This window comes from Enterococcus devriesei (genome assembly GCF_001885905.1).
GTDB classification, from domain to species: domain Bacteria; phylum Bacillota; class Bacilli; order Lactobacillales; family Enterococcaceae; genus Enterococcus_A; species Enterococcus_A devriesei.
Map to the genome: position 1 here is coordinate 115,343 of NZ_JXKM01000002.1, position 230,686 is coordinate 346,028.

A 230,686-nucleotide genomic window follows, 5' to 3' on the forward strand; every position below is an offset into this window, starting at 1 on the left:
GTTGAGAAAATCAAAAGGGAGGTACCAGCAAGATGATCGAATTAACTGTTGATAATTTTGGAGCAGAAGTATTAGAACAAGACATTCCAGTGTTGGTTGACTGGTGGGGAGAGACTTGTGAGAATTGTCTAGCTTTGATGCCGGCTGTCGAAGAATTATATGAACAATACGGCGATCAAATCCGTTTCACGAAGTTTAATACGTCACAGAAAAAAGTTCGGCGTTTCTGTATCCAACATAAAATTTTAGGGCTTCCGGTGATTTCAATTTATCAGAATGGTGAAAAAATTGACGAGGTAGCAAAAGATGATTGTACTAAAGAAGCTATCGAAGAAATGATCCAGAAATATGTTTAAGGCGGGATACAGATGAATTATTCGACTTTACGAGGGGCAAGTTATGTATTGATCCACACGCCAGACATGATCGAGCATAATGGAACGACCCAAACGACGGAAAAAATCACTACGCCAGATAGTCCGTATTTAGCCAGTCTTTACGCCCATCTTCGCAGTTATGACGACGTGGTGAATTATGCGCCAAATCAGACATTCATCGGCAACTTGAGTTATGAAGCGTTAAAGGAGCTTCCTCAGCCTTGGGTTAGTGAAACTTATACCGGCAAGCGAGAAGGAAAATTCGGCGAGATTATGCCGGAATTGGAATTTTATGGGTTATTACAGCTGGTGGATGTTTTTGAACTGGTCCATTTGGAAGCACAGTTTGCGGAGAAAGTTCGTTCAGTGTTAAATGAGCATCCCTTATTTAAAGCCGATGCGGCAAAAATCAAAGACGGCAAAGACGTGACCTGGCTTCAGCAAGAACTTGACGAAAATAACGGAGAAGGCCTTTATTATGAACAGCAATTAGTTGGCTGTGTCAGTCCGGCCCATCAGATTGATGTGAATTTAAATGCTCATGTGATGCTAGAAAATCTCGTCGTTAAAGCCAGCGGGGTATTGGCTTTGCGGCAATTGATCGCCAAGCAAGGAATTGATCCTAAAGAGATTGATTATGTGATCGAATGCAGCGAGGAAGCTTGTGGCGATATGAACCAGCGAGGCGGCGGTAATTTCGCGAAATCGATTGCTGAATTATGTGGTTGTGAGCACGCAACAGGTTCGGACATTCGCAGTTTTTGTGCTGGGCCGACCCATGCCTTGATCACAGCGGCTTCTTTGGTGGCAGCAGGCACGCATAAAAATGTCGTTTTAGTTGCCGGCGGAGCGACAGCAAAATTAGGAATGAATGGCAAGTCTCATGTGGGGAAAGGCTTGCCGATTTTAGAAGATGTACTAGGCGGCTTCGCGGCGCTGATCAGTGAAAATGACGGAATTCATCCAATTTTACGTCACGATCTGACCGGTAAGCATGAGGTTGGTAGTGGCTCGAGTCCGCAAGCAGTGACCACTGCTTTAATAGGAAGTATCTTAGAAAAAGCGCAACTGACGATCAAAGACGTGGATGTTTATTCAGTTGAGATGCAAAACCCTGATATCACCAAACCTGCGGGCGCAGGCGATGTGCCATTGGCGAATCTTAAAATGATTGGCGCGATCGGTGTGCTGCGTAAGGATATCGAGAAAAAAGATCTGAAAGCTTTTGTTGACGAAAAGGCCTTAGTTGGCTGGGCCCCGACACAAGGACATATTCCTAGCGGCATTCCTTATCTCGGCTTTGCGACAGAAGATTTAGTAACTGGCAATAAAAAACGAGCAATGATCGTTGGTAAGGGGTCGCTTTTCTTAGGACGAATGACAAATCTGTTTGACGGAGTCTCGATCCTGATTGAGAAAAACAGCGGAAAAGTCAACGAGGAGAATCAGCAGGATTTAGAAGCATCAGTCAAACGAGAAGTGGCGCAGGCGTTGAGAAGTTTCGCTGCCAATCTTTCAGTAGAATAGAGGTGAAATCAATGTCTGATCAAGTAAAACAAACCGTAAAAAAAGTCTTTGAGGATCTAGCCACCAGTCTGGAAACCGGGCGAATGGAAGCAAGGATCAAGATCGGTTTAACAATCGATGGCAGCGAACTAGGAATGGCGGTAATGAAGCAGGCGGCCTATGCTATTAAACAAAAGCAGCTCTTTGATCTGGTGTTGATTGGTAGCGATGTCGACTGGGCAAATGATTTTATCCATTATTCTACGACGGATTGTCAAAAAGAAGCAGCTGAGTTGATGGAGGAACTGCTGGACAATGGTGAGATCCAAGGCTGTGTGACCTTGCATTATAATTTTCCAATTGGTGTTTCGACGGTCGGAAAAGTACTCACTCCAGCTTTAGGTCGAGAGCTCTTTATCGCCACGACGACCGGAACGACTAGCGGTGCTCGCAATGAGGCGATGGTCCTGAATGCGATCAATGGTATTATTGCAGCGAAAGCCTGTGGCATCGAAAAACCGACTGTGGGCGTTTTAAATGTCGAAGGCGCTAAAACCGTTGAACGAGCGTTGACGACGTTGCACGAGAAGGGGTATGGGATAACTTTTGGAGAGAGTCAACGAGCAGATGGTGGCAATGTATTGCGAGGCAATGATTTGCTATTAGGCAGCGTGGATGTCGTTGTTTGTGATAGCTTGACCGGAAATATTTTAATGAAGCTTTTTTCTGCGTACACTAGCGGAGGTAACTACGAGACCTTAGGCGCCGGCTATGGCCCGGGGATCGGTCGCAAGTATGACCGCAATATTTGTATCATCTCACGAGCGAGTGGCGCCCCGGTAATTGCTAACGCATTGGAATACGCTTACGAATTAGCACGAGGGAAACTGGGGGTCATCAGCCAGCAGGAATATCAAACAGCGGATCAAGCAGGGCTTCAAGAACTATGTAATCGTTTGACTGCACCCACAAACAAAGAAACAAAAGAAATTGCAGCGCCGCCAAAGGAAATCGTTACTAGTGAGATAACCGGGATCGAGATCATGGAATTGGAGGAGGCAGTGAAAGTTTTGTGGGCGGCCAATATCTATGCCGAGAGTGGAATGGGGTGTACAGGACCGATCGTTTTGGTCAACCCTAAACAGTTAACTGCCGCACAGAATGAATTAAAAAATGCGAATTATCTCTAAATCAGACGGACAGCTTTCTAAAAGGCTGTCCGCTTATTTTCGTTGAAAAATTATTAACAATTAGGATAATTTTTACTTATTATTATTTAATCATCAAGGGAAGACTGGCTAGTGAGGGCGTTGTATTTTCTTTCGTTTTTTAAAAGTTGTTGGTACGTTTTCAGCCGTTAAGCGCTGGGATTTTTGTTATACTGAAAAGGGGATGATTGTGATGGATCAATTAAAAAATATCTGTTGCTATGCACCCATGATGGTGTATGCAACACCAACAATTGAAGCAGAAGTAGATAAATTATGTTTGCAAATGGTTTCCCTTGCTGCCAGAGGCTGGAAGGCAGACCAGTTATATTATTATGCATTGGAGCACGGCAGTAAGATCCATGAGGCAGACTTAGTTATATCCGCAGATGTGAAAGGCTTAGTGATGATCTTTCGGTCTAAGCAAGAAAGACAGGAGCTGGAAGAAGCGGCCAGTGAATACGTTTGAATTATACATAGTTAAAAATGTGCTGATAAATTTTATTTTCTACACTCCAATTGTCTGGCAATGAAAAATAATTTTGATGTCAGTCATGAAAAATTGAAATTTCAATCGTCTATCATAGGCCGCTGTGCTATACTTTTTTCAACTGAATGACACGAGGGGTGCTTATTGAAGCTGAGATCATACCCATTGAACCTGATACAGTTAGGACTGGCGCAGGGAAAGTGTGTTTTATTGACGATGCCCCCGGCCGCTTTTTTGTGGTCAGGTTTTCTATTGGTGAGGCCTCTTTTCATTTGGATCAATTGAAAGGAGGTCTTTTGTTCGTACAAAAACGAGCTAGATTACAAAAGAGAAAGGAAAGAGTTGAATGACGTTTACAGAATTAGCGAGAAAAAAAGCAGAAGCATATTGGAAGGCTAGCTTTGAGCATCCTTTTATTCGAGAATTGGCTACAGGTGATCTGTCGCCAACCGTGTTTCGCTATTATTTACTTCAAGATCGTTATTATTTGGAGCATTTCGGTAAGCTCTATGATTTGATTGCAGAGCAAGCTGACGATCCAGAAGTTAGAGCAAGCTTGAAGGAGCATGCGGCAAATTTGGAATTGGGAGAAATGGCAGTTCGCGAGACATTTTTTTCTGAATTAAAGATCACGGAACAGGAGATTGAAGAAACAGCGATAGCTCCCACGGCTTATCATTATGTCTCCCATATGTATCGCCAATTGATTGATGGGACAGTCAATACCGCTTTTGCCGGAATGCTTCCTTGCGCGTGGCTCTACCAAGAAATCGGGTCTCAATTGATTGAAGCCGGATCTCCTAATCCGCTTTATCAGCGCTGGATTGAAACCTATGCGGACGCCGCAGAAGAGGTGGGAAAGGAACGTCAACTGTTAGATCGTTTGTATCAAGAGAGTTCGGTTGATGAGCAACAACAAATGATTGAGGCATTTGTGATTAGCTCAAAAATGGAGTGTGATTTTTGGGAAATGGCTTTGACGCTAGAACAATGGTAAAACGAATAAATTATTTTTTAGACAAATCGGCCAATTTGTTTATTAACAGCTTTGGCTTTTCTTCGCTATAATGATCGGCGAAGGGAATGAATAGAATGACCAATAAAAAAGCGTTTGCTGTAGCGCTCATCGCTCTTTCAGTAGGACTGGTTTTGTCTCCAGCGGTCAGTGCGGCTGAGACGAATAACGCAACGGAAAGCTCAGTCCCAACTACAGCAACAACGGAAAGCAGCAACCCGAAACTACCTCAGCAAGATAATATCGCCGCACAACTGAAAGCGGCGACTGAACAATATGAAGCACGGAAGCAGCAGATTGCTCAGGATTTGGCAGATGCTCAACAGCGGCGGGAAAAACGTCAGCAAGATTTACACAACGATTTTGAAGAGTTCCAAAATCAATTAAGTCAAAACCACGCGGATTTCCAGCAGCACGTATCTGAAGTAAATGATCGTCTGCAAACGGATCATGAAACGATCGAAAGTACCTGGTCGCAAGCGCAGACGCAACTTGACCAGGCTCGCGCAGACTTCAATAAAAAGATCGCCGATGCCAAGGAACTGCAAGCGCAACTTCAAGCAGACCAAAAGATGATTGATCAAAATATTTCACAAGTCAAAAATAGTGCACAGACTCTACAAAAGCAAGCTGCCGTAGGCTCAGCAGCGGCGAAAGCCACTGGTGTAGATTTGGAAAATCGGGCAAACGATGTCGCCGGAGCAGTAAACCGGATCAAAGCAGTCGTTGATTCAGCGGGGGATGAGCTTAAAACAACTGATGACGCATCGACTCAAGCGACCGAGCAGCCTCAAGTGACTAAGATGGCTACCGGAAGTGTTGAAACCACACAAAAACGAAACGTTCAAACGTCTGGGGAGTATCCTAAGACCAATGAAGCGAAAAATCCAGCTCTTTCTTTAATAGGATTTGGAATAGTGGGAGTTTTGGGACTATTGATCCTTCGCAAACCGCGGGGATAGCTCTTGAAGATATCAAAGGCTGGAGCCATTTAGCTTCCAGTCTTTTTTTTATATTCCTCTATTGTGTCTCGAAATAGTTAAGATTATTTTTTGAAGGTTGAAATCAAGCGGGGAAAGATTGTTAGCAGAAAAATCTATGTTAGAATACCTCTTGAACGCATACAGCATTAGAAAGAGGAATTACATGACACAATCTACTTCAGCTTACATTCACATTCCATTCTGTGAACACATCTGCTATTACTGCGACTTTAATAAAGTCTTTATTGAGGGGCAGCCAGTCGATGAATATATAGAAGCATTATTAAAAGAAGCACGGCTTGCACTGGTGAAGAACCCAGTAAAGGAAATGGCGACAGTTTATGTCGGCGGCGGTACGCCAACCTCTTTGAGCGCAGCCCAATTGGATCGGCTGTTAAGTGGACTGCGGGAGATTTTGCCTTTTGATCAAGGTGAATTCACGGTTGAAGCGAATCCTGGGGATCTTTCAGCGGACAAATTAACAATCATGAAAAATTACGGCGTCAATCGTTTGTCCATGGGGGTGCAAACCTTTGATGATCGGTTGCTAAAAAAAATCGGCCGTAAGCATACGGCACAAGATGTTTATGACACGATCCACTTATTAGAAGAGAAGGATTTTCGCAATGTGACGATTGATTTGATTTATGCGCTTCCCGGTCAAAGTTTAGAAAGTTTTCGTGATACGGTGGCAAAAGCGTTAGCGTTAGACTTACCTCATTATGCGTTGTATTCGTTGATTTTGGAAAATCAAACAATGTTTATGAATTGGGTACGACGAGGGAAAATGCAGCTGCCGGAGCAAGAGATCGAAGCTCAGATGTATTCGGAAACGATCGAAGCAATGGAAAAAGCCGGCCGCAAGCAATATGAAATTAGTAATTTTGCGACACCGGGCTTTGAAAGTAAACACAATCTCGTCTACTGGAACAATCAAAATTATTTTGGCTTAGGAGCAGGTGCTAGCGGCTATCTAGGAAATCGGCGCTATAAAAATCGCGGTCCAATCCAGCATTATTTAAAAGCGTTGGCAGTGGATCAGTTGCCGATGCTGGAGGAAGAAGTACTGACCCGTAAAGAACAGATCGAAGAAGAATTGTTCCTCGGCTTAAGAAAAATTTTAGGAGTAGAAAAACGCGTTTTTGCTGAACGTTTTGGTCAAAGTTTGACAGAAGTTTATGGCCCAGTGATTGAGCAATTAAAGGCACAAAACCTCTTAGTGGAGAGCGATACAAGGATTCATCTGACCAAGCAAGGATTGTTTCGCGGCAACGATGTTTTCCAAGAATTTTTATTGAATAAAAACGATTAGCACTCTTGTGTAGAGAGTGCTAATTTTTTGTATTTATTCCTTGACTTCTTTAGCAGATGTGGTATATTAATAATCGAGTTAGCACTTAAAAAGAAAGAGTGCTAACTAAAGGATGAGAAGAATGTTAACAGAAAGACAGAAACTGATTCTCAGCTTGATCATCCAAGACTTTACCAACACGGGTCAGCCGGTTGGATCAAAAAGGTTAATGGAAGAAGGCGTGAAAGCAAGTTCCGCGACTATCCGCAATGATATGAAAGCCTTAGAAGAGCTAGGTCTGTTGGAGAAGACTCATTCTTCATCTGGACGAATTCCTTCGATTTCTGGGTATCGTTATTATGTGGATCATTTACTAACGCCAGCGAAGGTGAGCAATCAAGAAGTAGATCAGATTCGCAGTTCGCTAAAAAAAGATATTCACGAGATTGATGACATCATTCAACAATCTGCTAAAATGCTTTCTCAAGTGACCAGTTATACGGCGTTTTCTCTCGGTCCAGAAATGAAAGATCGGACGTTAACCGGCTTTCGGATCGTACCGTTGAATGATCGGCAGATTTTAGCGATCATCGTGACGGACAAAGGCAATGTGGAGAGCCAAGTGTTTCGCATTCCGGAAAATGTCGCGAGTCAAGATTTAGAGAAGATGGTCCAGATCATTAATGATCGTTTAGTCGGACAGCCTTTAGTGAGCGTCTATCAGAAATTAAGAACAGAGATTCCTATGATCTTGCATCGCTACTTTCAAACCACCGAAGGCATCAGTCATTTGTTTGACGTGATTTTGAACGATGCGTTTGAAGACAAGGTCTTTGTGAGTGGCCGGATGAATATTTTGAATTTTAATCCAGAGCAAGACTTAAACCAAGTAAAATCAATGTACTCTTTAATGCAGAATTCCGATGAGCTGACGCAGCTTTTATTGCCGTCAGACAACAACATCCATGTGCGGATCGGCGCTGAACTCGGCAACGATTTGTTTGATCATTTAAGTATGATCCAGGCGAATTATGAAATTCGCGGACATGGTCGAGGAACGATCGCATTGTTAGGGCCGACATCGATGCCTTATTCAAAGGTCTTTGGTTTATTGGAAGTTTTTCGTTATGAGTTAACGAATGCATTGAATGATTATTATCGTTCGTTGGATTTGTATCATTAATAGGATTTCTAAAAAGAAAGGAAGTACGCGTGGTGGCAAAAGAAAAAAAACACGAAGCGGAAGAAGAATTAGAAGAGGTTGAAACGACCGAAGCTGATCCAACTGAAGCAGAAGAAATCGACATCCCGGAACTTTCGGAAGTTGAAGCGTTGACTGAGAAATTTAACGAGATGGAAGATAAGTTCTTGCGAGCTCGCGCTGAGATCGCGAACATGTCGAATCGCAACAAAAATGAACGTGAACAGCTTGTTCGTTACCGTTCACAAGACTTAGGCAAGAAGCTATTGCCGGCGATCGATAATTTAGAAAGAGCTTTAGCAACTGAAGTGACTGACGATCAAGGAGCCAGCCTGAAAAAAGGGGTTGAGATGGTACTTGAAAGTTTGTCTGTTGCATTGAAAGAAGAAGGTATCACAGAAATCAAGGCAGAAGGTGAAGCCTTCGATCCTAATCTACATCAAGCGGTTCAAACCGTTCCCGTAGATGACGATCACAAGGCGGACACGATTGTCACTGTCTTGCAAAAAGGCTATCAACTACATGACCGCGTATTGCGTCCCGCAATGGTCGTTGTAGCTCAATAATAAATCAATCTAAAATTAATAAAAGAAAAAGGAGATTTTCAACTATGAGTAAAATTATTGGTATTGACTTAGGAACAACAAACTCAGCAGTCGCTGTCTTAGAAGGCGGAGAAGCTAAAATCATTACAAATCCAGAAGGAAATCGTACAACGCCATCTGTCGTTTCATTTAAAAATGGTGAAATCCAAGTCGGAGAAGTTGCAAAGCGTCAAGCAGTAACCAATCCTAACACGATTTCTTCAATCAAACGCCACATGGGCGAAGCTGGCTACAAGGTAGATGTTGAGGGTAAATCTTACACACCACAAGAAATCTCAGCGATGGTTTTACAATACATCAAAGGCTTCGCGGAAGATTATCTAGGCGAAAAAGTAGAAAAAGCAGTCATCACTGTTCCTGCTTACTTCAATGACTCACAACGTCAAGCAACCAAAGACGCTGGTAAAATCGCTGGCTTAGAAGTTGAACGGATCGTCAACGAACCAACTGCCGCAGCATTGGCTTATGGTTTAGACAAAACAGACAAAGACGAAAAAATCTTAGTATTTGACCTGGGTGGTGGTACCTTCGACGTGTCAATCCTTGAATTAGGTGACGGCGTATTCGACGTATTATCTACTGCTGGTGACAACAGTCTAGGTGGGGATGACTTTGATAACAAGATCATCGATTTCCTAGTTGCAGACTTTAAACAAGCGAACGGCATTGATCTTTCTAAAGATAAAATGGCGATGCAACGTTTGAAAGACGCTGCTGAAAAAGCGAAAAAAGATTTATCAGGTGTCAGCTCAACACAAATCAGCTTACCGTTTATCACAGCTGGCGATGCTGGTCCATTGCACTTAGAAACAACTTTATCTCGTGCGAAATTCGATGAAATCACAGCTGACTTAGTAGAGCGTACAAAGAACCCTGTTCGTCAAGCGTTGAAAGATGCTGGCTTATCACAATCTGATATCGACGAAGTTATTTTAGTCGGTGGTTCAACCCGTATTCCTGCAGTTGTTGAAGCAGTCCGTAAAGAAACAAATAAAGAACCAAACAAATCTGTTAACCCTGACGAAGTAGTAGCGATGGGTGCAGCGATCCAAGGTGGCGTGATCACTGGTGATGTGAAAGACGTTGTCTTACTAGACGTAACACCATTATCATTAGGGATTGAAACAATGGGTGGTGTGTTCACTAAATTGATCGACCGTAATACAACGATCCCAACAAGCAAATCACAAGTGTTCTCAACCGCTGCTGATAACCAACCGGCAGTAGACATTCATGTCTTGCAAGGGGAACGTCCAATGGCTGCGGATAACAAAACATTAGGTCGCTTCCAATTAACTGATATTCCAGCGGCACCTCGTGGTATCCCTCAAATCGAAGTATCATTTGATATCGATAAAAACGGGATCGTAAATGTATCTGCAAAAGATTTGGGAACACAAAAAGAACAAAAAATCACGATCAAATCTTCATCTGGTTTATCAGACGACGAAATCGATCGCATGGTGAAAGACGCTGAAGCAAACTCTGAAGCGGATAAAGCACGTAAAGAAGAAGTAGACTTACGTAATGATGTGGACGCTTTACTATTCTCTGTTGATAAAACATTGAAAGAATTAGAAGGCAAAGTAGACGCTGATGAAGTCAAAAAAGCAGAAGATGCTCGCGATGAATTGAAAGCAGCAGTCGAAGCCAACGATATCGAACAAATGAAAGAAAAACGTGACGCGTTAAACGAAATCGTTCAAAACTTAACGGTTAAACTTTACGAACAAGCGGCTCAACAACAAGCAGATGCTGATCCAAACGCAGCGCAAGGCGGCGCGGATGATGTCGTAGATGCTGATTTTGAAGAAGTTAACGATGACGACAAATAATTGATTCGTTGCTAAAGGCCAAAGTCATCACTTTGGCCTTTTTTCTTATAAAGGCTTCACGAACTCGTTCAGCTTTTTGCCAGTTTTTCTTCTCGCTTTAGCGAGATTAGAAAAAAGGTATGCGTAATGACAATCAGATTCATTTTTCGTGTTTTTGGAAAAATGATTACCTAATTAGGAGTTAGCTGAGCAATAAGACTAAAATTTTGAGAAATGGCTTCTCACATTTAGCAAAATTTTCGCTTATTGCCGAAAAAGCTAGTTCGTTAAGCCGGACATCCAGGACGACTTCTCGAATATTGCAGTAAATGTTTATTCAGTAAGTTGAACATCTTAGAAAAAATCTAAGAAGAGTATCGTATCGATTTTTTGTGTGATACAATACTAACGATTCTATGAAATTATGGAGGGAAGCCAATGGCTACAAAACGAGATTATTACGAAGTCCTTGGAGTACAAAAAGGCGCTTCGGATGATGAAATAAAAAAGGCTTACCGCAAGCTTTCCAAGCAATACCATCCGGATATCAATAAAGAACCTGACGCAGAAGAAAAGTTTAAAGAAATCTCTGAAGCCTATGAAATCTTAAGTGATGCCCAAAAACGGGCAGCTTATGATCAATACGGTCATGCGGGAACTGATCCAAACTTTGGTGCTAGCGGAGCAGGTGGCTTTGGCGGTGCTGGTGGTTTTGGTGGAGCAGGCGGCTTTGGATTTGAAGATATTTTTGAATCTTTCTTTGGCGGCGGTGGTTCTCGTCAAGCCGATCCAAAAGCTCCAAGACAAGGTTCAGACCTACAATATTCCATTAACTTGGAATTTGAAGAAGCAATCTTCGGTGTTGAGAAGGATATCAAATACAATCGCGAAGAAACTTGCCACACTTGTCACGGAAACGGCGCAAAACCAGGGACTGAACCAGAAGTCTGTCATAAATGTCATGGCGCTGGAACAATCAATGTGGAACATCAAACGCCGCTTGGCCGTGTGATGAGCCGTCAAACCTGTGATGTTTGTCATGGAACAGGGAAAGAAATCAAGGACCCTTGTCCAACTTGTCATGGAACAGGTCATGAGAAACGTCCGCACACAGTCAAGGTCAAAGTACCGGCTGGGGTCGAAGATGGCCAACAAATGCGTTTAGCAGATCAAGGGGAAGCGGGCATCAACGGCGGCCCTTATGGCGATCTTTATGTGGTCTTCAAGGTTAAAGAGAGTGATCTCTTCGATCGTGATGGTGCAGAGATTTATTACACCTTACCGTTAAGCTTTGTGCAAGCAGCTTTAGGGGATGAAATCAATATTCCGACGGTTCATGGTGATGTGAAATTGAAAGTCCCTGCTGGAACACAAACGGGTGCGAAGTTCAGATTGCGTGGTAAAGGCGCGCCAAGATTACGAGGCAATACCAACGGTGACCAACAAGTCACGGTAAGAATCATTACACCGAAAAACTTGAACGACAAGCAACGTGAAGCGCTACGGGCCTTTGCGGAAGCTGGCGGTCAAACGGTTAGTGAACAAAGAGAAGAAGGTTTCTTCGGAAAAATGAAGGATGCCTTTGGCGGGAAAAAATAATCTTAGCGGTTCAATCAATTCAGTGTTGATTGAACCGCTTTTTTCTTTTACTATTAATAAAAAGAGAATAAGTGTCGAAGGAGGGTTCGCATGGACAAGCTAGACAAGTTATTTGATCGAATGACGAGAGACATGCTGCATTATTTTATTGCTGGTGGGCTGGCCGAACCGGATGGACTTATTCGCACAGTAGAATTTTATTTGAGTTTTGTAGATAAAGGCAAACTGTCTGAGAAATTATTAGACAAGCAAATTGTTGAAGATGCGCTGATTCATCATCTGCCGAAGCATATGCCGCTCTACATTGATGAGAGTTTTTATGCTTACCAGATTTTATTGGACCTTTATAATGCGCTGTATCATGAAAACATTATTAGTCAAGAAGATTGTAAGGAGCTGCAGTTTTTTATCTATCTCAACAAGCGAACATTTTTGACACGAATGAGCAATCCTAATTTTTGGTCAAAGACCAAACTTGCTATTATGGATGAATGGCGTGAAGGAAATTTTGAGATTGAAGATCCTTACAATGTAACGGATTATAAGCTAGATAAGCCGACGAAAAAGGTTTATCCTGACAATATTTTGCAATTTCCTAAAAGCAATAAACAAACGACGCTTAAAAGCTACGTGGTTCGTGTCGATTTAAAAGGCTACAAGCCGCCGATTTGGCGCCGATTGAAGATTCCGGCCGGTATTTCCTATGGCCGGTTGCATCGGATCTTACAAGTGGTGTTTGGCTGGGAGGATTGCCATCTTCATAGTTTCTTTGTCGATCGCAAGGAGTCGATTGGGCCTAAAGAGTCTGGGGTCGCCGAGTTTTCTGAAGCAGAACGTTTGATTGACGAAGATTTTCGCGAAGGCGTGAAAATCGACTACCTCTATGATTTTAGCTGTGAGTGGGAACACCAGATTTTAGTGGAAAAGGTAAATCAAGCAGAATTGGAGCCGGTTACCTTTGCGGTTTGTTTAAAGGCGAAGGGCACCACGCCAGCGGAAGATTCAAAAGGCCATGAAAGCTGGAAAAACTTTGATTTATTGGACTTGAACAAACGATTAAGAGAAGAATGATCGGCGGCGCAGGAGCGTTTTTGAAAGTAGAATATTCATGGACAAAGAGATTGTGGCAGTGGGTTGCTATGGTCTTTTTTTGTTTCAAGGAGAGCAATCAAAAAAGCAGCTTCTGAAAAGAAGCTGCTAATCCTTAAACAGGAATCGGCGAATGCCGCTGTATTTTTTTTCTTCTTGGATCGGCGCATTGTCGGTGATTAGAAGAGCGATCATGACGTAACCAATCCAGCTGTCACGAGAATAAAGGACATATTCCGGCAACCACTCATTGGCGTATTTGTCTTTGTATTCCTTCAAACCGCCGAAAGAGTAAAAACGGGAGCCAAAGTTATAAACGAGATAAGCAATCCGTTCTTGGGTGAAACTTTTTCGTTGTGTACCGACATTGGCCAATGGAGCCATACCTAAATCGAAATATTCCAAACCTTCCTCATCCCGCATATATTGGAATAAGTTGATAAATAGGAAATCCATCGTCCCGCTAGGCGCTTTATCCGGATCATGCCGCATCAGATCAATCGTTCCTAATTTATCGGTGTACGTCGGCATGAAGTTGGCGAAAGCGACGATCTCCGAATCACTATTTTTAATGACGGCGATTGGTGCTCGCTGTAAATAGTCTTCGGTGAAGAAGCCCAAGGAGAAGCCTTTTTCTTTGCGGCCGTTTAACCATTTATCGGAAACAGCTTGTAAGTTTTGCATCGTTGCTGCTGAGAAAGGTGGCTTGATTACATCGAATTGATAGCCTTCTTTTAAGGCTTTGTTGACACTGGCACGCTGGCCTTTCATCTTTTTCCCGCTGGTGGTAAAAGTGGGTAGATAGACATGGGCACGTTCGCCGAATTTAATGAAGTCATAGCCAAATTCGTGCAGAATCATCACCATTTCTTCGCTGTTTTCGTAAAAGACCGGCAAGTAATTATAGCGATCGACTTCATTGATCAGCGCTTCAGTAGCTGCTTCGAAATCACTATTTTTGCCTGATGGATCACCCATGACTAAGATTTTATTATTAAAGGTCGAGAGTTGGAAGAAGACCGTATCTTCTTCACCGTCGTTGTAATAAAACACTTTCTTGTCTTTAAGAAAGACTAGTTGGCTGTCAGGATTGCCCCCGTGATTCGTCAAAATATGTTGAACCCGAGCCTCATCTAAAGGTTCACCGATTTGAACCCGTTTATTTTTCAAGAAGCGAACAAACAATAAAATAATAAAGGACACGATCAAGATAGCGACGAAGCCCACGATCCAAATCTGTTCGCTAGGGAATAGAAAAAATTCCGGCAGATGATGACGATGATGGATATTGGGGCTGTTGTAGACACCAATGATGATGTAGAGAATTGCTAAGCCCCCCATGATCAAGCCATCGATCGTCAACCATTCCGCTGAATAGACCAACTGTTCGCGGAACAATTCGTTTTTAGAGAAAATAACAAAAATCAGTAGCAAAGCTAAAAAGAAGCCAGTGGAAAGTCGAAATCCGGCTAATAATGAATACGAGAAAGTCAGGGCGACGACGATGATTGATGGCACGTATACACGGCGTACTCGAGCTGCGACCCCGCGACCTGAAACAATCAATAAGAAACCTAACAGAATCGCTGGGAAAACGACGATCACTCGTGAGCGAATCGGATTCAGATGTTCCAAAAAGGGCATTTTGATAAAGGCTTCAGGAATTGTTGCAGATAAAACTAACATGATCCCAGTAAAATATAAGAAAAACGTTTCTAATTTATGAACCAATTCCTTTAATAAACTGATTGGGATGCCGCTGTATCGCATATTGATGGTAGAACCCAAATTTTTGAAGAAGAACACTAACCCAATCGCAAAAGGCACTAGATAGTAAAAAAGTCGGAACAGCAGTAACCAAGCAACGACGGTCTCGCGCGGCGTACCGAGAGCAGATAAGCCGATGATCATCATGAGATCAAAACTACCTAATTCCCCCGGGATCATTGAAACAACCCCAATCACAGTCGCGGCGATAAATAAAGGAACTGTATCACGAATGTTTACGTGGATACCCATCAATAAACCAGTAGCGATAAAACTGACAAGGACCCCCGTCCACTCAAGAAAAGAAGTTGCGATTAGTTGTAAACGGTGAGAGCTTTTCAGGTCGCCTAAGTATTCACCTTTGCCAAAAAGACTCAGACAAAAGACGATAGGGAAATACAACCCACCGCCGATCAACCAGATCCAATATTGTCGCAGAAATTGATTGTGGTCATCAAAAATAACTAAGAAAAATGAAATCAACGCGTAGATCGACAAGCCGGACATGGTGAATACAAGAATTTTTGATAAAGCCTGCAGCACTTTTTTTCCTGAGGTCTTTTTGCCGTAAAATTCTGACCGCAATCCAGCGCTGACGAAACCGCCGAAACCAACGATATTATTCAGGGTGTTGATCAGCCAACTTGTTTCAAAGACAAAAAGCTTTTTAGGCTTTTGCTCTAAAATTTGATTCAAGGTAAAGTCGTAGCCGATCATAGGAATAATTGAAATAAGGCCAATGAGTGCCATTAACAAAATATTGCCAACGCTGATTCGACTAAAAATCGTCGAAAGTTGATCAATAGAAATCGTCTTTGCCACGTTTGAAAGTTCGAAAATAACGATCACGATAACTGAAATTAAAAAAATCATTTTAAGCTTATTTAAATGAACTTTAAACCAATTGATGAACTTACCCATTAAATCACTCCTTCATTGTCTAAAAGAAATTGTAAAACTTCTTGATTGAATCGTTTAGGATTGCGCCGTGCAAACATATGCCCCTGACCAGAAACGATTGCAAAGCTTGCCCCTGGGATGGATCGAGCGATATACATGGAATGCTGGGTTTTGATCGAGTCGTGCTTGCCTACGATAACCAGTGTCGGTGCTTTGATCTGATTCAAGTCTTCCGTCGTCAAACCGATATCATGGAAAAGCAAGCGCAAGATCGGCAAGAAGTTCCGCATGCCGGTATCAATAAAGGCGCCGATCCAAACAATTGCATATTGGATGTAACTTAATATATGGGGGAGCACTCGCACGCCGCTTGGGACGGTATTACCGGCATTTAAAATTAAGTGATCGACCTTTTCGGGATACATTCGAGCGAAAACCATTGCTAAGTTTGCCCCGTCACTAAAACCTAGCAAATCGGCTTGCTGGACCTTTTCTTGGTCCATAATCGTAGCCAAATCCTCCGCCATGACTTGGAAGCTCGTTTCTTTTTGTGTATTCGTAGACCGCCCGTGTCCACGGCTGTCTACAACGAAAACATTAAAATGTTTGCTAAAGCTGTTTAATTGTTTCGAAAAATATTTTCCGCTGCCGCCGTTGCCATGGAGTAAGAATAGCGCTGGTCCTTGCCCGTATTTTTCATAGTATATTTCCGATCCGTCACTCATTTGTGCCGTTTTCTTTTCGTTTCTCACAAGATCACCTACCGATAATAAGTATACCGATTTTTCCGGAGATTTCCCATTAATATAATCAAAAGAAAAAAATGAAAACTTTAGAATGATTAATTTAATATAAAACTGACAGTTTTCTCTTTCAAAGTTTCAAGGTGTTCTTGTAGTATGGAGAAAGAAAAAAAGAGATGGTTGGGCAGATTTTATGTTGAGATTAATCGGGAAAACATTAAAAATAATCGTAATACTAGCAGTTTTCGTCATCCTTGTAATTGGCGGGAGCTTTGCAGTACGAACATATAAACAGACAAAAGTCGTCAATAGCTATCGCCCGGAGGTTCAAGAATTAGCGGACCAGGCGGGGGTAGGGACTTACACAGATGTTATTTTAGGGATCATGTATACGGAGTCCAAAGGCAAAGGAACCGATCTGATGCAAAGTTCGGAAAGTGCGTATGGCACTCGTGGGAAAATCAGTAGTCAACAAGAAAGCATTGAAAGTGGCGTGAAACATTTTTCGGAAAGCTATCAACAAGCCAAAGCGGCGGGCTGCGACTTAAACACGGCGATTCAGGCCTATAATTATGGCACAAATTATATTCAATACGTTAAAGAACGCGGCGGTAAAAATACGGTGGAACTGGCGGAAAAATATTCCCGTGATGTCTTATCCCCGGGATATGGTAATAATCAGCAACAAATGTATCGCTATATGCAGGTCCAATCGGTCTTGTATAATGGCGGGTATCTTTATCAAAATGGCGGCAATATGTTTTATGCCGAAATGGTCCAAATGAACAAGCAATTTTTAACGCTTTTTCAACGGCTTCAAAAGGGATAAAAGTATGAGCGGAAAGCTTGTAATAATAAAGAAATATGCTAAAATGATAACTGTATAAGTTCGTCTAAAAAAATCGCGCTGATTGAAGAAAGAATTAGGGCGTTTTTTTACGGCTGTTATCATATTTTTTGGGAATTGGGGTGAGGTTTTGGCGCAAAGAATTCCCCAACAGGTGATCGACGAGGTTCGTGAAAAGACGAATATCGTTGAGGTGATTGGTCAATATGTCCAATTAAAAAAATCTGGGAAGAATTATTTAGGTCTTTGTCCGTTTCACGAAGAGAAAACCCCGTCATTTTCAGTCGCCGAAGACAAACAGATTTTTCATTGCTTCGGTTGTGGCAAAGGTGGCAATGTGTACACCTTTTTACAAGAACTGGAAGGGATCAGTTTTCCTGAAGCGGTAAAGAAAGTTGCTGAGTTGGAACAAATTCCTTTAGCTATCGAGATTTCCTCAGAACCCGTGACGCAAACGTCTAGCGGACAGCAGCAATTGATCGCATTGCACGAGCGCACGAGAGATTTGTATCATCATTTATTGATGAATACAAAAGTCGGCGAAGAGGCCTTGGTTTATCTTCATGAACGAGGGTTAAGCGACGACTTGATCCGCGAATTCAAGATCGGCTTTGCTCCGAACCAGCGTGATTTTCTCGTTCAAATTGCTCAGCAAGATAAAGTGTCAGCGGATTTGATGGAACGCAGCGGGTTATTTATTCGACGTGATGACGGCAGTTTTAGTGATCGTTTTTATCAGCGAGTAATGTTTCCACTGAATGATTTTAGAGGAAAAGTGATCGGCTTTTCCGGCCGTTGGTTAAAAACAGCGGAATTTTCAGGGGAAGATCAGCCAAAGTACCTGAATTCACCAGAGACTGAATTATTTAATAAACGCCAAGTTCTATTTAATTTTGACAAGGCTCGCAACGAGATCCGCAAGCAAGGTGAAGCGATTTTATTCGAAGGCTTCATGGATGTTTTAGCCGCTTGGCAAGCAGATATCAAAATTGGGCTGGCGTCAATGGGAACGAGCTTGACGGAGCAACAGATCGCCGCTATCGAGCGGATCACCGGTCAAGTCGTGATTGCCTACGACGGGGATAACCCCGGTCAAGCGGCAACCGATCGCGCATTGACCATCTTAGGAGCGCATAGTCGCTTGCAGCTTGCTACCGTGACTGTTCCTGAAAAACTCGATCCGGATGAATATTTACGAAAATATGGGGTGACTGAGCTACAAAATTTATTGCGGCATGGTCGTCAAACACCTTTTGCATTTAAGATGCATTATCGTAAAAAGGACTTGAACCTAGAAAATGAAGCGGACCGTTTGAATTATTTAGAAGCGGTGATGCAGGATTTGGCCAAGGTCCAATCGCCGGTGGAGCAGGATCTATATTTGGGACAGCTATCCAGCGAGTTTCATGTCACGCGGGACAGCTTGAAGCAGCAGTTGCAAATGGTACGCCAGAGTATTCGTTCAGAACGACGCCAACAGCCGACCAATATCGCAGTTGTACCGTCTGTTCCAGTCAAACGAGTGTTGACTAAAGAAGAAAAGGCGGAGCGGATGCTGTTGTATCGCAGTATGAATGAAAGTTCGATTCGTGAGCAACTAGTGCAGGAAGAGTTTCAATTTATCCACGATTCCTATCAGGAATTGCTTCTTTACTTAGATAGTTATATGATGGTTCATGGAAATTTCGTTTTGGCGGACTTCTTGAACTATTTAAAAGAAGATGCGATGAAGCAGTTAGCCATCGACATCTCTATGATAGCCATGTCAGAAGATAGCAACGAACGTGAGATCTATGACTTGACGCGGGTCATTTCCCAAGCTGGCATTGCTGAAGAAATCAAACAACGACAAAAAGAGCAGCTTGAGGCCAGAAAAAGTGGGAACCAGCAACGAGAATTAGAGTTGACCGTTCAAATTATCGAATTGACGAAACGCTTGAAACAAGCCTAGAAGTGAAAGGGGCATTTATTTTATGGCAGATGTAAAAAACAACAAAGAGTACCAAAAAGCTTTAGCAGCCTTCATCAAGGAAAAGAAACCTTTGGGACAGGTGGTTTATGATGAACTAACCAATCGTATGGCGACTCCTTATGCGTTGAACGCTGAAGCGATGGATGCATTAATCCAAAAAGTCGAAGATGCTGGGATCAGTGTCGTTGATGAAAATGGTGAACCTTCAAAGGCTAGTTTAAAACAAAATGAAAAAACGGCAAAAGCCGCTCAAAAAGAAGATCTTTCCGCGCCTACTGGTGTGAAGATCAATGATCCGGTTCGGATGTACTTAAAAGAAATCGGCCGTGTGTCATTATTAACAGCGCAAGAAGAAGTTGAACTTGCTTTGTTAATCGAACAAGGAGATCAAGAAGCGAAGCAACGTTTAGCAGAAGCCAACTTACGTTTAGTAGTAAGTATCGCGAAGCGTTATGTCGGTCGTGGAATGCAATTCCTTGATTTGATCCAAGAAGGAAATATGGGCTTAATGAAAGCCGTCGAAAAATTTGATTACCGCAAAGGATTCAAATTCTCAACTTACGCGACTTGGTGGATTCGTCAAGCCATCACTCGTGCGATCGCTGACCAAGCGCGGACGATTCGGATTCCGGTCCATATGGTTGAAACCATCAATAAATTGATTCGGGTACAACGTCAATTACTGCAAGATTTAGGTCGGGAACCGACACCGGAAGAAATTGGTGCGGAAATGGATCTGCCAACAGAAAAAGTTCGTGAAATCTTGAAAATCGCTCAAGAGCCTGTGTCATTGGAAACACCAATCGGTGAAGAAGATGATTCACATCTAGGTGATTTCATCGAAGACCAAGAAGCGACTAGTCCGGCTGAACATGCGGCTTCTGAAATGTTGAAAGAACAATTAGAAGATGTTTTGGATACATTGACGGACCGTGAAGAAAATGTCTTGCGTCTGCGTTTTGGTTTAGATGACGGTCGAACTCGTACATTGGAAGAAGTCGGTCGAGTCTTTGGGGTTACTCGTGAACGGATTCGTCAGATCGAAGCCAAAGCCTTACGGAAATTACGCCACCCATCACGCTCTAAACAATTGAAAGACTTTTTAGAATAAGATAGACGAACTCCTTGAGAATTCTCAAGGAGTTTTTTTATTCCAAAAGCTAGAAAATAATGAAGAGAGAATTTTTCAGCGATTTTGAACAAAAACTAGCTGTTTTATAGTCTTTCTAAATAGCAAGAACACTTAGAATATGGATCATGCACGCTTTAAATAGAATTCATTATTTTTGATTAATTCAATCAAAAATTGCTTGGAACTTCCCTAAACATATGATAGATTAAGGCATAAGTTTTAAAAAAGGAGCCGATTTCATTGCAAAAATGCCCTAACTGTGGATTTGAACCAGTCGAAGGATATGCAACTTGTCCGAAGTGTGGCTTTTCATTACAGTTAAATGATCAAAAAGAGATTGAAGATAGAAATGATACCATCGAATGGTCTGAGCTTGCCGATATGCCAATTGAATCCGTCCAAAAGATGTTCAAAGAAAATGAGGAGAAAATGAAGGAAGAAGAGAATAAAAAAAATTCTACTGAAGAAATGCCTGAAATGAATCCGATTTTGGCACGTTATATTCGTGAGCACAAAGAAGGCGCCGTTGAAGAAGAACCTGAAGAAAGTCCATTAGAAACTGAAAATAAAACAGACGAACCTAAGTCTGAAAGCACTCCGATAGATGAAACACCAACTGAGTCCGCTGAAAAAACGGTTGAGGCAGACGAAGCAGAGTCAACTGAGCCTAAGATAGAAGAAGCGGCACCAGAGATACCTAACGCTGAACTCGAACAAGAAAATCAAGAGACGGTACCTGTTGTTGAAGCTGAAGCAGTTGAAGGCGCACCGAAAGAAAAACTTAAAGAAGAATCTTCAGACGAAAATGAAGAGTCAAAAGAAGAACCAGCAGAAAACTTGTCTGAACCAGTTGAAGCGACAACCGACTCTGACCTTAATTCAAACGAGCCAGAGGCCGTGGAAGAAGCGGCAATTGCTCCTGAACCGTTAGCAGCTGCAACCAAAGTTGAAAAAGCGGAAGAGTCTGAGAAAGCGGCGGTTACCTCTGAGTCTATCAATGAAACTGAACCAGCCGTAGCTACAGAATCAGCAACAAAAGCATCCAAGCCGACGGGAGAAGGACCTAAAAAAAATCGCAAGAAGCTGTATATCACATTAGCGGCGGTGGCGGTTTTAGGAATTGGCGGCGGTTATTATTATCATCATGAAAAAGAAGTCGAAGCTCAACGGATCGCTACAGTGAAAAAAGAAAACAAAGCGATCGACACGATTGAACAGGATCTCGCTAGCTTTTACACGGATGGTCAGCAGACCTTCTTAGCAGCGGATAAGGTCAATGAAAATACCGATCAACTAGCTGACGAGATAGCGCAATACAAGGGTCATAAGCGCTATGATACAGTCAAAAAAGAATACGATGAATTAGTCGCGAAGCAAAAAGCTCAGCAATCGGTGGATCAATTATTCACGAGTGCAGCCATCAATGGAGATAAGCTTGCTGATAAGCCATTGTTAAAAGCGGCTGAACCAGTCGACTTGACCATCAATACTGGCGATACCCAATTTAATACGTTAATGAATCAAGCTATAGCCAACGCTAAAGATCAATATGCCAAAATTGAAACGGCGAAGCAAAAAGCAAATGTCTTATTAAAAGACGGCAATGTGATCGATTCAGTCAATCGCGATCAATACAATGCAGCCAATGACGCGGTGAAGGCCGTTGCTAATCAAGCATTGGTTCAAACGCAAAAGGATGAGTTAGCGAAAGTCGATCAAACCTTAAAAGACAAAGAGAAGAAGGCGGCTGATGAAAAAGCTGCGGCCGAGAAAGCTGCGCAAGAAAAAGCCGAGCAAGAAAAGGCGACGCAAAACCAAAACACAAGTAGTAGCCAAGCTGGCGATACTAGCAGCGATGCTTACGCTTGGGCTCCTGGTGTGAAGGAAAAAGTTATCCAAACCTGTATTTCTCGTGGGTACATTGTGGAAGGCGGTTATCGTTTGGAACCTGTCAAAGTTGAAAATGGTGAAGGCTATTACAACTTATATGCTACTTCAAATCGGGCATCTTTGACAAAAGGTTACACGGATGCGGACTTACCAATGTATTTAGTCACAATTAACTGTAAAACTGGCTGGTTCAAAGGAAACGGCCCGAATTAAATTAATTTGAAAAAGTTGAGATAGAAGCGGTTATCAGCTTCAAATAGTTGAAGCCGCACTTCTAAAACAACGAGTATTCGTAGATAAAGGAGCTAGGAAAGTAATTTTTTCCCAGCTCCTTTATCAGTTTTATTGCTTCATAAAGTAAATAGAGTAAAATAGTAGAAGAATAAATAAACAGACGAGCTGTTAGGAGAAAAAAGATGAATGAATTATTAGGTCAAGTTTTCACAGGACTGATTATTGATGAAAACGAAACAATGTATTTGGTGCAAAAGAATGGAGTTACTTTCCGGCTAGCAAAAACAGAAGAGGCGCCGCATGAAATTGGTGAATCTATTGAGGGCTTCGGCTATGTGAATCAAAAAAAAGAAGCGATCTTTACGACGGAGATTCCAAAAGTGCGGATCGGTCACTATGCCTTTGGCGAGGTGACGGATGTTCGTCGTGATTTAGGCGCCTTTGTGAATATCGGCTTACCAGATAAGGACATGGTGGTTTCTTTAGATGAGATGCCAAGCATGAAAGAATTATGGCCGAAAAAAGGCGACCGTCTGATGATCAGTCTGCGAGTGGATGAGAAGGATCGGATGTGGGGTGTCTTAGCAGATGAAGCGATTTTCCATTCTATGAGTCGAACTGGAAACAGCGAGATGCAAAATGAGAACAAAAAAGGAACAATCTATCGCTTAAAAGTCGCCGGCTCGTATTTGATTACTGAGGATTTCTACTTGGGCTTTGTCCATCCTTCAGAACGTTATCAAGAACCACGCTTAGGAGAAGTCGTCGAGGCTCGGGTGATTGGTGTCCGGCCTGATGGTGTGCTGAATATGTCATTGAAGCCGCGAAGTTACGAAATGATCAATGACGATGCCGCGATGGTCTTGACTATGCTGCAACGTAATGCCACACATACGTTACCTTTTTGGGACAAGTCAGCTCCAGAAGAAATCAAGGAAACTTTCGGCATCAGTAAAGGGCAATTCAAGCGGGCAATCGGCCATCTGCTGAAAGAAAAATTGATCGAACAATCAGAAGGCGAAATTCGTTTAAAAAGCTAATTGAGAATGTCTTGCATTAATTAGGTTGATAAACTATAATAATTCTAAGAAAAACAACAGTAATGCATTGTTTTATTTATAATTATTATAAAGTAGATTGAGGAGGGTTCTCGTGAACGCAATTCTAGCTTTACAAAAAACTAAAAAGCAACTTCATGATTCTGGCTTCAAATTAACCCCTCAGCGTGAAGCGACCGTTCTCGTTTTATTGGAAAATGAAAAGGATCATTTATCCGCCGAAGAAATTTATTTTTTAGTGAAAAGAAAAAGTCCTGAGATCGGGTTAGCGACCGTCTATCGGACATTGGAAATTTTGACAGAGCTGCACATCGTCAATAAAATCAGCTTTGATGATGGCTTGGCGCGTTATGATCTGCGCAAGGAAGGCGCGGAACATTTTCATCATCATTTGCTTTGTTTGGAATGCGGCAACATCGAAGAAATCGAAGAGGATTTACTAGGTGAGGTGGAACGGGTAGTAGAATCACGCTTTCATTTTATGGTGAAGGATCATCGTTTGACTTTCCATGGGATCTGCCAAAGCTGCCAAGCAAAAAAAGAAGCGTAAAGTTTCGAGAAAAAATTCGAATCAGTTATAATAGAATTGTAGAGTCCCTTGTCAAGATACGTGCTATCATTTCAAGGGACTTTTTGGTATGATAAAGCGGAAAGTGGTGAAAAAATGGAAGAACAAATAACAGAATACTTGCATTTTTTATCGATCGAACGAGGACTTTCCGAAAATACTCGTACCAGTTATCAACGAGACCTGAAACAATATTTGGCCTTCTTGACTGAACAAGGGATTACGGAATGGCAAGCAGTTGATCGATATCTTGTTGTGGCTTTCTTAGGAAGTTTAACCGAAGCGGGGAAAGCTTCAACGACGATAACCCGGATGATCTCCAGCCTACGTCGTTTTCATCAGTTTCTACGTCAAGAACGGTATACAGATCATGATCCGATGCAGCATATCGATAGTCCTAAAAAGGCTCAAAAGCTACCTCAGACGCTTTCCATCGCTGAAGTGGAGCGTTTAATTGCAGCACCAGACACGACTACTGATTTAGGCATTCGCGACCGCGCCATTTTGGAAGTAATGTATGCGACAGGTTTGCGGGTCAGTGAGTTAATCAGCCTTAAGCTGGGTGATATCCATTTAGAGATGGGTCTGTTGCAAACAGTCGGTAAAGGGGATAAAGAACGGATCGTTCCGTTAGGTGATTACGCCATCCATTGGCTGGAACGGTACCTTGCGGAAGTTCGCCCGTTAATGACGAAGAAAACGCCAAATGAGCCGTATCTATTTGTCAATAATCACGGACATGGCTTGAGTCGCCAAGGGATTTGGAAAAACCTCAAGCAATATGTAATCAAGGCGGAAATTACAAAGGATGTCACGCCCCATACACTACGTCATAGCTTTGCGACCCATTTGCTTGAAAATGGGGCGGATCTGCGGACGGTTCAGGAGCTATTGGGACACGCGGACATTTCTACGACCCAGATCTATACGCATATTACGAAACGACGGATGACGGAAGTCTACAAGGAATTTTTCCCAAGAGCCTAAAAGAAGCAATAACCCTATTTGAATGAAAAGTTCCTTAAAATGAATAAGGAGGAGAAATGATGTTAACGGATTATCGAAAAAATCAACGAAAGATCGCGATGGGTCTTTTAAGCTTCCATGCCAATTTAAAAGATCAGCAGCATTTACTAAAAGAGATTGATACTTATCAAGAAGATGATCGTTATAATCTTTTTTGCTATTACGATGAACAATCTGACAATGTCCAAGGAGTGATTGGGATCAGTCAGTTGGAAGATCAGGAAATCGTGCTGCATGATATCAGCTTAAACCCTTCTTATCGCGGAGAAGGTGTCGGCTTTAAAATGATGAACGAGCTGCAACAGCTATTTCCCGATCAAAAAATAATTGGTACACCAGCCACGTGTACTTTTTTAGCGAAATGGCAGGAGCGGGTACGGTCAAACGATGGAATCGATTAGTTTAAAATTAGATGTCTTTGAAGGTCCACTGGATTTGTTGCTGCATTTGATTCAGCAATTGGAGATCGACATTTACGATATTCCGATTGCTGATGTCACCGAGCAGTATATGAATTTTATCCATACAATGAAGACACTGGAGCTGGAAGTAGCGGGTGAATATTTAGTGATGGCGGCTACGTTGATGTCAATCAAGAGTCAGATGTTATTGCCTAAGCAGGAGTTGGACTTTGAATATGAGGAAGAGGAAGGCGAAGATCCTCGTGAAGCATTGGTCCAACAGTTGCTAGAATATCGCAAATATAAATACGCGGCCTCTGTTTTATCTGAAAAGGAACAGGAGCGCAGTCTCTTTTATACAAAGGCACCAATGGATCTTTCGGATTATGAGGAAGAGATTTTACCATTGCCGCAGAATCAGCTAAATACGATTGATCTTTTTTTGGCGCTCCACGATGTGCTGCAGCGTAAAAAAAGAAATCAACCGGTTGAGACAACAGTTACAACAGAAACAATCACTGTTGACCAAAAAGTTGCAGAGATCGGCAGCCGTTTAGAAAAACTGTCAGAAGATGAAGGGCTGACCTTGGAGTCTTTTTTTGTGCAATACACTAAGGACGAAGTGATCACCACCTTTATGGCTTTGTTGGAATTAATGAAAAAAGGCCAAGCCACAGCGAAACAAGCGGAAACCTATGCGCCGATTTTGATATTTAAAGGAGCCATTTTATGAATCAATTGAGTCAAATCGAAGCCATACTTTTTGTGGTAGGAGAAGAAGGAATCGGGCTGGAAGAATTAGCTTTCACGTTAAAAAAATCGACACCGGAAATCTACCAAACGGTTAGCGAATTGAAGGAGAATTATGAAAGCAACGAAGCTTCCGCACTGACTATATTAGAAGTGGGCAATCATTTTGTTTTAACAACCAAAAAAGTTTTTGCACCGTTATTGAAGGATTTTGCCCGCTCACCTTTAGCTAACCGGCTGAGTCAAGCAGCACTAGAAACCCTTTCGATCATCGCCTATAAACAGCCGGTGACGCGCTCAGAGATTGACGAGCTGCGAGGGGTGCAATCCAGTGGAGCTGTCCAAACACTGGTGGCTCGTCAATTGATTGAAGAAAAAGGTCGGGTCGACGGTCCAGGTCGAGCAATATTATACGGAACAAGCACTTATTTTATGGATTATTTTGGCTTGAAGGACATGGAAGACTTGCCAGACGTGCAAAAAATGGAAGAAGATTTAGCGGATGATGAAGAACCGCTTGATTTGTTTTATGATCGCTTTAAAGAAGAGGATGGACAATAATGGAAAGATTACAAAAAGTTATCGCCCACGCGGGCATCGCGTCAAGACGCAAGGCCGAAGATTACATAACCGGCGGAAGAGTCAAAGTCAATGGAGAAGTTGTCAAAGAATTAGGGACTAAGGTTGGTAAGAAAGACTTGGTTGAAGTCGATGGTGTGCCAATCTATCAAGAAGAGCCCGTGTATTATTTGTTTTACAAACCACGTGGCGTTATCTCGGCAGTAGCGGATGATAAAAAGCGCAAGGTCGTCACAGATTATTTCGCGGCTGTTCCAGAACGGATTTATCCGGTTGGTCGTTTGGATTATGATACTTCAGGGATTTTGCTTTTGACTAATGACGGCGATTTTTCTCAGCGTTTAGCCCATCCAAAACATCAAATCGATAAGGTCTATGTAGCAAAAGTTAAAGGCTTCGCAGAAAAAAGAACGTTATATCCATTAACAAAAGGAGTTCGGATCGAAGGGAAAAAGACGGCACCCGCTCGTTTTGAGATTCTCTCAACCGATAAAAAGGCCGAAACAAGTATTGTGGAATTGACCATCCATGAAGGCCGCAATCATCAAGTTAAAAATATGCTGGCAGCGGTGGGCTTACCTGTCCAAAAATTAAAGCGGGAGCGCTATGGTGACTTGACCTTAAAAGGTTTGCGTCCTGGTGAATATCGTCGGCTAAATACGAAAGAAATCAACACATTGTTGAATCAATCGAAAGAATAAGTTTTTTACTTGTTTTTTGATAGTAAACTTGTTATAGTTACCTTACAATAAAAATAATTTAAGGTTCGTCTTCAGGGGCAGGGTGAAAATCCCGACCGGCGGTAATAGTCCGCGAACTGCGCAAGCAGCCGATTCGGTGCAATTCCGATACCGACAGTAGAGTCTGGATAAAGAAGATAGAGCTTATTTGAGTGAGTCTGTATTCAAGTAACTCTATGCTTTTTCTGAAGCATAGAGTTTTTTTGTGTGAAGATTGCTTAAATAGTTCGTTGAAGATGATTCCAAAACGGAGGAATTCAAATGAAGAACTTAAAGTTACAAAAAATGACGGCAGTCGCGGTGGCAGCAGCAATGGGATTGATTTTACAATTTATCGCTTTTCCAATCGTTCCCATGTTTCCATTTTTAAAGCTCGATTTTAGCGACATTCCAGTATTGATTAACATGTTTATTTTTGGTCCGGTGACAGGAATTGCGACGGCGTTTATTCGTTCGTTACTGCATCTGACGATGACTGGCTTTTCTTTCGATAATATGATCGGCGATTTTGCTAGCTTTTTCGCCACTTCATTATACACTCTGCCAATCTTCTTACTGTTTAGAAAGAAGACGGCTTCGAAGCGGGTCGTGGGTCTAGGGTTAGGGATTTTAGCTATGACGCTCTTTATGAGTGTGGCGAACTATTTCGTGATTACGCCACTTTACTTAAAAGCATTTGGCCTTTCAGCCGGACAAATGCTAGGTATGGGCTTAGGACGATATATTTTGGTTGGAATCGTGCCATTCAATATTGTCAAAGGACTCGTTGTCAGCGGGGTATTCTTAGTGTTGCATGCTAAGCTGCTTCCGTGGTTATCGAAAAAAACGTTGACCTCACAGCACCATTCAGTTTAAAAGAAAGAAATCTCAGACAAATTGTCTGAGATTTTTTTCGTCTATGAAGAAAGTATAAAATTTTCAAATGAATAAATCGCTTTACAGCAGGTATATTCATGTCCGGCTTCACGAACTAGCTTTATCGGCAATAAGTAAAACTATTTCGAAATTTGAGAAGCAATTTTGAAATAGTTTGGTCTTATTGCTCAAAAGCTGAGCGAGTTCGCGAAAGCCTTTCTGATCCAAGGGTAAATGGACAAATTTTGTAAAAAAATAGTCCATTTACGAAGCCGTGCTTAAAATATGTTATTATGAATTCTGATATAAAATCGCATGGGATGGACAGCGTTTTGCGGCCTGAATGACAGCGTCTTGCTGTTTGGTGGGGATAAATTCGTGAGTGGCTTCCTTTTCTCCGACAAATAACACCAATCCATCATCAGTATAATCAAAAATTTCTGGCGCAATCGTTTGGCATAAGCCGCAGGCAATACAGCGCTCAGGAATGATTTCGCATTTCATTTTTTCACCTTCCACAGGAGAATTATTCTTATGACTTTGTTTATTTTAACGTTATTTCAGACTGGCTACAAGTTAAGAATCTCTACTTTATACCATTTATTAGTAGGAAAACGAACTAGTTCAATTTTGCTTCATGGATTTTTTTACGATAATTTAGCCTATTTAGGTTCTTTTCCGCAACTCAAGGAAGAAGATTTTCAAAAGGAACTGCAGCAATTAATGAATCAGCAATTGATCACCATGGATGACGGCTATGGTCGGCTAACTGAAGCAGGAAAGCAGCATTTGGCTAAAGGGTCAATGGATCTAAACGGTTTAAACAATCTACGTTATGGTCGGATGCGAGACACTGTTTGGCAGCTGATTTTATTTGCTGTGCAAGTAACGAGCCATTGGTCTTTTGGGGAAAAAGAGTATTTGCCAATCGAGAATCGCCCCTATTATTTACAGCAATTAAAAAAATGGTTAAGCACCTCTGATGCTGGACTGGTGGAAAGGGTTCGACAGGAACTTATGGAGGCCTTGCAGCAATTGCCGACGGAAAATGCTAATTTCTTAGCCAATCAATTTTCCGGACATCAGTTTCAAGGAAAGGCGGCCTTTCAACTGCTTGCAGACCGGACTGAGCCGTGGCGTTTGTTGTATACTCAGCGTTCTATTGATCTCTTTTTAGCAAAGCTCGATCAGGGAGAGCTGAGCCGCTTGATCGCAGCGTTAGATCAACAAAACATCAATCAAAGTATGCTGAAGACACGGGAGTTTTTTCTAGCCGGAAAAAGCTTACCGGAAATCTTAGACTTGCGCCACTTGAAGCAAGGCACGATCAATGATCATTTTATTGAATGGGCACTACTAGACCCAACGTTTCCTTTTGAGGAATTTGAGCTGTTGGATTTTGCAGCGCTAGAGAAAGAACAGGTGATTGACGCCTATTATCAGGACTACGACTTGTCTTATTTGAATTTCCGTCTCTCACAAATTCATTTTTTAAGGAGTAACCATGGAACTGACTAAATTACTAAAAGACAAATTTAATTACGATCAGTTTCGACCAGGGCAAAGAGAAATTATTGAAACACTGTTAAGCGGTGAATCAGTTTTAGGAATGTTGCCGACAGGAACAGGTAAATCGCTGTGTTATCAGCTCCCTGGTTATTTGCTGGATGGTACGGTAGTAGTTATTTCTCCTTTGATTTCCTTGATGGAGGACCAAGTGACGCAACTACAGCGCCTTGGTGAAAAGCGGGCAGTCGCCTTGAACAGTTTGCTTTCAACTTGGGAGCAACAATGGGTGTTAAGCCGATTGCATCAGTATAAATTTATTTTTATGAGTCCGGAAATGTTTTTGACCCCGAATGTCCAACAGACCTTGCAACAGGCTCGACTGGCCTTGATCGTCGTGGATGAAGCCCATTGCATCTCGCAGTGGGGGATCGATTTTCGACCAGAATATTTGAAGCTGGCGGATGGGATCACCTTTATCGGCGGGTCATTGGTATTAGCGTTAACGGCGACAGCGACTCACGAGGTGCGAAAAGATATTCAGCGTTTGCTATTTCCAACGAAGCAAGCGGCTGAATTCATTTATTCAGTGGACCGACCGAATATCCGTTTTTTTGTCTATCAAACGGAAAAATTCAAAAAGCTACAAGAGCTAGTCACCAATTTATCGGGCTCAGGAATCATCTATTGTGCGACGCGGAAAAAAGTAGAGGAGCTGTATCAAGCCTTTAAGGGACAGCAGGCGATTGCTTATTATCATGGTGGTCTGACTGGACAAGAGCGGCGAATGCTGCAGCAACAGTTTTTAGCGGGAGAGCTACGGATTCTAATTGCAACCAATGCCTTTGGAATGGGGATCAACAAAGACAATATTCGCTTCGTGATCCATTATGATCTACCGGATTCGCCAGAGAATTATTTACAAGAAGTCGGTCGGGCTGGCCGAGATGGCGGACCAAGCCAGGCGATTTTGCTATATGAGGATGGGGATGAATACATTCATCATTTTTTGCAAGAGCAGACCAATCAATCGAAAAAACTGTTTGAGATTAAACAGAAAATCGATGATCTGGTCCTCGAAGACCCGTTGATCAAAAAATGGGAGCAGTTTTTCCCTAATGAAGAGCAGGAATTAATGAACTTGTTGAATCAGCGGGGTCTGACGAAAAAGCTCCAACTACAAAAAATGCTGGATTATATCGCGACGAACGACTGTCGCCGTGAATTTTTGGTGGCTTATTTTGATGAAACACTAAAGCAAAAAAATCCTGATTGCTGTGACAATGACGGTGCGGTTCTTACATTTAACAAAGTGAAACCCGACAATAGTGAGGGACGACTTGAGTGGCAGGAGATAATTCAAAAAATTTATAAAATTAGTACGAAAAATTAAAAATTGCCGCAAATTTTTTTTGTGCTATGATATAATACATGACGATAGCATTTAGGAGGTTAGAGAAATTGAGTAGAAAAGATCGCTATAATGATACGAACAACGAACCGTGGGATCAACATATTTATGAATCTGATGGTGAAGAAGAATATTCACGCAGCCAATCTCGTCGTAGCAGCGGTGGAGGTAATAACGGTGGCGGGAATACGAAATTCTTAACGATTCTAGTCGCGTTATTGTTAGCCCTTATTTTGATTCCGGCTGGCGCCTATTTCTGGATCACTCGTGATAACGACAAGCCAGCGGCCTCTCCAGAGAGTACAACGCAAGTGTCAAAAGTTTCTTCAACTGAAAAATCAAGCGCCACAGAGAGCAGTACAGAAGAAAGCACCGCTTCAAGCGATTCAGCAGCACAACAAGCGGCTGACCAGCAAGCAGCGGATCAACAAGCGGCGCAACAACAAGCGGCAGAACAACAAGCGGCATCGCAATCTCAAGCAGCAGCCGAAGCAGCAGCTTCTCAATCTGCGGCAGCAGCACAACAAACAACGCCGTCTTCATCAGCTGATCAAGGTCAAGGTCAAACTGCTACAGTACAACAAGGTGATGGACTAAAACAAGTTGCGGACCGCAATGGAGTTTCAGTTGAAAGATTAGCTGAATTAAATGGAAGAACGTTATTACCAAATGGTAGCTTCGATCCTCCAATCAATCCTGGTGATCAATTAAGAATAAACTAGGTTTTCATACTAGATAATACAAAAGAATCAATTCGCCGTAGTCCTTTGTGATTACGGCTTATTTATTGAAAAGAGGCAGAATATGGAAAATATTTCAATTGCAATCGACGGGCCGGCATCATCAGGAAAAAGTACGGTGGCCAAGCTGTTAGCCAGTGACTTCAATTTTATTTATGTCGATACCGGCGCAATGTATCGGGCGGTCACTTTTTTAGCGATCAAACATCAAGTGGCGTTCTCAGACGAAACGGCTTTAGCTGAACTGACAAAGAAATATCCTATCACCTTCAAACAATCAGGACACGGCCAATTGGTTTTCGTTAATGATGAAGAAGTGACTGAAGCGATTCGTCAACCAGATGTCACAGCGGCAGTTTCCGAAGTGTCCGCTCATGGAATGGTTCGAGAAGAATTAGTCGAAGCGCAACGTCAACTAGCCCAAACCGGCGGAATCGTCATGGATGGGCGTGATATCGGTACAACAGTCTTACCACAAGCTGAAGTAAAAATCTTTTTAGTTGCTAGTGTAGAAGAGCGAGCACAACGTCGCTATAAAGAAAACCAAGCAAAAGGCATTCAGATGGATTTCGAAACGATTAAAGAAGCAATCGCAAAACGCGATTACTTAGATTCACATCGTGAAGTTTCGCCCTTGATTCAAGCAGAGGATGCGGAATTAGTCGATACGACCGGCATGTCGATCGAACAGGTAGTGACGAAGATTAAAGGCATCATCGAAGCAAAAGGTTTTTAATTTACTGAGAATGTTGTAAAATAAAGCGTAATTCTACTAATTTTTTCGAAAAAAAGAAGAAATCGCTTTATTTTTCATCTGGATTATTCTAAAATAGATATTGTAGTGTATTTTACGCAGAATTGTTGGTAAGGAGGACAAACGACATGACAGATTTAGAACAAAATTCAATGGACAACGAAAATGTTTCCATGGAAGCAGCAATGGAAAGTGTGCATGAAGTTCAAGTTGGCGATATTGTTAAAGGTGAGGTGCTCGCCTTAGAAGATAAACAAGTAATCGTTGGTATTGAAGGTGCGGGAGTAGAAGGTGTAGTTCCGGCCAAAGAACTTTCAACATTGCCTGTTGAAGATATCAATGATGAAGTCAAGGTTGGCGATATTCTTGATTTAGTCGTTATCTCTTCTATCGGAAAAGACAAAGAAAATGGGAGCTACCTTCTTTCTAAGCGTCGCCTAGATGCGAAAAAAGTTTGGGAAGATATCGAGCAAGAATTCCAAGACGGAAAAATTATCGAAGCACCTGTAACAAGCAGCGTGAAAGGCGGTCTTGTTGTTGATGTTGGTGTTCGCGGTTTTGTTCCAGCATCAATGATCGATGATCATTTCGTTGATGATTTTTCAGTCTACACTGGAAAAACATTGAAATTTAAAATTATCGAAATCGAACCATCTGAGAATCGTTTGATCCTATCTCATAAAGCAGTGGTAGAAGCTGAAAAAGCTGAGAAGAAAAAAGAAATCTTAGCAGACCTATATGAAGGTCAAGTTATCAAAGGTCAAGTTGCCCGTTTGACTGACTTTGGTGCCTTCATTGATCTTGGCGGAATCGATGGCTTAGTTCACGTATCAGAGATTTCTCACAGCCACGTAGCCAAACCAGCAGATGTCTTGAGCGTCGGCGATGAAGTCGAAGTCCAAGTCTTGTCGGTTGATCCTGAAAAAGAACGGATCTCCTTGTCGATCAAAGCCAATTTACCTGGACCTTGGACCGATATTGAAGAAAAGGCTGCACCTGGATCTGTTCTTGAAGGAACCGTGAAACGGTTGACGAGCTTTGGTGCCTTTGTTGAAATTTTCCCAGGGGTTGAAGGCTTAGTCCACATTTCTCAAATTTCACATAAACATATTGCGACTCCTCATGAAGTATTACATGAAGGGGATCAAGTCCAAGTGAAAGTCTTGGAAGTTCATCCTGAAGATCATCGCGTTGCTCTTTCTATCAAAGCTTTGGAAGAAAAACCAGAAGAAGCCAAAGAAGAGCCAGCTGAAGAAGAACATTATGAAATGCCAGAAGAAAATACTGGCTTCACAATGGGTGATATTTTAGGCGATGCGTTGAAAAACGACGACTCAGAAGAACAAGAGTAAGTAACGAAAGATTGAAGACGTGCCGGGTGCACGTCTTTTTTTATTTTTAAGAAAATATGAATGAAAAAACACTCCTTCCCTTGCAAGAAGGACTTTTCTTAGTTAAACTAAGGAGAATTTGAAAAAAGAGAGTCAGCTGCTAATTTTGCTCCTTATTTTTATGGGAGAGCTAAAGGATAGGTAATGGAAGCGAAGAATAGATTTTGTGGAAATTTATGCCAATCATTTGATATTACACTAATTTTTAAAGTATGTTTTGCTAACGGAACGCCAAGTGTTGAAGCTTGGTGAATAGCTATACTAAAATAAGTAGTTACTATGAGCCTCTAGCTCATTTTTTTTGAACGAATCAGTTATTAGATTAATAGGAACGAGGGAATCAAATTATGTCAAATCCTACAATTGCCATCGTTGGCCGTCCGAATGTCGGCAAATCAACGTTGTTTAATCGAATTGCCGGCGAACGCATTTCAATTGTTGAAGATACTCCCGGTGTTACCCGTGACCGGATCTATGCCAAAGGTGAATGGTTAGACCATGAATTTTCGATCATTGATACTGGCGGGATCGATATCGGTGACGAACCATTCATGGAACAAATCAAGCAACAAGCGCAAATCGCGATTGATGAAGCTGATGTCATTTTACTAGTCGCTAGCGGCAAAGAAGGCGTGACTGATGCGGACGAAGCGGTTGCGAAAATTTTATATCGTAGTAAAAAGCCAGTGATCCTGATGGTTAATAAAGTAGATAACCCGGAAATGCGAAATGAAATTTATGAATTTTATTCATTAGGCTTAGGAGAACCTTATCCCGTTTCAGGCAGTCATGGTCTTGGTCTAGGAGATGTTCTAGATGAAGCCGTGAAACATTTTCCAGCCGAAAACGAGGAAGAAGAAGACGAGTCGATCAAATTTAGTTTGATTGGACGTCCAAATGTTGGGAAATCTTCTTTGATCAATGCAATCCTAGGTGAAGATCGAGTGATCGTTTCTGATATCGAAGGAACGACCCGTGATGCGATCGATACAAAATTCGTCGGTGAAAACGGACAAGAATTTACAATGATCGACACTGCCGGCATGCGTAAACGCGGGAAGGTCTATGAAAATACCGAGAAGTATTCCGTCATGCGGGCGATGCGGGCCATTGATCGCTCCGATGTTGTACTTGTTGTTCTGAATGGGGAGGAGGGAATTCGTGAGCAGGACAAACGAATTGCCGGATACGCCCATGAAGCGGGACGTGGTGTGATCATCGTCGTTAATAAATGGGATCTAGTCAAAAAAGATACTAATACGATGAAGAAATTTGAAGAAGAGATTCGGGATGAGTTTGCTTATTTAGACTATGCACCAATCGTATTTGTTTCTGCGATGACGAAGCAACGGTTAAATAAAATCCCGTTAATGATTGAAGAAGTCAGCATGAATCAAAACTTGCGTATACCATCTTCTGTTCTGAATGACATTATTATGGATGCCGTGGCGATTAATCCGACTCCGACAGATAAAGGCAAACGCTTGAAGATTTTCTATGCGACGCAAGTTGCAGTTAAGCCGCCGACTTTTGTGGTTTTCGTAAATGAAGAAGAATTGATGCATTTTTCTTACGCGCGCTTCTTAGAGAACCAAATTCGCAAGGCCTTTGAGTTTCAGGGAACACCGATTAAAATAATCCCTCGACGGAGAAAATAAGGCATTTTATCATACTTTTATTTTTGTGACAATCATTTTTCTTAAATGCTAAAACAACAATGAATTTTATGTCATTAATAGCTAAAAACCTTGCTATCACAAGGTTCATATGCTATCGTTATAACAGAATATTGACCAAATCAATATTTTAAAGCTGATGGTTGGACCACTCAATTATCAGTCGATGTTTTAAACATCATTACTCATTTCTCAGGAGGTGAATTCATTCATGGCAAACAAAGCAGAATTGATCGAAAAAGTTGCAGCAGCTACTGACTTAACTAAGAAAGACGCTACCGCTGCTGTCGATGCTGTATTTTCAACGATCCAAGGCGCATTAGCTGACGGTGAAAAAGTTCAGTTGATCGGCTTCGGTAACTTTGAAGTACGTGAACGTGCGGCCCGTAAAGGACGTAACCCACAAACTGGTGAAGAAATCGAAATTCCAGCAAGCAAAGTACCTGCATTCAAACCAGGTAAAGCGCTAAAAGACGCAGTTAAATAATTGCAGCGACAAACCCGTTGGGGCTCTAGGGCTCTGACGGGTTTTGTTTTGTCTTGAAAGGTAAAAAAAGCTGAAAAGAGACTAAATAGCGACTGGCTTTTGCAGATTGTTCTTCCAAGTGCTGTGACTCCACTTTGTTATCAATGTAGTATTTATTCAAATATGTAGTAATCCATTAATTATTGTTTATTTCTATATAAGTGGGTTATTTAATAAGGTTTTTAACTTATATTTTATTTTACGAAAAGTTCTACATAGGATAAAATTGAATTAGGAGAAAAAGTAGTGAAAGAAGGGGAAGCGATGTCGGAGGAGCGACTATTTTATGTTGAACGAAATGATTCTTGGCATTCATATGAATTTTTAGCAAGAAGACAGCATGATCCTAAGTGGCGTCAAGCCTTTATAGAGGCGGATGCTTTATTAGAACGAGAAGAAAAGAAGAAAAAACGCCGTAATTTTATTATATTGTTGGTCTCCGTTCCGGTAGTGGTACTTGGAATGTTAGTGGGTTTATATTTTTATGGCTCTGCTGGGGAAGAAGCAATTCCTCAACGGGCGCTATCGTTGACGGAAGCGACCTCTTCTACCTCAACCGCTTCGGCGGAACCAACAGAAACACAAGATACCTCAAGTGTTGGAGAGGTGTTAGTAACGCCGTGGGGAGAGCATGTCACAGTGCTGCGAGTTTTATCAAACGGGCAGCGGGTAATCCAGGAAGCTCCTTCACCTTCAGATTTGAATAATGATGGGGTGCTGACATACGAGGAATTATCGCGCGTAGAAGAAGAGGCGAATCAGCAATACCAACAGCCGGTGACACAACAAGGCCAACCCAATCAACAGCAAACACCGCAACAGACCGTGCCGAGTCAAAGTCAACAGCAGCCAAATTCACAACCTGCTTCTAGTCAGCCGGGGGTTCAACCGGAAAGCCAGCCACAACAGAATCCGTCGCAAAATCAACAACCGGAAGTAAGTACGCCGCAAGGCTCGACGGCAATTCAATAAATTGCTAAGTTTGAAGGTTTTGGGGATTTTTGAATCAGAAAAAAAATAAAACTTCATGTGCCTTTCGCAGATTTGTTGCGAGAGGTTTTTTTGTAGTATAAAATGAAAATAAGCGAGGTGTTGGAAATGGAAGTACGCTATCGAAATAGCAAATTTGAGACACCGGTTACTTATGGTGAGACAGTGGCCTCCATGATGCGAAAGAAAGACTTGACCAACAAACAGATCCTTTTTTGTGGGAACCAGCGGTATTATGATTTATTTGCGGAGAAGCTGCGCCAATTTATTCCTAAAACCAGTGATCATGAGTGGTACATCACAACGAACAACCGGTACTGTAACACGATGAAGAATTTTCAAGAATTGACTCGCTTTTTAGAACGCTTCCGTGGATCAAAGCAGGCGATTTTCTTTGGAATCGGAAATGAAGGGGTAATGGAGCTGTTAGGCTTCACGCAGCATGTTACGCCGATCGAAGCGGAGCTATGCCTGCTACCGGTCTCCTTACGTTCCTTTGCCCAGAGTTTATCTTTTGTGGATCAAATCGTTTCTGATAAGACTATGATGACAGTAATGGAAATCACCGAAGCACCTCACAGTATTTTATTTGACCATACGTTGGCGGACCAGCAAACGACCGGTAAAATGGTAGATCTATTGACTTTGATCCGTTGCGGGATCGTTTGCGATTATTCCTTTTTACAAAGCCTATACCTGAACTTTCCGACAAGAGACGAGTTGCTGCAGCAATCTTTTGCCGCCTTTAGTGAGACTTTGTTGAATTATTATGGTACTCATAGTGAACAATTGCGTAATTTTGGCAAAACCTTTGAGCGGGCCTTTTTTCAAACAGAAAACGGCTCCTTATTGTCTAATAGTATGAAGACGATGTTTGGATTACTCTTTGAATTAGCGTGGAATGTTGTTGCAGGTAATGTTCATTTCAATTTTAAAAATTTTATGATATGGTTGGTGCGATTAGGATTTCCAATCATTGTGCCAGCGGGAATCTCGTTGGCTGATTATGGTCAGCAGATTATTGTATTAGCCGAGGAGCAACCTTTGTTAGGATTGAATCAAATCGGCGAAGTCGGGACTGAAAAAATCCCGACACAAAGAGAATTGCTTCAGACCTTTGAAGTGTATCAAAAAATCGTCACAGAGATCAGGGGAGAATAGATGGCAAGTTATAGCGAAAAAATGCTAGCGGCATTAAGAGAAGAAGAATTATCCGAAGCGAATTTAATGTTTGAAGAAGCATTAAAAAAAGATTCACCAGAATTATTGGCTAGTTTAGCGGAGGAACTACAAAGCTTAGGTTTTTTGGGCGAGACACAACGGATTTTAGAGAAATTATTGGCGGACTTTCCTGAGGAGGATATGTTTTATCTTTCATTGGCAGAAATCGCGATTGAAGAAGACGATATTGATAAGGCCTTTGAATATTTAGAACAGATCCAGCCAGATAGCGAAAATTATTTAGAGAGCTTATTAGTGACTGCCGATCTTTATCAAGTACTGGGGATTCCAGAAGTTAGTGAAGCGAAACTATTGCAAGCTAAAACATTAGCGCCAGAAGAACCATTGATTACTTTTGCTTTAGCTGAATTGCATTTTTCTACTAATCAATTAGGCGAGGCCATTAATGATTATGGACAACTGCAAAAGCAAGGAATCGATGAAATCGCTAATATTTCGATTGATGAACGAATCGGATCAGCCTACAGTATGATGGGAGGCTTTGAAGAAGCGATTCCATTTCTAGAACGAGCCTTAGAGAAGGAGCACACCTCCGATCGTTTATTCCAGCTAGGCTTCACTTATTATCAGCTCCATGATCATCAAAAAGCCATCAATTATTTGCAAGAATTAGAAACCCTTGATCCGCAATATCAAAGTGTTTATTATTACTTGACAGACAGTTTGAAGGAAGAAGAATTATTAGAAGAAGCCTTGACTGTCGCTGAAAAAGGCATCAAAGAAAATCCTTATCAAGTCGAACTGCTGCATTTAGCTTCCGAGATCGCCTATCGTTTACGAGACAGTAAAAAGGCGGAGGAATTATTACAGCAAGCACTTGAAACAGGTGAGAAGACTGATGAAACGTTGCTAACGTTAAGTAATCTCTATTTGAATGAAGAACAGCCTGATAAGGCGATCGAAATGATCAGTCAAATGGATGAAGAAGACAATCCTTATGCTGCTTGGAATTTAGCGCAAGCCTATAATGAATTAGAAGATTTTGAGGCGGCAGGTACGTACTACAAGCAAGCTTATGAAGATTTGGCTCATGAGCCAGATTTCTTAAAAGCTTATGGTCTCTTTTTACGAGAAGACGGTCAAATAGAGTTGGCTCGTAAAGTGTTAACAAGTTACCTACAATTAGAGCCTGGAGATTTAGAGGTGCAGTCCTTATTAGAAGAGTAGAGAGGTGAGAAGATGATCGATGTAGCTGAAAAACGTGAATTTCTTGTTTGGTTGATCAACAATGTGTCTTTTCAACGACGAGAAGTGATTTGGATTTTGAACTACTTAATTAATCACGAAGCCATTTTGCGGAATGTGCATATCGTTGAAGGCGCCTTGAATACGAAGCGCGGCATCGTTTTTCGCGATATCACTCAACGTGAAGATCCCATGGTGCTTACGGTAGAGGGTCAGCAGTTTACGAATAGTGATCAAATTTTTCATGAGATTCGCCTACATTGGCAGCAGCCTTTGTACTTAGAGTGTGTCTTCCCCAACTCTTGGCAAAATGCCCAATACTTATCGGTCTTGGAGGATAATCCCGAAAATTCTTGGAACGATACTGTTAGTGAAGAGATCGTCTTAGAGGTGGAGAATTATTTGAAGCATCAAGAGAAAGAAGCGCAGGCGGACTTGTTGAAGAAACAAATTGATCTTGCGTTGGAGGATGGCGATAAGGAGTCGTTCCTCATCTTGTCTGATGAATTGAATCGATTGAAATTAACTTTACATGAATGATGAATGATTTTAGCAAGCAGTCGGAAATCCTGCTTGCTATTTTTATGGGAATATCGTGAAAATATAAAAAGAATTCACTTAATCACTGGAATATGATACGATTTAGTTAATAGTAAGTCCTAAATATAATTTCTATTCTATTATTTGTGAAACAGGTAATTAGTATCGCCGAGGAGAATAGAAAGAAACGGAGGGTTTTAATGAAAAAATATTTTTTATTGACTGTCTTGGCAGTGGTGACGATGGGTCTCTTTGGTGGTTGTTCAAACAACGATGACACGAGTGATAGTTCAGCCAGCCAATCTTCATCGTCTAGTGAAATGAAAGCGGATAATGCGGATCAAGTCATGCAGGATTTTGATTCAATTACACTAGGTGACGCGGAAAACAAAGGCGAAGGCGGAACAGCAAAAACAGAAGTTGAGCAGTTTTTTGGAAAAGTCAGCGAAGAAGATAAGGGCAAGGCCAAAGAAATCACGACAGATGTGATCACTTGGGACAAGCCCGCTGGAGCAAAATCGATTGTCATCTCCTTTATTGATGACAAAGTAGTTGGAAAATCGATCGATGGGTTAGAAACAGCCGACGAAAAAGAACTATCTAAGGCCCAATTTGGCGACCTAAAAACTGATGGCTCGTACACCAAACAAATGGCACTGGAACAGCTTGGTAAACCGGAGGGCATAGGTGCTAACAGAGACTCTGATGGAATGGTGGAAATTTATAACTGGAACAATGTGACGGATGAAAATAAAAAAGTAATTACGACAATTGAATTTGTTGATGGGAATGCTAAGACAAAAAATCAAACAGACAGAGAATAAATAAAAGAGGACTTCCGCGATAAGTGGAAGTCCTCTTTTTGATATGTTAAGTAGTTCGTTTCAAGGTGAAGCGGCGCCGTTGCGGCCTTAAATAAGTGAAGCCTTCTCCTTCAACATCATGAACATTGCTGATTAAGATAAAAGCTTTTTCATCCACGGAGTGAACTATTTTTTTAACCTCGTTAATCTCTTGCTGTGAAACTACGATATAGACGATCCGTTTCATTTCAGAAGAAAAGCCGCCTTCGCCATGCAGGTAGGTTACACCCCGTTCCAGATGGCCCATTAGTAATTCAGCGACCACGTTACTTTCATTGGTGATAATCATGACACCTTTGGCTGCATATCCGCCGGAAGAAAGAATGTCTACGACGCGACTGAATACGAAAGAAACAATCAAGGTGTACATCATGCGTTTCAAATCTAGATAAGTCAATGAGCAGATCAAAACAATAATATCAAAAACTAATAAGGATTTTCCCATCGTCAGACCGAATTTCTGTTCCAAGATGCGGGCGATCACGTCTGCTCCACCAGTTGTTCCACCGTAGCGATAAACTAATCCGCTGCCAAAACCGGCGAACAAACCAGCTAAAATCGAGACGATAAACAGGTCGTGGTCTAAATTAATTGTGAATGGTACACGTTGCCAGATCCATAAGAAGACGGATAAACAAACCGTGCCTAGAATGGTGTAATAAAAAGAACGTTTTCCCAAAATTCTCCCACCGATTAAAATCAAAGGTATATTAATAATTAATGTTGTATACGCAGGGTCGATACCAAACAAGGCGCGAATGATCAAGGTGATACCGGTAACGCCACCTTCTGCTAAATGGTTGGCAATATTCAAGTAAACCAATCCAAAGGCATATATAGCTGTACCCACCACAATAAATAAAATTTCCTTAATCCGTGTAGTCATAGTCGTTTCCATACGACACCCCCTCAAATTTTATCCTCATCCAACATAGCACGAAATATAGATTGTTACAACAACATGATAGGAAAGAAAACTGTTTTTTGATAAGATAGGTTTGAGGTGGTTTGATGAAACAAAAGACAATGAAAATCATGCAACAAGAAGTTGATGATTATATCCAACAGTTTAAGACAGGTTATTTTTCCCCATTAGGTCAAATGGCTCGTTTGACCGAAGAAGTCGGAGAGCTGGCTCGTGAGATCAATCATTATTACGGTGAGAAAAGCAAAAAAGCATCAGAGCAACCGAAGACTGTTGAAGAAGAATTAGGTGATGTTTTATTCGTCACGATTATTATGGCTAACTCTTTAGGGATTGATTTAACGGAAGCCTTTGATCGCAATATGCATAAATTTAACCAGCGGGATCGTTACCGCTTTGAACGAAAAGATGGTCAGACGGAAGGTGACGCACAATGAGACTAGAAGCCTTGCCATTAGAATTTCAAGGGGCGATGCCGATTTTACGGAAATTACAAAATGCCGGTTATGAAGCCTATTATGTCGGAGGAAGCGTTCGCGACATTTTACTGAACAAACCAATCCATGATGTCGACATCGCCACCAGTGCTTTTCCGGCTGAGGTCAAGGAATTATTTCACCGAACGATCGATGTCGGTATTGATCATGGCACCGTGATGGTTGTCACAAAGGAAGCCACCTATGAAGTCACTACCTTCCGAACTGAATCAACGTATCAAGATTATCGTCGACCAGATCATGTTGAGTTTGTTCGTTCACTAAAGGAAGATTTGAAACGCCGGGATTTTACAATCAATGCGTTGGCGGTGGGAATTGATGGCAATGTGATTGATTTATTTGACGGCTTAAGTGATTTGCGAAATAAGGTCTTGCGGGCAGTGGGAAATCCTTATGAACGTTTTCATGAAGATGCGCTGCGAATGATGCGGGCGTTACGCTTTGTCAGTCATTTAGGCTTTACGTTGGAACCAGAAACTTTCGAAGCGATTCAAGAATACCATTCATTGTTGGCGAAGATTTCAGTGGAACGAATCAACGTGGAGTTCGTTAAATTGATGATGGGTTCGTTTCGGGAAGCCGGTCTGCGCTCCTTTGTGGAATCTGAGTGTTATATTTATTGTCCGGGGTTACGAGAACATGGTGATGCATTACTGAATTTCGCTGAGTTGCGGGGGCCGGCAATTCCAACTGAACGCCAAGCCTGGACCTTGTTAATGACGATGCTGAATTTTGGTGAAGAAGAGATCCGGCAGTTTATGAAGGAGTGGAAATGTTCCAATCAGTTGATTCGTGAAGTTAGCCAGATGGTTCCAGCACTTCATTACCGACTAATCCATGAGTGGGACAATTGGTCCTTGTATCAGCTTGGCCGAGAATTGGCTTTGTCGGTGGAGTACTTATTGTATTATTTTCAGCGGGAACCGAATTTAGCGAAGGTCCGCTTACTGTATCAATATTTACCGATCTTTTCCTTGAAGGATCTTGCATTAAAAGGGAACGATCTCATGAGTAACTTTGATTATCCTCGCGGACCGTGGATCAGTACGACCTTGAAAGCGCTGGAACAAGAAGTAGTTGAAGGTCATTTAAATAATGAAAAAGCAGTGCTTTTGGCCTATGCGACAGATTTTTTGAAAAGGAGAATGATATGAAGACACTGACCAAAAAATATCAAGTGGCAAAGAATCAGACGGCACGTTCAATGGGCTCTGGTGATTTAGAAGTCTTAGCGACACCTGCGTTAGTTGCCATGATGGAAAATTGTGCAAAAAGCTTCGTGGCTGACGGGCTTTCTATAGGACAAACAACGGTCGGTTTCAAGCTTGATTTGAAACATCTTGCACCAAGCGCCACTGGGGCTGAAATCAAGGTTGAAGCCGAGCTTACTGATGTTGACGGTCAGAAGCTGTCTTTTTCGATCAGAGCTTATGATCAAGCGACCTTAATTGGGAGTGCCAGTCATCAACGAGTGATTGTCGAAACGGCAGATTTTTTAGAAAAATTGAAGTAGAAGCACAACATGTGACCGTTTACTCAAGGTGTGCTAAACTAATTCTAGATTAGTAGTGAGGAGAATGTAGAATGGCAAGAGAAATGACAGCTTTAAAGTTCTATTTCCGTAATGGGGAAACTTGGACGATCGATCGTCGATATATTGGTGATTTGTGGATCAAGCAAATTACGACAAGTTTTGGAAGAATTCACGGTAGTGAGTTTGTTGAAATCCATCCATGTGCGGGCTTCAAGATCGAAATTTATCAAGAAGGCGACCATGTTCAAACTTCAGACATCAATTTAGGTGGTTTAGAAATGGGGATGTTTGAACGTGCCCGTAAATTCGAAGACATCGAACGGATGGAAATCATTTACCGTGCAGGACATCCAGATTCCGTTTACTTCCCTTATAAAGACAAAGACACTGAAGGGTTAGACAACGTATATCAATCAACGAAAGTCTCTGAAAAGACTAAGAGCCTTTACATCGTGATTGATCCAACCAAGACGGTTGATGAAGTCTATGGCGAATCATTTTAATAGCACGAAGACAAGTATTCGTTTGAATACTTGTCTTTTTTTAAGTAATTATTAAGGTACCGTAATAAAAACAACAATACTCTTGCTAATTTAAGAAGGTACCTGTATTATATATTTATGTAAGGTACCTCTCTAAAAGCTTTGCTTCAAATTTTTATTGGAAAACGATTATTTTTAAAGAGGAGAGAGTTATTATGGAAAACCAAATGAATGAACAATTTATGAAATTACAACATGACTTGCATCGTTACTTGCGCAGTCGCGCAGCTAAAAACCATACGATGGGGCCTCATCGTGGTCAAGGACGCATTTTAGCTTTGTTGAAACTAAATCCTGAAATCAGCCAAAAAGAATTAACCTTTGTCTTAGATATGCGTCCACAATCAGTGGGTGAACTACTACAAAAATTAGAAGACAAAGAATGGATCACTCGTGAAGCTTCTGAAGCGGACCGTCGTGTAATGATTGTTCGTTTAACTGAATTAGGCAAGGCTGAAGCTGAAAAGGTTTCTGAGCGTCCCGATTTTGGTGAGGAATTATTTGCAGACTTTACTGACGAAGAAAAAGCTGAATGGTCACGACTAGTAGAAAAACTATCAAATACACTAAAAAGTCATTTTTCAGAGGAAGAATCCGAAGAAACCTTTGGTGGCGGACGTGATTTTGATGATCCGAGATTCTCTCATAGAGGGGGTCATCATGGGTTTGGCGGTCCACATGGTCATGGAGCAAGAAAGGCTCATCATTTTTCTGAATTTGATGGCTTTAACTGGTAATCAATATTTGTACAATGAATGATCACTTAATTCTAGTGAAGTCGTAGAGGAAAAATTTCCTTTACGGCTTTTTTTTGTTACAATAACGAAGAGAAATTTTGAGGATGGTTCAAAATGAAAGAATTGAAAGTAACAGAATTATTTAAAACCTTTGGTGATAAAACTTTATTTGATCGGATCTCTTTTTTGATTCATGAAAAGGATCGGATTGGCTTGATCGGTGTTAATGGCACTGGAAAATCCAGCTTGCTAGCGATCTTAGCTGGTCGTGACAGTGGGGACGGCGATATTTCAGCCATTGAAAAAGCCAGTGATTATCGGATCGGCTATTTAGCGCAAGACCAGCAATTTCCCGCTGAGACAATGGTTCTAGACGCAGTTTTCCAAGGTAATAATCCCTTGATGCAGACCGTACGAGCGTATGAAAAGGCTTTGCTACAATTAGCCGAGAATAACAGTGCTGCTGCCCAACGTCAGTTTACTCTGGCGGAAGAAGCGATGAACAAACAAGATGCCTGGACGGCTGATAGTGAAGCAAAAGCGATTTTAAATAAACTAGGCATCGAAACCTTGGACCAACAGATTGGTCAACTATCTGGTGGTCAGATCAAGCGCGTGGCTTTGGCGCAAGTACTGATTGATTCGCCAGATTTATTATTGTTGGATGAACCTACCAACCATTTAGATTATGATGCGATTCAATGGTTGGAAAATTATTTGAAACATTATCAAGGCTCATTATTAATGGTGACTCATGATCGGTACTTTTTAGATCGTGTAACCAATCGCATTTTTGAGCTGTCATTTGGGCAGTTGTATGAGTACCACGGCAATTATGAAGCCTACCTCGTTGAAAAGGCCGAACGTGATCGGGTTGCGGTCGAACAAGAAGGTAAACGCAAGCAATTATATAAACAAGAGCTGGCTTGGATGCGAGCCGGAGCTCAGGCCCGCAGCACGAAACAACAGGCGCGGATCAATCGTTTTGAAGATTTGAAGGAAAACCTTCATCAAGTCCAAAATGATGGACAGATTGAAATGAACATCGCAACTACGCGGCTAGGGAAAAAAGTACTAGAAATGAAGGATGCTTCATTTACGATTGAAGGCAAAAAGATCCTCAGCCATTTTGATTTATTGATCCAATCGAAAGAACGCTTAGGGATCACCGGAAAAAATGGGGCGGGAAAATCGACCTTGTTAAATTTATTAGCCGGGCGTTTAACCTTAGACAGCGGGGTGCTTGAAGTAGGTGAAACGGTACGCTTGGCTTATTACACACAACAAAATGAAGCACTAGATCCAGAAAAGCGGATGATCGCTTATTTACAAGAAGCGGCGGAAGAAGTCAAGCAGCGCGATGGTTCACAAATTGGTGTCGCGGAACTATTGGAGCGTTTCTTATTTCCTCGTTTCATGCACGGAACAAAGATCGGCAAGTTGTCCGGCGGTGAGAAACGGCGACTTTATTTGTTGAAGCTATTGATTCAACAGCCGAATGTTTTACTATTGGATGAGCCAACAAATGACTTGGACATCGCTACCTTGACGATTTTAGAGGATTATCTGCAAGACTTTGCGGGTGCGGTGATCACCGTTTCTCATGATCGCTATTTCTTAGATAAAGTGGCTGAAAAGTTATTGATCTTCGAAGGAGAAGGTGCGATCGTCTCCTACTTTGGTTCAATTTTGGATTATTTGGCGCAGCAAACCCCGGTGAAAGAAGAGAAAGCAGTTAAAGTAAAGACACAGCCGCACTCACCAGAACGGAAGAAAAAACTTTCTTACAATGAACAAAAAGAATGGTCCACGATTGAAGAAGATATTGCCACCTTGGAAAGCAAGCTAGACGAGCTGACGGAAGCCATGAATCATCAAGGAGATGACTTTACTAAGCTGCAAACCTTGCAAAAAGAATTAGACGAGACAGAAGCAGCGTTGGAAGAAAAAATGACTCGTTGGGAATATTTAAGTGAAATTGTCGAAGGAAGCTGAGTGTCAGCTAAACGAACGAATATTTAGGAGGAGCAATATGCTGGTTGCGATTTGGGCACAAGATAAAAATGGGCTGATTGGAAAGAACAATCGGCTTCCATGGCATTTGCCAAATGATTTGCGCTTTTTTAAAGAAACTACCTTAAATCACACGTTAGTGATGGGACGAAAAACGTTTGAAGGCATGGGTGGGCGTCCGTTACCGAATCGTCAAACGATCGTTTTGACTCGTGATCAAAGCTATCAAGCACCGAATGTGATCATCATGCATTCGCCAGCGGAAGTTTTGGCCTATGCTGAAAAAAATGCCGGGATTACTTTTATTGCCGGGGGCTCAGCGATCTATCAAGAATTTCTGCCTGATTGCCAAAAAATTTATCGGACAGTCATCGATGCTGACTTTGAAGGAGATGCCTATTTTCCAACCGTAGAGTGGGAACAATGGGAGTTAACCGAAAGTGTCGAAGGACAGCAGGATGAAAAAAATCCGTATCTTTATCGCTTTGAAACCTATCAAAGAATAACTTCTTAATCGCGCAGTTCTTTCAAGATTTATAAAGAAAATAGCGTGAACCATGATTTATTTCTTCAGGTTTGATATACTGAATCTAATTTGAAAACTGGTGTGGAAAGAAGGATCAGAATGCCAAATGTTAAAATTGTAACAGACTCTTCGTGTACGATTGAAAAATCAGTACGTGATGAATTAAATATCACGGTTATCCCGTTATCAGTGATGATCGACGATGTCGTTTATCCTGATGATGACGATTTGACTGGTGAAAAATTTATGGAAATGATGGCGAAGGCCAAAAATTTACCCAAAACAAGTCAGCCGCCGATCGGCTATTTTGCTGAACTTTATGATGAGCTTGGAAAGGATGGCAGTCCGATCGTTTCGATCCATATGTCTCATACGTTAAGTGGGACAGCTGAGGCCGCTCGTCAAGCAACTTTTTTAAGCAGCAGCGAAGTAACGGTCATTGATTGCGGATTTATCGATCAATCACAAGCCTTCCAAGTGATTGAGGCTGCAAAATTAGCGGAAGCTGGCGCAACGCTTGAAGAAGTTTTAGCCGGTGTGGAACGAGTGAAAAATCACAGTAAATTATTCATTGGTATCTCGTCACTTGATAATCTGGCCAAAGGCGGACGAATCAGTCGAGTTGCTGGCGTGATCTCAAGTGTATTGAATATGCGTGTAGTAATGGAGCTTGAAGATGGCGAATTATTACCGATTACGAAAGGCCGCGGAAAGAAAACCTTCAGTAAGTGGTTTGGCGCCTTTAAAGATGAATTAAGCAAAGTTAATGTCAAGCAGATCGGGATTTCTTATGCTGGCAAATTAGACTTTGTCGATGAAGCTAAGCAAGCGTTACAAGAAATGTTCCCAGATATGCATATCCCTGTTTTGCATACCAATCCGATCGTTGCAACCCATACCGGACCAGGGGCGTTTGCGATTATGTACTATACTGATTAGTTGTACCTGCCTCTAGCGATAGAGGCGTTTTTTTTAAAAGGAGCAGATAAATGAAACGATTTACGACAATATTAATTCCATTTGCAGTAGCAATAGTTACTTTGCTCCTGCTCTTTTTGACCATTCCTAAGGCGGAATCACGAATCCGCGTCAGCCGTGACGAAAGTCAAAATTATAAACAGTCTGTTCATTTAGTCGCGGTTGGGGATTCATTGACAGAAGGCGTCGGAGACGAAACAAAACGCGGCGGCTATGTGCCTCTGGTGGCGGATTCGCTCCAGCAAAACTATGAACTGTCTTCGGTGGAAAAAGATAATTATGGTGTTTCAGGTGAGCGTAGCGATCAAATTTTAAAGCGAGTAAAAAAGGATTCTGAATTGCGAAACAGTTTAGCAAGTGCTGATCTAATCACGATGACGGTTGGTGGAAATGATCTGTTCCAAGCCTTTCAAAAAAATCTCACCGCTAAAAACGCCAAGCAATTTGATCGTCCAATAAAAAAATATGGGGAATACGTCGAAGATATCTTAACAGAGATGCGTGAACTGAATCCAAAGGCGCCGATTTATGTAGTAGGTATTTATAATCCTTACTATTTAAACTTTCCGGATATTAAGGCGATGCAGACAGTGGTTGATAATTGGAACAAGGAGACAGAGAGTATCACAAAGAAAAATTCAAACAGCTTCTTTGTGCCAGTAAATGATTTGCTCTATAAAGGCATTGCCACAGAGAAAAGCAGTGAAACCACTGAAACTACCGACAGCTCTAGTTCTGAAGTGAAGAACAACGTCTTATACGATGAAGACAATTTTCATCCCAACAACTTAGGCTATCAGTTGATGGCAACTGCAATCCGTGAAAAAATCGTGGACACGAAAGATTTATGGTTACTAAAGGAGAACAATTAATGGAAGAAAACAAAGAAGAAAAGCAACCAGAGAAACGCTCTACTGCCAAAGAAAAGATCAACGGCTGGAAAATCGCCTTTCTCGTATTGATCGGTATTCTATTAGGGGGGCTGATTTTTACCACAGTCCGGGTCTTTACTGCTCGAGAAACCAACCTTCCCCCTAGCAGTGAAACGACGGTGCCGAAAGGTTCGCCAGTTTTGACGATGAATACGAATAAAAAGAAATTAAATACCGTCATGGAATATTTTTTGAATGATCTACAAAAGGGCTCGGATGTAAAATATGAGTTTTACTTAGAAAATCAAGCAATGCTGAAGGGCGAATTCAAAATATTAGGAGCGAAAGTCGATTTTTATCTTTACTTTGATCCATATGTTATGGATAATGGCAATGTTCAGCTAAAAGCCCGGGATTTATCAATCGGCTCGTTGAATTTACCAGTGAGTCAAGTAATGGCCGCCATTAAACGAGGCTATAAAGTCCCTAAATGGGTAGAAATTGATTCAAAAGAGCAAACGATCGTCTTGAAATTAAACGAGTTCAAATTAAATAACGGAATGTTTATTAAGGCCAATCATATTGATCTGGTGGGTGATGACATTCAATTTAGTTTATACTTGCCAAAAGAAAAGAAAGCTGATGACTAGTTTTTGAGAGTGGAAAGTCGAGAGTCATCAAGGTGAATAGCAGTGAGAAGAAGTTTTTATCATTATATTTTGACTCAACGAGGTCATAATTTACATGATCCAGTGGAGGTTTTTGCCAATGATGTTAGCAGAGATATCATGTTTCCAAAACACTCAGAGGATTATCACGAGGTCGCTGATTATTTGGAATTGAATGTAAATTATTTAGACTCAATGGATCTATTTGATCAAGTCTGGGAAAAGTATGTAGAAAACAACAAGTAATTAATAAGGAAAAGTTACTGAGGGCTTTTCCTTTTTTTTATAGCGTGCTATCATGAAAAAAAGGGTGAAAGGAAAATGCGCCTTGCAGAAAAGAACGTTGCCACTATCTATTTTTTTTATCGCGATTGCAGCAACTGCGATCATCACCGCAGTCGTCACTCACTTTGTTGAGCAAAAGCAAGCGTTAAATAATGAATCAGTTGTTAAAATAACAAGAAGTGATTTGGATGAAGTTCAAGATCTATATGATTTGATCAGCACGAATTACGTAGACAAAGTAAGCCAAGAAGAATTGATCCAAGGGGCATTAAAAGGGATGACTGATTCCTTAGACGATCCTGATTCTAAATTTTTAACGGCGAAAGAAACAAAAGAGTTAAATGCCGAAGTGGCTGGGACCTTTGAAGGAATCGGGGCTAATTTAGAACTAGAAAATCGACTGCCGATCATTGATCAAGTACCTTTGAAAAATTCGCCTGCTGAAAAAGCCAAATTGAAAGCTAAGGACATTATTTTAGAAGTTGATGGCAAATCTACGAAAGACAAATCATTGGATCAAGTTGCAAGTTTGATCCGAGGAGAAAAAGGCACTCAAGTAAAATTGTTGATTCAGCGTGGAACAGACAAATTTGAAGTGGGCTTAGAACGAGATGTCGTGCCTGAGGATACGGTAAAAGGAACAATCGACGAGAAAAATCCGACGATTGGCTCAATCCAGATTGATAATTTCCGGGAGACGACAGCGTTAGAATTTCGAACGATTATTGAGGAGCTAAGAAAACAAGGTGCGAAATCATTTGTAATTGATTTACGGCAAAACGCTGGCGGAGTATTAGCCGAGGCGGAGAGAGTCGCCAGTTACTTTTTACAAAATGGTGATACGATCGCACAGTTTTCAAACAATGACAAAGTCATATCGATTGATAAAGCCGGGAAAAAGATTGATCAAGGCTTTAAAGTCAAGGAACCAACGGTCTTTTTAGTTGATCAAGAAAGTTCTTTTGGTTCTGAATTGTTAGCTGCGGCCGTAAAGAATAAAAACTACCCAATCATAGGCGTTCATACCTTTGGTAAGGGAACAGTTCAAAGTGTTCATTCAATCGGAAAAGACAACTATGTTCAGCTGACGGTGATGAAGTGGTTTATGCCTGATGGCAAATCAGTTGAAGGCAAAGGGGTAACACCGACGATCGAAGCTGATTATCCTGAATATGGCAAGCTGCCGCCAATTTCGAAGCAGTCTAACTGGCGCATCGGAGATTCTGGCGATCCCATTAAAAATATCAATACAATCTTAAAAGCATTAGGTTATCCGACGGACGGTTCTGTCTTTAACGAAGCAACCCGCGATGCGGTCACGAAGATTCAAAACGAGAATAATCTACCTGCAACTGGCGCCTTAGATGACAAAACGGTTGACGTTTTACAAGAAAAACTCTTCCGTTTAGTTAAAGCCAATGATGCGGCCTACACCAAAGCAATCGAAACATTGAAAAAATAAACAACAGAGATTTCTCTGTTGTTTTTGATATACAAAGGAGGGACAGCGTGAAAAATATTTTAACAAAAAATCATCTTTTTTTAGGGCTGAAATATTTGCTGATCTCTCTTTTTGTCGGGGTCATCATTCGCGGGTTCTTATTGATCCCCGTGCCGGTGACTGGCAATTCAATGGATCAGACATTGCAACAAAAAGACATGGTTCTGATGGAAAAGTTCAGTAAAATCAAACGTTTTGATGTGATTGTGTTTCAACAACCCGATGGAACGATTTATATCAAACGAGTCATTGGGTTACCAGGCGATCAAATCCGCTATGAAAAGGATCAGCTGTATATCAATAATAAAAAAGTCGCAGAACCTTTTTTAACCAATAACCGTAGCCATGATCACCAAGTCTCACCCTATACCACAGACTTTCAACTGCAAGAATTGATTGGTGAGGAACGCCTGCCGAAAAATGATTATTTTGTGTTAGGGGACAACCGAAGGATCTCGAAAGATAGTCGCTCTTTTGGGACTGTCGCCAGCAAAGATATTTTAGGAAAAGCACGAGCGGTGTATTTTCCGTTAACACATATTAAAATGATTAATTAAATGAGGATGCAAAAAAGGATGAGGTGGAGAACACCCCATCCTTTTTTATTTCTAGTCGCTTTTAAACGAAAGCGAACATTTATTGTAGTTGATTTAAGAAAAGTATTTCAAAATATGCAGGGTGCCATTTCGACTATTCGCTCCTACGTTCAACGGTTACGGTCACTTTATCGCCGAAGGTTTTGTTAAGTTTTTGACGGATAGCTTTCCGAATGCCTAGAATATAACAAGTATTTCCAGCCTGATCTTTAATCCCCATATTCACAATGCTACCTTCATAAACAATGCCATCAAACGTAGCTTGAACCTTCACTCGTCCAGCACCAAATTCTTCTCTTATATCGTATGGGAATATGATGTAAGCACCGCCTTTACCGATTTCCGAAGGCATAATTTCAGCTTCAAACCTATATTTCTTTTTCATTTTTTCTCCTACTTAGTTAGTTTATATCCAGTTTTTATTTTATTATACAGCACCGCAAATATATTACATAAAGCTAAAAACTAAAAAGAACACATTTTAAATTGTGATTATTCGTGTTAAAATGCCAAAGATGCGAGATTAAATGAGAGGAGTTGCCTACATATGACTATTCAATGGTTTCCCGGCCACATGGCGAAAGCGAGACGTGAAGTTTCTGAAAAATTAAAATTTGTCGATATCGTTTTTGAATTAATCGACGCGCGGTTGCCGCTATCTTCACGGAACCCGATGCTGGATCAAATCGTACAGCAAAAGCCGCGATTGATTTTGTTGAACAAGGCGGATTTAGCCGATCCGATTCAAACAAATTTGTGGGTGAATTATTTCAGAGAACAAGGTCATGCGGTATTAGCATTGACAGCTAAAGAAGATAAGAGCGTAAAACAAATTGTTCCTGCCAGTAAAAAAGTTTTGGCGGAGAAAATCGCGCGGGATAAAGAACGGGGATTAAAACCGCGAGCGATCCGAGCAATGGTTTTAGGGATTCCCAATGTCGGAAAATCAACGCTGTTAAATCATCTAGCGGGTAAAAAGGTGGCCAGCACCGGTAATCGTCCCGGCGTGACTAAAGGGCAGCAATGGCTGCGCTTTGGTTCACAGCTGGAGCTTCTAGACACCCCAGGGATTTTATGGCCGAAGTTCGAAGACCCAGAAGTTGGCAAAAAATTAGCGTTGACTGGCGCGATTAAAGATGATCTGTTGCATTTAGATGACTTGGCATTGTATCAATTAAGTTTCTTTTCACGTTTTTATCCAGAGCAATTGAAGGAACGTTATAAATTAACGGATGACGAGTTATTTTTAGAATTGCCGGAGTTATTAATGGTCATCACGAAAAAACGCGGGTTCAAAGACGATTATGAACGGGCTAGCGAGATGTTGATTCTCGAATTACGTCAAGGCAGACTGGGCCGCTTTACCTTAGATCGTTTTGAGGAGCTGAGTGAGTAATGGAAAAATTATCAATCAGCGCGATTAAAGAACAATTAAAAGAAATCACCTCAGCAGATGATCTTCGACTAGCTAATTTTCGAGAAGATTCGCGAAAAGGTGTGCAACAGGCGCTTTTGCAATGGCAAAGACAGCAGGAGAAACAGCAAGCCTTAGTCGAAAAATACCAAGCGATGTCGGTCTTTGAAGTAGCGAAAAAAGCGCAAGGCTTTCAAGCAATTTGTGGAATCGATGAAGTGGGACGAGGACCTTTGGCCGGACCGGTAGTAGCCGCTGCGGTCATTTTGAATGAGGACCATACGATTTTAGGGTTAAACGATTCTAAACAGCTTTCTGCTCATAAGCGCGAAGAATTAGTTAAGGAGATCAAGCAAAATGCCCGAGCGATCGGGATCGGTGAAGCGACCGCCGAAGAGATCGATCAGTTAAATATTTATCAAGCGACTAAAGTGGCGATGCAGCGGGCGATCGATCATTTAGCAATTGCACCAGATTGTTTATTGATCGACGCGATGGTTTTAGAAAATGGACTGCCACAAGAAAAAATCATTAAAGGCGATGCACGTTCGGTCTCTATCGCCGCTGCTAGTATCATTGCAAAAGTCTATCGGGATGAATGGATGGCTGATTACGGCGAACAATATCCTGCTTATGGCTTTGCCAAAAATGCGGGCTATGGTACGAAGGAGCATTTACAGGCGATCGAAGAACAAGGAATTTTACCGATTCATCGTAAAACCTTTGCCCCGATCAAAAATAAATAAAAAATAAGATCCTTCTTTTTTCAGTATCTTTTTTATAAAGAACTGGAAAGAGGGATTTTTTTGAAAAATAAATTTTTATTGCGTTTGAGTCTGACTAAGGGCATCGGGGTGATTGGCAAGCAACGAATCTATCAATTTGCCAAACGAAATCAACGGTGGCAGTTTGAAAGCTTGGAACTTCGCTTGCTTTCCCATTCAACAAAATCTAATGATTGGAATGACTGGAGCGAAGACCGACTTCAGGAGATTATCCATACGCACGATTTTATTACGATTGAAGATGCGGATTATCCAGAAGCGCTGCGTTATGTTCCCACACCGCCTTTGGTTTTATTTTATAAAGGAAATTTAAACTTATTAAAACGTGAAATGTTGGCGGTTGTTGGAGCCAGAGAAGCGACGAATTATGGGTATCAGGTTTTACAAGCGCTAATGCCAGATCTCACGAAGCGTGGTTTTGTAATTGTTAGCGGTTTAGCTAAAGGAATCGATAGCTTCGCCCATCAATTTGCGATCAGTAATCAAGGAAAAACCGTCGGAGTTGTTGGAACCGGTTTAGATATCTGTTATCCTAAATCTAGTGGGAATTTACAAATCGAGCTGAGTCAGCACCATTTGGTTTTAAGTGAGTACCCCAACGGCACCACACCTGCAAAATTCCATTTTCCGATGCGCAATCGGATCATCGCGGGTTTAAGCAGTGGTGTATTGGTCTTAGAGGCCAAAAAACGCAGTGGTTCATTGATTACCGCGCAGCAAGCTTTGGACTATGGCAAGGAGGTTTTTGTCGTACCAGGATCAATCCTGGATGGTCATTCCAGTGGATGTCATCAACTGATTCAAGATGGCGCGATTTGTGTTGAAAAAACACAGGATATTTTTGATTCCTACGATCTATTGAAAAAATTTCATTAGACCTGACTTGACAAATAAAAAATGAATAGCGTATTATAGGCTACGATTTGTCAGTAGTTGCCGATATATAATAGAAGAAAAAAATAAGGAGGCAAAACATTTGGCCTATAAATACCTAGTAATTGTAGAATCACCAGCAAAAGCAAAGACCATTGAAAAATATTTAGGAAGAAATTACAAAGTGGTGGCGAGTGTCGGACACGTTCGCGACTTACCAAAAAGTAAAATGGGAATCGACGTTGAAAACAACTATGAACCCCATTATATTTCAATTCGCGGTAAGGGCGATGTCATTAAAAGTTTGAAGCAAGCTGCTAAAAAAGCGCAAAAAGTTTATCTCGCAAGTGACCCGGATAGAGAAGGGGAAGCCATTGCTTGGCATTTAGCTTATTTGTTAGGACTTGATTTAGCAGATAAAAATCGGGTCGTCTTCAATGAGATCACGAAAGATGCAGTCAAGGCAGCCTTTAAAGAACCCCGCAGTATTGATGTTTCATTGGTTGATGCCCAACAAGCGCGCCGCGCATTAGACCGGTTGGTAGGCTATTCAATTTCACCGATTCTTTGGAAAAAAGTTAAAAAAGGCTTGAGTGCAGGTCGGGTTCAATCGATCGCGTTAAAAATGATCATTGATCGCGAACAAGAAATCCGTGATTTCATTCCAGAAGAATACTGGAGTATTGATGGAAACTTCAAAAAGAAAACGAAAAAATTCAAAGCGAATTTCTGGGGTGTAGATGGCAAGAAGAAAAAATTGCCTAACGCGGAAGCGGTCAAAGAAGTGACTTCTCGAATCGACGGCAAGGATTATGAAGTTACCAAAGTTGAGAAAAAGGAACGCAAACGCAATCCAGCATTGCCCTTTACCACCAGTAATATGCAACAGGAATCGGCTCGTAAGCTGAATTTCCGAACCCGGAAAACTATGATGGTAGCGCAACAACTATACGAAGGAATCGCCCTTGGTAAACAAGGAACCGTCGGCTTGATTACGTATATGCGTACCGATTCGACCCGGATCTCTGATACTGCCAAAACAGAGGCGGCTGAATTCATCGAAAAGACTTACGGCAAAGAATATTCGCAACACCATGCTCGTAAAGTGAAAAATCCACAAGGGTCTCAGGATGCCCATGAAGCAATCCGACCAACCAGTGTTCAGCGGACCCCTGAAGTAATGAAGCAGTATTTAGACAAGGATCAATTAAAACTTTATACTTTGATCTGGTCACGTTTTGTTGCCAGCCAAATGACTGCTGCGATCCTGGATACGATGAAAGTGACTTTAGAACAAAATGGCGTAATCTTTATTGCCAATGGTTCAAAAATCAAATTCAAAGGGTTCATGCAAGTTTACATTGAAGGCCGCGATGATGGCAAAGAAGACAAAGAAAATATTTTGCCAGAAGTTGAAAAAGGTGACATCGTTCAATCGGTCGATATCGAGCCAAAACAACATTTCACACAACCACCAGCGCGTTTCAGTGAAGCAACGTTGATTAAGACATTAGAAGAAAACGGCGTGGGCCGTCCATCTACTTATGCACCAACATTAGATACAATCCAACGTCGTTATTACGTGAAATTAACTCAAAGACGCTTTGAGCCAACGGAATTAGGCGAGATTGTTAATACCTTGATTGTTGATTTCTTCCCACAAATTGTCGACGTCAACTTTACAGCGGAAATGGAAAATGATTTGGATAAGGTAGAAGACGGCAAAGAAGAATGGACCAAAGTTGTCGATCGCTTTTACCAGCCTTTCGCGGTGGAATTAGAAAAAGCCGAAGAAGGTATTGAAAAAATCCAAATCAAAGATGAACCAGCTGGCTTTGATTGTGATGTTTGTGGTCATCCAATGGTGATTAAATTAGGTCGTTACGGTAAGTTCTACGCATGTAGTAATTTCCCAGATTGTCGCAATACGAAACCGATCATTAAAGAAATCGGCGTAGAATGTCCAGTTTGTCATCAAGGTCAAGTCGTTGAACGGAAATCGAAAAAGAATCGTTTATTCTATGGTTGTTCTCGTTACCCAGACTGTGACTTTACGTCTTGGGATAAACCAGTTGGCCGGAACTGTCCAAAATGTGATGGCTACTTAGTTGAGAAGAAAGTCAAAGGCGGCAAGCAAGTCGTCTGTATCAATGGTGATTACGAAGAAGTTGTCCAAAAATAAAAAAGTTTAAGTGAGGAATAAATGGTCAAAACAGTGAATGTGATTGGGGCAGGCTTGGCTGGCAGTGAAGCCGCTTGGCAGCTGGCGGAGGCTGGCGTCCCTGTGAATTTATTTGAAATGCGTCCGGTGAAAACAACACCGGCACATCATACCGCCGATTTTGCGGAATTGGTTTGTAGTAATTCATTACGAGGCAACGGGCTAACCAATGCGGTGGGTGTCTTGAAAGAAGAAATGCGCCGCTTAAATTCAGTAGTGATTGCATCGGCCGATGAGACGGCTGTACCAGCTGGCGGTGCGCTAGCGGTCGATCGCGATAATTTTTCTGCTTTAATTACGAAAAAAGTAAAAGAACATCCGCTAGTGACGGTAATTGCTGAAGAAGTTACAGAGATACCTGAAGGGATCACGATTATTGCGACTGGTCCTTTGACCTCAGAACCTTTAGCTAAAGAGATCGCAAGCTTTAACGGATCACATGGCTTTTATTTTTACGATGCCGCGGCACCAATCATTGATAGCTCCACGATTGATCGCGAAAAGGTCTATTTAAAATCACGTTACGATAAAGGTGAGGCTGCTTATTTGAATTGCCCCATGACGGAAGAAGAATTTATGCGTTTTTACAACGCCTTGATTGAAGCAGAAGTGGCTCCACAAAAAGAATTTGAAAAAGAGAAATTCTTTGAAGGCTGTATGCCAATTGAAGTGCTAGCAAAGCGGGGCGTTAAAACGATGCTGTTTGGTCCAATGAAACCAGTTGGCTTAGAAGATCCTAAGACTGGCAAACGTCCGTACGCAGTGATTCAATTGCGCCAAGACAATGCGGCGGCTTCGATGTACAATATCGTCGGCTTCCAAACTCATTTAAAGTGGGGCGAACAAAAGCGGGTCTTTCAAATGATTCCTGGTTTAGAAAAGGCTGAGTTCCTACGCTATGGTGTGATGCACCGCAATAGTTTTATGAATTCACCGGAATTGTTACGACCGACTTACCAAAGCAAGCAGCGTGAAGACTTATTCTTCGCCGGACAAATGACCGGAGTGGAAGGTTATGTCGAAAGCGCCGGCAGCGGCTTGGTTGCTGGCCTGAATGCCGCTCGTTTAGCAAAAGACGAAGAATTGATCGAATTTCCACGAGAAACGGCGATCGGTTCAATGGCTTATTACATCACTCATGCTGAAGGCAAACATTTCCAACCGATGAATGCTAATTTTGGACTGTTCCCAAGTTTGCCGGAACGGATTCGTGATAAAAAATTACGCTACGAAACACTAGCCGAACGTGCGCTAAATAGTTTAGCAGAAATGAATAAATAGAAAAAAGTCCTGTTGTGTACACAACAGGACTTTTATTATTTAAACAAAAATATGGGTAATCCTGTACTGTTTGACAGTAATTATGAAATTTCTGTAAACAATTGTTAGTATATTCGTGAAAAGTCAATAAATTCTGACAATTCAATTGTAATTAAAAAGCTCTTATGCTACATTTGTGATATGTTTGTGAGGTGAGCCGAACGTTGACGAATGATGCAGCGATAAATGAATTTATTAGTTATTTAATGACCGAGCGAGGCTATTCAGAAAAAACCAAAGAAGCGTATCAACGAGACTTAAATGATTTTTGTCGTTTCTTAGAAAATTCCGGTGAGGCGTCTTTATTGTCAGTGGATCATTTAGATGTTCGTGTCTATCTAGCCTTTTTGAATGATCAAAAGTACAGTCGCAATACGATCAGCCGTAAGATCGCCAGTCTCCGATCTTTTTATCAATACCTTTTGAAACATAAACAAATAAAGGAAAATCCTTTTTCCTATGTCCATCTCAAAAAAAAGCAAGCACGTTTGCCGCGGTTCTTTTATGAAAAAGAAATCGAAATCCTGTTTGACAGTGTTGAAGGGGACAAGCCACTGGATCAACGGAATCGTGCACTGTTAGAGGTGCTTTACGGCTCCGGTCTGCGGGTCAGCGAATGTGCCAATCTTACCTTGTCGGTGATCGATTTTGATAATAGCGTGTTATTGATTCACGGGAAAGGCAACAAGGATCGCTACGTTCCATTAGGGTCTTATGCAGCAGATGCTATCCAAGAGTTTGTTCATGATGGCCGTAAATATTTGATGGATCATTTTGGTAAGGAGCATGATTTTCTATTCGTTAATCATCGAGGGGATCAGATTACTGCCACCGGGATTGAATACGTTTTAAATCAGATCATCAAAAAGAGCAGTCTCAATAGTGATATTCATCCCCATATGTTGCGGCATACCTTTGCGACTCATTTGTTGAACAATGGTGCAGACTTGCGAACAGTTCAAGAACTGTTGGGGCATGCGAACCTTTCAACAACACAAATCTATACCCATGTAACCAAAGAAAGCTTACAAAAAAGTTACCGCTCGTTTCATCCACGAGCTTAAAAGGATAAGAGCTAAAATCAAGCGGACAAATAGGATGCTAGATCAGCTTGAAAATCAAACTTATTTTTCGGAACTTAGAAAAATAAATTCTTTAAAATGNATTATTTAAACAAAAATATGGGTAATCCTGTACTGTTTGACAGTAATTATGAAATTTCTGTAAACAATTGTTAGTATATTCGTGAAAAGTCAATAAATTCTGACAATTCAATTGTAATTAAAAAGCTCTTATGCTACATTTGTGATATGTTTGTGAGGTGAGCCGAACGTTGACGAATGATGCAGCGATAAATGAATTTATTAGTTATTTAATGACCGAGCGAGGCTATTCAGAAAAAACCAAAGAAGCGTATCAACGAGACTTAAATGATTTTTGTCGTTTCTTAGAAAATTCCGGTGAGGCGTCTTTATTGTCAGTGGATCATTTAGATGTTCGTGTCTATCTAGCCTTTTTGAATGATCAAAAGTACAGTCGCAATACGATCAGCCGTAAGATCGCCAGTCTCCGATCTTTTTATCAATACCTTTTGAAACATAAACAAATAAAGGAAAATCCTTTTTCCTATGTCCATCTCAAAAAAAAGCAAGCACGTTTGCCGCGGTTCTTTTATGAAAAAGAAATCGAAATCCTGTTTGACAGTGTTGAAGGGGACAAGCCACTGGATCAACGGAATCGTGCACTGTTAGAGGTGCTTTACGGCTCCGGTCTGCGGGTCAGCGAATGTGCCAATCTTACCTTGTCGGTGATCGATTTTGATAATAGCGTGTTATTGATTCACGGGAAAGGCAACAAGGATCGCTACGTTCCATTAGGGTCTTATGCAGCAGATGCTATCCAAGAGTTTGTTCATGATGGCCGTAAATATTTGATGGATCATTTTGGTAAGGAGCATGATTTTCTATTCGTTAATCATCGAGGGGATCAGATTACTGCCACCGGGATTGAATACGTTTTAAATCAGATCATCAAAAAGAGCAGTCTCAATAGTGATATTCATCCCCATATGTTGCGGCATACCTTTGCGACTCATTTGTTGAACAATGGTGCAGACTTGCGAACAGTTCAAGAACTGTTGGGGCATGCGAACCTTTCAACAACACAAATCTATACCCATGTAACCAAAGAAAGCTTACAAAAAAGTTACCGCTCGTTTCATCCACGAGCTTAAAAGGATAAGAGCTAAAATCAAGCGGACAAATAGGATGCTAGATCAGCTTGAAAATCAAACTTATTTTTCGGAACTTAGAAAAATAAATTCTTTAAAATGAAAAAGGATGTCAGTTCCACTCTTCGCAGTTTTGTACTAGTAAAAGAATAAGACGTAAAGAAGGGCTAGATAACTATGAAGTATCTAGTGGAATGATATACGGCTTGAGAATCAAACTTATTTTTCCTGAATTTGGAAAAATAAATTCTTTAAAATGAAAAAGGATGTCAGTTCCACTTTTTGCAGTTTTGTACTAGTAAAAGAATAAGACGTAAAGAAGGGCTAGATAACTATGAAGTATCTAGTGGAATGATATACGGCTTGAGAATCAAACTTATTTTTCCTGAATTTGGGAAAATAAATTCTTTAAAATGAAAAAGGAGCGAATCATATGTCTGAATCACAATTTCATTCAACAACGATCTGTGCGATCGAAAAAGACGGAAAATTAGCAATGGCTGGTGACGGTCAAGTAACCATGGGCGAACAAGTCATTATGAAAGGAACCGCCCGCAAAGTTCGTCGCATTTATAACGGCAAAGTTGTCGTTGGGTTTGCTGGAAGTGTTGCGGATGCTTTTACCTTGGAAGAAAAATTTGAAGGCAAGCTGAACGAATATAACGGCAATCTACAACGGGCAGCGGTTGAGTTGGCACAGGAATGGCGTACCCAGCAAGCGATGAAAAATCTAGAAGCTTTGCTCATCGTTATGAATGAAGAAGAAATGCTACTTGTTTCTGGAAATGGTGAAGTCATTGCACCAGATGATGGCATTTTAGCAATCGGCTCAGGTGGGAATTATGCTTTGGCAGCTTCTCGAGCAATGAAGAAGCACAATCAAGAAATGACTGCTAAAGAAATTGCGGAAAGTGCCTTGAACATCGCGGCCGATATCTGTGTCTTTACAAACCACAATATTATTGTCGAAGAAATGTAAAAATATCAGTTCCACTTTTTGCAGTTTATCCGGTAAAGTAACAAAATAAAAACGACTGAAACAAACACTAAATAAGTTTAGTGGAATGATATACGGTACGAAAAATCGACTTTATTTTTCTATAGGAAAAATAATTACACTATCAATGAGTAAGGAGAATCAACCATGACTGAAGTTAATAAAACGCCTAAGGAAATTGTAAGTGAACTGGATCAATACATCATCGGTCAAAATGATGCGAAACGTTCTGTGGCGATTGCTTTACGGAATCGTTACCGCCGGATGCAGCTAGAAGAATCGATGCAGCAAGAAGTAACGCCTAAAAATATTTTAATGATTGGACCAACTGGTGTCGGCAAAACTGAGATCGCTCGTCGTTTGGCACGAATTGTCAAGGCACCTTTCGTCAAAGTAGAAGCGACCAAATTCACGGAAGTCGGCTATGTTGGTCGTGATGTGGAATCGATGGTACGGGACTTAGTTGAAAACGCGATCACGATCGTTGAAAAGGAACAATATTCAAAGGTTTACACTCAAGCATTAAAACGAGCGAATAAGCGTTTAGTGAAGCTGTTAGTTCCGGGCATTAAAAAGGAACAAAAACAAAGCAATAATCCTTACGAGCAAATGATGAATATCTTCAATCAAACACAAAACGAACCAAAAGAAGAAGTGACCGAAGACATCAAAGTGAATCGCCAAACAGTTCTTGAGCAATTAGAAAAAGGCTTATTGGATCAACGTGAGGTTACGATCGAGGTTAGCGAACCTAAAAAAGCAATGCCGATGAACAATGGCTTGGAACAAATGGGGATTGATTTGTCTGATACGCTGGGAGCTTTGACACCAGATAAAAAGATCCAACGAACGGTTACAGTCAAAGACGCCCAAGAAATTTTAGTAAAAGAGGAACAAGCGAAATTAGTGAATGAAGGCGATATCTCAACGGCGGCAATTAAATTAGCTGAAAGCTCTGGGATTATCTTCATTGATGAAATTGATAAGATTACTTCGAAGTCGCAGCAAAACTCTGGTGAAGTTTCTCGTGAAGGAGTTCAGCGGGATATCTTGCCGATCGTAGAAGGGTCTCAAGTCAATACGAAATACGGTGCGATCCAAACCGATCACATTTTGTTTATTGCGAGTGGTGCTTTCAGTCTATCAAAACCTAGTGATTTGATTCCTGAATTGCAAGGACGCTTCCCAATCCGGGTGGAATTAAGCGATTTGACAGCGGGGGATTTTGTTCGGATCTTAACGGAACCGAATAACGCTTTAATCAAACAATACATCGCATTAGTTGGAACCGAAAACGTTGATATTGTTTTCACCAAAGAAGCGATCGACCGGATTGCTCAGATTGCTTTTGATGTGAATCGGGAAACGGATAATATCGGAGCACGACGCCTTCACACGATTTTAGAAAAATTACTAGAAGATCTATTATTTGAAGCACCAGACATGCAAATGGGCGAGATCACGATTACGGAAGCTTATGTTGACGAAAAACTCGTATCAATTGCGCAAAATAAAGATTTAAGTCGTTATATTCTTTAAAAATGGAGGGGAAAAAGTGGAAACATTATTAGAAAAAACACGCCAGATCAATAAGTTAATGCAGCAAAAAAATGCTTTCGAACCAACTGCCGAATTACCTTACAATAATATGGCGCGTATCTTGGGGGATGTCCTTGGGTCACTGACCTATATCATCGGTGCCGAAGGAAAATTGTTGGGTTTAAATGAAAAAATTGATATTAATACGGATCGCGTCCGCTCGTTTTTAGTGGATCGCCAATTTCCGGATCGTTATGTCTCTGAAATGAAAGAAGTCTTTAAGACCGAGGCGAATATTCCAATCGCCAATGAATTGACTGCTTTTCCAACCGAACGGGCTGAATTATATCCCAGCGGATTAACCACGGTTGTTCCTGTTTTTGGTTCAGGGGAACGCTTAGGAACGATTATCTTGGCTCGGACAGAAGGCGCTTTTGACGATGATGATCTTGTTTTAGCAGAGTATGGCGCGACAGTTATTGGGATGGAAATTTTGTATCAGCAGTTTCTGAATGTTGAAGCGAAAATCCGCAGTCAAACGGCGGTTCAAATGGCGATTAGTACACTTTCTTATAGTGAGCTAAAAGCGGTCAAAGCGATTTTCGACGCATTAGAAGGAGACGAAGGTCGTTTGACTGCTTCGAATATCGCAGACAAAATTGGCATTACTCGTTCCGTGATCGTTAATGCGTTGCGTAAATTGGAATCTGCGGGTATCATTGAATCACGTTCACTTGGAATGAAGGGAACCTATTTGAAAGTCTTAAATCCATTGTTTAAAGAAGAGCTGGTACGCCATAAATAGGAAGTGGGATGTTTATGTCAGTAACAATTACAAATGATTTTTTGGAAGCAACGATCAATGAAAAAGGCGCAGAATTGGTTAGCTTACGTGCTAATGAGATTGAGTATATCTGGCAGGCAGATCCCCAATATTGGGGTCGTCATGCGCCAATCTTATTTCCGTTTGTCGGACGCCTGAAAGACAATCAATATTCATATCAAGGTAAGACTTATCCTATTGGACAGCATGGATTTGCTCGTGATAAAGAGTTTAAGGTGCTAGAACAGACGAAGGAAAAAGTCACGCTGGTTCTAACCAGTGATGAGGAGACGAAAAAGGTTTATCCTTTTGATTTTTCTTTGACGGTCAGCTATGAGATTTGGGGCGAGGGTGTTCGGATTCGCTTTGATGTAGAAAATACTGGTGAAGAGGAAATGATTTTCGCATTGGGCGGGCATCCGGCGTTTAATATTCCGCTGACTGACGAGCTGCAGTTCGATGATTATTTTATCGCCTTCTCACCACAAAAATCACGGGTGAAGATTCCCTTGGATGGGCCGTTTACAAACTTAGATCAAAAAACCATCGGACAGACCAATACGAATATCCAATTGAGTCGTGGGCTGTTTAAAGAGGATGCACTGATCTATGAAACAAGAGGATTGAACGCTTATACTTTAGGGAGTGAAGAATCTTCTCACAGCGTTACGTTGGCCTATAACAATATTCCTTATGTAGGCTTGTGGTCGCCTTATCCGGCAGAAGCACCTTTTGTCTGCATTGAACCTTGGTGGGGCTTTGCGGATACAGTCGACAGCAACGGTCGTTTAGAAGATAAAGAAGGCATGAATCGTTTAGCTGGAAATGAGCATTTTAAAACAGAATTTTCGATTACCGTAAGCTAAAATAAGAAGTTGGAACAGAAGTGTTCAGCTTCAAGAAATTTCGGCTTATTTCTAAAGAAGCTACTTCGGACATACCGTTTATACGCGAAAAGAAGCTGAGACAAATTAATGTCTCAGCTTCTTTTCGCGTATAAACAGGAATTTAGAAGTTAGTTTCGATCTTTTAATCAAAGGGGACGCACCAATCATCACTATGATGAGCGTCGAAGCATAAGCCGATTTGCTGAGCTGTTGTTTTCTCCACAGCAAGAGGAGGCAATTCAGCTAAATCGAACCAATCGATTTGCAAGGTTTCGATATTTTTCTGGAAGCTGCCGCCTAATGGGAGACATTCAACAAAAACTTTACAGACACTGTACGCATAACGAGGCGGATTGTGCTTGTTGCGGTCTTGAAGGGCGATGATTTTTAGCGTTTCGACCGATAAGCCTGTTTCTTCTAGCGTTTCTTTAATAGTATTTTCTTTGATGGATTGATCAAAATCGACCCAGCCACCAGGCAATGACCATAAGCCGTTATTCTCCTGCACCAGTAAAATCCGATTGTCTTTGAAGACAGCTGCCCGAGTATCGAGTTTCGGGGTTGGATAACCGGTCTCAGTAGCAAATAATTCCCGGACTTTTGCTGTAGGCAGCGGTGATTGGCTGGCTAGCATTTCAGTGGCAATCGTCCGAATGCGCTCAAAACGTTCTTGGTCGAAAATATCTTTTGTATAGGTCAATCCTGCTTGGGCTAAGGCCTGTAATTCAATCGCCCAATCTAAAAATTGTTCCTCCATTTATTTCTCCTTTTTGTTTAAGCCGAAGGACACTCGATTTTCTGTGCCAGTTTTGATGCGCTGGATATTTTCTTTGTGACGATAAATAATGTAACAAGTCAGGAGAAAACAAATCAAGGTCAGCAGCCAATTATGTGTTGGTAAAATAGTGGGCCAAAGATACGGTAAAACAATGGATGAAAGAGTAACGAAAATAGCGGAAAAAATACTCGCTACACTCACCATGCTGGATAGATAAAGAACGATCAAGAAAAAGACTAGTGAGTAAAAAAAGAACAGCGGCGAATAGCCTAAAAGCATCCCAGCGCTAGTGGCGACGGCTTTACCACCTTTAAAGCCGGCAAAGATCGGCAAAGTATGGCCGATGACTGCAATCAAACCAAACCATAAAGGGTTGACATCTAAATGAAAAATTATTGGCAGACAAGTAGCCAAAGTTCCTTTCAATAAATCCATTGCAAAAACAATAAGGCCGGCCGTCTTACCTAAAACTCGAAAGGTATTCGTGGTTCCTGAATTGCCACTGCCAAAATTTCGAATATCTTTTTTGAAAAAGATTTTTCCGATCCAAATTCCAGATGGAATGGAGCCTAAAAGATAAGCTAACACGATCAGTATAGCGATTTTCATATAAATCCTCATTTCTCTGTTAGTAAGGCTATTTTAGCAGATTTCAAATCAGTGAACAAATTCAAATCACGTGCTATACTACATTGAGTAAATTAAAATGACGATCGAGTGAGGGAAAGCAGATGAGTTTTCAAAATCCGAAACAAAATAAAATTTTTCAATACTTAGAAGATGCCAAAGTTATCGCAGTCGTAGGCTTAAGTGACAAGCCAGAAAAGACGAGTTATCAAATTGCCGACGTGCTAAAAAGCCATGGCTATAAATTGTACGGTGTTAACCCAAAACTAGCCGGCGAAACGGTTAATGACATTCCAGTAGTGGCTCGGCTGACAGACGTACCAGAAACAATTGACATTGTCGACATTTTCCGTCGTAGCGAATTTTTACCAGCGGTGGCAGAAGAATTTTTACAAACAAATGCCAAAGTTTTTTGGGCACAGCTTGGCTTATACAGTGCTGAAGCTGCAGAAGTCTTACGTTCAAAGGGTCGCAGCGATATCGTGATGGATCGTTGCATCAAGATTGAATTAAATAAACGCGCGTAAAAAGCGTGTCTAATTTGTTAAAAAAGATAGAAAAACGCCTTTTCATTTTTAGGAGAGGCTTTTTTTTTATCGGCTTTTAGCGTATCATACAAATGATGTACTTTAGATAAGGAGTTGTAAGCTTGGCTAAGATGAACAACGAATACAATGACGCTTCGATCCAGGTTCTCGAAGGATTAGAAGCAGTTAGAAAAAGACCAGGGATGTATATTGGCTCGACCGATAGTCGTGGCTTGCATCATCTAGTATATGAAATTGTCGATAATGCGGTGGATGAAGCATTATCCGGCTACGGTAGTGACATTGCTGTGACGCTACATGCTGATAACAGCGTAGAAGTTAGTGACAAAGGTCGGGGAATGCCGGTTGGGATGCATGCCTCAGGAATTCCTACCGTAGAAGTCATCTTTACCATCCTTCATGCGGGAGGAAAATTTGGGCAAGAAGGCGGTTATAAAACTTCTGGCGGGTTGCATGGTGTAGGTGCCAGTGTGGTAAACGCACTATCCGAGTGGCTAACAGTTACGATTGTGCGCGATGGCATGGAATATCGCGAGGAATTTAAAAACGGTGGCAAACCGCAAGGAACATTGAAAAAGATTGGTAAAACTCGTAAACCCAATGGAACAACCGTCCATTTTTTACCAGATGATCAAATTTTTACGACGATGCACTTCTCCTACGAAACGCTCTCCGAACGGTTACGGGAATCCGCCTTCTTATTACGCGGAGTAAAGATTACCTTAACTGATTTACGAGGAGAAGAAAAAGTGGAAGAAGTCTTCCATTTTGAAGAAGGGATCAAGGAATTCGTTGAATATTTGAACGAAGACAAAGATACACTGACACCGGTGGTTTATTTTTCCGGTGAACGAGAAGGGATCGAAGTTGAGTTTTCTTATCAATACAATGATGGTTACTCTGAAAATGTTCTTTCCTTCGTTAATAATGTTCGAACAAAAGATGGCGGTACTCATGAGTCGGGGATGAAAACGTCAATGACTAAAGCCTTCAATGAATATGCTCGTAAATCGGGCTTATTGAAGGAAAAAGATAAAAATTTAGAAGGCTCAGACTTCCGTGAAGGTTTGTCTGCGGTACTGTCTGTTCGTATCCCAGAAAATCTTTTGCAGTTTGAGGGTCAAACAAAAGAAAAATTAGGAACACCAGCCGCTCGAGGCGCAGTTGATAATGTGATTGGCGAGCAAATGGGTTTTTATTTACAAGAAAATAGTGAAAACAGCCAAATGTTAGTTCGTAAGGCAATCAAAGCTCGTGAAGCTCGTGAAGCTGCCCGCAAAGCCCGTGAAGAAAGTCGTAATGGGAAGAAACGTAAAAAAGGTGAATCGTTGCTTTCTGGTAAATTAACGCCGGCTCAATCACGTAACGCCGCGCGCAATGAACTCTTCCTAGTCGAAGGAGATTCGGCCGGTGGTTCGGCCAAACAAGGCCGTGATCGGAAGTTCCAAGCGATCTTGCCATTACGTGGGAAAGTTATCAATACCGAAAAAGCGAAGATGCAAGACATCTTGAAAAATGAAGAAATCAACACGATGATCTATACGATTGGCTCAGGCGTTGGTCCGGAGTTTTCTATTGAGGATTGTAATTACGACAAAGTCATTATTATGACCGATGCGGATACCGACGGGGCCCATATTCAGGTGTTGTTATTGACTTTCTTCTATCGTTACATGAAACCATTGATTGAAGCGGGGAAAGTCTACATCGCGTTGCCGCCTTTATACAAAGTTTCAAAGGGCGCTGGCAAAAAACAAGTGGTGGAATATGCCTGGACAGATGAAGAATTAGAAGATGTAACAAAGCAAGTCGGTAAAGGCTATATGCTGCAACGTTACAAGGGTCTAGGGGAAATGAACGCGGAACAACTGTGGGAAACCACAATGGACCCAGAATATCGTACTTTGGTTCGCGTCCGGATTGATGATGCTGCTAAGGCGGAACGTCGGGTTACGACCTTAATGGGTGATAAAGTTGAACCAAGACGTAAATGGATCGAAAGCCATGTTCAGTTCACTTTAGAAGAAGACGGCAGTCTATTGGACAATAAAGAAGAAGTTCCAGCTGTTCCAGTTGCGGAACAATCAGAAACAGAAGAAACAGCTGATGGTCTACGTGCTATCAGTTTGTTTGATGAGTAGGAGGTGGTCACACAATGGATGCAAAACATTCAATCCAAGAGTTAACGCTAGAAGAAGTAATGGGTGACCGCTTTGGCCGCTATTCAAAATATATTATTCAAGAACGGGCCTTGCCAGATATTCGTGACGGTTTGAAGCCTGTTCAGCGGCGGATTTTGTACGCCATGAACAAAGATGGCAATACCTATGACAAAGGCTTCCGTAAATCTGCAAAATCAGTCGGAAACATCATGGGGAATTACCATCCTCACGGTGACAGTTCAATCTATGAAGCAATGGTGCGGATGAGTCAAGATTGGAAGTTGCGTCAAGTCTTGATCGAAATGCACGGAAATAATGGTTCGATGGATGGTGATCCGCCAGCAGCGATGCGTTATACGGAAGCTCGCTTATCACAATTAAGCGGTGAGATGCTGAAAGATATCGAAAAAGATACGGTTGATCTTGTCTGGAACTTTGACGATACCGAAAAAGAACCAACTGTTTTACCTGCGGCTTATCCGAACCTTTTAGTCAACGGTTCAACTGGGATCTCGGCTGGGTATGCAACGGAGATTCCGACGCATAATTTATCCGAGGTGATCGATGGCGCGATTTACTTAATCGATCATCCAACGGCTTCTTTAGAGAAAATCATGGAGTATATCCCAGGCCCCGATTTTCCAACCGGTGGTATCCTACAAGGGAAGGCTGAAATCAAAAAAGCTTACGAAACCGGTAAGGGAAAAGTAATCTTGCGCTCGAAGACCTCGATTGAGCCTTTAAAAGGTGGCAAACAGCAAATCGTGATTCACGAGATTCCTTACGAAGTCAATAAAGCAGTCTTAGTGAAAAAAATGGATGAGATCCGCCTAAACAAAAAGATCGACGGTATCGCCGAAGTTCGTGATGAGTCTGACCGGACGGGGTTGCAGGTCGTGGTGGAATTGAAAAAGGACGCCAATGCAGAAGGAATCTTGAATTATTTATTCAAGAACACCGATTTGCAGATCAACTACAACTTCAATATGGTCGCCATCGACAATATGACGCCTCAACAAGTCGGTTTGAAGCATATTTTAGAAAGCTATGTCGCTCACCGTAAAGTAGTCATTACTAAACGGAGTCAATATGAATTAGCAAAAGCTCAAAAACGTCAGCACATCGTCGAAGGTTTGAAGAAAGCTTTGTCGATCCTAGACGAAGTGATTGCCACGATTCGCGGAAGTAAAGATAAAAAAGATGCTAAAGCGAATTTAGTTGAGCGTTACGATTTTTCTGAAGAGCAAGCTGAAGCCATCGTTACTTTGCAGTTGTACCGCTTGACGAATACAGATATTACGCAGCTTGAAAAGGAAGCCGCTGAACTGGCGGCTGAGATCAAGGAATTGCATTTGATTCTAGATAGCGAAAAAGAATTACACAAAGTCATGAAGCAAGAGCTTCGTCAAATCAAGAAAAATTATGGCAATGATCGAATGACGAAGATTGAAGATGAGATTTCTGAAATCAAGATCGAAACCGAAGTATTAATCGCTCAAGAAGATATGATCGTAACCTTAACCAAAGAAGGTTACTTGAAACGCAGCAGTGTTCGTTCGTATAATGCTTCACGTCCGGATGAACACGGAATGAAAGACGGCGATTCGATTATTTTCATTGATAAATTGAATACACTGGATCATTTATTGATTTTAACGAATCATGGGAATATGATCTATCGACCCGTTCATGAAATCACAGAATTGAAATGGAAGGATGTCGGTGAACATATTTCTCAAACAATCACCAACCTGTCCATGAGTGAAGAAATCATTGCGGCCTTTCCCTACAAAGAGATTGATGCCAATAAAATTTTCCTTTTCATTAGTAAAGAAGGTATGATCAAACAAACGCGGATGACCGAATTTTCACCTTGGCGGACATATCGTAGTCGTCCAACCAGTGCAATGAAGATGAAAAACGCCACCGACCAAATCGTCTCGGCATACTTAACGAGTGAGGTACGGAACGTCGATGTCTTCATCGCTTCTCATCGCGCCTTTGGTCTGCGCTATCCTCTAGAAGAAGTGCCGGTAGTTGGTGCTAAAGCAGCTGGTGTCAAAGCAATCAATCTGAAAGACGGGGATTTTGTTGTTGCCGGTGCGTTAGTCCCTTCTGAAGGCGATTCACCGATTCTGTTATTAAGTCAAAGAGGGGCAGCGAAGCGAATGCTGGCCCAAGAACTGCCTCAGTTAGGTCGGGCAAAACGTGGCTTGATGATCTTCCGTGAATTGAAGAAAAATCCACATCGTTTGGTTTACTTGACGACTGAGACAGAAGGAAAACTTCTTTTGACGACGGAAAAAGGGATCACTAAAGAAATTGAAATCGCTAAGGTAGCAATCAGCGACCGCATTTCTAACGGTACTTTCGCGATCGATGAGAAAACAGAAGGCGAGCTTTCTTCGGTCCTGAACCCACAAGAATTGACTGAAGAATCATAATTCTGTGTTATAAGATTTAACCTAAAAACGGCATCTGTATTAATACAGATGCCGTTTTTTACATCACAAAATCCACCAAATATATCTTATCAAAGAAAACTTAAGAGTCTTAATGAAGACTCAAAAACCTTTGGTATCAAGGTGTTGTAAGCTGTATCAAAGAATTTTCAAGCGCAAAGTAATCTTTCACAAGGAAAGGCTTGCATAATAGCATAAATGTGTTATACTGTGTTCGTGAAGCTGTAGTATTTAAGTTTTATATTCTAAGGAGGTCCTTGTTAAATGGGAACTGCAACAAATGAACTAGAAAAGATGAAAAACACTGAAAAACCAGCTTGGGAAGGTTTTAAAGGCCATCTATGGAAAAGCGAGATCAATACTCGTGATTTCATCCAAGCAAACTACACACCTTATGAAGGCGCTGCCGATTTCTTAGCAGATCCAAGTGAGGCAACGAACGAACTTTGGGGCAAATTACAAAAATTACAAAAACAAGAACGTGAAAATGGTGGCGTATTAGACATGGAAGCAGACGTTGTTTCTGCTGCTAATGCATATGGTGCCGGTTATATCGACGAAAGTTTGAAAGACAAAGAAGCAATTGTGGGTATTCAAACTGACAAACCTTTGAAACGTGCATTCATGCCTTACGGTGGTATCCGGATGGCTGAAGAATCATTAGAAAGCTATGGCTATACACCAAATCCTAAATACACTGAAATCTTTAACGATTATCATAAAACACATAACCAAGCAGTCTTTGATGTTTATACACCAGAAATCCGGGCAGCACGTCGTAACAAGATCATCACAGGTCTTCCTGATACTTACGGTCGTGGACGGATCGTGGGTGACTACCGTCGTGTAGCATTATACGGAATCGACTACTTAATGGAACAAAAATTAAAAGATCACGAAAACTGTGGCCATGGTCAATTCACTGAAGAAGACATCCGTTTACGTGAAGAAATTAGCGACCAATACAAAGCATTGAAACGTATCAAAGAAATGGCAGCCGCTTACGGCTATGACATCTCTCGTCCTGCTGAAAATGCGAAAGAAGCCGTTCAATGGACTTACTTCGGTTACTTAGCAGCCATCAAAGAACAAAATGGTGCTGCAATGTCAATCGGACGTGTTTCTACTTTCTTAGATATCTATATTCAACGCGATATCCAAAATGGAACATTGACTGAAGAAGCAGCACAAGAATTAATCGACCATTTAGTTATGAAATTACGGATGGTTAAATTTGCTCGTATCCCTTCATACAATGAATTGTTCTCAGGCGACCCAGTTTGGGCAACACTTTCAATTGCTGGTATGGGTATGGACGGACGTACATTAGTTACTAAGAATGATTTCCGTTTCTTACACACATTAGAAAACATGGGACCTTCTCCAGAACCAAACTTGACTGTTTTATATTCTTCTCGTTTACCAGAAGGATTTAAAGATTACGCAGCGAAAATCTCAATTGATACTTCATCAATTCAATACGAAAATGACGATGTTATGCGTCCAGTATGGTTAGATGACTATGCGATCTGCTGCTGTGTGTCTGCAACACAAACAGGGAAAGAAATGCAATTCTTCGGCGCTCGTGCGAACTTAGCGAAAGCTTTGTTATATGCGATCAATGGTGGGGTTGATGAAAAATCTAAAGTTCAAGTTGGACCTGACTTCCGTCCAATCGACTCTGATGATGCTTTAGACTTCGATGCAGTAATGGCTAAATATGATGACATGTTAGAATGGTTAGCTGGTATGTACGTAAATACCTTGAATGCAATCCACTACATGCATGACAGATATTACTATGAAGCTGCTGAATTAGCATTAATGGATACTGATTTGAAACGGACATTCGCGACTGGGATCGCTGGATTCTCTCACGTTGTCGATTCACTATCAGCAATCAAACATGCAAAAGTATTCCCAATTCGTGACGAAGACGGTATCGTAACTGACTTCAAGATCGAAGGCGAATTCCCTAAATATGGTAACGATGACGAACGTGCCGATGATATTGCTGTATGGTTATTGAAGACCTTCATGGAAAAATTGGAACATTATCATACTTACCGTAATTCAGAACCAACAACATCAATCTTGACCATTACTTCAAACGTAGTATATGGTAAAGCAACTGGAACGATGCCTGATGGACGTAAAGCAGGCGAACCATTATCACCAGGTGCGAACCCATCATACGGTGCTGAACAAAATGGTTTGTTGGCTTCATTGAATTCATTGACTAAATTACCTTATGAATACGCGTTAGATGGTATTTCAAATACGCAAAGTATCAATCCTGATGCTTTAGGTCATGATGAAGATGAACGTATCGAAAACTTAACGAACGTGTTAGATGGCTACTTCAACCAAGGAGCTCATCACTTGAACGTGAACGTCTTCGGTAAAGAAAAATTAGTTGATGCCATGGAACATCCAGAAAAAGAAGAATATGCAAACTTCACTATTCGAGTTTCTGGTTACGCTGTTAAATTCATCGACTTAACTCGTGAACAACAAGAAGATGTTATCAGCCGTACATTCCACGCAAAAATGTAATACTAAAAGCTGGCTTGTAAAGCTTAATATCTAGCTTATTAGCAACAAACAATAGTAATTTTCTAAGGCGGATGGATGGAGATCTATTCGCCTTAGTTTTTAAAATAATTTTATTAAAAATAACCTACATTCATGTAAAAGTTATCAAAATTTCTACATGAAAATTTACATACAGAACTAGGGGGACTGTTTATGTCTACTGTGACTGAACAACCTATTGTCGGAAATGTCCATTCAATCGAAAGCTTTGGATCTGTTGATGGTCCAGGCGTCCGTTTCATCGTTTTCATGCAAGGCTGTCGGATGCGTTGTCAATTTTGCCACAATCCTGATACTTGGAAAATTAATGATCCAAAGGCCAAAAAACGTACAGCCGATGACGTTTTACAAGAAGCGACCAATTACAAGAGCTACTGGGGTAAAAAAGGCGGGCTTACAGTTAGTGGTGGCGAACCCTTATTACAAATCGATTTCTTAATCGATCTATTTAAAAAAGCTAAAGCGATGGGGATTAATACAACTTTAGATAGTTGTGGGAACCCATTTACTTACAAAGAACCGTTTTTCTCAAAATTTGAAGAATTAATGAAATATACTGATTTGATTTTGTTTGACATTAAACAAATTGATGACCAAAAACACAGAGAACTGACTGGACAAAGTAATAGCAATATCTTGGAAATGGCGAAATACTTATCAGACATTAATAAACCCGTTTGGATTCGCCACGTGTTGGTACCTTTTAGAAGCGACTATGACGAATTTTTAATTCGATTAAATACATTTATCAAATCTTTGAACAACGTGGATAAAGTTGAAATTTTACCTTATCATACAATGGGCAAATACAAGTGGGAAGAAATGGATCTTGATTATCCATTGGAAGGAATTGAACCTCCTACTGATGATCGCGTTGAGAATGCGAAAAGACTATTGCATACCGAAGATTACAAAGGCTATTTAAAACGCTAAAACTTAAGGAAAAGAGCGGCATTGTGTTGCTCTTTTCCTTTTTTTTGATATGATAAAGAGGAACTTTATTTAAAGGAGCGAATCAACTATGACAAAAGTTTTAATTTTTGGCCATCAAAATCCTGATACCGATGCAATTGGTGCGGCGATTGCCTTTGCTAATTTACAAAAAGAATTAGGTGTCGATGCTGAAGCAGTTGCACTAGGCACGCCCAATGAAGAAACCCAATTTGCTTTAGATCACTTTGGCGTATCTGCGCCTCGCGTGGTAGAAACAATCGCTGGCGAAACAAGCGATGTCATGTTAGTCGATCATAATGAATTCCAACAAAGTGCGGCTGATATTGAAGATTTGAATATTTTGGCGGTTGTTGATCACCATCGGATCGCTAATTTTCAAACAGCAAATCCGCTTTATTATCGGGCTGAACCAGTTGGCTGTACGTCAACGATCGTTTTGAAGCTGTATAAAGAAAACGATGTGACGATTCCTAAAGAAATCGCGGGTATGATGTTATCTGCTATCGTTTCAGATACTTTATTATTCAAATCACCTACCTGTACGCCAGAAGACGTTGATGCTGCCAATGCGTTAGCTGAAATCGCTGGGGTTGATTTAAATAGCTATGGCCTAGATTTATTGAAAGCTGGAACCAATCTAGGAGATAAATCAGAAGCTGAGTTATTGGATCTCGATGCGAAATCATTCCCAATGAACGGGAAAACGGTTCGTGTTGCACAAGTAAATACAGTGGATATCGGAGAGGTTTTTGCTCGTCAAGATGCCTTACGTGATGCGATGTTGACTGAAAATACAAAGAACGGTTATGACTTGTTCCTATTACTAGTAACGAATATTTTAGACTCTGATTCTGAATTATTAGTTGCTGGTGAACCACGTGAAAAAGTAACCGAAGCCTTTGGCGTAGAACTTAAGAATGATCGTGCATCATTACCGGGTGTCGTATCTCGGAAGAAACAGGTCGTTCCACAATTGACCGAAGCCTTCGAAAAATAATTGTAACGATTTTTCTAATGGACTCGTTTTCTAGAGTCCATTTTTTTGTGGATTTTTCTGAATAGGATTATAATGCGAGAGGTGATAGCATGAAACTTTACACAAAAGACCAAAAACTACAACAATTGTTGAAACGGCAGGAAATACAACAACTACTTGCCTATTTTGAAACATTGGAAGCGCCAGTGATCTTACGAGAACTTCGCAAAGAATTTTCAAATCAGAAACATTTGGATAAGGATTTAGAACAATTGATTGAGCATGGGATTATTGTTCGTAATGAGCGACGCTATCAGTTGGCACTGCCCATTTTAACAGAATATCCAACGACAGCTTTAGCTGAGAGGATCACTCAAGGATTGTTGCAAGAACTTTCGCCGGAGCAATTCTTAATGCTAATTGCAGAAGAGTATTGGCATGATGAACTTGAAAAAGTTGTGGCGGTGGATTTTTCATTGCCTACCTTAAATCGAATGGAAAATGATCAGTTCTCATTAGTGACGATCAATCAAGGGGAAGCACTTCCTGAGACGCTGCCTAATTATTTTGCAAATAGCGAGCGACCGTTGGAATTTCCTAAGTTGTCCGCTCTACTAGGCGATGTCCAACCGCAATTTTTCATGGATCAAATTGGGCTTATTTTAGAACGAGTAATAGCTGGCAAAACACCGAGACGTTCATCGATCTTTTTAGATAGTCTGAACCAAACGCAAGTCATTAGTGAAAATGGACAACTGCAACTGCCCATCTATTCACCGAATCTAACGGTTGATTTGAGTTTAGACTGGAACTCATTAGAAAAGGAAACCCGCTTTTTTCTAGTGCGTCAATTAGCGGCAATTGCATTAGGCGAGCAAGCAAGTTTTAGTTATCTCAAGAAAAAGAAGGCATAAGCGGATGCAAAGAATAATCAAAGGGATCATTTTGATCGTTAGCTTTTTATTGGTATTCGGTGGGATTTTTTACGCTAAGGTTCGCTATTTTAGTCCCGGGGCGTTGACGAAGCAAAAAGGCATCGCTTATTCAAATGAGCCGACGGTCTTTATTCACGGTTATGAAGGGAATTCCTTTTCCCTTGGGCCGATGCTTAGACGTTTAGAAAAAAGTAACATTGCTAAGCGGGAAATGACTATTGTCGTTCAAGCGGATGGCAAGTTAACGGTTGAAGGACAGCTGTCGGAGCAAAATAACAATCCAACGATCATGGTACTGTTTGCTAAAGATGTGACGGATGAGATCACGCAAAGTAAATGGATCGATGAAGTGATGCGCTATCTTTATCAGCATCAGATCAGGCGTGTGAATCTTGTCAGCCATTCTATGGGCGGGGTTTCGTCTTTACGCTATCTGTTAGAATATGCTGGGAATAAAACACCGGTGGTCGATCGTTTTGTGGCAATTGCAGCGCCGTTTAATGATTTAGAGATTGCGGAAGATACTGAAGATGTCTTTGCTTATGAATTGACTGAAGACGGTCCGAGTGGCGAGACACCAATTTATCAGTATTTTGATCATTCGATGAATCGGCTGCCTGCTAATATTCGAGTATTAGATGTGGCCGGTGATCTAGAGGATGGTACTGAAAGTGACGGTTCCGTCTCTACTCACAGTGCGTTTGCTTTACGTTGGCTGTTTCAAAAGCATGCGAAAAGCTATCAAGAATTGACAGTCAAAGGAAAAAGCGGCGGTCACTCGGCGATCACTAAGAGCAGTCAGTTAGAAGAAAAACTCATTCAGTTCATATGGAAAAAAACAACTTGAAGTTAAGACTTCAAGTTGTTTTTTTGTCGTTTACGGATTTTTTTGGTCCAAAAACCACCAGATATATATTTTGGTTCGTAGGAAATGATAAAAGCTCGTTCTTCTACTTCTTTGATCAGTCCATAAAGTGCGCGTTCGTTTTTTCGCGGTGACAAGATTTCCAGTACAACTCGTTCACCTGAAAGTCCTTCGCCATAAGATTGAGTGACACCATAGCCATGATCTCGTAAGACGCGAGGCAAGCTTCGATCTTGATCAGTATTAGTTGGCAAGATAGCAGTCACCATGGTGTAGCCAAGCGCTAGTGCATCTTCGATCTTGATTCCAACGCTAACTCCGACGCCATAACCTAGAGCATAAGTAAGCAGATTGATTGGATTATCGAGTCGATCCAGCACCATCGAAAGACCTAAAATATAAATCGTGATCTCTACCATACTCATGATTGGAGCCAGGATTCGATAGCCCTTCATGGTTAACATAAAGCGGAGGGTGTTTAGAGTGACATAGGCGAGGTTGATGAAAAAGATCATCGCCAACATTTTCAAATCAATCATAAAAAAACTCCTAACTGTAAAATAAATCTTTAGCAAAAAAATGAAAGCGTTCGTTATCGTAGCTTTGCTTATTAGTCGTGCCGCAAAACTTTACCAATACCATTTTGATTTGTTTATTAATCCTTAGCGTAACGATTATTTTATCAAAAAGCAAACAGAAGGGAACGACTTCAAAGAAATTATTCTAATATTTGTCAAAAATACCTAGATTTTGGGATGAGATTGTTATTTATCTGTAATAACACAAAATATTTAAAGAAAATAAAGATTTTATCTTCTATTTTAATTCTTACTATAATATAATATATATAGGGATATTTAATAATATCAAAACGAAGAAATGAAGCGGTTTGATCAGCGTGTAATTACTGTTTGTGTTATTATAATAGAACAAACTGTTTTTTAATTATTAGAACTTGCACATAAAAATGTAATTTAAGAGCGTTTTTGCGTTCTTTCTGAAAAGGTGGTTCTCATGAAAAATACTGAAAAATTAGAAACACAGCAGATTGATAATGCCAAAAAGACCTTCTTAACTGGTGAAAATTTTTATCTGCAGCATTTATTAGGCGCGCATTGTGAAGAGCAAGGGTATATTTTCCGAGTTTGGGCCCCCAATGCATTAGCGGTATTTCTAGTAGGTGATTTTAATGATTGGCAAGACTGGGCGATGGAAAAAGACCATGACACTGGCATTTGGCAAATCTATTGTGAAGAGGCAAACGAAGGCGACTTGTATAAATTTAAAGTCAGACAAGCCAATGGCCGTGAGATTCTAAAAATTGATCCCTTTGCCGTTCGCTTTGAAAAGCGTCCAGGCGATGCTGCCAAATTGTACAATTTTCCGGAGAAGAAATGGAAAGACGGACTGTGGCGTGGACGAAGCAAACGCTCGAATCCCTTTAAGCGACCGCTGAATATTTATGAGTTGCATGCCAGTTCTTGGAAGCATCATGAAGATGGAACTCCTTATAGTTTCGCTGAATTGAAAACCGAACTGATTCCTTACTTAGTAGAAATGAATTATACCCATGTTGAATTTATGCCGCTGATGGAACATCCGCTAGGGCGTTCTTGGGGCTATCAGCTGATTGGTTATTTTGCTTTAAGCTCATATTTTGGTACACCCGCTGAATTTCAAGACTTTGTTGAGGAATGTCATTTAAATAATATTGGCGTTTTTGTCGATTGGGTCCCAGGCCATTATTGCATCAATGATGATACGTTGCCCTATTACGACGGGACACCGCAGTTTGAATATACGGACCCTGACCGAGCAAAAAATAATCGTTGGGGATCGATCAATTTCGATTTAGGTAAGCCACAAGTTCAGAGCTTTTTAATTTCTAGTGCAATGTTTTGGATTGAGATGTTCCATATTGATGGCATCCGAGTAGACGCTGTTTCAAGCATGATCTATCGAGACTATGATGATGGTCCGTGGACCCCAAATCACGATGGTGGCAACCGTAATTATGAAGGATTTTATTTCTTGCAAAAATTGAATGCCGTCATTAAATTAGCCCATCCGAATATTTTAATGATCGCAGAAGAAAGCTCTTCTGACACACAAATCACCGGCATGATTGAAAGTGGGTCCTTAGGATTTGATTTTAAATGGAACATGGGTTGGATGAATGATGTGTTGCGTTTTTACGAAATGGATCCAGTCTTTCGAAAGGATCATTTCAATTTGATTACTTTTTCTTTTATGTACATGATGCAGGAGAACTTTATTTTACCACTGTCACATGATGAAGTAGTCCACGGCAAAAAGAGCTTGATGCATAAAATGTGGGGAGATCGGTACAAACAATTTGCCCAACTGCGGAACTTATACACGTATTTCATGACGCATCCAGGAAAGAAATTACTCTTTATGGGGAGCGAATGGGGACAATTTCTTGAATGGAAGTTTGACGAAGGATTAGAGTGGGTCGATTTAGGGGATTCGCTTAATCAATCTATGCAGCATTTTACCGCGACACTGAATGATTTTTATAAAAATCAGCCCGCTTTGTGGGAATTGGAAGAATCGTATGACACGATTGAGATTATTGATGCGGATAATACAGCTGAATCAATCTTATCTTTTATTCGTCAGGGGAAACGAAAAAAAGATTTTCTGATTGTGATTTTAAATATGACACCTGTTGAACGACGTGATTTTCAGATTGGTGTTCCCTATCCAGGAACCTATAAAGAAGTGTGGAACACTGAGATGCAGGAATTTGGCGGAACGTGGACGAAATCAAATGAAGATTGTCAAACTGAACCAAGTGATTTCAAACAGTATCAGCAAGTCATTAAGACGACGGTTCCAGCATTAGGAGCCCTTATCTTAAAACCGGAGTCAATCAACACACGTAAGAAATAGAGGGGAGGTCGATGAGAGTATAGCTCTCATCAAAACACATGAAAACAGAGATATTAGCAATGATTTTAGCCGGCGGGAAAGGTTCACGCCTAGGAAAACTAACGCAAAAAATTGCCAAACCAGCCGTCCCTTTTGGCGGTAGATACCGAATCATCGACTTTACTTTAAGTAATTGTATTAATTCCGGCATTAACAATGTAGGTGTAGTAACTCAATACCAGCCGTTAGCCTTGAACAATCATATCGGAAACGGCTCTAGCTGGGGCTTTGATGGCTTGAATTCAGGAGTGACAATCTTACAGCCCTATTCCAGTAACGACGGCAGTAAATGGTTCGAAGGAACAGCCCACGCGATTTATCAAAACATGGATTATATCGATCAAATGGACCCAGAATATGTTTTAGTCTTGTCTGGTGACCATATTTATAAAATGGATTATGAAGCAATGTTGGAAGACCATAAAGCCAATAATGCTTCGTTGACAGTAGCAGTCATTGAAGTTCCAATCGAAGAAGCCTCACGCTTTGGGATCATGAATACTGATGACAACGACCGAATTATTGAGTTTGAAGAAAAGCCAGAAGAACCAAAATGTAATCTTGCGTCAATGGGAATCTACATTTTCAACTGGAGTCGGTTACGTGGCATGCTGCTAAACAGCTACAAAAAAGACGATCAAATGTTGGACTTCGGCAAGCATGTGATTCCCGCCTATTTAGAAAGCGGTGAAAATGTTTTTGCTTATCGTTTTGATGGCTATTGGAAGGATGTTGGAACGATTGATTCTTTATGGGAAGCAAGCATGGAGTTCATTGATCCTAAACATAACTTAAATATTCGCGACAAGAGCTGGCGAATTTCTGCTAAGAATACGGTCTCACCGCCGCATTTCTTTACCGAAACAGCTGAGGTGAAAGATTCACTAGTGGTGGACGGTTGCTATGTAGCAGGGGCCGTTGAACACAGTATTTTATCGAGCGATGTCCAAGTCAAAGAAGGCGCGAAAATTGTTGACAGTGTCATTATGCCAGGAGCGACAGTGGGTAAAAATGTTCAGATCAATAAAGCGATTATCGGTGAACATGCGATTATTGGCGACGATGCAGTAATCGATGGCTCAAAAGAAATCGCCGTAGTAGGTTATTCAGAAGTGATTGGAGTGTTGACAAGTGAGAGCGAATAAAATGTGTGCCATTTTAGGCAATGTCTATGAATGTCCAGAATTATTACCCTTAACTGAAAAGCGTCCATTAGCGACTTTACCCTTTGATTGTAAATATCGTTTAATCGATTTTAATTTGTCAAACGCGATCAATGCCAACGTTAAGTCCGTCTATATGGTATTTAATCAAGGAACGACAAAATCAGTCTTTGACCATATCGGTGGCGGGCGTGAATGGCACTTGGATAGTGTTGACAGTCGTTACTTCATTCATTTCTATCAGGATTTCTTGAAAAAGAAAGCAGAGGGGCGCCCTTATTATGAGTCAGTGATCGACTATTTGCACAAGTCAAAATCAGAATACACCGTCTTTATGGGAAATCGGATGCTGTGTAATATTGATTTAGAAGCGGTGTTAAAAATTCATCAACAAAATGACAGCGAGATGACGGTTGTCTATAAAAAGATGCCGAGAGAGCAAATCTATCGACAGGATGAAATTTTAGAAGTAGATGAACACGGAATAATCAAGGGCAATCACAATTTCCTAGAGGAACGTTCGGATGATGGGTTGTTGAATCTGTGTATGAAGATTTTTATTTGCCGGACGGATTGGTTGATCCATGCATTAGAAGAAGGACAAAATTTAGGCGGACCAGTCGCATTGCTAGATTTCTTAACGCTATTAATGAGCCGTGTGAAAACTTCAGCCTATGAATATACCGGCTTTTTAAGTAATATTTTCGACATTAAATCTTATTATGATGCGAATATGGCGATGTTGGATCCTAAAAAATTCACTTCACTGCTTTATTCAAAACAAAAAATCTATACGAAACTAAAAAATGAAGTAGCGACGTATTATTCCCCAACTTCTGACGTGAAAAATAGTCAATTTGCAACCGGTTGTTTGGTTGACGGCAAAGCTTATGGTTCGTTGTTCTCTCGTAGCGTCGTAATCGAGAAGGGCGCTGAAGTGGAAAATTCCATCATCATGGCCAGCTGTTGTATCAAAGAAAATGCCTTTATCAGAGATGCTATTTTGGATAAAAATGTCGTAGTGGAACCCGGCGTGAAAATTATTGGTTCAGCAGCTAAACCTGTTGTTATCAAGAAAAATACCCATGTCTTTAGTGATGTGTACGGGGGCGAGTAAGCATGAAAGTATTATTTGTCGCGGCTGAGTGTGCCCCTTTTTTCAAAACAGGAGGGTTAGGTGACGTTGCGGGGGCTTTACCTAAAGCATTAGAAAAAAAAGGCGCCACAGTGAAGGTTGTCTTACCCTTCTTTACCAAAATGGCACAGCAGTATCAGGATCAACTAGAAGATTTATTTTCCTTTGATGTCTATGTTGGCTGGCGTAAGCAGTATTGCGGCGTAAAATATCTGAAATTGAATGATATTGAGTATTATTTCTTAGACAATCTGTACTACTTTAACCGCCCAGAACTTTATGGCTATTATGATGATGGCGAGCGTTTTGCCTTTTTCCAAATGGCAGCGATCGAACTGATGGAAAAAATCAATTTTATTCCAGATATCCTACACGTAAATGATTACCATACGTCGTTTATCCCATTCTTACTGAAAGAAAAGTATCGTTGGATTCAAGCCTACAATGCGATTCGAACAGTTTTAACGATTCACAATATTGAGTTCCAAGGACAATATGACCGTGAGATTCTGTACGATCTATTCGGTATGGGAACAGAACGCTACGATGACGGAACAGTCAGATACAATGATTGTGTCAATTTCATGAAGGCGGGGATTCTTTACGCGGATCGAGTTACGACCGTCAGTCCTTCTTATGCTGAAGAAATCAAAACACCTGAATTTGGTGCTGGTCTAGATGTCATTTTACGGATGGAGAGCGGTAAATTAAGAGGAATTCTGAATGGAATCGATTATGACCTGTTTGATCCGGCGACAGATCGAGCTCTTGCGGCAAATTATGACGCGAAGCATTTGTCTAAAAAATTAGAGAACAAGGTCCAACTGCAAAAAATGTTAGATCTACCGGTTCGACCAGAAGTGCCGATTATTGGAATCGTCAGCCGGTTGACGTATCAAAAAGGCTTCCATTTGCTGTTACAGGAAATGGACAATTTGATGCAGTTTGATGTCCAGGTCGTTTTGGTTGGTACTGGTGATCCTAATTTTGAAAATCAGTTCCGTAACTTTGGCAGCAAATATCCAGAGAAGACGAGTATCCAGATTGCTTTTGATGTGACTTTGGCGCAGAAGGTCTATGCAGGTTCGGATATGTTCTTGATGCCGTCAGCTTTTGAACCTTGCGGGCTTTCACAAATGATCTCGATGCGTTATGGGACACTGCCGATCGTCCATGAAATCGGTGGATTAAGAGATACGGTCCAGCCGTATAACCCTGTTACCGAAGAAGGGACTGGCTTTGGCTTTACTATTTTTGAGCCTTTCTATTTAATGAATGCGATGAAGCAAGCAATCGAGTTATACCATGAACATCCAAAGACTTGGCAAAAGCTGATGCTTGAAGCAATGTCTCGTGACTTCAGCTGGAATGGTTCAAGTCAACAATATTTAGAAATGTATCAACAACTGTAGGATTCTAAAAGCCAGAATCTAGGCCTTGTGCTATGGATTTTGGCTTTTTGTTTAATTAATTCTAGTCGAATAAAAGAAGGCTGTTTTTATAAATTGCAAGAGCTTGGAGATGAAATGAAATGGATAAAAAAGAATTCAAAAAGAAATTCAAACGACGTTTAGCCGAAAAATTTGCGATGGAGGTTACCGATGCTTCTTCTAATGAGCTTTATCAAACACTAGGCTCTTTGATGACCTCCGCCTATTCGCAAGATTGGCGGGAAACGTGGAAGGATTATCGGGAGAATAACCAGAAACAGTCGTATTATTTTTCAATCGAGTTTTTACCGGGAAAAATGTTGAAAAGTAATTTGCTGAATATGGGCTGGCTGGAGCTGGTAGAAGAAGGATTAGATGAGCTAGGGATTCAGCTAAATGATCTAGTTGAGATCGAGCCGGACATGGCACTTGGCAATGGTGGCCTTGGTCGCTTAGCTTCTTGTTTTATGGATTCTATCGCTTCTTGTGGTTTACCAGGAAATGGGAACGGGATTCGCTATGAATATGGCTTATTCAAACAGCGTTTTGTTGATAATTATCAGGTGGAGTTGCCAGATGAGTGGCTGCAAAAGGGAAATTTGTGGGAAGTTCGCAAAGAAAGCAAAGCAGTGGATGTCCAGATCGGTGGAAATGTTTATTTAAAACCTGATCAATATGGCAAGTTATCACCAGTCTATGAAGGGGGTAGTAAGCTCCGTGCCGTCCCTTACGACACTGGAATGGTAGGCTATCAAAATAAAATCGTCAATACAATGCGTTTGTGGTCGCTTGAAATTCCGCCAGAGGAAGAGGATCGTTATCGCAGTATCGAAGCCCGTCGTTCTTTTGAAGATCTGACTTCAGTTTTATACCCAGATGATTCGAATGAAGCAGGGCGGAAAATGCGCCTGACGCAAGAATACTTTTTTGTATCTGCCGGTGTGCAAAGTATCTTGCGCTATTTCAAAAGTTTGAACCAGCCGATGGATGAGATCAATCAATACGCCGCAATCCATATTAATGATACCCATCCAGCGATGTGTGTGGCTGAGTTTATGCGCTTGCTGGTCGATGAGGAACAAATGAGTTGGGAGCGAGCATGGGATTTAACGCGGAAAGTTATGAGTTACACGAATCATACGATCATGGCAGAAGCGTTAGAGAAATGGTCGATCGACATGATGAAAAACGTCTGCCCTCGGATTTATCAGATTATCGAAGAGATTGATCGGCGCTTTGTGGAAGAATTAATTGGCGTCCAAGACTTTGATTTGATTCAACGCACGCGGATCATCCAAGACGGACAAGTCCATATGGCTCATCTGGCGATTATTGGTTCACATTCTACCAATGGCGTCGCGAAGCTTCATTCGGATTTATTGAAATCTGTTGTGTTGCATGATTTTTATTTACTTTATCCAGATCGTTTCAATAATAAAACTAATGGAATCGCGATGCGGCGCTGGGTCCAATTAGCTAACCCAGCCATGAGCAAGGTACTGGATGCAACAATTGGAAAAACGTGGCGTAAAAATTCGGATGATCTACGTTTGCTATTAAATTACGAAGAAGACGATCAAGTATTGAATGCCTTAGCTGAGGCGAAGTATCAGAATAAACGTAGCTTGGCCGCTTATATCAAAAGTCATTGCGGGATCGAAGTCTCTCCTGAGGCGATTTTTGATGTTCAGATCAAACGGCTACACGCCTATAAACGTCAATTACTAAATTTACTGCATATCATTAAATTGTATTTGGATTTGAAAGAGAATCCGGAATTACCGATCGAACCGCGGGTCTTTATTTTTGGGGCGAAGGCGGCACCAAGCTATCATTATGCCAAATCAATTATTAAAGTAATCAACGAAGTCGCCAGCTTGATCAACGCCGATGAAACGATCAAGGGGAAATTGAAGCTAGTCTTTTTAGAAAACTATAACGTTAGCTTAGCGGAGCGAATCATTCCGGCGGCGGATGTCAGTGAACAAATTTCCTTGGCCTCTAAAGAAGCTTCAGGCACGTCGAATATGAAGCTGATGCTGAATGGTGCAGTCACGATTGCTACGCTTGATGGAGCGAATGTTGAAATTAGAGATGCGGTAGGTGATGATAATATCGCGATCTTCGGTTTGACCGAAGGAGAGGTTTATCAGTATTATGAAAAGAGAAATTACCATGCGATCGACCTGTATGAACGTGATACGACGATTCAAAAAGTAGTCAATGCTTTGATCGACGGAACGATTCCGAATATCACCAAAGAAGGTCAGGAAATTTTTGACTCGTTGATCAAGTACAACGACGAATTTTTCGTGTTACGAGATTTTGAAGATTATTGCGCGGCGCAAATGTCAGTCAATCAGGCGTATCAGGATACACGTCGCTGGCGTCAAATCAGTTTACGGAATACGGCGAATGCCGGCCGCTTCTCTTCTGACCGAACCGTGCAGCAATACGCGGACGACATTTGGCAGATTGAGCCATTATTCGCTCATAATGATAATCGAGGTGTGACTCAACATGACACATATCTACTTTAATCCATGGATCGAACGGTATAAACAACCCTTTGGTGCGGTTCAAGAAGGCATGAAAATTGATCTTTGGTTGTCAGTCCCTGAGCCGGAAAACACGCAGGTTTTTTTGATCGTCCGTAAAGAAGGCAGCTCATCTGGGCAGCGAGTCTTCCCAATGGAGGCGGTGGCGGAAGAACGGTTCCATTTTCAAACGACGATGAATCAAGGCTGGGGTCTGTACTTTTATTATTTCAAAGTCGTTCGCGAAACCAATGGCTATGAGACGATCCAGTATTATGGCTTTAAGGATCAAGGCGGCGAAGGGAAAATATATGGTTCCGAGCAAGAAGTTCTACCCTATCAATTAACCTGCTATCAAAAACCTGAGGTCGCTCCTAAATGGTACCGCGATGCTGTTTTTTATCAAATCTTTCCTGATCGTTTTGCTAATGGCAATCCCGATCATATAGTGAATCAGCCGAAAAAAAATTCGTTTATTTATGGTACGGAGGAAGACGATCCTTATTATATTCGAAACCAAAAAAATGAGATCGTTCGTTGGGATTTTTTTGGAGGCAATCTAAAAGGGATCAAAGAAAAGATTCCTTACTTAAAAGAGCTAGGGATCACGGCTTTATATTTGAATCCGATCTTTGAAGCCAGTTCAAATCATCGCTATGATACGAACGATTATTTTAAGATCGATGGCGTCTTGGGCAAAGAAGAAGATTTTCGTGAATTGATCACTGAACTACATGAGTCAGGAATCGCAGTCATCCTTGATGGTGTTTTCTCACATGTAGGAAAGGACAGCCGCTATTTCAATATTTCTGGTCTTTATGGGAAGCATTCAGGAGCGGCCCTTGATCCTAAGAGTCCTTATCGGGATTGGTTCACTTTTAAACAATATCCCACTGATTACAAATCGTGGTGGGGCGTTGCTGATCTACCTGAGGTCCGGAAAGATAATCCTCATTATCAAGAATTTATTTACGGCGATCTAGACAGTGTTTTAGCGAAGTGGACGACCCTCGGCGTCGATGGTTGGCGACTGGATGTCGCAGATGAATTGACGGATGATTTTATCGCGGGAATTCGTAAGCATTTGTCCTTCTATCAAGAAAAAATCTTGATTGGAGAAGTTTGGGAGGATGCCTCTAATAAGATTGCTTATGATACGCGTAGAAGATATGTTTTTGGTGATCATTTGCAAGGCGTGATGAATTACCCTTTGCGTCAGCAGATTTTAGATATCTTAAAAGGTTACCGGACATTACAGGAAATCTGTGAAGAGATGATCCGTTATCAGGAAAATTATCCGAGAGATTTTTACTATAATCAGTTGAATAATATTGGCACCCATGACACGGAGCGGATTTTAACGATGCTGGATGGGTCATTAGAGACGTTAGATCAAGCATGGGGCTTGATGTTTATGATGCCGGGCATCCCTTGTATTTATTATGGGGATGAGGCTGGGCTGACTGGCGGAAAAGATCCTGAGAATCGTCGCTTTTTCCCATGGCAGTCTATCAATCAGGCTTTATTCAAAAGCTGTCAAAAATGGGTTCAGCGTCGTAAAAAATTTGATGTCTTGAAATACGGAGAATTTTTCCCTTTCTATTCGCAAAAACAGCAACTTTTCGGCATCATTCGCTACACGGAAAAAGCCTATGTCATCTATGCACTTAATCTATCGAATCAAGAACAAAGTATCAATATTGGTGAGTTGTCCAGTCCATTAGCTTATAAAGGTGATTATGATGTGTTGAATCGAATCATCGAAGGAGAGATCTTGGCACCAAAAGGCAGCTTGTTCATCTCTGACAGCTGGTAATTTTGTGGGTTAGGAAGGATTTGGCTGCTAGAGATTTCGAAGCATTTTTTTAGCATTTATGCTAAACTATCCTATATCACAACAATGAGGATGATTTTATGCAAACATACAGCAGAAAAAAAGGTCGCTTTCCTGCTTTTGATGATGATGCGGGAGTCAAGCTAGCTTACGGCAATCAAAGTGGTCGGGTTTTGTTTGATGGCGAGGACGACTTGCTGACAGATTATAAATTAGAGGCGCAGGATATTTTTGATCGCCCGTTGCCGAAAGTTAAGCGAACACGGCGAGTGAATTTACAGGAAGAACCTCGCAGCAGAGAGCTGGAGCTTCATAAAGCAAACTTGCCGAGCTATCATGCTGAACACACTGAACGTAAAACAGTAAAATTGTTTGAAGAGCCTAAACCTAAGGAACGGACGAAAGCCACTAGCATTAATACCCGGAGTGGACGTGGCCGCAGTGCTACTCCTTTTGCGCCGAAATTTGTGCCGTCATCATTGATCCCCGATGATCCGGCAGATGCTGTATCGCCTCGGGAATTAATGCAGCGGATGGAGAAGTCTCGCCAATCTTATATTCTTTTCGCATCAGAAAAAGAAGAACAGCCGGCGTTGGAAAGAAAGAAAACGCGCCAACGTTTGGATCGTTCCTTGCGAGGGATCATGCAAGAGGATAATTCAAAGTTGGAAGACAGTAAATATTTTCATGATTAAGAGCAGTTCAATTAGCAGTGTTTAGCTTCGAAAATGAGACAGAATTTCCGAAGAAGCTGCTTTGGACTATTGTTTATTCAAAAAGGGAGCGGGGATTATACTAAGGTCTCGGCTCCTTGTCTGGGTAAAAACCATTTATTATAGAATTATGTAAAGGAAGTAAGTATGTGAATCCATTTGAAGAAAAAATCAGTCAGTTACGAGCTGGAGAGATTGATCAATTCGAAGTGACTCGCGAAGAATTCTTTTTATTTCGTGAAGTCTGGAGCAAACAGGAGGACAAAAAGTTTTTCCGCGGAATCGCCGGTTTAAAAGGCAACATCATCTATGTTTACGACACGACGATTGTTTAGCCTATTGACTTTTGCTAGTTGGCTAAGCTATGATGAAATTCGTTCTGCGGCGGTGTTGGAATTGGTAGACAAGCATGATTGAGGGTCATGTGGGAGTTCTCCCGTGTGGGTTCGAGTCCCATTCGCCGTATAAAAAAAGCCGTATAAGTGCTACAATAAAAAAGATCGAGAGCTGAGACTGTTAAAGGTCGCAGCTCTATTTTTTAGTATTTCATTTTTTGTGATGCGACCCTATTATAATCAAAATGCTTCAAGGCTTTTTGATTTTTAGATGCTGGAAGTTGCTTGTCTATCACGCATCAGCTAGAATGATAGTAGTTAAAAATGTGAATTAGCATATTTTGGAGGAAGCAAAGATGGAAGCGATTGGTCAAGTCTTAAAAGAGTTCCGCAAAGAACATGGCATGACGCAAAAAGATTTATCGGCTGGTATCTGTTCTCAAAGTGTTTTGAGCCGAATCGAAAATGACGAGGAGATTCCCAATATTTTTGTCATTAAGCAGCTTTGTCATCGGCTAGGGATCACCATTGATCAATTGATGCTTGATTTTCTACCAGAGGAATTATTTTTACGGAAATATTTTAATAAGATGTTTATGTATTTACGGACGGGAAAATATTTGGAGATCCAAGCAACCCTTGATTACTTAGACGAGCGTCAGATCACGCATTTAGACAAGGATCGTCAGCAAGTTTGTTTTTTTAAAGGCGTCTGTGCCTATTTTATTGATGGAAATCCTGAAGCGGCTTTGGCTCACACACTTGAAGGTTTGGACATCTGTGTCTCGAAAAAGTATTACGGCTATTTTGACAGCCGGATTTTATTATTGAATTTTGCCGGGAAAATGAATTCGGCTTTAGGAAAAGTCAATGAAGCACAAAGCTACTACAATCAAAGCTTTGAACTCTTTCAATCTATGATGGCGGATTATTCCGAACGTAGTGAGTTAAGCAATCTATTCGTCAATTATGGAACGTTTTTGATTAAGCAGGAACGTTTGGATTTAGCTGAAAAGGTCGTTGACATTGGCTTGAAGTGGAATCGTCAGCAATGCAGCTACTATAAATTGCATGAGCTACTAGAGTTAAAAATCCGCATGTTAGAGGCACGAGACGATTTGCATTCAGTGATCGGTTATCGGAAAATGCTGCGAGCCTTAGAGAAAATGAAAGATTTGTAGAGTGGTCTACACCATTCTTGACTTATTTTTGATTCAGGAGTAACTTTAAGATACTAAGACAAAAGGGAGAGCTCACAATGAAAACATTTATTTATGCTGACAAATTCTTTTTAAACTCAGGTGTTAAAGGCGCAGGTTATTTAGATGTCACCGATGGCATTTTTGGCACATATACAGCAACAAAACCAGAAGGGGCCGAGATCATCGACCAAAGCGGAAAATGGATTGCTCCCGGTTTAGTGGATACACATATCCACGGTTACAAAAATCATGACGTGATGGATAATGACGCGGAAGGCATCAAAGTCATGTCAGAAGGATTATTATCATGTGGTGTGACTAGTTTCTTACCAACCACTTTGACGTCAACCAAAGAACGTTTGAAAGATGTTGCGGCAACGATCGGCAGCATGTATCAAGAAGTTGATGGTGCAAAAATTCAAGGGATTTACTTTGAAGGACCGTTCTTTACCGAAGAACATAAAGGCGCACAAAATCCTAGCTATTTTGGCGATCCTGATTTGGATACATTCCATGAATGGCAAGAAGCTTCAGGCGGCTTGATCAAGAAAATCGCATTAGCACCAGAACGTAAAGGTGTAAAAGAATTTGTTAAAACAGTGACCGACGAAGGTGTTGTTGTTTCACTAGGACATTCAAACGCAACTTTAGAAGAAGCGCAAGAAGCTGTGGAAGCAGGCGCAAGCGTCTTTGTTCATGCTTATAATGGTATGCGTGGCTTGAATCACCGCGAACCTGGTATGGTAGGCGCATTGCTTACATTGCAACATGTTTTCTCAGAATTGATCTGTGATGGACACCATGTTCATCCACAAGCAGCGGAAGTTTTGATGGAAAAAGCTGGACACGATCATGTGGCATTAATCACTGACTGTATGATGGCTGGCGGCATGCCTGATGGTAATTACAACTTAGGTGAATTCCCGGTTGTTGTGAAAGAAGGAACAGCCCGTCTTGAATCTGGTAACTTAGCTGGAAGTATTTTGAAATTAAAAGAAGCAATCAAAAATGTAGTTGATTGGGATATTGCAACTCCTGAACAAGCAATTATGATGGCCTCTTATGTACCAGCTGTCAGCTGTAAAATCGATGACAAGTGCGGTATGATCGCTGAAGGCCGCGCAGCCGATTTTATCGTATTGGACCCTACAATGGACTTGGTTGCAACTTACCTTGATGGTGTAGAACGTTACCACGCTTAATTAAACCAAACATTTGTAAACCTCGACCAGAAACAAAGGTCGAGGTTTTTTTGTCAGTTCTACTTTCTGCTTTAGCAGATTAGTAGAATGATATGTCGACGAAAATAAAGATAAATTTTGCCAAAAATTTATAATCCTGTTTCAGAGTCGACTGCAAGTTTTTCTTCTTGCGCCAGCGAGTTAGAAAAATCGTATGCGTACGAAAAAATCTATTTTTTGAGTTAGCTGTCAAGGGATGAGCAATCAAAAAGGGAATTCCAATTTATCCGTAGTCGATTGTATCAGTCAGAGAAGGGTCTATGGTAAACTAAATACATTGAGAATAAGTGACTAAGGAGACTAAACATGGCTTATATTGATGTAATAGATGAAAGCAAGCACTACAAAATGGGCGAGACGATTATTCGCGCCAATGAAAAAGTCAATTTTTCAATTGAACGAGGCGAAGTAGCCGTCATTCTTGGTCCAAGTGGAGCTGGTAAATCAACAGTTTTGAATATTTTAGGCGGAATGGACAGCTGTGATGAAGGACAAGTGATTGTTGATGGAACAGACATTGCTCAATTTAATGATAAGGAACTGACAACTTATCGTCGGAATGACGTTGGCTTTGTGTTCCAGTTTTATAATTTGGTTCCTAATTTAACGGCTAAGGAAAATGTTGAATTGGCTTCGCAAATTGTTTCAGATGCTTTGAACCCGGATGAAGTTTTGCAATCTGTAGGCTTAGGCGAACGAATGAATAATTTCCCGGCACAATTATCCGGAGGCGAGCAGCAACGGGTTACAATCGCGCGAGCGTTAGCGAAACGGCCAAAATTATTGTTGTGTGATGAACCGACCGGCGCGTTGGATTTTGAGACAGGAAAACAGATTTTAAAGATTCTGCAAGATACTGCTCGAGAAAATGGGACGACGGTGGTGATCATTACTCATAATTCGGCAATCGCAGCGATGGCAGATCGAGTGATCCGGATTAATGATGCCCATGTCCGTAGTCAAGAGCTGAATGCCAAGCCGCAATCAATCGAAGACATTCAATGGTAAATTGGCGACTAAGAAAGCATAAAATAAAAGATCAGCCTCATTTTTGAGACTGATCTTTTATTTGTTTTTTTACGTCATAGAGCATTTTATTCAAATCGGCTTCCTTTTTTCGCAGTTCGACTAGATCTTCTTTGATTTGTTTTTCTTTTTCATCTGTCTGAGGCGAGATTACACCGTTTAAAGAAATCGCGATGATGGTCCCAATAAATGTATCCAACACCCGATTTAAGGCATAAAGAATCGACTCTCCCTGGGGGATACTGAGTGCAATCAGCAGCATCGTGGCGATGGCTGAGATAATCCCGGAATTATTGTTTATCCCATCAGAAAGCACGATGACTAAAATTACGAAGAAGGGCAATAAAAAGAGCTCTACATAAAAGTCATTTTTGAAAAGCGACTGGACGTAATAAAAAATCATTGCAAATAGACCGCCAAGGGAGTTTCCTAAGACGCGGGAACGACCAAAAGAGATACTGGTGGTTAAGTCTTGCCGCAATGAAAAAACAGCGGCAAGTGCAGCGATCAACGGCGAGCCACGATCAGTCAAATAAAATAGTAAAATACACAGCATGACGGCCAGAGCCGTTTTGATAGTGCGCATGCCTAAGCGAAAACGCCCAATCTGCATAATTTTCCCCTTTCTCCAAATCTGTTTATCTAATAAATAGTTTAGCGGATATTTGAAAAAAAAACAAAGGTGCTGACCAGTCAGCACCTTTGAGACTAATTTATTTATGCCATTTTTGCTGCATCTGATCCAAAATATCAATGACGTCTTTCGTAAAGAACAATGATTTATTTGGCAATTCGCCTTTGATGGCCTTGACCATGTTTTCGATTTCATAATTCATGGCGTTTCCAGTAAAACCAGATTCAATAAGCTCAGTCGTACCATCGTTAAAGAATAATTCCGCTTTGTCTGCCCGCGGATAATCGTCAACGGTTAGGTAGCCATTTTCGAAGGCAACGATGCCTTTTTTTGGCATTTTGGCTTGGAAGGTCAAGCTAATTGTCGCTAATTCGTTCTTCTGATTTTGTAAAATCGTGACTGATTGTTCATCGACTCCAGTTGAAAAAGGAATCATGGTGGAGGCGACGACTTCCGGTTGCTCAGACAAGAACCACCGGGCGAAAGAAACGGCATAAGTACCGATATCCAACAATGCTCCGCCAGCTAAATCTGGATTAAAGAAACGATTGGATGGGTCGGGTTCTTTGTAGCTGCCAAAAGGTGCTTGGATCATTTTTAATTTTCCTAAGCGGCCGCTGTCGATTAGCGCATGAAGTTCTTGGTACAATGGCATATTGAAAATGGTCATTGCCTCAGCCAAGATCAAATCTTTTTGTTCGGCCAATTCTATTGCAGCTTGTAATTCCGCAGAGTTCATAGTAATCGCTTTTTCGCAAAGCACATGCTTGCCAGCATGTAGGGCTTGCATGATATGCTGACTGTGTTGACGATTTGGTACGGATACGTAAATGATGTCAATGGCTTTATCTGCTAACAGCTCTTCGTAACTTCCGAAGGCTTTTGATAAATTAAATTGCTGCGCAAATTTCTCGGCTTTAGCCAGCGATCGCGATGCGCAAGCGGTCAGTTGACTGTTGGATTGATCAAAAGTTTCAGCGAAGTCATGAGCAATTTGCCCAAGACCGATGATACCCCATTGTAATTTTGTCATTTTTTCCTCCTGTTGAGCCATTATTTTGTAAAAATGCGGTTAAAAAATGAATTTGACTGTCCTTTTTGGTAAAATTATTCAAGGACTAGAAGAATAAGATTTCCTTTAGAGTATAGCAGTAAATCTTAAATTATTTCAATCGATTTGCCAAAGCACTGTATTTTTCTGGGAAATTCAGTAAAATAGTATAGGAGGGATTATTTTGAATCAAATTTATTTGGATTTAGTGATTAGTGCAATTTTTGAACAATTTCATTCAGAGCAAGATTTTTATCAAGACTATTTAGGCGTTTCTGATAGTCAATGGCAGCAATGGAAGGCTGGCCAAAATAATTTATCTCCGGAAGCAAACCAAAAAATCAAGAATTTATTCAGCGATTACGAATGGATGTTAAGCCAAAAGGTGATTCGCCAGACGTTCCTATTTCCAGAAAAGCGTCCTACGGCGGTGGCAGAATACCGTGAAATGAAAACGATCGTCGCGCAAAAATGGATCGCCAGCGGGTTAGCTCAAGTTGAAATGGTTCCCTTTAAAAATAAAAACGAAGAAGAAAACAGCGATTTTATCGATCTTAGAGTTATGATCGATTATGATAGCTGGGGTTATAGTGATATCCTAAGTTTTCGTTTGCCAGCGCATGTCCAAAATCAAATTGCCAGTGCGCAAACACAAACCGCATTACTTGATTGGGTGAATGAAAACTTAACAGAGACCTATACGTCACTAGACGATTAACGAGAGGATTTTTTATATTGAAAAAAACAGTAGGACTACTTTCCGTCATCATTATGCTTGGAATGACCGGTTATTCTCTTTTCTACAGTGCTCCGGCAGAAACAAGTGCCAAGAAAACGACAGCGACGACTTATTCTTTTGAGAAGAAGACGAGTACTAAGAAAAATGCCGTACAAAAAGCGTTACCTAAGGCCAATGCTGAAGATTGGAAGCTAGTTTTGGTTGGTCCGAAAAATAAAATTGAAAAAGAAGTTGATGAAAGTCAGTTAACTACATTGTCTGATAATAGCCATCAAGTCGATAAACGAATCGCTTCAGATTATGAAGCTTTCTCTGAAGCGGCCACAAAAGCCGGCTTTCCATTAGTGATCATCTCAGCATTTCGCTCAGTTGAATCGCAAAAGGAAGTTTTTGATACGAATGTAAATGGCTTAGTCAGCGGTAACGGGATGTCAGAAGCGGATGCAATCGCAAAAACAAAAGAAACTATTACCGAGCCAGGGTTCAGTGAACACCATACTGGTTTGGCGGTAGATATCGTGGACCAAGATTGGTACAATTCTTATTCTACCCAAGTCTTAGATGCCTCTTACGGTGATCAACCGGGGGCGAAATGGATTGCAGAGAATGCGCCAAAATATGGCTTTATCATTCGTTACCCTAAAGATCGACAAGATATCACCGGGATCACTTATGAGCCATGGCATATTCGCTATGTTGGCAAAGAAAATGCTGAATATATCACGAAACACGATCTGACTTTAGAAGAGTTCTTGAAAGAATTATCCGCCAAGTAAGGAGGCACTATGCCTAAGAAAAAATATCAAAAACGAAAGTCCAACATCTCGATCCCACTGATTTTTGCTGGGATCTTGGTGATTGGTTTGGCTTTCGTTTTTTCTTTACATACATTATCTGATTTTGGAGTAGAGAATACACCAGAACAACAAGAGACCCTTTCTCATCAAGAGTTCATTGATCAATTAGCACCTCATGCAAAAGAATTGCAGCAAGGTTATGGAATTCTCCCTAGTGTTATTTTGGGACAAGCAATCTTAGAATCAAATTGGGGCCAATCACAACTTGCTAGCCAGTATAAAAACCTTTTTGGGATCAAGGCTTCAGGCAATCAGCCTAAGGTCAGCCTTGAAACCAAGGAATATATCAATGAACAGTGGATTACGATTCAAGGAGACTTCAAGGTCTATTCTTCATGGGAAGAGTCTCTCGATGATCACACGATGCTTTTCGTCAATGGCACCAATTGGAATCCACAGCTTTATGCGGGCGTTCTTACAGCCGCTGATTATCGCCAGGCCGCCCAAGCCTTGCAGACAGCTGGCTACGCTACCGACCCGGGCTACGCGAATAAAATCATTAGCGTCATTGAGACGTATAATTTGGAACAGTACGATCATTCATAGTAAAATTAAGCTAAGAAGTTAGCGAGTAATACTGACATGTGGCATGAAAAGTGCACACATTAATATGAATGAGGAGCTGATTGTATGACAGATAAATTCGTCCCGGAAATTATGACTGAATTACGCAATGACATTGTGCGAGTGCCAAAAGTAATCAAGAAGTGTTCTGGTATTTTGATCTTTGGAAAAAAAATTCGTTCGATTATTTTTACTACGGATATCGCGATTATTCGCAATACCGATGCGGATGCGGTGATTGCCGTGTATCCATTCACACCCCATCCGGCGATTACGAAAAGCATTATTGAAGCCGCCGATATCCCAGTCTTTTCCGGTGTAGCCGGTGGCTTGACGCATGGGAAGCGCTCCGCCTACATGGGCATGTTTGCGGAAGCACAAGGAAGTCTAGGGGTAGTCGTGAATGGTCCGACGCCAGTCGAAACGATTAAAGCAATTGATGATGTGGTGGATATTCCAGTCATTGCGACAGTTACCTCATTCTATTCAAAAATAGATGAGAAGTTGGCTGCCGGTGTAGATATTATTAATATTAGTGCTGGAAAAGATACGGTAGAGGTCGTCAAGCAATTCCGCCAAAATTATCCTGACCTACCCATCATTGCGACCGGTGGACCGGACGATGAGACGATCGAAGCAACGATCGATGCGGGAGCCAATGCGATCACCTATACACCACCATCAAATGGTGTTCTATTTAGTAAAAAAATGGAAAAATACCGTAAGATGGAATACGATGAAGACCATCATGAATAAGAAAAAGAAGTTGAGGCAAAAAGTCTCAACTTCTTTTTTAGTTTCAATTAAGTTAATTTTGCGATACTCACTCTGAACAAAAGAGGGGTGAGGACCATCAAATACGTAACAACCATCAGTGGTATTTTACTGATGATCCTAGGCGTCGGACTTTTTCTATTTTTTTGGAACGATCAATTACCGGCTCTTAGCAGCAATACAGTGGATAAGAAACAAGTTCAATTAGCGGATGAAGAATCAACAGAGACAGATTTACTTGATGTACCGTTGGAAAATCAACAATCTGGTGCAATACCTTTAGAAAATGGCTGCGAAATCACCGCATTATCGATGTTATTGAATTTTTATGATTATGGGACGACTAAAAACCAACTGGCGGACTTGCTTAATTATGTTCCTTTATACGAGAATGAAGAATTGGCGATCCACGGAAATCCACACGAAGGATTTGTTGGAAATATTTATGAAGGCTATGACGCGATGGGGGCAGCAGTTGAACCGATTGCGGAGGTGGCAGAACAAATCATCACTGGCGATCACTCTATCGTCGCCAGCAGGGAGACTCCCTTTTCGATGCTAGAACAGCTTGTTCAACAGGGGGTTCCGGTTTGGGTCGTAACGACGGTTGATTTTCAAGTGCCGACTGAAGAGGACTTTCGAATTTGGCAAACGACCGCGGGTGAGGTTGAGATCTCACCGTTGTGTCACGCCGTCATCATTACAGGCATGGATCAGGAGTATATTTATGTCAATGATCCCTACGGCTATAAAAATCGCATCGTCAACCGGGAAGATTTTGAAACGATCTATGCCACAATGGGAAGTCAGTCGCTTTATTTACAAACAGATCATTAAAGACACAGGAGACAATTGGATGTATCAGCCCGTTGTCTTCTGTGTCTTTTTTATAAAATAGATTAAGCGAAAATATGTTGGAAGGTCGGCAATAATTGTTCAAAAGAAGTTAATTCAATGTCTTGAATCTGCGACGTTCCTTTCGGCAATTGACGATTGCGATGATTCAACCAAAGCGCTTGCCAGCCTGCTCGTTTTGAACCAATGACATCGTTGTTAAAATTATCTCCCACATAAAGAGAGTTTTCCGGCTGCAAGGAGAATTGTTTTTTTCCGAGATCAAAGATTTCAACGTCTGGTTTTTCAAAACCAGTTGCTTGGGAAATAATAATATTTTCTTCTTCGACCCAGTTTAACAGGCCTAATTGGAGAATCTTTTTATATTGGTGATCGGTTGGTCCGTTGGTAATAATGCTGATAGGAACCTCTTTTTGTTTAAGAAAGTCCAAACATTTTTCGACTTCTTGGTGCATCGTGATCGCATCAAGCTCCACTTCGTAGACTTCTTGAAAAGTAAGCGCCTGTTCATCGGTAATGTGAGGATAATCTAAATCTTTTAAGGATTGACTGATGCGGTGGTTACGCATGAATTCCAAGGTCCATTCTTGTGTGATCACCTTATTAAAGTTGGCGTCACTATGAACACGAAAACGGGTGTAAAGAGGAAGCATATCTTCTTCACTCACTAGAGGAAATAATTTTTGGACTGCTTTGCGAAATGGTTCTTGTTGATCGTAAATAGTATCATCGATATCAAATACGACAGTTTCAATCAAAATCGACACGCCTTTCATTTTCAGCAAATTTTCAAATCATTACAGAAGGTATTTTAGTATAAAAGTAGAGGTAAAAAAAGAGTAAATCATTGATAAATAAAGGCTTTTATCACCAAAAACGCGAAAGCTTGGTTTATCAATTTTCAGTTTATTGAACTGAAAAATAGTTTTCTTTTTAAATTTTAATCTATATAATGAGAAGAAAGATGACTGGAGGAAAAAGGATGCGAAGAAAAAAAAGACAAGTGACTGATTTTGAAACAATCAAGCAGATGGTAGAGGATTCTCAAGTGTTGCGTATCGCTATGAATGGAGAAGAGTATCCTTACGTTGTGCCGGTAAATTTTGGTTATGAATGGATCGAGGAAGAACTAATCTTGTATGTTCACGGTGCAAGTGAAGGTAAAAAAGTTAGTATGATCGAAAAAAATCCTAAAGTCGCCGTGGAGATGGATGGCAATCATCAACTAATCAAAGGCTCACGCAATGCCGCCAGCTATTCTTATGCGTATCAAAGCTTGATTGGTTTTGGAAAAGCGGAAGTGGTAGAAGACTTAGAAGCAAAACGCCACGCTTTGCATATCTTAATGGCTCACGCAGCTAAGGGTGCACCCTTTGATGAGATCCCGGAAAAGATGTTACAACGCACAGGAGTCATCAAAATTGTCGTAGCATCCTATACGATGAAAGAAAATCTTCATCCAGATAAGCAATAAAAAAAATCCAAACCGAAAGCGGTTTGGATTTTTTTATTTGTGTAATTTCTTTAAACGATATTCTTCAAAATACGCGGCTTTTCCGTGACTTTGAATCAGCGCATAAATACCCATTAGAACGGCACCGACTGTATTAGTCAAGAGATCTCCCATCGTATCCATCAACGCGGCACGTCCTACTAATAATTCTCCAGCGGAAGTGGCATAGCGTTGTAAGTTCATATCAGCAACGGTGTCACAGAGAAATTCCCAGAATTCCCAAAAGACTCCACAAACACCCGCAAAAGCAAAACCGAAAAGTAAGAACAGCCATGGCGATGTTTTGCTGATATCCGCCTCTTTCATAAAGAAGCCGATCAATCCGTAGCCTAATGCGGTCAAGACCATTGGACTGACGGAGTGTAAGATTTTATCCCAAAAAGAAATAATCGAGATCATGTGCAGAGAGGTTCCTAAGAAAACGGAGATCACCAGGAAAACCCAATAAAAATAAACGATTTTTTCTGGCAACACTAATTTGAAGAGTTTGGTAATGATTTCAGGCAAGAAAATCAATGCCACACCAGCTAAACATTCGATGATAAAGATAAGGCCCTGCTTGGTAGAATATTTGCCAATCGCGAATTCATAAATATTGTAAGCCAAACAGATAGCTGCAAAGATTAAAAGTGCGGAACGATATTTTTTATAAGTCATGAACATCACTGCTTTCTAAGAAAGATTTGATTTGTTCCAACAAAGCTTCTTCAGTATTGACGATTTCGCCATTCAATTTTATTAGTCCAATCGTATAAAGATTTAAATAGTGAAATTGATTTTCCGCTGGTGTTTGTAAAGCCATTAATTTTTGTTGATTATCCGCACCTTGTTGACGAGAATCTGTGTATAAACCAATGATCGGGATTCCTTTAGCATAGGCAACGCCGATCTCAGAAGCTACACCAGCGTCAATGGTTAAGCCATCAAGCAGGGCAATCATCAAGTCACTTTTAAGGACTTCCTCAGTGTCGGCCAGTGCAATCATTTTACTGTCGGCATAAGCAGATTTATCATTAATCCCAGCATTTTCTTGGGGCAAGTAAATGCTTAACGCTGACGAAAATTCACGAATCCTTTTCACTAAATGTTGATTATAAAGTAAATCACTTTGCGCAAATAAAGGCGCTGCAAAATAAATATGTTTAGAAATAGTCACTAAAATAAGCCTCCATATCTGGAATTGTCGTTTCTAATAGTTCAATCGCTTTTTTGTCAGCCTCTAACCGTTCGATGCGGGCAAGATAGGCCGCGCGGCGGTAATTCATTAGCAGACAAGTTAATGTTTGGATATTCATACTGATCCGTTTGCCTTTTGGCCGATCAGAAATACTTAATTTACCAGCTTCATCCCAGCTAAGGGCAAAAATACCGTTATTCCATTCCGCAATGGGATCTTCAATTACAAAATAGAAGGGATCAACTGGTTTTTCAAAGGGGTATTCTAAAAGAAACTGTTTCACGTCAACGATTCGTGCCATGAAGAAAGGTTCAATGGTTTCGGTAATCTCACTATCATCAAGTAAGAAAGAGAGGGGTTCGTTTTTGAAAATATCGCCTTTGACCCAATAGATCATTGAAAAATGTGCACTGATAAAATTCCATAAGCCGTTGCGTGCTTCCTGATTCAAATAGAACATTTCTTTAATATGAAAAACCTCATCTGAAATCCAATAAAATAGAACGCCGGTGGGCTTGTGGTTCGCGTCATAATAAATCGCGGCAATCCGTTCTTCTTCGTTTTCAAAACGCCAGTATTCTTCCCAATTCAATTCTTTACGAATCATAGCGCCGTGATTATTCAAGGCGAACTCGTGATAGACTTGATACACATCAGGATCATCGACTTCTCTGCGTTCTACAATGCCTGGCAGCTCCACTTGCTTTGGTAGCTGGGTATCCTTGATTTTAAAGCTGAGTTTGTCAGACATGATTTCCCAGCCTTTGCGGCGATAGTAAGGAATGTTATAAGGATACAAATAGGAAATCCACTGGTGGTCTTCCCGCATTTGCACTAAGGCCTTTTTGATCAAATCTTTCATCAAGCCATGATTGGCATACTCAGGATAAGTACCGACGCCCGTCACGCCCCCCATTTGAAAAAGCTTGCCATGAATATTTACTTCGCAAGGGTAGATGGCAATCTGAGAAATCAGTTTTTCATCATGAAACCAGCCGAAAACTTTTGACTGTTCTAAGACCGGTTTCTTTGCGCGGACCATTTCTCGTTTGTTTTCATAGCCGCTATTCTCAATGTCGCTTTCGGTAACTTGGAACACGTAACTCAATAATTCATCATATTGCGCTAAGTGTTCTTCACCGACCGGCTGCAAGATTAGCTGCTGCTTAAAGTCATTATCCATTCTTTCAACTCCTAAACAATAATCTGAAATTTCTCTGGAACCCTATGATATTCAATATAAACAAGGCAGAAAAAATTCTTCTCATTCTCAGTATAGCAAAAGGCCTTTAATAATTCTCTTATGGACATTGGGAAAAAGGGGAAAAGACTTTTTTTCTATTGAAAACGTTGGTATAATTGACAGTGCTGATTAAAAGAAATGAGGAACTTTCATGAATATAGAAGAAATGCAGAAACGCCAGAAGATGATCCGGAATTTTTCCATCATCGCTCACATTGACCACGGAAAGTCGACATTGGCTGACCGGATCTTAGAACAGACGAATACTGTTAGTTCCCGTGAAATGCAAGAGCAATTATTAGACTCTATGGATCTTGAACGTGAACGTGGAATTACGATCAAGTTGAACGCGGTAGAATTACACTATACGGCCAAGGATGGTCAAACATATATCTTCCATTTGATCGATACACCGGGACACGTCGATTTCACCTATGAAGTATCACGAAGCTTAGCGGCCTGTGAAGGCGCGGTCTTAGTTGTCGATGCAGCACAAGGAATCGAAGCACAAACCTTGGCCAACGTTTATTTAGCCTTAGACAATGATCTTGAAATTTTACCTGTAATCAATAAAATCGATTTACCAGCGGCTGATCCAGAGCGGGTGCGAAAAGAAATTGAAGACGTAATCGGGATTGACGCGGAAGACGCAGTGCTTGCCAGCGCGAAAACCGGGATTGGTATCAATGAGATTCTAGAACAGATTGTAACCAATGTGCCTGCTCCAACGGGTGATTTAGAAGCACCCTTAAAAGCTTTGATCTTCGATTCGATTTATGACAGTTATCGCGGCGTTGTGTTAAATGTGCGAATTACTGATGGGATCGTTCGTCCAGGAGATAAGATTCAACTAATGAGTAATGGTAAAACCTTCGATGTAACCGAAGTCGGCGTCTTTTCACCCAAGGCGGTTCAACGGGATTATTTGATGGTCGGTGATGTTGGTTATATCACTGCCAGCATCAAATCAGTTCAGGACACTCGAGTAGGGGATACTGTGACACTTGCGAACAATCCTGCAGAAGAATCTTTAGCAGGCTATCGCAAAATGAACCCAATGGTCTTTTGTGGGCTGTATCCGATCGATACGTCTCGTTATAACGACTTACGAGAAGCACTGGAAAAATTACAACTTAACGATGCGGCGTTGCAATTTGAACCAGAAACATCTCAAGCTTTGGGCTTCGGATTCCGTTGCGGATTCCTAGGCTTGTTGCATATGGATGTGGTTCAAGAACGTTTAGAACGGGAATTTAATTTGGAATTGATCACGACAGCGCCATCGGTTATCTATCATGTTAATTTGACCGACGGTACGCAGATTGTTGTGGATAATCCTTCAGACTTCCCTGATCCATCAAAAATCCAAAATGTTGAGGAGCCCTTCGTTAAAGCCAATATCATGGTGCCAAACGAATATGTTGGTGCGGTGATGGAATTGTCTCAACGTAAACGCGGTGAGTTTATCACGATGGATTATCTAGATGATTATCGCGTGAACGTGGTATACCATATCCCGTTATCTGAGATCGTTTTTGATTTCTTCGATAAACTGAAATCAAGCACCAAAGGCTATGCCTCACTAGATTACGAACTAGCTGATTATCGTGAAAGCCGCCTCGTTAAGATGGATATCTTATTGAATGCGGAAAAAGTCGATGCCCTAAGCTTCATCGTTCACCGTGAGTTCGCGCAAGAACGCGGTCGCTTAATCGTCGACAAATTGAGAAAACTAATTCCTCGCCAACAATTCGAAGTACCAATCCAAGCGACCATCGGTACAAAAATCGTTGCCCGGACTGACATCAAAGCTTTACGTAAGAATGTATTGGCTAAATGTTACGGAGGAGACGTTTCTCGTAAACGTAAATTATTAGAGAAACAAAAAGAAGGTAAGAAACGCATGAAGCAAATCGGTTCAGTAGAAGTACCACAGGAAGCCTTCATGGCCGTGCTGAAAATGGACGAGGACGACAATAAAAAGTAGAACTTTAAAAATGGAAATCCTTTGTTAATAGTCCTATTTTGTTGTTAATAAGCATCAAAACATCTTCGAAAAATATTTTTGATTATCATAGCAGTTATCACACTGCGGTTTTTGAGGACAAAAAAGGAATATTTCAATTTTATGCTTCATTGGTGGCTTAAATATGAAAGTACCTTCGAAAGAAGGTACTTTTTTATATTGCCGAAATTCAATGTGTCGCGAAAACATATTTGATCAAAAGGTTGCCCAAGAAAAATTTTAACAATAAGCACATATTTTTACTCTTTGATTTTAAGATGTTACGGTTAAATTAGAAAGCGCTCTCTAAATGAACCGAGTCCGACGGAAAGTCAGCTAAAAATAGGAGTGACTATATGAAAAAAATGTTAACTTTATTCACCGGATTATTCCTTCTCAGCGGTTGTGCCGCAACTATTTCAGAAGACGAAGGAACTTCAACAGAGTCAGGGAGTGGCAGCCTTACGACTGAAGAAAGCTCAATCAATTCAGCTGTTGAAGCTGTGGCGGAGAATTTAGCTGTTCCATGGTCGATTCAACGTGATGATGACGCGTTTTATCTAAGTGAACGAGGTGGAACGGTAGCGAAGATAACCGATGGTGAAGTAGAGCGACAGTCTGTGTCTTTAGAAAAAGAACTATCTTCTGTTTCAGAAGCGGGATTATTAGGCTTTGTCTTAGCGCCCGATTTTTCAGATTCTCAAACAGCCATCGCTTATTATACCTATGAAGATAATAGCGACATTATGAATCGAATTGTTGAGTTAAAACTAGTAGGTGATGATTGGCAGGAAACGAGAGTATTATTAGATGAGATCCCTAGTGGCACGCACCATCATGGCGGGCGTTTAGCAATCGGACCAGATGATTTGCTCTATGCTACTACGGGTGATGCTTCTGAGCCTGAAATTGCACAAGATAGGAATTCTTTAGGCGGTAAAATACTAAGAATGAATTTAGACGGAACGATCCCCGAAGATAATCCAATTGAAGACTCTTATGTTTATAGTTACGGTCATCGGAATGCACAAGGTCTTGTATGGGATGAAGGTGGAAAAATGTATTCTAGTGAACATGGAGCTAGTCGTAACGATGAAATTAATGTCATTGAGGCGGGGAAAAATTATGGCTGGCCAACAATCGAAGGAAATGAAACACAAACAGGTATGGAATCACCGCTATTTACTTCTGGAAACAACACTACTTGGGCACCGTCAGGCATGGACTATCGAGATGAAACGTTATATGTGGCAGCATTAAGAGGGAACGCAGTCTTAGAATTTGATTTAGAATCAAATACAATGAGTGAGATGCTGACGGAATATGGTCGTATTCGAGATATCTATATAGAGGGTGAAACGATGTATTTTGTAACCAATAATCGTGATGGTAGGGGAAATCCCCAACAAAATGATGATAAATTATATCGTCTGCCACTTGATTAAAGAAAAACCTTGTGATCAATTTCGATCATAAGGTTTTTTTGTATTGCATAGCTTTGGAGAAAGACTATCAATGATATTTTGTTTTGTGTAGGAAAGATTACTTTTTTATGAAGAAACAGACCTCTAAAAAATGCGTAAACAGGCTATAAGGATTCGCTTAATTGAAGTGACCGGATTACTAATATGAACAACAAAGGCAAGAACAGAAGTTTCTTTGTCTAAAATGAACGATGGAAACAAATTATCAATGCAAGGAATAAAAAGACAATTTTTTGAAAGTTATTCAATAACTGAAAATACTTACTGATCGTAATTATTTACATATATTTTATTTATAATTTGAAATTATCTAATTCTGGTCGGGATACTTTTTCATAAAATTATATAATTGTTTTGAGCATTTAGCTTTAGAGACTACTTAATGATCTTTACATAGTAAATGCGTTCTATATTAAAACGTTATAGCTAAATTAAAAAAGGTTCATTCCAGTGTGAAAAGAAAAGTAAGATGGCCAATCTTTAAACAGTGGTCTTAAATTTAGCAGCTTTTTCAAAAGAAATGAGTGGAGCAAAATGAATTTCAATTTTACCTGATTGATTTAATGCGAAATGAGCGGTAACATCCATTTGTTTGCCGGAAGCAACAGAGCCCATAGTGTTTTCATTTGCATAAGTCTCTGCTTTTTTATCGTCAGGACCGTAAACTTCTACGTCAGCCCCAACTGGAATATCTTGTTTATCATCATTTTTTACTGTATAAGTAATTTTAATTACTTGTGCAGGTTGCTTTTCTTCAAATTGATTTCTTTGATCTGTTAGCTCCACGTTATTTAATGTATAAGTGACATTGCCAACCTTCACTGAATCGCCAACTTTATAGAAAGTTTCTGTTACTTCTTTTTCAGAAGACTTACTACTATTCTCAACCTTTTCCCCACCATTGTCACTAGCATGATCGTCAGTGTTACCACCTAATGAACTACCGATGACAGCAATGAGAATGATTGCAAATATCCAAAACACCACTTTTTTGTAAAATGGTTTTTTCTCCGTCATTATATATTGTTTACCGGATTCCTTTGTAATTGTTTTCTTAGACATTTTATTTCTCCTTATAAATATTTTCATGTTCTTACTTAGTGATAAATAGCATTTGTCAATAAGTTTACTAATGTAAGGCTATACTATTAATATGAGCATTAAAAATTTCTAGTTTTTAGTTTGCTTATCTCTAATTTTGATAAATAGAAAAATAATTGTAAAAGCAATAAAAATTGAAATAGTTAACCCAAGACCTCCTTCAAAACCAAAATTCCCACCGTTTATTAAGGATTGTTCAGGTAACAAAGTTGTCTTAAATAGAGAAGAATAAACAGAGAGCCCACTTACTTTTACTCCAAATACTGGGCCTAACATAAAATTCCAGACAGCATGAAAGGCTCCAACAAAGAGGATATTATCAGTTAAACAAAAGATTGTTGATAGTAGCATCCCCGCTAAAAATAGATTAAATAGCGCTAGTGGAGTTGTATCTGGATTTATTCCATGAAGAATAGCAAAAATTAAGGAATTTACGATTAAGCCGATCCAGACATTATATTTTGCACTTAACGAATTCATGATGAATCCACGACAAACGATTTCTTCCATTAACCCTTGCGGAAAGTATGCCAAAAACGCTGCTAACACATACACCAAATTAACCGCTGTTAAATTGGAAGTTAACTCAACGGAACCAGCCAGCAAATTGACTAATAAAACAGTCATTAAGAAAGTAATTGAGAGAATTATTCCAGTAAAAATTTTACTTATTATATATTTGTCTTTAAATCCCAATGACGAAAGAGTTCTTTTTTGAAAGAATTTGCAGAAAAGTATAACTATAAGAATTACAAATAGATTAGCAAATAGATTATAAACTTCCTGAACACCAGTATTCTTGATGTAGGTTCCTGGGAGGATTGAGATTCCTTGGGCAACAAAAACAATTATGAGACCGATTATAATGGTCAGCCATATATTTCGATTTTGCTGTTCTTTTGTTAATTGAATCGATGTGGTTGAGTGGAATTTCATGTGTAGAATCATTCCTTTCTAAAGCATATTTGCTTAATTCTGTTTGAATTATAATATGCATTCATCTGTTGATCAAAAAAGGTCTACTATATAGGACCAAAATGGGAATAAAAACTTGAAGCAAGATCAATTGATTAGTCAAAAGTGGATAGCGGTCAAAAAAGTTAAAACATCAAGAAGAGTTTCTTCGTTTCGCTAAACATCCCTCCCAACTCATTGACGTGCTTAATTAGGTACGTTACGATAACTAAGTTAAATAAATACAGTCTTGAATCCCAGTGCTGCAAGAAAAAAACGCGATAAATGTTGTAGAAATTTACTCAGCATAGATACGCTAAAAGTTACAGACAAAAATATTGCTAAATAAAATTCTATAGAAGCGTGAAGATCCGCGCTTCTTTTCTGTTTCTTACTATTTTGAAGTTTTATTTTACAATTGCTGGAACGAAAAGCGATTAGATTTATATAGGATAAATGATAGGATTTTCTTTTATTATCAGATAGATAAAATGATCTATCTACTTCTAGTCATGAAATTTAGTTATTCCTTGCTCAGCTCGATAAAGGCAAGCTAAATAAGAGTACACTGATCACGCATCAGTTTGTAATAGAAAGGGTACATCTATGGAACGCATAAAAGAATTATTAGCAGAAAAATTTGGTTATACGCAATTTCGCAGTGGTCAAGAGGAGATCATCCAAAGAGTTCTGCAAAAAGAAAACGTCTTAGGCATCATGCCTACGGGCGGCGGAAAATCGATTTGTTATCAGCTGCCAGCACTAGTCTTGGAAGGCTTAACGTTAGTGGTTTCGCCGTTGATCTCCTTGATGAAGGATCAAGTCGATAGTTTAAATGAAGCGGGAATTCCAGCGGCGTTTATTAATAGTACATTATCGAATCTGGAAATGAATGAACGGGTCAGACAGGCTGCCCGTGGGGAGATCAAATTATTGTATATAGCGCCAGAGCGTTTGGAGTCCGCTGACTTTCGTGAATTGCTACGCTATGTGCCGATTGATTTGTTAGCCGTAGACGAGGCTCATTGCATTTCTCAATGGGGACATGATTTTCGACCTAGTTATTTAAAGTTGGCAGAGACGATTGAAAATTTTAATCAACAACCAACGATTATTGCTTTAACGGCTACAGCAACGCCGCAAGTGGCTGAGGATATTTCCAATCTTTTACATATTCCGAAAGAAAATGAGATCAAAACTGGTTTTGCTAGAGAAAATTTGGCGTTTCAAGTGGTGAAAGAGCAAAAGGACGTTTATTTACTAGAATATTTGAAGTTAAATCAAGGACAATCGGGAATTATTTATGCATCGACCCGTAAAGAAGTCGATCGCTTATTCCATCTATTGAAGCATCATCAGTTTGCGGTAGGTAAATATCATGGCGGCTTAAGCAGCGAAGAACGTTTGCGAAACCAAGAGGATTTTCTATTTGATCGGATCGAAGTCATGATTGCCACGAACGCTTTTGGTATGGGAATCAATAAAAGCAATGTTCGATTCGTGATTCATGCTCAAATTCCTGGCAATTTGGAATCGTATTATCAAGAAGCCGGTCGTGCAGGACGTGATGGGCTACCAAGCGAAGCGGTTTTGCTGTATGCCCCGCAGGATCTTCAAATCCAACATTTTTTCATTGAACAATCACAATCAGAAGCGACTTATCAGCAAAATGAATACGGTAAGTTGCGAGAAATGAATCAATATGCTCATACCCAGATGTGTCTGCAACGCTATATTTTAAACTATTTCGGTGAAGATCAGCCGGATTGCGGGAGATGCAGCAATTGCTTAGATGAGCGGGAGCAAGTTAATATCACGACGGATACACAAAAAGTTTTATCTTGCGTCAAGCGTATGGGCGAAAAATTCGGTAAAGGTTTGATCGCGAAGGTCTTGACGGGCTCCAATGATCAAAAAATTAAACAGTGGCGTTTTGAGCAGTTGCCGACTTACGGCTTAATGAAGGAGCAATCGCAAAAAGACGTTTCCAATCTGATTGATTACCTGACGGCAGAACATTTTTTAGTTCCTTCAGAAGGGCAATATCCCTTGCTCTCGGTTTCTGAACAAGGTGTGCGAGTGTTGTTAGGCAAGCAAGAGGTCTTTCGTAAACAAGCACCAGTGAGACAATTAGTGGCGGATGATGCCTTGTTTGAAGAGCTGCGCAGTTTACGGTCACAATTGGCGCAAGAAAAAAATCTACCACCATATGTGATTTTTTCAGACAAAACCTTGACTGAGCTGGCGGAAAAGCAACCGCAAACCTCACTGGAATTTTTACAAATCAAAGGTGTTGGAAAAAGCAAGTTAGACAATTATGGGGATCAATTCTTGGCACTGCTAAAAAACGAAGCATAAATAGCGCAGCTCGCCTTTCTTCTAATCGAGGAAAGACGAGCTGTGTTATTTGTGTATCTTATGAATAACCGTCTCTGGTCTTGATTATTTTTGGCAATAAACGTTGGACAGCAGTTTGAAATTTAGCAATCAGCTTTTTTTCCTTTTGAATTAGGAGCAAGTATTGTTTTTGACAAAGGAATTTGATTTTTTGGTTTTTGTAAAAGAGTAGACGGACTGCATCCATCAATAGAACCGTGACGCCACCGGCAAAGCCACAATTGTACAAATTGATACCGGCAGTCAAGTGGTGTGTGTTGCGAGTAATCACCGAAAAAATTACGCCGGAAAGAATCCCGGTCAACAAGCCGTATTTTCTCGTCATAGGCGCTAAGGTACTACCGAAGAGGATAATCACGATATGATTAGTAGTCGCAATGTCTTGATAAAAAAGCAAAGCGGTCAAGAAAATGCCCACAGCCGGAAAAAAGAAGTAACGGAACTTAAAATTATACATGCTAAAACCAGCAAAGGTTAGAATGGCCCCTACTAAAATCCCACTCAATGGTACTCGCAGTCCTAAACAAATCAGAATCGCAAAATAGCCGTAAAGGGAAAAACGTAGAATTTTTTTTAAATCTAGTAAGAAAATTTTGGAGTCAATCGGCTGCAGTTTGGAAAAATACAAGACAATCAAAAGCGGAATGCTAAAAAGAATCAGTAAAAAATAGAGTAGTACATCGTGATGCTCAAAAGAAAGGGCGTGAGGAACAATTTTTATGGTTAAAATTTTTTTGGTTGCAAAATTTCCGAGCATTCCAACGAAACCAGCGGCAAATCCCATATTATAGAGATTCAATTCTTTTGTATGGACCTTTAAAAATTCGAAGATTGGCAAAATGGTGTAGCCAATTAGCAAACCAATAAATAAAGCGAGAAGTTTATAGGAGATGAGGAAGCCAGGGACACTGTAAATCGTGCTAACGATCGGTGAAAGACAGGTACTTAATAAGCCCATCACTAATAAGTCTTGTCGTCCAGAATGATGGATCCGCAAATACAGCAGACAACCTAAAATAATCGGCGCTGAGTTAACAATGTTTTTCCCAAAAAAAGAAAAGCCTGAAAGCATCATAATAATAGAAACAGTAATAGAACAAAAGTGGTGTTTGTGTTTGCGTAGAAGGAACAGGCTGCTTAAGGTCAAGATTCCGCTATTAAGAAAGGCTGGGCCGACGCCAGCGATGTGCACGTAATCGGTGATTAAATTGCTGGGAGATGCGATGATCTGCTGCATTCCACTGAACAAGAGCTGCGGTGAGGTGATGATAAAGGCGATTAGTGTAAGTGCTAGGCCATAGGACAATAAAAACAAGAAAATTGAATTAGTGGAAAGTAATCGTTTCGTCTTTTTTCCCAAAGAATCACACTCCTTCATTTTATTATCAACGTTTGTATTGTAAATTATTTATGTTATTTATTTTTAGGATGAGAACAGTTGAAAACACTTCTGGTAAATTTAATTATACCTTTTATCAGCTGGTAAATATAGTGATAACCATATAAAAGGCAAACAGTCATATCCTATTGCTTGCTGAATAACTGTAATGAAAAAATCAGCGTTTATTATTATTTTGTTTTTTTAAGCATGAAAATTATCCGGGCTGCTAGAAATAAAAAGCGAAGAGGAATTTTTTTTAGTTGCAAAAGCAAAAAGTTTAGACTAGAATAACAGAAATCAATAATCAAACAGTGAAGAGAAGAGTAGTTGATCGCGAGCGATTAAAGAGACCCTCGGGAGGTGAAAAGAGGGATCGTGGAACGTCGATGAAGATGAGCTCTGAGTTTTCAGTTTTGTTCACGCAGGCTGGACGGCAAGCGACCGTTATATCGCCGGGTATGTCTGTACCGTTGAGGTATTGTCTGTGAGGGCGATATGAAGAAGGGTGGTAACGCGAAAATATTCGTCCCTTTATTTATCAGTAAACTGGTAGGTAAAGGGATGGATATTTTTTTTATTTATCAAAAGAAATCTGAGGAGTGTTTATGCATGAAAAGAATTGTTGGAGTGATCTTGTTAATTGGAAGTATTTTTCTATTTGCCGCTTGTGGACAAAAATCTGCGGCGTCGATCGATAAAGTGACAATCGGTGCTTCACCGACACCTCACGCGGAAATTTTAGAGCATATCAAACCTGAATTGAAGAAAAAAGGGATTGATTTGAAGATCGTTAAGTTCGACGATTATGTCTTACCCAATAAAGCTCTGGAAAATGGTGATATCGACGCTAACTATTTTTCCACCGTTCCTTATTTTAATCTTCAGAAAAAAGAAAATGGCTATAAATTTTCCAATGTCGGCGCAATCCACTTAGAACCGATGGGAATTTATGCCCATAAAATCAAAAAAGTCAGTGATATTCCTGACGGGGCAAAAATCATCGTATCGAACGTTCCTTCAGAATGGGGTCGCGTGCTGAATATTTTTGTTAAAAACAATTTGATTAAATTAAAATCAGGAGCGGCCATCGACAAAGCAAGTTTTGAGGACATTGTCGATAACCCGAAACATTTGGTGTTTGATCATAGTGTTGATCCTACCTTGTTGACCGCCGCTTATGAGAATAACGAAGGCGATTTAGTGGCGATCAATTCTAATTTTGCTTATGAAAAAGGTTTGAACCCCGTTAAAGATTCATTGATGATTGAGGAAAAGGATTCGCCTTATGTAAATATTGTTGCGACGAAAACGAAGAATAAGGACAATCAGGATATCAAAAAAATCGTTGAGACGTTGCATGAGCCAGCAGTCCAAAAGTGGATCGAGAAAAAATGGGGCGGTTCAGTCGTACCAGTTAAATAAATAGAAAGAAGTGGAGATAAATGGAACGAGCAATTTTTGCAGGTGGCTGCTTTTGGTGTATGGTGAAGCCTTTTGATAGCTTGCCAGGGATTTTATCAGTGGTTTCCGGTTATACAGGAGGACAAACGGAGAATCCGACTTATCTAGAAGTAAAAAGTGGTGAAACAGGACATACGGAGGCAGTGGAGATTATTTTTGATCCTAGCTTGATCAGCTATCAGGATTTAGTAGAGCTTTATTGGCAGCAAACGGACCCAACCGATGCTTTTGGTCAGTTTGAAGATCGTGGCAGTAGCTATCGTCCAGTCATTTATTATTTTGACGAAATACAAAAAAATTCAGCTGAGGTCAGTCGTGCAAATTTACAAGCTAGCGGACGCTTTGATCAGCCGATCGTCACACAAATTGAGCCGGCACAAACATTCTATCCAGCCGAGGCAGAACATCAAGACTACTATCAACGAAATCCAGAGAATTATCAGAGGAATGCCCAGCGAAGAAAAAAATTTATCCGGGAATTTTGGTAAAGGACTATAAAGTTTGGTGATTTTTGTTGATAATTTGACCAAAAACGATGTTGAAAAAAGTTTGATTTTATTGTTTGAAAATGTTTACAAAAAGAATGATCCGTGTTATACTTCAGTCAGTAAAACGAATATTTAGTGGATCGTTACTAATTTGATTAGGCGAGACTGCGAATAGTAGGAATGAATTTCTCTAAGAAATCGCCTATTGTTTGCAGTCTTTTTTGTTTGGAAGGAGGATCGAAAATGTATCGAATCGTGAAGGTACTAAACAACAACGTCGCGATTGTTAGGGATGGGAACGATCAACAAGCAGTAATCATGGGCGCTGGTATTACTTTCCATAAAAAGAAGGGAGATTTGGTAAACAAGGAGGTCGTTGAAAAAACATTCATTTTGAGAAATCAAGAATCCCAAAACAATTTCTCAACCTTATTAAAGGATATTCCCCTTGACTTCATTACTACAACCTATGAAATCATTGAACAGGCGATAAAAAAATTCAATTATCCTGTTCAGGAGTATATCTATGTCACGCTGACCGACCACATCTATTTAAGCTATCAGAATTTGAATAAAGGAACCTACGAAAATACGAAGCTGCCAGATATGCGTAAGGATTATCCAGTGGAACAAAAAATTGGGGAAAACGCGCTGCAGCTCATTCGTGAAAAACTAGGAATTGACTTTCCTCAAGAAGAAGTCAGCCGAATTGCTTTGCATTTTATCAATGCCAAAGGAACATCGGTCTCTGGTGAAACAGACGAACGAATTGAAAAGGCTATCATCGACCTAGTGCAACATGAACTAGCACAATCAGGGATTAAACGAACCAACAGCAATAAAAATTATTATGATCGCTTAATGATTCATTTGAATTACTTTTTAGAACGTTTGTTATCAGATGAAGGAGTCCAAGACAGCTTTTCCTTGAATTTTGAGGCGAACTTAAAGCAGGATTATCCAGCAGCTTATCAGATCGGCAACCGAATCTATGAATTGATCGGTAGCCAATTAGGCAAAACTTTAAATGAAAACGAACGGATTTATTTTACGATTCATATTCAAAGACTTTTATAAAAGGAGAATGACGAATGACAGAATTGAGAAAGTTACCAGAAGACTTTTTAATGGGAGGAGCAACAGCGGCGTATCAAGTTGAAGGCGCTTTAGATATTGATGGAAAGGGCCCGGTTGCTTGGGATACCTTTTTAGTAGAAAAAGGCCGCTACACAGCTGAGCCCGCCAGTGATTTTTATCATCAATACCCAGTCGATATCGAGCTATGCAAAAAATTCAAAATCGACAGCCTGCGTATGTCGATCGCTTGGAGCCGAATTTTCCCCAAGGGCTATGGTGAAGTCAATCAAAAAGGTGTCGACTATTATCATCAGGTCTTCGCTGAGTGTAAAAAGCACGGTATCACACCGTTTGTCACAATCCATCATTTTGACACACCGAAAGCTCTGTTTGATGATGGAGACTTTTTAAATCGTGAAAATATCAAACATTTCGTTGATTATGCTAAATTTTGTTTTGACGAATTTGACGAAGTTTATTACTGGAGCACTTTCAACGAGATTTATCCTGCGGCAACGAATCAGTATTTGACAGGTGTTTTTCCGCCAGAAATTAAATTTGATCTGTCAAAAACCATCACTGCACTCCATAACATGATGTACGCCCATGCTCAAGCGGTCAATATTTTCAAAGAAGGGTCCTATGAAGGCGAAATCGGCGTTGTCCATTCTTTAGAGCCAAAGTATCCTGCGTCAGATAGCCCTGAAGATATCCACGCGGCTGAATTAGACGATGCTTTATCGGTGAAGTTTTTGATGGATGCGACCTACCTTGGCTATTATTCTGAGCATACGATGGCATGTATCAATGAGATTTTGGCGGCCAATAATACCAGTATTTCTATTGATGAAAATGACTTTGTCGAAATGAAGAAGGCCGCCAATCGCAATGATTATTTAGGTATTAATAATTATGTCAGCCATTGGGTCAAAGCCTACAATGACGAAAGCCAAATGTTTTATAACACCACCGGTGAAAAGGGAACACAAGTCTATCGGATCAAAGGCATCGGCGAACGAATTCAACGGACCGACTTGCCGCGGACGGATTGGGATTGGTTGATTTATCCTGAGGGGATTTATGACTTATTGGTTCGTATCAAAAAGGATTATCCTAATTATCAAAAAATTTATATCACAGAAAATGGTTTAGGCTACAAGGATACTTTTGAAGATGGAATCATTCTGGACGATGATCGGATTGATTATTTAAGAGGCTACTTCAATTATATTTCTAAAGCAATTGACGAAGGTGTGAATGTTAAAGGCTACTTCATTTGGTCTTTAATGGATGTTTTCTCATGGGTCAATGGCTATAACAAACGCTATGGATTGTTTTATGTTGATTTTGAAACGCAAAAGCGTTATCCGAAAGAATCGGCTTACTGGTACAAATTGGTCAGTGAGACGAAGACGATTATTTAATCAGGAGGGGAAAAGGATGAACAAAGAAGAATTGCAAATGCTGGGCTTTGAGATCGTCGCCTATTCCGGTGACGCCCGCAGCACCCTTATGACACTGCTAAAAGAAATTCGCGGGGGAAACTTCGCGAATGTCGATAAGGCGTTAAAGGAGGCTGATGACAATTTGAAATTGGCTCATAACGCTCAAACCCAAGTATTATCCAACGAAGCCAGTGGAGAGGACTTGGACTTAGGCTTCATTTTTATCCATGGGCAAGATCATTTAATGACGACCTTATTGCTGCGAGATTTAGTTCAGGATTTTATCGAATTGTACCAAGCCAAATATAGTTAAGGAGTGTAAAAAATGAATGTAATTATTCAACAAATCGAAAAGCGTCAGGCTTTTTTCCAAAAGATCTCGAAAAATATTTATTTGATGGCGATCAAAGACGGCTTCCTAGCTGCGATGCCAGTAATTCTTTTTTCTAGTATCTTCATTTTATGCGCGGCGATCCCGCCGATTTTCGGTCTGACGATTCCAGCGGGGATCGAAGCTTGGCTCTGGAAAATATACGACTACACGATGGGGATCGTTGGGATGTTGGTAGCTGGAACAACCGCCCGCTGTCTGGCAGGAAATATGAACCGAAAAATGCCTGATGGCAAAGTAATCAATGAAACGTCTGTAATGTTGGCGGCCACGTGTGGCTTCTTATTGTTAGCTATTACAAAGACAGATGGCGCCTTCTTCGCGGACTACATGGGCACCAAAGGTATTTTATCAGCATTTGTATCCGCATTCATAACAGTCAATATGTATAAATTTTGTATTATTCGCGACATTACGATTAAAATGCCAAAAGAAGTTCCCGGAACGATCGCACAAAATTTCCGCGACGTCTTTCCTTTTTCATTCTCTGTTTTCATTTGTGCAATGATTGATATTTTAGCGAGAAACTTTATTAACGCGCCATTCGGTGAAGTTTTCTCTAAGCTGCTTTCACCATTATTCGCCGGCGCGGAAAGTTATTTTGGCTTAGCGATTATCTGGTTTTTGATTCCAATGTTTTGGTTTGTGGGGGTTCATGGGCCTTCTGTAGTGAAGCCAGGACTTTCTGCAGCCTTGTATGGGAATACTGAAGCGAATCTGAAAATATTTACTGAAGGTGGTCATCCCAATCATGCCTTGACGGAAAATTTTGGGAATTTCATTGGGGAACTTGGAGGGACCGGGGCAACCTTTATCGTTCCGATCATTTTCATTTTATTGATGCGTTCAAAACAGTTAAAGGCTGTTGGTAAAGCGTCGATTATTCCAGTGATGTTCGCGGTAAATGAACCGCTGCTTTTTGCGGCACCCATTATTTTGAATCCATACTTTTTCGTTCCATTTTGTTTAGCACCGATTGCGAATGTTCTGATCGGTAAATTCTTTATTAGTGTTTTAGGCATGAACGGATTTATGTATATCTTGCCATGGGCGACGCCGGGGCCGATTGGAACGGTGATGAACACTGGCTTCCAACCTATTTCGATTGTGCTATCATTAGTTTTACTAGCGGTCGATTTTATGATTTATTATCCATTCTGTAAAGCCTATGATAAAGTTTTAGTGGCGCAAGAAGCTGAACGGGTGGAAGAAATCGCTGAAGTGGAAGAAGCATTACCAGAATTATCAAATGCTCAGGCAGTGAAACTTGTCGACAAAAGTGAAACAGTGACCTCTGATGATTTAGAAATAGAACAAGCTTTAGCCCAGGAAGACGATCTAAAAGTCTTAGTCTTATGTGCCGGTGCTGGCACAAGTGCGATGCTGGCTAATGCCCTAGAGGAAGGCGCGAAAGAAACTGGTAAGCATGTAGTAGCAAAAGCTGGAGCTTACGGTTCCCATTACGATATCATGCCAAACTTCGACATGGTGGTTTTAGCACCGCAAGTGAATTCTTATTATGACGATATCAAGACAGACACCGATAGATTAGGGATCAAGTTGATTGCCACTAAAGGCGCGGAATACATTAAATTAACCCGTGACCCGGCTGGCGCTATCAAATTCGTCTTAAACGAAGCCAGTAAATAATTATTAAGCTACTGAAAAATAATGAAACACTATCCTAGGTCGTAGGGTAGTGTTTTTTGTTTTATCCATTTGCTAAATAAATTGGATGAAAAACTGTTTATTACCTAATCTATAAATCTGGTACAATAATTATATTAGCAAGTACCTGTTCTTTTTTTGTAACAACAGATTGGAAGCAAAAAATAGAAAAAGAAAGGAAGTGAAGGGATCACCATTTGTGATTGTTTATACAACTGGGGTTTCTGAAATTATGCAGCGAAAAGCATTATGGATTACACAAACTGCGGTGTTGTTGGCATTATTGATTGCTGTACAGGCAGTGACGGCTGGACTAGGCAATACATTGATAACCGGATCTTTGGTCAACTTGATTTTAATCGTCGCCGTGACGACAGGCGGTCTGGCAAGTGGAATTACGATCGCCGTACTATCACCAATCTTTGCCTTTATATTTGGGATTGGTCCGGCGTTTCCACAAATCGTTTTTTGCATCGCGATAGGAAATGCAGTTTTAGTAGCAATTTGGCATTTGGTTGCGGGCGTTACTAAAAAACAAACAATCATCAATTTTCTTGTGGCTGCGGTGGTAGGAGCAGTGGCAAAATTTGGTGTTCTATATCTTTCAATCGTTCAATTTGTGGTTCCAATTTTATTGAAAATGCCAGCACCTAAAGCAGCTATGGTCTCCGGCGCCTTTTCATTTCCGCAACTAATTACAGCATTAGTCGGTGGTGGTTTAGCAATTTTGATTGTCCCGATCCTTTCGAAAGCATTGAATCATCAAAGAGTCGGTTAATGACAAAGAGTGTATTCTTTTACTAGTAAAAGAGTCGATCATCATGGATGACCGACTCTATTTTTATGGAATTTTTACGACAGTCCGATCACGATAGCTTGTATGCAAAATATGATGAGCTTTTAAACTTCCTGGTTTCTCTAAGAATTCTTGATAAATTTTTTGGACGATCGGGCTTTCATTTGATTTGCGAAGACCTTTGTCTTTATCTTCCGAGTATAAAGCAGCGGCTCGTTTGGTTTTCAAATCGACAAAATTACGAACGGAAGCAGGTTGGACGGGTTGGCCGCCACCATTGATACACCCACCAGGACAGCCCATAATTTCAACAAAATGATAGGCTTTTTCACCAGATTCGATTCGTTTAAGTAATTTTTTTGCGTTGCCAATGCCAGAAGCAACAGCGACGTTGACCGTAGCACCACTCATTTCATAGGTAGCTTCTTTAATTCCTGACATTCCACGAACCTCAGTGAATTCTACTTGCTCCAATGAATGACCAGCTAAAGTTTCTGCGGCAGTTCGCAGGGCGGCTTCCATTACGCCGCCTGTCGCACCAAAAATATAGCCGGCGCCGGTAGCTTCGCCTAGCGGATTGTCAAAGGTTTCATCTTCTAAGTCCACGAAGCGAATGCCGGCTTTGTCGATCATTCGGGCTAATTCGCGAGTCGTCAACGCGACATCGCAATCAGAATAGCCGGCTGCGGCCTCGTCTTCTCTTGTTACTTCGAATTTTTTTGCGGTACAAGGCATGATGCCTACAACAAAAATGTCTTTTGGCTCGATTCCCTCTTTTTCAGCGTACCAAGTTTTGGCTAGCGCACCAAACATCTGTTGTGGTGATTTGCAAGTAGATAGATTCGGGATCAGCTCAGGATGATAGGACTCACAATATTTGACCCAGCCAGGCGAGCAAGAAGTAAACATTGGGAAAGGCCCGTTATTGCTAACCCGTTCTAAAAACTCGTTGGCTTCTTCCATAATAGTGAAGTCCGCCGCCACATTCGTGTCAAAGACTTTATTAAAGCCGATGCGACGTAGGGCCGCCACCATTTTACCTTCTACATTTGTACCGACCGGCAGATGAAAAGCTTCGCCTAGAGTTACCCGAATGGAAGGCGCCGTTTGAACGATGACATGTTTTCTTGGATCTTCTAGGGCGTCCCAAACTTCCTGCGTTTGATCTTTTTCGTGGATTGCACCGGTAGGACAAACAACGATACATTGCCCACAAGAGATACAAGGGACTTCACTCAAATTTTGTTCATAGGCACTGCCGATATGGGTTTTGAACCCTCGGTTATTTGGTCCAATCACACCAACGGCCTGCCATTTCGAACAAGCCGCTACACAGCGGCGGCAAAGAATACATTTATTGTTATTGCGGACCATATGAACAGCGCTATCATCAAATTCGTATTCGCAGTTTTCACCATTGAAATAATCCTCGTCCGCTACGTTGAACTCTTTACACAATTTTTGCAGCTCACAATTTCCACTGCGGATACACGAGAGACATTTTCGTTCATGAGTGGAAAGGATCAATTCTAAAGTTGTCTTGCGAGAATCAAAGACTTTCTTTGAATTGGTGGTGATCTCTATGCCTTCACTAATTGGATAAACGCAGGCAGTCACCAAACTGCGTGCGCCTTTGACTTCTACGACACACATGCGGCAAGCGCCAATCTCGTTGATCTCTTTTAAAAAGCACAAAGTGGGGATCTCAATATTATTGATTCGAGCTGCTTCGAGAATCGTCGATCCTTCGGGAGCAGTCCAAATTTTTCCGTTGATGGTTATCATAACTTCTTTCAATTGCGCCACCTCCTATATGACTGTGATTGCATCGTAGCGACAAGTATCAATACATAAGCCACATTTCGTACAGATCGACTGATCAATTTCATGGGCAAGCTTCACTTCGCCACTGATGGCGCTGACCGGACAGCCTTTTGCACAGGCGCGACAACCGGTACATTTATCCGGTAAAATCCGATACTGAATCAAATTCTTACAGACGCCGGCTGGACAGCGTCGTTCTTCGATATGAGCGACATACTCGTCTTTAAAATAGCGGAGGGTGGAAAGGACCGGGTTAGGGGCTGTTTGACCTAAGCCGCAAAGGGAATTTTCCTGGATATGATGGCACAGCTCTTCCATTTTGTCTAAATCTTCTAAGGTGCCGTTACCCATAGTAATTTTCTCTAAGAGCTCTAATAATCGCTTCGTTCCAACCCGACAGGGCACACATTTTCCGCAACTTTCTTCAACCGTGAATTCTAAGAAAAATTTTGCGATATCCACCATACAGTTGTCTTCGTCCATGACGATCAAACCGCCAGACCCCATCATCGAGCCGATCTCTTTTAAATTTTCGTAATCAATCGGGACATCGTAATTGACTTGAGAGATGCATCCGCCTGAGGGCCCACCCGTTTGAGCGGCTTTGAATCTTTTGCCGTTGGGAATTCCACCGCCAATATCTTCGACAATTTCTCGTAAGGTGGTACCCATTGGAATCTCAACTAGCCCTGTATTCTGGATTTTCCCTCCTAAAGCAAAGACCTTCGTGCCTTTAGACTTTTCAGACCCAAAACTTGCGAACCATTCCGGGCCTTTGAGAATAATTTGCGAGATATTCGCCAGTGTTTCAACGTTGTTAACAATGGTCGGTTTGCCAAACAGTCCTTTGACTGCCGGAAAAGGTGGACGAGGTCGCGGTTCGCCGCGATGCCCTTCAATACTTTCTAACAGTGCTGTCTCTTCCCCACAAACGAAAGCACCCGCACCTAGTCGCAGATCCAGATCAAAAGAAAAATCACTACCAAAGATATGGTTGCCTAAAACACCTTGCTCACGAGCTTGTTTGATGGCGATTTTTAAACGATTGACCGCGATAGGATATTCAGCGCGAACATAAATATAACCTTGACTGGCACCAATCGTGTAGCCAGCGATCGCCATTGCTTCAATGACCGCATGGGGATCACCTTCTAAAACGGAGCGGTCCATAAAAGCGCCGGGATCGCCTTCATCCGCGTTACAGATCACGTATTTTTGATCGGAGATGCTAGCTTTTGCAAATGACCATTTCATAAAAGTTGGAAAGCCGGCACCGCCCCGGCCTCTTAAACCGGAAGCTTTCAAGGTCTCTAGGACCTCATCACGGGAATACTCATTCACTACTTTCGCTAAAGCTTGATAACCATTAAAGGCGATGTATTCCTCGATTTTTTCTGGATCGATTCGTCCACAATTTCGCAGCGCCACTCGCTTTTGCTTGTGATAAAAGGGGGTATCCATTAATTTATTGATGATTTCTTTGCTGTCGTTGTCATGATACAGCAGCTTCTCAACCAGTTTGCCTTTGACTAAGTGATCTGAGACGATTTTTTTGGCGTGCTTTGGCTGAACTTGATGATAGAAGACACCCTCTGGATAAATGATCACGATCGGACCTTGCGCACATAGACCAAAGCATCCGGTTTTGACAATATTTACTTGATCGGTCAACTTATTTTTCGCTAATTCTTCTTTTAAAGCATCGACGAACTCGCCACTTTTAGATGAGATACAGCCAGTACCCGCACAAACGAGGATTTCCTTTTCATAATCCACATTGGAAGCATCTTCATCTTTTAAACGCATCAGGATCGTTTGACGATACGTATTGCGAAGCTCTTTTAACTCATTCCAATCTTCCATATTTTTTACTCCTGACTCTTATGGCTTCCTTCAAAAGCAACATTTTCTTAAAGGACCAGTCTAACGAACTCAATGATTTCTAAATGAGGGTGATCCATCAATCGTTAGTCCATTTTTTGATAGGTCACCAATACTTTGTCCGCTTTTTTCTTAGACAAGCGACCGTAAACTTCTTCATTGACCGTCAGAACAGGTGCTAAGCCACAGGCACCGATGCAACGACAAGACTCTAAAGTGAATTTACGATCAACAGTCGTTTTACCTGGTTCGATTGCTAATTCCGTCGCAAAGGAATCCAAAATGTCGCCGGCACCTTTAACATAGCAGGCCGTTCCCATGCAAACGCTGATAGTATATTCGCCTTTTGGTACGAAAGTAAATTGAGCGTAAAAAGTGGCGGTGCTGTAAAGTTCTTCTAAAGGTAGTTCCAATTCATTTGAAAGCCTTTTCAAAATTTCGATGGGTAAATACCCATAAATTCTTTGGGCATCTTGCAATGCAGGCATCTGTGCACCCGGATGTCCTTTTAATTCTGCCATACAAGTCTGGAATTCCTGATACTGACTTTTCGTTTCAACAAATTCAAACACTGCTTCAATACTCATCGCTCTATGTATCCTCCTTTCTGACTTTGAAAATTTTTCTAAGTGGCCACCATTACTTTTTCAATTGCCTTAAAAAAAATCATATTGCTTGACAAAATAATTATATCAAAAATGAGACCTTGATTGTGATGAAATCAAAGAATGGCAGTGAGAACAGTTCTCGTAAAACTTTTGGTTCGTTAGTATTTGCTGTGAGCTTGAAAAATGTATGTAAGAAAATGAAAGGTGACATATGTCATCACGATTGGTTCTGATTTTCCTTAAAATAAATGATAGGAGATGATGATAATGATTTTTATTTTATTAATTTTTAGCATATTGGCAATAAGTATTTTTAAAAAGAAGAAAAAAAATCAAAAAGAAGAATTGTATTGGCAACGAATTAATCAATATGAGAAACAACGGAAAGAACAGATTCTTCAGCGGGCCAAAAAACAGCAATTGATAGTAAAAAAAGCCGACTCTTAAACGATTAGAGTCGGTAATTTTTTATTTATAGAAACCTTGGGCAGAACGTTGTCGTAATTTTTGTTCCTGTACTATTTTAAAGCCGCCATGTTCTCGCCGCAAAATACCGTCCTCACATAAGGTATTTAACAGGCGCAGTAGGTGGCGATAACTAACACCGATAGTTGCAGCAACATCGGTTAACTTATCTGAAAAATGGCTTTTATAGGCTCCTTGAAAAATGTATGAGCAGAGCCGCTGTTCACCGGTGTAAATTACGTTGGAGGTATAGTTAGAAGAATCCTTCACTAGATTTTTGGATAAATCTTTGGCTAGCGCTGTCATAAATGTAAGGTTTTTAAACATCGGATCTTCTTTGCTTTGAAAGTGAACCACGATACATTCAAAAGGAGAAAGAGTGATGACTGAGGCAGTAGCATAACGAATATCGGTCATTAATTCCACGTCGCCGATTAACCCTCGAGAAAGATAATAAGCTAAAATAAGATCCTTTCCATTGGGGGCACTCATACAAACTTTTGCCTTTCCGGAAACAACAATCATAATAAATTTATATTCAACACCTTGAGAAAAAATTTCCTCACCGGCTTTGAAATGACGGACCGCACAATTTTCCCGCTGATTTAATAAGCCATAGTAACTCAACCAGTTAAGATGATGTGGTTCTAAATTATTTTTCACGTCTGCTTCACCTACCTTGGTTTATTTTACTATTTTTATTGGTTGAAAAACAAATCCTCGGAATTGAATAATTAAAAAACGTTTTAACAATGTATGAATTTCATTGAATGGCTAATTTAGCCTGAAAATAGAAATTGTAAATAAAAAAATAGTTATCAAATAAAGATACGTATTTATGACTGATATTACAGGTAAAAGAAGATTATGCAATATCCATAATTTTTTTAAATCATTTGCATTTTTAACTTTTTACAGAGGCGTATATGGTAAAATCAAACAGATAGTGAAAGGGTATACAATAACTAAAGGAGGATTTTTGATGACAAAAACGGTAATTGTAGGTACAAATCATGCGGGAATTGCGGCAGCCAATACTTTATTGGATAATTTTCAAAATCAAGAAGTGGTGATGATTGATCGAAACGATAATCTAAGCTATTTAGGCTGTGGTACGGCTTTGTGGGTCGGTCGACAAATTGATTCTTATGAAGATCTTTTTTATGCGAAGCGCGAAGATTTTGAAGCGAAGGGCGCAAAAATCTCAATCGAAACTACGGTTGAAACAGTTGATTATGAACAAAAGCAAGTTCATTGTCAAACAAAAAACGGGGAAACCTTTGTTGAAAGCTACGATAAATTGATTTTAGCAACGGGATCGATCCCAATCGCACCAAAAATACCGGGTCGTGAACTAGCCAATATCCATTTTCTGAAACGGTTTCAAGATGGACAAGCGGTGGATGAAATTTTAAGTAGCGAGGGCATTGAGAATGTAGCGGTGATCGGTGCGGGATATATTGGGGTGGAAATTGCGGAAGCCGCTAAACGTCGCGGAAAAAATGTTTTATTATTTGATGCAATGGAACGTTCACTGCCGAGCTATTATGACAAACGATTTACTGACGATATGGATCAAAATTTAACGGAGCATGGCATTGAGTTGCACTTCGGAGAATTAGCGACAGAATATAAAGGAGAATCGAAGGTTGAAGCAATCGTCACTGACAAAGGAGAGTATCCAATTGACCTAGTCATTAACGCGATCGGTTTTTTACCCAATAATGACCTAGGTAAAAATCATTTGGAGTTATTCAAAAACGGCGCTTATCTAGTGGATCGCCATCAGCAAACGAGCGATCCTGACGTATACGCCGTTGGTGATTGTGCAACGATTTTCTCTAATGCGTTGCAAGCAACGACGTATATCGCCTTAGCGACAAATGCTGTCCGTTCAGGAATCGTCGCGGGGTATAATGTTGGTGGTGTGGCGTTGGAATCAACTGGTGTACAAGGCTCAAACGGAATCTCAATCTTTGGGCTTCATATGGTCTCCACAGGGTTATCAGTCGAAGCGGCGGAGAAGAACGGTTTAAATGTGAAATATACCGACTTTGAAGATTTACAACGTCCGGGCTTTATGAAGAATAATGCGAAAGTGAAAATCCGCATCGTTTATGAAGTAGAGTCTCGTCGGGTAGTTGGTGCTCAGCTGTCTTCAACCGAAGATATCTCGAGTGTCATCCACATGTTTTCATTAGCGATTGAAGAACAAGTGACAATCGACAAATTAAAATTACTAGATATTTTCTTCTTACCGCATTTTAACCAACCCTATAACTATATAACGATGGCCGCGTTAAGCGCAGAATAAAAAAAACTCTACCTGTTTTCGAAATATCCAGTCCGACAAAGTTAGCTGGATAAACAGGTAGAGCTTTTTTGTTTGTAAGTGAAAGTAGAGCTTTATTTCTCAGCAGTATTTAAAATGTTGATAATGTTTTGATAATCTTGATTTCGGATAATTTGATAATTTAATTTTTGATAGAGCTTCACCGCGACGTGACTCCACGTTTGCGTAGTGAGATACAGATCTTGTTCAGGATAATAGTCGTGAAGTAGCTGGGTTACACGAATCGCTAATGCTTTAGCTAAGCCTTTGCGCTGTTCTGTTGGAAGGACACCTAACCAGTGCAAACGAGGGGCTTTTTCTTCTGTCCACCAAGCGGTAAAAGTTGCCACTTTTTCTCCTTTGGGATTTTCAATAAAAAGCATTCGACGTTGAAGCTCATTAGAGAATGGTGCGAAGGCTTTTTCAAAATAAAGGGCGGCATCCGCTTCTGTTTCAAATTCCTGCACCGCAGTTTCGATGCGGCACCAAGCCTGTGCATCTCCTAGTTGATAAAAAACGAAATGATAGCCTTCAGGAAGTTGAATCTTCGGTAATGAAGGTGCATTTGAAGGACGAAACATCGTAATGGGAATAAAGGAAACTGATTTATCCAACATGACAAAACCTCCTTGATCTAGCATATTAAAATCTTATCATGCAAGAGTCGCAAAAGCCAGATGGACTTTTTAGGCAGTCAGGTCTTTCCATTATAAAAAAATGCATTCTTGTTCTAAATGTAAAATTAATTTAAGCTTTTTGAAAGTTCCGTCAAAAAGCTTAAATGATTCACATAAAAAGAATTAAGGCTTCGGTATTCAGAGCACAGTCTCAAAGTATTTTGCAATGGTGTCCATAGTAGCGGCTTTTGAAACTCCCAATGAAATGATTCAAAAATTTTTTCTAATAAATTTACTAAAAATGTTCTCCTTAAAAACTACTATTATAAAGAAATTGGAGCCATTCATACGGATGTCTATTATATAATGAGAGGGAAATCAGGATAAGGTAGAAAAAATGACAAATGTCAAGACATTTTACCGAAAATTGAATAAGATATTTAGGCTTCGTCTTATTCAAGTCTTGAAGAATAATTTATGTGTGGGGAGGGATTTTTTATGGCGAGCAGAGTGTTCTTTAGTTTTCATTACGAAAATGATTTTTCAAGAGCGATGGTGGTTAAGAACAACTGGACACTGAAGGAAAATGAAGAATCAGGTTTTATCAAACAAGCCGAATTTGAAAGTATCAAGCGCGATGGTGAAGATAGCATTAAACGTTGGATCGATAAGCAATTAGCAGGTACCACAGTGACCGTAGTACTGATCGGTAGTGAAACCTTAGACAGCCAGTATGTACAATATGAAATCAAGCAGAGCTATCTAAGAGGCAATGCGATCATCGCGATCAAAATTGGGAAAATAAAAAATCTAAGTCAGCAGGTTTCGCTTAGTCAGTCAGCGGTAAAAATCGTTGGGAAAACGGGTCAAGGTGAATTGCTTTGGTTTGATGAAATCATTGACAGAGAATATGACTACATCAAAGACGACGGGTTTAACAAACTTGAAAATTGGATCGAAAACTGTGGGAGAATGAAGCGTAAACAAGGATAAGGCTACTATGACTCAAATGAAGAGCAGGAGAGAAGGAATGGACGAACAAGAAACGACAATTCAAGTCAATTATATGAATAAAAGGACAAGCTGTTGAATGAAGAAAGAAGCTCAACAGCTTGTCCTTTTAATTTTGCCTGACGATGAGTTAGATTACCCAAGCTTACTTTATTAAAGCTGCAGCCAAAGCCTTTTGGACAGCGACAATATTTTTATCTTTTCTAAATTGCAATGTTTCGGCAGGGAGTTCAGCACTTGAAATCCAAATTTTTAATTCGGCGTCTAAATCAAAATGCCCGCTAGTTTCCACGGAAAAGCGTGAGATTGAATGATAAGGAATCGATTTGTATTCGACTTTTTTTCCTGTCACCCCTTGTTTGTCCACCAGAATCAGCCGAAAATCCGTGAAGACGATCAAATCTCGAACAAGTTTAAAGGCTAGTGACACCCTTTCTCCCGGCACTAGAACATCGACCAGTTTCTTTTCAATTGCCTCATTGTCGTGTTGTGTCGCGTTACCCATTAAGCCGTCAAAAATTCCCATAGCAAATCCCTCTTTTCTTTTGATACCTTTTATTCTAATAGAAAAGCTATAAGATGACAAAAATCATCAAGGCAAACTGAAAAATTTAACTAAATGTTGTTTTTTTCACAAAAAAAATTTTGTTCTTTTTAAACTGAATTACCTTGATAAACGAATAGTGTTTCGTTATACTCGATAAGGAAAGAACCTAGTTGAAAAATTGGGAGTAGGAGGTGTTCTCATGCTGAAAATCTATCGTCGTTGACTTTGATCTCAACCTTTACTTAGAGTTTCTAAGCGAGTAGAACATGTGCATATCCTCCCACCAACTTTTTTTGTAATGGCTTAAAAAGCTTTTTCATTGTAGAAAAAAATAGGATCATGGAGGAAGCATACTCAGTGAGTGTGTTTTTTTGTTGTGCTTAAAAAGGGTGAATCAGCGTATTGAAAACGTTTTAAGTGAAAGAATAAACTTTAAGGAGCAATAAAGATGAAAAAATTTGTGGCAGTAATCAGTTGTTTATTATTAACGGTGTTGATCGTTGGAACAAAGGCAACAGAAGTTCAAGCAAAAGACAAAACAGAGAAGGTCCAGCGTTTAGTGAATAGTAAAGAAATCAAGACGAGCGATTTCTTTGTAGATGCGAAATGGCTGAAAAATCAACTAAAAGAAGACGATAAAACCGTCGTCATTGAAGCTTCTTATGGTGAAGGCAAGGATTATAAAAAAGCTCATATCCCTGGAGCCTTGCACATGGATACAATGGAAATTGAAAATGAAGAAAGCAACTGGAATATTTTATCTGCTGATACTTGTAAAGAGGTTTTCTTGAAACGCGGTGTGACGAAAACAACACCAGTGGTGATTTATTCAAGTGATATCAACGCGGCCGCTCGAGTAGCTTTTGTCGCTTATTGGTTAGGTGTCGATCAAGTCAAAATTTTAGATGGCGGCTTGAAGGCGTGGGAAAAAGCAGATTATAAAGTTGAAAAGGGCGAAGAAAAAGCAACAGCGGCTAAGGATTTTGGTGGAACAGTCCCAGGACGTCCAGAAAGTTTGATTTCGACTTCTGCAGATTTAGTAGCGGCTAAAGAAAAAAATCCCGAACTCGTTTTAGCTAGCGTCAGAAGTTGGAAAGAATTTATCGGTAAAACAAGTGGCTATTCTTATATTGAAAATGCCGGGGAGCCTGAAGGTGCTGTTTACGCAAAATCTAGTAAGACCAGTGCAGATGTCGCTCAATTAATGAACAACGATGGAACAGTCAAAGAACCAACCAAAATTTTTGCTGCTTGGGAAAAATGGGGTATTACGCCAGACAAGGAAGTTGCATTTTATTGTGGGACTGGTTGGCGTGCAGCAACAGCCTTTTTCATCACGAAGCAAGAAGGTTGGAAAGATGTCAAACTATTTGACGGCGGCTGGTTTGATTGGGATAAAGCCCATCAAAAAGACCCAAGCAAATATCCAGTCCAAATCGGTGATCCAAGAGACAAAGACAAATTGGAAATCTTAAACTAATGAAGATTCTGCGTTTTGTGCTTCATCTGTTACAAATCGGTTTGCTTTACGGGATCTATTTGATGCGAGACCTCTACGCCAATCACCTAGGATTTATGCGCAATGTATCTTTCTATTCTCAGAAATTTGCGGACAGTTCTTTGGGGCGGCAAATTTTCTTACTGCCTCTTTTCTTGGTCGTCGTGGCTGGTTTGATTGTCTTCAAAAAAAGAACGATCGAAAGTTTTTTACTGCTGAGTATGGGGCTACTTTTTCTTGGTTGGCAGTTGGGCGCTGGCTTGGAGCAAATCCCCATTTTTTATTTAGTCAGTGGTTTGCTTTGTCTGATTTTTTTGTTGCAGTTATTGATCGTTTTATCAAAAAAAGGAGTACGTCATGGAGTATTCACAAGAAACCATTGAACTGGCAACAGTCATCGCAGAAACCTGTACCAGCTGCGGTCGCTGTATGAAAGACTGTTTATTTTTACAAAAATATTGTGAAGATCCGCAACAGCTGTTCCAGCAATTTTTGACCGAAGGGTTAGAGCCGATTGTCCCTTATTCTTGTATGCTCTGCGGGCGCTGTACGGTAGTTTGCCCGCTGCAATTAAAATTGGATGAAGCCTTTTTAGCAATGCGTAGAGACCTGATCAAAGAAGGGCTACCTTTGAAACAGCTAAGAAGTGTTCAAGTCCATCAAAAATTATCGACAAGCAAATTTTTTACCGCAGTGAATCGAGGAGATGACCTATGAAGTATGGATTTATGGCAGGCTGTGCGCTAAGTTCAAGTAATCCGCAGCAGGTTGGTGAAATAATTGCTTATCTAAAAAGATATTATCCCGAACTGGCAGTGATCCAAGGATGCTGCGGCAAGCCAACCCGTATGATCGGTGATGAGAAATTGTTTCAAGTTCGTTTTCAAACACTGACGGATCAAGTTAACCAAGCGGGAATTGATGAATTGATTGTCGCTTGTCAAGGCTGTATCAAAACCATGACCTTGCAAAATCAATTTCCAACTAGCTCCTTATGGGTCAAGCTGGCGGAAATCGGCTTGCCGCAAGAAATGATTGGTAAAGCCAGTCAAAGCGATGTTCTTTTTTCGGTTCAAGATTCCTGTCCGACAAAAGAAATAACAGAGATCCATCAAGCAGTCCGCTTTTTGTTGGAGCAGTTAGGTTATCAAGTCGCTACCAATCGCTTGTCAGGAAAAAATACGCTGTGTTGTGGAATGGGCGGGATGTGCGGCGTTTCTAATCCACCCTTAGCAAAAGAATTCGCGACAAAACGAGTCAATGATTTTAAAACACCTCATATCGTGACTTATTGCTCCAGCTGTACCGCTGCAATGTTAATGGGTGGAGGCAAAGCTTGGCATCTATTGGATTTGATGTTTGGACCAGTGATTAATCAGCAAGCAACTTGTGCGTCACATCCGTTAAATCAACCCGTGCTTGCTTGGAAAAATCGTTATCAAACAAAAAAAATAGTAAATAATGCATAGAATTTTTATGCGTGATTTAGCTGGAAAATAAATACTTAAAAAAGAAGTAGGATTTCAGTTCCTCTTTTGGCAGTGAATATCAAATAGAAACAAAGATAAGGCTGATTAGCCGATACGTCACTGAAAAAAGATAGAGGAATGACATACGGATGAAAATCAAACTTATTTTTCGATCCTCAGAAAAATAAATACTTAAAAAAGAAGTAGGAGAAAACAATGAAAAAATGGTTTATGGGGCTTTTGACAGTGAGCATGCTTTTTTCGTTAGCTGCATGTAAGACAGGCGAAACGAAAGAGGCGAAGACGACTGATTCTATCAGCAATTTTTCAGATGCTGTAAAGGAAAGTAAGGGGGAGACCGTCACTTTTTATGGTTATGGTGGCGATGAAAAAGCCAATGCATGGGTGGATGAAGTAGTGACGCCGGCGATGAAGGAGAAATATGATATCACGGTGAAGCGTGTACCGATGGATATTGATCAAATTCTGAACAAATTGACGACTGAAAAAGAAGCCGGAACGAAAACCGGCGACATTGATGTGATGTGGATCAACGGGGAGAATTTTTATACGGCTAAACAGGCAAAGCTGCTCTATGGCCCAATCACAAATAAGATCGAGAGCTTTGAAAAGTTGATGGATGTCGATGGTCATAATTCGAAGTATGATTTTGGTGTGAAGATCGATGGGTATGAAATGCCTTATGGTAGTGCACAATTGGTTTTTGCTGGCGACAAAGAAAAATTTACTTCAGGATTTCCAACCGATACGAAAGCTTTGCTGGAATACGCAAAAGCTCATCCTGGAAAAATCACTTACACGGCACCGCCGGAGTTCACAGGTAGCGCCTTTGTTCGCAATATTATTTGTGACATCGTCGGCTACGATAAGGTAGAAAAAGCGGCTGCTAATAAGGAAGAGTTGTATCAAGTCATCAAGCCGGGCTTAGATTATTTGAATGAGATCAAGCCTTACTTGTGGCAAGAAGGAAAAACGTATCCAACAACGACGGCTGAGTTGGATCAAATGTTTTCTGCTGGTCAAATCGATATGAGCTACAGCTATTCTCAAATGCACGTGGCAGAAAAGCGCAGCGACAATGAATTCAAGCCGACAACAGAATCCTTCTTATTTGATAAGGGAACAATTGCCAATCAAAGTTACTTAGCGGTTGCTGATACATCGAAAGTCAAAGGAGCAGCTTTAGTTTTGATCAATGAAATGACTAGCGAGAGTGACCAATTGAAAAAAGCGGAAGCTAAATACGGCTACAGTATCCCGCCATTTGATTCGAAGAAGCTATCAAAGGAAACCAATCAACAATTGGCGGACTTGTACAAAAATCAAGGGGTATTGTCGTTAGAAGAGCTGCAGGAAAAACAAATTCCAGAGGTTCAAGCAAAAAAAATCCCGATCATCGAAGCGTTATGGAAAGAGCATGTTTTGCATGAATAAGAAAAAACTATTGGTGGTCCCTTTTCTACTATTAAATAGTGTCGTGATTTTCGCGGCACTATTTCGGGGATTGCAAATCAGTCTCGGGTATTATCCATTGATTGGGTTAAACCAGCTGACGTTAGCTAATTACAAAATCGTTTTGACTGATCCGTTCTTTCAAAAGTCGCTGAGTTACAGCTGCTACTTGGCACTGACGGCGACCTTTTTTTCATTGATCGTTGGCGTCGGGGTGGCTTTTTTACTGTTGAAAGTCAAACAACCCATTTTACATAAAATCCTTCAGTTACCCATCTCACTGCCACATATTATTGTGGCTTTAATGGTGCTGCAATTACTCGGCCAATCTGGGGTGCTGTCTCGTTGGTGTTTTCAATTAGGCTGGATCAAAGAGATTGGAGAGTTTCCTTTACTCGTTCACGATCAGCAGGGGATCGGGATTCTTTTCGTCTTTCTTTATAAAGAGATTCCCTATGTAGCCGTGACAGTCCTGGCGATCCTTCAGCAACTGCAGCTTGGCTATATTGAAGTGGCTAGAAATCTGGGGGCTTCGAAACGGCAAATTTTTACCCAGGTGATCTTTCCTATGATCCAAAAAACCTTGTTCACCTTATTTATTATTTTATTTTGTTTCACTTTTGCCTCCTTTGAAGTGCCTTATTTATTAGGTGATCCAAGTCATGGAACAGTAGCGTTGACGGCGTATGATCTATTTACCCAAGCGGACTTAATGACTCGTCCGCAGGCGTTTGCTTTAAATATGGTGATGTCAGCTGTTTGCTTATCGGTAGCGATCGCCGCGCTAGTTATCAGTCGCTTACTGCCGGGAGGGAGAAAAATAAAATGAAGACTTCCGGAAAAATGAACTATTTATTTCTGAGTGTCATCGCGTTTTTGATTTTGTTGCCGTTAAGCTTTTTAGTCTTGTGGTCAGTCAGTTCCAAATGGCTGTATCCGGCAGTCTTACCACAGCAGCTGGCCGTAAAACCCTTTGTCCAGATGATTCATGATCCTAGTTTTTTCCCAGCAATCATGAATAGCTTCGTAATCGCATTTGCGGCGATGTTTCTAACATTAATAATCGCGTTGCCGGCGGCGAATTATTTTGCTTTTCAGCAGCAGTTCTCCCAGCGAGTCATCGAGGTAATGATTTATCTGCCATTGATTCTGCCGGCGGTGGCCTTGATTACATCGAGTCAAGTAATCTTTTTGAAACTAGGATTAAACGGCAGCTTGCTCGGTGTCGTTTTGATCCATACGTATTTTTGTCTGCCTTATGGCATGCAGATTTTATTGGAGAGCTACCGTCAATTAGGTGAGGGTTTTAGTTTAACCGCAAGAAGTTTAGGCGCAAACCGCTGGCTGACTTTTTGGCAGATTTCGTGGCCTTTGCTAAGACCAGGGATCGCTACGGCCGCTTCTTTGGTATTTATCGTTTCCTCTAGTCAGTATTTGCCAACGTTTTTTATTGGCGGCGGACGGATCGTGACCTTGCCTTTCCTCTTGTTGCCTTATGCCAATAATGGTCGTTACGGCATTGCATCGGCATACAGTTTATTATTTTTAGTTTGCACGATTATCGGGGTCTGGTTTTTAAGAAAAATGCTAGGAGGAGTACAACGTGGGACTAAGCGTTAACAATCTTTATGTGAACTACGGGAAAAAAGAAATATTAACTGATTTGTCCTTTGATGTGGCTGAAGGAGAAACAGTCGCACTGTTTGGTCCATCAGGTGTCGGTAAAACAAGTCTATTGAAAATACTGGCGGGTATCCAAAAAAGTGACAGAGGAACAATTACCTTCTCAGATTCATTTTCCCAAGAGGAGACGATTTTAGTCTTTCAAGATTTTTGGTTATTCCCTCATATGACGGTGACCGAAAATATTGCCTTTGGTTTAAAAGCTCGCAAACTTTCGAGAGCGATCATTCAAGAAAAACTTCAAAAAATTATCACCGCTTTTGATTTAACGGGCTTAGAAAATCAGTTTCCAGATCAATTATCAGGCGGGCAGCAGCAACGAGTCGCCTTGGCCCGAGCGATTGTATTAGAACCTAAACTACTTTTGTTAGATGAACCTTTCGCAAATTTGGATAGCCAATTAAAATTGACGATGCGAAGCTATCTGCAGCGCTTGCAACAGGAGTATCGATTCAGTGTGATCTTAGTGACCCATGATCGAGATGAGGCATTTCATTTGGCCGATCGAATGATTTTATTATTAGCCGGAACCATCCAGCAGATCGGTACGCCGCAAGAACTTTATTTTTATCCCCTCAATCAACAAGTCGCCGAAGCAATCGGTGAGGGAAACTATTTATCCGGGAACGTTCAAGGAGAGTCCTTTCAAATTGGAACGACGACGTTAGTGGTGAAAAATCCACAACAATTGGTAGGGGAGGCACGAGTCTTCATTCCTTATGGAACAGAGATCGCGATTAGTGAGCAGGGATTACCGGCACGGGTCTTTAGCAACGACTGGTCACCCAATGGTCAGCGGACGCAGCTGCAGGTTGGCGAATGTCTATGTACGTTTACGAATCTATCGCAAAAAGTTCAGACTGGAACGGAAATTCATTTGAATTTTCAACAGTCCTTGCAGGTGCTACCCGTATGATCTCAGTGATTATTCCGACTTTAAATGAAGAGCAAAGAATCGAAAAACTATTACCGCAAATCAGCCAATTATTAAAAAATATTCCCCATGAACTGATTGTGGTGGACGGCGGCAGTTCAGACCAAACGATTCAACAAGCTGAACGTTTTGCAAACGTCTATCAGTTGTCTAAAGGAAATCGTGGAGCTCAATTATGTTACGGAGCAGAACAGAGCCGCGGGGACTTTTTATGGTTTTTACATAGTGATAGCGAACTGGAAATAGAATTTACTGAGCTCGTAAAACTTCAACAAGTATTAAGAAATTCAGAATATAGTGCTGCTTTTTTTCAGTTAAGCTTTGATTCCTCAGATAAATTTTTTTCTTATTTAGCATGGACCTCAAGCCTCCGCGCACGTTTTCTTGGTTTGATCTTTGGAGATCAGGGGCTATTTGTTACACGTGAGTGCTATCAACAAGCAGGTGGATTTGATGCGGTTCCTTTAATGGAGGATTGGCAGTTGAGTCGCCGCTTGCGAAAAATTGGTAAATTCTATCCAGCGACTGGTAAGATCAGTACCTCTAGCCGCCGTTTTAGAAAAGGTAAATTGCGCACTCATTTAGCGATGCATCGCATCAAATTATTGTATCTACTAGGAATGCCACCAGAAAAATTAGCCAAACACTATTATAAATAAAGGAGCACAGGATGCGCACAAGAATCGCCGCTTATTTAAAAGAGTTTCATTTAATTGAAAAATTAGAATTACAAACGCCGATTACAGTGGAATTTTTAGCACAAGGAGAATACAATCAAAATTTTCTGATCTACGATGAAAAGAAACAACTTGTTTTCCGTTTGAACTACGGCAGTCAATTACAGTTGGAGAATCAAATTCAGTATGAGTATCAAGCATTGAGGTGGCTGGAACGAACGGACCGGACACCGAAAGTTTATTTTGTCGATGACAGCCGCCGGTTTTTTAAGCAAGGCTTATTGATCATGGAATTTCTAGTGGGACAACCCTTAGATTATCGCAGTGATCTGGCTAAAGCTGCTAAAATTTTTGGTGAAATCCATCGTCAGCCGATTGATGATCTGGCCGCAAATTTTCTTGTAGAAGAAAAAAAGACGATTTTGTCTGCCCGCGTGGAGGAGTGTCAGCGGCTATTAGCACCGGTTTTAAAAAGTGATTTTGTACCTTTAACAGCTCAAAGAGAATTGGCGAGAGCCTTAGAACGCTGTACAAAAAATGTTGACCAGCAGCGCTTTTTCACTGATTTGGATCTTTGGTGTGTGAATAATACAGAGGTCAATTCTCACAATTTCATTATCGGTGAAAAAAGCTATTTGATCGATTGGGAGAAGCCAGTGATCAGCCATCCGGTGCAAGATATTTCGCAATTTTTGGCCTCAACGACGACCCTTTGGCGCAGTAATTTATTATTGAGTCAAACAGAAAAACACCAATTTTTTGACGAGTATCTTGACGCAACAGGATTTGACAGAATAGCCTTTGAAGAAGCGCTAAGAATCTACCATCCCTACTTGATGCTGCGGGCACTAGCATGGTCGGCGATGGCCTATGACAGTTATCAAACAGCGACGAAGGCGTTGAAAAATCAAGAAATTTTTGAAAAGGTGACCAGCTATTTGGAACCAGATTTTTTACAACAAGCATTGAAGGAGCAAGTCTTTGAATAAACAGGCCTATATTTTATTTACGCGCGTTCCGGTTCCTAATAAAGTCAAAACCCGCTTGCAAAGTCGCTTGACTGGCACAGAAGCTAGTCAAGTTCAGCTGCGGATGCTGCAAGATAGCTTCGAAAAATTTGCGTCACTAGCGGATCAAGGGATCGATCTCTTTTTAGCTTATTCGGACGAAGGCAGCCCTGATTCTTTGATCCAACTCATGCCAAAAAGCTTTAAGGCCTTTCCTCAGAAAGGACAAACGATTGGTGAGCGAATGAAGCAGGCACTGGCGACGGTCTTTTCGCTCGGTTATCAAAAAGTTATTTTGACTGGTAGTGATATTCCTAATTTAACTGCTGAGCTTATTGTCTCAGCTTTTGATCAAATGAGCGAAGTGGTATTGGGACCATCTCCTGATGGCGGTTATTATTTAGTGGGAGCGACAGAAAAAGTAAACGTAGCACCGATTTTTGATGCGCCGATTACTTGGGGGAAAAGTGAAGTGCTAACTGAAACATTAAAGTTGTTAAGTAAGTATCAAGTGGCTTTGTTAGAGCCGCTGGAAGACATGGATCATCCGGCCGATCTGCAAGCGATTCAATCTCAATTGAACCAGGAGAATGCGTATTTTGGCGACTGGCTCAAAGAAAATCGAGGGTTATTCCAATGAGAAAAATTATTTATGATTGCGACAATACCTTTGGCTTGAAAAATCATGATGTGGATGATGGGTTGACGTTATTCTATTTATTGGGCATGCCTGAAATTGACTTATTAGGCGCGACTTTAAGCTATGGGAACGGAACTATTTTAGAAGTCCAACAAATGACCCAGAAATTACAAGCACGGCTGCAACTAGATTTTTCCTATTATCCCACAGAAAAAGCGGTGGATTTTTTAGTGGAGCAGGTCAATCGCTTTCCCAACGAGATCACAATCATCGCTACGGGAGCATTAACGAATCTAGCGCGAGCACAAGAGAAGGACCCGGCTTTTTTTAATAAAGTCCAAGAAGTCATCTTGATGGGGGGAATCACGCAGCCGCTTTTCGTAAATCAACGGCCAGTGACCGAATTGAATTTTTCTTGTGACTCCTTGGCGACTGAAAAAGTATTACTGAGTCAGGCGAAATTAACGATCATGAATGGCCACATGACTGCGGAAGCCTTTTTTTCAAAGAAAGAATTGGAAGACTTTCTTGAAGCAGCCGGTTCTTTGATAACTTCAGACAAATTGCGCTGGATAGCAGACAGCTTGCAAAGCTGGATTGAATGGAACGAGGAAATTTTTCACTACAGCGGTTTTTGCAATTGGGACATGACTACAGCGGTCTATTTGGAACGTCCGGATTTGTTTAGCCAAGAAGAGTATCAACTTGCTGGGGAGCAAGCTAATTTGTCAAAGGGACAATTGACGTTGGCACAGCAGTCTGATTATTTAGTGAAGATGCCACAAAAACTGTTGGATTTGACCAGCTTTAATCAATTAGTCATTCAACGAATGGTGCAGGGATTAACTCGTAGTATCGACTAGAGGAGGAAGTATGAAGAAAATTATTGGATTTCTCGTATTGATATTGATCGTGCTAGTACTTGCCAATCAGCTTGGGTTAGTCGCACTATTGACGGATATCTCACAACTGAGAAGCTATCTTGAAAGTCTTGGTTGGCGGGGCTATTTAATCTTTATCTTACTTTCAATAGTGGTCGCGGTTTTTTTACTACCGGGACAATTTTTAGCGATCGTTGGCGGCTTAGCCTATGGCGGTTGGATCGGTGGCGGATTAACCGTGATTGGTGCCTCACTAGGAGCAAGTATTTCCTTTGTGATTGGGAAATATGTAGCTCGTGAATATCTACTACAACGCTTTGGCAGTGATCCAACCTTTCAAAAAATTGAAAAAGGGGTGCGGGAAAATGGACTTTCTTTTTTGATCTTTACCCGCTTAGTGCCGATCTTTCCTTTTGCCATTCAAAGCTATGCCTATGCAATGACCCCCATGAGCTTGAAAAAATTTAGTCTGATATCCTTTTTGACGATGTTGCCTGCGAGTTTTATTTATGCTTTTATGGCCTCGGAGATTGTGACCAAAGGAGTTTCCGTAAAATTATTACTTGAGCTGACTATTGCTGGGATTCTTTTAGGATTATTGTCTTATCTGCCGAAAAAATTCAGTCGAAAAATGAATGATTTATCCTCAAAATACGAAGAACGTTAAAAGACTAATCTTTAGTCTTTTTTTGTTGCTCACAAGTTGATTAATAGCCACAAAAGTTAACAACAACTCCATTGTGTTTCTTCAAAAATCATTCTAAAATAACATTAAGGAGGGATCGAAGGTGGAAATGAATATTGGAACGATCATTATGGAGAAACGCAAAGAAAAGCAAGTCACGCAGCAAGAACTGGCGAATTTTGTGGGTGTTTCGAAAGCTTCAGTTTCAAAATGGGAAACGGGGCAAACCTATCCAGATATTACGCTATTACCATTATTAGCCGCTTATTTTGATATCACGATTGATTCACTTTTAACTTATGAACCCCAGCTGGACAATCATGAGATACAACGGATCTATGGCATGCTGAAAAATTCTTTAGAAACCAAATCAGCGGACGATGTCTTAGCGACAACGCGTAGTTTCATTCGCCGTTATTATTCCTGCTATCCTTTTATTTTGCAGATGGGCCTATTTTTGTTGAATCACGTGGATTTATTACCAGGTGAGGACAAAATCACCCGTTATACTAAAGAAGCACGAGAATTATTTATTCATGTGCGAACCCAAAGCAAAGATCCGGAACTGATTACTCGGGCACTGAAATATGAAGCTTATAGCTCATTGACCCTGCAGGAATTTGATCAAGCTTTAGAAATATTAGGGGAACAGGTGCCAGTTATCTTTCCAGTCGAGAGTCTGATCGCAATGGCGCAGCAACAAAAAGGTGAGCCGCAACAAGCGCAAATTACGTTACAAAGCGCCATCTATCAATACACAACGGTCTTTCTTAGTTTTTTGAGCAATTACTTACAGTTATTATTACAGCAGCCTGAAAAATACAATGAAACGGTGCAACGAGGTCGAGGCTTTGCTAAGCTTTTTCATTTTGAAACGCTTCATCCTGTAGCCTTCATGAATTTTCAACTTTCAGCGATCTTTGGATACGCACAAATGCAAAATGAATCGGCTGCTATTGAATTATTAGGAGAATTTCTCGAGATAATAAAGCAGACAGTCTTTCCCGTTGATTTGCATGGGGATGATTATTTTGATCGAATTGACGAGTGGTTGGAGAATTTAGAAATTGGCAATCAACTACCAAGAAACTCAAGTGTGTTAAAGGAAGATTTTATTGATTTAGTGATCGATCATCCGCTGTTTGTAAATTTCTCGAACCAGCAAGAATTAAACAGAATTTATGATGAATTGAAAGCAATTAAAACGAAAGGAGGGACAGCCGATGCCTAATGTTGATTTCTTACTCGAGAATCTGCCTATTTTATTGCCGCTGATCCTTTTAGAATTAACCTTAATGATTGTGGCTGTTAGACATATTTTGCTTCATCGAAACTATCGTTTTGGCAATCGCGGAATTTGGCTTTTTGTCGTGATTATTTTCCAAATTATTGGTCCAGTGGTGTATTTTGTTTTCGGAAGAGGCGACGAATAATGAATATTTTGGAATTAAGACAGGTTTCTAAAGCCTTTGGGCCCAAACAGGTGCTTGATGAATTGAATTTAGTTGTGCCCACTGGGTCTATCTTTGGTTTTGTAGGAGAAAATGGGGCAGGGAAAACGACAACGATGAAGTTGATTCTCGGCTTGGAGCAAAAAGATCAAGGCGAAATTTTGATCAAAGGCAAACCCGTGGCTTTCGGCGACAATCAAACCAATCAAGTAACGGGTTATTTACCAGATGTGCCTGAATTTTATAATTATATGACTGGCAAGGAGTATTTGACCTTTTGTGGCGAAATTACGGGATTGTCGAGAACGATACTGAGGCAAAAAGTTCCAGAAACATTAAAACTAGTAGGTCTATCTCTAGACAAAAAAAGAATCAAAAGTTATTCACGGGGTATGAAGCAACGTCTGGGGATCGCGCAAGCACTATTGAACGATCCAGAGTTATTGATTTGCGATGAGCCCACTTCGGCGTTAGATCCAAGTGGACGCAATGAATTTTTAGAGATTCTAGCTGGTTTAAAAGGACGCACTACGATTTTGTTTTCGACCCACATTTTAAGTGATGTTGAACGTATCTGTGACTATGTCGGCATTCTTGATCAAGGAAATTTGACGATCAGTGGTCCATTGGACGAATTAAAGCGGCAGTATGCGAAAGATCAAATCGAAATTCAATTCTCGGAAAAGCAAAACTTGCGGGCTTTTTTCAAAGAGCTGGATCAGTTAAAAGAGCGGGAACAACTGTCGGATTATTCTTATGATCCCGATAAATTTCTTTTTAAAGTGAATTACGTTGGTAGTTATGAAAAACTGGCGGAAGAAATCTTTCGCAGCTTTGAAGCTACACAATTATTTCCAAGAGTCATCAAAAAAATCGATCCTTCACTAGAATCGATTTTTCTGGAGGTGGTCCAGTCATGAGAAATTTAGTCTATTTTACGAAAAAGGAATTATTTGAAAGTTGGCGGACCTATCGACTGCTGATCTTGCTGATTGTATTTTTGATTTTAGGCTTGATGAATCCTCTGCTGGCTAAGTTAACGCCAGAGATTTTTAAGATGACGATTGGTAAATCATTGGCTCAAACGATTCCTGAACCTTCATCCCTTGACTCTTGGACTCAATTTTATAAAAATATGACCCAAATAGGTTTAGTTGTTTTTGCTTTGATGTTTAGCGGTACAGTAAGTAGTGAAGTCAATCAAGGAACATTGATCAACTTAGTGACCAAGGGCTTGCATCGCTGGACGGTCATTATTGGCAAAATGATTAGTTTGATTTTCCAGTGGACTCTGTGTTTGATTTTATCCTTCTTGATCACTTGGGCCTATACTCTGTATTACTTTCCTGATGATAAGAGTCCTTACTTGCTTCAGGCAGTTTTTCCTTTGTGGCTATTTGGACTGCTGCTGATGGGGCTGGTTCTTTTTGCTTCGACGATAGCGCGAAATAGTTATGAAGGATTATTGATTACTGGTGGCGGTGTAGTGATTTTAGGATTGTTAAATCTTTTTGAACAAGTAAAAAAATACAATCCAATCTCACTAACAATAGAAAATCTAGATTTTTTACAAAAGGCCGAGTTGTTTCAAGATTACTTAGCGGCGATGATCATCAGTTGCCTCCTATTCGTTTTATTGATTATCTTGAGTATTTTACTTTTTAATAAAAAAAGGCTGTGAATTAAAACTAATTTTTAATTTATTGCATCAAAAAAAGTTATGTCCGTTTTTAGACATAACTTTTTTTAGTTAGTGTATTAGGTTAAATAAATAGAAAAACTACAGAATAAATATAATAAGCTAGCACCAATAAGGCGATAATACAAGAAATCTTGGCAAGGATACCGCCACGAGGTCTCTTAACTTGATTACGGCTTTTTTTTCGTGTGATTTCTGACGCATCACTTTCCATGATTTTTGATTTAGCAGGGCGTAAAAGTACCACTGCTAATAAGTCGATAAAGATTAATCCTTGTAAAATAATACTCACGATAAAAACAATTTGATCTCCTTGAACCATTCGAAACAAAAATAATGCGATCATGAGAAGATCAAATATCAAAGTCAATAAAATAGCCATAATAAAGCTCCTTCGAAATTTGTGATAAATAAAAACCATTATAGCATAGATCGAATCAAAGCTTTATGAAATATTTTGTTAAGAAATAGCAAATTTCTAATCAGCGTCTCCGCCAAAAAGAATAGATCAACCAATAAACCATAAAGGTAAAGAGGGAGACCAGCATCAGTAAAGCAAGTGAAAAAGCTCCCTCCGATGGCTGATAGTGATGGTAATTCATCAATAAATAAATACATATAAATGTTGGGATCAACGAAAGGTAAAGGTGGATCATCCGTCGTTCATTTTTAAATAATTTAAAATAGATGATACTCATAAAAAAGAAAATTAGGTAAATTACCCAAGAAACTGCCAAGCCGATATCCATAAGTAATTCCCCCTTCAAAGACTATTATAGCAAATAAGATTATCATAATAAATAACATATTAAAACGCTATTGATTAAAAATATGACATAAAAAAATTTATAAAAAGCATCCTGTTTTTTTAATTTATACAAAGTATTTGAAAGAAAATTGAGATGATACGTTTCTTTCTGCTCCTAAAAAAATAAAATAAATTTACTTTTTGATTAAAATTTGGTAATTTATAATCTGTAAGTAGTTATATTTTACTCGAGATAATTACTGATAATAAATTACAGAGGGGGATGACATGAGAATAAAAGGAATAATATGTAGCGTGATTATACTGGGAAGTTTGAGTACTTCTGGCATTAAAGTTTACGCTGAAGATTCAACGATTTCAGAAGTTATTTCATCTAGCGAGATGCAAGAAAGTACCACAACAGCAGCAACATCAAGCTCTTCTGAAACTTTAATAGAAGCTCAAGAAACAACGGAACCTATTCAGGCTGAGGAGAGAAATTCTGCTAACGAGAGCAATGAAGTCAAAGAGGAGGACAGCGTAATTGATGAAGCAGAATATGATTCTTTAGGAAACTTACAATTTCATCATCCTGTTAGATTTGAAGATTTTACTTTAGACCCACCTGCATTTCGAGCAGCTCGTTCAACTTTGAGTACTCAGCAGACCTTTATTAATCAGATAGCATCATCTGCAAAAACATTGGCCAATGCAAATAATCTCTACGCTTCTGTCATGATCGCTCAGGCGATTGTTGAAAGTGGTTGGGGTGGAAGTACGTTATCAAAAGTTCCAAATCATAATTTGTTTGGGATCAAGGGAGAGTACAACGGTCAATCAGTAACCATGAAAACTCAGGAATGGAGTGCAGAGCAAGGCTGGCATTACATCAACGCAAAGTTTAGAAAATATCCTTCATTTAAAGAGTCTTTAAATGATAACGTGACCATACTAAAGAAAACTTCTTTTTCTCCTGGCGTTTATTTTTATTCTGGAGCTTGGAAGAGTAATACAAAATCCTATAAAGATGCCACCGCTTGGCTGACGGGAAAATATGCTACCGCACCAAACTATGGATCGACATTAAACGCAGTTATCGCTAATTATAATTTAACGCAATATGATTCGGCTGGCGGATCAACACCAAATCCGACGCCGCCAAGCAAAAACATTCCAATGTATCGGTTATATAACCCAAATAATTATGAACACTTCTATACCGCAAACTTAAGTGAAAAAAATCATTTAGTGAAAATTGGGTGGGGAAAATATGAGGGAATTGCTTGGAACGCTCCTTCAACAGGAGCATCAGTTTATCGATTGTACAATTCCACACTTCGCGATCATCACTATACTTTGGATTGGAACGAAGTAAAAGTATTGACAACAAAACATAAATGGACTTATGAAGGGGTTGCGTGGTATTCCGACAATAATAAAAGTGTAAAGATTCATCGCTTGTTTAACCCAAGTTTAAGAAGCGGCTCTCATCACTACACAAAAGATCAAAACGAAGTAAACGTATTAAAGACACGAGGTTGGAAATATGAGGGTGTCGGTTGGTACGCAAAATGAAATCTGAAGCTTCTAAGTTAGATTATTTCTGAAGTTTTTCTATATTAAAAAGCGAGCATTTTTGATGTTTGCTTTTTTTGTTTAAATTATTATGGTCTAAATAGTGATCTGTCATACAGCGGATTGTCTGAAGATTTTTTGGATAAAAACAGAGAATCTTTCTTTTTTTCAATTAATAGTGACAGAGTTCATTAGTGGAAGATATTATGTCGAAAAACAAAAAAATTCCCTTAATATAATGAGGTGTTTTAAGTTAATAATGACACCTTGATAGGAAACCCGCTTAATAAGTATTTATACCACATATTTCGACTATCCAAGTGGAAATGATCAACGAAACATAAAAAAAGATATCAACTCTAATGAAATAGATGATATCTTTTTGATAAGTTCTAGATTCGTTAAAGATAAGAGAAAACTCGAATCTGTAAAGTAATTAATTGTCGCTACAAAATTTTTAAAAGTTCAATATTAGAAATTTTGAGAGAATCTTTTTTTGTGAAATTTCTTATATTACCGGTTTCAATAGTAATGTAAACTTTTTAATCAACCTCACCAATCTCGGTAATGACAAAAAAGCTGTGTAAGCTATCTTCGGGATAGTCATACCGTTTACTAATTTCACATAAAATCTGCCGGTTGGATTCTAGGACGGGTTCGTTGCCATTATACAAAGTGTCGGTTGGAAGATGGATTTCGAAAGATTTCTTTTGGTTCAAATCTAAGGGTTTTTGAAAGAAAAATCCAGCGATCTTTTTCATGAGAGTTACTCCTTTTTTATATTTTGTTATATAGTACACTACTAATATAGGCAAAACCAGAAATAAGCTCTATAACTTACGTTATTTAAAGTAATCGTAGGAGCGCGATAGCCACGACCCCGGTCAGAACAATTTTCATTAAATCATTAGTTCGTATGCCGACAATGAGCGCTGGGATGCAAGCGAGTATTTCAGGAAAACGGAGGCTAGGGAAGGACCCTGATTTGAAAGTTAGCAAACTTTGTAGCAATAAGGCTGTTAGGATGGTCATTGGCAAATAGCTTAAAAATTTTTCGACGGCTGAAGGTAAAGCGAAAGCCTTTGTCAAAACAAATGGTAGGACTCTAGGTAGCCAAGTGACAGCGGCACAGCCAAAAAGAGTTAGTAGGTAATAGGAATTATTCATCTTTGATTAGCACCCCCGTCATGCAGCCAATTAGAGTAGCAATAATCACGGCCAGCTCAGCGGAAACAATTCTCATAGACAAGAATAAAGTAAGGGCTGTAACCAATAAAATAATGAGCGTCTTTTTCTTTTGTTTTTTTAAGGGTAATTGTACTTGGAATAAAAATAGGCCCAAAAACATGGACGTCAAAGCAAAGTCGAAGCCAAAAACCATCGGATCAGGAATGAAATTTCCTAATAAAGCTCCTATAATGGTCGAAACGATCCAAACTAAATAAGCGGTAATATTTAAACCATGCATCCATGTGCTACTGACTTTTTTTTGTTGAGCTAGTGTGTTCATTAAAACGCCGTATGATTCATCTGTTAACAGGCTGCCGATTGCAATGCCGGTTAATAAAGATTCTTCTTTAAAGTAAGGAGCTACGGAGAGGCTCATCAATAGATGGCGTAAGTTGACCAAGAAGACGGTAAAAATGATGGATAAAATCGGCGCACTTAATAAAAGGAGGCCGCATAGAATAAATTGGGCGCTGCCAGCGTATACTAGAGTGGACATTAAAAAGATCTGCCAGATTGCAAGATGAACAGACTTTCCAACGATTCCCATAGCGATTCCGATACCTAAGTAGCCCATGATAGTTGGCAGACAGGCTTTTACACCATCAGAAAAACGAGATGTTTGGGTCAATCGGTTTTCCATTTTAGTCATCCTCTCATTTTCTTTTAATTATATTAGACGATAATTAATAGAAATACAAGGGAGTAAAACATAAAAAAGTTACGAAGCCCAATAACAATGAGATATCGGAGATCTAGAAATCCGCTGTCGGCCAATTTTGTCAGCAAACTAACGATGAGAATATAATAAATATGAATTTTATTAGTAAACAAACCCAAGTGCCTAGTTTCTTTAACGTGCATTTAACTTTTATCATTAGATATCAATAAGGTATACTATATGATAGGGAGGCGTTTACGATGAAAGAAGAATATAAGAAAATACTTGTAGCGGTAGATGGATCACCGGCTTCCAACGATGCATTCAACGAAGCGTTAAATGTCGCTGAACGAAATGACGCAAAGCTTTTTATCCTTACCGTGGTGGATTACAAATTCTCGATTGGTGATCCGGCATTTATCAATGATGCTTTAAAATTTCATCTTAATAATGCAGAGATCGAATTAGAACAATTAATCGCGAATTCAAGAGTGAATCAGTTTGAGTATGAAACCAAAATTGATTCAGGCAATCCGAAGCGCAAAATCACGGATTACGCACTAGAAAATCAGGTAGATTTGATCGTTTTAGGCGCGACTGGACGAGGGGCTGTTGAACAAGCTTTGGTCGGTTCGACAACGTCTTATGTTGTCAATAATGCTCATTGCAACGTATTAGTAGTAAGGCCTTAAAATAATATAAAAAAAAGCTTGGTTTCTCAATTTGAGAAACCAAGCTTTTTAATTGGGATAGTAGGGCTCGAACCTACACTTACCTGATTCAGAGTCAGGCGCCTTACCAGTTTGGCCATATCCCAATGAGAACAGAAAAAATTATAACGCTAGTTTTTCTATTCTTCAACTATCTTGTCTTATTTTTTCCCAGCTTGTTTTAGAGCTGCTAAAACAATACCACCATCTGCGAAGCCTAGATTAATTTTAATTGTTTCGTTTTCAAAGTCTAGGATCAGACGAATACCATTCAATTTCTTTTTTCCGGTAATGGCTCTGCTTTGATAAAGATTGTATTTATAGGCCTTCTGCTTACTTAAAACATAAAGTGTATTGCCGGAAATTGCGTAAGCACTCAGTCCTTCTTGCTTTTTGACACTTTCATATTTATGAAAGCCAATGAAGGAGAAGCTAAAATTGATTTTTGGATAAGCTTGTAAAAATTTTTGAAATAAAAACGTTCCTTTTTCTTCGCCCGTATTGTAATTAATCCCATATTTTTTGGTGAATTGATAGAGTTCTTGCGCTGTGTTCATAATAACCTCACTTACTTTGATACTAGTAGTATAAAGCTTTATGACAATAGAAACAATTCTCTATTTCGCAAGCCGTCGTGTATTAATAAATTCAGAAACGGCCATCGTAATTAGCAGAAAACCGAAAATTTGAAATAGAAACATTAAGCTGCTGAAAGGATTGAATAGCAGAAATATGCCGGCAAGGATCATCAATCCGCTATATAACAGTTGTCCATTAACAGGAAAACCGTTTTTTCTGGCGTTCCAACTCTGGATGAATTGCCCAATCGCGAACACTAAAATAAGGAAGCCTAAAAACATTGGTAAGATACTGATGATTCCTCTTGAAAACCATAAGATGATAAAGGCTACGATGACTCGAATAATCCCCCCGGTCGTTTCATAACCGACATTTCCAGTGTATTTTTTTGCGCGGAAACCGCGAATGATTTGAAGAATACCGAAAATTAATAAATAGAAGAAAAAGATATAAACAATCCCATTAAAAACACTTCTCGGAGAAAGCAAAATAGCGATACCAAGAATCAGATAACAGGCACTGCGCAAATACCCATACTTTCTAATTGAATCTAAAAAATTAGACATAAAATACCACCTCTCTAAAATAATTTTACCTGATTTAGTGTATTTTTGCGACTAAATAGGCAGTTTCAATTGTAAACCATTCCATACTTAGGTATAATGCGTTTAAATTGATCCAAAAGCTAGACGAACAAATGAATGTCGATACTGGAGGGCTTATTTATGAATGAAGAAGAAATTGAACTTGGAAGAAGTTATCGGTGCCATCCAATTGGCTTCGAGGAAAGTGTTGAAGGGGAAGTCATTTCAAAGATGACCAACTGTGCAGTTGTTCGAATCAATCAATGCGAAGACATTGATCAAGAGCAGCGAGATGACAAATCTAACATGGTCGTGGTAAAATATTCTAATTTCATCCCAAGTTAGAAGGCGGTTCTTTTGAATATATTTACTTTATTATTGCTGTTTTTCACGATTGTCCTATATGTTTTTCTACTGTTGACACGTAAGGCAATTGTGATTCCTGTTTTACAGAAAAAGAAGATGTATCCATTTTATCTTTTTTTGACGTTTTTGATTTTATGGATCGGCTTTAGTAGTTGGCAAGATCTTAATGAACGTGTACGTACTATTTTAGCGGCGTTGATCATGTTGAGTTTCTTGTTGGATAAGAGGGGCTTCACAGAAGATAGTTTACTTTTGTTTAGTCTAGACAATCGGGGTATTCCGTTTAAGGAAATTGAGCGAGTTGTTTTATATCAGGAAGAAAGTGGTTTGATTAAGTTAAACTATTTTCGCAAGGATCGTCGAGGACCAATTTTGACCTTTAATTATCCTTTAACAGAAATGGTAGTCTTTCTTTCTACGCATCTAGTTGAAGGCACTAAGCTGGAAATTTTAACAAAAGATGATGAACCAAAAGACGGACGATGAGATGGTGGAGACACCATCTTTTTTACGCAAAAAAAAGCGAGGCCTAGGCCTCGCTTTTTATTTAGATCAGATTAACGATATACACGGAAACGTTCGTCATCAGCTAAGTATTCTTTTTCTCCAGCTTCGCCTTCTTTAGAACCGAAGACTAGTTGAGAACGTAATTGCCAGTTTGCTGGGATATCCCATTCTTTTGCTACAGCATCATCGATTACTGGATTGTAATGTTGTAGGTTTGCACCCAGACCAGCTGTAGTTAAAGCAGTCCATACATTAGCTGTTGCGATCCCATTTGATTGTTCTGCCCAATCTGGGAAGTTGTCAGCATACAAAGCGAATTGTTCTTGTAAATGTTTTACTGTATCAGTTTCTTTAAAGAACATTACAGTACCTAAAGCGTTTCTGAAGCCAGCAATTTTAGCTTGAGTGTTAGGAAAAGCTTCAGCTGGTGTTAATGGTTTCAAAGCATCTTCAACAATGTTCCATAGTTTTTCGTGAGCATCGCCAAAAAGAATAACAGCACGTGGTGATTGTGCGTTGAACGCAGTTGGGCTGTTTTTAACAGTGTCCTTGATTAATTCTGTGATTTCTTCTTCTGATAATTTAACGTCGCGTCCTAATGCGTAGAATGAACGGCGATCTTTCAATGAGTCTAAAAATTGAGACATAATAATTTCCACCTTTTCTTGTTGAGTTCTTGTTTACAAGAGCTACTATATCATCTTACAAAAAGTAAGAAAAGAAATATGCTCGCAGAAAAAGTAATTTTTTTAAAAGCCAGAGATTAAAATAGAAGAAACAAAAGAGTCTGTGTTAAACTTGATACAAGAAGGAAAAAATGGAGGCACGTGAATGAATATAAAAGAAATCGGGAAGACAATTCTTTATTTTTTGATTTTGGTAGCCATCTTGTTTGGCTTACGGCATTATGTTTTTACGCCGGTAGTGGTTAAAGGGGATTCGATGGACCCAACATTGGCAGATGGTGAACGAGTAATCGCATTGAAAAATACCGAAGTCAAACGTTTTGACATCGTGACTTTCCCAGCACCTGATGATCCAGGAAAAAATTATATCAAACGTGTGATTGGTTTGCCAGGAGATACCATAGAATACAAAAGTGATCAGCTGTATATCAATGGAAAAAAAGTTGCTGAGCCCTACTTAGATCAATTTAAAAAAGAACTGACGGATGATCAACCGCTCACTTATGATTTCAATTTGAAGGATCTCTTTGGGGCAGAAAAAGTTCCCGCTGGCGAGTTATTTGTCTTAGGGGACAATCGACGTATCTCAAAAGATAGCCGAATCATTGGAATGATCAAAGAAAAAAATATTATGGCCGATGTAAAATTCGTATTTTGGCCCTTAGACCGATTCGGGACAATAGACTAGCAAAATGCTAGTCTATTTTTTGTCAGTCCAACTTTTCGCAGTCTTCATTGTCCATCGATGAATAGTAATAGATTATTATAGAGAATTGTGTGAAATGTTTAGTTGGATGATATGGCGATGAAGATACGTATAAATTTTGCAAAAATTTATTTCTTCTATTTTTTGAATCGTCAGCGAGTTCTACTTCACGCTTTAGATTGATTAGTAGAATCGTCTGCGAACCGAAAATCAAATCAACTTTTCATTTTTCAAGAAGTCGATACCATGGTCTAAGTTAATTGTCAGGTCTGTTTTCGCTTTTTTTGCGAATTGCTGCATAGTGGGTGAAATTTTTATTTTTTTACACTACTCTTGGATCGCTCAGATTCATGCGTTGTTTTACATGAACTGTTATAATAAACGAGAAATATAATATCTAGAAATGAGGGGAAACAATGCCGTTACAATTTTTATTAGGTGCTGGACAGACGGACGCGACGGAACGCATGATTCAGTTGGCGCAAAGCTGGTTGGAAAAGAACCCGGCCAACCACGTGTTTTTCTTAGTCCCCAATTACAATAAATTTGAGCAAGAAATCAATCTTTTGTCTGCCATGAAAAAAGGAACTCACGCTTCTGAGTTCAGTACGATTCGAACACAGGTTTTTAGTTTTCAGCGTTTAGCGTGGTATTTTTTACAGCGGGATGGACAAGTTCCAGGAAATATTTTGTCAGAAGCTGGGAATGCCATGATTTTACGAAAGGTCCTACAAGATTTACAAGAAGAACTAACGATTTTTCGTGGAGAGGTTAATAAAACCGGCTTTATCCAACAGTTGTTGGGCTTTTATCAAGAGATGCAAGTTGGGAATGTCTTAGTAGAGGATTTAGCGGTAAGTGAGCATGATCCCGATCAGGCACTCAAATTGCAAGACTTAAAAATGGTTTTCAGTAAATATGAAGAAGCGATGATCACGTATCAAGTCACCAACGAAGATCCTTTACTATTGCTGGAAAATTATTTGACACAACAGGAATTGTCAGGGGATCTGTTTATCGTGAGCGGGTTTACCCGTTTCAACGCCCGCGAACTAAGTGTACTCAATGCCTTGATGGCTTGCGGTGAGTTGGCGGTAGCTTTGGAATTGGATCGGGCATACCCAAATGAAGAACCAAATCCTTTGAATTTATTTGCTGATCCTGGGAAAACATATTTTCAATTGAAACAGCGGGCCGATAGTCAGCAGATCCCTGTTCGGCCAGATCAATTTGCAGTCAAACGAGACACCCTTTTTAATCAAGTCAGTGCCTTTTGGGCGCAACAACAAAAAAATGATCTATCGCAGACAGATCAAATTCAGCTGACTAAGTATGCCACCGTCAATGAAGAAATTCGTCAAGTCGGTAATCAGATTCGCCATCTAGTGAGCGTGGAGGGTTACCGATATAAGGATATCCAGATTTTACTACGCAATCCGCAAGTCTATAACAGTGTCTTGCCAGATCTTTTCCAAAAGCTGGAGATCCCATTTTATTTGGACGAAACGCAAGAGATGGCCGCACATCCGTTAATTGAATTTTTGCAAGCATTGTTTCTAATTGATAAATACCATTATCGGATCAATGATGTTTTCCGGATGCTCCGTTCGGAATTATTTGCGCCTTTTGATTGGACAACTGAGAACTGGCTACTGCAACAGCAAAACTATCGCCAGCAGATCGATCAAACGGAAAATCTTTGTTTAGCTTATAATTTCCGTGGCAGTGTCTGGACGAAAAAATCCGATTGGCAGTTTGTTGATTACGACTTTGAGGCGGAAGCCTTTAAGGAGGCCAAAGAGTTGGAAGAGACTTCTAATCAAGTCCGCCGATCTGTTCAACAAGTATTACCAGCCTTTTTTAAAAAGATCAAAGGTGCAGAAAGTGGTTTAGCGGCGGCGACTCTTTTTTATCAATTTTTAGAAAGCTGTGGTGTGAAGCGCCAACTACTTTTTTGGCGTGATCAAGAGGTGGCAAAAGGTGAATTAGACAAAGCCCGTAATCATGAGCAGACATGGCAGGCTTTAATGGATTTGTTAGATGAATATGTACTGATTTATGGCTCAGATGTCTTTGATTGGACGACCTTTCAAGAAATTTTCCTAACTGGTTTGATGAATTTAACTTACGGCAAAATTCCAACGGCGATCGATCAAGTTCGAGTGAATGATTTGGAACTAGCGCGAGTCGATCAAATGAAAGTCACCTTTGCCATCGGGCTGAACGATCATGATTTTCCCGCTCGCTTTGATGATAAAGGTTTATTGTCGGCAGAAGAACGTTCAGCCTTCAATCAAAATTTGCCGGAAGGAAAATTTTTACCGGAAAACAATAGTTCAAAGGTCAATCGTGAACCTTTCTTAGCCTATTCAGTCTTCTTATCGGCCAGAGAAAAACTTTATTTAAGTGTTGCAACCGCGGTTGAGGGAGAGAAGAAATTAGCGATTTCGCCTTTTTTGACGCAATTAAGTAAAGGCTTGAATCTGCCAGTGTTTGAAGCCGAGTCGTTGAGTCTGACTAGTCAGCCGGAAAAACGAATGGGGACGTTAAGAACCTTGCTGTCAGATCTGATCCAGCTGAATCGTTTGGCGCAAGATGAAAATCGGGCCTTCTTACCAGCTTGGCGTGAATTACAGAAATTTATCCAAAATAGTTCACAGGCCCCACTAGCACAAAAAGTTTTCCAAAGCTTGCAGGAGCTGAATGTTCCACGGGCTTTGCTACCCGAGACAGCGGAACAGCTTTATGGAAAGAACCTTTATGTTTCTGTTTCTCGAATTGAGAATTTTTATAATTGTCAGTATAAGTATTTCGCCAATTTTGGTCTAGGGCTGAAGGAGCGGACCGTTTATGGATTAACGCCTGCCGCTGCGGGAGATTTTTATCATGAAGCGTTGGATTACTTTTTCCGGCTGATCAATGAGCAAGGTTTGCACTTAACGGAACTAAACGACACTCAGCGAGTAGCCTTAGCCGATGAGGTCTTAAAGGAATTATTTGGCGAATTGAAATTTGCGATTCTTTCCAGCTCTGCACGAATGAATTATATTCGCTATCAATTGGCAAGAACGATTCAAAAAGTTAGCTGGGGCTTAGTTCAACAAGGCTTGCGTACGAAAATGGAACCACAAAAAACGGAAATCGTCTTTGGCTCGATTGGTGGTCAAAAAGGCATACCGGGAATTAGTTTACCTCTTGCTACTGGTGGTGAGGTAGCTATCCGAGGGAAAATTGATCGCTTGGACCAACTGCAAGGAGCAGAATCCGACTGGCTAAGCGTGGTGGACTACAAATCCAGTCCTCACAGTTTCAATGTAGCAGATGCGTATTACGGAATCGCCTTGCAATTGATTACCTATTTAGATGTGGCGATCACCGATTATGGCATGACCAATGATAAACCAATTAAGCCAGCGGGTGCGTATTATCTTCACGTCCACAATCCGGTCTTGAAAGATCCAACCACAATTGACAAGGAAACCTTGAAATCGTATCACTATGATGGTTTGTTTGCGAAAGAGCCGGAGTTATATGATCAGCTAGATCACAGCTTGCAGGACAAGGAAAATTCTTTATTGTTTCCGCTGCGAAAAGATGCAAAAGGACAAACACAGCCGATTTCACAATCGAAAGACAAATTTTATGAACTATCAGAAATCGAATTACTTCGAGAGTTCAATCGGAAAAAAATTCAATCGGCCGGCAATCAAATTGTTTCTGGCGAGATCAAACTGAATCCGACGTATAAGGATAATCAGCGGATCGCTTGTCAGCAATGCCCGTTTCGCAGTGTCTGCAAGTTCGATGTGATGTTGCAGGAAAATAATTATCATCGCTTAGAAAAGCTTTCAAAAGAAGAAGTATTGAGAAGAATGGAGGATGAGCTACATGACAACTAAACATTCAATCCCTCCAAAGGCCCCCAATGAGATGTACACAGATTCCCAATGGCAGGCGATTTATGATCAAGGAACCAATCTTTTAGTCTCGGCTTCGGCTGGCTCGGGTAAAACGGCTGTTTTGGTTCGACGCGTGATTGAAAAAATCAAACGCCAACAATTATCGGTGGATCAGCTGTTAGTCGTGACCTTTACAGAAGCCGCCGCCAGCGAAATGAAGGAACGAATCCAAAACGCACTGCAAGAAGCCATTAACGAAGAAACCGATCAGGAACAAAAAAATCATTTTACCCGGCAATTAACCTTGCTGCCAATGGCTAATATTTCCACTTTGCACGCTTTTTGTTCCAAAGTCATTCAACGTTTCTTCTATTTAATTGATTTAGATCCTAGTTATCGGATGCTGACGGATGAAACGGAGACGATTTTGTTAAAGGAGGACGTCTGGGACGAGCTGCGCGAAACCTTCTATGAGGAAAATCAGGAAATTTTTTATCGCTTGACTGAAAATTTTTCTAATGACCGTAGTGATAGTGGGTTAGAAGATTTAGTGATGTCGATGTACAACTTTGCCAGAGCCAATCCGGCCCCTTTTGATTGGTTGGAAGGGCTGATCGAAAATTATCGTATCAATGATTTAGCTGAATCTGAGTTGTATCAGCAAATCATTCGTCCGCAATTATTGAAAAGCTTAGACGAGATTCTTCAGACCTATCAATGGTTGATTTCAGATAGTCAAGCTAGTGAAGAGTTGCAAAAAATCACTGATTTAGCACAAAACGAAGCCGCGATAGTCCAGCAGTTGGAACAGCTTTTGGCGGCTAATCAATTGGATGCAGTCTTTACTTTATTGGAGGATTTGAGCTTTCCGACCTTTCCCTCACCGCGAAAAAAAGAGGTGAAGGAGGCTTTCGGTGAAGTGATCACTGAGTGCAAGGAGTATCGGGATCAAGCCAAGAAAAATTTACTGAATCTAAAAGAAATTTACTTTTCCGTTTCACCAGCTGAGCAAATTGAGCGGCTGCAAGAAGCATTGCCGATCGTTGAAGAATTGGTGCGCGTGGAGAAACAATTCATCGAAGCTTATTCTGCAGCAAAACGGGAAAAAAGCATGTTGGATTTCAATGATTTAGAACATTTTACTTTACAGATTTTACAAGCGGAGGTCGATGGCAAACGACCAGCGGAAACTTATTATCGTCAGCGTTTCGCCGAAGTGTTAGTCGATGAGTATCAAGATATCAATCAGCTGCAAGAAACAATTCTCCAACGGCTGAGCAATCAAACTAACGGCAACCTCTTTATGGTAGGGGACGTGAAGCAGTCGATTTATGGATTTCGTTTGGCTGATCCAACCCTGTTTATTCAAAAGTATCATGATTTTGCTCATGAAGACGGTGGCCGACGAATTATTTTGGCTGAGAATTTCCGTTCCCGAAAAGAAGTTTTGAATTTTACGAATCTAGTTTTCACACAACTGATGGATCAGTCGGTCGGGCAAATCGAATATGATCAGCAGGCAGAGTTAATCAATGGCTTTAGCGCTTTTCCTGAAACGAAAGAATTTGCTCCGGAATTATTGGTTTATCAAAAGGCTTCAGAGACTCCCGAATGGATCGAAGACAAATCGATGGGGGAAATCTTTATGACCGCCACCAAGATTCGTCAATTGATCGATCAAGGCTTTGAGATTTATGATAAAAAACAAAAAGCAATGCGGCCTTTACAATATGAAGACATTGTTTTGCTGACGCCAACCAAAAGTCATAATTTAACGATCTTAGAAGTCTTTAAACAACTGGGAATTCCTTTAGCAATCAACGATACGCAAAACTATTTTCAATCAACTGAACTGCGGATCATGATCTCTTTGCTGCAAATTATTGATAATCCATATCAGGATATTCCCTTAGCAGCAGTATTGCGATCTCCCATTGTTGGATTGCAAGAAGAAGAACTAGCAATGGTCCGTCTTGCGTTACCACAGAAAGAATACTACCAAGCTGTTTTACGCTATGCAGAAACGCAAGAAGATCGCCTTGCTGAACGATTAAAGGATTTTCTGGCTCATTTAAATGATTGGCGAGAATTCGCTCGCCGCGAAGCAATCGCTGATTTATTGTTAAAAATTTATAATGAGACAGCCTACTTGGATTATGTTTTAGGCATGCCGGCCGGCCAGCAACGCCACGCGAATCTCTTAGCCTTGATCGAAAGAGCGAAGGATTATGAACGCAGTAGCTTCCGAGGCTTGTATCAGTTTATTCGTTTCATTGAAAAGATGCAGGAAAAGGATAAGGATCTAGGCGAGCCGCCAACCGAAGAAATCAGTGACGCGGTTCGAGTCATGACGATTCATGGGAGTAAGGGTCTAGAATTTCCAGTAGTCTTCTTGATGGATATGAGTAAAAGTTTTAATGTCCAAGATACGCAAAGAAATTATGTTTTTGATGAGAAGCTGGGCCTAGGTGTGAAACTATTAACCCCTGATACCCGAGTTCGAAAAGAAACACTCCTTTTCCAAATCGTCAAACAAAAAAATCTAAACAAATTGCTGTCGGAGGAAATGCGAAAGCTTTATGTGGCCTTAACACGAGCAGAACAAAAATTATTTTTAGTCGGCTCTTATGATGATGAAGCATCGACCTATAAAAAATGGAGTAAAGCCGCTAGAAATGAGTCCGTGGTTTTGGATGCCGGCTTACGGAACGGACAACGTGATAGCTTCTTTGATTGGGTCGGAATGACCTTGTTTAGACATGCTCAGATGGATAAATATCAAACAGACTATGTTGTCAATCAAGTCGCGAAAGTGAAACAACATCCAGCGACCTTCACTATCGATTTTGTTGAGCCGCAAACGATCGCTGAATTGGTTCAAGGCTATTTACCAGAAATAAAAACTTTGGAATTGCCGCAAGGAACCGTCAACATCGATGCTTTGAAAAAACGCCTGCTATTTGAATATCCTTATCCCGAAGCTACGAAAACAACCAGTTATCAATCCGTCTCTGAGTTGAAGCGGCTCTATGATGATCCAGATAATCGACAGACGATGGACATCTCCGAGAACTCGATGACCTATCGTTTTACGGCTGACGCCCTTAACGAGCCAAAATTTTTAGGAACCCTTCAAGATGCTTCACCAGCGGAGATTGGAACCGCGACTCACTTGGTAATGCAATTGTTACCCTTAACGAAAAAACCAAGTGAAACTGAGATTCAGGAATTGATTGCTGAACTAGTCGCACGAAAGACTTTGATGCCGATGGTCGCTGAAAAAATTTCAGTGGCAAGTATTTTACAATTCTTCGATTCAGAGATTGGCACATATGTCTTGCAGCATGCAGAAAAATTGCATCGAGAAGAGCCTTTTGCGATGTTGCTACCAGCAGACCAGCTATTTAAAGACTATCAAAATCAAGATGAAATATTGATTCATGGGATCATTGATGGTTATTTGGAATTCGATCATGAGATTTTACTGTACGATTTAAAGACGGATTTCTATACGCCAGAGCGGGAACAACAGCTATTGGATCGCTATCGGGGGCAGTTGCATTTGTATAAAGACGCACTGGAAAAAGCGAAGCACAAAACCGTTTCTTCAACTTTTTTAATCTTTTTGCAAGGCAACAAGGCGATCGATTTGTTAAGAACTCCTAAGCCTTAGGCAAGTTGTACTTATAAAAGGTAAGTAATGTGCTATACTCTCTCTATCGAGGTGAGAATTATGGAACAAGTAGAGGTAATGGACTTTTCACTTTGTCCAAAATTTGAGAAGGGTTTTCAAATTTTAGGCAAAAAATGGAACGGCTTGATTATTGATGTGTTGTTAGAAGGTGGTCCACAAAGATTCGTTGATATTGCTGCGATGATTCCAGAAGTCAGCGATCGTGTGTTGACCGAACGGTTAAAAGAGTTAGAAGCAGAAGGCATCGTAGGTCGAGTAATTGCTTGTGGCAGCCAAAAGCGGATGGACTATTGCTTAACCAATAAAGGTGAAGCCTTAAAAAACGTGATGAACGAGATTCATCAATGGGGTGACACTTGGATTACCGATGAAGAATGTAGTTGATAATTTTTTTGATTTCTTGTAGTATTGGGATAGTCAATTGAATAAATCAAAAAGCGTTGATAGAAAAGAGTAATTTTTCTAAACCTTCAAGGGAATGTCTGCCATTGACTGGAAGCAGATTAAGGGGTTGAAAGATGAAGTTCACTTCTGGAGCTTGTCGAAAGACCGGCAAAGCCGTTAAGAGTTGAGAGCGCCAAAATGAATTTTTGGCGAATTAGGATGGTACCGCGAGACCTCGTTCCTTTATAAAGGAACGAGGTCTCTTTTTGCGATTCCAACTTTCAGCAGTTTTCAAATTTGGAAAAAAATAATTGTAATTTTAGCTAGACTTGATAAGTAACTGTTTAGTTGGATCGTAGGCGTGACGAGGATCGGAATTATTTTTCAACTCGAGGTAGCTGTGAAGGTCAAAATAATCACCAAATCAATGAATCCGATAATTTTTAAAGATTATCTTTTTAAAGCAATAGGGAAAGGAAGAAAATAATGAGTTTACAAGAGCAACTGGAAACATTAAAAAGTCAGACGTTAGCAAAAATTGAAGCGGCAGACGAACTTTCTATCGTTGAAAAAATTCGCGTAGAAACGTTAGGTAAAAAAGGACCTATCACCGAAGTATTGCGAGGGATGCGTGATTTATCTGCGGAGGAGCGACCAAAAGTCGGGGCCTTTGCTAATGAAATCCGGGACCTCTTGACGAATGCTGTTGAAGAACGCAAAGCTGCTTTAGCTGAAGCGGCTTTAGAAAAACAATTAGCGGCAGAAGCCATCGATGTAACTTTACCTGGTAAACAAATGTCCCAAGGTACGCGTCATGTCTTGACTCAAATCATGGAAGAAATCGAAGATACTTTTGTCGGCATGGGGTATCAAGTCATTGAAGGAACTGAGATTGAATCCGATCATTATAATTTTGAACGGATGAACTTGCCAAAAGACCACCCAGCACGGGATATGCAAGATACTTTCTATATTTCTGATGAGGTCTTGTTGCGGACGCATACGTCACCTGTCCAAGCTCGGACGATGGAAAAACATGATTTTTCAAAGGGTGCATTGCGAATGATTTCGCCAGGAAAAGTTTTCCGTCGCGATACAGACGACGCGACCCACAGTCATCAATTCCACCAAATTGAAGGACTTGTCGTTGATAAAGGCATTACGATGGGGGATTTGAAGGGAACTCTGGAAGTATTATTGAAGGAATTATTCGGCGCTGACCGTAAGATTCGCTTACGTCCAAGCTACTTCCCGTTTACGGAACCATCTGTCGAAGTTGATGTCAGCTGTTTTAAATGCGGCGGTAAAGGCTGTAACGTCTGCAAATACACCGGCTGGATCGAAATCTTAGGAGCCGGTATGGTCCATCCTGATGTACTGGAAATGTCTGGGATTGACTCAAAAGAATATTCGGGCTTTGCTTTTGGTTTAGGCCCAGACCGAATCGCGATGCTGCGTTATGGTGTTAATGATATTCGCAATTTCTATCTAAACGATGTTCGTTTCTTGGAACAATTCAAGGGGGAGTAAAAAGTAATGTTAGTTTCATATAAATGGTTAAATGAATATGTCGATGTGAAGGATGTCGCGCCGAAAGATTTAGCGGATCGTCTTTCATTGACCGGGATCGAAGTTGAAGGACTGGAATCACCGGAAGACGGTTTGAAAAAAATCGTGGTCGGTGATGTAAAGGAATGTATCCCACATCCTGACTCTGATCATCTTTCGATCTGTCAAGTGGATATTGGCGAAGAAGAATTGTCACAAATCGTTTGTGGCGCGCCGAATATTAAAGCGGGCGTGAAAGTCATCGTGGCATTGCCAGGTTCACGAATCGCCGGTAATGTGAAAATTAAAAAAGGTAAAATGCGTGGTCAAGTCTCAAACGGGATGATTTGCTCTTTGCAAGAGCTTGGTTTTAGCGATTCTGTGATTCCTAAAGAATACGCAGATGGTATTTATTATTTACCTGAAGACGCTGAAGTTGGCACGCCGGTTTTTTCTTATTTAGAAATGGATGACACGATCATTGATCTGTCAATCACACCTAATCGTGCTGACGCGTTAAGCATTCGTGGAGTTGCCCATGAAGTAGCGGCTATCTACAATAAAAAAGTTGCTTTTCCGGCTGTCGAACTAAAAGAAGCAGCTGAAAAAGCCAGCGATAAAATCAAAGTTTCTGTCACAGACGAAAAGGATGCGCCTCATTACGAAATCCGTGTAATCGAAGACGTGAAGATTGGACCAAGTCCGCAATGGCTGCAAAATCGCTTAATGAATGAAGGCATCCGTCCAATCAGTAATGTGGTTGACGTAACGAATTACATTTTATTATTATTCGGCCAACCATTACATGCTTTTGATTATGATAAACTAGGTAGCCAAGAAATCTTAGTCCGCCGGGCAACGGAAGCGGAAGCTTTCACCACACTTGATGGCGTGGAACGGACGTTGAACCCTGAAAATATCGTGATCACCAATGGAGAAATTCCGGTTGCTTTAGCGGGAGTCATGGGAGGATTAGATTCAGAGATTTCTGATGAAACGACGACGGTCGCATTAGAAATGGCGATGTTTGATCATACTTCCGTGCGTCGGACTTCCCAAAGTTATAACTTGCGCAGTGAATCTTCCATGCGTTTTGAAAAAGGTATCAACCAAAGTGACATCAGCTTGGCTGGTGAGGTTGCTGCAGCGATGATCGCTGAATTGGCTGGCGGGAAAGTATTGCAAGGTGCTGTCAAAGGCAGTGAGGTTCATCCTGAAAATGTTAAAGTTAGTACAACACTTGAAAATGTCAATCGCTTCTTAGGAACAGCGCTGACGCAAGAACAAGTAAATGATATTTTTGCTGCTTTAGGCTTTGAATCGCAGGTCGAAAACGGGACAACAATCGTCAGCGTGCCACCACGTCGTTGGGACATTACGATCGAAGCGGATTTGATGGAAGAAATTGCGCGAATTTATGGCTACAATAACTTACCATCAACTTTACCAGAAGGTCAGACGATTGCCGGCTTTTTAACGGAAACACAAAAAGCGACTAGAAAAGTTCGCAGCCTTTTAGAAGGTACGGGGCTATCAGAAGCGATCAGCTATGCGTTAACGACTGAAGCCAAAGCGCAGCAATTTTTATTGAAGGACAGTAAAGTAACTCGCGTTGCTTGGCCAATGAGCGAAGATCGCTCGACGATGCGCCTGAATTTGATTAGCGGATTACTAGAAGATTTGTCTTACAATGTTGCACGTAAAAATAGTGACGTCGCTCTTTATGAGATCGGTCATGTCTTCTATCAAAATAATGATCCGAAAAAAGATCTGCCGATTGAAGAAAATCATGTGGCGATTGCCGTAACCGGCAATGCGACGAATAAATCTTGGTCAAACAAACCAGAAACCTATGATTATTTCACGGTCAAAGGAATGGTGGAAGAATTGATTGAAGGTTTAGGATTAAGTGGCGCAATCACGTACCAAGCGACGCAGTTGAAAGAAATGCATCCTGGCCAAACGGCGGGAATTTATCTTGATGAAAAATTGATCGGTTTTGTCGGTCAAGTCCATCCCAAAACGGCCGCAAGCTATGAATTAAAATCTGCCTTCGTTGCGGAGCTGAATTTGGAAGCATTGATTGAGCAGGAGAAGACACCGTTAATCTTTGAAGCTGTTTCAAAATATCCAGCAGTCAGCCGTGACATCGCCATGTTAGTCGATGAAAGAAATACGAATGCTGAAATTGCGGAAGTGATGACGGCGGCCGCTGGTAAATTCTTAGCGAAATTGCAAGTCTTTGATGTGTATCAAGGCGCGAATATCGAGGCTGGGAAGAAATCGATGGCCTACAATTTGACCTTCGTGAACCCCGAAGCGACCTTGACAGATGAAGAAATCAATCGCTTCATGGCAAAAGTAGTCAAAAATTTAGAAGAAAAAATCAATGCAGTGATTCGTTAAGTAAAGATAAAAGGAGCGGAGGAAAATTCCTCTGCTCCTTTTTTATGCTTAAAAAGTTTCGCTCAACCGCCGCAACTAATAATTTCGTTCTAATAATTGGGTTGCGACTGTTTTTAACACTTCACGACTATTTCCAGTAGGTAGCTGTTGAATCTCGTTTAACGCTTTATTGGTGAATTTCTCTGCACAAGCTAGTGCACCTGAGCGTCCACCTGTTTGATCTACATGAGTAGCTAATTGAATCAGCTCGCCTCTTGTCAATGTATCTGGAGCATCAAGATAAGGTCGAATTATTTCTGGTGCTTGGTCACGGGCGATCAGTAATGGCAGGGTGAAAATCCCTTGCTGGACATCGCTCAAAAGCGGCTTTTGATCATCTCCAAGCTCCAAGGAAAAATTCAAAATATCATCGTAGATTTGAAAGGCTAAGCCAATGGCAGATCCGATTCGTTTTGCGCGAGCTTGTAGCTGTTTGTCCGCGCCACCAAAGTAGGCTCCTTCTTGGCAACTTAGACGAATCAATTCAGCGGTCTTGCCGTTGATGTTCCGTAAATAATCGCCCACAGTTTGATCGGGATTGAAGGTGCAAGTCATTTGCGTCAATTCACCTTGTAAAATCTTTTTCATCGTTTGGGCATTTTTTAGCAGGAAAGGGGTCTGACTCATGGATTCCGCTAAGAGCTCAAAATAACTGGTATACATAAAATCTCCTGTGTAAACTGCAACATCTTTGCCAAAACGTGATTGAATCGACGCGCTGCCACGACGAGTCGGCGAGTCATCAATAATATCATCATGGACCAAGGTAGCCGAGTGCAACAATTCAAGGGAAGCAGCGACTTTGATTAATTGCTCAGGGTCTTTTTCTGCTCCGAAATCAGCGAAAAGAAAAAAGAGTGCCGGACGAATCATTTTTCCTCCAGTAGAAGAAAATTTTGTGATGGCCTCTTCAATCGATTGATTATTAATAACAAGTCTTTGTGCAATTTCGTGCTTTACTTGAATGAGATTTTTTTTTATTTTAGGGTAATCATTCCAATAGTCTGACATAGGAGCTCCTTCTAACAACGTTTTCAATTCTATTTTAGCCTATGCCCGCTAGAAAAACTACTAGAATGCTCGATTAATATTTCGTGAGAAAAAACACATGAGGGCTAAGCAAATCTTTTGAACTAAAAGTGTAAAAATAGCATAATGAAGTTGAAAAGAAAATAGTAGAAAGTTGGGTGAAATGAATTTAACCGTTTTCTTGGAGCTCGTGGAGTTTAAAGCGAAGACTGCGAGTGTCCTGCCTTTTTTTATCGGGATTTGTTTTAGTCTGTATAATTTTCACAAATTGCATCTTGGTCTCGTTCTATTATTCTTTATCGCGATGTTTTTATTCAATATGGCGGTGGACATTCTTGACAATTATAACGACTATCACCATGCTACCGAAATCCACGATTATCGTGAAAAGACCAATATCATCGGCAGAGAAAATTTGGATTTGAAAGTTGTTTTCAATCTGATGGTGGGAATGATTTTGCTTTCGGCGATAATCGGTGTCGGGTTATCCGTTGTAGTAGGCTGGCCTTTTTTATTGATGGGTCTGTTCTGTTATGGTGTAGGGATTTTTTATTCCTCTGGACCGAAACCTTTATCTAGTTTACCTTTAGGAGAATTTTTCTCCGGGATCACGATGGGCTTTGTGATTACTTGTTTGTGTGTCTATTTGAATACCTATGAAGTATTGCAGTGGAATTTTACCACGGTAGGAGAACTGTTTTTGATCTCACTGCCGAATACTTTGTGGATTGCGAACTTGATGCTGGCGAACAATATCTGCGATTTAGAAGAAGACGAAAAAAACAATCGCTTTACTTTGGTCCATTATTTAGGAAAGCAACGAGCCCTCGATTTATTTGTCGGCTTGAATATCGGCGCTTTTCTAGCCATTCTATTCTCAGTTATGATCGGAATTGCCCCATGGACAATGCTGGGGACTTTTTTTGTGGCGCCGTTTATTTACCAACAAGTTCGTTTGTTTTTAGCAAAGCAGGTCAAACGAGAAACATTTATTTGTGCAGTTAGGATTTTGGCTGTTGGAGCTGCTGCCCAAGTTATCAGCTTTGCACTAGCTTTTCTATTTTAGTTTTAGTGTCATGATTCATACTAACGAGGAGGAGATACAAAATGAAAGAAATCGTCATTTTAGGAGCGGGCTACGCTGGATTGCGTGCCTTGCATGTATTACAAAAATCAGGAGCCGATATTCATATTACGTTAATCGATCGTAACAGCTATCATTACGAGTCTACAAGTCTTCATGAAGTCGCTGCAGGGACGCAAAAGGATGAAAAGATTTGTTACGATATCAAAGATGTGGTTGATACTAAAAAAACAACTTTTATCCAAGGAAACGTTGAAAAAATTGACTCTGATAAAAAAGAAGTCTACGTGGATCAACAAACCTTGCCTTACGATTATTTAATCGTGGCTTTAGGCTTTCAATCTGAATCATTTGGTATCCCTGGGGTGAAAGAAAACTCTTTAGAAATGGTGGATGTTAAAACAGCAGATCAAGTCCACAAACATATTATCGAGCAAATGAAGCAGTATAAAGAAACCAAAAATGAAGAATATTTGCGCATTGTGGTTTGCGGTGCTGGGTTTACCGGGATCGAATTAGTTGGGGCGTTGGTCGAAGGCAGCAAAGCTTTTGCTGATATTGCTGGTGTAAAACCTGAAGATATTCAAATTTATTGTGTTGAAGCCGTTGATAAAATCTTGCCAATGTTCAGTGATAAGCTTGGTCAATACTGTCTTAAATATTTAGACAAATGGGATGTTAAACTTTTGACCGGCAAACCTATTAAAAAAGTTGAGCCCGGAGCAGTGGTTTACCAAAATTCAAAAGATAACGAAAATGATTTAGTGGCGCTTAATGCTAAAACGATTATTTGGACTACCGGTGTCAGCGGCAGTCATGTGATCGGTGATTCAGGCTTTGAAGAACGTCGCGGACGGGTAATGGTTAAACCTAATTTGACGGATCCTAAACATGATGACGTGTATCTGTTAGGAGATGTTTCCGCGGTGATGGACCCATCAAGCAATCGTCCGTACCCAACGACCGCGCAAATTGCTTTGAAAATGGGTTCGTATGCTGGTAAGGACATCTTGAACCAAATGAAAGGCAAACCAAGTGAGCCTTTCTCCTTCAAGTCTTTAGGTTCAGTTGCTTCTATTGGAAATACGCATGCTTTTGGTGTGGTGGGTAAGACAGAGGTAACCGCTTATCCGGCTTCCTTCATTAAAAAAGCCATCATGGACCGTTCATTATTCGAAACGGGCGGTATTAAAGAGGTTATGTCAAAAGGACGTTTTGATTTATATCATTAAGCCAAATATTTTTTACACTCGTGATTCAGTTCGCGGGTGTTTTTTTTGGTTTCTTTTGCTATAGTTTTAAGTAGAAGTAAATGTGAAGGGTGTTTGATTTTGAAAAAAGGAATATTATTAGTCAATCTAGGTACGCCAGAAAGCCCCACGCCAGAAGCGGTCAAAAGCTATTTAGCTGAATTTCTCTCTGATCGACGTGTGATCACTTGGCCCCGCAGTCTTTGGCTGCCGATTCTTCACGGTATCGTACTGCAAGTCCGGCCGAAAAAATCTGCTAAGGCTTATCAAAAGATTTGGCAAACAGAGGGTTCACCATTGTGGGTCTATACGAAAAAGCAAGCAGAGCTGTTGCAAGCACAAATGCCTGAAACAATCGTACGGTTTGCCATGACCTATGGTAAGCAGGGCATTCAAGAAACAATCTATGAAATGAAAGCTTTAGGTATGACGGAATTATTTATCCTACCATTGTACCCGCAATATTCAGAGACCACTGTGGCGCCGATTTATGATCAAGTTAGCCGAATGTATCAAAAAGATGCAGAAATTCCTCACCTTAAGATCTCAAGCTCCTTTTATGACAATGAAGGTTATCTGGATCTATTAGCCGAAAATCTAAAACAGCGCTTAGTTGAAAACACGTTTGATATGATTCTATTTTCTTATCACGGCATTCCAGTCTCCACTATTGAACGAGGCGACCCTTATGAAATACAATGTCAGCACACCACTAAAAAGGTGATGGAAAGGATTGGTAATGTTCCCTATATCCATACCTATCAATCAAAATTTGGTCCGGGCCAGTGGTTGACGCCAATGACTTGTGAAACCTTAAAAGCGTTACCGAGTCAACATGTTAAAAATATTTTAGTCATCACCCCTGGTTTTGTCGCCGATTGTTTAGAAACCATCGAAGAGATCAATGCAGAAAATCGCGGCTATTTTATGGAAAATGGTGGGACTTGTTTCGAATACGTACAACCTTTCAATGATGCATTTGCCTTCACTAAAGTTTTGCAATCCATAATAGAAGCAAATTAAAAACGCTGAGACAGAGAAACTGTCTCAGCGTTTTTAGTATCTAAAAAAATTTAAGCAAAATAATTAATGCCCATTGCTTGTTTCACTTCAGCTAAGGTTTGGGCAGCAACTGCTTGGGCTTTTTCACTGCCGTTTTTCAAAATTTCCATGACCGCTTCGGGATCTTTGGCAAATTCTTCTCTTCGCGCACGAATTGGTCCAAACTCGGCTTCTAAGACTTCGATTAAATAACGTTTAATCTTTACGTCGCCAAGACCACCGTGACGGTAATGTTCTTTCAGCTCAGCGATTTTTTCTTTATCCGTTCCGAAAACATCTAGGTAGGTAAAGACCATATTGCCTTCCACTTGGCCAGGATCTTCGACATGAATATGATTTGGATCGGTATACATACTCATCACTTTTTTTGCTAACACATCGGCAGGATCGGCAATATAAATCCCGTTGCCTAATGACTTACTCATCTTCCCATTGCCATCGATGCCCGGTAAACGTCCCATGCCTTTTTCAGGGAAGACACCTTTGGGCTCAATCAAGACCTCGCCATAAGTATGATTGAAGCTTTGGACGATTTCTTGGGTCTGTTCCAGCATTGGTTTTTGATCTTCGCCTACAGGAACGAGATTCGCTTTGAAGGCAGTGATATCTGAAGCCTGTGAAACGGGATAGATGAAGAATCCGGTCGGAACACTTTCACCAAATTTCTTTTGTTCGATCTCTGATTTCACGGTTGGATTGCGGCGGACACGTCCGACGCTAACTAAGTTGAGATAGTACATCGTCAATTCTGCTAGCTCAGGAATTTGTGATTGAATAAAAAGATTGGAACGTTTTGGATCTAAGCCGACAGCCAAATAATCAAGGGCGACTTGTAAGACGTTGGATGAAACTTTCTCCGGGTTTTTTGCATTATCCGTCAACGCCTGCATGTCAGCAATCATGATGAATAATTTATTTTCAGGATCTTCTTGCATCAGTACGCGATTTTTAAGCGAACCTACGTAATGTCCTAAATGTAGTTGTCCAGTTGGACGATCTCCAGTTAAAATGATGTTTTTCATTAGCTCACCTTTTCGTAAAATTTCTTTCAATAGTCTCTTCAAATACTACCTTTTTTTTCTTCTCATGACAACTCTTATAAAGTTTTCCTTCAAATTGGAAAATGTTCAGATGTCAAAAAATATCACATGATTGTGCTAAGAGTTGGAATAATTTTTTTTGACGTTGAGTTTTTTTCTTTACAAATTAAAAAAACTTAGCTTATAATGAGACTTATCTTGTAAAAATTAGAAAACTATAAGAATAGAATAGGGGTGGTTAGACATGCCAATGGTTGAATTTAAGCATGTAGAAAAGTATTATGGAAAGTTTCATGCCTTGAAAAATATTGATTTAACCTTTGAAAAAGGGGAAGTCGTTGTAGTGATCGGGCCATCTGGTTCTGGGAAAAGCACCATGTTGCGCTGCATCAATGGACTTGAAGATATCACTTCTGGTGAACTACTAGTGAATGAGAAGAATTTACATAGTAAAGAAGTTAAGCTAAAAGAAATTCGGAAAAATATCGGAATGGTCTTTCAGCATTTTAATTTGTACCCGAATAAAACCGCGTTAGAAAATATTACGTTGGCTCCAATCAAAGTTTTGAAGCAATCTTCTCAAGAGGCCACTAAGGCAGCTGAAAAATTGTTAGACCGGGTAGATATGTTAGATAAGAAGGATTCTTATCCCTCTATGCTATCGGGCGGACAGCAGCAACGAATCGCCATCGCTCGTGGCTTAGCGATGAATCCAGATTTGCTGCTTTTTGATGAGCCGACGTCAGCTCTCGATCCAGAGATGATCGGTGATGTACTGAATGTCATGAAAAAAATTGCCAGAGACGGCATGTCCATGATCGTCGTGACCCATGAAATGGGGTTTGCTAAAGAAGTGGCGGACCGCATTATTTTTATGGCGGAAGGGGAAGTTTTAGAAGACACTAGAGATGTTAAAGGCTTCTTTGACAAACCGCAAGACGAGCGGGCGCAACAGTTTGTAAGCAAAGTAATCAATCATTAGGAGGCGGCTTTATGTCAAAAGTAAAAAAAATCGTCTCCTTTCTATTCCTTTCACTACTTGTCGTGACTGTATTGTCAGGATGCAAGGGAGAGAGTGTCGCCAATGAGGATATTGCGACACGAATCAAAGCAGAACCCGTCATTACGTGGGGCGTGAAATATGATACCCGCCTATTCGGGATGATGGACATCAAGACTCGTGAAGTCGAAGGTTTTGATATTGATATCGCTAAAGCCATCACGAAAGAAATTTTAGGCAAGGATGGCAAAGCGGAATTTGTCGAAGTGACTTCTAAGACACGGATTCCTTTACTGAAAAATGGGAACATCGATGCCATTATCGCGACAATGACCATCACCGAGGATCGCAAAAAGCAAGTTGATTTTTCTGATATTTATTTTGATGCGGGACAGTCTTTACTGGTTAAAAAGGGTAGCCACATTAAAGATATCAAAGATCTAACTAGTAATGATACAGTATTAGCGGTCAAAGGTTCAACCTCAACAATCAACATCCGCAAGCATGCGCCTGACGCAAAAATTTTGGAGTTGGAAAATTATGCAGAAGCCTTTACTGCTTTGCAATCGGGACAAGGTCAAGCGATGACCACCGATAACGCGATCCTTTTAGGGATGGCTTCAGAAAATGACGATTATCAATTGACTGGCGGAACGTTTACGAACGAACCGTATGGAATCGCCATCAACAAAGGTCAAGATGCATTCTTAAAAGAAGTTAATACGGCTTTACGTAAGATGCACGACAATGGAACGTATAACCAGATTTTTGAAAAATGGTTCCCTAAAGATGCAGAAGGTCGTGCGGAAAAGGGGGCGCAATTTTAATGGCGAATTTATTTCAAACGTACTCAGCTGATTTTGTTAACGGCTTTAAATACACGCTATACGCTAGTTTATTGGCGCTGGTTTTCAGCTTGATCATTGGGACCTTAATGGCTATTTTACAGCTGTCCCACAACGGAATCATTCGACGACTAGCCAAGGCTTATGTTGCATTCTTCCGAAATATTCCATTGCTGATTATCGTCATGTTCTTTTATGTCGTTGCACCTATGTATTTTTACAGCTTTGATGGTTTCCAAGCAGGGACGATTGGTTTGACGATCTATACGTCCGCTTTTATCGCAGAGACGGTCCGTTCAGGGATTCAGACGGTACCGAAAGGTCAAACAGAGGCGGGCTTGTCTTCAGGTTTTTCTTATGCAGAGACGATGCGTTATATTGTCTTACCGCAAGCTTTTAAAATTGTGATCCCGCCGTTAGGGAATCAGTTTATCAATTTGATCAAAAACTCTTCGATCTTAGCGATGGTTGCTGGTTTAGATTTGATGTACCAAGGAGATCTGATTGCCAGCAATACCTTTAACACATTTGACACGTATATTATTGTTGGGTTGTTCTATTTAATTTTAACGCTGCCATTGTCTTATCTAATGAACTTTTTGGATAAGCGCTGGTCGAAGGCCTAGAAAGGAAGGGATGAAGTGGATATGAGTGGAGCTTTTTCATGGATTAATATGCGTTTCCTTCTAGATGGGCTGTGGGTGACGATTCAAGTCTCTGTGGTTTCAATTATTTTTAGTATGATTCTCGGAGGGATTGCGGGGACGGTTCGTTATAGTGGTATCCCAGTCTTGTCAAAAGTTGTCGGACTGATTGTTGATATCATTCGAAACTTGCCGCTATTGTTAATTATTTTCTTTACTTATTTTGCATTGCCCCAGATCGGTATCAAACTGAATATTTTTTGGGCCGCGGTAGCTGCTTTGACGATTTTTGAATCAGCGATGTTGTCAGAAATCTTCCGAGCGGGATTGAACGCGGTGCCTAGTGGGCAAACAGAAGCGGGGATGTCCTCAGGTCTGACCTATGTTCAGACGTTGACTTTGATCATTATGCCCCAAGCCTTTAAATCAATGCTGCCGGCAATTTTGAGTCAGTTGATCTCATTGATCAAGGATACGTCATTGGCGGTGATCATTTCTTTACCAGAGCTGATGCACAACGCCAAAATTATTTACGGACAAAATACTAATTATGTGATTCCTATGTTTATTGCTATGACGGCGATGTATTTTGTGGTTTGTTATGTGCTGTCACTCTTATCAAATGTTTTAGAATCCAGCAAATATAATTATTAAAAAAACGAACCCTTCAACATGGAAGGGTTCGTTTTTTTATTATTCTTTTTCTCTTTCAGTTTGTTCTTCGGTTTCTTTCATCGCTGGATCTTCATAGACTGCACCGGCTTGTGTTTTACCTAGTTTTTCTAACATGCTAGGTTCTTCTTTTTCTTTGCTTTCATCTTTCTTTATTTCTGTTTCATGTTCTGTGTTCTTGATTGCTGGGTCTTCGTTTCGTGCGCCGGCTGAAACTTTCCCTAGATTTTCGGCTAAATTTTCGGTCCGTTCTTTTTTATCCATTTTCATCCACCTCTCTCAATTTAAGTGTAGCACCATTTGATTTTGCTGCAAAAGGAAACGCTTTTTCGCAGCGGGATTCTAAGGCTTGAATTATTTCGCTAAAAAGTGGAAAATAAGGTGATACTTTGAATTAGATAGGATGAGTGTATTGTCTAACGAAAGACCAATTGGATTTATAGATTCTGGTGTTGGCGGCCTGACAGTTGTAAAAGAAGCGATGCGTCAATTACCAAATGAAGAAATTTTATACGTTGGGGATACGGCACGCTGTCCTTATGGCCCCAGACCCCCAAAACAAGTCATTGAGTTTACTTGGCAAATGACTCGTTTTTTATTGAAGAAAAACATCAAAATGTTAGTGATTGCTTGTAATACCGCAACAGCGGTGGCATTGGAAGAAATCAAAAAAAGCGTGGATATTCCAGTAATTGGTGTAATTCAGCCTGGCGCCCGCGCGGCATTAAAAGCCAGCAACAATAGTCGTGTCGGCGTGATCGGAACCTTAGGCACGGTAAAAAGTGATTCTTACAAAAATGAATTGCAGGAAAAAGCACCTGACACATATGTGACCAGTTTAGCTTGTCCGAAATTTGTTCCCGTTGTCGAAAGTAATCAATTCGCAAGCTCTGTTGCGAAGAAAATTGTTTCTGAAACGTTAAAGCCTTTAAAATTAGAAAATTTAGACACATTGATTTTAGGCTGTACTCATTATCCATTGCTGCGTCCGATCATTCAAAACGTGATGGGACAACAAATCACCTTGATTGATTCTGGTGCAGAAACGGTTAACGATGTCAGCACCTTACTAGATTATTTCAACTTAAATAATTACGAACAAACAAATCAAAAGGCGCGCACCTTTTATACAACAGGATCGCCTAAAATGTTTAAAGATATCGCCCACGAATGGCTGCAAATTGAAAATTTAAATGTTTTCCATATTGATTTAGGAGAATAAATGATCGTGCAGTCTTTCTTATAAGAACTAGGAGGAAAATAATTTGCGTCATGATGGAAGAAGTGTCCAACAATTAAGACCAATAACAATTGAGACAAACGTGTTTAAGCACCCTGAAGGCTCTGTAGTGATCGCTTTTGGTGACACGAAGGTGATTTGTTCTGCGACCTTGGAAGACTCCGTACCGCCGTTTCTACGTGGTAGTGAGACAGGCTGGGTCACAGCAGAATACAGTATGTTGCCACGAGCAACGAATACGCGTAATCGACGAGAGAGCGCGAAAGGAAAGTTAAGCGGTCGTACGATGGAAATCCAACGTTTGATTGGTCGTTCCTTACGAGCAGTGATCGATTTAGAAAAATTAGGCGAACGCAGTATTATTGTGGATTGTGATGTGATCCAAGCAGACGGGGGTACACGAACAGCGAGTATTACCGGCGGATTCGTTGCTTTACGCTTAGCAATCAATAAATTATTAGCCAGTGGAGAATTGACCGAAGATCCAATTAACGAACATTTGGCAGCCATCAGCGTTGGTATTTTGCCTGACGGGACTGTAGTGACTGACTTAGACTATCAAGAGGATTCTGCTGCCGCGGTGGATATGAATCTAGTCATGACCGAATCAGGCCGCTTTGTTGAGATTCAAGGAACCGGAGAAGAAGGGACCTTTGATGATACCGAGTTGAACGCGTTGATTTTACATGGTAAAACAGCGATTGAGGAATTGATTGCTGAACAAAAAACGGCGCTCTATGAAGCGGTGGCCCCCACTGAAGGTAGAACTATCGTGATCGCTACGAGAAATCCAGGAAAAGCGAAAGAATTTGCTGCAATGTTTGCTAAAGATGGTTATCAAGTCAAAACCTTATTGGATTACCCAGAGCTACCAGACGTTGAGGAAACCGGTAAGACCTTTGAAGAGAATGCGCGCTTAAAAGCTGAAACGATTGCTCAGCTGATTAAACAGCCAGTCTTAGCCGATGATTCTGGTCTAGTAGTGGATGCATTAAACGGGATGCCTGGCATCTTTTCTGCTCGCTTTGCAGGAGAACGGAAAAGTGATGCCGCAAATAACGCTAAGCTGTTACATGAATTGACCGATGTGCCAGATGAGAAGCGAACCGCGCATTTTCATTGCACCTTAGTTTTTGCGGCACCGCAAAAAGAAAGCTTGGTAGTTGAGGCAGACTGGAATGGTCGGATTGGCCGCATCCCACAAGGGGATAACGGCTTTGGCTATGATCCATTGTTTATCGTACCGGAATTTAATAAAACCTCCGCTGAATTGACAGGGGAAGAAAAGAATCAACTTAGTCATCGAGGAATGGCTGTGAGAAAGCTAGAAAAAGTTTGGAAGAACTGGTTGGAGGAAAATGAATGAAGTATTTAGTCGTTAGCGACAATCACGGTGATCGTAATATTTTGGTAGAAATCGTTAATCGCTATGTCGGAACAGTGGATCATATGTTCCATTGCGGAGATTCAGAGTTGAAAGCCAGTGACGAGCTGTGGGAACATTTTACAGTTGTCAGCGGAAATTGCGATTATGACCCGGAATACAAAATGGAGCAAGTCGTAACTATTGGACAAGATGTGATCTACATGACGCATGGACACCGGTCAAATGTGCGCTTTGGTTTGACGATGCTGTCCTTGCAAGCGCAAGAAGCGGGAGCAAATATCGCGTTATTCGGTCACATTCATCAAGCCGTTGCAGAAATGGATCAAAAAATGCTGTTCGTGAATCCTGGCAGTATTTCGCAGCCACGGGGACCAGTACAAATTCCCAGCTATGCAATTATCGACAGCGAAGAGGCGGGTTACCATATTCAATTTTATAACCGCGCCCATCAAGCCATTGAAGAATTAGCTGCAGATTTTTCTCGATAGTTTGTAATTTTTATTTAATATTAGCAAAAATAACGCTTTCCCTTTTTAGGTAAGGTAAAATGAGAATGAGTAAATGAGAACGGAGGCGCCATATGATTAGTCCCACAGTTGAACAATTGATGAAGGACCATAAAGAAACCATGATGATCCCAGGAGAGAATGTTGCGACCGTGATGAAAGAACATCCGCTTGAACATGCGCTCTTGCTTTTATCACAAGCGGGCTATTCAACGATCCCCGTGTTGGATAGAGAAGATCATTTTGTTGGCTTATTGAGCTTGAATGATATTGTAAAAAAAATGATGGGCATCGATGGTATTGATACATCCACTTTAAGTGAATATAGCGTGGCTGATGTGATGAAAACCGATGTTGCTGTCATGCGTGAAGATGCCGACTTGGAAGATATATTGCATCTCGTGGTTGATTCTGCGTTTTTACCAGTGATTGACAAGGCCGGTATTTTTCAAGGTATTGTGACCCGACGAGAAATTTTAAAAGCAGTAAATTATACCTTCCATGCTTTAGGTAGAAAAAGTCAGGCAGCGACGAAGGTTTTACTGCATAGCCATTCACCAAAGTAAAAGATCCTGGAAAGGGTCTTTTTTTCTTGCTTTAACAAGTCAGCTTACTTGTTTCCGATACAGAACAATTGACAGACACAAAGCCCGTGTGCTATTTTTATCAAGTGTTTAAAATGAAATGATTACGATTAAGCTCGATTAAATAATAAAATGAAAAGGAGCAATGATATGGCAAAAAAATCAAAGATTGTTAAAATGCAAAAACAACAGGCGTTGATCCAACAATATGCAGAGCAACGTTTAGCGTTAAAAGCCGCAGGCGACTATGAAGGTTTAGCAAAATTACCACGCGATTCAAATCCCAATCGTTTGAAAAACCGCGATCAAATCGATGGCCGACCAAGAGGCTATATGCGTAAATTTGGAATGTCCCGGATAAAATTCCGTGAGTTGGCTCATCAAGGACATATTCCTGGTGTTAAAAAAGCTAGTTGGTAACACTTAATCAAAGAATAAAAAGGCGACGTATGAAAAATTCATACGTCGCCTTTTGCTATTTTCCAGTCAAAATTGGATTGCTTGGAATGGCAAAGCCATGTTCATGAAGTGTCTTTACGTAGGCTGTCAAAAACTCTTCCTGCAATTTGTATTGCTTCCCATTCGTCACATACATGATTGTTCGAATCGCATAATTACTATTGCCTAAATCCACCATCCCAAAAAGATCGGGACCGTCAAATATCTCAGCTTTAAATTGTTCAGCTAATTTTTGATTTGCTTCGTCAATTAATTGACTAATTTGGTCGTAGCCTTCATCCGGTTGGATTCGAACGTCTACTTTGACTTGCATATGAGCGCGAGAAAGGTTACTGATCGTCGTGATGTTACGATTCGGAACAAAGTGAACCGTTCCGTCAGCGGATTTCATTTGCAGCATTCGGATTCCTACAGAAGTTACCGTGCCTTCAATTTGCCGATCAACTAGGCGAATGTAGTCACCAACATCAATTTGTTGCTCCATGATAATGAAGAAACCAGTAATGATGTCATTCGTAAATCCCTGAGCGCCTAAGCCAATCGCGATTCCGGCAATTCCTGCTCCAGCTAATAGTGAGCCAACGGGAATACCTAGCGTATCTAGAATCGAGTATAAGAAAAAGAACAGTAGCGTGTAAGAAAAAATATTCGCTGCCAATGCGTGGAGCGTTTCGATTCGGGTCGCGTTATCAGCCATTTTTTTCTTTTGGCGTTCAAAGGATTGATTGATTAAAAAGGTGCCGACTTTACGAATTAAAAAGAACAGCACTAAGACTACGATAATGGTGATACCTTTCTGGATAACGACAGAAAAGACATGATCCCAATCAACCGACTGCCAATACTTCTGCCAAGCGCTAAGCTGCTGGGTTGCTTGATCGACGACGTTCGTGTTGCTGGAATCTACTGTTTGAGATGCATTTAAAAACATAAGCCACTCCTTGAGATTAATAAAATTAGTTTAACAATCTTTTGAAAATCTGTCGACTGAAGAAAATGATTTTAGAAAAACCTAAAAAATCATGACAAGGAAGGAAGAAAGTGATAGACTAGCTTTTAAATAAGAAGGAGATGATATAATGGTGAATATAAAATGGGAAGAATTAGGTTTTGATTATATCAAGACGCCTTTTCGCTATATTTCTCATTGGAAAAACGGTCAATGGGAGAATGGCGTATTAACAGAGGATAATACGATCACCATTAATGAAGGCTCGACTTGTCTCCATTACGGACAGGAATGTTTCGAAGGATTGAAGGCTTATCGCCGAGAAGATGGGCAGATCAATCTCTTTCGACCGGATGAAAATGCGAAACGGTTAAATAAAAGTGCTGCACGGATGCAGATGCCTGAGGTACCGACAGAAATGTTTATCGATGCTGTTAAACAAGTCGTCAAAGCCAATGAAGAATACGTGCCACCTTTTGGGACCGGTGCGACACTTTATTTGCGACCGTATTTAATTGGGGTAGGACCGAATATCGGAATCGTACCTGCGCCAGAATATATCTTTAGTGTTTTTTGTATGCCTGTTGGTCCGTATTTTAAAGGTGGCTTGACACCAAGTAACTTTGTTGTTTCTGAATACGATCGTGCGGCGCCTTACGGAACCGGGGCAGCAAAAGTCGGGGGAAATTATGCGGCTAGTTTATTACCAGGTCAGATCGCTCACGATCGCTCATTTTCTGATTGTATTTACTTAGATCCAGCGACCCATACAAAAATTGAAGAAGTCGGCTCGGCGAACTTTTTTGGGATCACTCATGACAACCAATTCATTACACCCAAGTCACCGTCGATCTTACCAAGTATCACGAAATATTCTTTGCTTTATTTGGCGCAGGAACGCTTTGGCTTAGAAGCGCTCGAAGGAGATGTTCGCTTGGATGAGTTGGATAAATTCGCTGAAGCCGGAGCCTGTGGGACGGCGGCAATCATCGCTCCAATCGCCGGAATTCAAAATGGTGAAGACTTCCATGTATTCTACAGTGAAACAGAGACAGGTCCAGTGACGAAAAAATTATATGATGAATTAGTTGGTATTCAATTTGGCACGGTAGAGGCACCTGAGGGTTGGGTTTTTGAAGTTTGATGGGAAAAGAAATAGAGGAGAAAAATGGATATCGTCTGGAATATTTTAGCAGTATTAAGTATCCTATTCTTGATTCTATGGATTTTTCTGGCCCGCATTCATTATCAAAAGAGCACAATTGATTCTTCGATGAAACGAATTTTTCATGCGATGTTGATGGCCTTTTTGGATATCTTTTAAAAAAAATCGTCCCTCACAAGGAGAGACGATTTTTTTATGCTGTGATTTCGATTTGATTTTCTTCTGGTCCTAAAATACAGCTTTCGTAGTAGCCGTCACCGGTGGTTCGTGGGCCTGACAACACTTGATACCCGTCGGCTGCCAAATGAGCGGTAATGGTGTCTACAGCTTCTTTTGAACCTAGTGAAAAGGCCAGATGGGTATAGCCAGTAAGAAAAGCAGCTGTTTCTTTCTCGATCATTTCCGGACGAGTCATCAGTTCTAGACGAGCACCGTCAGAAAAGCTTAAAAAATAAGTCCGTAAGCCAGTTTTTGGATTATGATATTGGTCATTACTGGTCGCCTCAAAATAGGTTTCAAAAAAAGTTTTGGCTGACTCTAGATCCTTTACATACATCGCAACGTGTTCGATTTTCATAAAAAGCTCCTTTTTATTTTAAGTGTAACACAAGAAAGCGAAATCTGTTTTAAGACGCGCAATCATTCCCCACAGTCGAAAAGTTAGACAGCTATCTCTGCTAAAAGAAATCATTTTTCAAAAAACTTGAAAAATGATTACTATCTTCGTCACGCATACGATCGGACTAAACTGTCTAATCGTTAACTTGGTGATAGCACATTATTAGTTTTTATCCATGATGATATTGCCAAAAGTCCGACTCGCAAAAAAAGACGTGCTGAATTTCAGCACGTCTAACTGTTTAACTTAAGTGAACACCTTTATCAACGTAGATCACGTCACCGATGATTCCAGTTGCCAAAGGACTTAGCAAGAAGGCACAAGAATTGCCGACTTCTTCAATTGTCACAGCTACTTTGTCTGGTGTCCGTTCTTCTGAAAGACTTAATAATGATTGGTAATCTTTCACGCCTGTAACAGCCAAGGTTTTGATAGCTCCGGCAGAGATCGCATTGACTCGAATATTTTTTGGAGCTAGTTCAGTTGCAAGGTAACGAACTTCAGCTTCTAAAGCCGCTTTAGCGATACCCATCATGTTGTAGTTTGGAATCGAACGTTCAGACCCCATGTAAGTCATAGTGACAATGCTGCCGCCTTCAGTCATTAATGGCGCCGCATATTTTGAAACAGCTAATAATGAATAAGCACTGATATCTTGCGCTAATTGGAAGCCGTCTCGGGTAATTTCGGTTACGTTACCTGAAAGCTCTTCTTTGTTAGCAAAAGCAATCGAATGAACTAAACCATCAATTGTATCAAATTTTTCTTTGATTGCCGCAAAAGCTTCAGCAATTTTTTCATCGCTAGCCACATCAAGCTCAAACATATGTGCATCTTCGCCCACTAATTTGACTAAATTTTTCTTCATGCGGTCGTTTTGGTACGTGTAAATAATTTCGGCTCCTTGATCAGCGATGGCTTTAGCACATCCCCAGGCAATACTTTTTTTATTGGCTACACCTGTCACGATAATTTTTTTTCCAGCTAAAATAGACATTAAATGACACACTCCTAAATAATATAAAAAATAATATGCTCTCATTATGTTGGAAAAAGCTTTGATTGTCAAACTATTTTTTTAGATATTCGTTAACACCTTGATTAAACCATTAGAATATGATAGTTTGATAATCAAATAAAATATTCATTGAGGTGCAAAATGGAAAAAATTATGAATGTCGAAGAAATTATGGCTGCGATCCCAAATCGCTTTCCCATTTACTATTTAGATGCAGTCACAGAATTTGAAGATGAGAAGCATATTACGGCGATGAAAAATCTAACGATGAACGAAGATTTTTTTCAAGGTTATTTCCCTGGCGAACCGATTATGCCTGGAACATTAATTGTTGAAGCATTGGCGCAAGCAGGTTCCTTACTGATTTTGAAATCCGCAGCCTTTGAAGGGAAGACCGCCTACATCGGCGGCATCAACAAAGCCAACTTTTTAGAATTTGTTCGCCCAGGCGATACTTTGTTTTTGAATTTTGATATCCAAAAAATTAAAGGTCCGGTTGGAACAGCGAAAGCGTGGGCAACGGTGGAAGATAAAACGGTCACCGAATGTGAATTCACCTTCATCGTGGGGGATAAAGAACAAAAATAAATACAAAATAGAGGCTGGCCGTAATGGCGAGCCTCTTACTTGTTATTTAGGTTCTTGCAATACTTTTACTTCGCTAACCTTTACTGGATCGGTTGGGGTTGATTTTTCGCCAGATCCGCCATCTTTAACTTCACCATCAGCGATTTTATCGACAACGTCCATGCCTTCAGTAACCTGACCAAAAACCGTATACTCACCATCAAGTTGAGGAGCGCCGCCCTTTTTGTAAGCGTCGATGATTTTCTCTGGGTAATACTGGATCGCTAAACCATCACTAACATCTTCTTTGTTGGTAACAATGAAGAATTGACTGCCATTGCTACTGCGAGATTCAGCTCGGGCCATTGAAAGAGCACCGCGAATATTATAAAGCTGGTTAGAGGTTTCCGTTTTGAAGCCTTTTTTCCAAATGCTTTCGCCGCCAGTACCGTCGCCTTTAGGATCTCCGCCTTGAATCATAAAATCTTTGATCACGCGGTGGAAAGGAGTGTCCTTATAATAACCATCTTTTGCATGCTTAACGAAATTTTCTACCGCTTTAGGGGCTTGTTTAGGGAACAATTTGATCTTAACGTTCCCTTCAGTCGTTACTAACTCTACAAGATACTCATCATCAGTAACTTTGTTATCAAGCTGGGGCAACGCTACTTTATTTAGATTTACACTGGATTCAGTGGTTTTTGCAGAACTTTCCTTTGTATCATTTGTTGCGCTATCACTTTTGCAAGCAGTAAATAGGCCAAGTGCTAAAACTAAGCTTGCGCTGATCATTACTTTTTTTAATTGCATAAAATTCTCCTTTTAAACTTATTATCATCCCTATGATAACAAACTTTTAATGGACTTCCTATGAAAAAAAGGTGACTTTTATTTCAAAAAATTTATACATACTTCTAGTAATTAGATTTAGAACGATTTTATAGAAATTGAAGAAAAAATACTGTTTACGAAAATTAATATTGCTTTAAATAGAATCTCGATCGATGGTTTACGTTTTTTTGGGGCAAGGGGATAGATTTGAGAAAAATAAAATGCAGCTAGCACATAATAAGGAGGCATTTTTATGAAAATACTTCCACTTCCGTACACCTATCATTAGGCTAAACGGTATGTTCATCATCAGCTCAAATAGTTTATGAAAACCTCGAGCCAAAGACACTGAAAAAGGCAGCACTCGCAAAAAAAAGAGATCGAATGAACGATCTCCTTTAAAAATTCAATATTTATCTATTTTATAGGTTAGCGAATTTTTCTAATAGACGAATCATTTGGCAAGTGAAGCCGTATTCGTTGTCGTACCAAGCAACAGTTTTAACTAATTGGTAGTCACCTGCAGAAGTTACTTCTGTTTGAGTAGGGTCAAAGATTGATCCTTGAGTAGTACCGATTACGTCACCAGAAACGATTTCGCGGTCGTCATAGCCGAATGATGGATTATCCACGGTATGTTTTTTGATTGCTTCGTTAACTTGGTCAGCAGAAACTTTTGTTTTAAGTACTGACACCAACTCAGTTAATGAACCATCAACAACGGGAACACGTTGTGCATGTCCTTGTAATTTACCGTTTAATTCTGGAATTACTAAACCAATTGCTTTAGCAGCACCAGTTGAATGTGGAATTGTGTTATCAGCAGCAGAACGTGCAGCACGTAAGTTGCCGCCTTTAACTGGTCCGTCTAACAACATTTGTGTTGAAGTATAAGCGTGAACAGTTGTCATTGTACCAACTTCAATGCCGAATTCTTCGTTTAAGAAGTAAGCCATTGGAGCTAAGCAGTTTGTTGTACATGAACCAGCAGAAATAATTTTATCATTTGAATCTAAAGTGTCATCATTTACGTTGTAAACAATTGTTTTCATTTGTCCAGCAGGAGCTGAGATAACGACACGTTTAACGCCAGCATCGATGTGAGCTTGTGCTTTTTCTTCAGATGTGTAGAAACCTGTACATTCTAAAACGATATCAACACCGTTTTCTTTTGCCCAAGGGATTTTACTTGCATCTGGTTCAGCGTATACACGAGTTTTTTCACCGTCAACTACGATTGAATCTTCTGTTGCAGTAACTGTACCTGGGTATGTGCCATGTGTTGAATCAAATTGTAACAATTGTGCCAACATTGTAGGACTTGTTAAATCGTTGATTGCTACCACTTCAATATCGTCTGATACTTCTTTGATACGGCGGAAAGCCAAGCGACCAATACGTCCAAATCCATTAATACCTACTTTTACTGTCATAACCAAAAGTTCCTCCTTTTTATATCAAGCAATGCTTGATGCCTTACTCTTTTAATTGTGCAACGCATCAATTTTTTTGTCAAAAGATATATCCTGTAGAAGAAATCATGAGAAGAAGTTCAAAAAATTACTAAGCTCTATCAATAAGAATGGACTTTTTCTCTGAATCTGGCTACAATATATGAGACTTTGTTTAGTGTGGAGATTCAGTAGTCAAAAAGAATATAACTATAAGGAGGACACCAAGATGTCCATGTTTTTAGATCAGGTAACAATTGATATTAAAGCTGGTAAAGGCGGAGACGGAATGGTTGCGTTTCGTCGTGAGAAATATGTTCCTGATGGCGGTCCAGCTGGCGGCGACGGTGGTCGCGGCGGTGACGTGATCTTAGTTGTCGATGAAGGTCTACGGACTTTGATGGATTTTCGTTACAATCGTCATTTTCGTGCGACACCGGGAGAAAATGGGATGAGTAAAGGGATGCACGGCCGTGGAGCCGAAGATACCTATGTCAGCGTTCCCCCTGGTACCACGGTTCGCGATGCGGATACCGGCGCTTTGATCGGTGACTTGATTGAAAATGGTCAGGAATTGATCGTTGCTCATGGCGGTCGCGGCGGCCGTGGAAATACCCGATTCGCTTCACCAAGAAATCCTGCGCCTGAATTAGCTGAGAACGGCGAACCAGGTCAGGAACGTCATATTGAATTAGAATTAAAAGTCTTAGCAGATGTCGGCTTAGTTGGTTTTCCTTCTGTCGGCAAATCAACCATCCTTTCAGTGATTTCCTCGGCCCGTCCCAAAATCGGCGCCTATCATTTTACAACCTTGGTTCCAAATCTAGGTATGGTAGAAACTAGTGATGGTCGAAGCTTTGCCGCTGCCGATTTACCTGGTTTGATCGAAGGAGCGTCACAAGGTGTTGGTCTAGGTACACAGTTTTTACGTCACATCGAACGGACTCGCGTGATTTTACATGTAATCGATATGAGTGGGATGGAAGGTCGTGATCCTTACGAAGATTACCAAGCCATCAATAAAGAGTTAGGTACACATAACTTGCGATTGTTGGAACGTCCGCAAATTATTGTGGCCAACAAAATGGATATGCCGAATGCCGAAGAAAACTTAAAAAAATTCAAAGCAGAATTGCAAAAAGAAAAAGAAGACGAGTTTGCGGATGATATTCCGGTCTTCGCGATTTCAGCGATTACTAAACAAGGCTTAGATAATTTATTAAGCGCGACTGCAGATTTATTAGAGGTAACGCCAGAGTTCTTGTTGTATGATGAAGAAGTTGAAGAAGAAACCGTAAATTACGGCTTCCAATCAGATGAACCAGAGTTTACGATTACTCGTGAACCAGATGCAACTTGGGTATTGAATGGTGAAAAATTGGAAAAACTATTCAAGATGACTAATTTCGATCATGATGAAACCGTGATGCGCTTTGCTCGTCAATTACGCTCTATGGGTGTTGACGAAGCCTTACGTGCTCGGGGAGCCAAAGATGGCGATCTTGTTCGAATTGATAAATTTGAATTTGAATTCGTTGATTAATCGAAAATAGAAAGAAGGAACTGTAACAGAACACTGTTGCAGCTCCTTTTTTGTTACGCATAAATTCATCAAAATTATTTTGAACGAAAATAAAGCAACGTTGTGTTTTATCAGTTCTATATAAGGACAATCATTAATTTATCATGAGGAGAATTTTATGATTTTGAGTAGGGGAATAGATGAAAAGAAAAATAAAAATAATACACCGTCATAATAGTTGTTATTTTAAAAAATCCATTAGCTATTTTTTAGTTTTTTATTCCAAAAACAATAGGCTGATTTCCGCTAACTATGAAAAGGCTTACCGGAAGTAAGGGAACAAAAAATTTTAAAAAATCAATAGAATTAATCATTATTGTTACGGGCATTAATTTTGAATACGAAAGAGAAAAAAATATTTTTGATGATCTGCTGAGAAGAGTAATAGTAACTGTTATATGTTTTTAAATTTTTGTGAATGATGAAGAAAAACGTTGTTTAAAAATGATAATTGTATTATTTTAATAAAGAAAAGTTTTTTTAACCCAAAAATTTTATTGACAACGCTAATTATGATTACTAAAATATAAACATTTTTGTAGCATTTGAACAGTTCCAAGTGTAAACTTACGAAGTATAAAGTAACAATTATATTGTTAAATAATAAAAAAATCCAAGTCGGTAGGTTGGGAACTTATTTTTAATAATAAAAAAGGGGAATAACGTTATGCAAGTATTGATTTTGACACACAATATTTTAGTTGAGAGACCATTAGTAGAAAAGTTACAAAGACTGAATATCGAGGTTTTAAGTTCTGCAAAACTATTAACGATGATTCAAGCCAATCAAGTGCCGTTAGAAGTGTTAAGCTTCTTTGATATCGTGATTGTTAGTGAAACAATCTCTGATCAAGAGCTTACAGTTATTTTAGAAAAAGTTGGTGACAAATTCACAATTATTCGTGAAGCAGATCGTCTGCCACAAAAGGAAGAAAAGGCGGATTGGGAAGCTCAAGGCGTGGATGAATGGTTACTTGAAGACGAAACACTTAGCGGGTTAAGAGAGAAACTTGCTGAGAAAACGTTGAAAGAATCAGTTTATTCGATTGGCTTTGGTATGAGACAACAACAAGATGAGAACGAACAAGAAAAACGGCCATTGCCTCTATGGAATCTGACGCGTTCGGAACGTGAGATGCTAAGCACGTTGATTGCAACGAAAGAGGCACCGATTAGTCGGAACGATCTAGCGATTAAAATTTGGGGCGACAGTGATTCAGCCAGTCATATGACGAGGCTTTCTACTATTATTAAGCACCTTCGCAATAAATTGAAAATCGACGGTGTCGAATATGATGTTATTCGTACGAATTGGGGCGAAGGCTATCAATTATCAAAAGTATTCTTTGATCACTATGTAGTCGATGATCGAATTATGGAAGAAATCAAAACTGGGAAGTAATTCCCAGTTTTTTTATAGTTTGTTTGTTTACATAATCATTTTATGAGTTAAAAAGCTCGTTCTATTTTCAAAAAGCGCTATTTATTGCTAAACTAGAAAAAAAGATAGAGGAGTGGTAATGAATGGAAAAACGAGTGATTGTAATGAATTTTGATGTTGAATCAAAAGCCTATGAAGCCTTTTCAAAAGCAAAACGATTGCACATGAGTAAGGCGTTTAAAGGAGAACAAATGGCGGTGATCCATCATTCAAATGATGGTGAACATAAATTTGTGATCGAAGATTTTCTTGATTTCACCGGCAGCAATAAAAGTTCAACTGGTGGTCTGATTGGGATGATGGTTGGAATCTTAGGTGGTCCAGTGGGCATTTTATTAGGCTGGTTTACTGGGGGCATGATTGGTGCGACTCGCGATGCAAAAGAAGTGCGAGAAGCGACAGGGGTCTTTGAATTCTTGATCGATAAAGTCGGAGAAGGCGATACCGCATTATTACTGATTGCTGAAGAGGACGACAATCGGGCATTGAATCAATTAATCATGATGGAGCTTGGCGGTGAGATTACGCGCTTAGACTACGCGGAAGTCGAAGCTGAAGTTAAAGAAGCTCAGGAGATGGAAAAAAATTCAGCTGACCAAAAGAAAGAAACGGATTCGGAAAAGCAATCTGATCAAAAATAAAAATCTCCTATTTCGATTGCACTGAGTCAGACTTTCTTCTAAAATAAAACTAATTTGAAAGAAAGTCAGGATAATTATGGAATTAGAATTCTTAGGAACAGGTGCTGGCGTCCCAGCAAAGCACCGAAACGTTAGTAGTTTAGCCTTAAAATTATTAGATGAACGAAATAAAATCTGGTTATTTGATTGTGGTGAAGGAACGCAGATGCAAATTCTGCGAACCAATATCAGACCCCGCAAGATCGAAAAAATCTTTATTTCTCATTTACATGGTGACCATATTTTTGGGCTGCCAGGCTTATTGAGCAGTCGCTCATTTCAAGGCGGTGAGGAACCCATTGAGATTTATGGACCCGCTGGTTTGGAAAATTATGTTCGAACTTCGTTACAAGTGACAAAGACACATTTGTCTTATCCCCTACAATTCATTGAACTTCATGAGGGAACGATATTTAAAGATAAACAATTTAGCGTGGAGTGCATGCTGTTAGACCACGGAATCGATAGTTACGGTTTTCGTGTTACTGAAGCAGATCATGATGGTACGCTTCAAGTAGAGAAGCTGGCGGCTTTAAATATCCCTGCCGGACCGATTTTTGGAAAGCTGAAACAAGGTCAAACGGTCACTTTAGCCGATGGACGCACGATCAACGGTCAAGACTTTGTTGGTGAAAGTAAAAAAGGTCGGATCGTGACGATTTTTGGTGATACTCGCTTTACAAATAAATCAAGTCGCTTTGCTGAAAATAGTGATGTGATCGTCCATGAAAGTACCTTCAATAAAGATGAAGCGAAACTGGCGAAGGCATATTTTCATACGACGACACAGCAAGCCGCGATGATTGCAAAAGAAGCGGGAGCCAAAAAATTGATTTTGACTCATATTTCAGCACGTTATTTAGCTAAAGAAGCACAAACATTAGAAGAAGAAGCGCAAGCTGTTTTTCCCAACTCACAGCTAGCGAAAGATTTTGATATTGTGGAAATTCCATTTGTATAAAGGAGGGAACTTGATGGATTTAACAGATAAAGTAGTCGTAGTAACTGGTGGTTCCGCTGGTTTAGGTGAGCAAATTTGTTACGAGGCGGCTAAGCGTGGCGCAATTGTGGTTACTTGTGCCAGACGAATCAATTTGATTGGTCAAGTGAAAGAACATTGCAGCGAGTTAAGTGGGAAGGCAGCCTATGCTTTTCAGTTGGATATTGCTGATCCTGAGAGTGTTGAGTCGGTTATCGAAAAAATCGCAGACGAAGTTGGAACGGTGGACGTCTTAGTGAATAATGCTGGTTTCGGCATGTTCAAAGACTTTACCGAGTTTGATTTAGCAGACGCGAAAAAAATGTTCGATGTTAACGTCCTTGGGATGATGTATTTTACTCAAAAGATCGCGCTATCAATGGTAGAAAAGAAACGTGGTCATATTTTTAATGTGGCTTCAATGGCTGGGAAGATGGCGACACCGAAGTCAACCATTTATTCAGCGACAAAATTTGCGGTACTAGGTTTCTCAAATGCTTTAAGGTTGGAATTAAAACCAGCAAATGTTTGGGTAACTACGATTAATCCTGGTCCAATTGCAACAGAATTTTTCGATAAGGCAGATCCAAGCGGCAATTATTTAGAAAATTTAGGTGGGATCGTCTTAGATCCGAAAAAAGTAGCTGCAACGATCGTCAACAAAATGGGCAAACCGACACGCGAAATCAATCGACCGTTTATTATGGAAGGGGCAAGCCGTTTTTATGGGTTATTCCCGCATATTGGTGATTTTCTAGCTGGAGGACTATTTAATAGAAAGTAGGAAATCAAAATGAAAAAGCAATGGAAAGTTTTTCTAGGGTTTATTTTAGTCTTACTCGTTGTCATTTTTGCTCTTTCAAACAGTCAGCAAGTACCAGTTAATTTTATTGTTAAAAAGATTTATCTGTCATTAGTCCTGATCATTATTGGGTCAGCCTTAATCGGGGCCGTTGTAGTCTTCTTAACTTCAGGTACAACGCTTTTTCAACAACGGAAAAAAATCAAACAGCTAAAAGAAACGATTCAAGAGTATGAAAACAACAATGAAGAAAAGTTAACAGCTGAAAAAGCAGCACTTCAGCGAGAAAAAGAAAATGAAATTGCGACGTTAACAGCTAATTACGAAAGTCTATTGAAAGAAAAGGATCGTGCGTTAGCTGACAAAGAGATGCGGGATCAGACAAATGATCCACAACATCCGATTGATTATTATGATTAAAAAGAAGACTTTTGCATCGATTGCAAAGGTCTTCTTCTCTTTCTTGTCTGATTTTTTTTTGCTATACTAAGACGGTTGGGAAGTGATACAGTGAAAAAATCAAGTTTCGATTGGCAAATGAAAGCGGCCTCGCCAATTGATGAAGCTTTTAAAGCGGAATTAATCAAGCAAGGCTACAGCGAAACATTTGCAGAACTTTTATGGAATCGAAATATACATACAGTAGAAGAATTCTCGCAGTTGTTACAAGCGAATATTGATGAATTACATGATCCGTTTTTAATGCATGATATGGAAAAAGCAGTTGTCCGCATTCAAATGGCCATCATGGAAGGTCAGCCGATTTTGGTTTATGGTGATTATGACGCCGATGGAATCACTAGTACGTCGATTATGTTAGAGACACTGGAGATGATCGGTGCAGATGTTCATTATATTTTGCCCAATCGGTTTATCCACGGATACGGCCCAAATACAGAGCTTTTTGCCGAAAAGATCAACGAAGGTATTCAGCTGATTATTACGGTTGATAACGGGGTAGCTGGCAATGAAGCAATCGATTTTGCCAATTCACAGGGTGTTGATGTCATCGTTACTGATCATCACGAGTTGCCGCCAGTCTTACCAGATGCTTATTGTATTGTTCATCCTCGTCATCCGGAAGGAAATTACCCCTTTGGCGAATTAGCCGGGGCCGGCGTAGCCTTTAAGTTAGCCACGGCTTTATTAGAAGAAGTTCCTTTAGAGATGCTGGATCTTGTAACGATCGGCACAGTCGCCGATTTGGTCTCGATGACGGGTGAAAATCGAAATTTAGTTAAGCTCGGTTTGCAAGCAATCAAGCAGACACAGCGATTGGGCTTATTGGAGTTATTAAAAGTCAGCAGTGTCGATTTGCAAAAAGTGGATGAAACAAGTATTGGCTTCAGCTTAGGACCAAGGTTAAATGCCATCGGTCGATTAGGTGATCCCAATCCAGCCGTGGAGTTGATGACGACATTCGACGAAGAAGTCGCTCATGATCTCGCGGGTAAATTAGATCAAATTAATAATGAACGGAAGCAGATCGTGCAAGAGACGACTGCTGAAGCTACCACTTTAGTAAATCCTGGAGATGCGGTCCACTTGATCGCGGCGGAAGGCTGGAATCCAGGAGTTCTTGGAATCGTAGCAGGGAATATTTTAAAGCAAACTGGAAAACCAACGATTGTTTTATCCATTGATTCTAATGGTGTGGCTAAAGGTTCGGGACGTAGCATTGAAGCGTTAGACCTATTTGGCATGCTGAACACGATGCGCTCTGAATTCACACATTTTGGCGGTCATGCGGCCGCTGTTGGTTTAACGATGCCAGCAGAAAACATTCCAGTTTTACAAAAAATGATGAATGAATATATCACAAAGGAAGCCATTGATTTAAGCAAAGGCTCAACCTTGTTGATTGATGAAGCCTTGGACTTGTCAGAAATCACACTAAAATTTACCGAAGAACTAAAAAAATTGGCACCTTTTGGGACAGACAATCCAGCACCACATTTTTTAGTAAAGGGAAATGTCAATTTCTTCAAACGCATCGGTAGCGATCAGCAGCACGTGAAGTTTTCTTTGCAAGGTGCTGACAACCAATTAGATGCGATTGGTTTTGGCTTCGGGGCGGAAAGTGAAGAAATCCAACAGCCAGAAACGCAATTTGTTGGGGATCTTGAAATTAATGAATGGAATGGTCAGAAAAAAGTTCAATTACGTTTAATAGATTTTGCTTCTAGTGGCATGCAGGTGATTGATCGCCGTGCCAAACATACATGGACGCAAAAAATTGAAGATGATGGTGCTTTATATTTGGCGTTTAAAAAACCTAGTCAAAAGCTATTTGCCAACGAATTACAGCGATCGATTACGTTATATGACAAAGCGATCGATTGGTCTGCCTATGAACAACTGATTGTATTGGATTGTCCCGACCAGAAGGAACTACTGCAAGAAATTGTTGATTTAGGGAAATTCCAACGGATTTATTTATTTCTTTACAGTCCGGATGAAGCATATTTAAACGGCCTGCCTAAACGGGAACAGTTTGCCAAGCTTTATCAATTCTTTCTAAAGCAACCCCGGGTGGATATCCGCTATAAACTAAAAAATGTTTCAAATTATTTAAGAATTCCAGAAAAATTACTAGTATTCATGATTCACGTGTTTTCTGAGCTAAAATTTGTTACAATAAACGACGGCGTTTTACAAATGGTAGATTCACCGCAGAATCGTGCCTTTGAAGAAAGCAAAATTTATCAAGAGCGCTTGTCTCAAATCGACAGCGAAGAATTTTTACTAATGAACGACATCCAAACTATTAGAAATTGGCTGAAAGGCTAGGAGGAACAACCAAAATGGATTTAAAAGATTATATTGCAAGTATTCCAGATTATCCCAAAAAAGGCATCGTCTTTCGTGACATCTCGCCATTAATGGCAGACGGCGAAGCTTATCGTGAAGCAACCAAGCAAATCGTGAACTATGCAAAAGAAAAGCAAATCGACATGGTAGTAGGACCTGAAGCACGCGGCTTTATCGTTGGCTGTCCAGTCGCATTTGAATTAGGTTTAGGCTTTGCACCAGTTCGTAAACCGGGAAAATTACCCCGTGAAGTGATTGAAGTAGAATACGAAAAAGAATACGGAACAGATACATTGACTATTCATAGTGATGCAATCAAACCCGGACAACGCGTACTGATCACAGATGATCTTTTAGCAACGGGCGGAACGATCAAAGCAACGATCGAATTGGTAGAACAATTAGGCGGGATCGTCGTTGGCTGTGCCTTCTTAATCGAATTAGATGAATTACACGGACGCGATAAGATCAAAGGGTATGATATCTTAACATTGATGGACTATTAAAAATAAAACAGGGACCCTCTTATAATCTGAGAGGGTCCCTGTTTTATTTTTACTACTATCCAAAAAGCTACTAACAACTGGTTAGCGCTAAATAAGTTTAGGCAGATTTATGATAACGATGATCATAAGTCACGTAATAGAAATCTTCGGAAGGTTCCTTGTAATACTGTTCTTCTTCGACTTCTTCTTCATAATGATGTTCGGCGTAGTGCTGTGCATACTTCCGTTCATCCCATAACATGAACCATACGAGAAACAATCCAGCAAAAATGACGATCGTAGCTAAAGAACCTAATTTACCAATCAATAGACCTAACAACAACACAGCGATAACCAAACCAAATCTTCTTATTGCTTTCATCAAGAATCACTCCTAATTCGTATTATGAATTCATTTTTCAAAAATCGAAAAATGAATCTTATTCTCGTCACGTATATCATTCCGCTAAACTTTCTTTCAATAGAACAGTTGAATGAATCGAATATCTCTTTCACACGCCAGCGAACTACAAAAAGCGGAACTGACATCCTAATTCGTATTATGAATTCATTTTTCAACAATCGAAAAATGAATCTTATTCTCGTCACGTATATCATTCCACGGAAGCTGTCCTTTTTTTAAAAGTTCCACACGGACACGCGAACGTTTGTTTGCATATTTATTATACGAATGTTTGTTCGTTTTGTAAAGAAAAAAATAATCGGAAATTGAATTCCGATTAATAAATATGGTTTCGGTACAAACCAACAACTTTTCCTAGAATAGTTACATTAGCAAAAATCAATGGTGCCAATTCATCGTTTTCAGGTTGAAGACGAATGTGATCGGCTTCGCGATAAAATCTTTTACATGTTGCTTCATTTTCGTCAGTCATTGCAATAACGATCTCACCGTTATTAGCCATAGATTGTTTACGAACAATGACGTGGTCGCCATCGTATATACCGGCGTTTATCATACTTTCACCGCGAATTGTCAACATAAAGAGGCTGCCGTCCTCACTTGATAGATCAGGCGGGATAGGGAAAAAGTCTGAAGCTTCTTCAACTGCCAAGATTGGTTCGCCGGCAGTAACGACACCCAGCATGGGGATGACTTGTGGTGTTACACCGATTTTTTCTAAGCCTGTAAGTGTCAGTTCAATTGCCCGTGGTTTTGTGGGGTCACGCTGGATCCAACCTTTTTTTTCTAATCTAGATAGATGTCCATGGACTGTAGAAGTCGATGAGAGATTCACCGCTTCGCCAATTTCTCTTACAGTGGGTGGATAACCTTTATTTTCAACGCGTTCGTGAATGAAACGCAAAACTTCTAATTGTTTAGTTTCTGTTCTTTTTGCCAACGCCCACACCTTCTTTCGTTTTTTTTAGTGTAGCATAATCTTACAAACAAATCAAACAAGCGTTCGCATTTGTTTGTGCTTCCAACTTTGTTTTTTTTATGTATAATTAATAGGGGGAAAGAGGTGCTGAAGATGATTAATGATGAAACAATTGCACGTATCAATGAATTAGCGAAAAAAAAGAAAACGGTTGGTTTAACTGATGCTGAAGCACATGAACAAAAAGTTCTGCGTGAGGAATACATTTCTTCTTTCCGTAGCGGCATGCGGCATCATATTGAAGGGATGAAAGTTGTTGATCCTGAGGGCAACGACGTAACACCAGAGAAATTAAAAGAGATTCAAAAGAAAAAAGGATTGCACAATAGAAAGTAAAATCTTTTAGCGATTTGCAATTGAAAAGTCAAAATAAATCGGTTACAATGAATCTGTAATTAAAGTATTTAAGACCAAAAAGGAGGAACTATCTTGTTCGACAAAATCGATCAACTAGGTGTAAACACAATCAGAACGCTAAGTATTGAAGCTATTCAAAAAGCAAATTCAGGTCATCCGGGATTACCAATGGGCGCGGCACCAATGGCATATGCATTATGGACAAAACATTTAAACGTAAATCCAGCCACTTCACTGAACTGGCCAAACCGTGACCGTTTTATTTTATCTGCGGGACATGGATCAGCAATGCTATACAGCTTGTTACACCTTGCAGGTTACCAAGTGACGATTGAAGATTTAAAAAATTTCCGCCAATGGGGAAGCAAGACACCTGGGCATCCTGAATATCATCACACAGATGGTGTTGAAGCAACTTCAGGTCCTCTAGGTCAAGGTATTTCAACTTCTGTTGGATTAGCAATGGCTGAAGCACACTTGGCTGCAACATACAATCGTGACAGCTTTGACGTAATGGATCACTACACGTATGCTCTTTGTGGAGATGGCGATTTAATGGAAGGTGTTTCTGGTGAAGCAAGCTCGATGGCTGGTCACATGAAACTTGGAAAATTGATTGTCTTATACGATTCAAATGATATTTCACTAGATGGACCAACTTCTAAGGCTTTCACAGAAAATGTCGGTGCTCGTTATGAAGCGTATGGCTGGCAACATATCTTAGTTAAGGACGGCAATGATTTAGAAGCTATTTCTAAAGCAATTGATGAAGCAAAAGCAGAAACAGGAAAACCAACCTTAATCGAAATTAAAACAGTAATTGGTTATGGCTCACCTAAAGAAGGCACGTCTGCGGTTCATGGAGCTCCAATCGGGGCCGATGGAATTACAGCAGCCAAGACAGTCTACGGTTGGGAATATCCTGACTTTACAGTGCCAGAAGAGGTAGCAAAACGTTTCAAAGAAGAAATCAATGATAAGGGCGCGAAAGTTGAATCTGAATGGGATGCGATGTTCGCCAATTATGAAAAAGCTCATCCTGAGTTAGCTAAGCAATTTAAAATGGCCTTTGCGGGTGATTTACCAGGAAACTGGGAAGAAGCTCTACCCGTTTATGAGGAAGGTACGGCCCAAGCTAGTCGTGTTTCTAGTAAAGACGCTATTCAAGCAATCGCGAAAGCTGTTCCAAATATTTGGGGCGGTTCAGCCGATTTATCTGGCTCTAACAATACGACAATCGCGGATGAAAAGGAATTCCAACCAGGCTCTTATGAAGGCCGCAACATTTGGTTTGGTGTTCGTGAATTTGCGATGGCAAGTGCAATGAACGGAATTCATTTACATGGTGGCACACGAGTGTACGGCGGAACGTTCTTCGTATTTACGGACTATCTACGTCCAGCAGTGCGGATGTCAGCGATCCAAGGCTTACCAGTTGTCTATGTTTTAACCCATGACTCTGTTGCAGTTGGTGAAGATGGCCCAACTCATGAACCAATCGAGCAATTAGCCAGCGTTCGTTGCATGCCGAATGTGCAAGTAATTCGTCCTGCTGACGGAAATGAAACATCCGCTGCTTGGGTCCAAGCATTAAACACTAAAAACAAACCAACGATTTTAGTTTTAAGTCGCCAAAACTTACCTGTCTTGCCAAACAGCAAAGACATGGCTAAAGAGGGCGTGTCTAAAGGTGGTTATGTGATTTCTAAAGCGGAATCAGATACACCAGAAGGTATTTTGATTGCTACAGGTTCTGAAGTGAACTTGGCTGTTCAAGCACAAAAAGAATTAAAAGCACAAGGAAAAGATGTTTCTGTCGTTTCGCTTCCAAGCTTTGATTTATTTGAAGCGCAAGATGAAGCCTATAAAGAATCTGTTTTACCAAAAGCGGTAACGAAACGCGTAGCGATCGAAGCTGCATCACCATTTGGCTGGGAACGTTATATCGGCTCAGAAGGTAAAATGATCGGTATCGATCACTTTGGAGCGTCGGCACCTGGAGACTATATCTTAGAACAATTCGGTTTCACTGTCGAAAATGTAGTCAATACATTTAACGAATTATAATCGGCTTTGAAAGTTGAGAGGGATCTGTCCTTCTCAACTTTTTTGAGTTGGTATAACTAATAACTGAAAATAGTTGACATAATATTTTACTTGAATACCTAAGGCTAGTTCGCTTTCATTTTTTCGTTAACATTAATAAAAATGTTTATCTATGAGCAAAATAATTTAGACAGAATATAAATTCTGTTATACTGTCCTTGTTCAATAGAATGCAAACTAAAAATCGATTAAATGAAAGAGGGACGACCATGAAAGTAGTAGTAGTAGGATGTACACATGCCGGCACCGCAGCCGTTAAAAATATTTTAGCCAATCACCCAGATGCAGAGGTTACCGTTTATGAGCGAAATGACAATGTTTCTTTCTTATCTTGTGGAATCGCTTTATATGTCGGTGGCGTAGTGAAAGACCCTGCGGGATTGTTTTACTCAAATCCTGAGGAATTAGCTTCACTAGGTGCAAAAGTGAACATGGAACACGATGTAACAAACATTGATACAGAAGGTAAGAAAGTCACTGCAAAAGATTTGAAAACCAACGAAGAAACAGTTGTTGATTATGATAAGTTAGTCGTAACAACCGGTTCTTGGCCAATTATTCCACCCATCAAAGGAATCGAATCAAAAAATGTTTTACTATGTAAAAACTATAACCAAGCAAATGAAATCATTGAGCAAGCGAAAGATGCTAAAAAAATCGTTGTAGTCGGCGGTGGTTACATCGGAATCGAGCTAGTTGAAGCCTTCGCCGAAACTGGCAAGCAAGTGACTTTGATTGATGGGTTATCTCGTATTTTGAATAAATACTTAGATCAACCTTTCACTGATCTTTTGGAAAAAGAATTAGTAGATCATGGAGTAACCTTAGCGTTAGGTGAAAATGTGAATGAATTTGTCGCAGATGAATCGGGTACAGTAACGAAAGTTGTGACACCGAGTCAAGAGTTTGACGCAGATATGGTTATTCTATGTGTCGGCTTTCGTCCAAACACTGAATTGCTAAAAGGTAAAGTTGATATGCTGCCAAGTGGTGCCATCAAAGTCAACGAATATATGCAATCAAGCAACCCAGATATCTTTTCAGCAGGCGATTCAACGGTGGTGCATTACAATCCAACTGGACAACACCAATACATCCCGTTAGCGACTAATGCGGTACGTCAAGGAATGCTAGTCGGAAAAAATCTAGTAGAGCAAACAATGAAGTATCGTGGAACCCAAGGAACTTCTGGTTTGTACTTATTTGGTTGGACGATTGGTTCAACAGGCCTGACAAAAGAAAGTGCCGCTTTAAACGGCATTGATGTGAATGTCACTTTGATTGAAGATAATTATCGTCCAGAGTTTATGCCAACGACCGAAAATGTTATGATGCAAATCGTTTCAGAAAAAGGAACGAATAAAATTTTAGGTGCACAATTCCTATCGAAATATGACATCACTCAATCGGCCAATACGTTATCAGTAGCGATCCAAAATGAAATGACTTTAGAAGATTTAGCCTTACAGGATTTCTTCTTCCAACCACATTTTGACCGTCCGTGGAACTACTTGAATATCTTGGCTCAGGCCGCTTTAGCTGAAGCCGAATAGTATAGAATGACGAAAAAACAGGGAGCTGTGCTTCCTGTTTTTTTGCTATTTAATGACTGTTTTCTAAGTATTGGACTTCCTATATTTTTAGTGTAAACTAAAATGGGAACGGAGGATTTTGAATGATTTCATTAAAAGATTATTTAACAGCGGGTGAGACGACGATCTCAAACTTGCTGTTGCAAAATTATACGAAGCTAGGTTTGACAACCAATGAATTTATGCTGTGGCTGCAGCTTTATTCCGCCCATCAGGCGGGAGAAGATTTTCCTGATATAACTGTGATCGCTCAAAATATGAGCGGTACCGTTGAAACAATCTACGAAACATTGAACAATCTAGTCGGAAAAGGCTTTGTTATTCTCGAAACAGCGCTTGACGATCAAGGTCGAAAAAGTGATCGTTATGATTTGCTTCCAGCTTTCGAAAAAATTTCAATCATCCAAGAACAGCAACGCGTAAAGAAAGAGGAAGAAACCACGTTAGAAGCGCAAAAGAAAATGCTACGTGCTTTCGAACAGGAATTTGGCCGCCCTTTGTCACCGATTGAATATCAAAAAATCGGTTACTGGGTAGAAGAGGATCATTATTCACCAGAATTGATTCAGCTAGCGTTACAAGAAGCGGTACTCAATCAAGCCTATAATTTCAAATACATCGAAACGGTTCTGCAAAGCTGGGAGAAAAAAAATATCCGTTCAAAGGTCCAGGTGGAAGAGGAGCAACGTCGTCGTAAACAAATTTTGCTGCAAAAAGAGGAGCAAAATCAAACGGAAGAACTACCAAAAGTTTCTTTATATAATTGGCTGGAAAGGAAAGACTCCGATGCTGAATAAAGAAAAAACTATGGAGGCTCTTTCTCGAATGTCGGATATGTTTCCGGATGCGGCGGGCGAATTACATTCTGACTCCCCCTTTCAATTATTGATAGCCGTGATCTTGAGTGCGCAAGCAACGGATGTCTCCGTTAATAAAGCGACGCCAGCTTTATTCGCGGCTTATCCTACAGTAGAGGCGTTGGCCGAAGCACCAATCGAAGACATCATCGAGAAAATAAAAACGATCGGTCTGTATCGTAACAAGGCAAAAAATATCAAAGCCTGTGCTCAAATGCTATTGGATAATTTTTCTGGGCAAGTACCGGAGACGAGAGAGGAATTGATCCAATTGCCGGGAGTTGGGCGAAAAACCGCAAATGTCGTATTGGGTGATGCTTTTGGTGTACCAGCGATCGCCGTCGACACGCATGTGGAACGGGTTACGAAGCGTTTGCGAATTTGTAAGTTGAATGCCTCAGTAACAGAGGTTGAAGCGACTCTTATGAGGAAGGTTCCAAAAGAGTTATGGGTGAAGACGCATCATACGCTGATTCTTTTCGGGCGCTATCATTGTACAGCACGTGCACCTAAATGTACGATTTGTCCATTATTGGATTTATGTCAGGATGGGAAAGATCGTTTGAAAGCTGCGCAAAAATAAAAACAGTCTTCAATCTCAATAGTTGAGATTGAAGACTGTTTTTTTAATTGCTTGATGGAGGAGTCTCACTTTCTTCCGGCGTCGGAGGTGCTTGACTCGAAGAAGGTTCAGACGGCTCCGGTGCTGCAGAGGAAGAAGGTGTCGGCGTTGGAGCCGGTGTTACCTCACTGCTGCTTGAAGGCGTTGGTGTTGGAGCTACAGTAGAAGACTCAGGAACACTTGGCTGTACTTGAGAACTACTACTTGGAGTCGTGTATTGATTATAAGATGTATTGTTGTTGTAATAAGAACTTTGACTTGAATAGCTTGGCTGTGTCGGAACCGCTGATGATCCCTTGACATAAAGCTCGTTCCGGTTTCGAATTACATCATCCGGCATTACCCAATCATCATTCGGAATATTTTCAGATATATAGCTCATCAACTCGCGGTAAACATCTTGTGCAATATTTGATGAGGCCTCAGTGATTGGTGTCATCCGTTTGTCATAGCCTGTCCAAATGGATAAAGAATAATGTGGTGTATAGCCGGTAAACATGACATCCGGCGAGATCGATCCTGAATGGGGGATCTTGGCTAATTCATCGTCGGTATAATTGGACGTTCCCGTTTTACCCGCTTGGAATAGATTCGGGATCTGGGCATAAGTCCCAGTTCCCTTCAAGATAACGTCTTTTAGGATATCAGTGATCATATAAGCAGTGTAGGGCTCCATCGCTTTTTCGCCTTTGTTCTCAAAGGTTTGTTCTGAGCCATCTTGATATTTTATTTTATTGATATAAAGCGGTTCATTATAGGTTCCGCCATTGGCAAAGGCGGCGTAAGCTGCAGCCATCTTTTCGGTAGAGATTCCGTATTTTGTACCATCTTGTGTTTCAGTATTACTTGAGATCGCATTGGATTGTTGAATGTCTTTGTATTGAATACCTAATTTTTTCAAAAACTTCGCGGCATTTTCCGCGCCAACTTCATTGAAAATTTTAACTGCTGGTACATTCCGTGAATCATAGAGCGCTTGACGATACGTAATTCGACCTTGATAGGTAAGATCCCAGTTTTTTACCTCGTTTTTTGTTCCAGGGTATAAGTAAGGAGCATCATCAATCATGGTTCCTGTTGATTTTTGTTCGTACTCAAACATTGGGCCGTAATCGGTAATCGGCTTAACTGTAGAACCGAAGTCACGGTTTGTATTAACCGCCCGATTCATCCCTAAGTAAACGTCGTCAGCAATATTTCGACCACCAATTTGGGCGGTGACACGTCCGGTCTTACTATCCACGAGTGTCGCAGCAACTTGCATGTCCTCATCGGGGTATTGAACGTATTCATCACCATTAACGATAGAATATAATTTATTTTGAGCGTCCGTATCCAAGTTTGTGTAGATATCTAAACCATCGGTATAAACATTTTTGCCAGTTTTTGCTTCTACTTGAGCAATCACTTCTTTAACATAATTATCTGCAACTTTGCGCTCTTGATTATCAGTTTGTAAAGGCAATAATCCTTGATCAATTGGTTCTTTTGTCGCTGTATCATAATCTTCCTGTGAGATTTTTTTATTATTCAGCATAGTGTAAAGAACAGTATCACGACGCTCTTTAGCCGCTTCCGGATGTTTATAAGGATCATATGAATTCGGCGCTTGCGGCATACCAGCTAGTAACGCGGTTTGAGCGATGGAAAGGTGTTGGAGTTCTTTTCCAAAGTAACTTTCTGCCGCTGTTTCCATGCCATAAAGCCCGTTGGCCATGTAAACTTTATTGATGTAGTAGGTTAAAACTTCTTGTTTTGAATATTTCTTTTCAAGTTGAATCGCCAGCCAAGCTTCTTGAGCTTTCCGGCGCAGTGTCTGATCAGAGGCTTTTGTAGAGAAAAAGGAAAGTTTCACCAGTTGTTGAGTTAAGGTACTACCACCTTGAAGCCCACCTTTATTCGTGATATTGTGCAATGCTGATCCTAATATTCGTACAGGGTCAACGCCGTTGTGTTTAAAGAAGCGGCGATCTTCAACAGAGACAATCGCGTCATCTAATTCTTGCGGAATTTTGTCCGCCGCAATTTTTTCCCGCTTCTCTGCACCTAAATCTTCAAACTCATTGCCATCAATGTCAAAAAGTTTTGAAGAAACAGTCGCATCTAATTTCTTTTCAGACAAATCAGGTGCATCCTTCACGTAATAGAAAAAGATGCCAATGCCGCTTAAAAGGGCGAGACAAAGAAACCCAACGATGGCAATCATAATTTTTAAACCTATGTGTCGGTTCTTTTTCATTTTTGGTTGAGTTTTCTTTCCTTGAGTGGTTCGCGAATTTTTCTGCGAACGAGAGGGCTTAGCCATTTGATTAACTCCTTTTTTCAAGATATTGTTCCACCGCAGTTAAGTACGGAATCCTTGGTGCGATTTGCGGCGTAATCTCGATACCAACTGATTCGATTATTTCTAGCGGTATTGATTTTCTGCCAGTTTCCTGTTCCTGCCAATAGGTGATCATTTTTTCAGCAGAAAGAAAAAAACAACGATTTAAGCTAGAAAACCACAATAAGACAAAACAGACCGCTTCCTGCTTTAAGCATTGCTCCATATGGGTGATTTGATGCTGATGAAAATTTTTCAGCGGGAAAGAAGTTTTGTTTTTGGTTTCTTTCGCTTCAAAATCTAAATAGTACCCACGATAGACGCCGTTGTAATCCGTTGTGGAGGGTTGCCGGAAGTAGGCTTCGCGAATCACCGCAGCACTCCGTTTAGGATAATCGACTTTGACGATCTGAAGGGGCGTTGGCTTTTTATGGACAACTGCCTTATCATGAGTAATATAGTATTCGTTGCTTTGATTGATGGCTTCTTCAAAGCGCATACCGCGATTAGCAAACGTCGTTTCTCTTTTATATGAAGGTTCTCGCGGATTTTTTTGTGAAAATAATTGACCATTAGGATAATAGAAGGCCATCTTTATCACACTCCTGTTTGCTATTATATCAAATTTTTTTGCAAGATATTTTAATTTTAAGTGAAAGTAAGGAAAAAAAATGAATGAAACCATCAAGCGCCTGTACGTCACTGGATATCAAAGCTATGAATTGGGAATTTTTAACGAGAAAGACCCACGGGTGCAAGTAATTAAGAATGTTTTAAAAAGAGAATTGACGGCGTTGATTGAAAACGGTCTTGAATGGGTCATGATCAGTGGTAGTCTGGGAACAGAAGCTTGGACCGGCCAGGTAGTCAATGAGTTAAAGGTCGATTATCCAGAGCTGCGCCTAGCGATTATCTTTCCATTTGAAAACTTTGGAAGTAACTGGAAAGAACAAAATCAATTAATTTTAAGCGAGCTCGTTCAAAGGGCTGATTTTGTTGAGTCAGTTAGCCATCAACCCTATCAAAATCCTGGACAATTTAAAAATCATGTAAGTTTCTTATTAGAGCATACGGATGCCGCCTTAGTAGTATATGATACTGAGTATCCTGGTAAAAGTAAATTTTTCTTAGGGGATGTTGAAAAATACCAATTAAAAAATTCTTACGATTTACTTACAATCACGATGGATGATTTAGAAAATTCCTCAGAACTTGGGGATAGTGTTTGATTTCCTTAGATATATCAGCTAGAATATATAGGAAAGTAAATTAAGTTAAGAGCTAATGAGGTGGAAAAATGGCGAATGTAATCTATACTCCTAATGATATTTTGGAGCAAGAATTTAAAACAAAAATGCGTGGCTACGATCCAATCGAAGTTGACGAATTTTTGGACAATGTAATCAAAGATTATGAAGCTTATAACAAAGAAATATTAACGTTAAAAGAAGAAAATGATCGTCTGAAAGCAAAAGTTGAACAGCTATCAAAAGCACAACCAACTGCTACACGTGTGAAAGAAGCAGCTCCAAAGAGTTCAGCGGTTACGAACTTTGACATTCTGAAACGTTTATCAAATCTTGAAAGAGAAGTTTTCGGCAAGAAATTAGATCAGCAATCAGCAAATAATGCTGCATCAACTGATTTTAGCCAAAACTACACACAAGACGAAAGTGATATTGAAAAAACTCGTCAATTCTAATTAAATGATGCAATTTTTTGGTGATCGCGGTTTGCATTACGCAGGCTGAGGAAAGTCCATGCTCGCACAGACTGCGATGTCTGTAGTGTTCGTGCTTAGCGAAACCATAAGCTAAGGTACTTCTTTTGAAGTAACGGCAGAAAAAAGGGCTAAGGAGCAATCTATGCCTGAGTATTCTTGAAAGTGCCACAGTGACGAAGCATTTTGAGAAATCAAAATGGTGGAACGCGGTAAACCCCTCGAGCGAGCAACCCAAACAATGGTAGGGGCGCTTTTTCTAAGGAAATGAACGATGAAAGAGACGGCATTTTTGCCGGAGATAGATGATTACCACGTTGTTCTCACTACCCTGAGTAGTTCAACGTACAAAACATGGCTTACAAAAAATTGCAGCAATTCAGGGAACCTTCCAACTTTGTTGTGAAGGTTTTTTTTGTCAATAATGAAGAAAGTATAAGATTTGCATATGAGTAAATCGCTTTACAGCAGGCATATTCATGTCCGGCTTCACGAACTAGCTTTATCGGCAATAAGCAAAACGATTTCGAAATTTGAGAAGCACCAAGTAGGAACTGTTCAACATCAAAGTTAAAACTTTGTGTTTCTCAGTCATTTATCAAAAGTTTGGTCTTATTGCTCAGCTGACTCCTAATTAGTGAATCATTTTTCACGGTTTTGAAAAGCTGAGCTACTATCTGAACAATTCAAATAGAGCTTGAAAATAATTTCATATCGAGTAAAACTTATTCGATAAATGCAACTGTTCGTTTAAAATAGAATGAGCTATTATATGGTAGTAAAAAAGGAGCTATTATGGAAAAACAATATAACTTAATTGCCACTGCAGCGGCAGGTATTGAAGCGCTGGTTGGCAAAGAATTGAGAGATCTAGGGATTGATTGCCAAGTTGAAAATGGACGGGCTCGCTTTAAAGGAGATCAGGAAACAATTGCTACGGCGAATTTATGGTTGCGGACCGCGGACCGCGTGAAAATCATTGTTGGCGAATTTGATGCCTATACGTTTGATGAATTGTTTGAAAAGGTCAAAGCGATTCCTTGGGAAGATGTTTTACCTTTGGATGCCGAGTTTCCAGTAGCTGGACGTTCAATCAAATCGAAATTATACAGCGTTCCAGATTGCCAAGCCATCACGAAAAAAGCGATCGTTGAACGGTTGCGGGAAGTCTATCATCGACCAGCCCGTGTACCATTAGCGGAAACAGGTGCTCTGTTCCAACTAGAAGTCGCGTTGTTGAAAGATCATGTCGTTTTGACGTTAGACACGACTGGACCAAGCTTGTTTAAACGCGGGTACCGGTTAGAAAAGGGCGGGGCGCCATTAAAAGAAAATATGGCAGCAGCCTTAGTGATGCTGACAAATTGGCGCAAAGATCGGCCGTTCTATGATCCCGTTTGTGGATCTGGCACCTTGTGTATCGAAGCCGCTTTAATCGGCCATAATATTGCCCCTGGTTTTAATCGTGGATTTGCCTGTGAAGATTGGGAATGGTTTGATCCGCAAGTGTTTGAAAAGGTACGTGCAGCAGCAGATGAAGCAGCTGATTATGATGTCGTATTAGATATTGCTGGTTCGGATATCAATGGTCGGATGGTTGAAATTGCACAAGCTAATGCAGAAGAAATTGGTTTAGGAGATTCAATCCAATTCAAGCAACGAGCAATGAAAGATTTCAAAACGGAAAAGGATTACGGTGTGATCGTAGCTAATCCACCATATGGCGAACGTTTGGGGGAAGAAGAACAGGTTCGAGTTTTGTATAAAGAGATGGGCGAGGTTTTCCGTCCGTTGAAAACTTGGAGCAAATATATTTTAACCAGCGACCTAGCCTTTGAAGAATTTTATGGTGCAAAAGCGACGAAGAAAAGAAAATTGTACAATGGTGCGATCAGAACGGACTTATTCCAATATTGGGGTGAGCGGCCTCCAAGAAAGCCGCGTAATGATGCAGAATAAGCTGGAACTGATTCGTCAGTACGCCAAAGAAAAATTAGGCGGCGACCGAAGCGGGCATGACTTTTATCATGTGGAGCGAGTAGCTAAGATTGCTAGTAAATTGGCTGAGCAAGAAGAGGTAAACGAGCAGTTGATCATTGCAGCGGCTAGTTATCTTCACGATGTGATTGATGACAAGGTGGTTGCAGATGTTGCAGCAGAAGCCGCGGAGCTCCGTGTTTTCTTAACGGAGCTAGGTCTTTCTGACGGTGAAATAAAAGAAATCTTTTATATTATTGAGAACCTTTCTTATTCTAAGGAGCTTGAGACTGGTAAGGCGCAACTATCTTTAGCCGGTCAAATCGTTCAAGATGCGGATCGTATCGATGCTTTAGGTGCGATCGGTATTTTGCGTACCGCTTATTATGGTGGACACACTGAAAGTCCATTGTATGACCCGAATATTTCGCCTAAAAATTTTACAACGAAACAAGCCTATCGGGAAAAAAGTACCGTGATTAATCATTTTTATGAGAAATTGTTTAAGCTCCCCGAAACGATGAACACTGAGGCTGGTAAAGAAGAAGCAGAGAAGCGAAAGGTGTTTATGGAAGAGTTTTTAAAAAGGTTTTATGAAGAGTGGAATATATAAGTCAGCTGCAGTTAGATTTAAAAGAAAATTTGAGAATTTAACAACAATAAAGCATTATACTTCCTGTCATAACATTTTTCTCCTATAATAGTCAATGGTTAGGAGGAACTCTAAACATGTTGCATCAAGAAATATTGAGTCCCAAAGAAGTTGCTAGAAAACTATCCAATTTATCTGAAGGATTGTTCGCGATTCGTTGCGAACTAAAAAGTAAAACCTATCAAATTATTTTATATAAGTATCAAGCGGATTATTTTCTAATCGAAAATCCTGCTCTCGTTACTGTGCTGCTGGAAAAAGACAACCGTGCTTTTAGCAGTCCCGAACAGCTTTTGAATGAGATTGAAATCAGTTTTGAGAATAATCAATATCTTGCGGCCTCTAAAGAGTGGGTTCGTTTAGATTTAAATACATTGAAATTGTTAGATAATGTTGAAATCAAATTCTTTAGCTTAGAAGAATAACAGGCTGCCTGTTATTCTTTTTTTCTAAATTGACGAAACAGATAATAAACATTGATGACTGTTAAAATAGCGCCTAAAATGAAGGGTACGATTAAACGTCCTTGGCTATAGCCAAAGCTTTTTTCGAAGCTATCTGGCGTGCTAAGTTTGATGACCGTTTGGCTATAATTATAAACTTGATAGCTAAAAGTCGTTAAAAAGACGGATATCAAAGTTAAAACAAACCGTCGATATTCTTTTTGTTTTGCTTTTTTGAAAAAGAAAAAAACAGCGTAAGCGACTAATAGTGCTGCCGGAACGCCAAAGGCAAAAAGGGGATTTAGCATTTAGAATGACCTCCATGAATTTTTTATCAATGAACTTTATTTTGTAGATACTGCATTTATTTTACCACAACTTTTCAAAACTCTTTATTATCACCATCTGTTTCAATGACTATAACGAATGAGGGAATTACATGAACAGTTATATTTTTCCAATTAAAGCAGCGGTGCTGACTTTTCCATTTTTAGCCATGCTGATTGCTGCACCTTTTTTAATTTATTATTATCGGAAGTATGGACAATTAGGCAAACTCCGAAGCTTAATCTTGTACTCTTTTGTCTTCTATTTATTATGCGCTTATTATTTAGTGATCTTGCCGCTGCCAAGCATCAGTGCCGTGGCACAATTGACCAGCCCACGTTACGAATTACAGTTATTCCAATCCTGGCATAACTTTATCAACCAAACAGTACTACAGCTTAATCATCCTAGCACGTATCTACCCGCGATGAAGCAAAGCGTCTTTTTAGAGCCGGTCTTTAATATTTTTTTGTTGTTTCCTTTTGGGATCTATTGCCGCTATTATTTCAAATTTTCGATCGGTAAAACAATCTTGGCAAGCTTTTGTTTGTCACTCTTTTTCGAGCTAACCCAGCTAAGCGGTTTGTATTTTATTTATCCGAGACCATATCGTCTATTTGATGTAAACGATTTGTTGCATAATACGATCGGTGGAACTTTAGGTTTTGTTTGCGCGCCGCTCTTTACCTTCTTTTTACCAACCAGAAATGAATTGGACTCTGAATCTTTGGAAAAAGGGCAACGAGTGACACTATTACGCCGGTTGGTGGCTTTAGTAATCGATTGGCTCGTTATTAGTTTTGTCAGCACGATTTTGAGCTTTTTTTCAAGCAGCTTACCAACTAGACTGAATGATTTGCTAAGCTATCCATTTGTCAGTCTGGTACTTGAAGTAATTATTTATTTTATGATTCTGATGTATTTCTGGAATGGTCAGACAATCGGCAAGAAAGTCGTACGGATTCAAGTAACGGAAAATGGGCGGGACCATATCCGTTTCAGCAGTTTGGTCAAACGCTACAGCGCGCTTTATTTTCTTTTATATGGCCTTTTAATGATTTTCCAATTTACTTTGACCCATCTGACAACGACCAACCACACTGTTTTTATTGCTTATGTCACTTTTGGGCTACTTAGTTTAGGAATTTTGCTTTTATTTCTATTCAACTTATTGTATGCTCTCATAAGGAGAAAAAACCGCCTATTCCATGACAAAGCAAGCCACACGTATACGATTAGTACGCTAAAGAAAGAGGTATAATATGCGAACGTTTGAATCATTTAATTTCCAACCATTTATTCTTGAAGCCATCAAGGATAAAGGTTTTACCGAGCCCACAGAGGTTCAAGAAAAATTGATTCCTTTAATTAAAAAAGGAAAAAATGTGATCGGTCAATCTCAGACTGGTTCTGGTAAGACTCATACTTTCTTATTGCCATTGATGGATAAGATCGATGGCACAAAAGACGAGGTGCAAGTGTTGATTACTGCACCAAGCCGGGAGTTAGCTGCTCAAATTTATCAAGCAGCCAGCCAAATCGCAGAATTTTCACCAACGGAGATTCGCGTATCGAATTTTGTCGGAGGGACCGATAAGCAACGTCAGCTCGATAAATTAACTAGTCATCAGCCTCATGTAGTTATCGGCACGCCGGGACGCATTTTAGACATGATGAACGAGCAGGCTTTGAAAGTGCACACAGCGCAATATTTTGTCGTCGATGAAGCTGACATGACGCTTGATATGGGGTTCCTGCATGAAGTCGATCAAATCGCTGGTCGTTTGCCTAAACATTTACAAATGCTGGTCTTTTCAGCGACCATCCCAGAAAAATTACGTCCTTTCCTATTAAAATATATGGAAAATCCAGTGATGGAAGAAATCAAGTCAAAAGCGGTCATCTCGGATACGATTGAAAATTGGTTGATCTCCACTAAGGGAAAAGATCGCAACCGTTTGATCTATCAATTATTAACGGTGGGTCATCCTTATTTAGCGATTGTTTTTGCTAATACCAAACAGCACGTTGATGAAATCAGCGGCTACTTGAAAGCGCAAGGCTTGAAGGTCGCGAAAATTCACGGAGACATTTCACCACGTGAACGTAAACGAGTTATGCGCCAAGTTCAAAATTTGGAATATCAATATGTAGTCGCAACCGATCTAGCTGCCCGAGGGATTGATATCGAAGGGGTTTCTCATGTGATTAACGCCGAGATTCCACAAGATTTAGATTTCTTTATCCACCGTGTCGGACGGACCGGCCGTAATGGGATGTCAGGGACTGCGATTACGCTTTATAGTCCAAGTGATGAAAACAGCGTCAACTTAATCGAGAATCTTGGTGTCACGTTCCAACCGAAGGAAATCAAAAATGACGAAATTGTTGATACCTATGACCGCAACCGTCGGAAGAAACGTGAAAAATCAAAAGATGAATTAGATCCTACTTTGATTGGTTTGGTCAAAAAATCGAAGAAAAAAATCAAACCTGGTTACAAAAAGAAAATTGATCGCGCAATCTCAGAATCAAATAAACAAAAACGGCGTCAAACTCGGCGTCAAGAAGAACGCGGCGCACGGAAAAATAAAAAACGTTCGAATTCATAAGCTAAAAAGCTCTAGCGCGACTATTCGTCGGCAGCTAGAGCTTTTTGCATTTTTACGCAGGAAATTCCATCTTCTTCAAAAATGTCGGACACGACCTGGTACCCAAGTTTTTCGTAAAAAATTTGTGCGCTGACTTCAGCTGAAAGCAGGGAAGTCTCACAACCTTCAGCAACCCCAAGTTTTTCCAACATTACTAAAAGTTTTTTTCCTAGTCCTTGCTGACGAAATTCTTCAGCAACACATAAGCGGTCAGGATTCAAAGTGGTTTTATTAATCGTTTGGAAGCGGGCGGTTGCCACCGGCAAATTTCCATCAAAAAGGACAATATAGCGTCGATCCGGCGTATCCAATGCATCGAATTCCAACTCTGGTAAAATTCCTTGTTCTAAAACAAAAACTTGATAACGTAAATAAAAGGCCGCCGCTTGCGTAGCTAGCTCAGATCCGAAAATTTCCCTCATCTTTTTCCTCATTTCATGCTGATAATGGTATAATTCTACCATAGTAGTGTTGGAGGAGGCAGAAAGTTTTATGAACTTATTAGATCAATTAGACTGGTCCTATTGGAAACGCTTAACACCGAAAGAAAAGCGGACGCTGTTAAGCCAGTTATTGCTACATTTTGTAAATCCTTTAATGAAAATCTCGGATATTGAGCTAAAGGATTTTGAATTATATGGTATTAAATGTCAAACGTTTCAATTAACCTTCGATGAAGAAGAATTTGTTTTTATTCCCGGAAACAAAGATGCCATCTTAGGATGGAATCTCGGAACAAAAGGACTATCATTATTAGAGACGGCACCTAATTCACAAGAGATTACGATTCCTGAAGAACTGCGTGGACAATATAATTTTTTTGATGTGGATTCGTTAGGTGAACTGATCAATGATAAAACCACCAATTTGCGGAAAGTCCAAATCCCTCCAATGTTTGTTCAGCGACATGCGTTGCCGGCTGGTACTAGTTATTTAGGGGTTTACGATGCTGTGACGGGCAGTTTTGAAGGAGAGGCCGATCAATTTTCAGCCTTTGAACAAGAAATTAAAGACGTGCTGTTTCCGACTTTAACAGCTGAAGAAAGTATGGTCTGGTCTTTCCCGAAAAATGTCTTGAAGGAAGATCGCTGGTATATTGAAATGGTTCCTAACAGTGATTACTACCACGTCTTTAGTCACAAGAACCACACTTATTCCAGCTTGCGAAAGAAAATTCGTAAAAAGAACTTTGATCTATTGACGGAGGATCAATGGGAATACGTAAATGGTGCTGGTAGCCGCCGGTTATTCCGTTGGGGCAATGATCTAAACATCAATGATCCCTATCGCGGAAAAAATGTTCGCAAAATGATGGAGCAGGCCAATATGTTCGGTTTATTTTTTGACACGTCAATGGAACGCTTTGAGATCACAGAAGACCCCGGTGTCTTAAAGCTACGGAATAAAAAGAATCAAGTGGGAATACCGATCGTTGATTTCTTGCCACTTGCGACTTACTTTGCGAATGATACGATGCTGCTGCATGAAAAAGTTTTAGCGCCAAGCGAGTATTTATACCGCAAAGCAATCTTAATCAAAGTCTAGTTTGACTTTTGTCAGAGTTTTTCCTATACTCTTAACAGGATATGGTTTATTCTTTACGCCTCCACAGAAAGTGCACGGTTGCTGAAAGCTGCACGTGGCGAAAAATAAATTGCTCCCAAAAGTTTTGATTGAAAAATCAACGCTGCTCAGCGTTAACGAGCTGAAGAGGTAATGATCAAACTATCATTGCAATCAAGGTGGTACCGCGAGTTTTCGTCCTTGACTGCAGTGGTAGTTTTTATTTTTTTGAGAAAAGAGGAGAAATAGATGAAAAAATTATCAAGCGCTGAAGTGCGCCAAATGTTTTTGGACTTTTTTAAGACAAAGGACCATATGATCGAACCAAGTGCGTCATTAGTCCCGGTTAATGACCCAACCTTATTATGGATTAACTCTGGTGTTGCTACCATGAAAAAATACTTTGATGGGAGTGTGGTACCGGAAAATCCACGGATCGCCAATGCGCAAAAATCAATTCGTACCAACGATATTGAAAATGTCGGAAAAACAGCGCGTCACCATACAATGTTTGAAATGCTAGGAAACTTCTCAATCGGCGATTATTTCAAAGTCAAAGCCATTGAATGGGCCTGGGAATTTTTGACATCACCAGAATGGATCGGCTTTGATCCAGATAAATTATATGTCACCGTCTACCCAGAAGACAAAGAAGCAAAACGGATTTGGCTAGAAGAAGTTGGTATTCCAGCGGATCATGTCGTTGAAATCGAAGACAATTTCTGGGATTTAGGCGCTGGCCCAAGTGGTCCCGACTCAGAAATCTTTTATGACCGAGGAGAATCTTTTAACGATCTAGCGGAAGACGATCCGGAAAATTATCCTGGTGGTGAGAACGAACGCTACTTGGAAATCTGGAATCTCGTATTCTCAGAATTCAACCACACACCACAAGGAACCTACGAACCATTGCCACATCAAAATATTGATACGGGCATGGGGCTTGAGCGGATGGTTTCAATCATTCAAGACGCACCAACCAACTTTGAAACAGATTTGTTCTTACCAATCATTGGCAAAGTTGAAGAATTAAGCGGCAAAAAATATGGTGTTGATAAACAATTAGATATTTCATTTAAAGTAATCGCTGATCATATTCGTTCATTAGCCTTTGCGATTGGTGACGGGGCCTTGCCTTCTAATGAAGGTCGGGGCTATGTGTTGCGCCGTTTATTACGCCGCGCAGTTATGCATGGCAAAAAATTAGGCATCGATCAAGCCTTCTTGTATAAATTAGTTCCTGTGGTGGGTGAAATCATGGTGAGCTATTATCCCGAAGTCAAACAGCAAGAAGCGTTCATTGAAAAAGTTGTTCGGACTGAAGAAGAACGTTTTCATGAAACGATTAACGATGGCTTAACGATGTTAAACGACGTCTTGGCTAAATTAAAGGATCATAATGAAACAACCTTGAATGGGAAAACGATCTTTAAGTTATATGATACATTCGGCTTCCCAGTTGAATTGACGGAAGAAGTTGCCGAAGATGAAGGTTTGAAAGTTGACCACGAAGGCTTTGAAGTCGAAATGGAAGCACAAAAAGAACGGGCGCGGGCAGCGCGAACCACTGAGAAATCTATGGGCGTTCAAACGGCTTTATTAGGTGACATCAAAGTGGCCAGCAAATTTGTCGGCTATGAACATTTAGAAAACGAAAGCGAACTACTTGTGGTGATACAAGATAACGGGATTGTTGCTGAAGTGTCAGAGGGCGAAGCACAATTAATTTTTGCTGAAACGCCTTTCTATGCAGAAATGGGGGGACAAATCGCTGATATTGGCATGATTGTTGATCAGTCTGGTAAAATCATCGCCAATGTCGTAGATGTCCAAAAAGCGCCTAATGGGCAAGCCTTGCATACAGTAGAAGTACTTGCTTCATTAAAAGAAGGCGAAAACTATTTCTTACAAGTTAACGCGGCTTTCCGTAATAAAGTCATCAAAAATCACACAGCGACACACGTCTTGCATAAAGCCTTGAAAGAAGTGTTAGGCGATCACGCGAACCAAGCGGGTTCATTAGTGACGGACAAACATTTACGTTTTGACTTTACGCATTTCGGTCAAGTCACAGCCGCTGAGTTAAAAGAAATGGAAAAAATTGTCAATCAAAAAATCTGGGAAGCTATTCCAGTCGTAACGATTGAAACCGATATTGACACCGCCAAAAATATGGGTGCGATGGCATTGTTCGGCGAGAAATACGGTCATGATGTTCGTGTAGTTAACATTGGCGACTGGTCAATCGAATTGTGTGGTGGAACCCATGTAGCGAATACGGAAGATATCGGCTTATTCAAGATTGTTTCTGAATCAGGCATCGGTGCTGGTGTTCGCCGGATCGAAGCGTTAACAGGAAAAGAAGCCTATGAAGCGTTCCGTGAGGAAGAAGAACAACTGATCCAAGTCGCGCAAATCGTGAAATCTCCACAAATCAAAGAAGTCGTCAGCAAGACTGAACAATTGCAACAGCAATTACGTGAATTACAAAAAGAAAATGAGCAACTAGCAACCAAATTAGCCAATCAACAAGCTGGCGACGTCTTTAAAGATGTGAAGGAAATCAACGGAACGACTGTGATCACAGCTCAAGTCAACGTAAAAGACATGAACCAATTACGTCAATTAGCCGATCAATGGAAACAAAAAGCTTTATCTGATGTTTTAGTTCTTGGCACGGTCCAAGGAGAAAAGGTCAATCTTTTAGCAGCTATGAGTCCAACAGCTAATGAAAAAGGCTTAAAAGCAGGAGACTTAATCAAAGCAATCGCGCCAAAAGTTGGCGGCGGCGGTGGCGGCCGTCCAGATATGGCTCAAGCCGGAGGAAAAAATCCAGCCGGTTTATCTGCTGCCTTAGCAGAAGTAGCCAACTGGCTAGCGTAATTTAAAAATAGAAAAACAGCGTCAAGCGAGGAACCCGCAACTAACTAGAAAGCTAGTGCCTGCGATAACTTCAGCGAGACGCTGTTTTTTTATTTGCTCTAAGACAGCGTGTTTCTTTTAAAGCGTCTCGACTTTCGGTATAATCAAAATGAGAAAATTAGTTGAAAAGAGGGGACCATTTGGGAATTATTGAACAAATTATCTTATTTATATTTATCGCCAATGCGATTGGTGCAATTATTACGGTTTTCAGAAAGCCTAGAAATATTACAACGATCTGGGCATGGTTATTGACCTTGATCTTTTTACCTGTGATTGGCTTTTTAATTTATGCCTTTTGTGGACGTGGGATCGATGGGGAAACGATGTATCGTTTTGAGCAAGAAGACGAAAAACGAGTAAAAGAAATCAATGAAATGATCCGCCAAGACAATCAGCATGTGGATTACAATGAACCAGACCAGCTTTATCCCACGGCGAAAGCTTTAGTAAAATTCTTTCAAAATTTAGACGAGTCGCCTTTAGCGATTCGCAATGAGCTGGAATTCTTTTTAGACGGAAAAGATAAGTTTGAACGGTTGTTTGTTGACTTAGAAGCCGCGGAAAGTAATATTCACGTAGAGTATTATGCTTTTTTTAATGATCGTATTGGAAATCGCTTCTTGCGTATCCTTGAAAAAAAGGCAGCTGAGGGTGTGGAAGTACGGATGATTTATGATCCGTGGGGTTCGCCTAAAACCAATCGAAAGTTTTTTGAAACATTGATTAAAAATGGCGGAAAAGTGACGCCTTTCATTACGTCCAAAAATATTTTAGCCAAAACACGTTTGAACTACCATTTGCATCGAAAGATCGTAGTAATTGACGGTCAGATTGGTTGGACCGGTGGCTTCAATGTGGGGGATCAATACTTAGGTGAGTCGGAACGTTTCGGGCGCTGGCGTGATACTCACGGAAGAATCGAGGGTACCGCCAGTTTTACCTTACAGGAAATTTTTATTCGTGATTGGAATGCGTCGGTGGCTAATAAAGAAGACCGGATGGCTTATTTTCCGGAATACTTTGTGCTGCCTGAAAAAGAAATCAGAAAGGGCGTGCCGATGCAAATTGTGGCGGACGGACCAGACTCGGCGGAAGAGCAAATCATCAAGGATGGATTTGTGCGACTGATCATGTCTGCTGAAAAAAGCGTTTGGATTCAAAGTCCCTATTTAGTTCCGGATGAGACGATGATTTCAGCAATTTTGATCGCCGTTCGCTCAGGGATTGATGTCCGCATCATGGTGCCGAATATGCCGGACCATCCTTTCATCTATCGGGCTACGCAATATTATGCCAACTTTTTACATCAACGAGGCGTAAAAATTTACCATTATACCGATGGCTTTATTCATGCCAAAACGATCGTCGTTGATGACGAGCTAGCTACTTTCGGCTCAACCAACCAAGATATTCGCAGCTATGAATTGAATTTTGAAGTCAGCAGCTTTATTTATGATCCGGCAGTTGCTAAGCAGTTTAGAGAAATATTTGAAGCTGATATGGAAAATTGTATTCTATTAACCGATGAAATGATCGCCAATCAATCTCATTGGCTGAATTTCAAGCAACGCTTTTCACGTTTGCTATCACCGGTCCTATAATTTTTTTTGCAGGCCTTGCCGAGCTAAATTGTCCGCCCCCTTATTTTTCGCTTCAGGAATCCACTGAAGGAGAAGTAGGGGGAATTGTGGCGCTAATTCATTAAACTCTGATAAATATGGAAGGAATCGCTTGTTTTTTGTTTGTCCTTGGTCTAAAATTTTTATTGCAGTTTTACTATCGGAATAAAGAAAAACCGTTTGATCATTTAACTGATGATCAATTAAATAATGCAGCGCATGGATAATAATCGCTAGCTCCGCTTGATGATTGTCGGCTTCTACCAGTGGTAGCGCTAATTGTTTTTGTTCTTCAGCGATTATGACGATGCCGCCACCGCTTCTTTTGGTATTGCTAGCGGCGTCTGTAAAAACTTTTATCATGATGACCATCCTTTTTGTTGATAAAGAAAATTTTTTAGCGATGAAAAGGTAATTACGATAATTTTTATTATCCAGCTTCACAAGCTAGCTTTGGCCATAAGCAAAAAAGCCGACCGAGTTCGTGAAACCTTTCTAAGACTAGGAGTATATGAATGAATGAGAAACGTTATTTTTGGCAACCAGAATTATCGATTAGTATTATCTACTGGTCATTGACCTTTATTGTGCTTTTTTATGGTTTGATTCTGACACTTGAAAAGACTCATCCCTATTTACAAGGGAACATCATCATCGGGCTTTTTATTTTCTTCGCCGTGATGGGGCTCCATCGCTATTTATTGATTGATGAAAAAGAGATCAAGGTTCGCTTTTCAAGATTTTGGAAAAGGGAAACAATCCTTAGAGAGCACATCGATTGTTTAATTGTTCGAAAAGATGGCGTGGTTCTTAAACGCAAGGGGCTAAGCGGAACAAATTTCCACTTAGGGCTGACCAAGAAACGCAAGGCATCTTTTGTCGCTACGTTTTCGGCTTATTACCCTGAGATCGAAATAAAGCAAGAAATAAACGAAAAGATCAGTCATGACTGATCTTTTCGTTTATTTCTTTTTAACATGGGCAGCCTGCATACCTCGGGCACCCTCTACAATTACAAATTCAACTTCGTCACCAGAATCCAATGTTTTGAATCCCTCTTCTTCAATAGCAGTGAAGTGAACAAAAACTTCTTGATTCTCTTCATAGTCAATAAAACCGTAACCCTTTTTTTCATCGAACCATTTAACAATGCCGCTATTCATCCTGCAACACTCCTTTGCAATTGCTGGTTTCATTATACGTGATGGAAACAAAAATTGCGAATCAATGAGTTTACCGATTCTCAGTAGTGTTTTTCTTAAAAAAATTCGTTATAATACTATTGAACGAATAAAAAAGTATATTTCTCTGAATAACGTTCGGGAAAGGGAGTTATTATGAAATCAGATATCGAAATCTCACAAGCAACCTCTTTAGCACCAATTACGGAAATCGCTGAAAAAATCAATTTATCTTTTGACGATCTCGAGCTTCACGGAAAATACAAAGCAAAAATCGAGTTTGACGCATTAGATCGAATGAAAAAAAATCCAGAAGGAAAACTGATCCTAGTCACCTCGATCAATCCAACCCCAGCCGGTGAAGGAAAATCAACAGTAACCATCGGCTTAGGAGACGCCTTAAATAAAATTGGCAAAAAAACAGTAATCGCGCTTCGGGAGCCTTCCTTAGGTCCTGTAATGGGAATCAAGGGCGGAGCAACTGGCGGCGGCTATGCCCAAGTGTTACCAATGGAAGATATTAATTTGCATTTTACCGGCGACATGCACGCGATTACCACCGCAAACAATGCGTTGTCTGCCTTATTAGATAATCATATTCACCAAGGCAATGAATTAAATATCGATGCTCGTCGTATAATTTGGAAACGAGTGGTTGATTTAAATGATCGTGAATTGCGCCATATTACGGTGGGCTTAGGCGGTCCAATCAATGGTGTGCCGAGAGAAGACGGCTTTGATATTACAGTAGCTAGTGAGATCATGGCGATTCTTTGTCTAGCAACAGACATTAATGACTTAAAACGGCGCTTGTCGAACATCGTCGTCGCTTACACCTTTGATCGTGAGCCAGTTACGGTTGGAGATTTAAAAATTGAAGGGGCCCTAGCTTTAGTCTTGAAGGACGCAATCAAACCAAATCTAGTTCAAACGATCTATCAAACACCCGCCTTTGTTCATGGCGGCCCATTTGCGAATATCGCACATGGCTGTAACAGTATCTTAGCCACCAGAGCCGCACTTCACAGTGGGGATTATGTCGTTACTGAAGCCGGTTTTGGCGCAGATCTAGGCGGCGAAAAATTCTTAGACATCAAGGTGCCAAGTTTAGGCAAGGCACCAGATGCAGTCGTGATCGTTGCTACGATTCGGGCTTTAAAGATGCACGGCGGGGTCGCAAAAACTGATTTAAGTGCTGAGAACCTAAGTGCCTTAAAAACAGGCTTCAGCAACTTAGCTAAGCACATTCGCAATATGCGTAAATATGGTTTACCAGTTGTAGTAGCAATCAATCAATTCATCAGCGACACTGACAAAGAGATTGAATTGTTAAAAGAACTTTGCGCCAACGAGGAAGTTAAAGTTGAATTAGCGAGTGTCTGGGAAAAAGGACCAGACGGCGGGATTGATTTGGCGAATACTATAGTAGAAACAATTGCGACAGAAGAAAATAATTTCCATTCGATCTTTTCCCGCGATCATGATGATCTTAATGAAAAAGTCGAGACCATCGTTCGAGAAATCTACGGCGGCTCCGAAGTGGTTTATAGTAAAAAAGCCTTGCAGCAGCTTGCCAGCTTTAAGAAATACGGCTGGGATCGTTTGCCAGTTTGTATGGCGAAAACACAATATTCATTGTCAGATGACCCAACGAAGCTTGGCGCGCCAAGTGATTTCGATGTAACGATCCGTGAATTTGTACCAAAAATCGGTGCCGGCTTTATCGTTGCATTAACTGGTGACGTCATGACGATGCCGGGATTGCCGAAAAAACCAGCGGCATTAAACATGGATGTGGATGAAAAAGGCAACGCCATTGGATTGTTTTAAAAATAAAAACTGAATAAAGCAGTGTTGGACTCTTAGTAAATTGTATAAAAAAGAGTTCAACACTGTTTTTTTTGCATATTTTTTTAAATATTTCCCGAATAAATTTATAAAAAACCATTGACTTGCATAAAACCAAACCGTATAATCATTTGAAATAGTAGTTGTCTAATCATATTTTTAGACAGTTGCAAGGAGGGGTTAATATGAAGGTAGCGATTATTGGGGTGACAGGATACAGCGGTGTGGAATTGATCCGTATTTTGTTACAGCATCCGAAGGTGGAAATCGTCTCGATCCATAGCCATTCGCAAAATGGTCAAGGAATCGACGACTATTTGCCGCATTTAAAACAGCTATTAAGCCTTCCTTTAGAACCAATCGATCCAGTAAAAATAATGGCGCAAACCGAGTTAGTATTTTTCGCGACACCTTCAGGCATATCGAAGGAAATCGCCACAGCTTTCGTGGAAGCAGATTTTCCAGTTATTGATCTTTCAGGTGATTTCCGGTTAAAAGCAGATGGGCAATACGAAAAATGGTATAAAAATTCAAGTGCACCTCCAGATTTTTTACAAACGGCTCATTACGGCTTAGCGGATTTCTACAGGAAGCCAACTTCTAAATTGATTGCCAATCCAGGCTGCTACGCCACAGGCACCTTAGTATCTTTAGCGCCTTTAGTTCAAAAAAAAATAATTGAACCGACTTCGATTATTGTTGATGCAAAATCAGGACTATCAGGAGCGGGAAAAAATTTATCGGAGTCGAGTCATTTCGTCAACAGTAATGAAAATATGACTTTGTATAAAATGAATAGTCATCAACACATTCCAGAGATTATGCAGCAGTTGCAAAAATGGAACGCAGAAGTACCTGCTATTCAGTTCTCGACATCATTAATTCCAGTTACTCGGGGAATTTTTATCACAAGCTATGCCAGAAGCAGTCAGAAAATGACTCAAGAAGACGTCTGGCACTTGTATCAGGACTTTTATCAAGAAAAATATTTTGTCCGAATCCAAGAACAAGAGAGTTATCCCAATCTACGACAAATCATCGGCTCCAACTTTTGTGACATTGGCGTGGCTTATAACGAGGTCACCAATATTATAACGGTTGTTACCGTATTGGATAATTTAGTCAAAGGCGCTGCAGGACAAGCAGTCCAAAATTTGAACCATTTAGCGGGCTGGGATGAAAAGACCGGGTTGGAAATGATTCCAATCTATCCGTAAACTATTCGAGGAGTGAACTAGATGAAAATTATTGAAGGAACGATCGCAAGCCCCAAAGGATTTCACGCGGCGGGCTTACATAGCGGCTTAAAAAAAACTAAAAAAGATTTAGGCATGATCTATTCAGACGTCCCAGCGGCTGCAGCGGCGGTTTATACGACGAATCAAGTCAAGGCGGCACCGATTTTTGTTACGAAAGAAGCCATGGTTGATGCAACGATCCAAGCAGTCGTTGTTAACTCGGCTTATGCCAATGCTTGTACCGGTAAAATCGGAGCAGAAAATGCCTTAGCGATGCAAGCTCTAGCGGCTGAACAATTGGCCGTTCCTAAAGAAACGGTCGCAGTGGCTTCTACCGGAGTGATTGGAAAACAATTACCGATGGAAATCATCGAAAAAGGTATCAAACAAATTGATTTGCCAACAGCGAATCCTTATGACTTTCATGAAGCGATTTTGACTACCGATACTAGTACCAAAGAAATTGTTGTTTCCGCTAAGATCAATGGTCAAACGGTAACGATGGCTGGGGTTGCTAAAGGATCGGGGATGATTCATCCTAACATGGCGACGATGCTGGCTTTTATTACTACGGATGCACAGATTTCATCGGAATTATTGCAAGGGATCTTGGCTGACAAAACAGAGACCACTTTCAATCAAATTACCGTAGACGGCGATACTTCAACCAATGACTTGGTGTTAGTTCTAGCCAATGGCTTGGCGGAAAATCCGATGATCGAAATAGGTACACCTGCTTACGAAACCTTCGTTGAAATGTTTCAACTGGTTAGCGAAGCGCTAGCCAAGCTGATCGCAAAGGACGGCGAAGGTGCGACCAAACTGATCGAAGTTGAGGTGGTAGGAGCGAGTAATCCAAGTGATGCCCGCTTAGCCGCTAAAAAAGTTGTCGGTTCAAGTTTAGTCAAGACAGCGATGTTTGGTGAAGATCCAAACTGGGGGCGGATCATTTGCGCGGTAGGCTATGCCGGTTCCCAAACGGATCCTGAAAAAATCGATATGTGGATCGGCCAGCAGCAATTATTAAAACACAGCCAACCACAGGAGTTTGATGAAGCCGAGATGAAACAAACGCTGGAAAAAGAAAAAATCCTGATCACGGTGGATTTAAATATCGGAGAAGCCAAAGGCAAGGCTTGGGGCTGTGACTTGACTTATAAATATGTTGAAGTGAACGCGTTGTACCATACTTAAATCAAACAAATTAAGGAGCGAATAATCATGGGTAAAATAGTCGTTAAAATTGGTGGCGTCGCCAGTGATAATCTAACAACAGGTTTTTTTAATCAAATCAAAGACTGGCAAGCATCGGGACATGAGGTCATCATCGTTCACGGCGGCGGCTATTATATCTCGGAAATGATGAATCGCCTGAATATTCCCGTCGTTATCAAAGACGGTTTACGAGTCACGACTGAGCAAGCGTTAAAAATCACACAGATGGTCTTGATTGGGCAAGTACAGCCGACTATTACTACCCTTTTTCAGCAGCAAGGCTTTTCGACGATCGGACTAAACGCTTCTTGTGGCGAACTGATCCAAGGAGAAGTGATCGATCAGCAAAAATTAGGCTTTGTGGGAGAAATTACCGAAATTAATCCTGCAGCGATCGAGAATGTCTTAGCGAAGCAATACATCCCTATCGTTGCACCATTGGGGATCACTAAAGACGGTCAATGGTTAAATGTCAACGCCGATACGGCGGCCTGCAAAATTGCGGAAGCCATTGATGCAGAAGCCTTGTATTTATTAACGGACGTTCCTGGCGTGAAGTATCAAAATCAGTGGCTGGAAAGAATCACCATTGAAGAAGTAGAAGCATTAAAAGCGGAGGCAGTCATTACCGGCGGCATGATCCCTAAAGTCGATAGTGCGGTAGATTCTCTGGAAAATGGTGTTAAAAAAGTTCATATCACCAATTGTATTGAAGTGGCAGGTACGATCATCACAAAGGAGGCGGTCTACGCATGAGCTATTTATTTCCAAATTATGCTAGAGATATGATTGATCTCGTTAATGGTTCAGGTAGTTATGTCTATGATCAAAACGGGACAGCTTATTTAGATTTCATGAGTGGGATCGCTGTCAGCAATCTAGGACACAAAAATCCGAAAGTGATGCAGGCGTTACATGAGCAGTCACAAAAAATCTGGCACAGCTCTAATTTATATACGAATCACTTGCAGGAAAGCATCGCCGAAAAATTAACGATGGGCAAGAATTATCTTGCTTTTTTCTGTAACAGTGGGACGGAAGCGAATGAAGCGGCTATTAAACTGGCACGAAAAGCCACCGGTCGTCCGAAAATCATTAGTTTTTTGCAATCCTTTCACGGTCGGACCTATGGCGCATTAAGTGCGACAGGTCAACCTCAATTGCAACAAGGTTTTTTTCCAATCGTCGAAGGCTTTGACTATGTACCATATAACCAGCTTGAAGCATTAAAAGAACTATTGGATGAAAACGTGGCGGCGGTCATGCTAGAAGTTATCCAAGGGGAAGGCGGTGTGATTCCGGCGGAAAAAGCATGGCTTCAGGCAGTCGCGAAATTATGTAAAGCCAATGGCAGCCTATTGATCATAGATGAGATTCAAACAGGAATGGGCAGAACCGGAAATTTTTATGCCTTTGAAGCCTATCAGATCGAACCAGATATTATTACCTTGGCAAAAGCTTTAGCTAATGGAATCCCAGTGGGAGCAATGCTAGGGAAAAAAGAACTAGCGGAAGCTTTCGGTCCCGGATCCCATGGTACGACCTTTGGCGGCAATAATCTCGCTATGAAGGTAGCAGAGACGGTAGTCAGTCAGATCAATCAGCCGGAATTTTTAGCGGACGTTAAAGCAAAAGGTGCTTTTTTAAAGGCAGAATTAGCAAAACTTACAGGCGAATCAGAAAAAGTAGTGGAGGTCCGGGGTGAAGGACTGATGCTGGGAGTACAACTTGATTCAGCTGAGACCTTACAAACAGTGATCCAGACCTTGAAGCAAGAAAAGTTATTGGCGATTAAGGCCGGTGGCAATGTGTTGCGTTTATTACCGCCATTAACCATCAGCCAATCTGAACTTGAAAAAGGTGTTGCCATTATCAATCAAGCTATTTTGCAATAAGTTGTCGAAGAACTAGAGCGATGAGCGGTCATCGTTCTTTTTTTGTGCCTGAGACTTTCCATAGCGTGTTTTTTCACTTATACTGAACCTATTGAAAAAAGTTATACTAGCTAGTTTAGAAGGAGTGGACCTCGTGGGAGACAATGCGGATCTTTTTTTAAGTACCTTCAATCGAATTGAAAAAGAATTAAAACGTTTATTAGGCAATCCAAGTAATATGGGCTTTAGCGAAGCCGTTCGCCGTCTCTCAAAACGCCGTGATAATGTGATCGGTAGAAATGAGAACGATCTATTACAGTTAGCTCAGCTGCGTAATGCGATTGTTCATGATCAAGTGGCGGATGATTTTGTGATTGCAGAGCCGAATGATTGGGCAGTGGCACGAATCAAAGCAATTGAAGAAAGCCTGCTGCGGCCTGAAAAAGTTTTACCGCGGTTTGGTAAGAAGGTTACGGGCTTTGAATGCAATCTGCCGATGATTGAAATCATGAAGATCATTAACAAAAAGCGCTTTTCACAATTTCCGGTCTATGACTCCGGCAAATTCATCGGGCTTGTAACCTTACGGACGATCGGATTTTTCTTTGCACAGGAAAGTTTGAACGGTTCAGTTAAGCTTGAAGGTCGGATCGCAGAAGATTTATTACGGGCGAACGGCAAGCAAGCAAACTTTAAGTTTGTCTCAGCTGAGACGAAGGTTTCGGAAGTGGAACAAATGTTTCAAACAGAAGGGATCTTGGAAGCCGTTTTGATTACTAAAAATGGGGATTCGGATGGAAACCTTTTAGGCATCATTCGACCACGGGATATTTATGTTCAAGAAGGGGAGCAGTAATTTTGATAGCAGTTTATTTATTACTTAGCGGTGTCCTCATCGCTTTGGATCAATGGTTCAAATGGTGGATCGTCAATCAATACAATTTTGGAGATAGCCAAACGATTATTCCAAACGTTTTATCATTAACCCATATTCGGAACACTGGCGGTGCCTTTAGCTTATTCGAAGGCCAACAAATCTTTTTTATCGTCATCACGATTGTAGCGGTGGTCGCTGTGATCTATTATTTGATCAAACACCTCCACGAAAGCAAGTGGCTGACGATCGGCTTGAGTTTCTTTTTGGCCGGCGCGATTGGTAATTTTATTGATCGTATTCGCCTAGGTTATGTCGTGGATATGTTCCGCTTCGATTTTATTAACTTCCCGATTTTCAATATTGCAGATATGGCCTTGGTTACAGGGGTCATTATGATTTTTATTTATATTTTATTAGATGAGAGAGATAAGAAAAATGGATAATCAAATTGAAGTAATTATTAAAGCAGAAACTGGGCGGATCGATAAAGTCTTAAACGATCGTTTGTCGGACTATTCCCGTTCTCAAATTCAGCAATGGATCAAAGATCAGCATGTATCGATTGATGGAAAAACAGTCAAAGCCAATTACAAAGTCAGTGCTGGGGACCAGATCTTGATCGAGATTCCCGCACCAGAAGAACTGGATCTTGTACCGGAGAATCTGGACTTAGTCATCGTTTATGAAGACGATGATGTCGTCGTAGTCAATAAACCCCAAGGCATGGTGGTCCATCCATCAGCCGGACATCCCAAAGGCACGTTAGTCAATGGGTTATTATATCAAGTGAAAAACCTTTCGACGATCAACGATGTAATTCGTCCGGGGATCGTTCATCGAATTGATAAGGATACGTCTGGATTATTAATGGTCGCAAAAAATGATCATGCCCATGAAGCGTTGGCAAAACAATTAAAAGATAAAACGTCCTTGCGAAAATACGTTGCTTTGGTTCACGGTGAGATTTCTCATGAAAAAGGGCGGATCGAAGCGCCAATCGGCCGTTCAAAGGTCAATCGAAAAATGCAAGCGGTGATTGAAGAAGGTAAATCGGCGGTCACTCATTTTGAAGTGTTGCAACGCTTTGAAGGTTTTACGTTGATTGAATTACAACTAGAGACAGGCAGGACACATCAAATCAGAGTCCATATGCAATACATTGGTTATCCGGTCGCCGGTGATCCTCTGTACGGACCGAAAAAGACGCTAAAAGGCAACGGACAGTTTCTTCACGCCAAATTATTAGGCTTTGAACACCCAACGACTGGCGAGATGATGGTCTTCGAAGCACCATTACCAGAAATTTTCAAAAAAACTTTGAAACAGTTAAAAGAAAAAGATTGATTTCTTATTTAAGGAATAGTATAGTGTCTGTAGTAAGAAATAAATAACTTAATATGATCCTTTAAGAGTAGTCCCGTGAGGCTAAGAAGGAAGTCGATAGTAGTTTGAGCTAGGTGCGCCTAGATGAACGCTATCATTTTGACGAAGTCGATAACATTCCTCCTACCTAACTACGGGTAGGAGTTTTTTTATTGTAAAAAATAAGGAGGAGACAGGATGTATAAAAAAGAGGTTGTAGATGAAGTAACAATGAAACGAGCGTTGACTCGTATCACCTACGAGATCATCGAACGAAATAAAGGGGTTCAAGATATTGTCTTGATCGGAATCAAAACGCGTGGAATTTTTATCGCCCAACGAATTGCGGAACGCTTAAAACAACTTGAGCACATTGACGTTCCAGTCGGAGAATTAGACATTACGTTATACCGTGATGATGTAAAAGTTCAAGAGGCTGAACCTGAATTACATTCCTCCGATATTCCTTTTTCGATTGAAGGCAAAGAAGTGATCCTAGTTGACGACGTCTTGTTCACCGGCAGAACAATTCGGGCAGCGCTAGATGCGGTCATCGACTTAGGCCGACCAAATCGCATTTCGCTAGCCGTTTTAGTTGACCGCGGTCATCGCGAATTACCAATTCGCGCTGATTATGTAGGAAAAAATATTCCCACAGCTTTAACCGAGGAAATCGTCGTTGAAATGGAAGAAAACGACGGACAAGATCGTATCATGATTCAAAAAGAAGAAGACTAAAAAAATGTATAGATGCTAGAAAGAGGATTTTTGTATGAAAGAGTTCCACAATGATGACGTTGTTTTAGATATACATGATCGCCCAAGTACCGGTCATTGGATCGGCTTGAGTATTCAACACTTGTTCACGATGTTTGGCGCAACGGTTTTAGTTCCTATCTTAGTTGGGATCAACCCAAGTATCGCGCTAGTCAGTTCTGGTTTAGGAACGTTGGTTTACTTAACCGTAACTAAAGGAAAGATTCCGGCTTACCTAGGCAGCAGCTTCGCTTTTATCGCGGCGATGAAATTATTAATGAAATCAGATGGCTATCCGGCAATCGCTCAAGGTGCTTTAACCTGCGGATTGGTTTACTTGATTGTTTCCTTCATTATTCGAAAAATCGGTTCAGGCTGGCTGGATAAAATTTTGCCACCGATCGTTGTAGGACCAGTCGTAATGGTCATCGGTTTAGGCTTAGCCAGCAACGCCGCGCAAAACGCGATGTACAACAACGGCACTTACAGCTTCAAATATGTGATGGTCGCTTTGATCACGTTAGCGTTTACGATTTTCTTCAATATGTTTTTCACTGGCTTCTTAGGCTTGATTCCGATTCTTTTAGGAATCATCGGCGGCTACATTACAGCGATGATCTTCGGAATCATCGACTATCAGCCGATCATTGATGCGAACTGGCTTGCGATGCCAGCTTTCAATGTACCTTTCGTCAGCTATCAGCCAAAGCTGTATATCAGCGCGATCACGACAATGGCGCCAATCGCCTTTGTTACTATGACAGAACACATCGGTCACTTGATGGTTTTGAATAAATTAACAAAACGCAATTTCTTCGATGATCCTGGCTTAGATCGCACCTTGATGGGGGATGGCTTAGCGCAAATCGTCGCCGGCCTTGTCGGCGGACCGCCAGTAACTAGTTACGGTGAAAACATCGGTGTCTTGGCAATCACACGGGTGCACAGTGTCTTCGTTATCGGAGGTGCGGCAGTCTTCGCGGTCTTACTAGGCTTTGTTGGAAAGCTTAGCGCTTTGATCTTAAGTATTCCTGGACCAGTTATCTCAGGAATCAGCTTCATCTTGTTCGGCGTCATCGCCGCTAGCGGATTAAAAATCTTGATTGAGAACAAAATCGATTTTGACCGTAAAAAGAACTTATTGATTGCTTCAACGATTTTAGTTATCGGGATCGGCGGACTGGTTTTCGAAGCGGGCACCTTTACGTTATCTGCCATGGCCTTAGCCACCGTCCTAGGAATTATCTTAAACTTAATCTTGCCGGAACAGGCACGCAGTGAGAAATAAAAATAACTAGCGAAGAATGAAGAGGAGGAAATTTCATGATCATCCAGTCAGAAGAAATCAGTCTGAAACATTTATTGACGGTGGAAGCTTTAACCGATCAAGAAGTCATGGGACTGATTCAAAGAGCTCAGCAATTCAAGCAGGGAGCACGGTGGACACCTAATAAAAATCAATACTTTGTCTCTAATCTTTTTTTTGAGAATAGTACCCGGACCCACAAAAGTTTTGAAGTCGCTGAAAAAAAACTAGGACTAGATGTGATTGATTTTGATGCCAAAACCAGCTCGGTTCAAAAAGGTGAGACGCTCTACGATACCGTTCTTACCATGTCAGCCTTAGGGGTGGATGTGGCAGTGATCCGCCACGGAGATGAAAATTACTATGACGAATTAATCCAAAGCAAAACGATCCAATGTTCAATCGTCAACGGCGGCGATGGCAGCGGACAACATCCGACACAGTGTTTGTTGGATCTGATGACGATTTATCAAGAATTCGGTCATTTCAACGGCTTAAAGGTTGCTATCGCTGGAGACATTACCCACTCACGAGTCGCTAAATCAAATATGCAAATGCTGAAACGCTTAGGTGCGGAGGTTTTTTTCTCGGGACCTGAGGAATGGTACGACGAGAGCTTTGATGTTTACGGTACCTACCGACCATTAAATGAGCTTGTGCCGGAAGTCGATGTCATGATGCTGTTAAGAGTTCAGCACGAACGCCATGACGGACAGGAAAGTTTTTCAAAGGAAGAATATCATGAAAAATACGGCTTAACGATCGAACGGGGAAAACAGTTGAAACCAAGCGCCATCATTATGCACCCGGCGCCAGTCAATCGAGATGTTGAAATCGCGGATAGTTTAGTGGAGAGTCTGCAATCGCGGATCGTACCGCAAATGACCAACGGCGTGTACATTCGGATGGCAATTTTAGAAGCAGTACTTAGAGGAAAATCGTAAAGGGGCAGATACTATGAAAACATTGATTAAAAATGGAAAGATCGTAACAAAAGACAATCAAACAACAACATGTGACCTTTGGTTAGAAGACAGTATCATCGCTGGTATCGGGAAGGATTTCTCAAGTATGACGTTTGATCAAGAGTACGACGCAAAAAATCAATTAATCACACCAGGTTTAGTTGATGTTCATGTTCATTTGCGAGAACCCGGCTTTACTTATAAAGAAACTATCAAGGACGGCTCTAAAGCGGCGGCTCGCGGTGGCTATACAACCGTTTGCGCGATGCCAAATTTAAATCCAGTACCTGACACGGTAGAAAAATTCAATGACGTTATGGCGATCATTGAAAAAGATGCGGTAGTAAAAGTTCATCAATATGCGCCGATTACCGAAGAGCTGCGAAGTGAAGTTCTAACCGATCAAAAGGGGCTGAAAACAGCCGGCGCTTTTGCCTTCACCAATGACGGAGTGGGTGTGCAAACAGCCGGAACCATGTACTTAGCAATGAAGGAAGCAGCGGAAAATAATATGGCACTGGTTGCCCATACGGAAGACGAATCTCTATTATTCGGCGGTGTTATGCATAAAGGGAAGATCAGTGAAAAGCTTGATTTACCTGGAATTCTAAGTGCTACGGAATCCTCACAAATTGCCAGAGACTTGATCTTAGCAGAAGAAACCGGCGTTCATTATCATGTCTGCCACGTTTCTACAAAAGAAAGTGTTCGCGTGATTCGTGACGCAAAAAAGGCCGGTGTACATGTGACAGCGGAGGTTTCTCCTCATCATTTGATCTTGATCGATGAAAACATCCCAGAAGACCACGGCTACTGGAAAATGAACCCGCCATTACGTGGAAGCGAAGATCGTGAAGCTTTGATTGAAGGCTTGCTTGACGGCACGATTGATTGTATCGCTACCGATCATGCCCCTCATGGCTTTGAAGAAAAAAATCAAAGCTTCCTAAAATCACCATTCGGAATCGTTGGCAGTGAAACAGCCTTCCAATTGATTTATACGCACTTTGTTGAAACAGGACGATTTACTTTAGAACAAGTGATTGATTGGATGGCTGTTAAACCAGCGGAAATTTTCGGCATGACCGTCGGCACACTAACGATTGGTCAACCGGCGGACATCGCGGTCTTTGATCTAAACCACGAAGAAAAAATCGATGATAAAAAATTCGCATCACTAGGAGTCAACACCCCTTTCACTGGTTGGCCAGTCAAGGGCGCAACATTAATGACCTTTGTGGATGGTCAGTTGGTATACAACAAGGAGGACTAAGACGTTGAAAAGACTTTTAATTTTAGAAGATGGCACAGTATTTGAGGGTGAAGGCTTTGGCGCTGAAGCAAATGTTGTCGGTGAAGTAGTATTCACCACCAGCATGACCGGCTATCAAGAAACGATTACCGATCAAAGTTTCAATGGACAAATCATTACCTTTACTTATCCAATGGTAGGAAACTACGGTGTCAACCGCGATGACTATGAATCGATCGCACCAACTTGTAAAGGCGTGATCGTAAAAGAACATGCGAGACTAGCTAGTAACTGGCGCAATCAAATGACGCTAGACGAATTTTTAAAACGCAAAGGCATTCCTGGAATTGCCGGAATCGACACGCGGGCGTTAACCAAAAAATTACGCAGTGTCGGCACAATGAAAGGCAGTATCGTTGATCCAGCCGATGAATTAGAACATTCCTTTGACCAATTAAAAGCAACGGTCTTGCCAACGAACCAAGTGGCGCAAGTTTCAACCGTTACACCTTATCCAAGTCCCGGTGTTGGACGTAATGTCGTTGTCATCGACTTTGGCTTAAAACATAGTATTTTACGGGAGCTATCACGACGGGAATGCAACTTAACGGTGATGCCCTACAACACCGATGCGCAAACAATCTTAGACTTATGTCCTGACGGCGTGATGCTGACGAATGGACCGGGAGATCCGAAAGATGTACCGGAAGCAATCGAAATGATCAAACAGATTCAAGGAAAGGTTCCAATTTTTGGCATCTGTCTAGGTCACCAATTATTCTCATTAGCTAACGGTGCAGATACGTATAAAATGAAATTTGGTCATCGTGGATTAAATCATCCTGTTCGTGAAATAGCGACGGGACGCATTGATTTCACTTCACAAAACCACGGTTTCGCGGTAGATGAAAAGACCATTGATCCAGATAAATTAATGATCACCCACGTGGAAGTCAATGACGGCACGATCGAAGGTGTCCGCCATCGCAATTACCCAGCTTTCAGTGTTCAGTACCATCCTGACGCTGCGCCGGGTC

The 230,686-nt window shown here is 40.5% G+C and carries 225 protein-coding genes, 2 tRNA genes, 1 other RNA gene, 2 riboswitches and 2 other annotated features (2 of these 232 cut by a window edge); of the genes, 180 read left to right on the top strand and 48 right to left on the bottom strand.

The window, feature by feature from the left end; genetic code table 11:
• The 13 genes from RV00_RS03120 to RV00_RS03180 form a co-directional block, all read left to right on the top strand.
• On the top strand, nt 1-36 hold the 3' end of the coding sequence (locus tag RV00_RS03120; RefSeq protein WP_071861150.1) for an NAD(P)/FAD-dependent oxidoreductase. It extends 933 nt beyond the left edge of the window; 36 of the gene's 969 nt are visible here — the last part of the coding sequence; its start codon lies off the left edge, out of view; its stop codon occupies nt 34-36.
• A complete protein-coding gene (gene trxA, locus RV00_RS03125; RefSeq protein ID WP_071861151.1) occupies nt 33-356 on the top strand; it encodes a thioredoxin TrxA in 324 nt (107 codons plus the stop codon). Before RV00_RS03120 ends, trxA begins: the two co-directional genes overlap by 4 nt.
• A gap of 12 nt (nt 357-368) precedes the next feature.
• A complete protein-coding gene (gene grdC, locus RV00_RS03130; protein ID WP_071861152.1) occupies nt 369-1,904 on the top strand; it encodes a glycine/sarcosine/betaine reductase complex component C subunit beta in 1,536 nt (511 codons plus the stop codon).
• Between the two features lie 11 nt (nt 1,905-1,915).
• On the top strand, nt 1,916-3,073 hold the full coding sequence (gene grdD / locus RV00_RS03135) for a glycine/sarcosine/betaine reductase complex component C subunit alpha (protein ID WP_071861153.1): 1,158 nt from the start codon (nt 1,916-1,918) through the stop codon (nt 3,071-3,073).
• A gap of 202 nt (nt 3,074-3,275) precedes the next feature.
• The gene (locus RV00_RS03140) at nt 3,276-3,560 is read left to right on the top strand and encodes a hypothetical protein (protein ID WP_249024050.1); all 285 of its coding nucleotides are present in this window, start codon (nt 3,276-3,278) and stop codon (nt 3,558-3,560) included.
• Nucleotides 3,561-3,704: 144 nt separating this feature from the next.
• Nucleotides 3,705-3,797: riboswitch (TPP riboswitch) on the top strand.
• A 130-nt stretch (nt 3,798-3,927) separates the two neighbouring features.
• Nucleotides 3,928-4,578 carry a thiaminase II gene (tenA, locus tag RV00_RS03145; protein WP_071861155.1) on the top strand — a complete coding sequence of 217 codons (651 nt, stop codon included), beginning with the start codon at nt 3,928-3,930 and terminating at the stop codon, nt 4,576-4,578.
• A 95-nt stretch (nt 4,579-4,673) separates the two neighbouring features.
• On the top strand, nt 4,674-5,558 hold the full coding sequence (locus RV00_RS03150) for an LPXTG cell wall anchor domain-containing protein (protein WP_071861156.1): 885 nt from the start codon (nt 4,674-4,676) through the stop codon (nt 5,556-5,558).
• A gap of 184 nt (nt 5,559-5,742) precedes the next feature.
• Entirely contained in the window at nt 5,743-6,891 is a 1,149-nt protein-coding gene (gene hemW / locus RV00_RS03155) for a radical SAM family heme chaperone HemW (protein ID WP_071861157.1), read from the top strand.
• Between the two features lie 121 nt (nt 6,892-7,012).
• Nucleotides 7,013-8,053: a heat-inducible transcriptional repressor HrcA gene (hrcA, locus tag RV00_RS03160; protein ID WP_071861158.1), complete on the top strand. Its 1,041-nt coding sequence runs from the start codon at nt 7,013-7,015 to the stop codon at nt 8,051-8,053.
• A gap of 32 nt (nt 8,054-8,085) precedes the next feature.
• Nucleotides 8,086-8,637, top strand: a complete 552-nt coding sequence (gene grpE, locus RV00_RS03165; protein WP_071861159.1) for a nucleotide exchange factor GrpE — start codon at nt 8,086-8,088, stop codon at nt 8,635-8,637.
• 44 nt (nt 8,638-8,681) lie between these two features.
• Nucleotides 8,682-10,511: a molecular chaperone DnaK gene (dnaK, locus tag RV00_RS03170; RefSeq protein WP_071861160.1), complete on the top strand. Its 1,830-nt coding sequence runs from the start codon at nt 8,682-8,684 to the stop codon at nt 10,509-10,511.
• Between the two features lie 417 nt (nt 10,512-10,928).
• A complete protein-coding gene (gene dnaJ, locus RV00_RS03175; protein ID WP_071861161.1) occupies nt 10,929-12,089 on the top strand; it encodes a molecular chaperone DnaJ in 1,161 nt (386 codons plus the stop codon).
• A gap of 90 nt (nt 12,090-12,179) precedes the next feature.
• A complete protein-coding gene (locus tag RV00_RS03180; protein ID WP_071861162.1) occupies nt 12,180-13,160 on the top strand; it encodes a plasmid pRiA4b ORF-3 family protein in 981 nt (326 codons plus the stop codon).
• 126 nt (nt 13,161-13,286) lie between these two features.
• Here the strand turns inward: RV00_RS03180 and mprF are convergent, their stop codons facing one another.
• Together mprF and RV00_RS03190 are read right to left on the bottom strand one after the other, a co-directional pair.
• Nucleotides 13,287-15,866, bottom strand: a complete 2,580-nt coding sequence (gene mprF, locus RV00_RS03185) for a bifunctional lysylphosphatidylglycerol flippase/synthetase MprF (RefSeq protein ID WP_071861163.1) — start codon at nt 15,864-15,866, stop codon at nt 13,287-13,289.
• Nucleotides 15,866-16,597 (bottom strand): alpha/beta fold hydrolase, encoded by a 732-nt coding sequence (locus RV00_RS03190; RefSeq protein WP_071861164.1) that lies wholly within the window; start codon nt 16,595-16,597, stop codon nt 15,866-15,868. The genes mprF and RV00_RS03190 overlap by 1 nt, the downstream gene beginning before the upstream one ends.
• A 184-nt stretch (nt 16,598-16,781) precedes the next feature.
• On the opposite strand from RV00_RS03190, the gene RV00_RS03195 reads away from it, so the two are divergent.
• From RV00_RS03195 to RV00_RS03250, 12 genes are all read left to right on the top strand, one after another.
• Nucleotides 16,782-17,417: a lysozyme family protein gene (locus RV00_RS03195; protein WP_071861165.1), complete on the top strand. Its 636-nt coding sequence runs from the start codon at nt 16,782-16,784 to the stop codon at nt 17,415-17,417.
• Nucleotides 17,418-17,565: 148 nt separating this feature from the next.
• A complete protein-coding gene (gene dnaG, locus RV00_RS03200; protein WP_071861447.1) occupies nt 17,566-19,386 on the top strand; it encodes a DNA primase in 1,821 nt (606 codons plus the stop codon).
• 22 nt (nt 19,387-19,408) lie between these two features.
• Nucleotides 19,409-20,518, top strand: a complete 1,110-nt coding sequence (rpoD, locus tag RV00_RS03205; protein WP_071861166.1) for an RNA polymerase sigma factor RpoD — start codon at nt 19,409-19,411, stop codon at nt 20,516-20,518.
• Nucleotides 20,519-20,779: 261 nt separating this feature from the next.
• The gene (locus RV00_RS03210; RefSeq protein WP_071861167.1) at nt 20,780-22,642 is read left to right on the top strand and encodes a cell division site-positioning protein MapZ family protein; all 1,863 of its coding nucleotides are present in this window, start codon (nt 20,780-20,782) and stop codon (nt 22,640-22,642) included.
• A 203-nt stretch (nt 22,643-22,845) separates the two neighbouring features.
• The gene (locus RV00_RS03215; RefSeq protein WP_071861168.1) at nt 22,846-23,703 is read left to right on the top strand and encodes a CvfB family protein; all 858 of its coding nucleotides are present in this window, start codon (nt 22,846-22,848) and stop codon (nt 23,701-23,703) included.
• Nucleotides 23,704-23,815: 112 nt separating this feature from the next.
• Nucleotides 23,816-24,271 carry a ferric iron uptake transcriptional regulator gene (fur, locus tag RV00_RS03220; protein ID WP_071861169.1) on the top strand — a complete coding sequence of 152 codons (456 nt, stop codon included), beginning with the start codon at nt 23,816-23,818 and terminating at the stop codon, nt 24,269-24,271.
• Between the two features lie 114 nt (nt 24,272-24,385).
• The gene (gene xerD, locus RV00_RS03225) at nt 24,386-25,276 is read left to right on the top strand and encodes a site-specific tyrosine recombinase XerD (protein WP_071861170.1); all 891 of its coding nucleotides are present in this window, start codon (nt 24,386-24,388) and stop codon (nt 25,274-25,276) included.
• 59 nt (nt 25,277-25,335) lie between these two features.
• On the top strand, nt 25,336-25,716 hold the full coding sequence (locus RV00_RS03230; protein WP_071861171.1) for a GNAT family N-acetyltransferase: 381 nt from the start codon (nt 25,336-25,338) through the stop codon (nt 25,714-25,716).
• Nucleotides 25,703-26,449 (top strand): segregation/condensation protein A, encoded by a 747-nt coding sequence (locus tag RV00_RS03235; RefSeq protein WP_071861172.1) that lies wholly within the window; start codon nt 25,703-25,705, stop codon nt 26,447-26,449. The genes RV00_RS03230 and RV00_RS03235 overlap by 14 nt, the downstream gene beginning before the upstream one ends.
• Nucleotides 26,446-27,027, top strand: a complete 582-nt coding sequence (gene scpB, locus RV00_RS03240; RefSeq protein WP_071861173.1) for an SMC-Scp complex subunit ScpB — start codon at nt 26,446-26,448, stop codon at nt 27,025-27,027. Before RV00_RS03235 ends, scpB begins: the two co-directional genes overlap by 4 nt.
• On the top strand, nt 27,027-27,746 hold the full coding sequence (locus RV00_RS03245; protein ID WP_071861174.1) for a pseudouridine synthase: 720 nt from the start codon (nt 27,027-27,029) through the stop codon (nt 27,744-27,746). Before scpB ends, RV00_RS03245 begins: the two co-directional genes overlap by 1 nt.
• A gap of 63 nt (nt 27,747-27,809) precedes the next feature.
• A riboswitch (FMN riboswitch) is annotated at nt 27,810-27,928 on the top strand.
• A gap of 118 nt (nt 27,929-28,046) precedes the next feature.
• Complete coding sequence (locus RV00_RS03250; RefSeq protein WP_071861175.1) at nt 28,047-28,640, top strand: ECF transporter S component; 594 nt, start codon at nt 28,047-28,049, stop codon at nt 28,638-28,640.
• 291 nt (nt 28,641-28,931) lie between these two features.
• Here RV00_RS03250 and RV00_RS03255 read toward each other — a convergent pair whose 3' ends face one another.
• Nucleotides 28,932-29,144 carry a ferredoxin gene (locus RV00_RS03255; protein WP_071861176.1) on the bottom strand — a complete coding sequence of 71 codons (213 nt, stop codon included), beginning with the start codon at nt 29,142-29,144 and terminating at the stop codon, nt 28,932-28,934.
• A gap of 30 nt (nt 29,145-29,174) precedes the next feature.
• Here RV00_RS03255 and RV00_RS03260 point away from each other — a divergent pair, with 30 nt between their 5' ends.
• From RV00_RS03260 to RV00_RS03315, 12 genes are all read left to right on the top strand, one after another.
• Nucleotides 29,175-30,158 (top strand): helix-turn-helix domain-containing protein, encoded by a 984-nt coding sequence (locus RV00_RS03260; RefSeq protein ID WP_071861177.1) that lies wholly within the window; start codon nt 29,175-29,177, stop codon nt 30,156-30,158.
• The gene (locus tag RV00_RS03265) at nt 30,145-31,539 is read left to right on the top strand and encodes a RecQ family ATP-dependent DNA helicase (protein WP_071861178.1); all 1,395 of its coding nucleotides are present in this window, start codon (nt 30,145-30,147) and stop codon (nt 31,537-31,539) included. The genes RV00_RS03260 and RV00_RS03265 overlap by 14 nt, the downstream gene beginning before the upstream one ends.
• Nucleotides 31,540-31,607: 68 nt before the next feature.
• Nucleotides 31,608-32,279 carry a LysM peptidoglycan-binding domain-containing protein gene (locus RV00_RS03270; RefSeq protein ID WP_071861179.1) on the top strand — a complete coding sequence of 224 codons (672 nt, stop codon included), beginning with the start codon at nt 31,608-31,610 and terminating at the stop codon, nt 32,277-32,279.
• 82 nt (nt 32,280-32,361) lie between these two features.
• Nucleotides 32,362-33,033 carry a (d)CMP kinase gene (gene cmk, locus RV00_RS03275; protein ID WP_071861180.1) on the top strand — a complete coding sequence of 224 codons (672 nt, stop codon included), beginning with the start codon at nt 32,362-32,364 and terminating at the stop codon, nt 33,031-33,033.
• A 146-nt stretch (nt 33,034-33,179) separates the two neighbouring features.
• Entirely contained in the window at nt 33,180-34,403 is a 1,224-nt protein-coding gene (gene rpsA, locus RV00_RS03280) for a 30S ribosomal protein S1 (protein WP_071861181.1), read from the top strand.
• A 386-nt stretch (nt 34,404-34,789) separates the two neighbouring features.
• Nucleotides 34,790-36,100, top strand: coding sequence for a ribosome biogenesis GTPase Der (gene der, locus RV00_RS03285; protein WP_071861182.1), 1,311 nt, complete (start codon nt 34,790-34,792; stop codon nt 36,098-36,100).
• Nucleotides 36,101-36,329: 229 nt separating this feature from the next.
• Nucleotides 36,330-36,605, top strand: a complete 276-nt coding sequence (locus RV00_RS03290; RefSeq protein WP_010739427.1) for an HU family DNA-binding protein — start codon at nt 36,330-36,332, stop codon at nt 36,603-36,605.
• A 285-nt stretch (nt 36,606-36,890) separates the two neighbouring features.
• Nucleotides 36,891-37,616 (top strand): hypothetical protein, encoded by a 726-nt coding sequence (locus RV00_RS03295; RefSeq protein ID WP_249024051.1) that lies wholly within the window; start codon nt 36,891-36,893, stop codon nt 37,614-37,616.
• Nucleotides 37,617-37,742: 126 nt separating this feature from the next.
• Nucleotides 37,743-38,795, top strand: coding sequence for a hypothetical protein (locus RV00_RS03300; protein WP_071861183.1), 1,053 nt, complete (start codon nt 37,743-37,745; stop codon nt 38,793-38,795).
• Nucleotides 38,796-40,043 (top strand): tetratricopeptide repeat protein, encoded by a 1,248-nt coding sequence (locus tag RV00_RS03305; RefSeq protein WP_071861184.1) that lies wholly within the window; start codon nt 38,796-38,798, stop codon nt 40,041-40,043.
• Nucleotides 40,044-40,055: 12 nt separating this feature from the next.
• On the top strand, nt 40,056-40,601 hold the full coding sequence (locus RV00_RS03310; RefSeq protein WP_071861185.1) for a YpiB family protein: 546 nt from the start codon (nt 40,056-40,058) through the stop codon (nt 40,599-40,601).
• Nucleotides 40,602-40,801: 200 nt separating this feature from the next.
• Nucleotides 40,802-41,425, top strand: a complete 624-nt coding sequence (locus RV00_RS03315; RefSeq protein WP_071861186.1) for a DUF3862 domain-containing protein — start codon at nt 40,802-40,804, stop codon at nt 41,423-41,425.
• A 46-nt stretch (nt 41,426-41,471) separates the two neighbouring features.
• On the opposite strand, the gene RV00_RS03320 is transcribed toward RV00_RS03315, so the two are convergent.
• Complete coding sequence (locus RV00_RS03320; RefSeq protein ID WP_084133222.1) at nt 41,472-42,362, bottom strand: YitT family protein; 891 nt, start codon at nt 42,360-42,362, stop codon at nt 41,472-41,474.
• A gap of 113 nt (nt 42,363-42,475) precedes the next feature.
• Here RV00_RS03320 and RV00_RS03325 point away from each other — a divergent pair, with 113 nt between their 5' ends.
• The 13 genes from RV00_RS03325 (at nt 42,476) to lepB (RV00_RS03385) (ending at nt 53,099) form a co-directional block, all read left to right on the top strand.
• Nucleotides 42,476-42,826, top strand: coding sequence for a nucleotide pyrophosphohydrolase (locus RV00_RS03325; RefSeq protein ID WP_071861187.1), 351 nt, complete (start codon nt 42,476-42,478; stop codon nt 42,824-42,826).
• Entirely contained in the window at nt 42,823-44,040 is a 1,218-nt protein-coding gene (locus RV00_RS03330; protein ID WP_071861188.1) for a CCA tRNA nucleotidyltransferase, read from the top strand. Before RV00_RS03325 ends, RV00_RS03330 begins: the two co-directional genes overlap by 4 nt.
• On the top strand, nt 44,037-44,399 hold the full coding sequence (locus RV00_RS03335) for a thioesterase family protein (RefSeq protein WP_071861189.1): 363 nt from the start codon (nt 44,037-44,039) through the stop codon (nt 44,397-44,399). The genes RV00_RS03330 and RV00_RS03335 overlap by 4 nt, the downstream gene beginning before the upstream one ends.
• Before the next feature lie 71 nt (nt 44,400-44,470).
• Entirely contained in the window at nt 44,471-44,923 is a 453-nt protein-coding gene (locus RV00_RS03340; RefSeq protein WP_071861190.1) for a hypothetical protein, read from the top strand.
• Between the two features lie 194 nt (nt 44,924-45,117).
• A complete protein-coding gene (locus RV00_RS03345) occupies nt 45,118-45,699 on the top strand; it encodes a MarR family winged helix-turn-helix transcriptional regulator (protein ID WP_071861191.1) in 582 nt (193 codons plus the stop codon).
• A 114-nt stretch (nt 45,700-45,813) separates the two neighbouring features.
• Nucleotides 45,814-47,694 carry an ABC-F family ATP-binding cassette domain-containing protein gene (locus RV00_RS03350; RefSeq protein ID WP_071861192.1) on the top strand — a complete coding sequence of 627 codons (1,881 nt, stop codon included), beginning with the start codon at nt 45,814-45,816 and terminating at the stop codon, nt 47,692-47,694.
• A 37-nt stretch (nt 47,695-47,731) separates the two neighbouring features.
• Nucleotides 47,732-48,226 carry a dihydrofolate reductase gene (locus RV00_RS03355; protein WP_071861193.1) on the top strand — a complete coding sequence of 165 codons (495 nt, stop codon included), beginning with the start codon at nt 47,732-47,734 and terminating at the stop codon, nt 48,224-48,226.
• Between the two features lie 111 nt (nt 48,227-48,337).
• Nucleotides 48,338-49,177, top strand: coding sequence for a DegV family protein (locus RV00_RS03360; RefSeq protein ID WP_071861194.1), 840 nt, complete (start codon nt 48,338-48,340; stop codon nt 49,175-49,177).
• Nucleotides 49,178-49,227: 50 nt separating this feature from the next.
• The gene (locus RV00_RS03365) at nt 49,228-50,088 is read left to right on the top strand and encodes an SGNH/GDSL hydrolase family protein (protein ID WP_071861195.1); all 861 of its coding nucleotides are present in this window, start codon (nt 49,228-49,230) and stop codon (nt 50,086-50,088) included.
• Nucleotides 50,088-50,738: a YpmS family protein gene (locus tag RV00_RS03370; RefSeq protein WP_211272366.1), complete on the top strand. Its 651-nt coding sequence runs from the start codon at nt 50,088-50,090 to the stop codon at nt 50,736-50,738. Before RV00_RS03365 ends, RV00_RS03370 begins: the two co-directional genes overlap by 1 nt.
• Nucleotides 50,739-50,780: 42 nt before the next feature.
• Complete coding sequence (locus tag RV00_RS03375; RefSeq protein WP_071861197.1) at nt 50,781-51,002, top strand: YozE family protein; 222 nt, start codon at nt 50,781-50,783, stop codon at nt 51,000-51,002.
• A gap of 82 nt (nt 51,003-51,084) precedes the next feature.
• Entirely contained in the window at nt 51,085-52,503 is a 1,419-nt protein-coding gene (locus tag RV00_RS03380; RefSeq protein ID WP_071861198.1) for a S41 family peptidase, read from the top strand.
• Nucleotides 52,504-52,550: 47 nt separating this feature from the next.
• Nucleotides 52,551-53,099 (top strand): signal peptidase I, encoded by a 549-nt coding sequence (gene lepB / locus RV00_RS03385; protein ID WP_071861199.1) that lies wholly within the window; start codon nt 52,551-52,553, stop codon nt 53,097-53,099.
• 133 nt (nt 53,100-53,232) lie between these two features.
• Here the strand turns inward: lepB (RV00_RS03385) and RV00_RS03390 are convergent, their stop codons facing one another.
• The gene (locus RV00_RS03390) at nt 53,233-53,523 is read right to left on the bottom strand and encodes a DUF1905 domain-containing protein (RefSeq protein WP_071861200.1); all 291 of its coding nucleotides are present in this window, start codon (nt 53,521-53,523) and stop codon (nt 53,233-53,235) included.
• A gap of 162 nt (nt 53,524-53,685) precedes the next feature.
• Here RV00_RS03390 and ylqF point away from each other — a divergent pair, with 162 nt between their 5' ends.
• From ylqF to RV00_RS03445, 11 genes are all read left to right on the top strand, one after another.
• Nucleotides 53,686-54,534: a ribosome biogenesis GTPase YlqF gene (gene ylqF / locus RV00_RS03395; protein ID WP_071861201.1), complete on the top strand. Its 849-nt coding sequence runs from the start codon at nt 53,686-53,688 to the stop codon at nt 54,532-54,534.
• On the top strand, nt 54,534-55,298 hold the full coding sequence (locus RV00_RS03400) for a ribonuclease HII (RefSeq protein ID WP_071861202.1): 765 nt from the start codon (nt 54,534-54,536) through the stop codon (nt 55,296-55,298). The genes ylqF and RV00_RS03400 overlap by 1 nt, the downstream gene beginning before the upstream one ends.
• Before the next feature lie 60 nt (nt 55,299-55,358).
• Nucleotides 55,359-56,213 (top strand): DNA-processing protein DprA, encoded by an 855-nt coding sequence (gene dprA / locus RV00_RS03405; protein WP_084133223.1) that lies wholly within the window; start codon nt 55,359-55,361, stop codon nt 56,211-56,213.
• Nucleotides 56,214-56,313: 100 nt separating this feature from the next.
• The gene (gene topA, locus RV00_RS03410; RefSeq protein ID WP_071861203.1) at nt 56,314-58,392 is read left to right on the top strand and encodes a type I DNA topoisomerase; all 2,079 of its coding nucleotides are present in this window, start codon (nt 56,314-56,316) and stop codon (nt 58,390-58,392) included.
• A gap of 21 nt (nt 58,393-58,413) precedes the next feature.
• Nucleotides 58,414-59,712 (top strand): FADH(2)-oxidizing methylenetetrahydrofolate--tRNA-(uracil(54)-C(5))-methyltransferase TrmFO, encoded by a 1,299-nt coding sequence (gene trmFO / locus RV00_RS03415; protein WP_071861204.1) that lies wholly within the window; start codon nt 58,414-58,416, stop codon nt 59,710-59,712.
• Between the two features lie 203 nt (nt 59,713-59,915).
• Nucleotides 59,916-60,815 carry a tyrosine recombinase XerC gene (gene xerC, locus RV00_RS03420; RefSeq protein WP_071861205.1) on the top strand — a complete coding sequence of 300 codons (900 nt, stop codon included), beginning with the start codon at nt 59,916-59,918 and terminating at the stop codon, nt 60,813-60,815.
• Nucleotides 60,816-61,084: 269 nt separating this feature from the next.
• Entirely contained in the window at nt 61,085-61,984 is a 900-nt protein-coding gene (gene xerC, locus RV00_RS03425; protein ID WP_071861205.1) for a tyrosine recombinase XerC, read from the top strand.
• 430 nt (nt 61,985-62,414) lie between these two features.
• Complete coding sequence (gene hslV, locus RV00_RS03430) at nt 62,415-62,960, top strand: ATP-dependent protease subunit HslV (protein WP_071861206.1); 546 nt, start codon at nt 62,415-62,417, stop codon at nt 62,958-62,960.
• Between the two features lie 165 nt (nt 62,961-63,125).
• Nucleotides 63,126-64,517 carry an ATP-dependent protease ATPase subunit HslU gene (gene hslU / locus RV00_RS03435; RefSeq protein WP_071861207.1) on the top strand — a complete coding sequence of 464 codons (1,392 nt, stop codon included), beginning with the start codon at nt 63,126-63,128 and terminating at the stop codon, nt 64,515-64,517.
• Between the two features lie 16 nt (nt 64,518-64,533).
• Nucleotides 64,534-65,322, top strand: a complete 789-nt coding sequence (codY, locus tag RV00_RS03440) for a GTP-sensing pleiotropic transcriptional regulator CodY (protein ID WP_071861208.1) — start codon at nt 64,534-64,536, stop codon at nt 65,320-65,322.
• A 14-nt stretch (nt 65,323-65,336) separates the two neighbouring features.
• Complete coding sequence (locus RV00_RS03445) at nt 65,337-66,206, top strand: aldose 1-epimerase family protein (protein ID WP_071861209.1); 870 nt, start codon at nt 65,337-65,339, stop codon at nt 66,204-66,206.
• Nucleotides 66,207-66,369: 163 nt separating this feature from the next.
• Here RV00_RS03445 and RV00_RS03450 read toward each other — a convergent pair whose 3' ends face one another.
• Complete coding sequence (locus RV00_RS03450; protein WP_071861210.1) at nt 66,370-66,984, bottom strand: NUDIX hydrolase N-terminal domain-containing protein; 615 nt, start codon at nt 66,982-66,984, stop codon at nt 66,370-66,372.
• Nucleotides 66,985-67,614 carry a glycerol-3-phosphate 1-O-acyltransferase PlsY gene (gene plsY / locus RV00_RS03455; RefSeq protein WP_071861211.1) on the bottom strand — a complete coding sequence of 210 codons (630 nt, stop codon included), beginning with the start codon at nt 67,612-67,614 and terminating at the stop codon, nt 66,985-66,987.
• 122 nt (nt 67,615-67,736) lie between these two features.
• On the opposite strand from plsY, the gene RV00_RS03460 reads away from it, so the two are divergent.
• The 8 genes from RV00_RS03460 (at nt 67,737) to RV00_RS03495 (ending at nt 79,111) form a co-directional block, all read left to right on the top strand.
• Nucleotides 67,737-68,159: a CoA-binding protein gene (locus tag RV00_RS03460; RefSeq protein WP_071861212.1), complete on the top strand. Its 423-nt coding sequence runs from the start codon at nt 67,737-67,739 to the stop codon at nt 68,157-68,159.
• Between the two features lie 131 nt (nt 68,160-68,290).
• Nucleotides 68,291-70,321: a DNA topoisomerase IV subunit B gene (gene parE / locus RV00_RS03465; protein ID WP_071861451.1), complete on the top strand. Its 2,031-nt coding sequence runs from the start codon at nt 68,291-68,293 to the stop codon at nt 70,319-70,321.
• A 14-nt stretch (nt 70,322-70,335) separates the two neighbouring features.
• Entirely contained in the window at nt 70,336-72,786 is a 2,451-nt protein-coding gene (gene parC, locus RV00_RS03470) for a DNA topoisomerase IV subunit A (RefSeq protein WP_071861213.1), read from the top strand.
• Nucleotides 72,787-73,068: 282 nt separating this feature from the next.
• Nucleotides 73,069-75,360, top strand: coding sequence for a formate C-acetyltransferase (pflB, locus tag RV00_RS03475; protein WP_071861214.1), 2,292 nt, complete (start codon nt 73,069-73,071; stop codon nt 75,358-75,360).
• A 192-nt stretch (nt 75,361-75,552) separates the two neighbouring features.
• Entirely contained in the window at nt 75,553-76,332 is a 780-nt protein-coding gene (gene pflA / locus RV00_RS03480) for a pyruvate formate-lyase-activating protein (RefSeq protein ID WP_071861215.1), read from the top strand.
• Nucleotides 76,333-76,420: 88 nt separating this feature from the next.
• Entirely contained in the window at nt 76,421-77,350 is a 930-nt protein-coding gene (locus RV00_RS03485) for a manganese-dependent inorganic pyrophosphatase (protein WP_071861216.1), read from the top strand.
• Nucleotides 77,351-77,439: 89 nt separating this feature from the next.
• Nucleotides 77,440-78,243, top strand: coding sequence for a DUF1803 domain-containing protein (locus tag RV00_RS03490; RefSeq protein WP_071861217.1), 804 nt, complete (start codon nt 77,440-77,442; stop codon nt 78,241-78,243).
• 4 nt (nt 78,244-78,247) lie between these two features.
• The gene (locus tag RV00_RS03495) at nt 78,248-79,111 is read left to right on the top strand and encodes an alpha/beta hydrolase (protein ID WP_071861218.1); all 864 of its coding nucleotides are present in this window, start codon (nt 78,248-78,250) and stop codon (nt 79,109-79,111) included.
• Nucleotides 79,112-79,113: 2 nt separating this feature from the next.
• On the opposite strand, the gene RV00_RS03500 is transcribed toward RV00_RS03495, so the two are convergent.
• Nucleotides 79,114-79,668 carry a DUF2179 domain-containing protein gene (locus RV00_RS03500; protein WP_071861219.1) on the bottom strand — a complete coding sequence of 185 codons (555 nt, stop codon included), beginning with the start codon at nt 79,666-79,668 and terminating at the stop codon, nt 79,114-79,116.
• Between the two features lie 475 nt (nt 79,669-80,143).
• Between RV00_RS03500 and glgB the strand changes: the two genes are divergently transcribed.
• The 12 genes from glgB to RV00_RS03560 all read left to right on the top strand — a co-directional run bounded on the left by glgB (nt 80,144) and on the right by RV00_RS03560 (nt 94,682).
• Nucleotides 80,144-82,045, top strand: coding sequence for a 1,4-alpha-glucan branching protein GlgB (gene glgB / locus RV00_RS03505; RefSeq protein ID WP_071861220.1), 1,902 nt, complete (start codon nt 80,144-80,146; stop codon nt 82,043-82,045).
• Between the two features lie 38 nt (nt 82,046-82,083).
• Nucleotides 82,084-83,229 (top strand): glucose-1-phosphate adenylyltransferase, encoded by a 1,146-nt coding sequence (locus RV00_RS03510; RefSeq protein ID WP_071861221.1) that lies wholly within the window; start codon nt 82,084-82,086, stop codon nt 83,227-83,229.
• Complete coding sequence (gene glgD, locus RV00_RS03515) at nt 83,216-84,364, top strand: glucose-1-phosphate adenylyltransferase subunit GlgD (RefSeq protein ID WP_071861222.1); 1,149 nt, start codon at nt 83,216-83,218, stop codon at nt 84,362-84,364. Before RV00_RS03510 ends, glgD begins: the two co-directional genes overlap by 14 nt.
• Before the next feature lie 2 nt (nt 84,365-84,366).
• Nucleotides 84,367-85,794 (top strand): glycogen synthase GlgA, encoded by a 1,428-nt coding sequence (glgA, locus tag RV00_RS03520; protein WP_071861223.1) that lies wholly within the window; start codon nt 84,367-84,369, stop codon nt 85,792-85,794.
• Between the two features lie 119 nt (nt 85,795-85,913).
• Nucleotides 85,914-88,352 carry a glycogen/starch/alpha-glucan phosphorylase gene (locus RV00_RS03525; RefSeq protein ID WP_071861224.1) on the top strand — a complete coding sequence of 813 codons (2,439 nt, stop codon included), beginning with the start codon at nt 85,914-85,916 and terminating at the stop codon, nt 88,350-88,352.
• Nucleotides 88,333-90,165: a glycoside hydrolase family 13 protein gene (locus RV00_RS03530; RefSeq protein ID WP_071861225.1), complete on the top strand. Its 1,833-nt coding sequence runs from the start codon at nt 88,333-88,335 to the stop codon at nt 90,163-90,165. Before RV00_RS03525 ends, RV00_RS03530 begins: the two co-directional genes overlap by 20 nt.
• A gap of 98 nt (nt 90,166-90,263) precedes the next feature.
• On the top strand, nt 90,264-90,878 hold the full coding sequence (locus tag RV00_RS03535; protein ID WP_071861226.1) for a hypothetical protein: 615 nt from the start codon (nt 90,264-90,266) through the stop codon (nt 90,876-90,878).
• A gap of 167 nt (nt 90,879-91,045) precedes the next feature.
• On the top strand, nt 91,046-91,231 hold the full coding sequence (locus RV00_RS03540) for a hypothetical protein (RefSeq protein WP_071861227.1): 186 nt from the start codon (nt 91,046-91,048) through the stop codon (nt 91,229-91,231).
• A 46-nt stretch (nt 91,232-91,277) separates the two neighbouring features.
• Nucleotides 91,278-91,361: transfer RNA gene (locus tag RV00_RS03545), tRNA-Leu, on the top strand.
• Nucleotides 91,362-91,587: 226 nt separating this feature from the next.
• Complete coding sequence (locus tag RV00_RS03550; protein ID WP_071861228.1) at nt 91,588-92,412, top strand: helix-turn-helix domain-containing protein; 825 nt, start codon at nt 91,588-91,590, stop codon at nt 92,410-92,412.
• Nucleotides 92,413-92,489: 77 nt separating this feature from the next.
• On the top strand, nt 92,490-93,635 hold the full coding sequence (gene nagA, locus RV00_RS03555) for an N-acetylglucosamine-6-phosphate deacetylase (protein ID WP_071861229.1): 1,146 nt from the start codon (nt 92,490-92,492) through the stop codon (nt 93,633-93,635).
• 345 nt (nt 93,636-93,980) lie between these two features.
• Complete coding sequence (locus RV00_RS03560) at nt 93,981-94,682, top strand: ABC transporter ATP-binding protein (protein ID WP_071861230.1); 702 nt, start codon at nt 93,981-93,983, stop codon at nt 94,680-94,682.
• A gap of 37 nt (nt 94,683-94,719) precedes the next feature.
• On the opposite strand, the gene RV00_RS03565 is transcribed toward RV00_RS03560, so the two are convergent.
• Together RV00_RS03565 and RV00_RS03570 are read right to left on the bottom strand one after the other, a co-directional pair.
• Entirely contained in the window at nt 94,720-95,313 is a 594-nt protein-coding gene (locus tag RV00_RS03565) for an FUSC family protein (protein ID WP_071861231.1), read from the bottom strand.
• A 100-nt stretch (nt 95,314-95,413) separates the two neighbouring features.
• Complete coding sequence (locus tag RV00_RS03570; protein ID WP_071861232.1) at nt 95,414-96,367, bottom strand: Gfo/Idh/MocA family protein; 954 nt, start codon at nt 96,365-96,367, stop codon at nt 95,414-95,416.
• Nucleotides 96,368-96,569: 202 nt separating this feature from the next.
• Here RV00_RS03570 and RV00_RS03575 point away from each other — a divergent pair, with 202 nt between their 5' ends.
• From RV00_RS03575 to RV00_RS03595, 5 genes are all read left to right on the top strand, one after another.
• Nucleotides 96,570-97,103 (top strand): hypothetical protein, encoded by a 534-nt coding sequence (locus tag RV00_RS03575; protein ID WP_071861233.1) that lies wholly within the window; start codon nt 96,570-96,572, stop codon nt 97,101-97,103.
• Between the two features lie 17 nt (nt 97,104-97,120).
• Entirely contained in the window at nt 97,121-97,900 is a 780-nt protein-coding gene (locus RV00_RS03580) for a M15 family metallopeptidase (RefSeq protein WP_071861234.1), read from the top strand.
• A gap of 9 nt (nt 97,901-97,909) precedes the next feature.
• Nucleotides 97,910-98,527 (top strand): glycoside hydrolase family 73 protein, encoded by a 618-nt coding sequence (locus tag RV00_RS03585; protein ID WP_071861235.1) that lies wholly within the window; start codon nt 97,910-97,912, stop codon nt 98,525-98,527.
• A gap of 84 nt (nt 98,528-98,611) precedes the next feature.
• Nucleotides 98,612-99,301, top strand: coding sequence for a beta/alpha barrel domain-containing protein (locus tag RV00_RS03590; RefSeq protein ID WP_071861236.1), 690 nt, complete (start codon nt 98,612-98,614; stop codon nt 99,299-99,301).
• 87 nt (nt 99,302-99,388) lie between these two features.
• On the top strand, nt 99,389-100,156 hold the full coding sequence (locus RV00_RS03595; protein ID WP_249024052.1) for a C39 family peptidase: 768 nt from the start codon (nt 99,389-99,391) through the stop codon (nt 100,154-100,156).
• Nucleotides 100,157-100,218: 62 nt separating this feature from the next.
• On the opposite strand, the gene RV00_RS03600 is transcribed toward RV00_RS03595, so the two are convergent.
• A complete protein-coding gene (locus tag RV00_RS03600; protein ID WP_084133224.1) occupies nt 100,219-100,950 on the bottom strand; it encodes an HAD family hydrolase in 732 nt (243 codons plus the stop codon).
• Nucleotides 100,951-101,156: 206 nt separating this feature from the next.
• Between RV00_RS03600 and RV00_RS03605 the strand changes: the two genes are divergently transcribed.
• Nucleotides 101,157-101,648, top strand: a complete 492-nt coding sequence (locus RV00_RS03605; RefSeq protein ID WP_071861237.1) for a pyridoxamine 5'-phosphate oxidase family protein — start codon at nt 101,157-101,159, stop codon at nt 101,646-101,648.
• A 33-nt stretch (nt 101,649-101,681) separates the two neighbouring features.
• On the opposite strand, the gene RV00_RS03610 is transcribed toward RV00_RS03605, so the two are convergent.
• Genes RV00_RS03610 through RV00_RS03620 form a run of 3 tightly spaced genes read right to left on the bottom strand, consistent with a single transcriptional unit; the run spans nt 101,682 to nt 104,047 of the window.
• On the bottom strand, nt 101,682-102,350 hold the full coding sequence (locus RV00_RS03610; RefSeq protein WP_071861238.1) for a DUF2238 domain-containing protein: 669 nt from the start codon (nt 102,348-102,350) through the stop codon (nt 101,682-101,684).
• Nucleotides 102,334-102,843 carry a nucleoside 2-deoxyribosyltransferase gene (locus RV00_RS03615; RefSeq protein WP_071861239.1) on the bottom strand — a complete coding sequence of 170 codons (510 nt, stop codon included), beginning with the start codon at nt 102,841-102,843 and terminating at the stop codon, nt 102,334-102,336. Before RV00_RS03615 ends, RV00_RS03610 begins: the two co-directional genes overlap by 17 nt.
• Nucleotides 102,830-104,047, bottom strand: a complete 1,218-nt coding sequence (locus RV00_RS03620) for a GNAT family N-acetyltransferase (protein WP_071861240.1) — start codon at nt 104,045-104,047, stop codon at nt 102,830-102,832. The genes RV00_RS03615 and RV00_RS03620 overlap by 14 nt, the downstream gene beginning before the upstream one ends.
• 211 nt (nt 104,048-104,258) lie before the next feature.
• Here RV00_RS03620 and lepA point away from each other — a divergent pair, with 211 nt between their 5' ends.
• On the top strand, nt 104,259-106,094 hold the full coding sequence (gene lepA / locus RV00_RS03625; protein WP_071861241.1) for a translation elongation factor 4: 1,836 nt from the start codon (nt 104,259-104,261) through the stop codon (nt 106,092-106,094).
• Nucleotides 106,095-106,468: 374 nt separating this feature from the next.
• Nucleotides 106,469-107,557, top strand: coding sequence for a PQQ-dependent sugar dehydrogenase (locus RV00_RS03630; RefSeq protein WP_071861242.1), 1,089 nt, complete (start codon nt 106,469-106,471; stop codon nt 107,555-107,557).
• A 519-nt stretch (nt 107,558-108,076) separates the two neighbouring features.
• On the opposite strand, the gene RV00_RS03635 is transcribed toward RV00_RS03630, so the two are convergent.
• Nucleotides 108,077-108,658: a DUF4352 domain-containing protein gene (locus tag RV00_RS03635; protein WP_071861243.1), complete on the bottom strand. Its 582-nt coding sequence runs from the start codon at nt 108,656-108,658 to the stop codon at nt 108,077-108,079.
• Nucleotides 108,659-108,766: 108 nt separating this feature from the next.
• The gene (locus tag RV00_RS03640; RefSeq protein ID WP_071861244.1) at nt 108,767-109,633 is read right to left on the bottom strand and encodes a CPBP family intramembrane glutamic endopeptidase; all 867 of its coding nucleotides are present in this window, start codon (nt 109,631-109,633) and stop codon (nt 108,767-108,769) included.
• A 624-nt stretch (nt 109,634-110,257) separates the two neighbouring features.
• Between RV00_RS03640 and recQ the strand changes: the two genes are divergently transcribed.
• On the top strand, nt 110,258-112,009 hold the full coding sequence (gene recQ, locus RV00_RS03645; protein WP_071861245.1) for a DNA helicase RecQ: 1,752 nt from the start codon (nt 110,258-110,260) through the stop codon (nt 112,007-112,009).
• A gap of 58 nt (nt 112,010-112,067) precedes the next feature.
• Here the strand turns inward: recQ and RV00_RS03650 are convergent, their stop codons facing one another.
• Nucleotides 112,068-113,408, bottom strand: coding sequence for a DUF1576 domain-containing protein (locus tag RV00_RS03650; protein ID WP_249024053.1), 1,341 nt, complete (start codon nt 113,406-113,408; stop codon nt 112,068-112,070).
• A 323-nt stretch (nt 113,409-113,731) separates the two neighbouring features.
• Nucleotides 113,732-113,963 (top strand) — a binding site (T-box leader).
• A gap of 75 nt (nt 113,964-114,038) precedes the next feature.
• Here RV00_RS03650 and RV00_RS03655 point away from each other — a divergent pair.
• From RV00_RS03655 to RV00_RS03685, 7 genes are all read left to right on the top strand, one after another.
• Nucleotides 114,039-114,851, top strand: coding sequence for a MetQ/NlpA family ABC transporter substrate-binding protein (locus tag RV00_RS03655; RefSeq protein ID WP_071861247.1), 813 nt, complete (start codon nt 114,039-114,041; stop codon nt 114,849-114,851).
• 20 nt (nt 114,852-114,871) lie between these two features.
• Nucleotides 114,872-115,378 carry a peptide-methionine (S)-S-oxide reductase MsrA gene (gene msrA, locus RV00_RS03660; RefSeq protein WP_071861248.1) on the top strand — a complete coding sequence of 169 codons (507 nt, stop codon included), beginning with the start codon at nt 114,872-114,874 and terminating at the stop codon, nt 115,376-115,378.
• A gap of 243 nt (nt 115,379-115,621) precedes the next feature.
• Nucleotides 115,622-116,455 (top strand): PRD domain-containing protein, encoded by an 834-nt coding sequence (locus RV00_RS03665; protein ID WP_071861249.1) that lies wholly within the window; start codon nt 115,622-115,624, stop codon nt 116,453-116,455.
• A gap of 23 nt (nt 116,456-116,478) precedes the next feature.
• Nucleotides 116,479-117,879, top strand: coding sequence for a 6-phospho-beta-galactosidase (gene lacG / locus RV00_RS03670; protein ID WP_211272370.1), 1,401 nt, complete (start codon nt 116,479-116,481; stop codon nt 117,877-117,879).
• Between the two features lie 16 nt (nt 117,880-117,895).
• On the top strand, nt 117,896-118,213 hold the full coding sequence (locus tag RV00_RS03675; RefSeq protein WP_071861251.1) for a PTS sugar transporter subunit IIA: 318 nt from the start codon (nt 117,896-117,898) through the stop codon (nt 118,211-118,213).
• A gap of 12 nt (nt 118,214-118,225) precedes the next feature.
• Nucleotides 118,226-119,941 (top strand): PTS lactose transporter subunit IIBC, encoded by a 1,716-nt coding sequence (locus tag RV00_RS03680; protein ID WP_071861252.1) that lies wholly within the window; start codon nt 118,226-118,228, stop codon nt 119,939-119,941.
• Nucleotides 119,942-120,158: 217 nt separating this feature from the next.
• Complete coding sequence (locus RV00_RS03685; RefSeq protein ID WP_249024054.1) at nt 120,159-120,737, top strand: ECF transporter S component; 579 nt, start codon at nt 120,159-120,161, stop codon at nt 120,735-120,737.
• 63 nt (nt 120,738-120,800) lie between these two features.
• Here RV00_RS03685 and RV00_RS03690 read toward each other — a convergent pair whose 3' ends face one another.
• From RV00_RS03690 to RV00_RS03700, 3 genes are all read right to left on the bottom strand, one after another.
• Nucleotides 120,801-122,552 carry an NADH-dependent [FeFe] hydrogenase, group A6 gene (locus tag RV00_RS03690; RefSeq protein ID WP_071861253.1) on the bottom strand — a complete coding sequence of 584 codons (1,752 nt, stop codon included), beginning with the start codon at nt 122,550-122,552 and terminating at the stop codon, nt 120,801-120,803.
• 12 nt (nt 122,553-122,564) lie between these two features.
• Nucleotides 122,565-124,442: an NADH-quinone oxidoreductase subunit NuoF gene (locus RV00_RS03695; protein WP_211272367.1), complete on the bottom strand. Its 1,878-nt coding sequence runs from the start codon at nt 124,440-124,442 to the stop codon at nt 122,565-122,567.
• Between the two features lie 104 nt (nt 124,443-124,546).
• A complete protein-coding gene (locus tag RV00_RS03700) occupies nt 124,547-125,047 on the bottom strand; it encodes an NADH-quinone oxidoreductase subunit NuoE family protein (protein ID WP_071861254.1) in 501 nt (166 codons plus the stop codon).
• A gap of 288 nt (nt 125,048-125,335) precedes the next feature.
• Between RV00_RS03700 and RV00_RS03705 the strand changes: the two genes are divergently transcribed.
• Nucleotides 125,336-125,515: a hypothetical protein gene (locus RV00_RS03705; RefSeq protein WP_071861255.1), complete on the top strand. Its 180-nt coding sequence runs from the start codon at nt 125,336-125,338 to the stop codon at nt 125,513-125,515.
• Nucleotides 125,516-125,536: 21 nt separating this feature from the next.
• On the opposite strand, the gene RV00_RS03710 is transcribed toward RV00_RS03705, so the two are convergent.
• Nucleotides 125,537-126,196 (bottom strand): Crp/Fnr family transcriptional regulator, encoded by a 660-nt coding sequence (locus tag RV00_RS03710; protein ID WP_071861256.1) that lies wholly within the window; start codon nt 126,194-126,196, stop codon nt 125,537-125,539.
• Between the two features lie 319 nt (nt 126,197-126,515).
• On the opposite strand from RV00_RS03710, the gene nox reads away from it, so the two are divergent.
• A complete protein-coding gene (gene nox, locus RV00_RS03715; protein ID WP_071861257.1) occupies nt 126,516-127,847 on the top strand; it encodes a H2O-forming NADH oxidase in 1,332 nt (443 codons plus the stop codon).
• A gap of 92 nt (nt 127,848-127,939) precedes the next feature.
• Here nox and RV00_RS03720 read toward each other — a convergent pair whose 3' ends face one another.
• Nucleotides 127,940-128,482: a GNAT family N-acetyltransferase gene (locus RV00_RS03720; protein WP_071861258.1), complete on the bottom strand. Its 543-nt coding sequence runs from the start codon at nt 128,480-128,482 to the stop codon at nt 127,940-127,942.
• A gap of 498 nt (nt 128,483-128,980) precedes the next feature.
• On the opposite strand from RV00_RS03720, the gene RV00_RS03725 reads away from it, so the two are divergent.
• Complete coding sequence (locus tag RV00_RS03725; RefSeq protein WP_071861259.1) at nt 128,981-129,475, top strand: TIR domain-containing protein; 495 nt, start codon at nt 128,981-128,983, stop codon at nt 129,473-129,475.
• Between the two features lie 163 nt (nt 129,476-129,638).
• Here the strand turns inward: RV00_RS03725 and RV00_RS03730 are convergent, their stop codons facing one another.
• Entirely contained in the window at nt 129,639-130,019 is a 381-nt protein-coding gene (locus RV00_RS03730; protein WP_071861260.1) for a PH domain-containing protein, read from the bottom strand.
• A gap of 469 nt (nt 130,020-130,488) precedes the next feature.
• On the opposite strand from RV00_RS03730, the gene RV00_RS03735 reads away from it, so the two are divergent.
• The 17 genes from RV00_RS03735 (at nt 130,489) to RV00_RS03815 (ending at nt 144,119) form a co-directional block, all read left to right on the top strand.
• Nucleotides 130,489-131,520, top strand: a complete 1,032-nt coding sequence (locus RV00_RS03735; protein ID WP_071861261.1) for a sulfurtransferase — start codon at nt 130,489-130,491, stop codon at nt 131,518-131,520.
• Complete coding sequence (locus RV00_RS03740) at nt 131,520-131,921, top strand: hypothetical protein (protein WP_071861262.1); 402 nt, start codon at nt 131,520-131,522, stop codon at nt 131,919-131,921. The genes RV00_RS03735 and RV00_RS03740 overlap by 1 nt, the downstream gene beginning before the upstream one ends.
• Nucleotides 131,896-132,255, top strand: a complete 360-nt coding sequence (locus RV00_RS03745; protein ID WP_071861263.1) for a 4Fe-4S dicluster domain-containing protein — start codon at nt 131,896-131,898, stop codon at nt 132,253-132,255. The genes RV00_RS03740 and RV00_RS03745 overlap by 26 nt, the downstream gene beginning before the upstream one ends.
• Nucleotides 132,252-133,007: a heterodisulfide reductase-related iron-sulfur binding cluster gene (locus tag RV00_RS03750; protein ID WP_071861264.1), complete on the top strand. Its 756-nt coding sequence runs from the start codon at nt 132,252-132,254 to the stop codon at nt 133,005-133,007. The genes RV00_RS03745 and RV00_RS03750 overlap by 4 nt, the downstream gene beginning before the upstream one ends.
• A 216-nt stretch (nt 133,008-133,223) precedes the next feature.
• Nucleotides 133,224-134,462 (top strand): ABC transporter substrate-binding protein, encoded by a 1,239-nt coding sequence (locus tag RV00_RS03755; protein ID WP_071861265.1) that lies wholly within the window; start codon nt 133,224-133,226, stop codon nt 134,460-134,462.
• On the top strand, nt 134,455-135,309 hold the full coding sequence (locus RV00_RS03760; RefSeq protein WP_071861266.1) for an ABC transporter permease: 855 nt from the start codon (nt 134,455-134,457) through the stop codon (nt 135,307-135,309). The genes RV00_RS03755 and RV00_RS03760 overlap by 8 nt, the downstream gene beginning before the upstream one ends.
• Nucleotides 135,306-136,100: an ABC transporter permease gene (locus RV00_RS03765; protein WP_071861267.1), complete on the top strand. Its 795-nt coding sequence runs from the start codon at nt 135,306-135,308 to the stop codon at nt 136,098-136,100. Before RV00_RS03760 ends, RV00_RS03765 begins: the two co-directional genes overlap by 4 nt.
• Nucleotides 136,084-137,079, top strand: coding sequence for an ABC transporter ATP-binding protein (locus RV00_RS03770; RefSeq protein ID WP_071861268.1), 996 nt, complete (start codon nt 136,084-136,086; stop codon nt 137,077-137,079). The genes RV00_RS03765 and RV00_RS03770 overlap by 17 nt, the downstream gene beginning before the upstream one ends.
• The gene (locus tag RV00_RS03775) at nt 137,076-137,756 is read left to right on the top strand and encodes a TIGR04283 family arsenosugar biosynthesis glycosyltransferase (protein WP_071861269.1); all 681 of its coding nucleotides are present in this window, start codon (nt 137,076-137,078) and stop codon (nt 137,754-137,756) included. The genes RV00_RS03770 and RV00_RS03775 overlap by 4 nt, the downstream gene beginning before the upstream one ends.
• 11 nt (nt 137,757-137,767) lie before the next feature.
• Nucleotides 137,768-138,763, top strand: a complete 996-nt coding sequence (locus RV00_RS03780; protein ID WP_071861270.1) for a phosphotransferase family protein — start codon at nt 137,768-137,770, stop codon at nt 138,761-138,763.
• A complete protein-coding gene (locus RV00_RS03785) occupies nt 138,756-139,421 on the top strand; it encodes a TIGR04282 family arsenosugar biosynthesis glycosyltransferase (RefSeq protein ID WP_071861271.1) in 666 nt (221 codons plus the stop codon). The genes RV00_RS03780 and RV00_RS03785 overlap by 8 nt, the downstream gene beginning before the upstream one ends.
• Nucleotides 139,418-140,284: a nucleoside hydrolase gene (locus tag RV00_RS03790; protein ID WP_071861272.1), complete on the top strand. Its 867-nt coding sequence runs from the start codon at nt 139,418-139,420 to the stop codon at nt 140,282-140,284. Before RV00_RS03785 ends, RV00_RS03790 begins: the two co-directional genes overlap by 4 nt.
• Before the next feature lie 10 nt (nt 140,285-140,294).
• Nucleotides 140,295-140,969: a TVP38/TMEM64 family protein gene (locus tag RV00_RS03795; protein WP_071861273.1), complete on the top strand. Its 675-nt coding sequence runs from the start codon at nt 140,295-140,297 to the stop codon at nt 140,967-140,969.
• A 127-nt stretch (nt 140,970-141,096) separates the two neighbouring features.
• Nucleotides 141,097-142,218: a helix-turn-helix domain-containing protein gene (locus RV00_RS03800; protein ID WP_249024057.1), complete on the top strand. Its 1,122-nt coding sequence runs from the start codon at nt 141,097-141,099 to the stop codon at nt 142,216-142,218.
• Nucleotides 142,211-142,420, top strand: coding sequence for a PLDc N-terminal domain-containing protein (locus tag RV00_RS03805; RefSeq protein WP_071861275.1), 210 nt, complete (start codon nt 142,211-142,213; stop codon nt 142,418-142,420). Before RV00_RS03800 ends, RV00_RS03805 begins: the two co-directional genes overlap by 8 nt.
• Nucleotides 142,420-143,358, top strand: coding sequence for an ABC transporter ATP-binding protein (locus RV00_RS03810; protein WP_071861276.1), 939 nt, complete (start codon nt 142,420-142,422; stop codon nt 143,356-143,358). Before RV00_RS03805 ends, RV00_RS03810 begins: the two co-directional genes overlap by 1 nt.
• Nucleotides 143,355-144,119, top strand: coding sequence for an ABC transporter permease (locus RV00_RS03815; protein ID WP_071861277.1), 765 nt, complete (start codon nt 143,355-143,357; stop codon nt 144,117-144,119). The genes RV00_RS03810 and RV00_RS03815 overlap by 4 nt, the downstream gene beginning before the upstream one ends.
• Nucleotides 144,120-144,201: 82 nt before the next feature.
• Here the strand turns inward: RV00_RS03815 and RV00_RS03820 are convergent, their stop codons facing one another.
• Together RV00_RS03820 and RV00_RS03825 are read right to left on the bottom strand one after the other, a co-directional pair.
• Nucleotides 144,202-144,519 carry a hypothetical protein gene (locus tag RV00_RS03820; protein WP_071861278.1) on the bottom strand — a complete coding sequence of 106 codons (318 nt, stop codon included), beginning with the start codon at nt 144,517-144,519 and terminating at the stop codon, nt 144,202-144,204.
• A 100-nt stretch (nt 144,520-144,619) separates the two neighbouring features.
• Nucleotides 144,620-144,886, bottom strand: coding sequence for a hypothetical protein (locus tag RV00_RS03825; RefSeq protein WP_071861279.1), 267 nt, complete (start codon nt 144,884-144,886; stop codon nt 144,620-144,622).
• 287 nt (nt 144,887-145,173) lie between these two features.
• Between RV00_RS03825 and RV00_RS03830 the strand changes: the two genes are divergently transcribed.
• A complete protein-coding gene (locus RV00_RS03830; RefSeq protein WP_071861280.1) occupies nt 145,174-146,460 on the top strand; it encodes a glycoside hydrolase family 73 protein in 1,287 nt (428 codons plus the stop codon).
• Nucleotides 146,461-147,002: 542 nt separating this feature from the next.
• On the opposite strand, the gene RV00_RS03835 is transcribed toward RV00_RS03830, so the two are convergent.
• From RV00_RS03835 to RV00_RS03845, 3 genes are all read right to left on the bottom strand, one after another.
• Nucleotides 147,003-147,221: a hypothetical protein gene (locus RV00_RS03835; protein WP_071861281.1), complete on the bottom strand. Its 219-nt coding sequence runs from the start codon at nt 147,219-147,221 to the stop codon at nt 147,003-147,005.
• Between the two features lie 85 nt (nt 147,222-147,306).
• Nucleotides 147,307-147,627, bottom strand: coding sequence for an AzlD domain-containing protein (locus RV00_RS03840; RefSeq protein ID WP_071861282.1), 321 nt, complete (start codon nt 147,625-147,627; stop codon nt 147,307-147,309).
• A complete protein-coding gene (locus RV00_RS03845; protein WP_071861283.1) occupies nt 147,620-148,330 on the bottom strand; it encodes an AzlC family ABC transporter permease in 711 nt (236 codons plus the stop codon). Before RV00_RS03845 ends, RV00_RS03840 begins: the two co-directional genes overlap by 8 nt.
• A 278-nt stretch (nt 148,331-148,608) precedes the next feature.
• Here RV00_RS03845 and RV00_RS03850 point away from each other — a divergent pair, with 278 nt between their 5' ends.
• Nucleotides 148,609-149,040 carry a universal stress protein gene (locus tag RV00_RS03850; protein WP_071861284.1) on the top strand — a complete coding sequence of 144 codons (432 nt, stop codon included), beginning with the start codon at nt 148,609-148,611 and terminating at the stop codon, nt 149,038-149,040.
• A 52-nt stretch (nt 149,041-149,092) separates the two neighbouring features.
• Here the strand turns inward: RV00_RS03850 and RV00_RS03855 are convergent.
• The 3 genes from RV00_RS03855 to RV00_RS03865 form a co-directional block, all read right to left on the bottom strand.
• A tRNA-Gln gene (locus tag RV00_RS03855) sits at nt 149,093-149,165 on the bottom strand.
• Nucleotides 149,166-149,219: 54 nt separating this feature from the next.
• On the bottom strand, nt 149,220-149,615 hold the full coding sequence (locus RV00_RS03860; protein ID WP_071861285.1) for a hypothetical protein: 396 nt from the start codon (nt 149,613-149,615) through the stop codon (nt 149,220-149,222).
• A gap of 60 nt (nt 149,616-149,675) precedes the next feature.
• Nucleotides 149,676-150,203: an HdeD family acid-resistance protein gene (locus RV00_RS03865; protein WP_071861286.1), complete on the bottom strand. Its 528-nt coding sequence runs from the start codon at nt 150,201-150,203 to the stop codon at nt 149,676-149,678.
• A gap of 159 nt (nt 150,204-150,362) precedes the next feature.
• On the opposite strand from RV00_RS03865, the gene RV00_RS03870 reads away from it, so the two are divergent.
• Together RV00_RS03870 and RV00_RS03875 are read left to right on the top strand one after the other, a co-directional pair.
• Nucleotides 150,363-150,566: a hypothetical protein gene (locus RV00_RS03870; protein WP_071861287.1), complete on the top strand. Its 204-nt coding sequence runs from the start codon at nt 150,363-150,365 to the stop codon at nt 150,564-150,566.
• Nucleotides 150,567-150,578: 12 nt separating this feature from the next.
• Nucleotides 150,579-151,073, top strand: a complete 495-nt coding sequence (locus RV00_RS03875; protein ID WP_071861288.1) for a hypothetical protein — start codon at nt 150,579-150,581, stop codon at nt 151,071-151,073.
• A gap of 71 nt (nt 151,074-151,144) precedes the next feature.
• Here RV00_RS03875 and RV00_RS03880 read toward each other — a convergent pair whose 3' ends face one another.
• Nucleotides 151,145-151,741 carry a nitroreductase family protein gene (locus RV00_RS03880; RefSeq protein ID WP_071861289.1) on the bottom strand — a complete coding sequence of 199 codons (597 nt, stop codon included), beginning with the start codon at nt 151,739-151,741 and terminating at the stop codon, nt 151,145-151,147.
• A 184-nt stretch (nt 151,742-151,925) separates the two neighbouring features.
• Here RV00_RS03880 and lepB (RV00_RS03885) point away from each other — a divergent pair, with 184 nt between their 5' ends.
• The 6 genes from lepB (RV00_RS03885) (at nt 151,926) to pheT (ending at nt 164,417) form a co-directional block, all read left to right on the top strand.
• A complete protein-coding gene (lepB, locus tag RV00_RS03885) occupies nt 151,926-152,468 on the top strand; it encodes a signal peptidase I (RefSeq protein WP_071861290.1) in 543 nt (180 codons plus the stop codon).
• A 434-nt stretch (nt 152,469-152,902) separates the two neighbouring features.
• A complete protein-coding gene (locus RV00_RS03890; protein WP_071861291.1) occupies nt 152,903-156,385 on the top strand; it encodes a PD-(D/E)XK nuclease family protein in 3,483 nt (1,160 codons plus the stop codon).
• Nucleotides 156,375-160,058, top strand: a complete 3,684-nt coding sequence (gene addA, locus RV00_RS03895) for a helicase-exonuclease AddAB subunit AddA (protein ID WP_071861292.1) — start codon at nt 156,375-156,377, stop codon at nt 160,056-160,058. The genes RV00_RS03890 and addA overlap by 11 nt, the downstream gene beginning before the upstream one ends.
• Nucleotides 160,059-160,118: 60 nt before the next feature.
• A complete protein-coding gene (locus tag RV00_RS03900) occupies nt 160,119-160,463 on the top strand; it encodes a winged helix-turn-helix transcriptional regulator (RefSeq protein WP_071861293.1) in 345 nt (114 codons plus the stop codon).
• A 47-nt stretch (nt 160,464-160,510) separates the two neighbouring features.
• Nucleotides 160,511-160,709 (top strand) — a binding site (T-box leader).
• Between the two features lie 240 nt (nt 160,710-160,949).
• Nucleotides 160,950-161,993 carry a phenylalanine--tRNA ligase subunit alpha gene (gene pheS, locus RV00_RS03905; protein ID WP_071861294.1) on the top strand — a complete coding sequence of 348 codons (1,044 nt, stop codon included), beginning with the start codon at nt 160,950-160,952 and terminating at the stop codon, nt 161,991-161,993.
• 6 nt (nt 161,994-161,999) lie between these two features.
• A complete protein-coding gene (pheT, locus tag RV00_RS03910; RefSeq protein WP_071861295.1) occupies nt 162,000-164,417 on the top strand; it encodes a phenylalanine--tRNA ligase subunit beta in 2,418 nt (805 codons plus the stop codon).
• Nucleotides 164,418-164,492: 75 nt separating this feature from the next.
• On the opposite strand, the gene RV00_RS03915 is transcribed toward pheT, so the two are convergent.
• Nucleotides 164,493-165,467 carry a polyprenyl synthetase family protein gene (locus tag RV00_RS03915; protein WP_071861296.1) on the bottom strand — a complete coding sequence of 325 codons (975 nt, stop codon included), beginning with the start codon at nt 165,465-165,467 and terminating at the stop codon, nt 164,493-164,495.
• A 181-nt stretch (nt 165,468-165,648) separates the two neighbouring features.
• Between RV00_RS03915 and RV00_RS03920 the strand changes: the two genes are divergently transcribed.
• From RV00_RS03920 to hemH, 3 genes are all read left to right on the top strand, one after another.
• Nucleotides 165,649-166,551, top strand: coding sequence for a prenyltransferase (locus RV00_RS03920; protein ID WP_071861297.1), 903 nt, complete (start codon nt 165,649-165,651; stop codon nt 166,549-166,551).
• Nucleotides 166,552-166,592: 41 nt separating this feature from the next.
• On the top strand, nt 166,593-167,801 hold the full coding sequence (locus tag RV00_RS03925) for an NAD(P)/FAD-dependent oxidoreductase (protein WP_071861298.1): 1,209 nt from the start codon (nt 166,593-166,595) through the stop codon (nt 167,799-167,801).
• Between the two features lie 99 nt (nt 167,802-167,900).
• Entirely contained in the window at nt 167,901-168,842 is a 942-nt protein-coding gene (gene hemH, locus RV00_RS03930; protein WP_084133233.1) for a ferrochelatase, read from the top strand.
• Between the two features lie 50 nt (nt 168,843-168,892).
• Here hemH and trpS read toward each other — a convergent pair whose 3' ends face one another.
• A complete protein-coding gene (trpS, locus tag RV00_RS03935; RefSeq protein WP_071861457.1) occupies nt 168,893-169,903 on the bottom strand; it encodes a tryptophan--tRNA ligase in 1,011 nt (336 codons plus the stop codon).
• A 262-nt stretch (nt 169,904-170,165) separates the two neighbouring features.
• On the opposite strand from trpS, the gene RV00_RS03940 reads away from it, so the two are divergent.
• The 4 genes from RV00_RS03940 to RV00_RS03955 are packed head-to-tail and all read left to right on the top strand — an operon-like array spanning nt 170,166 to nt 173,064.
• Complete coding sequence (locus tag RV00_RS03940; RefSeq protein WP_071861299.1) at nt 170,166-170,903, top strand: amino acid ABC transporter ATP-binding protein; 738 nt, start codon at nt 170,166-170,168, stop codon at nt 170,901-170,903.
• 11 nt (nt 170,904-170,914) lie between these two features.
• The gene (locus RV00_RS03945; protein ID WP_071861300.1) at nt 170,915-171,748 is read left to right on the top strand and encodes a transporter substrate-binding domain-containing protein; all 834 of its coding nucleotides are present in this window, start codon (nt 170,915-170,917) and stop codon (nt 171,746-171,748) included.
• Complete coding sequence (locus RV00_RS03950; RefSeq protein ID WP_071861301.1) at nt 171,748-172,392, top strand: amino acid ABC transporter permease; 645 nt, start codon at nt 171,748-171,750, stop codon at nt 172,390-172,392. Before RV00_RS03945 ends, RV00_RS03950 begins: the two co-directional genes overlap by 1 nt.
• 15 nt (nt 172,393-172,407) lie before the next feature.
• Nucleotides 172,408-173,064 (top strand): amino acid ABC transporter permease, encoded by a 657-nt coding sequence (locus RV00_RS03955; protein WP_071861302.1) that lies wholly within the window; start codon nt 172,408-172,410, stop codon nt 173,062-173,064.
• 39 nt (nt 173,065-173,103) lie between these two features.
• Here the strand turns inward: RV00_RS03955 and RV00_RS03960 are convergent, their stop codons facing one another.
• Nucleotides 173,104-173,346 carry a hypothetical protein gene (locus RV00_RS03960; protein ID WP_071861303.1) on the bottom strand — a complete coding sequence of 81 codons (243 nt, stop codon included), beginning with the start codon at nt 173,344-173,346 and terminating at the stop codon, nt 173,104-173,106.
• Nucleotides 173,347-173,485: 139 nt separating this feature from the next.
• On the opposite strand from RV00_RS03960, the gene racE reads away from it, so the two are divergent.
• The 5 genes from racE to rpsN all read left to right on the top strand — a co-directional run bounded on the left by racE (nt 173,486) and on the right by rpsN (nt 177,219).
• A complete protein-coding gene (gene racE, locus RV00_RS03965; protein WP_311899483.1) occupies nt 173,486-174,304 on the top strand; it encodes a glutamate racemase in 819 nt (272 codons plus the stop codon).
• A 43-nt stretch (nt 174,305-174,347) separates the two neighbouring features.
• Nucleotides 174,348-175,688 (top strand): ribonuclease PH, encoded by a 1,341-nt coding sequence (rph, locus tag RV00_RS03970; RefSeq protein WP_071861305.1) that lies wholly within the window; start codon nt 174,348-174,350, stop codon nt 175,686-175,688.
• Nucleotides 175,685-176,197 (top strand): metallophosphoesterase, encoded by a 513-nt coding sequence (locus RV00_RS03975; protein ID WP_071861306.1) that lies wholly within the window; start codon nt 175,685-175,687, stop codon nt 176,195-176,197. The genes rph and RV00_RS03975 overlap by 4 nt, the downstream gene beginning before the upstream one ends.
• A gap of 92 nt (nt 176,198-176,289) precedes the next feature.
• Nucleotides 176,290-176,781: a cyclic-di-AMP-binding protein CbpB gene (gene cbpB / locus RV00_RS03980; RefSeq protein WP_071861307.1), complete on the top strand. Its 492-nt coding sequence runs from the start codon at nt 176,290-176,292 to the stop codon at nt 176,779-176,781.
• A 168-nt stretch (nt 176,782-176,949) separates the two neighbouring features.
• Entirely contained in the window at nt 176,950-177,219 is a 270-nt protein-coding gene (gene rpsN / locus RV00_RS03985; protein ID WP_071861308.1) for a 30S ribosomal protein S14, read from the top strand.
• A gap of 55 nt (nt 177,220-177,274) precedes the next feature.
• On the opposite strand, the gene RV00_RS03990 is transcribed toward rpsN, so the two are convergent.
• Complete coding sequence (locus RV00_RS03990) at nt 177,275-178,189, bottom strand: mechanosensitive ion channel family protein (protein WP_071861309.1); 915 nt, start codon at nt 178,187-178,189, stop codon at nt 177,275-177,277.
• 148 nt (nt 178,190-178,337) lie between these two features.
• On the opposite strand from RV00_RS03990, the gene RV00_RS03995 reads away from it, so the two are divergent.
• Entirely contained in the window at nt 178,338-179,351 is a 1,014-nt protein-coding gene (locus RV00_RS03995) for a branched-chain amino acid aminotransferase (RefSeq protein WP_071861310.1), read from the top strand.
• 24 nt (nt 179,352-179,375) lie between these two features.
• Nucleotides 179,376-179,531 (top strand): hypothetical protein, encoded by a 156-nt coding sequence (locus RV00_RS16355; protein ID WP_169818926.1) that lies wholly within the window; start codon nt 179,376-179,378, stop codon nt 179,529-179,531.
• Nucleotides 179,532-179,565: 34 nt separating this feature from the next.
• Here the strand turns inward: RV00_RS16355 and RV00_RS04000 are convergent, their stop codons facing one another.
• Together RV00_RS04000 and fabI are read right to left on the bottom strand one after the other, a co-directional pair.
• Complete coding sequence (locus RV00_RS04000) at nt 179,566-179,949, bottom strand: VOC family protein (protein ID WP_071861311.1); 384 nt, start codon at nt 179,947-179,949, stop codon at nt 179,566-179,568.
• A gap of 283 nt (nt 179,950-180,232) precedes the next feature.
• Nucleotides 180,233-180,988, bottom strand: a complete 756-nt coding sequence (gene fabI, locus RV00_RS04005; protein ID WP_071861312.1) for an enoyl-ACP reductase FabI — start codon at nt 180,986-180,988, stop codon at nt 180,233-180,235.
• A 162-nt stretch (nt 180,989-181,150) separates the two neighbouring features.
• Here fabI and fabZ point away from each other — a divergent pair, with 162 nt between their 5' ends.
• Nucleotides 181,151-181,597, top strand: coding sequence for a 3-hydroxyacyl-ACP dehydratase FabZ (gene fabZ / locus RV00_RS04010; RefSeq protein ID WP_071861313.1), 447 nt, complete (start codon nt 181,151-181,153; stop codon nt 181,595-181,597).
• 42 nt (nt 181,598-181,639) lie between these two features.
• On the opposite strand, the gene RV00_RS04015 is transcribed toward fabZ, so the two are convergent.
• Both RV00_RS04015 and gap read right to left on the bottom strand, forming a co-directional pair.
• Nucleotides 181,640-182,386 carry a peptidylprolyl isomerase gene (locus tag RV00_RS04015; RefSeq protein WP_071861314.1) on the bottom strand — a complete coding sequence of 249 codons (747 nt, stop codon included), beginning with the start codon at nt 182,384-182,386 and terminating at the stop codon, nt 181,640-181,642.
• A 443-nt stretch (nt 182,387-182,829) separates the two neighbouring features.
• Nucleotides 182,830-183,840 (bottom strand): type I glyceraldehyde-3-phosphate dehydrogenase, encoded by a 1,011-nt coding sequence (gene gap, locus RV00_RS04020; protein ID WP_071861315.1) that lies wholly within the window; start codon nt 183,838-183,840, stop codon nt 182,830-182,832.
• A gap of 247 nt (nt 183,841-184,087) precedes the next feature.
• Here gap and obgE point away from each other — a divergent pair, with 247 nt between their 5' ends.
• The 8 genes from obgE to RV00_RS04060 all read left to right on the top strand — a co-directional run bounded on the left by obgE (nt 184,088) and on the right by RV00_RS04060 (nt 192,659).
• Nucleotides 184,088-185,401, top strand: a complete 1,314-nt coding sequence (obgE, locus tag RV00_RS04025) for a GTPase ObgE (protein WP_071861316.1) — start codon at nt 184,088-184,090, stop codon at nt 185,399-185,401.
• 706 nt (nt 185,402-186,107) lie between these two features.
• Entirely contained in the window at nt 186,108-186,842 is a 735-nt protein-coding gene (locus RV00_RS04030; RefSeq protein ID WP_071861317.1) for a winged helix-turn-helix domain-containing protein, read from the top strand.
• A gap of 122 nt (nt 186,843-186,964) precedes the next feature.
• Nucleotides 186,965-187,522 (top strand): DUF456 domain-containing protein, encoded by a 558-nt coding sequence (locus tag RV00_RS04035; protein WP_071861318.1) that lies wholly within the window; start codon nt 186,965-186,967, stop codon nt 187,520-187,522.
• A gap of 76 nt (nt 187,523-187,598) precedes the next feature.
• The gene (gene rnz, locus RV00_RS04040) at nt 187,599-188,522 is read left to right on the top strand and encodes a ribonuclease Z (protein ID WP_071861319.1); all 924 of its coding nucleotides are present in this window, start codon (nt 187,599-187,601) and stop codon (nt 188,520-188,522) included.
• 13 nt (nt 188,523-188,535) lie between these two features.
• Complete coding sequence (locus RV00_RS04045) at nt 188,536-189,324, top strand: SDR family NAD(P)-dependent oxidoreductase (RefSeq protein ID WP_071861320.1); 789 nt, start codon at nt 188,536-188,538, stop codon at nt 189,322-189,324.
• 9 nt (nt 189,325-189,333) lie between these two features.
• A complete protein-coding gene (locus RV00_RS04050) occupies nt 189,334-189,762 on the top strand; it encodes a LapA family protein (RefSeq protein WP_071861321.1) in 429 nt (142 codons plus the stop codon).
• Nucleotides 189,763-189,852: 90 nt separating this feature from the next.
• Nucleotides 189,853-192,132 (top strand): single-stranded-DNA-specific exonuclease RecJ, encoded by a 2,280-nt coding sequence (recJ, locus tag RV00_RS04055; RefSeq protein WP_071861322.1) that lies wholly within the window; start codon nt 189,853-189,855, stop codon nt 192,130-192,132.
• Nucleotides 192,133-192,146: 14 nt separating this feature from the next.
• Nucleotides 192,147-192,659, top strand: a complete 513-nt coding sequence (locus tag RV00_RS04060) for an adenine phosphoribosyltransferase (protein ID WP_071861323.1) — start codon at nt 192,147-192,149, stop codon at nt 192,657-192,659.
• A 97-nt stretch (nt 192,660-192,756) separates the two neighbouring features.
• On the opposite strand, the gene RV00_RS04065 is transcribed toward RV00_RS04060, so the two are convergent.
• Entirely contained in the window at nt 192,757-193,020 is a 264-nt protein-coding gene (locus tag RV00_RS04065; RefSeq protein WP_071861324.1) for a hypothetical protein, read from the bottom strand.
• A 358-nt stretch (nt 193,021-193,378) separates the two neighbouring features.
• Nucleotides 193,379-194,002, bottom strand: a complete 624-nt coding sequence (gene lexA, locus RV00_RS04070; protein ID WP_071861325.1) for a transcriptional repressor LexA — start codon at nt 194,000-194,002, stop codon at nt 193,379-193,381.
• Nucleotides 194,003-194,134: 132 nt separating this feature from the next.
• On the opposite strand from lexA, the gene RV00_RS04075 reads away from it, so the two are divergent.
• The 5 genes from RV00_RS04075 to nth all read left to right on the top strand — a co-directional run bounded on the left by RV00_RS04075 (nt 194,135) and on the right by nth (nt 199,536).
• On the top strand, nt 194,135-194,377 hold the full coding sequence (locus RV00_RS04075) for a DUF896 family protein (RefSeq protein ID WP_010744792.1): 243 nt from the start codon (nt 194,135-194,137) through the stop codon (nt 194,375-194,377).
• Between the two features lie 93 nt (nt 194,378-194,470).
• Entirely contained in the window at nt 194,471-196,465 is a 1,995-nt protein-coding gene (tkt, locus tag RV00_RS04080; protein WP_071861326.1) for a transketolase, read from the top strand.
• Nucleotides 196,466-196,713: 248 nt separating this feature from the next.
• Entirely contained in the window at nt 196,714-198,057 is a 1,344-nt protein-coding gene (locus RV00_RS04085) for an FAD-dependent oxidoreductase (RefSeq protein WP_071861327.1), read from the top strand.
• A gap of 122 nt (nt 198,058-198,179) precedes the next feature.
• Complete coding sequence (locus RV00_RS04090; RefSeq protein ID WP_071861328.1) at nt 198,180-198,893, top strand: DnaD domain-containing protein; 714 nt, start codon at nt 198,180-198,182, stop codon at nt 198,891-198,893.
• Complete coding sequence (gene nth, locus RV00_RS04095; RefSeq protein ID WP_071861329.1) at nt 198,883-199,536, top strand: endonuclease III; 654 nt, start codon at nt 198,883-198,885, stop codon at nt 199,534-199,536. The genes RV00_RS04090 and nth overlap by 11 nt, the downstream gene beginning before the upstream one ends.
• A 43-nt stretch (nt 199,537-199,579) precedes the next feature.
• Here the strand turns inward: nth and RV00_RS04100 are convergent, their stop codons facing one another.
• Together RV00_RS04100 and recU are read right to left on the bottom strand one after the other, a co-directional pair.
• On the bottom strand, nt 199,580-201,880 hold the full coding sequence (locus RV00_RS04100; RefSeq protein ID WP_071861330.1) for a PBP1A family penicillin-binding protein: 2,301 nt from the start codon (nt 201,878-201,880) through the stop codon (nt 199,580-199,582).
• A gap of 4 nt (nt 201,881-201,884) precedes the next feature.
• On the bottom strand, nt 201,885-202,490 hold the full coding sequence (recU, locus tag RV00_RS04105; RefSeq protein WP_071861331.1) for a Holliday junction resolvase RecU: 606 nt from the start codon (nt 202,488-202,490) through the stop codon (nt 201,885-201,887).
• 79 nt (nt 202,491-202,569) lie between these two features.
• Between recU and RV00_RS04110 the strand changes: the two genes are divergently transcribed.
• The 6 genes from RV00_RS04110 to RV00_RS04135 all read left to right on the top strand — a co-directional run bounded on the left by RV00_RS04110 (nt 202,570) and on the right by RV00_RS04135 (nt 206,672).
• Nucleotides 202,570-203,127, top strand: a complete 558-nt coding sequence (locus RV00_RS04110; RefSeq protein WP_071861332.1) for an SLOG family protein — start codon at nt 202,570-202,572, stop codon at nt 203,125-203,127.
• A gap of 68 nt (nt 203,128-203,195) precedes the next feature.
• Nucleotides 203,196-203,600 (top strand): cell division regulator GpsB, encoded by a 405-nt coding sequence (gene gpsB / locus RV00_RS04115; protein ID WP_071861333.1) that lies wholly within the window; start codon nt 203,196-203,198, stop codon nt 203,598-203,600.
• Between the two features lie 12 nt (nt 203,601-203,612).
• Nucleotides 203,613-203,985: RNase P RNA component class B (rnpB, locus tag RV00_RS04120), an RNA gene on the top strand.
• 428 nt (nt 203,986-204,413) lie between these two features.
• Nucleotides 204,414-205,577: a THUMP domain-containing class I SAM-dependent RNA methyltransferase gene (locus RV00_RS04125; protein ID WP_071861334.1), complete on the top strand. Its 1,164-nt coding sequence runs from the start codon at nt 204,414-204,416 to the stop codon at nt 205,575-205,577.
• Nucleotides 205,567-206,208, top strand: a complete 642-nt coding sequence (locus RV00_RS04130) for an HD domain-containing protein (RefSeq protein ID WP_071861458.1) — start codon at nt 205,567-205,569, stop codon at nt 206,206-206,208. The genes RV00_RS04125 and RV00_RS04130 overlap by 11 nt, the downstream gene beginning before the upstream one ends.
• A 116-nt stretch (nt 206,209-206,324) precedes the next feature.
• The gene (locus RV00_RS04135; RefSeq protein WP_071861335.1) at nt 206,325-206,672 is read left to right on the top strand and encodes a hypothetical protein; all 348 of its coding nucleotides are present in this window, start codon (nt 206,325-206,327) and stop codon (nt 206,670-206,672) included.
• Between the two features lie 11 nt (nt 206,673-206,683).
• On the opposite strand, the gene RV00_RS04140 is transcribed toward RV00_RS04135, so the two are convergent.
• Complete coding sequence (locus tag RV00_RS04140) at nt 206,684-206,998, bottom strand: hypothetical protein (RefSeq protein ID WP_071861336.1); 315 nt, start codon at nt 206,996-206,998, stop codon at nt 206,684-206,686.
• Between the two features lie 131 nt (nt 206,999-207,129).
• On the opposite strand from RV00_RS04140, the gene RV00_RS04145 reads away from it, so the two are divergent.
• Together RV00_RS04145 and RV00_RS04150 are read left to right on the top strand one after the other, a co-directional pair.
• Nucleotides 207,130-208,278: a VanZ family protein gene (locus RV00_RS04145; protein WP_071861337.1), complete on the top strand. Its 1,149-nt coding sequence runs from the start codon at nt 207,130-207,132 to the stop codon at nt 208,276-208,278.
• A 1-nt stretch (nt 208,279) separates the two neighbouring features.
• Nucleotides 208,280-209,629, top strand: a complete 1,350-nt coding sequence (locus tag RV00_RS04150) for a DEAD/DEAH box helicase (RefSeq protein ID WP_071861338.1) — start codon at nt 208,280-208,282, stop codon at nt 209,627-209,629.
• 20 nt (nt 209,630-209,649) lie between these two features.
• Here the strand turns inward: RV00_RS04150 and RV00_RS04155 are convergent, their stop codons facing one another.
• Complete coding sequence (locus RV00_RS04155; RefSeq protein WP_071861339.1) at nt 209,650-210,090, bottom strand: GNAT family N-acetyltransferase; 441 nt, start codon at nt 210,088-210,090, stop codon at nt 209,650-209,652.
• Nucleotides 210,091-210,160: 70 nt separating this feature from the next.
• Between RV00_RS04155 and RV00_RS04160 the strand changes: the two genes are divergently transcribed.
• The 3 genes from RV00_RS04160 (at nt 210,161) to cls (ending at nt 215,757) form a co-directional block, all read left to right on the top strand.
• Nucleotides 210,161-211,213, top strand: a complete 1,053-nt coding sequence (locus RV00_RS04160) for a DUF7278 family profilin-like fold-containing protein (protein ID WP_071861340.1) — start codon at nt 210,161-210,163, stop codon at nt 211,211-211,213.
• 267 nt (nt 211,214-211,480) lie between these two features.
• The gene (alaS, locus tag RV00_RS04165; RefSeq protein ID WP_071861341.1) at nt 211,481-214,114 is read left to right on the top strand and encodes an alanine--tRNA ligase; all 2,634 of its coding nucleotides are present in this window, start codon (nt 211,481-211,483) and stop codon (nt 214,112-214,114) included.
• A gap of 179 nt (nt 214,115-214,293) precedes the next feature.
• Complete coding sequence (gene cls, locus RV00_RS04170; protein WP_084133227.1) at nt 214,294-215,757, top strand: cardiolipin synthase; 1,464 nt, start codon at nt 214,294-214,296, stop codon at nt 215,755-215,757.
• Here the strand turns inward: cls and RV00_RS04175 are convergent.
• Complete coding sequence (locus tag RV00_RS04175; protein WP_071861343.1) at nt 215,752-216,138, bottom strand: ribonuclease HI family protein; 387 nt, start codon at nt 216,136-216,138, stop codon at nt 215,752-215,754. The genes cls and RV00_RS04175 overlap by 6 nt on opposite strands.
• Before the next feature lie 152 nt (nt 216,139-216,290).
• On the opposite strand from RV00_RS04175, the gene RV00_RS04180 reads away from it, so the two are divergent.
• Entirely contained in the window at nt 216,291-216,728 is a 438-nt protein-coding gene (locus tag RV00_RS04180; protein ID WP_071861344.1) for an EbsA family protein, read from the top strand.
• A gap of 9 nt (nt 216,729-216,737) precedes the next feature.
• On the opposite strand, the gene RV00_RS04185 is transcribed toward RV00_RS04180, so the two are convergent.
• The gene (locus RV00_RS04185; protein WP_071861345.1) at nt 216,738-216,938 is read right to left on the bottom strand and encodes a cold-shock protein; all 201 of its coding nucleotides are present in this window, start codon (nt 216,936-216,938) and stop codon (nt 216,738-216,740) included.
• Nucleotides 216,939-217,112: 174 nt separating this feature from the next.
• Between RV00_RS04185 and RV00_RS04190 the strand changes: the two genes are divergently transcribed.
• The 13 genes from RV00_RS04190 to RV00_RS04250 form a co-directional block, all read left to right on the top strand.
• The gene (locus RV00_RS04190; protein ID WP_071861346.1) at nt 217,113-218,786 is read left to right on the top strand and encodes a formate--tetrahydrofolate ligase; all 1,674 of its coding nucleotides are present in this window, start codon (nt 217,113-217,115) and stop codon (nt 218,784-218,786) included.
• Nucleotides 218,787-218,989: 203 nt separating this feature from the next.
• Complete coding sequence (argC, locus tag RV00_RS04195; RefSeq protein WP_071861347.1) at nt 218,990-220,021, top strand: N-acetyl-gamma-glutamyl-phosphate reductase; 1,032 nt, start codon at nt 218,990-218,992, stop codon at nt 220,019-220,021.
• Nucleotides 220,022-220,042: 21 nt separating this feature from the next.
• Nucleotides 220,043-221,236, top strand: a complete 1,194-nt coding sequence (gene argJ, locus RV00_RS04200; RefSeq protein ID WP_071861348.1) for a bifunctional glutamate N-acetyltransferase/amino-acid acetyltransferase ArgJ — start codon at nt 220,043-220,045, stop codon at nt 221,234-221,236.
• Nucleotides 221,237-221,263: 27 nt separating this feature from the next.
• On the top strand, nt 221,264-222,013 hold the full coding sequence (argB, locus tag RV00_RS04205; protein ID WP_071861349.1) for an acetylglutamate kinase: 750 nt from the start codon (nt 221,264-221,266) through the stop codon (nt 222,011-222,013).
• Nucleotides 222,010-223,152, top strand: coding sequence for an acetylornithine transaminase (locus RV00_RS04210; RefSeq protein ID WP_071861350.1), 1,143 nt, complete (start codon nt 222,010-222,012; stop codon nt 223,150-223,152). Before argB ends, RV00_RS04210 begins: the two co-directional genes overlap by 4 nt.
• A gap of 133 nt (nt 223,153-223,285) precedes the next feature.
• Nucleotides 223,286-223,987 (top strand): CBS domain-containing protein, encoded by a 702-nt coding sequence (locus tag RV00_RS04215; protein WP_071861351.1) that lies wholly within the window; start codon nt 223,286-223,288, stop codon nt 223,985-223,987.
• Between the two features lie 2 nt (nt 223,988-223,989).
• Nucleotides 223,990-224,451: a signal peptidase II gene (gene lspA, locus RV00_RS04220; protein WP_071861352.1), complete on the top strand. Its 462-nt coding sequence runs from the start codon at nt 223,990-223,992 to the stop codon at nt 224,449-224,451.
• Nucleotides 224,444-225,352, top strand: coding sequence for an RluA family pseudouridine synthase (locus RV00_RS04225; protein ID WP_071861353.1), 909 nt, complete (start codon nt 224,444-224,446; stop codon nt 225,350-225,352). The genes lspA and RV00_RS04225 overlap by 8 nt, the downstream gene beginning before the upstream one ends.
• Before the next feature lie 216 nt (nt 225,353-225,568).
• Entirely contained in the window at nt 225,569-226,108 is a 540-nt protein-coding gene (gene pyrR / locus RV00_RS04230; RefSeq protein WP_071861354.1) for a bifunctional pyr operon transcriptional regulator/uracil phosphoribosyltransferase PyrR, read from the top strand.
• Nucleotides 226,109-226,142: 34 nt separating this feature from the next.
• Entirely contained in the window at nt 226,143-227,414 is a 1,272-nt protein-coding gene (locus tag RV00_RS04235) for a solute carrier family 23 protein (protein WP_071861355.1), read from the top strand.
• Between the two features lie 35 nt (nt 227,415-227,449).
• The gene (locus tag RV00_RS04240; protein WP_071861356.1) at nt 227,450-228,376 is read left to right on the top strand and encodes an aspartate carbamoyltransferase catalytic subunit; all 927 of its coding nucleotides are present in this window, start codon (nt 227,450-227,452) and stop codon (nt 228,374-228,376) included.
• A 13-nt stretch (nt 228,377-228,389) separates the two neighbouring features.
• Nucleotides 228,390-229,670, top strand: a complete 1,281-nt coding sequence (locus RV00_RS04245; RefSeq protein WP_071861357.1) for a dihydroorotase — start codon at nt 228,390-228,392, stop codon at nt 229,668-229,670.
• 4 nt (nt 229,671-229,674) lie between these two features.
• A protein-coding gene (locus RV00_RS04250; RefSeq protein WP_084133228.1) for a carbamoyl phosphate synthase small subunit crosses the window boundary here: on the top strand, nt 229,675-230,686 show its 5' portion. The gene runs 68 nt beyond the window's last position; the window shows 1,012 of its 1,080 coding nt (coding positions 1-1,012); it begins with the start codon at nt 229,675-229,677; its stop codon lies beyond the right edge, outside the window.

Coding starts and splice junctions, on each gene's coding strand:
- trxA (WP_071861151.1), top strand. CDS start 33: ATGATCGAATTAACTGTTGATAATTTTGGAGCAGAAGTATTAGAACAA.
- grdC (WP_071861152.1), top strand. CDS start 369: ATGAATTATTCGACTTTACGAGGGGCAAGTTATGTATTGATCCACACG.
- grdD (WP_071861153.1), top strand. CDS start 1,916: ATGTCTGATCAAGTAAAACAAACCGTAAAAAAAGTCTTTGAGGATCTA.
- RV00_RS03140 (WP_249024050.1), top strand. CDS start 3,276: ATGATTGTGATGGATCAATTAAAAAATATCTGTTGCTATGCACCCATG.
- tenA (WP_071861155.1), top strand. CDS start 3,928: ATGACGTTTACAGAATTAGCGAGAAAAAAAGCAGAAGCATATTGGAAG.
- RV00_RS03150 (WP_071861156.1), top strand. CDS start 4,674: ATGACCAATAAAAAAGCGTTTGCTGTAGCGCTCATCGCTCTTTCAGTA.
- hemW (WP_071861157.1), top strand. CDS start 5,743: ATGACACAATCTACTTCAGCTTACATTCACATTCCATTCTGTGAACAC.
- hrcA (WP_071861158.1), top strand. CDS start 7,013: ATGTTAACAGAAAGACAGAAACTGATTCTCAGCTTGATCATCCAAGAC.
- dnaK (WP_071861160.1), top strand. CDS start 8,682: ATGAGTAAAATTATTGGTATTGACTTAGGAACAACAAACTCAGCAGTC.
- dnaJ (WP_071861161.1), top strand. CDS start 10,929: ATGGCTACAAAACGAGATTATTACGAAGTCCTTGGAGTACAAAAAGGC.
- RV00_RS03180 (WP_071861162.1), top strand. CDS start 12,180: ATGGACAAGCTAGACAAGTTATTTGATCGAATGACGAGAGACATGCTG.
- mprF (WP_071861163.1), bottom strand. CDS start 15,866: ATGGGTAAGTTCATCAATTGGTTTAAAGTTCATTTAAATAAGCTTAAA.
- RV00_RS03195 (WP_071861165.1), top strand. CDS start 16,782: ATGTTGAGATTAATCGGGAAAACATTAAAAATAATCGTAATACTAGCA.
- rpoD (WP_071861166.1), top strand. CDS start 19,409: ATGGCAGATGTAAAAAACAACAAAGAGTACCAAAAAGCTTTAGCAGCC.
- RV00_RS03215 (WP_071861168.1), top strand. CDS start 22,846: ATGAATGAATTATTAGGTCAAGTTTTCACAGGACTGATTATTGATGAA.
- xerD (WP_071861170.1), top strand. CDS start 24,386: ATGGAAGAACAAATAACAGAATACTTGCATTTTTTATCGATCGAACGA.
- RV00_RS03230 (WP_071861171.1), top strand. CDS start 25,336: ATGTTAACGGATTATCGAAAAAATCAACGAAAGATCGCGATGGGTCTT.
- RV00_RS03235 (WP_071861172.1), top strand. CDS start 25,703: ATGGAATCGATTAGTTTAAAATTAGATGTCTTTGAAGGTCCACTGGAT.
- scpB (WP_071861173.1), top strand. CDS start 26,446: ATGAATCAATTGAGTCAAATCGAAGCCATACTTTTTGTGGTAGGAGAA.
- RV00_RS03245 (WP_071861174.1), top strand. CDS start 27,027: ATGGAAAGATTACAAAAAGTTATCGCCCACGCGGGCATCGCGTCAAGA.
- RV00_RS03250 (WP_071861175.1), top strand. CDS start 28,047: ATGAAGAACTTAAAGTTACAAAAAATGACGGCAGTCGCGGTGGCAGCA.
- RV00_RS03255 (WP_071861176.1), bottom strand. CDS start 29,144: ATGAAATGCGAAATCATTCCTGAGCGCTGTATTGCCTGCGGCTTATGC.
- RV00_RS03260 (WP_071861177.1), top strand. CDS start 29,175: ATGACTTTGTTTATTTTAACGTTATTTCAGACTGGCTACAAGTTAAGA.
- RV00_RS03265 (WP_071861178.1), top strand. CDS start 30,145: ATGGAACTGACTAAATTACTAAAAGACAAATTTAATTACGATCAGTTT.
- cmk (WP_071861180.1), top strand. CDS start 32,362: ATGGAAAATATTTCAATTGCAATCGACGGGCCGGCATCATCAGGAAAA.
- rpsA (WP_071861181.1), top strand. CDS start 33,180: ATGACAGATTTAGAACAAAATTCAATGGACAACGAAAATGTTTCCATG.
- der (WP_071861182.1), top strand. CDS start 34,790: ATGTCAAATCCTACAATTGCCATCGTTGGCCGTCCGAATGTCGGCAAA.
- RV00_RS03290 (WP_010739427.1), top strand. CDS start 36,330: ATGGCAAACAAAGCAGAATTGATCGAAAAAGTTGCAGCAGCTACTGAC.
- RV00_RS03300 (WP_071861183.1), top strand. CDS start 37,743: ATGGAAGTACGCTATCGAAATAGCAAATTTGAGACACCGGTTACTTAT.
- RV00_RS03305 (WP_071861184.1), top strand. CDS start 38,796: ATGGCAAGTTATAGCGAAAAAATGCTAGCGGCATTAAGAGAAGAAGAA.
- RV00_RS03310 (WP_071861185.1), top strand. CDS start 40,056: ATGATCGATGTAGCTGAAAAACGTGAATTTCTTGTTTGGTTGATCAAC.
- RV00_RS03315 (WP_071861186.1), top strand. CDS start 40,802: ATGAAAAAATATTTTTTATTGACTGTCTTGGCAGTGGTGACGATGGGT.
- RV00_RS03320 (WP_084133222.1), bottom strand. CDS start 42,362: ATGGAAACGACTATGACTACACGGATTAAGGAAATTTTATTTATTGTG.
- RV00_RS03325 (WP_071861187.1), top strand. CDS start 42,476: ATGAAACAAAAGACAATGAAAATCATGCAACAAGAAGTTGATGATTAT.
- RV00_RS03330 (WP_071861188.1), top strand. CDS start 42,823: ATGAGACTAGAAGCCTTGCCATTAGAATTTCAAGGGGCGATGCCGATT.
- RV00_RS03335 (WP_071861189.1), top strand. CDS start 44,037: ATGAAGACACTGACCAAAAAATATCAAGTGGCAAAGAATCAGACGGCA.
- RV00_RS03340 (WP_071861190.1), top strand. CDS start 44,471: ATGGCAAGAGAAATGACAGCTTTAAAGTTCTATTTCCGTAATGGGGAA.
- RV00_RS03345 (WP_071861191.1), top strand. CDS start 45,118: ATGGAAAACCAAATGAATGAACAATTTATGAAATTACAACATGACTTG.
- RV00_RS03350 (WP_071861192.1), top strand. CDS start 45,814: ATGAAAGAATTGAAAGTAACAGAATTATTTAAAACCTTTGGTGATAAA.
- RV00_RS03355 (WP_071861193.1), top strand. CDS start 47,732: ATGCTGGTTGCGATTTGGGCACAAGATAAAAATGGGCTGATTGGAAAG.
- RV00_RS03360 (WP_071861194.1), top strand. CDS start 48,338: ATGCCAAATGTTAAAATTGTAACAGACTCTTCGTGTACGATTGAAAAA.
- RV00_RS03365 (WP_071861195.1), top strand. CDS start 49,228: ATGAAACGATTTACGACAATATTAATTCCATTTGCAGTAGCAATAGTT.
- RV00_RS03370 (WP_211272366.1), top strand. CDS start 50,088: ATGGAAGAAAACAAAGAAGAAAAGCAACCAGAGAAACGCTCTACTGCC.
- RV00_RS03390 (WP_071861200.1), bottom strand. CDS start 53,523: ATGAAAAAGAAATATAGGTTTGAAGCTGAAATTATGCCTTCGGAAATC.
- ylqF (WP_071861201.1), top strand. CDS start 53,686: ATGACTATTCAATGGTTTCCCGGCCACATGGCGAAAGCGAGACGTGAA.
- RV00_RS03400 (WP_071861202.1), top strand. CDS start 54,534: ATGGAAAAATTATCAATCAGCGCGATTAAAGAACAATTAAAAGAAATC.
- trmFO (WP_071861204.1), top strand. CDS start 58,414: ATGGTCAAAACAGTGAATGTGATTGGGGCAGGCTTGGCTGGCAGTGAA.
- hslV (WP_071861206.1), top strand. CDS start 62,415: ATGTCTGAATCACAATTTCATTCAACAACGATCTGTGCGATCGAAAAA.
- hslU (WP_071861207.1), top strand. CDS start 63,126: ATGACTGAAGTTAATAAAACGCCTAAGGAAATTGTAAGTGAACTGGAT.
- RV00_RS03445 (WP_071861209.1), top strand. CDS start 65,337: ATGTCAGTAACAATTACAAATGATTTTTTGGAAGCAACGATCAATGAA.
- RV00_RS03450 (WP_071861210.1), bottom strand. CDS start 66,984: ATGGAGGAACAATTTTTAGATTGGGCGATTGAATTACAGGCCTTAGCC.
- plsY (WP_071861211.1), bottom strand. CDS start 67,614: ATGAAAATCGCTATACTGATCGTGTTAGCTTATCTTTTAGGCTCCATT.
- RV00_RS03460 (WP_071861212.1), top strand. CDS start 67,737: ATGAGTTTTCAAAATCCGAAACAAAATAAAATTTTTCAATACTTAGAA.
- parE (WP_071861451.1), top strand. CDS start 68,291: ATGAACAACGAATACAATGACGCTTCGATCCAGGTTCTCGAAGGATTA.
- parC (WP_071861213.1), top strand. CDS start 70,336: ATGGATGCAAAACATTCAATCCAAGAGTTAACGCTAGAAGAAGTAATG.
- pflB (WP_071861214.1), top strand. CDS start 73,069: ATGGGAACTGCAACAAATGAACTAGAAAAGATGAAAAACACTGAAAAA.
- pflA (WP_071861215.1), top strand. CDS start 75,553: ATGTCTACTGTGACTGAACAACCTATTGTCGGAAATGTCCATTCAATC.
- RV00_RS03485 (WP_071861216.1), top strand. CDS start 76,421: ATGACAAAAGTTTTAATTTTTGGCCATCAAAATCCTGATACCGATGCA.
- RV00_RS03490 (WP_071861217.1), top strand. CDS start 77,440: ATGAAACTTTACACAAAAGACCAAAAACTACAACAATTGTTGAAACGG.
- RV00_RS03495 (WP_071861218.1), top strand. CDS start 78,248: ATGCAAAGAATAATCAAAGGGATCATTTTGATCGTTAGCTTTTTATTG.
- RV00_RS03500 (WP_071861219.1), bottom strand. CDS start 79,668: ATGATTGATTTGAAAATGTTGGCGATGATCTTTTTCATCAACCTCGCC.
- glgB (WP_071861220.1), top strand. CDS start 80,144: ATGAAAAATACTGAAAAATTAGAAACACAGCAGATTGATAATGCCAAA.
- RV00_RS03510 (WP_071861221.1), top strand. CDS start 82,084: ATGAAAACAGAGATATTAGCAATGATTTTAGCCGGCGGGAAAGGTTCA.
- glgA (WP_071861223.1), top strand. CDS start 84,367: ATGAAAGTATTATTTGTCGCGGCTGAGTGTGCCCCTTTTTTCAAAACA.
- RV00_RS03525 (WP_071861224.1), top strand. CDS start 85,914: ATGGATAAAAAAGAATTCAAAAAGAAATTCAAACGACGTTTAGCCGAA.
- RV00_RS03530 (WP_071861225.1), top strand. CDS start 88,333: ATGACACATATCTACTTTAATCCATGGATCGAACGGTATAAACAACCC.
- RV00_RS03535 (WP_071861226.1), top strand. CDS start 90,264: ATGCAAACATACAGCAGAAAAAAAGGTCGCTTTCCTGCTTTTGATGAT.
- RV00_RS03550 (WP_071861228.1), top strand. CDS start 91,588: ATGGAAGCGATTGGTCAAGTCTTAAAAGAGTTCCGCAAAGAACATGGC.
- nagA (WP_071861229.1), top strand. CDS start 92,490: ATGAAAACATTTATTTATGCTGACAAATTCTTTTTAAACTCAGGTGTT.
- RV00_RS03560 (WP_071861230.1), top strand. CDS start 93,981: ATGGCTTATATTGATGTAATAGATGAAAGCAAGCACTACAAAATGGGC.
- RV00_RS03565 (WP_071861231.1), bottom strand. CDS start 95,313: ATGCAGATTGGGCGTTTTCGCTTAGGCATGCGCACTATCAAAACGGCT.
- RV00_RS03570 (WP_071861232.1), bottom strand. CDS start 96,367: ATGACAAAATTACAATGGGGTATCATCGGTCTTGGGCAAATTGCTCAT.
- RV00_RS03585 (WP_071861235.1), top strand. CDS start 97,910: ATGCCTAAGAAAAAATATCAAAAACGAAAGTCCAACATCTCGATCCCA.
- RV00_RS03590 (WP_071861236.1), top strand. CDS start 98,612: ATGACAGATAAATTCGTCCCGGAAATTATGACTGAATTACGCAATGAC.
- RV00_RS03600 (WP_084133224.1), bottom strand. CDS start 100,950: ATGAAAGGCGTGTCGATTTTGATTGAAACTGTCGTATTTGATATCGAT.
- RV00_RS03605 (WP_071861237.1), top strand. CDS start 101,157: ATGCGAAGAAAAAAAAGACAAGTGACTGATTTTGAAACAATCAAGCAG.
- RV00_RS03610 (WP_071861238.1), bottom strand. CDS start 102,350: ATGTTCATGACTTATAAAAAATATCGTTCCGCACTTTTAATCTTTGCA.
- RV00_RS03620 (WP_071861240.1), bottom strand. CDS start 104,047: ATGGATAATGACTTTAAGCAGCAGCTAATCTTGCAGCCGGTCGGTGAA.
- lepA (WP_071861241.1), top strand. CDS start 104,259: ATGAATATAGAAGAAATGCAGAAACGCCAGAAGATGATCCGGAATTTT.
- RV00_RS03630 (WP_071861242.1), top strand. CDS start 106,469: ATGAAAAAAATGTTAACTTTATTCACCGGATTATTCCTTCTCAGCGGT.
- RV00_RS03635 (WP_071861243.1), bottom strand. CDS start 108,658: ATGTCTAAGAAAACAATTACAAAGGAATCCGGTAAACAATATATAATG.
- RV00_RS03640 (WP_071861244.1), bottom strand. CDS start 109,633: ATGAAATTCCACTCAACCACATCGATTCAATTAACAAAAGAACAGCAA.
- recQ (WP_071861245.1), top strand. CDS start 110,258: ATGGAACGCATAAAAGAATTATTAGCAGAAAAATTTGGTTATACGCAA.
- RV00_RS03655 (WP_071861247.1), top strand. CDS start 114,039: ATGAAAAGAATTGTTGGAGTGATCTTGTTAATTGGAAGTATTTTTCTA.
- msrA (WP_071861248.1), top strand. CDS start 114,872: ATGGAACGAGCAATTTTTGCAGGTGGCTGCTTTTGGTGTATGGTGAAG.
- RV00_RS03665 (WP_071861249.1), top strand. CDS start 115,622: ATGTATCGAATCGTGAAGGTACTAAACAACAACGTCGCGATTGTTAGG.
- RV00_RS03675 (WP_071861251.1), top strand. CDS start 117,896: ATGAACAAAGAAGAATTGCAAATGCTGGGCTTTGAGATCGTCGCCTAT.
- RV00_RS03680 (WP_071861252.1), top strand. CDS start 118,226: ATGAATGTAATTATTCAACAAATCGAAAAGCGTCAGGCTTTTTTCCAA.
- RV00_RS03695 (WP_211272367.1), bottom strand. CDS start 124,442: ATGGAAGATTGGAATGAGTTAAAAGAGCTTCGCAATACGTATCGTCAA.
- RV00_RS03700 (WP_071861254.1), bottom strand. CDS start 125,047: ATGAGTATTGAAGCAGTGTTTGAATTTGTTGAAACGAAAAGTCAGTAT.
- RV00_RS03705 (WP_071861255.1), top strand. CDS start 125,336: ATGATTTTTATTTTATTAATTTTTAGCATATTGGCAATAAGTATTTTT.
- nox (WP_071861257.1), top strand. CDS start 126,516: ATGACAAAAACGGTAATTGTAGGTACAAATCATGCGGGAATTGCGGCA.
- RV00_RS03720 (WP_071861258.1), bottom strand. CDS start 128,482: ATGTTGGATAAATCAGTTTCCTTTATTCCCATTACGATGTTTCGTCCT.
- RV00_RS03725 (WP_071861259.1), top strand. CDS start 128,981: ATGGCGAGCAGAGTGTTCTTTAGTTTTCATTACGAAAATGATTTTTCA.
- RV00_RS03730 (WP_071861260.1), bottom strand. CDS start 130,019: ATGGGAATTTTTGACGGCTTAATGGGTAACGCGACACAACACGACAAT.
- RV00_RS03735 (WP_071861261.1), top strand. CDS start 130,489: ATGAAAAAATTTGTGGCAGTAATCAGTTGTTTATTATTAACGGTGTTG.
- RV00_RS03740 (WP_071861262.1), top strand. CDS start 131,520: ATGAAGATTCTGCGTTTTGTGCTTCATCTGTTACAAATCGGTTTGCTT.
- RV00_RS03745 (WP_071861263.1), top strand. CDS start 131,896: ATGGAGTATTCACAAGAAACCATTGAACTGGCAACAGTCATCGCAGAA.
- RV00_RS03750 (WP_071861264.1), top strand. CDS start 132,252: ATGAAGTATGGATTTATGGCAGGCTGTGCGCTAAGTTCAAGTAATCCG.
- RV00_RS03755 (WP_071861265.1), top strand. CDS start 133,224: ATGAAAAAATGGTTTATGGGGCTTTTGACAGTGAGCATGCTTTTTTCG.
- RV00_RS03760 (WP_071861266.1), top strand. CDS start 134,455: ATGAATAAGAAAAAACTATTGGTGGTCCCTTTTCTACTATTAAATAGT.
- RV00_RS03765 (WP_071861267.1), top strand. CDS start 135,306: ATGAAGACTTCCGGAAAAATGAACTATTTATTTCTGAGTGTCATCGCG.
- RV00_RS03775 (WP_071861269.1), top strand. CDS start 137,076: ATGATCTCAGTGATTATTCCGACTTTAAATGAAGAGCAAAGAATCGAA.
- RV00_RS03780 (WP_071861270.1), top strand. CDS start 137,768: ATGCGCACAAGAATCGCCGCTTATTTAAAAGAGTTTCATTTAATTGAA.
- RV00_RS03790 (WP_071861272.1), top strand. CDS start 139,418: ATGAGAAAAATTATTTATGATTGCGACAATACCTTTGGCTTGAAAAAT.
- RV00_RS03795 (WP_071861273.1), top strand. CDS start 140,295: ATGAAGAAAATTATTGGATTTCTCGTATTGATATTGATCGTGCTAGTA.
- RV00_RS03800 (WP_249024057.1), top strand. CDS start 141,097: ATGAATATTGGAACGATCATTATGGAGAAACGCAAAGAAAAGCAAGTC.
- RV00_RS03805 (WP_071861275.1), top strand. CDS start 142,211: ATGCCTAATGTTGATTTCTTACTCGAGAATCTGCCTATTTTATTGCCG.
- RV00_RS03810 (WP_071861276.1), top strand. CDS start 142,420: ATGAATATTTTGGAATTAAGACAGGTTTCTAAAGCCTTTGGGCCCAAA.
- RV00_RS03815 (WP_071861277.1), top strand. CDS start 143,355: ATGAGAAATTTAGTCTATTTTACGAAAAAGGAATTATTTGAAAGTTGG.
- RV00_RS03820 (WP_071861278.1), bottom strand. CDS start 144,519: ATGGCTATTTTATTGACTTTGATATTTGATCTTCTCATGATCGCATTA.
- RV00_RS03825 (WP_071861279.1), bottom strand. CDS start 144,886: ATGGATATCGGCTTGGCAGTTTCTTGGGTAATTTACCTAATTTTCTTT.
- RV00_RS03830 (WP_071861280.1), top strand. CDS start 145,174: ATGAGAATAAAAGGAATAATATGTAGCGTGATTATACTGGGAAGTTTG.
- RV00_RS03835 (WP_071861281.1), bottom strand. CDS start 147,221: ATGAAAAAGATCGCTGGATTTTTCTTTCAAAAACCCTTAGATTTGAAC.
- RV00_RS03840 (WP_071861282.1), bottom strand. CDS start 147,627: ATGAATAATTCCTATTACCTACTAACTCTTTTTGGCTGTGCCGCTGTC.
- RV00_RS03845 (WP_071861283.1), bottom strand. CDS start 148,330: ATGGAAAACCGATTGACCCAAACATCTCGTTTTTCTGATGGTGTAAAA.
- RV00_RS03850 (WP_071861284.1), top strand. CDS start 148,609: ATGAAAGAAGAATATAAGAAAATACTTGTAGCGGTAGATGGATCACCG.
- RV00_RS03860 (WP_071861285.1), bottom strand. CDS start 149,615: ATGAACACAGCGCAAGAACTCTATCAATTCACCAAAAAATATGGGATT.
- RV00_RS03865 (WP_071861286.1), bottom strand. CDS start 150,203: ATGTCTAATTTTTTAGATTCAATTAGAAAGTATGGGTATTTGCGCAGT.
- RV00_RS03870 (WP_071861287.1), top strand. CDS start 150,363: ATGAATGAAGAAGAAATTGAACTTGGAAGAAGTTATCGGTGCCATCCA.
- RV00_RS03880 (WP_071861289.1), bottom strand. CDS start 151,741: ATGTCTCAATTTTTAGACTCATTGAAAGATCGCCGTTCATTCTACGCA.
- lepB (WP_071861290.1), top strand. CDS start 151,926: ATGAATATAAAAGAAATCGGGAAGACAATTCTTTATTTTTTGATTTTG.
- RV00_RS03890 (WP_071861291.1), top strand. CDS start 152,903: ATGCCGTTACAATTTTTATTAGGTGCTGGACAGACGGACGCGACGGAA.
- addA (WP_071861292.1), top strand. CDS start 156,375: ATGACAACTAAACATTCAATCCCTCCAAAGGCCCCCAATGAGATGTAC.
- RV00_RS03900 (WP_071861293.1), top strand. CDS start 160,119: ATGGAACAAGTAGAGGTAATGGACTTTTCACTTTGTCCAAAATTTGAG.
- pheS (WP_071861294.1), top strand. CDS start 160,950: ATGAGTTTACAAGAGCAACTGGAAACATTAAAAAGTCAGACGTTAGCA.
- pheT (WP_071861295.1), top strand. CDS start 162,000: ATGTTAGTTTCATATAAATGGTTAAATGAATATGTCGATGTGAAGGAT.
- RV00_RS03915 (WP_071861296.1), bottom strand. CDS start 165,467: ATGTCAGACTATTGGAATGATTACCCTAAAATAAAAAAAAATCTCATT.
- RV00_RS03920 (WP_071861297.1), top strand. CDS start 165,649: ATGAATTTAACCGTTTTCTTGGAGCTCGTGGAGTTTAAAGCGAAGACT.
- RV00_RS03925 (WP_071861298.1), top strand. CDS start 166,593: ATGAAAGAAATCGTCATTTTAGGAGCGGGCTACGCTGGATTGCGTGCC.
- trpS (WP_071861457.1), bottom strand. CDS start 169,903: ATGAAAAACATCATTTTAACTGGAGATCGTCCAACTGGACAACTACAT.
- RV00_RS03940 (WP_071861299.1), top strand. CDS start 170,166: ATGCCAATGGTTGAATTTAAGCATGTAGAAAAGTATTATGGAAAGTTT.
- RV00_RS03945 (WP_071861300.1), top strand. CDS start 170,915: ATGTCAAAAGTAAAAAAAATCGTCTCCTTTCTATTCCTTTCACTACTT.
- RV00_RS03950 (WP_071861301.1), top strand. CDS start 171,748: ATGGCGAATTTATTTCAAACGTACTCAGCTGATTTTGTTAACGGCTTT.
- RV00_RS03960 (WP_071861303.1), bottom strand. CDS start 173,346: ATGGATAAAAAAGAACGGACCGAAAATTTAGCCGAAAATCTAGGGAAA.
- racE (WP_311899483.1), top strand. CDS start 173,486: ATGAGTGTATTGTCTAACGAAAGACCAATTGGATTTATAGATTCTGGT.
- RV00_RS03975 (WP_071861306.1), top strand. CDS start 175,685: ATGAAGTATTTAGTCGTTAGCGACAATCACGGTGATCGTAATATTTTG.
- cbpB (WP_071861307.1), top strand. CDS start 176,290: ATGATTAGTCCCACAGTTGAACAATTGATGAAGGACCATAAAGAAACC.
- rpsN (WP_071861308.1), top strand. CDS start 176,950: ATGGCAAAAAAATCAAAGATTGTTAAAATGCAAAAACAACAGGCGTTG.
- RV00_RS03990 (WP_071861309.1), bottom strand. CDS start 178,189: ATGTTTTTAAATGCATCTCAAACAGTAGATTCCAGCAACACGAACGTC.
- RV00_RS03995 (WP_071861310.1), top strand. CDS start 178,338: ATGGTGAATATAAAATGGGAAGAATTAGGTTTTGATTATATCAAGACG.
- RV00_RS16355 (WP_169818926.1), top strand. CDS start 179,376: ATGGATATCGTCTGGAATATTTTAGCAGTATTAAGTATCCTATTCTTG.
- RV00_RS04000 (WP_071861311.1), bottom strand. CDS start 179,949: ATGAAAATCGAACACGTTGCGATGTATGTAAAGGATCTAGAGTCAGCC.
- fabI (WP_071861312.1), bottom strand. CDS start 180,988: ATGTCTATTTTAGCTGGAAAAAAAATTATCGTGACAGGTGTAGCCAAT.
- fabZ (WP_071861313.1), top strand. CDS start 181,151: ATGGAAAAAATTATGAATGTCGAAGAAATTATGGCTGCGATCCCAAAT.
- RV00_RS04015 (WP_071861314.1), bottom strand. CDS start 182,386: ATGCAATTAAAAAAAGTAATGATCAGCGCAAGCTTAGTTTTAGCACTT.
- gap (WP_071861315.1), bottom strand. CDS start 183,840: ATGACAGTAAAAGTAGGTATTAATGGATTTGGACGTATTGGTCGCTTG.
- obgE (WP_071861316.1), top strand. CDS start 184,088: ATGTCCATGTTTTTAGATCAGGTAACAATTGATATTAAAGCTGGTAAA.
- RV00_RS04030 (WP_071861317.1), top strand. CDS start 186,108: ATGCAAGTATTGATTTTGACACACAATATTTTAGTTGAGAGACCATTA.
- RV00_RS04035 (WP_071861318.1), top strand. CDS start 186,965: ATGGAAAAACGAGTGATTGTAATGAATTTTGATGTTGAATCAAAAGCC.
- rnz (WP_071861319.1), top strand. CDS start 187,599: ATGGAATTAGAATTCTTAGGAACAGGTGCTGGCGTCCCAGCAAAGCAC.
- RV00_RS04045 (WP_071861320.1), top strand. CDS start 188,536: ATGGATTTAACAGATAAAGTAGTCGTAGTAACTGGTGGTTCCGCTGGT.
- RV00_RS04050 (WP_071861321.1), top strand. CDS start 189,334: ATGAAAAAGCAATGGAAAGTTTTTCTAGGGTTTATTTTAGTCTTACTC.
- RV00_RS04060 (WP_071861323.1), top strand. CDS start 192,147: ATGGATTTAAAAGATTATATTGCAAGTATTCCAGATTATCCCAAAAAA.
- RV00_RS04065 (WP_071861324.1), bottom strand. CDS start 193,020: ATGAAAGCAATAAGAAGATTTGGTTTGGTTATCGCTGTGTTGTTGTTA.
- RV00_RS04075 (WP_010744792.1), top strand. CDS start 194,135: ATGATTAATGATGAAACAATTGCACGTATCAATGAATTAGCGAAAAAA.
- RV00_RS04085 (WP_071861327.1), top strand. CDS start 196,714: ATGAAAGTAGTAGTAGTAGGATGTACACATGCCGGCACCGCAGCCGTT.
- RV00_RS04090 (WP_071861328.1), top strand. CDS start 198,180: ATGATTTCATTAAAAGATTATTTAACAGCGGGTGAGACGACGATCTCA.
- nth (WP_071861329.1), top strand. CDS start 198,883: ATGCTGAATAAAGAAAAAACTATGGAGGCTCTTTCTCGAATGTCGGAT.
- RV00_RS04100 (WP_071861330.1), bottom strand. CDS start 201,880: ATGGCTAAGCCCTCTCGTTCGCAGAAAAATTCGCGAACCACTCAAGGA.
- recU (WP_071861331.1), bottom strand. CDS start 202,490: ATGGCCTTCTATTATCCTAATGGTCAATTATTTTCACAAAAAAATCCG.
- RV00_RS04110 (WP_071861332.1), top strand. CDS start 202,570: ATGAATGAAACCATCAAGCGCCTGTACGTCACTGGATATCAAAGCTAT.
- gpsB (WP_071861333.1), top strand. CDS start 203,196: ATGGCGAATGTAATCTATACTCCTAATGATATTTTGGAGCAAGAATTT.
- RV00_RS04125 (WP_071861334.1), top strand. CDS start 204,414: ATGGAAAAACAATATAACTTAATTGCCACTGCAGCGGCAGGTATTGAA.
- RV00_RS04130 (WP_071861458.1), top strand. CDS start 205,567: ATGCAGAATAAGCTGGAACTGATTCGTCAGTACGCCAAAGAAAAATTA.
- RV00_RS04135 (WP_071861335.1), top strand. CDS start 206,325: ATGTTGCATCAAGAAATATTGAGTCCCAAAGAAGTTGCTAGAAAACTA.
- RV00_RS04140 (WP_071861336.1), bottom strand. CDS start 206,998: ATGCTAAATCCCCTTTTTGCCTTTGGCGTTCCGGCAGCACTATTAGTC.
- RV00_RS04145 (WP_071861337.1), top strand. CDS start 207,130: ATGAACAGTTATATTTTTCCAATTAAAGCAGCGGTGCTGACTTTTCCA.
- RV00_RS04150 (WP_071861338.1), top strand. CDS start 208,280: ATGCGAACGTTTGAATCATTTAATTTCCAACCATTTATTCTTGAAGCC.
- RV00_RS04155 (WP_071861339.1), bottom strand. CDS start 210,090: ATGAGGGAAATTTTCGGATCTGAGCTAGCTACGCAAGCGGCGGCCTTT.
- RV00_RS04160 (WP_071861340.1), top strand. CDS start 210,161: ATGAACTTATTAGATCAATTAGACTGGTCCTATTGGAAACGCTTAACA.
- alaS (WP_071861341.1), top strand. CDS start 211,481: ATGAAAAAATTATCAAGCGCTGAAGTGCGCCAAATGTTTTTGGACTTT.
- RV00_RS04175 (WP_071861343.1), bottom strand. CDS start 216,138: ATGATAAAAGTTTTTACAGACGCCGCTAGCAATACCAAAAGAAGCGGT.
- RV00_RS04180 (WP_071861344.1), top strand. CDS start 216,291: ATGAATGAGAAACGTTATTTTTGGCAACCAGAATTATCGATTAGTATT.
- RV00_RS04185 (WP_071861345.1), bottom strand. CDS start 216,938: ATGAATAGCGGCATTGTTAAATGGTTCGATGAAAAAAAGGGTTACGGT.
- RV00_RS04190 (WP_071861346.1), top strand. CDS start 217,113: ATGAAATCAGATATCGAAATCTCACAAGCAACCTCTTTAGCACCAATT.
- argC (WP_071861347.1), top strand. CDS start 218,990: ATGAAGGTAGCGATTATTGGGGTGACAGGATACAGCGGTGTGGAATTG.
- argJ (WP_071861348.1), top strand. CDS start 220,043: ATGAAAATTATTGAAGGAACGATCGCAAGCCCCAAAGGATTTCACGCG.
- argB (WP_071861349.1), top strand. CDS start 221,264: ATGGGTAAAATAGTCGTTAAAATTGGTGGCGTCGCCAGTGATAATCTA.
- RV00_RS04210 (WP_071861350.1), top strand. CDS start 222,010: ATGAGCTATTTATTTCCAAATTATGCTAGAGATATGATTGATCTCGTT.
- RV00_RS04225 (WP_071861353.1), top strand. CDS start 224,444: ATGGATAATCAAATTGAAGTAATTATTAAAGCAGAAACTGGGCGGATC.
- pyrR (WP_071861354.1), top strand. CDS start 225,569: ATGTATAAAAAAGAGGTTGTAGATGAAGTAACAATGAAACGAGCGTTG.
- RV00_RS04235 (WP_071861355.1), top strand. CDS start 226,143: ATGAAAGAGTTCCACAATGATGACGTTGTTTTAGATATACATGATCGC.
- RV00_RS04240 (WP_071861356.1), top strand. CDS start 227,450: ATGATCATCCAGTCAGAAGAAATCAGTCTGAAACATTTATTGACGGTG.
- RV00_RS04245 (WP_071861357.1), top strand. CDS start 228,390: ATGAAAACATTGATTAAAAATGGAAAGATCGTAACAAAAGACAATCAA.